Annotated in this window: 179 protein-coding genes and 1 riboswitch (1 of these 180 cut by a window edge); of the genes, 78 read left to right on the plus strand and 101 right to left on the minus strand. The window is 62.6% G+C overall.

Going from position 1 to position 230,686, the window contains the following annotated elements; genetic code table 11:
* The 3 genes from BV071_RS35010 to BV071_RS30415 all read right to left on the minus strand — a co-directional run.
* Positions 1-420 (minus strand): hypothetical protein (locus BV071_RS35010; RefSeq protein ID WP_035615682.1); only part of this gene is annotated, 420 nt, incomplete at its 3' end.
* A 78-nt stretch (positions 421-498) separates the two neighbouring features.
* Positions 499-2,136: an NAD+ synthase gene (locus BV071_RS30410; protein ID WP_035615684.1), complete on the minus strand. Its 1,638-nt coding sequence runs from the start codon at positions 2,134-2,136 to the stop codon at positions 499-501.
* Between the two features lie 330 nt (positions 2,137-2,466).
* The gene (locus BV071_RS30415; protein ID WP_035615687.1) at positions 2,467-3,372 is read right to left on the minus strand and encodes a hypothetical protein; all 906 of its coding nucleotides are present in this window, start codon (positions 3,370-3,372) and stop codon (positions 2,467-2,469) included.
* Between the two features lie 79 nt (positions 3,373-3,451).
* On the opposite strand from BV071_RS30415, the gene BV071_RS30420 reads away from it, so the two are divergent.
* Positions 3,452-4,168, plus strand: coding sequence for a hypothetical protein (locus BV071_RS30420; protein ID WP_035615690.1), 717 nt, complete (start codon positions 3,452-3,454; stop codon positions 4,166-4,168).
* 121 nt (positions 4,169-4,289) lie between these two features.
* Positions 4,290-4,940, plus strand: a complete 651-nt coding sequence (locus BV071_RS30425) for a DUF1559 domain-containing protein (protein WP_035615692.1) — start codon at positions 4,290-4,292, stop codon at positions 4,938-4,940.
* 29 nt (positions 4,941-4,969) lie between these two features.
* On the opposite strand, the gene BV071_RS30430 is transcribed toward BV071_RS30425, so the two are convergent.
* The 5 genes from BV071_RS30430 to BV071_RS30450 all read right to left on the minus strand — a co-directional run bounded on the left by BV071_RS30430 (position 4,970) and on the right by BV071_RS30450 (position 12,504).
* Positions 4,970-6,217, minus strand: coding sequence for a hypothetical protein (locus tag BV071_RS30430; protein WP_035615694.1), 1,248 nt, complete (start codon positions 6,215-6,217; stop codon positions 4,970-4,972).
* 6 nt (positions 6,218-6,223) lie between these two features.
* Positions 6,224-9,277, minus strand: a complete 3,054-nt coding sequence (locus BV071_RS33990; protein WP_052574077.1) for a serine/threonine-protein kinase — start codon at positions 9,275-9,277, stop codon at positions 6,224-6,226.
* A gap of 39 nt (positions 9,278-9,316) precedes the next feature.
* On the minus strand, positions 9,317-9,871 hold the full coding sequence (locus tag BV071_RS30440; RefSeq protein WP_035615697.1) for an ECF-type sigma factor: 555 nt from the start codon (positions 9,869-9,871) through the stop codon (positions 9,317-9,319).
* Positions 9,847-10,839, minus strand: a complete 993-nt coding sequence (locus tag BV071_RS30445; protein WP_081886344.1) for an adenylate/guanylate cyclase domain-containing protein — start codon at positions 10,837-10,839, stop codon at positions 9,847-9,849. Before BV071_RS30445 ends, BV071_RS30440 begins: the two co-directional genes overlap by 25 nt.
* Positions 10,840-10,944: 105 nt before the next feature.
* Positions 10,945-12,504: a tetratricopeptide repeat-containing sulfotransferase family protein gene (locus tag BV071_RS30450; protein ID WP_081886345.1), complete on the minus strand. Its 1,560-nt coding sequence runs from the start codon at positions 12,502-12,504 to the stop codon at positions 10,945-10,947.
* Positions 12,505-12,825: 321 nt separating this feature from the next.
* Here BV071_RS30450 and BV071_RS30455 point away from each other — a divergent pair, with 321 nt between their 5' ends.
* On the plus strand, positions 12,826-16,524 hold the full coding sequence (locus BV071_RS30455) for an autotransporter-associated beta strand repeat-containing protein (protein ID WP_035615702.1): 3,699 nt from the start codon (positions 12,826-12,828) through the stop codon (positions 16,522-16,524).
* 90 nt (positions 16,525-16,614) lie between these two features.
* On the opposite strand, the gene tal is transcribed toward BV071_RS30455, so the two are convergent.
* The 5 genes from tal to nadB form a co-directional block, all read right to left on the minus strand.
* Positions 16,615-17,574 carry a transaldolase gene (gene tal, locus BV071_RS30460; protein WP_035615704.1) on the minus strand — a complete coding sequence of 320 codons (960 nt, stop codon included), beginning with the start codon at positions 17,572-17,574 and terminating at the stop codon, positions 16,615-16,617.
* A 217-nt stretch (positions 17,575-17,791) separates the two neighbouring features.
* A complete protein-coding gene (locus tag BV071_RS30465) occupies positions 17,792-19,204 on the minus strand; it encodes a hypothetical protein (RefSeq protein WP_035615707.1) in 1,413 nt (470 codons plus the stop codon).
* Positions 19,102-20,127 (minus strand): hypothetical protein, encoded by a 1,026-nt coding sequence (locus BV071_RS30470; RefSeq protein ID WP_035615710.1) that lies wholly within the window; start codon positions 20,125-20,127, stop codon positions 19,102-19,104. The genes BV071_RS30465 and BV071_RS30470 overlap by 103 nt, the downstream gene beginning before the upstream one ends.
* Before the next feature lie 56 nt (positions 20,128-20,183).
* Complete coding sequence (locus tag BV071_RS30475; protein WP_265595099.1) at positions 20,184-21,104, minus strand: hypothetical protein; 921 nt, start codon at positions 21,102-21,104, stop codon at positions 20,184-20,186.
* Positions 21,105-21,118: 14 nt separating this feature from the next.
* Positions 21,119-22,738: an L-aspartate oxidase gene (gene nadB, locus BV071_RS30480; RefSeq protein ID WP_035616036.1), complete on the minus strand. Its 1,620-nt coding sequence runs from the start codon at positions 22,736-22,738 to the stop codon at positions 21,119-21,121.
* Between the two features lie 129 nt (positions 22,739-22,867).
* Between nadB and BV071_RS30485 the strand changes: the two genes are divergently transcribed.
* A complete protein-coding gene (locus BV071_RS30485; protein WP_035615712.1) occupies positions 22,868-23,167 on the plus strand; it encodes a hypothetical protein in 300 nt (99 codons plus the stop codon).
* 17 nt (positions 23,168-23,184) lie between these two features.
* On the opposite strand, the gene BV071_RS34580 is transcribed toward BV071_RS30485, so the two are convergent.
* From BV071_RS34580 to BV071_RS30495, 3 genes are read right to left on the minus strand one after another with little or no spacing between them, the layout of a single operon-like run.
* Positions 23,185-23,436, minus strand: coding sequence for a hypothetical protein (locus BV071_RS34580; RefSeq protein WP_075091053.1), 252 nt, complete (start codon positions 23,434-23,436; stop codon positions 23,185-23,187).
* A complete protein-coding gene (locus tag BV071_RS30490) occupies positions 23,405-23,632 on the minus strand; it encodes a hypothetical protein (RefSeq protein ID WP_265595100.1) in 228 nt (75 codons plus the stop codon). The genes BV071_RS34580 and BV071_RS30490 overlap by 32 nt, the downstream gene beginning before the upstream one ends.
* Positions 23,633-23,682: 50 nt before the next feature.
* A complete protein-coding gene (locus BV071_RS30495) occupies positions 23,683-24,480 on the minus strand; it encodes a hypothetical protein (protein ID WP_035615716.1) in 798 nt (265 codons plus the stop codon).
* A 104-nt stretch (positions 24,481-24,584) separates the two neighbouring features.
* On the opposite strand from BV071_RS30495, the gene BV071_RS30500 reads away from it, so the two are divergent.
* Complete coding sequence (locus tag BV071_RS30500) at positions 24,585-26,681, plus strand: SdrD B-like domain-containing protein (protein ID WP_035615717.1); 2,097 nt, start codon at positions 24,585-24,587, stop codon at positions 26,679-26,681.
* Positions 26,682-27,089: 408 nt separating this feature from the next.
* On the opposite strand, the gene panC is transcribed toward BV071_RS30500, so the two are convergent.
* On the minus strand, positions 27,090-27,935 hold the full coding sequence (gene panC / locus BV071_RS30510; RefSeq protein ID WP_035615722.1) for a pantoate--beta-alanine ligase: 846 nt from the start codon (positions 27,933-27,935) through the stop codon (positions 27,090-27,092).
* A gap of 126 nt (positions 27,936-28,061) precedes the next feature.
* On the opposite strand from panC, the gene BV071_RS30515 reads away from it, so the two are divergent.
* Complete coding sequence (locus tag BV071_RS30515; RefSeq protein WP_265595101.1) at positions 28,062-28,706, plus strand: OmpH family outer membrane protein; 645 nt, start codon at positions 28,062-28,064, stop codon at positions 28,704-28,706.
* Positions 28,707-28,731: 25 nt separating this feature from the next.
* Positions 28,732-29,772: a UDP-3-O-(3-hydroxymyristoyl)glucosamine N-acyltransferase gene (lpxD, locus tag BV071_RS30520; protein ID WP_081886348.1), complete on the plus strand. Its 1,041-nt coding sequence runs from the start codon at positions 28,732-28,734 to the stop codon at positions 29,770-29,772.
* A 17-nt stretch (positions 29,773-29,789) separates the two neighbouring features.
* Here lpxD and BV071_RS30525 read toward each other — a convergent pair whose 3' ends face one another.
* The 6 genes from BV071_RS30525 to BV071_RS30550 all read right to left on the minus strand — a co-directional run bounded on the left by BV071_RS30525 (position 29,790) and on the right by BV071_RS30550 (position 34,464).
* A complete protein-coding gene (locus BV071_RS30525; protein ID WP_035615732.1) occupies positions 29,790-30,092 on the minus strand; it encodes a type II toxin-antitoxin system RelE/ParE family toxin in 303 nt (100 codons plus the stop codon).
* Positions 30,089-30,319, minus strand: a complete 231-nt coding sequence (locus BV071_RS30530) for an addiction module protein (protein ID WP_035615734.1) — start codon at positions 30,317-30,319, stop codon at positions 30,089-30,091. The genes BV071_RS30525 and BV071_RS30530 overlap by 4 nt, the downstream gene beginning before the upstream one ends.
* A 74-nt stretch (positions 30,320-30,393) precedes the next feature.
* On the minus strand, positions 30,394-32,364 hold the full coding sequence (locus BV071_RS30535; RefSeq protein ID WP_035615735.1) for a fumarate reductase/succinate dehydrogenase flavoprotein subunit: 1,971 nt from the start codon (positions 32,362-32,364) through the stop codon (positions 30,394-30,396).
* An 18-nt stretch (positions 32,365-32,382) separates the two neighbouring features.
* Positions 32,383-33,099 (minus strand): succinate dehydrogenase cytochrome b subunit, encoded by a 717-nt coding sequence (locus tag BV071_RS30540; RefSeq protein WP_075091054.1) that lies wholly within the window; start codon positions 33,097-33,099, stop codon positions 32,383-32,385.
* Between the two features lie 112 nt (positions 33,100-33,211).
* Positions 33,212-33,550 carry a hypothetical protein gene (locus tag BV071_RS30545; protein WP_035615736.1) on the minus strand — a complete coding sequence of 113 codons (339 nt, stop codon included), beginning with the start codon at positions 33,548-33,550 and terminating at the stop codon, positions 33,212-33,214.
* A 113-nt stretch (positions 33,551-33,663) separates the two neighbouring features.
* Positions 33,664-34,464 carry an ATP-binding cassette domain-containing protein gene (locus tag BV071_RS30550; protein ID WP_052574079.1) on the minus strand — a complete coding sequence of 267 codons (801 nt, stop codon included), beginning with the start codon at positions 34,462-34,464 and terminating at the stop codon, positions 33,664-33,666.
* Between the two features lie 301 nt (positions 34,465-34,765).
* On the opposite strand from BV071_RS30550, the gene BV071_RS30555 reads away from it, so the two are divergent.
* From BV071_RS30555 to BV071_RS30565, 3 genes are all read left to right on the plus strand, one after another.
* Positions 34,766-36,196, plus strand: a complete 1,431-nt coding sequence (locus tag BV071_RS30555) for a circularly permuted type 2 ATP-grasp protein (RefSeq protein WP_265595102.1) — start codon at positions 34,766-34,768, stop codon at positions 36,194-36,196.
* A 13-nt stretch (positions 36,197-36,209) separates the two neighbouring features.
* On the plus strand, positions 36,210-37,244 hold the full coding sequence (locus BV071_RS30560; RefSeq protein ID WP_052574080.1) for an alpha-E domain-containing protein: 1,035 nt from the start codon (positions 36,210-36,212) through the stop codon (positions 37,242-37,244).
* Positions 37,245-37,331: 87 nt separating this feature from the next.
* On the plus strand, positions 37,332-38,201 hold the full coding sequence (locus BV071_RS30565; protein WP_035615740.1) for a transglutaminase family protein: 870 nt from the start codon (positions 37,332-37,334) through the stop codon (positions 38,199-38,201).
* Positions 38,202-38,220: 19 nt separating this feature from the next.
* On the opposite strand, the gene BV071_RS33995 is transcribed toward BV071_RS30565, so the two are convergent.
* The 5 genes from BV071_RS33995 to BV071_RS30590 form a co-directional block, all read right to left on the minus strand.
* Positions 38,221-40,080, minus strand: coding sequence for an alpha-L-fucosidase (locus BV071_RS33995; protein WP_081886349.1), 1,860 nt, complete (start codon positions 40,078-40,080; stop codon positions 38,221-38,223).
* Positions 40,081-40,175: 95 nt separating this feature from the next.
* Positions 40,176-43,106, minus strand: a complete 2,931-nt coding sequence (locus tag BV071_RS30575) for an autotransporter-associated beta strand repeat-containing protein (RefSeq protein ID WP_035615742.1) — start codon at positions 43,104-43,106, stop codon at positions 40,176-40,178.
* A 400-nt stretch (positions 43,107-43,506) separates the two neighbouring features.
* Entirely contained in the window at positions 43,507-44,142 is a 636-nt protein-coding gene (locus BV071_RS30580; RefSeq protein WP_035615744.1) for a response regulator transcription factor, read from the minus strand.
* Positions 44,139-46,253, minus strand: a complete 2,115-nt coding sequence (locus BV071_RS30585; protein WP_035615746.1) for an ATP-binding protein — start codon at positions 46,251-46,253, stop codon at positions 44,139-44,141. Before BV071_RS30585 ends, BV071_RS30580 begins: the two co-directional genes overlap by 4 nt.
* 89 nt (positions 46,254-46,342) lie before the next feature.
* Positions 46,343-47,170 carry a hypothetical protein gene (locus BV071_RS30590; protein ID WP_052574083.1) on the minus strand — a complete coding sequence of 276 codons (828 nt, stop codon included), beginning with the start codon at positions 47,168-47,170 and terminating at the stop codon, positions 46,343-46,345.
* Positions 47,171-47,328: 158 nt separating this feature from the next.
* Here BV071_RS30590 and BV071_RS30595 point away from each other — a divergent pair, with 158 nt between their 5' ends.
* The 4 genes from BV071_RS30595 to BV071_RS30610 all read left to right on the plus strand — a co-directional run bounded on the left by BV071_RS30595 (position 47,329) and on the right by BV071_RS30610 (position 51,918).
* Positions 47,329-48,369: a methyltransferase gene (locus BV071_RS30595; RefSeq protein ID WP_035616052.1), complete on the plus strand. Its 1,041-nt coding sequence runs from the start codon at positions 47,329-47,331 to the stop codon at positions 48,367-48,369.
* Positions 48,366-48,794, plus strand: a complete 429-nt coding sequence (locus BV071_RS30600) for a hypothetical protein (RefSeq protein WP_035615748.1) — start codon at positions 48,366-48,368, stop codon at positions 48,792-48,794. The genes BV071_RS30595 and BV071_RS30600 overlap by 4 nt, the downstream gene beginning before the upstream one ends.
* 82 nt (positions 48,795-48,876) lie before the next feature.
* Entirely contained in the window at positions 48,877-50,592 is a 1,716-nt protein-coding gene (locus BV071_RS30605) for a GspE/PulE family protein (protein ID WP_035615750.1), read from the plus strand.
* Between the two features lie 21 nt (positions 50,593-50,613).
* Positions 50,614-51,918, plus strand: coding sequence for a type II secretion system F family protein (locus BV071_RS30610; protein ID WP_035615751.1), 1,305 nt, complete (start codon positions 50,614-50,616; stop codon positions 51,916-51,918).
* 151 nt (positions 51,919-52,069) lie between these two features.
* Here BV071_RS30610 and BV071_RS30615 read toward each other — a convergent pair whose 3' ends face one another.
* Together BV071_RS30615 and BV071_RS30620 are read right to left on the minus strand one after the other, a co-directional pair.
* Positions 52,070-53,311, minus strand: a complete 1,242-nt coding sequence (locus BV071_RS30615) for a hypothetical protein (protein WP_035615753.1) — start codon at positions 53,309-53,311, stop codon at positions 52,070-52,072.
* 24 nt (positions 53,312-53,335) lie between these two features.
* Positions 53,336-55,231 (minus strand): sigma-70 family RNA polymerase sigma factor, encoded by a 1,896-nt coding sequence (locus tag BV071_RS30620; protein WP_035615755.1) that lies wholly within the window; start codon positions 55,229-55,231, stop codon positions 53,336-53,338.
* 87 nt (positions 55,232-55,318) lie between these two features.
* On the opposite strand from BV071_RS30620, the gene dacB reads away from it, so the two are divergent.
* On the plus strand, positions 55,319-56,776 hold the full coding sequence (gene dacB, locus BV071_RS30625; RefSeq protein ID WP_265595103.1) for a D-alanyl-D-alanine carboxypeptidase/D-alanyl-D-alanine-endopeptidase: 1,458 nt from the start codon (positions 55,319-55,321) through the stop codon (positions 56,774-56,776).
* Between the two features lie 12 nt (positions 56,777-56,788).
* On the opposite strand, the gene BV071_RS30630 is transcribed toward dacB, so the two are convergent.
* Entirely contained in the window at positions 56,789-57,559 is a 771-nt protein-coding gene (locus BV071_RS30630) for a PDZ domain-containing protein (protein ID WP_035615760.1), read from the minus strand.
* 124 nt (positions 57,560-57,683) lie between these two features.
* On the opposite strand from BV071_RS30630, the gene BV071_RS30635 reads away from it, so the two are divergent.
* The gene (locus BV071_RS30635) at positions 57,684-58,604 is read left to right on the plus strand and encodes a cytochrome P460 family protein (RefSeq protein ID WP_265595104.1); all 921 of its coding nucleotides are present in this window, start codon (positions 57,684-57,686) and stop codon (positions 58,602-58,604) included.
* A gap of 6 nt (positions 58,605-58,610) precedes the next feature.
* On the opposite strand, the gene BV071_RS30640 is transcribed toward BV071_RS30635, so the two are convergent.
* The 7 genes from BV071_RS30640 to BV071_RS30670 all read right to left on the minus strand — a co-directional run bounded on the left by BV071_RS30640 (position 58,611) and on the right by BV071_RS30670 (position 68,255).
* Positions 58,611-59,210 carry an alpha-ketoglutarate-dependent dioxygenase AlkB gene (locus tag BV071_RS30640; RefSeq protein ID WP_035615765.1) on the minus strand — a complete coding sequence of 200 codons (600 nt, stop codon included), beginning with the start codon at positions 59,208-59,210 and terminating at the stop codon, positions 58,611-58,613.
* A 20-nt stretch (positions 59,211-59,230) separates the two neighbouring features.
* On the minus strand, positions 59,231-59,908 hold the full coding sequence (locus BV071_RS30645) for a hypothetical protein (protein WP_035615767.1): 678 nt from the start codon (positions 59,906-59,908) through the stop codon (positions 59,231-59,233).
* 74 nt (positions 59,909-59,982) lie between these two features.
* Positions 59,983-61,284, minus strand: coding sequence for a hypothetical protein (locus tag BV071_RS30650; protein ID WP_035615770.1), 1,302 nt, complete (start codon positions 61,282-61,284; stop codon positions 59,983-59,985).
* A complete protein-coding gene (locus BV071_RS30655; protein ID WP_035615771.1) occupies positions 61,281-63,194 on the minus strand; it encodes an RNA polymerase sigma factor in 1,914 nt (637 codons plus the stop codon). Before BV071_RS30655 ends, BV071_RS30650 begins: the two co-directional genes overlap by 4 nt.
* Before the next feature lie 455 nt (positions 63,195-63,649).
* Complete coding sequence (locus tag BV071_RS30660) at positions 63,650-64,531, minus strand: hypothetical protein (protein ID WP_265595105.1); 882 nt, start codon at positions 64,529-64,531, stop codon at positions 63,650-63,652.
* A 44-nt stretch (positions 64,532-64,575) separates the two neighbouring features.
* The gene (locus tag BV071_RS30665; RefSeq protein WP_035615776.1) at positions 64,576-65,889 is read right to left on the minus strand and encodes a DUF1552 domain-containing protein; all 1,314 of its coding nucleotides are present in this window, start codon (positions 65,887-65,889) and stop codon (positions 64,576-64,578) included.
* A complete protein-coding gene (locus tag BV071_RS30670) occupies positions 65,886-68,255 on the minus strand; it encodes a DUF1592 domain-containing protein (RefSeq protein ID WP_052574084.1) in 2,370 nt (789 codons plus the stop codon). Before BV071_RS30670 ends, BV071_RS30665 begins: the two co-directional genes overlap by 4 nt.
* A gap of 120 nt (positions 68,256-68,375) precedes the next feature.
* Here BV071_RS30670 and BV071_RS30675 point away from each other — a divergent pair, with 120 nt between their 5' ends.
* The 10 genes from BV071_RS30675 (at position 68,376) to BV071_RS36025 (ending at position 80,384) form a co-directional block, all read left to right on the plus strand.
* The gene (locus tag BV071_RS30675; RefSeq protein WP_035615779.1) at positions 68,376-69,209 is read left to right on the plus strand and encodes an oxidoreductase; all 834 of its coding nucleotides are present in this window, start codon (positions 68,376-68,378) and stop codon (positions 69,207-69,209) included.
* Between the two features lie 85 nt (positions 69,210-69,294).
* On the plus strand, positions 69,295-69,921 hold the full coding sequence (locus tag BV071_RS30680; protein WP_035615782.1) for a hypothetical protein: 627 nt from the start codon (positions 69,295-69,297) through the stop codon (positions 69,919-69,921).
* A 6-nt stretch (positions 69,922-69,927) separates the two neighbouring features.
* Positions 69,928-71,412 carry a DNA polymerase Y family protein gene (locus BV071_RS30685; protein ID WP_035615785.1) on the plus strand — a complete coding sequence of 495 codons (1,485 nt, stop codon included), beginning with the start codon at positions 69,928-69,930 and terminating at the stop codon, positions 71,410-71,412.
* Between the two features lie 133 nt (positions 71,413-71,545).
* Positions 71,546-74,728, plus strand: a complete 3,183-nt coding sequence (locus tag BV071_RS30690; RefSeq protein ID WP_035615788.1) for an error-prone DNA polymerase — start codon at positions 71,546-71,548, stop codon at positions 74,726-74,728.
* 42 nt (positions 74,729-74,770) lie between these two features.
* Entirely contained in the window at positions 74,771-75,373 is a 603-nt protein-coding gene (locus BV071_RS30695) for a 2'-5' RNA ligase family protein (protein WP_035615790.1), read from the plus strand.
* Positions 75,374-75,918: 545 nt separating this feature from the next.
* Positions 75,919-76,341, plus strand: a complete 423-nt coding sequence (locus BV071_RS36020) for a hypothetical protein (RefSeq protein ID WP_265595106.1) — start codon at positions 75,919-75,921, stop codon at positions 76,339-76,341.
* A gap of 9 nt (positions 76,342-76,350) precedes the next feature.
* Positions 76,351-77,172, plus strand: coding sequence for a hypothetical protein (locus BV071_RS30705; protein ID WP_035615794.1), 822 nt, complete (start codon positions 76,351-76,353; stop codon positions 77,170-77,172).
* A gap of 172 nt (positions 77,173-77,344) precedes the next feature.
* The gene (locus BV071_RS30710) at positions 77,345-77,821 is read left to right on the plus strand and encodes a (2Fe-2S)-binding protein (RefSeq protein ID WP_035615795.1); all 477 of its coding nucleotides are present in this window, start codon (positions 77,345-77,347) and stop codon (positions 77,819-77,821) included.
* Between the two features lie 3 nt (positions 77,822-77,824).
* A complete protein-coding gene (locus BV071_RS30715; protein WP_035615797.1) occupies positions 77,825-79,885 on the plus strand; it encodes a molybdopterin cofactor-binding domain-containing protein in 2,061 nt (686 codons plus the stop codon).
* Between the two features lie 73 nt (positions 79,886-79,958).
* The gene (locus BV071_RS36025; RefSeq protein WP_265595107.1) at positions 79,959-80,384 is read left to right on the plus strand and encodes a hypothetical protein; all 426 of its coding nucleotides are present in this window, start codon (positions 79,959-79,961) and stop codon (positions 80,382-80,384) included.
* Between the two features lie 92 nt (positions 80,385-80,476).
* Here BV071_RS36025 and BV071_RS30725 read toward each other — a convergent pair whose 3' ends face one another.
* Positions 80,477-81,550 (minus strand): hypothetical protein, encoded by a 1,074-nt coding sequence (locus BV071_RS30725; protein ID WP_035615801.1) that lies wholly within the window; start codon positions 81,548-81,550, stop codon positions 80,477-80,479.
* Between the two features lie 148 nt (positions 81,551-81,698).
* Between BV071_RS30725 and BV071_RS30730 the strand changes: the two genes are divergently transcribed.
* Complete coding sequence (locus BV071_RS30730) at positions 81,699-82,409, plus strand: YebC/PmpR family DNA-binding transcriptional regulator (protein WP_035615802.1); 711 nt, start codon at positions 81,699-81,701, stop codon at positions 82,407-82,409.
* Between the two features lie 125 nt (positions 82,410-82,534).
* On the opposite strand, the gene lipB is transcribed toward BV071_RS30730, so the two are convergent.
* From lipB to BV071_RS30775, 9 genes are all read right to left on the minus strand, one after another.
* Positions 82,535-83,161 carry a lipoyl(octanoyl) transferase LipB gene (gene lipB / locus BV071_RS30735; protein ID WP_035615804.1) on the minus strand — a complete coding sequence of 209 codons (627 nt, stop codon included), beginning with the start codon at positions 83,159-83,161 and terminating at the stop codon, positions 82,535-82,537.
* Between the two features lie 30 nt (positions 83,162-83,191).
* Entirely contained in the window at positions 83,192-83,695 is a 504-nt protein-coding gene (ruvC, locus tag BV071_RS30740) for a crossover junction endodeoxyribonuclease RuvC (protein ID WP_035615805.1), read from the minus strand.
* A gap of 11 nt (positions 83,696-83,706) precedes the next feature.
* Positions 83,707-84,009 carry a hypothetical protein gene (locus BV071_RS30745; RefSeq protein WP_035615807.1) on the minus strand — a complete coding sequence of 101 codons (303 nt, stop codon included), beginning with the start codon at positions 84,007-84,009 and terminating at the stop codon, positions 83,707-83,709.
* Entirely contained in the window at positions 84,006-84,197 is a 192-nt protein-coding gene (locus BV071_RS30750) for an addiction module protein (RefSeq protein WP_265595108.1), read from the minus strand. The genes BV071_RS30745 and BV071_RS30750 overlap by 4 nt, the downstream gene beginning before the upstream one ends.
* An 84-nt stretch (positions 84,198-84,281) precedes the next feature.
* A complete protein-coding gene (locus BV071_RS30755) occupies positions 84,282-84,680 on the minus strand; it encodes a hypothetical protein (RefSeq protein WP_035615811.1) in 399 nt (132 codons plus the stop codon).
* A complete protein-coding gene (locus BV071_RS30760; protein WP_035615813.1) occupies positions 84,677-85,009 on the minus strand; it encodes a hypothetical protein in 333 nt (110 codons plus the stop codon). Before BV071_RS30760 ends, BV071_RS30755 begins: the two co-directional genes overlap by 4 nt.
* 9 nt (positions 85,010-85,018) lie before the next feature.
* Positions 85,019-86,215 carry a DEAD/DEAH box helicase gene (locus BV071_RS30765; protein ID WP_035615815.1) on the minus strand — a complete coding sequence of 399 codons (1,197 nt, stop codon included), beginning with the start codon at positions 86,213-86,215 and terminating at the stop codon, positions 85,019-85,021.
* A 64-nt stretch (positions 86,216-86,279) separates the two neighbouring features.
* A complete protein-coding gene (locus BV071_RS30770) occupies positions 86,280-87,221 on the minus strand; it encodes a hypothetical protein (protein WP_265595109.1) in 942 nt (313 codons plus the stop codon).
* Positions 87,218-87,823, minus strand: a complete 606-nt coding sequence (locus BV071_RS30775) for a hypothetical protein (RefSeq protein ID WP_265595110.1) — start codon at positions 87,821-87,823, stop codon at positions 87,218-87,220. Before BV071_RS30775 ends, BV071_RS30770 begins: the two co-directional genes overlap by 4 nt.
* 223 nt (positions 87,824-88,046) lie before the next feature.
* On the opposite strand from BV071_RS30775, the gene BV071_RS30780 reads away from it, so the two are divergent.
* From BV071_RS30780 to BV071_RS34000, 5 genes are all read left to right on the plus strand, one after another.
* Positions 88,047-88,709: a sigma-70 family RNA polymerase sigma factor gene (locus tag BV071_RS30780; RefSeq protein ID WP_035615822.1), complete on the plus strand. Its 663-nt coding sequence runs from the start codon at positions 88,047-88,049 to the stop codon at positions 88,707-88,709.
* Positions 88,702-91,374 (plus strand): SUMF1/EgtB/PvdO family nonheme iron enzyme, encoded by a 2,673-nt coding sequence (locus BV071_RS30785; protein WP_035615824.1) that lies wholly within the window; start codon positions 88,702-88,704, stop codon positions 91,372-91,374. The genes BV071_RS30780 and BV071_RS30785 overlap by 8 nt, the downstream gene beginning before the upstream one ends.
* Positions 91,367-91,774, plus strand: a complete 408-nt coding sequence (locus BV071_RS30790) for an OsmC family protein (protein WP_035615826.1) — start codon at positions 91,367-91,369, stop codon at positions 91,772-91,774. The genes BV071_RS30785 and BV071_RS30790 overlap by 8 nt, the downstream gene beginning before the upstream one ends.
* Before the next feature lie 198 nt (positions 91,775-91,972).
* Positions 91,973-92,154: riboswitch (cyclic di-AMP (ydaO/yuaA leader) on the plus strand.
* Between the two features lie 139 nt (positions 92,155-92,293).
* Entirely contained in the window at positions 92,294-92,584 is a 291-nt protein-coding gene (locus tag BV071_RS30795) for a hypothetical protein (RefSeq protein ID WP_265595111.1), read from the plus strand.
* Positions 92,585-92,611: 27 nt separating this feature from the next.
* Entirely contained in the window at positions 92,612-94,273 is a 1,662-nt protein-coding gene (locus BV071_RS34000; protein WP_265595112.1) for an endonuclease/exonuclease/phosphatase family protein, read from the plus strand.
* Between the two features lie 187 nt (positions 94,274-94,460).
* Here BV071_RS34000 and BV071_RS30805 read toward each other — a convergent pair whose 3' ends face one another.
* The 3 genes from BV071_RS30805 to BV071_RS36030 form a co-directional block, all read right to left on the minus strand.
* Positions 94,461-97,775 (minus strand): discoidin domain-containing protein, encoded by a 3,315-nt coding sequence (locus tag BV071_RS30805; protein WP_265595113.1) that lies wholly within the window; start codon positions 97,773-97,775, stop codon positions 94,461-94,463.
* A gap of 199 nt (positions 97,776-97,974) precedes the next feature.
* On the minus strand, positions 97,975-99,162 hold the full coding sequence (locus BV071_RS30810; protein WP_035615833.1) for a TIGR03862 family flavoprotein: 1,188 nt from the start codon (positions 99,160-99,162) through the stop codon (positions 97,975-97,977).
* The gene (locus BV071_RS36030; protein WP_035615835.1) at positions 99,159-99,527 is read right to left on the minus strand and encodes a hypothetical protein; all 369 of its coding nucleotides are present in this window, start codon (positions 99,525-99,527) and stop codon (positions 99,159-99,161) included. The genes BV071_RS30810 and BV071_RS36030 overlap by 4 nt, the downstream gene beginning before the upstream one ends.
* Between BV071_RS36030 and BV071_RS30820 the strand changes: the two genes are divergently transcribed.
* On the plus strand, positions 99,526-99,996 hold the full coding sequence (locus BV071_RS30820; RefSeq protein ID WP_035615837.1) for a hypothetical protein: 471 nt from the start codon (positions 99,526-99,528) through the stop codon (positions 99,994-99,996). The two genes, BV071_RS36030 and BV071_RS30820, sit on opposite strands and share 2 nt — an antisense overlap.
* Here BV071_RS30820 and BV071_RS30825 read toward each other — a convergent pair.
* From BV071_RS30825 to BV071_RS30840, 4 genes are all read right to left on the minus strand, one after another.
* Positions 99,990-101,606 carry a CTP synthase gene (locus tag BV071_RS30825; protein ID WP_035615840.1) on the minus strand — a complete coding sequence of 539 codons (1,617 nt, stop codon included), beginning with the start codon at positions 101,604-101,606 and terminating at the stop codon, positions 99,990-99,992. The two genes, BV071_RS30820 and BV071_RS30825, sit on opposite strands and share 7 nt — an antisense overlap.
* Positions 101,603-102,370 carry a 3-deoxy-manno-octulosonate cytidylyltransferase gene (kdsB, locus tag BV071_RS30830; RefSeq protein ID WP_265595114.1) on the minus strand — a complete coding sequence of 256 codons (768 nt, stop codon included), beginning with the start codon at positions 102,368-102,370 and terminating at the stop codon, positions 101,603-101,605. Before kdsB ends, BV071_RS30825 begins: the two co-directional genes overlap by 4 nt.
* Before the next feature lie 177 nt (positions 102,371-102,547).
* Complete coding sequence (locus tag BV071_RS30835; protein ID WP_035615843.1) at positions 102,548-102,790, minus strand: hypothetical protein; 243 nt, start codon at positions 102,788-102,790, stop codon at positions 102,548-102,550.
* 9 nt (positions 102,791-102,799) lie between these two features.
* Positions 102,800-104,458 carry a sodium/solute symporter gene (locus tag BV071_RS30840; RefSeq protein ID WP_035615845.1) on the minus strand — a complete coding sequence of 553 codons (1,659 nt, stop codon included), beginning with the start codon at positions 104,456-104,458 and terminating at the stop codon, positions 102,800-102,802.
* Between the two features lie 459 nt (positions 104,459-104,917).
* Here BV071_RS30840 and dnaA point away from each other — a divergent pair, with 459 nt between their 5' ends.
* On the plus strand, positions 104,918-106,348 hold the full coding sequence (gene dnaA / locus BV071_RS30845; protein ID WP_052574086.1) for a chromosomal replication initiator protein DnaA: 1,431 nt from the start codon (positions 104,918-104,920) through the stop codon (positions 106,346-106,348).
* A gap of 131 nt (positions 106,349-106,479) precedes the next feature.
* Positions 106,480-107,577 (plus strand): DNA polymerase III subunit beta, encoded by a 1,098-nt coding sequence (gene dnaN / locus BV071_RS30850; protein ID WP_035615847.1) that lies wholly within the window; start codon positions 106,480-106,482, stop codon positions 107,575-107,577.
* Positions 107,578-107,749: 172 nt separating this feature from the next.
* On the opposite strand, the gene BV071_RS30855 is transcribed toward dnaN, so the two are convergent.
* Together BV071_RS30855 and BV071_RS30860 are read right to left on the minus strand one after the other, a co-directional pair.
* Positions 107,750-108,631 carry a PIG-L family deacetylase gene (locus BV071_RS30855; protein WP_035615849.1) on the minus strand — a complete coding sequence of 294 codons (882 nt, stop codon included), beginning with the start codon at positions 108,629-108,631 and terminating at the stop codon, positions 107,750-107,752.
* 103 nt (positions 108,632-108,734) lie between these two features.
* A complete protein-coding gene (locus BV071_RS30860) occupies positions 108,735-109,712 on the minus strand; it encodes an ABC transporter ATP-binding protein (protein ID WP_035615851.1) in 978 nt (325 codons plus the stop codon).
* A 181-nt stretch (positions 109,713-109,893) separates the two neighbouring features.
* Here BV071_RS30860 and BV071_RS30865 point away from each other — a divergent pair, with 181 nt between their 5' ends.
* From BV071_RS30865 to BV071_RS34005, 3 genes are all read left to right on the plus strand, one after another.
* Complete coding sequence (locus BV071_RS30865) at positions 109,894-110,619, plus strand: hypothetical protein (protein ID WP_265595115.1); 726 nt, start codon at positions 109,894-109,896, stop codon at positions 110,617-110,619.
* Between the two features lie 179 nt (positions 110,620-110,798).
* The gene (locus BV071_RS30870; RefSeq protein WP_075091060.1) at positions 110,799-111,410 is read left to right on the plus strand and encodes an ECF-type sigma factor; all 612 of its coding nucleotides are present in this window, start codon (positions 110,799-110,801) and stop codon (positions 111,408-111,410) included.
* Positions 111,407-114,796 carry a serine/threonine-protein kinase gene (locus BV071_RS34005; RefSeq protein WP_052574087.1) on the plus strand — a complete coding sequence of 1,130 codons (3,390 nt, stop codon included), beginning with the start codon at positions 111,407-111,409 and terminating at the stop codon, positions 114,794-114,796. The genes BV071_RS30870 and BV071_RS34005 overlap by 4 nt, the downstream gene beginning before the upstream one ends.
* 116 nt (positions 114,797-114,912) lie before the next feature.
* Here the strand turns inward: BV071_RS34005 and BV071_RS30880 are convergent, their stop codons facing one another.
* The 4 genes from BV071_RS30880 to BV071_RS30895 form a co-directional block, all read right to left on the minus strand.
* Positions 114,913-115,797 carry a hypothetical protein gene (locus BV071_RS30880; protein ID WP_035615855.1) on the minus strand — a complete coding sequence of 295 codons (885 nt, stop codon included), beginning with the start codon at positions 115,795-115,797 and terminating at the stop codon, positions 114,913-114,915.
* Positions 115,794-117,572: a hypothetical protein gene (locus tag BV071_RS30885; protein ID WP_035615857.1), complete on the minus strand. Its 1,779-nt coding sequence runs from the start codon at positions 117,570-117,572 to the stop codon at positions 115,794-115,796. Before BV071_RS30885 ends, BV071_RS30880 begins: the two co-directional genes overlap by 4 nt.
* A complete protein-coding gene (locus tag BV071_RS30890) occupies positions 117,569-119,137 on the minus strand; it encodes a hypothetical protein (RefSeq protein WP_265595116.1) in 1,569 nt (522 codons plus the stop codon). The genes BV071_RS30885 and BV071_RS30890 overlap by 4 nt, the downstream gene beginning before the upstream one ends.
* A 366-nt stretch (positions 119,138-119,503) precedes the next feature.
* Positions 119,504-120,601 carry an Ldh family oxidoreductase gene (locus tag BV071_RS30895; protein WP_035615861.1) on the minus strand — a complete coding sequence of 366 codons (1,098 nt, stop codon included), beginning with the start codon at positions 120,599-120,601 and terminating at the stop codon, positions 119,504-119,506.
* A 300-nt stretch (positions 120,602-120,901) separates the two neighbouring features.
* On the opposite strand from BV071_RS30895, the gene smc reads away from it, so the two are divergent.
* Positions 120,902-124,687, plus strand: coding sequence for a chromosome segregation protein SMC (gene smc, locus BV071_RS30905; RefSeq protein WP_052574088.1), 3,786 nt, complete (start codon positions 120,902-120,904; stop codon positions 124,685-124,687).
* A gap of 165 nt (positions 124,688-124,852) precedes the next feature.
* Here the strand turns inward: smc and BV071_RS30910 are convergent, their stop codons facing one another.
* The gene (locus tag BV071_RS30910; protein ID WP_035615867.1) at positions 124,853-125,500 is read right to left on the minus strand and encodes a hypothetical protein; all 648 of its coding nucleotides are present in this window, start codon (positions 125,498-125,500) and stop codon (positions 124,853-124,855) included.
* Between the two features lie 159 nt (positions 125,501-125,659).
* Between BV071_RS30910 and BV071_RS30915 the strand changes: the two genes are divergently transcribed.
* From BV071_RS30915 to BV071_RS30925, 3 genes are all read left to right on the plus strand, one after another.
* Positions 125,660-126,145: a CYTH domain-containing protein gene (locus BV071_RS30915; RefSeq protein ID WP_035615869.1), complete on the plus strand. Its 486-nt coding sequence runs from the start codon at positions 125,660-125,662 to the stop codon at positions 126,143-126,145.
* Positions 126,146-126,197: 52 nt separating this feature from the next.
* On the plus strand, positions 126,198-126,827 hold the full coding sequence (locus BV071_RS30920; protein ID WP_035615871.1) for a DUF1080 domain-containing protein: 630 nt from the start codon (positions 126,198-126,200) through the stop codon (positions 126,825-126,827).
* A 101-nt stretch (positions 126,828-126,928) separates the two neighbouring features.
* Positions 126,929-127,591, plus strand: a complete 663-nt coding sequence (locus BV071_RS30925) for a hypothetical protein (protein WP_035615874.1) — start codon at positions 126,929-126,931, stop codon at positions 127,589-127,591.
* On the opposite strand, the gene BV071_RS30930 is transcribed toward BV071_RS30925, so the two are convergent.
* Complete coding sequence (locus tag BV071_RS30930; RefSeq protein ID WP_035615876.1) at positions 127,588-131,982, minus strand: lamin tail domain-containing protein; 4,395 nt, start codon at positions 131,980-131,982, stop codon at positions 127,588-127,590. The genes BV071_RS30925 and BV071_RS30930 overlap by 4 nt on opposite strands.
* A 215-nt stretch (positions 131,983-132,197) precedes the next feature.
* On the opposite strand from BV071_RS30930, the gene BV071_RS30935 reads away from it, so the two are divergent.
* Positions 132,198-132,482, plus strand: a complete 285-nt coding sequence (locus BV071_RS30935) for a hypothetical protein (RefSeq protein WP_265595117.1) — start codon at positions 132,198-132,200, stop codon at positions 132,480-132,482.
* A gap of 51 nt (positions 132,483-132,533) precedes the next feature.
* Here the strand turns inward: BV071_RS30935 and BV071_RS30940 are convergent, their stop codons facing one another.
* From BV071_RS30940 to BV071_RS30965, 5 genes are all read right to left on the minus strand, one after another.
* Complete coding sequence (locus BV071_RS30940; RefSeq protein ID WP_265595118.1) at positions 132,534-133,481, minus strand: carbohydrate kinase family protein; 948 nt, start codon at positions 133,479-133,481, stop codon at positions 132,534-132,536.
* Between the two features lie 8 nt (positions 133,482-133,489).
* Entirely contained in the window at positions 133,490-135,922 is a 2,433-nt protein-coding gene (locus BV071_RS34590; RefSeq protein WP_075091056.1) for a sialidase family protein, read from the minus strand.
* A gap of 141 nt (positions 135,923-136,063) precedes the next feature.
* A complete protein-coding gene (locus tag BV071_RS30955; RefSeq protein WP_265595119.1) occupies positions 136,064-136,750 on the minus strand; it encodes a GntR family transcriptional regulator in 687 nt (228 codons plus the stop codon).
* Between the two features lie 192 nt (positions 136,751-136,942).
* Positions 136,943-139,225 carry a glycoside hydrolase family 2 gene (locus BV071_RS30960; RefSeq protein ID WP_052574090.1) on the minus strand — a complete coding sequence of 761 codons (2,283 nt, stop codon included), beginning with the start codon at positions 139,223-139,225 and terminating at the stop codon, positions 136,943-136,945.
* 27 nt (positions 139,226-139,252) lie between these two features.
* Entirely contained in the window at positions 139,253-140,368 is a 1,116-nt protein-coding gene (locus BV071_RS30965) for a cellulase family glycosylhydrolase (protein WP_035615882.1), read from the minus strand.
* Between the two features lie 180 nt (positions 140,369-140,548).
* Between BV071_RS30965 and BV071_RS30970 the strand changes: the two genes are divergently transcribed.
* From BV071_RS30970 to BV071_RS30990, 5 genes are all read left to right on the plus strand, one after another.
* Positions 140,549-140,863, plus strand: coding sequence for a hypothetical protein (locus BV071_RS30970; RefSeq protein ID WP_035615884.1), 315 nt, complete (start codon positions 140,549-140,551; stop codon positions 140,861-140,863).
* The gene (locus BV071_RS30975; protein ID WP_035615885.1) at positions 140,821-143,511 is read left to right on the plus strand and encodes a hypothetical protein; all 2,691 of its coding nucleotides are present in this window, start codon (positions 140,821-140,823) and stop codon (positions 143,509-143,511) included. The genes BV071_RS30970 and BV071_RS30975 overlap by 43 nt, the downstream gene beginning before the upstream one ends.
* A gap of 61 nt (positions 143,512-143,572) precedes the next feature.
* Positions 143,573-145,783: a delta-60 repeat domain-containing protein gene (locus BV071_RS30980; RefSeq protein ID WP_265595120.1), complete on the plus strand. Its 2,211-nt coding sequence runs from the start codon at positions 143,573-143,575 to the stop codon at positions 145,781-145,783.
* Between the two features lie 49 nt (positions 145,784-145,832).
* A complete protein-coding gene (locus BV071_RS30985; protein ID WP_265595121.1) occupies positions 145,833-146,462 on the plus strand; it encodes a sigma-70 family RNA polymerase sigma factor in 630 nt (209 codons plus the stop codon).
* A complete protein-coding gene (locus BV071_RS30990) occupies positions 146,449-147,846 on the plus strand; it encodes a hypothetical protein (RefSeq protein ID WP_035615891.1) in 1,398 nt (465 codons plus the stop codon). The genes BV071_RS30985 and BV071_RS30990 overlap by 14 nt, the downstream gene beginning before the upstream one ends.
* Positions 147,847-147,861: 15 nt before the next feature.
* On the opposite strand, the gene BV071_RS30995 is transcribed toward BV071_RS30990, so the two are convergent.
* From BV071_RS30995 to BV071_RS31040, 10 genes are all read right to left on the minus strand, one after another.
* The gene (locus BV071_RS30995) at positions 147,862-148,371 is read right to left on the minus strand and encodes a GNAT family N-acetyltransferase (RefSeq protein WP_052574091.1); all 510 of its coding nucleotides are present in this window, start codon (positions 148,369-148,371) and stop codon (positions 147,862-147,864) included.
* Positions 148,372-148,533: 162 nt separating this feature from the next.
* Entirely contained in the window at positions 148,534-150,186 is a 1,653-nt protein-coding gene (locus BV071_RS34010; protein ID WP_052574092.1) for a DUF4375 domain-containing protein, read from the minus strand.
* 410 nt (positions 150,187-150,596) lie between these two features.
* Positions 150,597-151,751 (minus strand): class I SAM-dependent rRNA methyltransferase, encoded by a 1,155-nt coding sequence (locus BV071_RS31005; protein ID WP_265595122.1) that lies wholly within the window; start codon positions 151,749-151,751, stop codon positions 150,597-150,599.
* 132 nt (positions 151,752-151,883) lie between these two features.
* Positions 151,884-152,684 carry a hypothetical protein gene (locus BV071_RS31010; RefSeq protein ID WP_265595123.1) on the minus strand — a complete coding sequence of 267 codons (801 nt, stop codon included), beginning with the start codon at positions 152,682-152,684 and terminating at the stop codon, positions 151,884-151,886.
* 107 nt (positions 152,685-152,791) lie between these two features.
* Positions 152,792-153,631: an alpha/beta hydrolase gene (locus tag BV071_RS31015; protein ID WP_035615896.1), complete on the minus strand. Its 840-nt coding sequence runs from the start codon at positions 153,629-153,631 to the stop codon at positions 152,792-152,794.
* A 166-nt stretch (positions 153,632-153,797) separates the two neighbouring features.
* Entirely contained in the window at positions 153,798-155,165 is a 1,368-nt protein-coding gene (locus BV071_RS31020; protein ID WP_035615899.1) for a DUF1552 domain-containing protein, read from the minus strand.
* Positions 155,162-157,720: a DUF1592 domain-containing protein gene (locus BV071_RS31025; RefSeq protein ID WP_081886356.1), complete on the minus strand. Its 2,559-nt coding sequence runs from the start codon at positions 157,718-157,720 to the stop codon at positions 155,162-155,164. The genes BV071_RS31020 and BV071_RS31025 overlap by 4 nt, the downstream gene beginning before the upstream one ends.
* A 318-nt stretch (positions 157,721-158,038) precedes the next feature.
* Positions 158,039-158,557 carry a hypothetical protein gene (locus tag BV071_RS31030; RefSeq protein ID WP_035615901.1) on the minus strand — a complete coding sequence of 173 codons (519 nt, stop codon included), beginning with the start codon at positions 158,555-158,557 and terminating at the stop codon, positions 158,039-158,041.
* A gap of 191 nt (positions 158,558-158,748) precedes the next feature.
* The gene (locus tag BV071_RS31035) at positions 158,749-161,277 is read right to left on the minus strand and encodes an FtsX-like permease family protein (RefSeq protein WP_052574095.1); all 2,529 of its coding nucleotides are present in this window, start codon (positions 161,275-161,277) and stop codon (positions 158,749-158,751) included.
* On the minus strand, positions 161,267-162,010 hold the full coding sequence (locus tag BV071_RS31040) for an ABC transporter ATP-binding protein (protein ID WP_052574096.1): 744 nt from the start codon (positions 162,008-162,010) through the stop codon (positions 161,267-161,269). Before BV071_RS31040 ends, BV071_RS31035 begins: the two co-directional genes overlap by 11 nt.
* A 95-nt stretch (positions 162,011-162,105) precedes the next feature.
* On the opposite strand from BV071_RS31040, the gene BV071_RS31045 reads away from it, so the two are divergent.
* Entirely contained in the window at positions 162,106-162,684 is a 579-nt protein-coding gene (locus BV071_RS31045; protein ID WP_265595124.1) for an arylesterase, read from the plus strand.
* 2 nt (positions 162,685-162,686) lie between these two features.
* Here BV071_RS31045 and BV071_RS31050 read toward each other — a convergent pair whose 3' ends face one another.
* The 6 genes from BV071_RS31050 to BV071_RS31075 all read right to left on the minus strand — a co-directional run bounded on the left by BV071_RS31050 (position 162,687) and on the right by BV071_RS31075 (position 169,691).
* Positions 162,687-163,685, minus strand: coding sequence for an MBL fold metallo-hydrolase (locus BV071_RS31050; protein ID WP_035615905.1), 999 nt, complete (start codon positions 163,683-163,685; stop codon positions 162,687-162,689).
* Positions 163,686-163,733: 48 nt separating this feature from the next.
* Complete coding sequence (locus BV071_RS31055) at positions 163,734-164,195, minus strand: hypothetical protein (protein WP_035615908.1); 462 nt, start codon at positions 164,193-164,195, stop codon at positions 163,734-163,736.
* Positions 164,196-164,338: 143 nt separating this feature from the next.
* Entirely contained in the window at positions 164,339-164,791 is a 453-nt protein-coding gene (tnpA, locus tag BV071_RS31060) for an IS200/IS605 family transposase (protein WP_035615910.1), read from the minus strand.
* A 242-nt stretch (positions 164,792-165,033) separates the two neighbouring features.
* Positions 165,034-165,444: a Minf_1886 family protein gene (locus BV071_RS31065; RefSeq protein WP_035615911.1), complete on the minus strand. Its 411-nt coding sequence runs from the start codon at positions 165,442-165,444 to the stop codon at positions 165,034-165,036.
* A 100-nt stretch (positions 165,445-165,544) separates the two neighbouring features.
* Positions 165,545-167,269: a transglycosylase domain-containing protein gene (locus BV071_RS31070; RefSeq protein ID WP_035615913.1), complete on the minus strand. Its 1,725-nt coding sequence runs from the start codon at positions 167,267-167,269 to the stop codon at positions 165,545-165,547.
* 34 nt (positions 167,270-167,303) lie between these two features.
* Positions 167,304-169,691 (minus strand): transglycosylase domain-containing protein, encoded by a 2,388-nt coding sequence (locus BV071_RS31075; RefSeq protein ID WP_035615915.1) that lies wholly within the window; start codon positions 169,689-169,691, stop codon positions 167,304-167,306.
* Between the two features lie 22 nt (positions 169,692-169,713).
* Here BV071_RS31075 and BV071_RS31080 point away from each other — a divergent pair, with 22 nt between their 5' ends.
* Both BV071_RS31080 and BV071_RS31085 read left to right on the plus strand, forming a co-directional pair.
* Positions 169,714-170,778 (plus strand): S1C family serine protease, encoded by a 1,065-nt coding sequence (locus tag BV071_RS31080; RefSeq protein ID WP_265595125.1) that lies wholly within the window; start codon positions 169,714-169,716, stop codon positions 170,776-170,778.
* Between the two features lie 14 nt (positions 170,779-170,792).
* Entirely contained in the window at positions 170,793-172,070 is a 1,278-nt protein-coding gene (locus tag BV071_RS31085) for a PDZ domain-containing protein (RefSeq protein WP_035615920.1), read from the plus strand.
* Between the two features lie 117 nt (positions 172,071-172,187).
* Here the strand turns inward: BV071_RS31085 and hemQ are convergent, their stop codons facing one another.
* The gene (hemQ, locus tag BV071_RS31090) at positions 172,188-173,015 is read right to left on the minus strand and encodes a hydrogen peroxide-dependent heme synthase (RefSeq protein WP_035615922.1); all 828 of its coding nucleotides are present in this window, start codon (positions 173,013-173,015) and stop codon (positions 172,188-172,190) included.
* 15 nt (positions 173,016-173,030) lie between these two features.
* Positions 173,031-174,089, minus strand: coding sequence for a hypothetical protein (locus BV071_RS31095; protein WP_035615924.1), 1,059 nt, complete (start codon positions 174,087-174,089; stop codon positions 173,031-173,033).
* A 197-nt stretch (positions 174,090-174,286) separates the two neighbouring features.
* On the opposite strand from BV071_RS31095, the gene BV071_RS31100 reads away from it, so the two are divergent.
* From BV071_RS31100 to BV071_RS34595, 6 genes are all read left to right on the plus strand, one after another.
* A complete protein-coding gene (locus tag BV071_RS31100) occupies positions 174,287-174,523 on the plus strand; it encodes a ferredoxin (protein ID WP_035615926.1) in 237 nt (78 codons plus the stop codon).
* 13 nt (positions 174,524-174,536) lie between these two features.
* Positions 174,537-174,908: a DUF721 domain-containing protein gene (locus BV071_RS31105; RefSeq protein ID WP_035615928.1), complete on the plus strand. Its 372-nt coding sequence runs from the start codon at positions 174,537-174,539 to the stop codon at positions 174,906-174,908.
* 393 nt (positions 174,909-175,301) lie between these two features.
* Complete coding sequence (locus BV071_RS31110) at positions 175,302-176,066, plus strand: hypothetical protein (RefSeq protein WP_035615930.1); 765 nt, start codon at positions 175,302-175,304, stop codon at positions 176,064-176,066.
* Positions 176,063-176,626, plus strand: a complete 564-nt coding sequence (locus BV071_RS31115) for a hypothetical protein (protein WP_035615933.1) — start codon at positions 176,063-176,065, stop codon at positions 176,624-176,626. The genes BV071_RS31110 and BV071_RS31115 overlap by 4 nt, the downstream gene beginning before the upstream one ends.
* Positions 176,623-177,786, plus strand: coding sequence for a hypothetical protein (locus BV071_RS31120; RefSeq protein ID WP_265595126.1), 1,164 nt, complete (start codon positions 176,623-176,625; stop codon positions 177,784-177,786). Before BV071_RS31115 ends, BV071_RS31120 begins: the two co-directional genes overlap by 4 nt.
* A 245-nt stretch (positions 177,787-178,031) precedes the next feature.
* Positions 178,032-179,081 carry an NUDIX domain-containing protein gene (locus BV071_RS34595; protein ID WP_075091057.1) on the plus strand — a complete coding sequence of 350 codons (1,050 nt, stop codon included), beginning with the start codon at positions 178,032-178,034 and terminating at the stop codon, positions 179,079-179,081.
* Here BV071_RS34595 and BV071_RS31135 read toward each other — a convergent pair.
* On the minus strand, positions 179,037-179,714 hold the full coding sequence (locus BV071_RS31135) for a DUF4328 domain-containing protein (RefSeq protein ID WP_035615938.1): 678 nt from the start codon (positions 179,712-179,714) through the stop codon (positions 179,037-179,039). The two genes, BV071_RS34595 and BV071_RS31135, sit on opposite strands and share 45 nt — an antisense overlap.
* 85 nt (positions 179,715-179,799) lie before the next feature.
* Complete coding sequence (locus BV071_RS31140) at positions 179,800-180,450, minus strand: DUF4328 domain-containing protein (RefSeq protein WP_081886358.1); 651 nt, start codon at positions 180,448-180,450, stop codon at positions 179,800-179,802.
* Positions 180,451-180,575: 125 nt separating this feature from the next.
* Here BV071_RS31140 and BV071_RS31145 point away from each other — a divergent pair, with 125 nt between their 5' ends.
* Positions 180,576-180,995 (plus strand): hypothetical protein, encoded by a 420-nt coding sequence (locus BV071_RS31145; RefSeq protein ID WP_265595127.1) that lies wholly within the window; start codon positions 180,576-180,578, stop codon positions 180,993-180,995.
* A 4-nt stretch (positions 180,996-180,999) separates the two neighbouring features.
* On the opposite strand, the gene BV071_RS31150 is transcribed toward BV071_RS31145, so the two are convergent.
* From BV071_RS31150 to BV071_RS31175, 6 genes are all read right to left on the minus strand, one after another.
* Positions 181,000-182,868 (minus strand): acyl-CoA dehydrogenase family protein, encoded by a 1,869-nt coding sequence (locus BV071_RS31150; RefSeq protein WP_081886359.1) that lies wholly within the window; start codon positions 182,866-182,868, stop codon positions 181,000-181,002.
* On the minus strand, positions 182,831-184,867 hold the full coding sequence (locus tag BV071_RS31155) for a 3-hydroxyacyl-CoA dehydrogenase NAD-binding domain-containing protein (RefSeq protein WP_052574097.1): 2,037 nt from the start codon (positions 184,865-184,867) through the stop codon (positions 182,831-182,833). The genes BV071_RS31150 and BV071_RS31155 overlap by 38 nt, the downstream gene beginning before the upstream one ends.
* Before the next feature lie 8 nt (positions 184,868-184,875).
* On the minus strand, positions 184,876-186,135 hold the full coding sequence (locus BV071_RS31160) for a thiolase family protein (RefSeq protein ID WP_035615944.1): 1,260 nt from the start codon (positions 186,133-186,135) through the stop codon (positions 184,876-184,878).
* 12 nt (positions 186,136-186,147) lie between these two features.
* Positions 186,148-187,611 carry an AMP-binding protein gene (locus BV071_RS31165; protein WP_265595128.1) on the minus strand — a complete coding sequence of 488 codons (1,464 nt, stop codon included), beginning with the start codon at positions 187,609-187,611 and terminating at the stop codon, positions 186,148-186,150.
* Positions 187,565-188,575 (minus strand): patatin-like phospholipase family protein, encoded by a 1,011-nt coding sequence (locus BV071_RS34015; RefSeq protein ID WP_052574098.1) that lies wholly within the window; start codon positions 188,573-188,575, stop codon positions 187,565-187,567. The genes BV071_RS31165 and BV071_RS34015 overlap by 47 nt, the downstream gene beginning before the upstream one ends.
* A 290-nt stretch (positions 188,576-188,865) precedes the next feature.
* Entirely contained in the window at positions 188,866-190,767 is a 1,902-nt protein-coding gene (locus tag BV071_RS31175) for a potassium transporter Kup (RefSeq protein ID WP_035616099.1), read from the minus strand.
* 292 nt (positions 190,768-191,059) lie between these two features.
* Here BV071_RS31175 and gpmI point away from each other — a divergent pair, with 292 nt between their 5' ends.
* The 4 genes from gpmI to BV071_RS31195 all read left to right on the plus strand — a co-directional run bounded on the left by gpmI (position 191,060) and on the right by BV071_RS31195 (position 197,034).
* The gene (gpmI, locus tag BV071_RS31180; RefSeq protein WP_035615948.1) at positions 191,060-192,610 is read left to right on the plus strand and encodes a 2,3-bisphosphoglycerate-independent phosphoglycerate mutase; all 1,551 of its coding nucleotides are present in this window, start codon (positions 191,060-191,062) and stop codon (positions 192,608-192,610) included.
* A gap of 206 nt (positions 192,611-192,816) precedes the next feature.
* Positions 192,817-193,293 carry a hypothetical protein gene (locus BV071_RS31185; RefSeq protein ID WP_035615950.1) on the plus strand — a complete coding sequence of 159 codons (477 nt, stop codon included), beginning with the start codon at positions 192,817-192,819 and terminating at the stop codon, positions 193,291-193,293.
* Positions 193,294-193,399: 106 nt separating this feature from the next.
* The gene (locus BV071_RS34020; RefSeq protein WP_052574099.1) at positions 193,400-196,429 is read left to right on the plus strand and encodes a serine/threonine-protein kinase; all 3,030 of its coding nucleotides are present in this window, start codon (positions 193,400-193,402) and stop codon (positions 196,427-196,429) included.
* Positions 196,430-196,476: 47 nt separating this feature from the next.
* Entirely contained in the window at positions 196,477-197,034 is a 558-nt protein-coding gene (locus BV071_RS31195) for a sigma-70 family RNA polymerase sigma factor (RefSeq protein WP_035615952.1), read from the plus strand.
* Between the two features lie 6 nt (positions 197,035-197,040).
* On the opposite strand, the gene BV071_RS31200 is transcribed toward BV071_RS31195, so the two are convergent.
* The 6 genes from BV071_RS31200 to BV071_RS31225 form a co-directional block, all read right to left on the minus strand.
* Complete coding sequence (locus BV071_RS31200; protein ID WP_035616103.1) at positions 197,041-198,468, minus strand: FAD-dependent oxidoreductase; 1,428 nt, start codon at positions 198,466-198,468, stop codon at positions 197,041-197,043.
* A gap of 64 nt (positions 198,469-198,532) precedes the next feature.
* Positions 198,533-199,432, minus strand: coding sequence for an alpha/beta hydrolase (locus BV071_RS31205; RefSeq protein ID WP_343123413.1), 900 nt, complete (start codon positions 199,430-199,432; stop codon positions 198,533-198,535).
* A 78-nt stretch (positions 199,433-199,510) separates the two neighbouring features.
* Positions 199,511-200,185 (minus strand): type 1 glutamine amidotransferase domain-containing protein, encoded by a 675-nt coding sequence (locus tag BV071_RS31210; RefSeq protein WP_035615956.1) that lies wholly within the window; start codon positions 200,183-200,185, stop codon positions 199,511-199,513.
* Between the two features lie 34 nt (positions 200,186-200,219).
* Positions 200,220-200,510: a putative quinol monooxygenase gene (locus BV071_RS31215; RefSeq protein ID WP_035615957.1), complete on the minus strand. Its 291-nt coding sequence runs from the start codon at positions 200,508-200,510 to the stop codon at positions 200,220-200,222.
* A 23-nt stretch (positions 200,511-200,533) separates the two neighbouring features.
* Complete coding sequence (locus tag BV071_RS31220; RefSeq protein ID WP_265595129.1) at positions 200,534-201,295, minus strand: alpha/beta hydrolase; 762 nt, start codon at positions 201,293-201,295, stop codon at positions 200,534-200,536.
* A 30-nt stretch (positions 201,296-201,325) separates the two neighbouring features.
* On the minus strand, positions 201,326-202,129 hold the full coding sequence (locus BV071_RS31225) for a type 1 glutamine amidotransferase domain-containing protein (protein ID WP_052574100.1): 804 nt from the start codon (positions 202,127-202,129) through the stop codon (positions 201,326-201,328).
* 368 nt (positions 202,130-202,497) lie between these two features.
* Here BV071_RS31225 and BV071_RS31230 point away from each other — a divergent pair, with 368 nt between their 5' ends.
* The 6 genes from BV071_RS31230 (at position 202,498) to BV071_RS31255 (ending at position 209,016) form a co-directional block, all read left to right on the plus strand.
* Positions 202,498-205,992: a DEAD/DEAH box helicase gene (locus BV071_RS31230; RefSeq protein WP_035615960.1), complete on the plus strand. Its 3,495-nt coding sequence runs from the start codon at positions 202,498-202,500 to the stop codon at positions 205,990-205,992.
* A gap of 146 nt (positions 205,993-206,138) precedes the next feature.
* Positions 206,139-206,438: a hypothetical protein gene (locus BV071_RS34025; RefSeq protein ID WP_052574101.1), complete on the plus strand. Its 300-nt coding sequence runs from the start codon at positions 206,139-206,141 to the stop codon at positions 206,436-206,438.
* A gap of 199 nt (positions 206,439-206,637) precedes the next feature.
* Positions 206,638-207,177 (plus strand): hypothetical protein, encoded by a 540-nt coding sequence (locus tag BV071_RS31240; RefSeq protein WP_265595130.1) that lies wholly within the window; start codon positions 206,638-206,640, stop codon positions 207,175-207,177.
* A gap of 59 nt (positions 207,178-207,236) precedes the next feature.
* Positions 207,237-207,779 (plus strand): hypothetical protein, encoded by a 543-nt coding sequence (locus BV071_RS31245; protein ID WP_035615963.1) that lies wholly within the window; start codon positions 207,237-207,239, stop codon positions 207,777-207,779.
* 87 nt (positions 207,780-207,866) lie between these two features.
* On the plus strand, positions 207,867-208,586 hold the full coding sequence (locus tag BV071_RS31250) for a hypothetical protein (protein WP_265595131.1): 720 nt from the start codon (positions 207,867-207,869) through the stop codon (positions 208,584-208,586).
* A gap of 70 nt (positions 208,587-208,656) precedes the next feature.
* Positions 208,657-209,016, plus strand: coding sequence for a hypothetical protein (locus BV071_RS31255; protein ID WP_052574102.1), 360 nt, complete (start codon positions 208,657-208,659; stop codon positions 209,014-209,016).
* A 1,076-nt stretch (positions 209,017-210,092) separates the two neighbouring features.
* Here BV071_RS31255 and BV071_RS31260 read toward each other — a convergent pair.
* Positions 210,093-210,725: an NAD(P)H-binding protein gene (locus tag BV071_RS31260; RefSeq protein ID WP_035615965.1), complete on the minus strand. Its 633-nt coding sequence runs from the start codon at positions 210,723-210,725 to the stop codon at positions 210,093-210,095.
* A 119-nt stretch (positions 210,726-210,844) separates the two neighbouring features.
* Here BV071_RS31260 and BV071_RS31265 point away from each other — a divergent pair, with 119 nt between their 5' ends.
* The 10 genes from BV071_RS31265 to BV071_RS31310 all read left to right on the plus strand — a co-directional run.
* The gene (locus BV071_RS31265; RefSeq protein ID WP_035615967.1) at positions 210,845-211,576 is read left to right on the plus strand and encodes a hypothetical protein; all 732 of its coding nucleotides are present in this window, start codon (positions 210,845-210,847) and stop codon (positions 211,574-211,576) included.
* An 88-nt stretch (positions 211,577-211,664) separates the two neighbouring features.
* The gene (locus tag BV071_RS31270; RefSeq protein WP_035615968.1) at positions 211,665-211,904 is read left to right on the plus strand and encodes a hypothetical protein; all 240 of its coding nucleotides are present in this window, start codon (positions 211,665-211,667) and stop codon (positions 211,902-211,904) included.
* A 32-nt stretch (positions 211,905-211,936) separates the two neighbouring features.
* Complete coding sequence (locus BV071_RS31275; protein ID WP_035615969.1) at positions 211,937-212,395, plus strand: hypothetical protein; 459 nt, start codon at positions 211,937-211,939, stop codon at positions 212,393-212,395.
* A gap of 64 nt (positions 212,396-212,459) precedes the next feature.
* Positions 212,460-213,017, plus strand: coding sequence for a hypothetical protein (locus BV071_RS31280; protein ID WP_035615970.1), 558 nt, complete (start codon positions 212,460-212,462; stop codon positions 213,015-213,017).
* A gap of 257 nt (positions 213,018-213,274) precedes the next feature.
* A complete protein-coding gene (locus BV071_RS31285) occupies positions 213,275-216,919 on the plus strand; it encodes a tetratricopeptide repeat protein (RefSeq protein WP_035615971.1) in 3,645 nt (1,214 codons plus the stop codon).
* 29 nt (positions 216,920-216,948) lie between these two features.
* Positions 216,949-219,024, plus strand: coding sequence for an adenylate/guanylate cyclase domain-containing protein (locus BV071_RS31290; RefSeq protein WP_035615972.1), 2,076 nt, complete (start codon positions 216,949-216,951; stop codon positions 219,022-219,024).
* Positions 219,025-219,141: 117 nt separating this feature from the next.
* Positions 219,142-220,419, plus strand: coding sequence for a hypothetical protein (locus BV071_RS31295; protein ID WP_265595132.1), 1,278 nt, complete (start codon positions 219,142-219,144; stop codon positions 220,417-220,419).
* A 4-nt stretch (positions 220,420-220,423) separates the two neighbouring features.
* A complete protein-coding gene (locus tag BV071_RS31300; protein ID WP_081886363.1) occupies positions 220,424-228,502 on the plus strand; it encodes a cadherin-like beta sandwich domain-containing protein in 8,079 nt (2,692 codons plus the stop codon).
* Between the two features lie 85 nt (positions 228,503-228,587).
* Complete coding sequence (glsA, locus tag BV071_RS31305; protein ID WP_035615977.1) at positions 228,588-230,402, plus strand: glutaminase A; 1,815 nt, start codon at positions 228,588-228,590, stop codon at positions 230,400-230,402.
* A gap of 68 nt (positions 230,403-230,470) precedes the next feature.
* Positions 230,471-230,686, plus strand: the start of a protein-coding gene (locus BV071_RS31310; RefSeq protein ID WP_035615980.1) for a cyclic nucleotide-binding domain-containing protein. 276 nt of this gene lie beyond the right edge of the window; the window shows 216 of its 492 coding nt (coding positions 1-216); it begins with the start codon at positions 230,471-230,473; its stop codon lies beyond the right edge, outside the window.

Below are 230,686 nucleotides of genomic sequence, written 5' to 3' on the forward strand. Positions count from 1 at the left end.
GACCGGGGTCTCGGCGATGACCGGAGTCTCGGCGATGACCGGAGTCTCGGCGATGACCGGAGTCTCGGCGATGACCGGGGCCTCTGCGACGACCGGGGCCTCTGCGACGACCGGGGCCTCTGCGACGACCGGGGCCTCTGCGACGACCGGGGCCTCTGCGACGACCGGGGCCTCTGCGACGACCGGAGTCTCTGCGACGACCGGAGTCTGTGCCTTCTTCTCCAGTTCCTCGCGCATCACCTCCAAGGCGCGCTCGAAGTCGATCAGGCCGTCCTGATAGCGTAGAGCGATCGTTTCATTCGGGGCGGTGCGGACCAGCTCTGCGATGCGCCGGTTGGCGGCCTCGAGCTCTGCCATGTGCCCGCTTGGATCTTCCCCTTCGGCTAGTCCCAAGATGCGCCGTGCTTCCTCCAAAGTCATGCCGTGACGGCTTTAGCAGCAGCCGCCCGCGGGGGGAAGGGCCCATTACGGAAAAACCCTAACAATCCGGCCCCGGCGCTAGCGGAAACCCTGTGCAATTGGCACTCTTCGCCCCGTTCCAAAAGCCTTGCTGGTCACCCGGATTCCTGGCGCGGCCTGCTGGCGCTTCCACTCGTTGAGGTCCACCCGGCGCTGGACCCAGCGGACGGTGCTTTCCGGGTAGCCCTGTTCCACGATTTCCTCGGCGGAAAGCTGCTGTTCCACGTAGCGCTCCAAGATCGCGTCAAGCACCTCGTAGGGCGGCAGGGTGTCCTGATCTTTCTGCCCGGGGCGCAGCTCGGCGCTGGGAGCCTTCTCGATCGTGCTCCACGGAATGAATTCCTGATCGCGGTTCAGCCAGCGGGCGAGCTGGTAGACCTGGGTTTTTGGCAGGTCCGAGATCACCGCCAGGCCGCCGCACATGTCGCCATAGATGGTGCAATAGCCGACCGCCAACTCGCTCTTGTTGCCTGTGGTCAGCAGGAGGTGGCCGTGTTTGTTCGAAAGCGCCATCAGATAGAGTCCGCGGATCCTCGCCTGAAGATTCTCCTCGGTGGCATCTTCCGCCATGCCTTGAGAGAGCGGGGCCATGGCACTCTTTGCTGCGGCGAAGGTTTCCCCGATCGGCACGACGTCGCAGCGGATCCCAATGGTGCGCGCCAAGGCCAGTGCATCATTGATGCTGCCGGGGGATGAGTAGGGCCCGGGCATTGCCAAGGCATGCACGTTCCCGGGACCCAAGGCATTGGCGGCGATCAGCGCCGTGAGGGCGGAGTCGATCCCACCGCTCAATCCCAGACAGACGCTGCGGAATCCGCACTTCGCCGCGTAGTCCTGCAGGCCGGTGACTAGCGCGGCATACACTTGACCTTCATCACGCGGCTGCTCCAGGGGGGCTTCGCGTTCCGGCAGGGCTGCGAGATCCACCACTCGGCAAGACTCCTCAAAGCCCTCCATCTGCACCGCGATCCTGCCATCCGGTGCGGCCACCATCGAGTGGCCGTCAAAGAGCAATTCATCCTGCCCGCCGACGGCATTCGCATAGACCACCGGCACCCCGCTCTCCTTCGCAATCCGCCCGATCAGTTCCCGTCGCTGGGCCGGCTTGCCGAGATGGAAAGGGGAAGCGGAGAGATTCAACAGTACGTCGATCCCTTTGCCGCGGAGCTCCCGTACCGGATCACGGTCGTAGAGCGGGCGCTGCAGGAAGTCCTCCGTCCAGATGTCTTCACAGATCGTGATGCCCAGCCGCTGGCCTTTCCAGAGCACCGGCTCGCAGGCCTCGCCCGGCTCGAAGTAGCGCCCTTCATCGAATACGTCGTAGGCGGGCAGCAGCGTCTTCCAGAGCTTCGCCCGGATCTCCCCGCCGGCGAGCAGGGCCGCCGCGTTGCGGAAAGGCTTGCCGGGTTTCCCGCTTGTATTGTGATCGATGTAGCCCACCAGAAGCGGCACTTCCTTGATCTCGCTCGCCAGGTAGTCCAGCGCCTGTAGGCACTTCGGCACGAACTGAGACCTGAAGATCAGGTCGCGCGGCGGATATCCCACCAAGGACAGCTCCGGCGTGACCACCACATCTGCGCCGCCCTCCAGGCACTCCCGGTAGGCATGCAGCAGACGCTTCGCATTCCCCGGGAAATCCCCGATCGCCGCATTGAGTTGGGCGATGCCAATCTTCATTCGCGGCTAGCCAATCACGGAGCGGGGAAGGGGGCAAAGGTCAGCCCTTGAAAAGTTGAAAGGCGCGAATCGCAAGTCCCCCCGGAATCACAATTCGCGCCTTTTCTGAACTTTGAAAGCCCTTGCAGGAAGACTGGTCGAAATCCCCCCGGATCGAGAGCCAATCTTTGAGACCTGCCGGTCTTTCTCAGTTGTGGTGACGGCACCGAAGCGCCGCTGCACGTGAATGAAATTGCCAGATAATCAGGGATTGGAAAGAATTAAATTAGGTAAAAAGTCGCCACATGTTCCCAAAATCGGCCCCGGCTCCGCATTTATGGGGAAATTTCCTCACTCTTTCGCCGGAAACTCGAGGGTGAGGCCGCGGGACCTCCAATAGCGGCTCATTGCCTCCTGAATCTTCGGCCCATCGGCCGGGGTGATGAGGTCCGCAGGCTTCTCGTCCACTAGGGCCCTTCGGACGGCCTCCAGCCGGGCCTCTCCGCCATGCAGGTAGTAGTGCGCCAGTAGCAGCGCGGTGGCATAGGCTTGGTAGCGATCCTCTTGGGCGATGCCGGTGACGTGCTCCAGCCACTGGTGGCCATCCAGCGTCGCGAGATCCGCCACCGGCTGTAGCGGAATGCCGGGATCCTTCGGGCTCAGGCGGCTGCGCAAGTGATCGCGCAGGCTTTTGTCGATGTCGGTGAAGGAGTAACGCCCTCCACCGCTGTGTGCGCAGGAGAAGTATTCGGCGATGCCCTCCACCAGCCATTGCGGCAAGCGGCGGTTCACACGATGCATGCAGAGGTGCACCACCTCGTGGGCCATGATGTCCTCGTTGTAGTTCGGTGGCAGTCCCTTGCCGGCACCCTCCACAAAATACTCACCCTCCAGCAGTACCACCGCCCGTCGGGAGAAATAGAAGCCCGCCGTACCGGCGAAGCCACCGGCCGCGACGTAGTCCCGGCCCTCCTTGTAGATCGCGATCCGCGAGCGCAGACCCTCTGGCGGAGCGAAGAGGGGCAGGGGATAGTTCTTCACCACCATCGCCGTGCTATCCGCCACTTGTGAAAGCCGCGCGAGTTCGTTCGGCCGCAACTCCATGTCGGAGTCCAAACGGAAATAGCGCGTGTTCCAGACCTTGCGCCCACCATCGTCCGGCTGGGGCTCCAGCACCGCTGGCAGCGGCGTGAAGTCCTTCGGCAGCGGCTCGGCTGCCGCGGCGCTGATCAGGAGTAGGCAGCAGAGCAGCCGCATGACGCTCTCTTCTACACCTCATTCGTCATCCGGGAATTCTGAATTCGTCATTCGGCCCAGCGCTGTTACGCGTCTCCGCGTGGAAGCACCCGACTGGCTCGTCCCTCTTCATGCGCAGCTCCAAGAGCGTCGCGATCCCTGGATGCTGCTCGAAGGTCAGGCCATGATCGAAGCCGCGCTCGCCGGCTGGTGGGAAGTGCCTGGGGTCATCCAGGCGGAAGATCACCCGTGGGAGATTCCTCTGTGGAGTGGCTTGGAGGTGCAGCGTCTGCCGCAAGCGGAGCTGGCCGCGCTCGGAAATCCGGAGCGCCACGGCGGAGTGATCGCCTTGGCCAAGCAGCCCCAGGAAACCGCGGAGGTGGGAGCTTACGTGAAGAAGGTGCTGGCTGCCGATGCCCTGCTGGTCGTCTGCCCACGCGCTACTGATGCCGCGGGTGCCGGGGAACTGGTCCGCCTCGCTGCTGGTGCGGGAGCCGCGGCAGTGCTCTTCGGTGTGGAGGGAGCTTCACCCTTTGAGCCTGACGCCGTGGCAGCTTCCGCCGGGGATGTCTTCAAGCTGCCGGTGAAGGTCGCGGATGCCGGTCTGATCCTGCGCAGCCTGATGGCCGGGAAGGTGCATCTCGTCGGCTTGGGCGGAAGCGATGCCGCTCCGATTAAAGCCCCCGAAGGCCGCCGCGCCGTGGTCGTGCCCGGCCAAGAGGGACTGGACGCATTCTGGAAGCGGGTCTGCGACCAGTTGACTTCTGCTTCATTAGCTGTCGCCCTGGAGGCGTTGGTGGTGAAGGAAGACAAGTAAAGGAGTGCCGCTCTGCGAGCGCCCGTTCGTGGCCGAAGTAGCCGCCCGGGCCACTACATTTCCAAACGAAGCTTCCCCTTGCCCGTGCATTCGAAGCTGATATGCCATAGTCCACAGAGTCATGAAAACACTTCTTCTCCCCATCTGTCTGAGTGTAGGCCTGCTTGCATCCCTCTCGGCCCAAGAGACCCCGGCGAAACCGGCAGAGGGGCTGGACAAGGCGAAGCTGGCGGCAACGCGCACGGTGGCGATCAACAACCTGAAGCAGATCGGCGTGGCGCTGATCGAATTCGACAGTGAATACGGTGCCTATCCCAATGCGGAGACCGCCAAGGACGTGAAAGAAGCGACGGGGACGGAATTCAAGTTGGAAGGGAAAACCTCCAACGACTTCTTCCGCCAACTGCTTCTCGCAGGGCTGAAGAACGAGAAGCTCTTCCAATTCGGTGCTCCCGCCAAGCCTGCCGATAACAAGTTTACTACCGAGTCCGAAGCTTTCGCCCGAGGGGAATGCGAGTTCGCCTACTTCCCCGGTGCCTCCGCGTCCAACGACCCTAGCAGACCCTTGGTGGTGGCAGCACTGCTTCCCGGGAAGATGGAGTTCGATCCGGCGGTCTTCGACGGCAAGGCTGTGGTGCTGCGAAATGACCTCTCCGTGACAGTCCAGCCGATCAACGAGAAGGGCGAGGTGATCGTGAATGGCAAGAGCCTCCTCGATCCAAGCCAACCCTACTGGCAGGGCAAGAAGCCCGAGGTGGCCTGGCCGAAGTAGATGCCTTTTCTGTTAGGCCGGAATCCGTCTCAATGCGTCCGCACCTTGTAGAAGCGTTTCCGGTCTCCGCCCGCATCAAAATCTATGAAGAGGTAGCTTCCTGGTGCGGTTTGCCATGCAAAGCCCAGCTCATCCCATTCGGCGAGATCGGGAGAAGCAAGCACCGTGTAGTCGGAATCGGGCGTTCCTTGAAATTGGATATAGTTGCCCCAAATCGGGTCGATCGATGTCACTTGCACCGGATACGGCAGCATCGCTGCTTCTTCCACGCGGATGTAAACCCCGTGTTGTTTGTTCGCGGCGATCTGCTTCATGCCATCGGCGGATATGGCCACGGAATGCCACTCTGCAATCGGCGCAAGGGTGTTCCTCCAAGTGCCACCGGAAGTCCTCGAGATAAAGATTTCCCCGCTTACCCCTTCGATGAGTGCAGAAGCGAGGACGATGGTCGTCCCATCCGCTGACGATGCCGCCGCCATGTAGTTCCCGTACGGGGCGGGCATCTGCGTCCAGTTGGCACCGGAGTCCGCTGAACGGTAACACGGCCCATAGGGCGGCACATCGCTGGTGATGACGAGTTGGGTGCCGTCCGCAGAGCATGCCACCGCTGTCCAGGAATAAGGAAAGAGGGGCACCTGCTGCCAGGTCACACCCGCGTCCGTGGTCCGGAAGACCGGCCCGTCCGGAAATTCGGCACCATTGAGCAAGACCTTGTTGCCATCGGCGGACGCGGCAAGGCAGGTCCAGAGGTGTCCGCCGACGCCAGCAGGTGTCCAAGTTGCCCCGAAGTCGGTCGACATGAAAACGGGAGCCTTTGGATAGTCCTCGGAGGCAAGGATCAGCTTGCTGCCATCCGCGGAGGATGACGATTCCTGCCAGCCATGGGGCTCGATATTGGCTCGCTGCCAGCTAAGTCCCGAATCGTTGGAATGATAAACCGGGCCGTCGGGATAGTTGTTGCCAGCGACGACCAGCTTGGTTCCGTCCGCGGAGCAGGCAACGGTGGTCCATGCCCCCGGATCGATTTCAGCGGGGTTCCAAGTGCCCCCGGAGTCGGCTGAGAGATAGACGTATCCTGGATAATCATCGGAGACGGCCACCAGCTTGCTGCCGTCGGCGGAGATCGCCACATCGGTCCAGTTCAGATCCGGGAGGTCCGCAGGCACCCATGGCGTGGCCAAAGAAGAATGGAGCCCCGTGCCAACCACGATCAAGGCCGTCAGGAGGCGGATGCGTGGTGTGGCACGGGTGGAGAGGGAATGGTGGGAAGAGTTCATGGCGGTTCATCTTAAAGCGGGGGAAATCGAGCCCGAGGTTGTGAGCTTTTTTTGGAAGGCGGCCGCTTTGGTCGGAAGCTGGGGGTCGGGGAAGGCCTCGTTCCAAGCGATGTAGAGGCGCACCAAGCGTCTGATGGCAATCAGCCTGATTTCCGGTGGCGTGTCCGTGCTACGGTCCATCATCTCCACCGCGGAGAGCAGGAGCTTCTCCGCTTCGGCAAAGCGATCCTGCCGTTCTTTGTCGGGTGCTTGGGTTGCCGCGATATTGGCGGCTACGATCACTCCACCCAAGCCGCTGTGGATGCTGCCATGGATGCCAGGCGAGATGTCGGCCCGCGCATCGCAGATGACTTTGGCTTCGCGATAGTAGCGTTCGGCTTCCGCGAATTGCTGTCGTTCCCCGAAAGTCCTGCCGATGCTGCCGAGCAAGCCGACCGTGTCGCCATTGTCGGTGGGGTGGATCTCCCGCTGGTAGCGCAGGCCCTCGCGCAATACGGTCTCCGCCTCCGCGAAGCGTTTCTGCTCACCAATCACCCGGCCGAGGTGCTGGTAGATTTGGACCAGATCCGAGTTGCCCTTGCTTGCCACTTGGAGCGTGATCTCAAGCGCCTCCCTCGTGACGTGCTCGGATTCTTCAAGGTGGCCCAGCATGAAGTGGAGCTGCGCAAGGGACGAGAGCGAGCGGACGATTTCGGGATGATTGCGTGGCAGGACCTTGCGGCGCACGGCGAGCGCTTCCTCCTGGAGTTCCGCAGCTTCATCCATTTTTCCTTGGGCTGCCATGATGTTGCCAAGTTCGCTGATGGCGTAGGCGACGTAGCGGTCTTCGCTGCCGTAGCGTTTGCGGAGAATCGCCAGGGCGTCCCGGCACTTCGTCTCCGCCTCTTCGAGCTTGCCCTCCCAGGTCAGGGTAGTCGCCAGTTCGATCATGGACCTGGCGATTTCCGGATGAAGGGGATCCAGCACCTTTTGGAACATCGCCACCGCATCCCGCGCGGTCTTCTCCGCTTCCGGGAGCTTTCCTCCCTCTCTTAGCACCATCGCCAGGTTCCCGAGGGCAGTGGCCGTTTCGGGATCGTCCCTGCCATGGATTTTGCGGAACAAGTCAACCGCGGAACGGGCATAAGACTCCGCCCCCTCAAGCTTGCGATCACGCACCAGGATGATCGAGAGATTGATCTCACAGTAGCCGGTCTTCACATGATCATCGCCATGCAGCTTCCGGACGATCTCGAGGCTCTCGCGCTGCACGGCTTCCGCTTCCTCGAGCCTGCTGTTGTCACGATACACCACGCCGAGGTTATTGAGCGCACCCGCAAGGTCCTCGCTGGAATTCCTGCCTGCCTTCTTATAGGTGGCGATCGCTTCGAGGAACAGCTTCTCGGATTCCGGATAGTCGGCTTTTTCCGAGAGCACGAGGGCGAGGTTGTTTTTCGCGGTGGCCACCCTCTCGTCATCGTCACCATAGGCGCTGAGACTGAGTTCCAGCGCGCGGCGGTACATCAGCTCCGCGGTCCTCTGCTCCGCGATCGCCCGATAGACGTCGCCAAGCGTGGTCCGCAATTCCATTTCCACCTCGGGTTGCCCCTTCAAGTCCGTCGCGATCCTTTCCGCCGTCTTGTCCAGGATCTCTTTCAGCAAGGTGGTATCCTTGCCCAAGGCAACTGCGGGGCCTACGCCATTGAGCATGTCCTTCAGGAAGGTGGCCACCTCGCGGCTCTTCCGTTCCGAGGCCTCCGCGCGTTGATACGCGCGTGTCTTTTCGACCGCTTGCCAAAGCGAGACTCCCAGGCCGAGGACCAGTGCCGCGACGACAGCGGAGGCTGTCCCAAAGGCGAGCTTGTTGCGCTTCACGAATTTCTTGAAGCGGTAGGCGGCACTGGGCGGAGAGGCGCTGACCGGTTCACCGGTGAGGAAGCGCCGGATGTCCATCGCGAGGGCGTTCGCGGTTTCATAGCGCCGGGTGCGGTCCTTCTCGATCGACTTCATTACGATCCAGTCGAGATCAGGCTCCACGAGGCGGCTTAGCTTGGAGGGATCGATGTGGTGTGATCTCGCCAATGCCACGCGTTCTTCCCCGGCGACTGAGCTCAGCCGCAGGGATGGCTTCGGCGGTTCCACCTCGCGGATGATCCGCCGCATCTCCTCATAGCCGGCGGAGAGCAAGGACTTGGCATCGAAGGGAGGCTTTCCCGTCAGGAGTTCGTAGAGCAGGATTCCCAGGGCGTAGATGTCGCTGCGCGTGTCGATGTCCAAGCCGCTCAGGGCAGCCTGCTCCGGGCTCATGTAAGTCGGCGTGCCGATGATCTGCTCGAAGCGCGTGAAGAGGGTCTTGTCCGTCAGCTTGCCTTGGGTTGCCTTTGCGATCCCGAAGTCGATGACCTTGGCCACCGCCTTGTCGCCATGCAGCGTGACCATCACGTTGGATGGCTTGATGTCGCGATGGATCACGCCCTTCTGGTGGGCGTGGTTGATTGCCGAGCAAACGTCGCTGAAGAGGGTGAGCCGCTCGCGGGTGCCGAGATTGCAACCGTCGCAATAATCGGTAATCGGAATTCCCTTCACCAATTCCATCGCAAAGTAGGGACGACCTGAGGCCGTGGAACCCGTATCCAGTACCCGCGCGATATTGGGGTGGTCCATCATCGCGAGCGCCTGGCGCTCCGCTTCGAAGCGCGCCAGCACTTGGCGCGTGTCCATCCCGGCCTTGATCACCTTCAGCGCGACCATCCGGGAGATCGGAGCGAGTTGCTCGGCCATCCATACGACGCCGAAGCCACCCTGTCCGATCAGCTGGCGCAGTTTGTAAGGGCCGATCACGTCGCCTTCCTTCTCGGCGTATCGTTCTTTGAAGTTCTCTGCGTTGAAGTCTTCTGCACCTAGCGTGGCTCCGTCTGCTTCCGCGAAGTAGGCATCGGCCTTGCGGTATTCCACGAGCATGCGCTCCACTTGAAGCCTTAGCTCCGCATCGCCGCCACAAGCGGACTTGAGATAGTCGGCGCGTTCCGGATCTTCCAACTCCAAGGCCCGGGAGAAGATGGCGTCGGCGGGGAGATTCATTTCACCCCGACACGCGCAAAAGGCAGGAAAATGCGGACACTAAACTTCGCGGTTTTTTTCCATCGCGCGGTAGAGCCACAGCTTGGCCAGCGCCCAATGGCGGCGAATGGTCTTCTCGTTGACCCGCAGGAGAGCAGCGATCTCATCGTAGTTCATGCCGCTGAAGAATCGGAGTTTCACGATCTTTGCCTTGAGCTCATCATCTGCTTCGAGCTCATCCAGCACTTCGTGGATGCCGATCAAACGTTCGTCTGCCAACGGTGCGGGGAGTTGCACATCTTCCAAGGGCAGGCTGATCTCTCCACCACCGCGCTTCGCCGCCAGTCTGCGGCGGGCGGTTTCCACCAGGATCCGCCGCATCGCCTCTGCTGCGGCAGCGTAGAATTGGCCTCGGTCGCGCCACGATTCCGGCATCGATTTCTGCAAGCGCAGCCATGCTTCGTGAACCAACTCGGTCGCCTCAATCGCTTGGCCGCTCCGCTCGATCGCCATCCGCCCCAGTGCAATCTTCTTCAGCTCGGCATACAATTCGCCGAAGCGGGCGTCGTCGCAGGATCCGGTGCTGGCATTCAGCCATTGGGTGTGCTCACGCATGATGGGGGATGTGGATGGGGCGCTGAATTCCCTCGCGGTCTCGCGGTGCCGGCAGCGGATGGTGCTTGCTCGAGCGCGTAAACTTCGACCGTTTGGTCGCGTCCTTTCACATGGCGGGGGCCGAGGCAACGGCAGCAGTCGCGGCCCTCTTGCCAACCGGCCAGAAGCTCCGAACTGAGAAGCACGTTGTAACCCACTTCCCGGGTCAAGGCTTCTAGCCTGAAGGTCAGATTCACCGCGTCACCGATCAAGGTGAATTCGCCGGGGCCGATGGCTCCGTAGGCTGCGGTGCCCATGTGGACTCCCGTTCCGGAGTGGAAAGCCAATCCCGTGGATCTTAGCAGCGTGCGGTGCTGTTCCTGCACCGCGGCGCAGGCCTGTCCCATTTCATGCGCGGCCTTGAGGGCCGCTCCACGGGCTGCGAGGGAGGTCTCCTGCCAGTAGCCGAGAACGCAATCGCCGATGAATTTGTCCAGCGTCGCGCCGTAGTTTGCGAGGATTTGCTCCGTCAGATGATACCAGGATCCGATGACTGGTGCCAGTTGATCCGGAGATAGCTTTTCGGAGAGCCGGGTGAAGCCTTGGATGTCGCTGACCAACATCACGACATCTCCCGTGCGAATATCAATGATCGTCCGGTCGCTCATCGTGGTCTCTCCCGTGCCGTGGGGCATGTTCCGATTCCCATCGAAACGAAAATGCCGCTCGGCGATGCGGATCATGTCGCCTGGCAACAGGAGTTGCGAGGTGGTGACCCGCTTGCCGTTGATGTAGCTGCCATTGGTGCTACCGAGGTCGAGGAACCAGTAGCCGTCGTGCTGCTGGCGGATGATCGCGTGGCGGCGGGAGACTCTGGGGTCCTGGACCATGATGCCGGAGTCGCGGGTGCGGCCGATTACATTCAGGATATCGAGCGGGAATTCCTGCCCCAAGGCGTCATCGCACAGCTTTCCCGGTAATGAGGTCATGCCGAGTCGCGGGTTGGCGAATAGTCCTCATACTCCCATTCTGCCTCTCGGGATAGTCCGAAAAATGTACCCCCGCTCCCGGCAAAGAACCATTCGCCCCTCAACTCAGGGCGAATAGCCAAATGCCCGGCAATAGGTATCGAGCGCGGGGAGCAGCGGCTCCAGGTATTTGCGGTAGTTTTCCCAACGTCCGACGGCGCGCCGGTGCACCTTCTGTGTCACATCGTGATAGGTTGGTGCGTAGAGCAGTTTTTGGCTCGCGGTTTCGTGGAATTGCGATTGCCCCGCGTGCCAATCCAGATTGAGGAATTCGGTCACTCGTCTGCCTTCCTTGTCGAGATCCCCGACCAGATCTTCATAGCGCGACTCAATCCAATCGAAGCCCTCAAACTCGCGCAGACGCAGCCAGATATCCATGAGGTCGCGGTAGTGCTTCACCGTGCGCTCCAGGCTCAGGAAATTCACATTGGTGGAGTTGAGCATCACGTTCATGAAGAAGCAGCTCGTGATTACATCCCGCGGATCGCGCAGGGCGATGATCACCTTCATAGCTGGGAACACGCGCAGCCAGATGCCCAGGGATGCAGTGGGAGAGGGATTCTTGTCCAAGAGGACAGGGCTGCCCTCCAATTCTCCCGCCTCGCGGAGCAGGCTTTTCAAGTAGCGCTGCCGCATCTCCCCGAGCTTTGCCGGAGGGAGAAGATCGAGCTGACGGAACAGCGCATCCCCCTGCGTGGAGGCCAAGGGAATCCTGCTGGTGATCTCCTGGTTGAAGGCCACCGGCTCATCGAAGGCCAGCAAGTCGGGATTAGCATCCAGCACCTGCTCCAGCAGGGTAGTCCCGCTGCGCGGATGTCCTCCCAGGAATGCCAGCCGGGGCCCGTCTCCTTCCGGAGTTCCCTCACGCCAACGGCGGATGGCGTCCGGCTTGAAAGAATCCAAGAGCCGGTGCCGGAGCCGGACGCCCTCGTCGTAGCCGCGCTCAAGGACCTTGGTGTCGGTCAGGGTCCGGATCTCTTGTTTGGCTTCCAGCAGCCAGCGCATCGCCTCGTCGAAGTCGCCGAGCTGGTCGCAGACCACGCCGAGCAAATGGCGGCTGGCGTATTTGACGTAGGGATAGCGGGGGCCGCCCTTGATCAGGTTCCTCAGCTCCTCGGCAGCCTCTTCGTTCTGGTGCCGGCGGTGGAGCAGGAAGGCCTGGAAGTAGCGGGCCTGATCATCGCGGGGATCAATTTCGAGGGCGGCTTGGGTCTGGTCCCACGCCTCTTCCACGCGGCGTTCCTTTTCCAGCCACACGGCCAGATTGATCCGCGAGTCGATCGAGCGGGGAGCCACGCCGGCGGCCTGCTCGTAGCAGCGGCGGGCGTCATCGGCTTGCCGCAGGGTCTGGTATTGCTGGCCGAGCAGGGAGAGCAGCGCAGCGTTGTCCCCGGCCAGTTCGCGCGCCCGCGAATAAGCCTGATTCGCCGCCGGGAAATCCAATTCGCCCGCGGCCGAGTTGCCGAGCTCAAACCAAAGTTCGGCGACTCCCGGGTAGTCGCGGACGAGGCCGCGATACTGCTTCTGGGCCGCGGCGTGCCGGCCACGGAGCAAGTGCTCCTGTGCCTCCCGCCAGCGGGCGGCTTCACGGGGGGAAGACAGTAGTTTGGCTCGATCCGCACTCATGGCTGCTACCGCCGTGGCGCGACCGCGTGACCCCCGCGCTCAAAAATCCTCCGGTGGGTGGTGTGCCACCGGATAGAGCCTCTTGGAGGATCCGCTTCAAGTATTTCCTGAAAACTTCATTATAATGCACAAAATGGAACGGAATGTGATACCTGATGGCAACTTCTCCGTATTTGGAGGGTTGTATTGCAGTAATCCCGCAGAATTTCGGCTTATTCCCCTAATTGGGCTGAATCCGCGACGGGAAGTTCGACCTCGACCTCACTAACGCTCAAAGACCTCATGAAAAGAAAACGTCGCCCCATTCTCCACAAGACGCTCATGACTGTGCCCGTGGCGGCCATGATGCTGGGGGCCAGCCAGAGCCAAGCGCTCACCACCATCGGTATCAATTTTTGGGGAAGCTACGGCTCCGCGAATGACCCGAACAACGGCCGGGTGGTCTCGGGCCCCGCCTTTGGCGTGCCGGCCGCGAACTGGTCGACCTCCTACACCCCGGCCAGCAATGACGCGGCGACGTGGACCTACGATAGCTATGTGACGAGCGGGAGCTTCACCGCCGGCCCCCTGGCGGTAGCCTACACCGACGGGAACAATTTCTTCACCGGCACCAATCCGGGCAGAAGCCCCGACCTGCCGGCGGGCGAAACCGACGTACTGAATGGCGCGATCTATGGCGGTGCTACCGGCGGGGCGGGGGGCTCTCCCGGCTTCTCCGTTACCGTCAGCCACCTCGCCGCGACTTTCCCGAATGGCTACGTGATCCAGCCGGTGGTCGCTGGCAATGACAGTAGCAGCTTCGCGCCGCTGAGCGTGAGCGACGACGGCGGCAGCACGAGCCAGTCTCTGGACTATTTCACCATCAATACAACGGGGGGCTACTACTCCGCGCATTCCGCGAAATGGGCCTTGGGCTCCATGAGCACTCCCTTGGATGGTGATACCCTGACCTTGAGTGGCCCGAACAACACCGGCGGTGTGACCAGCGGGCTCGCTGGCGTGATCATCACGGACAAGCCCTTGATCACGCGGATCTCACCGAGCACCACCAGTGCGCCGGTGGGGGAGACTTTCACTCTCACTGCCAATGCGATCGGGATCGGTACGCTCAGCTACCAGTGGCGGCACAACGGGACGAATATCCCCGGTGCGAACTCCCTTGAGTATACCGTGTTCGGCGCGGCGACTTCTGACAGCGGCACCTACGATATGGTCGTCTCCAGCAGCGCCTTCCCCGGCAGCCCGGTGACCAGTCCCACGGTGTCCGTGAGCATTAGCGCCACGCAGTCCTGGACTGGGAGTGCCAGCAATCTCTGGAACGCCAGCGCGCTCAACTGGCTGCGCAACGGGAGCCCGAGCGCTTTCGGTAACGGCCTCATCACCCGTTTCACTGCCGACTCGACGGTGACCAATGTCTCACTCACCGCTGCGGTGACCCCGGCTTCCGTCGAGTTTCCCGATGACGACAGCGATTACACCATTTCGGGAGGCGGTTCCATCGGGGGCACCGGTGGCATCGTGAAGGGCGGCAACAGCTACGTCACGATCAGCACCGCGAATACCTTCACCGGGAATACGGTGGTGAGCGGCGGCATCCTTGAAATTTCCGGAGCGGGCACCTTGGGCGCTCCGACTTATCCCGGCGATATTGCGACCGGCGGGGACATCGTCTTCGGCAGCTCGGCCAGCCAGACCTTGGGCGGCGTGATCTCAGGGCCGGGATTCCTGACCAAGCTCGGCACCGGCACCATCACGACCACCGGCAACTCCACCTGGACCGGCACTGCCACCGTGGGCGAGGGGACCATGGAAGTGCAGAAGAAGGCGGCCGACAATGCATACGTCGTCCTGTCGGGGGCCACCCTGAAGATCGGCTATACGACCGGAGGCGGCTATGCGAATACCAAGATGGACGTCAGGGGCAACGCTGTTTCGGACACCAGCGGTCTCTATCTCAAGGGCGGCACCACCTACAATGTGAGCGGCGGCCTGAACCTGCTCGATGCTCCTTCCACCATCCGCCAATATGGCGACGGCTTGGCTGGCCTCGGCATCTTCGACATCAACAGCGTCGGTCTGACTTGCAGTTCACCCGCTTCCGGCTCGGTGATTGATTCCAATATCCAGCTCGTCCAGATGGGCTACGGCATGGCCATGCGGGTTGATGTTGGTGACAACAATGCGACCGGCGATCTCATCGTTAACGGGCCGCTCAATGTTCATAGCCAGGGGTACGGCCTGATCAAGCGTGGTGAGGGGTCGCTCCGCCTCAATGGCGCCGCGACTGCCGAGAATGAGGCTCTCCGGATTGAAGCCGGCAAGGTCATCACCGGCGTCAATCAGGCGATCGGAGCAGCAGCCGACCTGAGCCTGACCAGCGCCGGTGCTACTCTCGCGCTTGGCGGCACCAGCCAGAGCGTCAAGAAGCTCACCGGTTCGGGCCGGATCACCGGCGCGTCCGCGACGGCTTCGACGCTCACCGTCAGTCCGGCGATCGACGCCTTTGATACGGTGGCGGACGCCAGCTTCAGTGGCAGTCTCGGTGGCAGCGGCACGAATGAGAATAACCTCGCGCTGGTGAAGGCCGGGCCGAATACGCTCACGCTGAGCGGCACCGCCAGCTACAGCGGCGCGACCAGCGTCAACGGCGGCACCTTGGTCGCGGGATCGCTTCCTAACAGTGCGGTCTCCGTCGCGGCTTCGGCCTCCTTGGTCGCGAATGGCACGCTGGCTTCCCTCAATGTTGCGAGCGGTGGCACGGTTTCCCCGAGCGGCCCGCCCTCGGCGAATGACCAGTTGGTCCGCACTGCGGTATCCGGTGCCACCTCCACGGTGACCACGACCGGCGACTTCCAGGAATTACACAACACCAGCGGAGTGGTGATTCCGAATTCAACCACCTACATCTACTCAGGGGAGATCTACCTGCCGGGCACTGCTGGCACGGTCTATTACTTCGCTGAGAATTTCGATGACTCGATCGCGCTCAGCATTGGAGGTGCCACCGTGCTTTCGAATGGTGCTTGGGACGTGGCCACTTCGGGTTCCTTCACTTCGACGGGACCAGGCTGGTATCCTGTCAGTCTCTCGGCCGGCCAAGGGGCCGGTGGTGTTGGTCCCGTCTCCACCTCCAACTGGGGACCCGGGAAGGGCGTCGGATTCACCACCACCACACCGGCGGATCCGCTCGATGGCAATTCCTACACGGCCTTCACCTTGCCCAATCTGACCACTGCGGGGATTCAGATTCGTTCGGCCTCGGGTGCTCTGAATGCCACCGGCAATGTGAAGGTGGCAGGGGTTTACTCCTGTGACGTGACCAATACCGGATCGGACCGCATCGTCGCAGGCGGCAATCTGGACATCACCGGTGCCACGCTTGACGTGAATCCCGTGGGAGCAGGTGCCACGCTTGGAACCTATGTGATCGCCTCCTACACGGGGACGCTCACCGGGACCTTCGCTACCGTGTTGGATCTGCCTGCCGGTTACGCCGTGAATTACAACACGGCCGCGCACCAGATCGAGCTCGTGTCTTCTGGTACCCCGAGCGGCTACGCGGCATGGATTGCCACTTACTTCCCCGGTGAGACGAATCCTGCGATCGTCGGTGCGGGCGCGGACCCCGACCATGATGGCGATGCAAACTCCCTTGAGTTCGCCATGGGCGGCGCGCCTAACAGCGGCTCCAACAACGCGAAGTCCTATGTGCTGATCGCGGACAGCGGTGCCGATGCGGACACCGACAAGGAGCTGCTGCTCACCATCGCTGTGAGAGCAGGCACTCCCGTATTCACGGGAAGCCCGTCTCCGACTGCCACCAAGGACGGATACACCTACAAGATTGAAGGGAGTAACAACCTCGCTTCATTCCCCGCCACGGTCACGGTGGTCAGCCCGGTGATCACCGGCTTGCCCGCAGCGCCCGCGGGATATGAATACCGCAGCTTCAGCCTCAGCGGCTCGAATGGAACGCCTACCTCGATCAAGGGCTTCCTGAGGGCTGTGGTGACACCCTGAGGTCCCGCATGATGTTAGAATGAGAAGGCCCCGCGAGCGTCAGCTCGCGGGGCCTTCTTCGTTTTTTAATTTTGAAGAGGTCGGGCTCGTTCAGAGCAGTCCGGCCACCAGCTTCTCCAGCTTCACGATGTCCGCGGCGAAGGCGCGGATACCTTGGGCGGTCTTCTCGGTGGCCATCGCGTCTTCGTTCAGCGCGAAGCGGAAGGACTTCTCGTCGAATGTCGCCTTCTGGAGATCAGCCTTCGCGGATTCCTCCGGGGAGAGGCGGCGCTCGATCGGATCGCCGGAGGAAGCCAACTCGCCGAGCAGGCCAGGGCTGATGGTCAGCAGATCGCAACCGGCCAGCGCGAGGATCTCACCCTTGTTGCGGAAGGAGGCTCCCATCACCTGGGTCTTGTAGCCGAACTTCTTGTAGTAGGTGTAGATCTGCTTCACCGAGATCACGCCGGGATCTTCGTCGCCTTCGAAGGTCTTGCCGGTCGAGGCCTTGTACCAATCGAGGATACGGCCGACGAAGGGCGAGATGAGACGCACACCGGCTTCGGCGCAAGCGACGGCTTGGGCGAAGGAGAAGAGCAAGGTCAGGTTGCAGTGGATGCCTTCCTTCTCGAGGATCTCGGCGGCCTTGATACCTTCCCAAGTGGAGGCGATCTTGATCAGCACGCGCTCCTTGGCGATGCCTTCCTTCGCGTATTCGGCGATCAGGTGGCGGGCCTTGGCCACGGTGGCTTCGGTGTCGAAGGACAGGCGGGCATCGACTTCCGTCGAAACGCGGCCCGGGACGATCTTGAGGATCTCCAGACCGAAGAGGATCAGGATGCGGTCGAGCACGGCATCGATCTGCGCTTGGCCGGAGAGCGAGCCGCCCTTGAACTCGGCCACGGCTTTGTCGACGAGGTGCTTGTAAGCCGGTTTCTCCGATGCTTGGAGAATCAGCGACGGGTTGGTGGTCGCGTCCTGCGGCTGGTAGGCCTTCATCGACTCGAAGTCGCCGGTATCGGCAACGACGGTGGTGAACTGCTTCAGTTGATCGAGTTGCGTGGCGCTCATGGCGGGTGCGGGGTAGGCGGGAACGGCCTTAATGGCGAGGGCAAAAAGTGTCCGCCGAGGGGAATCATACCAAGGTGGCGCGTTCGTCAAAGGGGTTTCATGGACAGAACGAATTCCGCTCATCCCAGCGGCAGGCGCAGGGTCACGACGAACGTGGCCAAGCGGACTGTGAATTCCCGGAAGCAAAAAGATACCAAGGATCGGCTGCGTGCTTGGCTCATTCCACCCGCTTCCCGCTCGCTGGATCGATTGTAATCGGCCAGCCCTCGTAGGGCCTGTTGTCCGGAGCCGGCTTGCTTGGTGATGCCCATGAAGGCCAAGTCTCGACCCGCACTTTGCCGGACGGGTCCCATGTTGTCATGGTGTAGCCCGTTGCGCGCTTGCGGACGGTTTCCGGATCCCGGCTGCGGTCCTGCGGATTCGCCACCGCGTGAATGGTGAATGGATTGCCAAAGGCATCCGCAAAGGCACCGGTCCCCTTCGGGTCGCCATCACGGTGCTGCTTGCCTTCCTTGGCAGGCATCCAGCGGCGCGGCATGGAATTGTCGATCGCCGGGGAGCTGATCCACCACGGACCCTCCGCACCATTCTCCAGTCCATACTGGCCGGTCATGCCGAGCTGGCGATCGCCGCAGAGATGAACGGCGTGGGCCTCGCCGAGGAACTTCAGAGCCTTCAGGCGGGGTGCCTGCGGCCAGCCGTTGCTTTCGAAATCGGCCTTCGGTTCATCGTCGGGCGGGAATTGCCCGGTAGGATAGACCTGCAATTCGGCCAAGCGACGGTCATCGTTTTCCGCCTTGGGGAGGGTCTCTGCGGCGCAGAACGGGGCTTGGGAGAGGGCGATGCGGAATTTCGAGCCCTTCGCCGGAGCCTTGGCCCAGCGGCTCAGGAAGTTCTCCTGGCGGATGCCGAGCAAGTCGAGGTCAGCAGCCACTGAGGCCTTTGCTTGCGAGTCCGCAGCGGTAGCCCAGCCGGCCGCGATGCCCGCCGCCGGGAAGAGAGCCTTCGGTGCGGACTTGAACTGGCGGTCGGCCAGGATCGCGAAATCAAGCGGCCCCCAGGCGTGGCGGGTGAAATAAACGCTGATTCCGCTCCGGCAGGCCGAGGGATCGGCAGGGTCGGGTAGGTTGCCGGTCTGGCAGCGGTGCACCGCATTCACGAATTCCACGGACATCTTGTAGCCGCCGGAATCTTCACAGGCGGCTCCGTAGCCATCGCTGATATCGGCGGCCTTGCCGGCGGCTCCCCAAAGCGTGTGGTGGAAAACATCCTCATCATCCGGCAGGGTGATCGAAGGAGTATTGCGCAGCGTGTCCCGCCACGCCCAGCCGTGGACAGCATACTTGCGCAGGAAGCAGAGGATCGAGCGGTCGTTCGACCGGCGATCGAAGAGGCAGCCATAGCCGCCGCTGTCCGCACGGACCTGATCGCCCAAGAAGGCAATGAAATCGGGTGACTGGGCCTGGACGTTCGCCACCAGTTCACCGTGTAGTTCCGAGCCGCCGTCGCAGGAGAGCGAGGCGAGTTTCACCGGGCGGCCCGTCGGCGCTGCGCGTACCGTGCCCTTGTAGGAGTCGCCGGCGAGCAGCACTTCGTAAGCGTAGTCCTTCGCGGGATCGAGCTTGAGCATGCGGAAGCGGGCACTGCGCGAAACCGGATCCAAAGTGGCCGACACCGGTTCGCGGCCGGGCAGGCGCAGTTCCGCATCGAGCTTCTCGTTGCGGGCGAAGGGGGCTGCCTGCGCCAAGAGGCAGAGGTGCCGTCGTTGTCGAAGGTGTAGGTGGTCCAGAGGATCGGGCCGAAGGCTCGCTCCGGGTGACGCTCGAATTTGTCACCCACCAGTTCGAGCTTGGAGAAGGCGAAGCGGCCCTCACCCTCGCGCGCTTGTGCCGGGACCGGCAGGTTCGCTGGTCTGGCCGTAGCCAAAGCGGTTGTTGTTGGCGCTTGGGTGGACGCGGTCACGGCGATCAAGCCGCTGAGCCAGCTGGCATCGGCCTTGGTCCGTGCTGAGCCCAGGATCTTGCCGGTCTCATCCTGCACCAGCAGGCTAAGATCGTAGCTGCCTGCGCCCACCGGTTCGCCCTTGAGTTCGATTACCAGGCCGCGGAGGGGCAGGGGCAGCGGTGGCCCATCGCCTTTCACTTGGCCGATGAATGGTTGGCCTCTGAAATCGACGCCCGCAGCAAAGCCGCTGCCGGCGATCGCCGCTTCCCGGAAGTCACCGGAACGGGACTTCAACCCCACTTGGAAACCGACGTAGCCCTCGCCGAAGAGCTCGTAGGAGACCTGCTCAACATTCGTCCGGAGGGTGAAGCTGCTGGGCTTGGGGGCCAGTTCGGCAGTCAGCAGCACGATGCTGCGATTGCCCCCGGAGAAGGTGTTTTCGAAGCGGCCCTTCTCAAGCTGCCAGTCTTCCGCGGGATTGGCCCAGAAGTCTTTCCCGGGCCAAGGGCGGGTCGCATTCGCCGCCATGTCGGGGACGAAGATCTCAGCCCCGCGCGCCAGCGGCAGCATCAGGGCAAGCAGGAGCAGAGGGAGGTGGCGGGAGATCACGGCCGGTAAACTAGGGAGGAAAAGAACCGGGCGGCAATCGCGGAGTCAGAGGCGTCTCAGTGCCCGTTCTCCAATTGCGATTTTGTCTTCCGCTGATACTCTTCGTCGCGAACCCTGCGGAGATACTCCATGTAGGTCTGCTGGGCGTCCGCTTGGGCGCTGTTCGCCCGCGCGACATCCTGGCCATACTTCTTCCAAGGGCCGTAGGGGACTTGGCCCGCTTCGACAAAGCGCCAGTGGCACTTCTGGCCGGACTGGAGATCGAGGAAGTCGCGGATCGCAGGAGAAATATCGATGCCAGCGTCCTGATTGGAGTGGTTCTTGGGCGCTTTGCCTTGGAACACATACTCCCAGTCGTCCGTCATCCAGGGACCGCAGTCCTCCCACTGGGCGTAGCAACTGGTCTTGCCGTTGAAGATTTGAACCCAGCGGCCTTTCAGGACGGTCTTGCCCGGATCCGGATTCATCCGGGCGAACCACGGGATGACCTTGGAGGCTTCCGGCTTGTGGGCAGATGAACTGACCACATCGTTATAGGGCAGGGCGATGTAGAAAGGATTGAGGCGCGGGGTGAAGCCCTTTGGACGGTAGTCGCCACCACCCGCGATCCGGGCGGAGGGCTCGGGATTGTCGTAGCCACCAAAATTCTCCGACCATTGCTGGTCCCAGGAGGACTTGTTATTGGGCGTCGGGTTGTTCTGGGAGGGCGCTTCGCCGATCCAGAAAACGGTGGCGGTGATATTCAGCCGCCACGGATAAAGGATGCCCTGAGCCTGATTTCCCGGCCGGACCAGCGGTGCGGTCGGGCGGTTCGAGGTCGGGATCACGACCCGTGGCAGGGCGTTCGAAGTGGTGGCTGTCTGGCCGGTCGCGAACGGTGCCGCGGCCAAGGCCGAGAGGAAGAGAGGGAGGGCAAGTGCTCCGGTCCGCAGGCGGGCCGGGTAGGCGGTTCCAATCTTCGTCGCGGATCTTCCCATCTTTCGTTTGCTTTTTAAAACCGCCGGAGGACGGTATCTCTGAGAAATCTTTCGTCCGTGCCGGGGTAGTCCAAGGTGTGGTGCAGACCTCTGGACTCGCGGCGTCGTAGCGCGCAGTCGACGACTAGAGAAGCGACTGCGATGAGGTTGCGCAACTCAAGAATATCCGCGGTAACGCGGTGCCCCCAGTAAAACTCACGGACCTCCTTTTTCAAATTACGCAATCGCGTGGCCGCACGGCGCAGCCGATTGTCGGTCCGGACGATTGAAACGTAGTCCCACATCAGGCGCCGGAGTTCGTCCCAATTGTGGTAAATCACCACCAATTCGTCCGGCACGGCCACGTCCCCATGGTGCCATTCCGGGATTCCGGGTGCCTCGTCGGCGTGTTTGGCGACCCCGTAGTGGAGCAAAATGTCCTCCAAGGCCCGGCGGGCCATCACATTGCCTTCGAGTAAGGAATTGGAGGCCAAGCGGTTGGCTCCGTGCAGACCGGTGCAGGCGACCTCGCCGATGGCGTAGAGCCCCCGGATGGTGGTCTTCCCGTTTACGTCCGCCACCACGCCGCCGCACTGGTAGTGGGCCGCGGGGACGACCGGGATGGGTTGCTTTTCGCAATCCAGCCCGAAGCTCAGGAGCTTCTCGTAAATGAAGGGGAAACGCTCGCGCATGAAGCCCGGCGGCTTTTGGGTGACGTCCAGATACACGCAGGGCGCGCCGGTCCGCTTGATTTCGCGGTCGATCGCCCGGGCGACGATGTCGCGGGGGGCCAGTGAACCGCGGGGATCGGCCTTCTTGGTGAAATCCTCGCCGCGGGCGTTGATCAGGATCGCGCCTTCACCGCGCACCGCCTCGCTCACCAGGAAGGAGCGGGCTTCCGCGCCGACTGCCGCGGGATTGTAGAAGCAGGTCGGGTGGAACTGGATGAACTCCATGTTCGCCACGCTCGCGCCGGCCCGCCAGGCCATTGCCACGCCGTCACCGGTCGAGGAGTCGGGATTGGTGGTGTAAAGGTAAACCTTGCCGCAGCCGCCAGTGGCCAGCACTACCCGGTCCGAGCGGAAGATCCGCACTTCGCCGGTCTTTTTCTCCAGCACGTAGGCACCGATCACGCGGTCCTCGGTGACCATTCCGAGCTTGCCGGTGGTGATCAGGTCGATGGTGAAATGATCCTCCAGCAGGGTCAGGTTCGGGGTCTTGCGGGCGACCTCGACCAGCGATTCCGCGATCTCGCGGCCGGTTGTATCCCGGGCGTGAAGGATCCGGCGCTTCGAGTGGCCGCCTTCTTTGCCCAAGGCGAAGTGGCCGCCGCCGTTCTCCTTGTCGAAGTTTACCCCTTGGCTGGTCAGGTCGGAGATGGTTGCGGCGCCTTCGGTGATGATGGTGCGGACGGCATCCTCTTTACACAGGCCAGCGCCGGCATCGAGGGTATCGGCGATATGCAGCTCCACGGAGTCGCCCTCATCCCGGAAACCTTCGGGCAGCACGGAGGCGATCCCGCCTTGGGCCCATGCAGTATTGGAATCGAGTGCTTTCCCCTTGGTCAGCACAATCACCGAGCCATGGGCCGCAGCCCGGATCGCAAAGGTCAGACCGGCAATGCCTGCGCCGATCACCAGGAAGTCGCTCGTCATGGAGGAGGGGAGGATGGCGGCGTGCAAGGTGACGAAAAGTGCAAAAATCGTCAAAATCCCCACTGGCAGAGGAGGTGGCCGTCTGTGATCCTCCCGGCTCGATTTGATTGGGAAGAAAGCAATCCGGCCATGAGAAGCCTGCCCTACCTGACTCTGCGGCGTATTCAGGCCCTTGGGGCGATGGCTTTCATGCTGGCGTATTTCGGGTCCGATTTCATCGCGCCGGGAGTCTTGAGAACCATGTTCATCGTCCTGTTCGGGCTGATCGCCGGAGCTAGCGTGGTGTTTTTGGTGTGGGCCGGCGTCTTGGGGCGGCTCGGCCGCTTGGAGTTCAGTTATGCGGAGAAGGATTTCCGCAGCGCTTACTACAAGGCCGAGAAGCTCCACGAGCTGATGCAGGCTACCCGTCGTTCAAAGAAGGGCGGGTGAGGTGTGCTTCGACAAGCTCAGATTCGCTTCTCGTAGCCGTCGTGCTTGCCGATATAGAACCAGACGATTCGTCCGTCGTTCTCAACACCCAAGGCCCGATAATTTCGATCCACTCTCGCCGACCAATAGGAACCCACGCGCTTGAAGTGCAGGGAAGGGTGCCAGTGGTCCTCAAGCCATAGACGGAATTGCTTCCGGGCCAAACGACGCACTTCTGGAGGCAGCTCGCCGAACTGCTTACGGAAGCTCGCGCTGGTCGAGGACTTCATTCAGTGGGATCGTATTTTGCTGACGGTCTTCGAGCAGGGCTTGGGTGGCAAGTTCGTTGAAGGCTCCCGATTCGATCATGCTCTCGAAACGAAGATCGACGGCCCGGGCCGCTTCCTCGTCGATCTGTTCCGCCAAAGCGAGCAATTGGTCATCAGGAAGCTTCCGCACCTCCTGCATGATTTCAGCAATTCCCATAAGCAACCAATACCTTGAAACGACGCTGGTCGCAAGAGAACTGAATGGGGTCAGTGACCTAGAGATCGATGCCGTAGAGCGAGGCAATACTCGCCACGAACTCCCGGTGCTCCTCCGGCATCGTGCCAGCGTTTGAGGAAAGCTGCGAAGCTCGGCAGCTCTCCCGCTGGCCCGGCATTCAGCCACTTCACTGCTTCCCAGTGCTGCGGTTGTTTCTCGAAACAGGCGAGCATCACGATGGCCATGGCACCGTTCAGCTCGCGGTCGCAGGGCTCGGCTTCGAGTCGCTCGCGGTGTTGTTTGTAGAAAGCGGGCAGTCCGCTCTGGACAAGGGGCAGGTAGTGCTCGCGCTTGAGCATCACGTCCTTCGCATAGTCGCCCAACTTGGGCGCATAGCTCTGCCAGTTGGGGTAGGGGGCATTGCTGCGCCAGGTGCCTTCCATCTTCCGCAGGCAATAGAGCGAAGCGGTCTCGCACATCGTCTCCTCGAACCAGAGATGCTTGCGATCGCGTTTGTTGCCCGTCGCCATCACATGGCAGAGCTCATGGGCGAACTGATAGGAATACTGGCTCCAGTAGGTGCCTTGCGTGTCGAGTTTCACCACCGTCTCGCCTTGCTCGTTGCGTTGGTCGAGGGTGATCGGGCCCTCCTTGCCGCGCTCGACCACGACCTTTGTGCCGGGCAGATCCTTCCAAGTTCCGGTGAACTCAGCGGCCACCGACTCACAGATCTTCGTAATGTCCTTCTCCGCGCTGTCGAATCCGTCCGCATTGATCCGGGTGTCGAGTGGTTTTCCTTGGGCGATCCAAGGGAAGAACAGGAGAGAGCATAGAGTCCGGCGTAACACGATCAGGCGAAACGGTTGTGTGTGGAGCGGTTTATCATGGCAACACCACGGCGGCTAGAAGCTATCGTTGACCTTCCGGAAGAGACCTCTAGCTTGGAAGCCGCATGATCTCGCTGCGGCTCCCGGCGGTCCTGATTTGCCTCTTCGCTTTCCTGACTGGGCATGCGGCGGGCGTGATCAATGTCGGGAATTACGTCTGGAGCGACGCGGATTACGATGGTGTGCAGGATCCGGGTGAGGTCGGGGTGGCCGGAGTGACAGTGCAGTTGTGGAATTCCGCGAAGAACGACCTGATCGACTCCACGACGACGAACTCCAACGGCAACTACACCCTGGAGGCACCCGGCCCCGGAGACTACCGTGTGCGCTTCCTGCTTCCCGGCACCGCACTCGGCTTCTCCCCGATGGATGAAACGACCGATACCACGGACAGCGATGTCAATCCATCCGGCACCGATTTCGGATTCACGGATGTCTATACCTTTGGCCCGAACCTCATCAGCATCGTTTCGATCGATTGCGGCCTCCTCCCCGATCCCATGGGCTCCAACAATGTGGGTGACCGGGTCTTCAACGCGAATACCAGCGGCACCCAGACCGGTGCCTACGGCATCGGCGGGGTGACGGTGCAGTTGAGGAATTCCTCGGGGACCGTGCTGCAGACGACCATCACCGACACCTACGGTTACTATTCATTCCTGGCGAACCCCGGAAGCTACCGCCTGCACTTCGTGTTTCCGTCAGGCAGGCTGCCCACACCGCTCAAGGATGCCGGTGGCGACGATGCAAACGACAGCGACATTGACGACAACGGCGACACGGCCCTCTTCACCGTCACCAGCACTGCCGTGAAGATCCACAACCTGGATGCTGGATTCGTCTACTCCGCCACTGTGGGGAACCTCGTTTGGTCCGATGTGGATGAAGACGGCATCAAGGATACCAGCGAGCCGGGGATTCCCGGGACTACGGTGCAAATCTGGAACGACAGCCTGAACAAGCTGCTGGGAACAGACACCACCGATGCAAACGGCATCTATTCCCTGGAGGTGTTACCCGGGGCCTCCTACCGGGTGCGGGTCATCCCGCGCTACGCCGGGGACAGGCTCACGGTGAAGAATGCCGGGTCCGATGATCTCAAGGACAGTGACTTCAATCCCAGCGGAAGCTATGCGGGCTTCACCGACGTGCTGCCGATCGCCAGCAACGTGATTTCCATCACCAGCATCGACGCCGGGATCGTCGAGGATCCCATGAAGGATCATAACATCGGTGACCGGGCCTTCCGGGCCTCCGCGGGAGGGCTGCAGGAAACGGGCAATGTCTCCGGCGTGCAGGTCGAACTTTACAACACCAGCGGACTGGTGGCGACGACGACCACTGCCACGAACGGCTTCTATTCCTTCAAGGCGGCACCGGGCACCTATCGCCTGCACTTCACCGCGCCGGGGGGGATGATCCCGAGCCCGCATCCGAACCAAGGCTTCGACAACGATATCGACAGCGACATCAACGCGGACGGCTACACCTCGTGGTTCACTCTGGCAGCAGGCGCGGTGCGACGCGATCTCGATGCCGGCTTTGTCTACCTCATCGCCATGGGCAATCTCGTCTGGCACGACGTCGATGGGGACGGCATCAAGGATGCCAGCGAGGAGGGTGTTCCAAACGTGGAGCTCGAACTCTGGGACGAGGACAAGACCAGCATGCTCGCTTCCACCGTGAGCAACTCGAACGGCAACTACACCCTCCAAGCCCCCGGGCCGGGCAACTACCGCATCTGGGCCCTGCGACCGATGGGCACGGACGAGTTTTCGCCCAAGGATGCGGGCACCGACGACCTGGTGGATAGCGACGTGAACCCCAGCGGCGACGACTTCGGCTTCACTGCCCCGATCACGGTGGCGAGCAACGTGGTCTCCATCACCAGCATTGATGTGGGTATGACCTTCACCGGAAACGCCACAGCGCGGACGATCACGCCATTCCGGATCACAGGGCTGCGCCGCGATGCGGCCAATTGGCTGATCGACTACCAGGCACCGGTCTTCGGAACTTATGTGATCGAAGCCGCGACCGATCTGAAGAACTGGGAAGAGGTGGGGTCTTCCTTCCCGACCATCAGCTCCACCGGCACGCGGAGCGTCGCGCTCACGCCTTCGGTGCCGAAGAAGTGTTTCCGGATGCGGCGAACGAGGTGATCCGGTGGCCGGATGAACCGACTGCACCGGTCGCTTCCGGATGCGGCCCTTGTCAATGGAGCGGCTGGTAGCTATTTCTCGCTGCGATGTCCGAGAAGTTGGCGGCGAGCGACTGGCAAAGGAAAGCCCGGAGAGAGGATCTGGCGACAGGGCTTCCCTTTTCGGGCTTCATGCTCGCAGGGGCCATTTGGAATATTCCGTGGCTCTTTGTTCCCGGCTTGGGATTCTGGTTGGTGGGATTCGTCCTTCAGCGGTTCCGCATGCGCCGCTGCCGTTGCCAGAGATGTGGCAAAATGCTGCACCGCGAGATGAAAGACGATTCCCTCATCTCATTTGGTTGTGAGAGCTGCAGTGTCCTTTGGACCACGGGTGTCACTCAGGATGGGTAAGCTTGATTGAACAAGGCGCTCAGGGAAGCAGCGTCACGTGGTCGATCAGCCGGACCTCTCCATAAAACACCGCCGTGGCCAGCACCGCGGGTTTCCTGATCTGGCCGACGGGCTGGAGTGTCTCCGCGTCCACCAACTCCAGATAATCGATCTGGGCGAAAGGGGACTCCTCCAGGTGCTTCCGCGCAGCGGCGAGGAAGGGCGCGGCGGCGCGCTCGCCGAATTGGAGCAGGGAGCGGGCCCCTTCCAAGGCGCGGCGGATGCGCGGGGCATCGGCGCGGTGCTCGGGCGTCAGGCGGACATTGCGGGAGGACATCGCCAATCCGTCCGCCTCGCGGACGGTGGGGTAGCCGATGATTTCCACGGGCACGTCGAGGTCCCGGACCATGCGGCGGAGGATTGCGAGCTGCTGGACGTCCTTCTCCCCAAAAACCGCGGCGTCCGCTTGGAAGAGGTTGAAGAGCTTGAGGACCACGGTGCAGACCCCGTCGAAGTGGCCGGGGCGGGTCGCGCCGCAAAGGTGGGTGGAGAGCAACGATTCCGTCACTGTGATCGAGCGATCCGGGAAATACATCGCACCGGATTCCGGGGTGAAGGCCAGATCGACCCCAGCGTCACGGCACTTGGCGAGATCGTCCTCCAGCGGCTTCGGGTAGGCGGCGAGGTCGCCGGGGCGGTCGAATTGGATCGGATTGACAAAGATTGAGACGGCCACAGTGCCGGCGGGACCGGCTTTTTCCCGGGCCCGGCGGACCAGCGCGAGGTGCCCCTCGTGTAGGGCACCCATGGTCGGGACGAGGACGAGCGGGCGGGGTAGGGCGGCGATTTCGCGGCGGAGTTCCGGGGCAGTGGCGGCGATGCGCATGACGGGGCCAAAATGAGGCCGAAAAGTCCCGGCGCAAGGCCCGGATTCGGCCCGGATGGGGCGTTGACGCTCCGGAATTTTCGGTTCAAGGTCCGGCCCAATCCCAAGGGGAACCCCTTCCAATCAATGACCATCATCCGCCGTTTTATCGCCCTCGTGGCTGCAACCGCCTTCATCGGGACCGCCGCGGCCCAAGAGGGCAAGCTGAAGATCGCCACCGTCGATATGCAGCAGCTCTTCAAGGAATATCACCGCACCAACGAGGCGCAGAAGGAAATCAACGTCGAGCGGGCCAAGATCCAGAAGGACAACAACGAGCGTTTGGACCGTATCCGCCAGCTGGACACCGAGCTGCAGGGCATGCGCAAGCAGCTTGAGGATCCCTCGATTTCGGACGCGAAGAAGCAGTCGGTTTTCCAGGAGTGGAATATCAAGCAGCAGGAAGGCATCGCGCTTGACCGCGAGCGTCGCGAGTTCCTCCAGCGCCGCAACCAGGGCCTCAACGAGAAGATGGTCCAGCGGATGAAGGGCATCCTCGAAGAGATCCGCAAGCTGGTCGAAGAGAAGGCCAAGGCGGAAGACTTCGACTACGTCTTCGACAAGTCTGGCCTGAGCACCTCGCAGGTTCCCTTCTTCCTCTACACCAAGGACGCGACGGACATCACCGCGGTTCTGCTGAAGGAACTGAACAAGGATGCCCCGGCGGAGAGCAAGCCCACCCCGGATGACGGTAGCACCCCGCTGACGCCGACCCCGGCTCCCGGAGAGTAAGCGATTGGATTCAAGCTGCCAAACTGTGGTCCTGACTCTTTCCGAGCTCGCCCGTCTGGTCGATGGTGACGTCGTCCGGGGCGAGCTCGATCTTTTGATCGATGGCATCTCATCCTTGGATGAGGCCGCCTCCACGGAGCTGTCCTTCCTCGGCAACGAGAAGTATCGCAGCCAATATCTGGTGACGAAGGCTGGCGCGGTGATCGTGCCGCGTGGAACAGAGGATGGACCGGAGGGCTGTGCGCTGATCTCCGCAGACCATCCCTCACAAGCATTCAGCAAGGCGGTGGCGCATTTTGTGTCCGCCGTGGCGCGGCGCTTCACGCCGGGGATTCATCCGCGCGCGATTGTCGATGAGGCGGCCAAGCTGGATCCGGACAAGGTCCGGGTGCATGCCGGGGCGGTGATCATGGCGGGTGCTGTGATCGGCGATGGCAGCGAGATCGGGCCGAATTCGGTGATTTATGAGGGAGTGCGGATCGGCCACGATTGTTTTATCCAGGCAAACGTCACGGTCCGCGAACGCTGCATTTTGGGTGATCGGGTGACCCTCCAGCCCGGGGTGGTGATCGGCTCGGATGGTTACGGCTACGAGATGGTGGACGGCCGCCACAAGAAGGTCGACCAAGTCGGGATCGTGGTAATCGGGAACGACGTGGAGATCGGTGCCAATAGCACGGTGGACCGCGCGCGCTTCGGCCGCACGGTGATCGGGGAGGGGACCAAGATCGATAACCTCGTTCAGGTCGGCCACAACGTGCAGATCGGAAAGCACTGCCTGCTCATCGCCCTGACCGGGATTGCGGGTAGTTCCCATTTTGGCGATTACGTGGTGGCTGCGGCGCAGGTCGGCGTCGCAGGGCACGTGAAGATCGGCTCGAAGGCGATGCTCGGCGCGCGAACCGGGGTGACGGCGGATCTCGAGGGTGGGGTCACCTACGGTGGCAACCCGGCCCGGCCGATCATGGAGGAGCAGCGCTCACGGGCTCACTACAAGAATCTCCCGAAGCTGGCCGAGCGGGTGAAGGCACTGGAGAAGAAGTTGGGGGATCAGGACGGTGCCTGAGGAAAGGGTTGCGCTGGCTAACCGCGCTTCTTGAGCAGCTTGTCCCACCTTGCTGGATCGGACCGATTGTGGAAGAAGGCTGCAAAAACGACCTCATCGTTATGCAGCCGATAGAAGATTCCGTAGGGGAACTTCTTGAGGTTGCGACGTCGGTGGGAGGAGTCGAAAGGCGGATTTGCTGTCGGGTGATCCAAAATCCTGTGCAAGGCCTCGCCGAGTTCCCTCGTCATCTTGAAACCTAATCCACGAGATTGGTCTTCGTAGTAGTCGAAGGCCTTCGCGACGTCGGCCTCGGCAGACTCAAGGACGCGGAGCCTCATTGGCTCGGGGCCCTGGATTCGATGCGGTCCAAAAATTCAAAGCCCTGACTAGAGCCGAGTTCACCCTTCTGATAAGCTTCCCAGCGGGAATTGAGTTCTGTGGAGACCTTGGCTTCCCACTCTTGGTCCCGCTCCGCCTCCAGACTCGCGTAAAGAAGCTCGGCCAGCTGGATTCGCGCCAGTGGCGGCAGCTTCAAAGCCTCCTGTTCGAGAGTAAGCGCGTCCATGTTTACAGCGGGACGCTATCACGTTTACTGTGACTTGGAAAGTCGAAGTTCGGATCACGCGTAGGCTCTACCGATCAGGCGTAGCTGCGGATCGCGAGGTGGACGGCTTCGAAGGCGAGCGGTTCCTTGTGGAGTTCCGGAGCGGCACCGTCACCTTTGTATTCCCACGCGGAGACGTGGCAGAAGGTTTCGTCGTGGCGCTTGGCTTCGCCGGGCTGGGTCTTGCCAGCCTGGACTTCGGGATCGGCGTCGGTGAACTGGTGTTCAACGCGGAAGTGACCACCGCAGGATTCCTCGCGATCGCGGGCGTCGTAGCACATCATCTCCGCGAACTCGAGGAAGTCGGCGACGCGGCCGGCCTTTTCGAGTTCCATGTTGGTGATGTCGCCGGAGCCGGGGACACGGACGTTCTGCCAGAACTCTTCGCGGATCTTCGGGATCTCGGCGATGGCTTCAGTGAGACCTTCGCGAGAGCGGGCCATGCCGCACTTGTTCCACATCACCTCGCCGAGCTGCTTGTGGAAGCTGTCGACGCTGCGCTTGCCATTGATGGAAAGCAGCTTGTTGGTGCGGCCGGCGACTTCCTCCTCGACCTTCTTGAACTCCGGGTGATCGGTCTTGATTATCCCGGGCTTCTGGGTCGCGAGGAAGTTGGCGATGGTCGTTGGGATCACGAAGTAACCGTCGGCCAGACCCTGCATGAGGGCAGAGGCACCGAGGCGGTTGGCGCCGTGGTCGGAGAAGTTTGCTTCACCCAGGACGTGCAGGCCGGGGATGTTCGACATCAGGTTGTAGTCCACCCAGAGGCCGCCCATGGTGTAGTGCACCGCAGGGTAGATCATCATCGGCCGCTTGTAGGGATCCTCGCCGGCGATCTTCTCATACATCTGGAAGAGGTTGCCGTAGCGTGCGCGAATCGTTGGCTCGCCGAGGCGGGCGATGGCATCACGGAAATCGAGGTAAACGCCGAGGCCACTCTTCGCGACACCGCGACCGTCGTCGCAGGCTTCCTTCGCCGCGCGGGAAGAGATGTCGCGGGGGGCGAGGTTACCGAAGGAGGGATACTTGCGCTCGAGGTAATAGTCGCGCGCGTCTTCCGCGATATCGGCAGGGTTCAAGGTGCCGTTGCGGATCTTCTCCGCGATCTCTTGCGACTTTGGTGCCCAGACGCGGCCGTCGTTGCGGAGCGACTCCGACATCAGCGTGAGCTTCGACTGGTAGTCGCCGCTGACGGGGATGCAGGTCGGGTGGATCTGCGTGTAGCAGGGATTCGCGAAGAGGGCTCCACGCTTGGCGGCGCGCCACGTCGAGGTGACGTTGCAGCCCATCGCGTTGGTCGAAAGGAAGAAGACGTTGCCGTAGCCGCCGGTGGCGAGGATCACTGCATCGCCCGCGTGGGATTCGATTTTGCCGGTGGTCATGTCGCGCACGACGATGCCCTTGGCGTGGCCGTCCACGAGGACCACGTCGAGCATTTCGGTGCGCGGATACATCTTTACGCCACCCTTATGGATCTCCTTCTCCAGCGCTTGGTAGCAACCGATCAGGAGCTGCTGGCCGGTCTGGCCACGGGCATAGAAAGTGCGTGAAACCTGGGCGCCGCCGAAGGAGCGGTTGTCGAGCAGGCCGCCGTATTCACGGGCAAAGGGGACGCCTTGCGCCACGCATTGGTCGATGATGTTGACCGAGACTTCGGCGAGGCGATGGACGTTGGCCTCGCGGGCACGGAAGTCACCGCCTTTGACGGTGTCGTAGAAGAGACGCTGAACCGAGTCGCCGTCGTTCTGATAGTTCTTTGCGGCATTGATGCCACCTTGCGCGGCGATCGAGTGCGCGCGGCGCGGGCTATCCTGATAGCAGAAGCACTTCACCTGATAGCCAAGCTCCGCAAGCGTGGCCGCGGCGGCACCGCCTGCCAAACCCGAGCCGACCACGAGGATGGTGAACTTCCGCTTGTTCGCGGGGTTGATCAACTTCGAGTCCATCTTGTGCTTGGACCACTTTTGATCCATGGGACCCGAGGGGATCTTGCTATCGAGTGACATGACGAGCAGGGAAGGAGATTAGCGGCCGAAACGGAAGACGAGGATCGAGAGCGGGATCGAGATGAAGCCCGCCCAGATCAGGACTGCGTAACCCTTGGAGATGAGTTTCACCATGCAGGCTGACTTTTTGGAACGCAGACCGAGGGTCTGGAACATCGAGCCGACGCCGTGGCTGAGGTGTGAGCAAAGCAGGGTCATGGCGATGATGTAGAAGAGCACCACGAGCGGATTGCTGAAACCGTCGATAACCATCCGCCAGGCGTCGAAGCGCAGCTCGCCGAACTTGTCGTGGTCCACATAGCGATCCGCCGGGAAGCTCACCCGGACCGTGAAGTGGAGCAGGTGGAAGATCACGAAGGCGAGGATCGTGAGACCCGAATAGATCATGATCTTCGCGGACTTGGTGGTCTGGATGGTCGTCGGGTGCGCGTAGGCCTGGCGGGCAGCCCGGTTCTCACGGGTTAGCGAGATGGTGGCGGCGACGTGCAGGACTACTGCGGCAAGCAGGCCGGCCCGCGCGATCCAGACACCGGCTCCATGGAGCATATGGTGGAGGAACTGGGCGTAGTCATTGAAGGCCTCGCGGCCGACGTAAACCAGCAGGTTTCCGGCGAGGTGACCGGCAAGGAAACCGGTGAGGACCAAACCGGTGAGGGCGACAATCATTTTCCGTCCGATGGAGGACTTCCAAACACGGGAAACGATTGGGTATGAAGAAACTGCGGCAGCTTTCATGGGCGGCGATTCGGTATCAACGCGCGGAAGAAGTTAGATAGCTAGTATCTGCCATGCAAGGGGAGACTCCCCGAAGGGCAGGATCAGGCATGAAAAAAGCGTATCGGTTGCATCAAAACGGTTTGGCCATGGCCATGTAGGCCGCCACGGCGCCCAAGGCGACGCAGATGCCGAGTAGGGCAGCGGCGGGCAAGACCTTGCGCTTGGCGAGGGCCGGGGCAGCACCCAGGAAGAGCCAGAGCACCAGCTTCACCTGCCACCAGTGCTGGTCCATCGGCGGCTTCTTCAGCATCGCGAAGCCCAGAAGCAGCAGGAGCAGGAGAGAAATCCCGTGCAGCATGCCAGCCAGCTTGCGGTTCTTGTCATCCGCGGCGGCGGCGATCGCGCCGAGACCGGCGAAGACCCCGAGGGCTCCAGCGACGTGGAGCGTTTTGAGGAGGAAAGGATCCATGCGCCCCGAATCTCGCGCTGCCGGGTGGCCGCGGGCAAGCGAAACCTCCCGATACCTTGGTGCAATGGTCGCTTGCCCATCGCCGCAAGCCTGCTCCGTAAGGTGGAGCGGGATCAGGCGCTGGCCGAGAGCTTCGGAATCGCGGCCAGAAGCTTTTGGGTGTAAGCGTTCTGTGGGTTGTTGAAAAGGGCGTCGGCTTCGCCTTCCTCGACGATTTTGCCCTTGTACATCACCACGATGCGGTCGGCGAGGTAGCGGACGACGCCGAGGTCGTGGGTGATGAAGATCATGGTCAGGCCCAGCTCGGTGCGGAGCTTTTTGAGCAGATTGAGAATCTGGGACTGGATCGAGACGTCGAGCGCGGAGACCGGCTCGTCGGCGATGATCAGCTTAGGCTCTGGAGCCAAGGCGCGGGCGATGGCGATGCGCTGGCGCTGGCCGCCGGAGAATTCGTGGGGGTATTTCTTCTGGAAGCGGGGATCCAGGCCCACGGTTTCCATGAGATGGGCGACCCGGTCCTGCATCTGGCGCTTCGGGACCGAGCCGTGGCGTTGGCTGATGGCCTCGGCGAGAGTCGAGTAAACCGTCATCCGCGGATTGAGCGAGGCGTAAGGGTCTTGGAAGACCATCTGGAAATCCAGGCGGCGCTTGCGGACCTCCCACGGCGGCAGCAGGGCCAGATCCTCGTTGTTGAGGATGATTGATCCGGCGGTGGGCCGGATGAGCTGCATGACGGTGCGGGAGAGGGTGGACTTACCGCAGCCGGATTCGCCGACCAAGCCGAGGATCTCGCCACGCTCGATCGAGAGGCTGACCCCGTCCACCGCGCGGATGGTTTCGAGCGTCGGCGCGAAGATCGAGCCGGAGCGCTTCTTGAAATGGGTCTGGAGGTCGCGGATTTCGAGGTAAGCCACGCGGCTTTCAAAGCATGCAGAGTTCCGGGCGGCACGGAAAAAGTGGGTGAGGGGTGGGGCAGAGGGAAATTTTGGACCGGGATGGATAGGATGGATGGGATTTTGAGTTCAGGGCGGGAAGCTGACCGTGGGTTCGAATCCCACTCCTGAAGGGTCAAAATTCTTCATCCCATCCATCCCGGTCCTTGATCCGAAAACGTCTCTTTACCTAGGCCACGGACTTGGTTCAGGATGATCTGATAGGAAAGTGATCCGACTTGGCCCGAGCCCTGCTAATCCGATGCCGACCCCAAGAATACGCATGTTTGAGGCCTACGAGGCAGATGGATTTTTCGATGAGATGTTCGCCCCCGGCGGCGAGGTGCGGCCCCACTACCGCGCCCTTCTGAACCGCTTTTCGGCACTGCCGCCAGCGGATTTCGAAGCCCGCCGGGCCTCTTGCGACCAACACTTCCTGCGCCAGGGGGTGACCTTCAACGTCTATCATGACGACCGGGGGACCGAGCGCATCTTCCCCTTCGATCCGGTGCCGCGGGTAATTCCGGCGGACGAGTGGGAGCATCTGGAGGCGGGACTGACCCAGCGGATCATCGCGCTTAACCTGTTCCTCCACGACATCTATCACGAGCAGCACATCCTGCGTGACGGGATCATCCCGCGCTTCTACATCGAGGAGGCCAAGCACTACCGGCCTGAGTTCCGCGGCATGAATGTGCCGAAGGACATCTACATCCACATCTGCGGCAGTGACCTGATCCGCGGTGCGGATGGCACCTACTACGTGCTGGAGGACAACGGCCGCTGCCCCTCGGGTGCTTCCTACCTTTTGGAGAACCGGAATGCGTTGAAGCGCGCTTTCCCCTCGCTGTTCGAATCGCTGGGGGTGCGGCCGGTGGATGCCTATCCGCGGGAGTTGCTGGACATGCTGCACCACGTCTCGCCGCACCGGGAGGGTGAGCCGGTCTGCGTGCTTCTAACACCCGGGTGCTACAACAGCGCCTACTTCGAGCACTGCTACCTGGCCCGCGAGATGGGCATCGAGATCGTGGAAGGCCGCGACCTGGTGGTGATGGACGACTTCGTCTACATGCGCACCACCAAGGGGCTGGTGCGGGTGGATGTGATCTATCGCCGGATCGACGACGATTTCCTGGACCCGACCGTCTTCCGGAAGGACTCGGTGCTGGGCGTTCCCGGCATCATGCGCGCCTATCAGGCTGGCCATGTGGCGCTGGCGAATGCCGTGGGCACCGGCGTGGCGGACGACAAGGTCATCTACTATTTCGTTCCGAAGATCATCGAATACTACCTCGGCCAAGATCCGATCCTGCCGAACGTGCCGACCTTCCTTGCTTCCGAAGAGAGCGACCGGAAGTATATCCTGGAAAACCTGAAGGATCTTGTGGTGAAAGCCGCGAATGAATCTGGCGGCTACGGGATGCTGATGGGCCCCTCCGCGACGCAGGAGGAGATCGCCAAGTTCAAGGACAAGATCATCGAGGACCCCCGGAATTTCATCGCCCAGCCGGTGGTCAACCTGTCCCGCTCGCCCACATGGTGCGGCGACGACGGCATGGAGGGCCGCCATATCGACCTGCGGCCCTATATCATCTACGGCAACGACGTGAAGATCGTGCCGGGCGGCCTGACTCGCGTGGCCCTGCGCAAGGGCTCGCTGGTGGTCAATTCCTCCCAAGGCGGCGGCAGCAAGGACACCTGGGTCTTGAAATAACTTTCCATCTCCCATGCTCTCCCGCGTTGCCAGCAGCCTTTATTGGATGGTTCGTTACATTGAACGGGCCGATAACCTCGCCCGCCTGATCGATGTCAACGGCCAGCTCTTGCTCGATCATGAGCGGCTCGACAGCGAGCGCCTGCGGGCGTTCTGGAAGCCGATCATCCTGAGTACGGGCGATGAGACCCTCTTTGCTGATCTCTATAGCGAGGCCGGCAGTGCCGAGGTGATCCGTTTCCTAACAGACGATCGCAAGAATCCTAACAGCATCGTCTCGACCATTGCCCTGGCGCGTGAGAATGCGCGGATGGTGCGCGACCAGCTTTCCGAAGAGCTGTGGGAAGAGTTGAACGGGCTCTACCTCTTTATCAACTCACGTGATGGCGAGCTGCTGCTAAGTGCCGATCCCACGCGCTACTACGAGACGATCCGCCGGGCGACCTTCTCCTTTCACGGGATTGCTGCGGCCTCAATTGCGCGCAGTGAGGCGTGGGAATTCATGGATCTCGGGCGGCACCTGGAGCGGGCGGACAAGACCACTCGCTTCCTGGACATCACCAGCTTCCTGCCGGAAGGCGAGGTGCCGGGCAACGGCGCTGCGACCTTCCACTGGACGGCAATCCTGCGTTCCTGTGGTGCGCTCGGGGCATTCCGGGCGGCCCACCGCGGTGAGCCGAGCGCGGAGTCGGTGATCGGCTTCCTGATGTTCTCGCGCGACTTCCCGCGCTCGGTGCGCTTCTGCGTGGACCGGATCGACCGGAATCTCCACAGCATCTCCGGGGCGCCGCGGGGCACCTACACGAACGACGCCGAGCGGGTGTCGGGACGGCTGTTGTCCGAGCTGTCCTATGGCTCGACGGAAGAGGTGCTGGAGAATGGCCTCCACGCCTATCTGGATCTGACCCAGGCGAAGTTCAACGAGATCGGGGAGGAATTGTTCCGGACCTACGTGCTGCTGCCGGATGGGGCCGAGAAACGCCCGCCGATTCCTGCTGCCAATATGAGCGCAGTGGTCGCTTGGCAAATGGCCCAGCAACAGCAATAGCCAGCGCGGTCACCCCGAAATCCGCCCTGCGTGAATCTGGAATTTGCCGATCCCGGCCTACGAACTGCGTCCACACCCGGAACATTGATGGCCCAGCCCCTCGAGCCAGGACCTGTTTTCCGAGTCCTTCACCGCACCGTATTCGAATACGACGCGCCGGTGCGGGAGAGTAAGAATACGCTTCATTTGGAGCCTCGGACTTTTCCGTTCCAGAGGACCATCTCGGCACCGGTAAGAGTGCTGCCGGCCACGAGAGTCCGGCGCTTCCGGGATCTTTTCGACAATTTCACCCACTATTTCGAGTTGCCGGGAGATCACCGCCGGCTGGAGATCGAAAGCCGGATCAAGATTCAAAACCTGCCGCTGGTACTGCCGGAGCATGACCAGAAGGCAATGCTGCACGAGTACCGGGGTGGTGACATCTCGGAGCGAACCTGGGTGTATTTGCAGGATAGCCCTTTTGTGTCGCGGAATCCGCAGGTGTGGCGGCAAGCGATCGACATCACCAGTGGCATCGGACCGGTGTTCGAGCAGGCGGTGGCGATCATGCACTGGGTCCATGGGAATTTCCGCTACGAGACAGGCTCGACCAGCGTGAGCACGAAGATCGAGGAAGCCTTTGCGCTGCGGCGCGGGGTTTGCCAGGACTTCACGCACGTGATGCTGGGATTGTGTCGTTCTGTAGGGATTCCGGCGCGGTACGCCTCAGGCTACCTTTACAATGGTCCGCTCGATCATCTTGTGGGGGCTCAGGCCTCGCATGCTTGGGCGGAGGTCTTCTTTCCGGCAGTCGGTTGGATTGGCTTCGATCCGACCAACCAGACCTTGGCGGATGAGCGTTATATCAAGATCGCGGTGGGCCGGGACTACGACGACGTCGCTCCGATCAAAGGCACCTACCTCGGAAGCGGGCACTGCAAGATGAGTGTGCTGGTGGAGGTGGAGAAGGTGGAGTAATCCGTGATTGGGAAAGAACTCAATCCACCGGAATCAGCTTCACCGAGCGCAGGTTCATGAGGCCGATGCCCTTGATATTGAGGGGACGGACGTGCAGGGAAAGAAGACCGGGCTGGGAGATGGTGATGGTGCCGACTTTGGTCTCACGGAAGTCACGCCAGTGAGCCGTCGGGAGGACCCGGTAGTGCAAGGTCTGATCCAAGAGGCGGATCTCGACCTCGCCTCCCGACTCTTGGCCAACCGCCGCGTCGAGGATGACGTCGAAGCGGCCCGGGAGCTTTTCCTCGGCGCCATTCGTGCGGCGGATGGTGTAAGGGTAGCGCATCACGAAGGGGAACCAGACGCTCTCACCGGTATCCGACCAGAAGCCGATGTGGCTTTCCTCGTGACGCATGGGATTGGTGGCGGTGACGGAGGGAGCGAGCAGCGCTTGCGTGGCCAGGAGCGTGACCGAACGGTCAGGGGCTTGGCGCGGGTAAGGCGAGGAATCGAAGACCGCCGGTCCATTCAATCGCACGGCAACGACCGGCAGTGGATCCGATGGATCCGGGGGCGTGGCGGGCAGGCGGATGGCGGGCGGGCCGCCTTGCGACTGCTCCACATCGACAAAGCCGCTGCCTAACAGCGTCGCGGAACTACAATCCGTTTCCAAACCCTCAAGCGAAAGGAGGCCGCCCTCCGGCCATTCGCGGAGATGGCAAAACAAGGTGGGATCCCGCTCGTCCGCGGAGACGGTGATCCAGCCCTTGAAGGGCGGATAGGGCAGGGGCGAGCCGCTGGTGCCGTAGATGGATTCACCGTGGGTGCTCAGCCACTTGCCGACCTCGCGCAGGGTGCGGGCGGAGGGATCGGGAATGCGGCCATGGGCATCGGGCCCGACGTTCAGGAGAAGATTGCCGCCCTTGCTGGCGACCTCAGCGAGCAGTCGGATAATGTCGGCGGGACCCTTCCAAGCGTCGTCGTGATAGCTGAAGCCGAAGCTCTCATTGAGCGTGTGGCTGGCTTCGAAGAGGCGGCCATTGTAGCCGGCCGGCGGGACATACTTCTCCGGCGTGAGAAAGTCGCCATTGGGATTTTCCAAGCCGCTCCAGAAGCGGTTGTTGATGATGACGCCCGGCTGGTGGCTGCGCCAGATATCGAGGATCGAGCGCGTGCCCCAGCGGGGGCCCTCGTTCCCGGCGGATGAGTAATCCACCCAAAGGATGCCGAGCGGGCCATAGCTCGAGGCGAGCTCGGTGAGGTGCTGGTGAAGGTAGCGCTGGTAGCGCACCTTGTCTGGATACTGCCAGTCAACGAGCGAGTAGAAGGCGCCGGGGATCAAGCCCTCGCGGCGGAAGCTATCGGCGAACTCGCGGAAGAGATCGCGGCCCGCGGGAGAGATGTTGGTGGTGCCAGTGACCGGATTGTGGACCGAGTATTCCGCCTTGCTGTTGAATAGCGTGTAGCCTTCGTGGTGCTTGGCGGTGAAGACGGCGTATTTCATGCCGGCTTCCTTCGCCAGCTTGGCCCACTCGGTGGTGCAGCCGGGCTCGGGCTTGAAGAGTGGCTTGAGGGTATTGCCGTAGTCTGGTTCACCGACGGAAGCCCAAGTGCGGATGTGCTCCGCTTGCTGTTGCTCGTAGCGGGTTCCCTTGGCGGGATCGGGTGGCCAGTAGCCGCCTGCGGCGGAGTAGAGGCCGAGATGGATGAACATGCCGAAGCGGGCCTCGCGGAACCACTTCACGCGCTGGTCGTGGTCGGCTTTCCAGTCCTCGCTGCCGGCAAAGGCGGACATCTCCTGATCGGCGGGGCCGGGCGCAGATTCATCGGCCGCGGGTGCGGGCATATTTGCGGCCAGCAGTGCAAGGCAGATCCAGTATCGGCTCGAAGAGCGGCTCATCGCCGGAATGGTAGCGGAATTGCGGGGCGGAACGCAAAAAAAGTTCCGGCACCGCCGCCCACGCTGGCGGTGCCGGACTGTCTTTCAACGGGTGATCAGGGATTCACTCGCAAGCGGGCGAAGAACTTCTGGGTGCCGGCGGGCAGGGGAATGGTGACGGTCACGCGGTCGATGCCCGCGGCGATCGCATTGTCCTCCTGGAGGATGGTTACCCCGCCCACGCCGTTTTGAGCGGTGGTCCAGCCGGTGAGGGAGCTGCCATACTCGACGAAGGGATTGAGGCTTGCCGACTCGTCCGTGCGGCGGAAGACGAAGACGAGGTTCGTCGCGGTCTTGGTGATGGTGGGCAGCAGGGCGCTCGACTCGGAGCCGGGGCCGCTGGGATCACTGCCGATGACGAATTCGATGGCATTGCTGATGCCGTCGTTATCCGGGTCGGCATTGGCACCGGCTGCGGTGATGCCATTTGAGGTTTCCCAGAGCTGGTAGGGTGAGCCGACTGGGCCGGTGCTTACGGTCAGGCTGCCGGTGCCGGTGAAGCGTCCGCTGGCGTGGCCCGAGTTGTAGACTCCGGCTGGCTGCTGCACATCATTGATGAAGAGCGCGGAGACGGTATCCGTGCCGGCGAAGTTCAGGTTCAGGGTGCCAGCCGTGGCCACATTTACCGTGGAGCTGTCGGCCAAGCCGCTGGCCGTGAGAGACAGGGTGCCGCTGGAGACCGTGGTATTGCCGGTGTAGGCGGGAGCAAGGCCAAGGGTGACGGTGCCACTGTCGCCTTTCACCAGGGCTCCGGTTCCGGAGACCGCGCCATTCAGCGTGAGGGTCGAACCTCCTTGGGCGCTGATCGTGTTGCTGGCCGCGGTGAGCTGGACGGTGGAAGCGACGGTGGCGTTGCCGTCGCCGTCAGTCCAGGTGGTGTTGATCGCGCCGCCGTTGAGGACGATCGGCTTGGAACAGGTGATCGGATTGCTGAAGCTGCCGAAACCGAGGGTGCCCGCAAGCATCGTGATCGTGCCGGCGTTGGTGTTGTCCACATTCGCACCGTATTCAACCGAGAGCAGTCCGCCTTGGACCTCGATGTCTTTTACCGAGACGGCGGCTTGGACCAGGCTGATTTGGTTGTTGCCGATCTTGGTCAGCTTGAAGTTGCCGGCGACATAGGCACCGTCACCGCGGACGTCCCAGCGCCCGGTGCCGCCGATGGTGGAGTCGCTGCCGAGCGTGAGCTTCTTCACGCCGTTGAGTTGGCCCGCCACGCTGGTGTTGATGATGACGCCTTCGCCATTCACACCGGTGCCGTTGACGGTGATTGGCTCGCCGCCGAAGCCGCCGCTGTAGCAATCGAGCGAGGCACCCGCAGCGACTGTGGTTGCGCCGGTGTCGGAGCCGAGGCAAGAGGAATTGCCGGAAGCAATCATGCCGGCGGTCACGGTGGTGCTGCCATTGTAGCTGCTGCCGCCGGTCATAAGTGCGCGGCCATCGCCGAGCTTCTGGACGCTGCCTTCGCCGGAGATGTTGTTGGAGACCGTGACGTTGCCGCTGCGGTTGATGACCAAGTTGCCGTTCAAGCTCAGGCCGCCGCTGCCGAGCGAGCCGGTGCTGCCGCCATCGCCGATGCGGAGCGTGCCGCCATCGACGGTGATGAAGCCGCTCTGGGTGTTGTCGTTGGTCAAGGTCAGCATGCCAGCACCGATCTTTTCCAAAGTCCCGGATCCGCCGATGCCAGCGCCGCTGAAGGTGTAGTCTTCATCCGCGGTGATGGACACCGCCGATGGGGTGATCGTGCCAGCCAAGGTCACCGTGTTGGTGACCGCATTGTCGTCGAAGCGGACCGTGTCGCCTGAATAGAACTTGGTCGGCGTGCTGCCGCCGCTGAAGACCCAGTTTGCGTTAGCTTCCACGTTCCAAGTGCCGCTGCCATTGCCCTTCCAGGTGATGTCGCCGGCTTGTGAGCCGGTGATTTCCAGGTCGACCGAGGAGTTTGCGACGTTGTTGATCAGCGAACCGGCAATGCGACCGGGCAGAGGCGCGAGTTGGAGACCCGCGAAGCCGAGGCCGCCGATCGTGCCAGTGTAGTCGATCAGCGTGTAGGTGCCCGTGGGGATCTCGCCTTCCTGGGCGATGTTGATGATATGCTTGGGCGCAGTACCAGCCACCACGGTGAGGCCGCCGTCTTGATTCACGATCACCGAGTCTTGGATCGCACCACCGAGGCGGAAGGTAGAAGCTTGGTCCGTGGAGAGATTCGCGATGCGGAAATTGGCGCCGGTGCCGACATTGACGAAGGAGTTGGGGATAATTCCGCCCTGCAATGCGGCGAGGATGTTGGCAGTGGTTTCCCCCGGGGTGAAGGTCACGACGCGCGCTTCATCCAGTTGCCCGTCGAAGTAGGAGCCGCCGCCGGGCGAGACCGACATGTGCGGGGACGCGTGCGCTACCGAACCATTGTAGGTGCCGTGCGCCACGCCATCAATGTAGAAGGTGCTGACGCCACCGGTACGGATGATGGCGAGGTGCACCCAGACATTCGGCGTGAAGGAACCGGTGACACCTCCTGGCGGCGCGATCCAGTTGATGTTGTGGGCGCTGGCGCTCCAGCCGTTGTTCTCCAGCGAGATCTTGTGGGAGCCACCGACGTTGCCGAGTGTGAAGATGTCCGCTTGGTTGGCACTGGCATTTGCGGAGGCCCGAGCGAAGATACCGAAGGCGAAGTTCTCCGTGGGCAGCGTGCTGTACATGTTGCCCGAGTACCATCCATCGTTGATGCTGGTGTTCGAGGTATCCAAGTAGGCGGTGGAGCCAGTGGCATTCGGGTGGAAGTCGGTGGAGCCGACCGTGGCGGAGCCGCCGTTGATGTCGTCGGAGAAATTACGGTTATTGCCGGTGGCGTCCTGCGGTTTGTTGCTGGAGCCGAGGCTGCCGGCTTCGCCGAGATGATATTCGGCATAGGGGATGACTGCGGCGCGGGAGGCGGTAGCCAGCAGACAGGCGATGATGGAGGAGGAAAGAATGCGAGTGGGTTTCATGGGTTCGGTCTTGGGAAGGCGATCGGGTCCTTGGGCTTTTCTTTTCAGGAAATGCAGGTGGCGCCCCGGAATAGCCGGAGCGCCACCGCGACCTCCTGGAAATGGATCACACTTCCGCTTGAGGGGATGCAGAGGCCAGACCGCGAGGTGACGTGACGAAGCGATGCTTCGGTGAGAGGTCGGCGGTGCTGGCTGGGTTTGGCTGCATGACCTTGGGCGGATCAGTCAGTCCATGCGGGTTTTGGACTGATCGCATCCAAGACGATTGCAGCGGATTGCGGCAGTCGCATGCTTGGGTGACGCGTGGGGACAAGGCGCGTCCAGCCAGTGAAACGCGGTCTATAGGTGCCTCAAAAATAGGACCTATGGGACCTATAGGACTTATCGGTCCTATTGGGGTTCACCGCTTGTGACCCAAGTACTTCACCACGGCCTCGGTGCGAGTATGCACGTGCAGCTTCTCGTAGATCCGGCGCAAGTGGGTGCGCACGGTATCCAGGCTGATGCCGAGGTCGCCGGCGATCTCCTTGTAGAGGGCTCCATTGGCTAACAGACCGAGGATTTCCTGCTCGCGCGGCGAGAGGCGCGCACCTTCCGGATCGGGAAGGGTTGGAGCTTGGAAGGAGTCCACCACCTTGCGCGCGATGCTCGGCGACATCGGTGATCCACCGCGCTGGATTTGCCGCACGGCTTCGCAAATTTCCTCGCCCGCGGCGCGCTTGAGGAGGTAGCCGGAGGCTCCCGCCTTCAGTGCGTCGAAGATCAGGTCGCTCTCCTCGTACATCGTCAGCACCAGGATCGGTAGCTCGCGGAAGCGGGGCTTGAGGGTGGCGATAAGCTCCACACCGGACATGCCTGGCAGGCGGATGTCCACGACCAGCACGTCGGGCAGGCGCGCGGGCAGGGCATTGAGCGCTTCCTCCGCCGAAGGATAGGTGGCGAGGACAGTCATGTCCGGTTGGCTGTCGAAGAGCGCTTGCAGTTCTTCCGCCAAGGGACGGTTGTCTTCGACGATGCTGATGGAGCAGGGTTTCATGCGTGGGCGGTCCATGGGACCGAAAGGGTGACGCGGGTGCCGCCCGCGGGTGAACGGCCGATGACGCAGGTGCCACCGACCTCCGCGAGTCGGCCGCGCATGTTGTCGAGACCATCGCCATCGGTGGAGTTGCTGTCATTGGTGCGGGCGATGCCCTTCCCGTCATCGCTGACGTCGAGCTCAATGGCGTCGCCCTTCGACTGGAGCGAGATGGTGACGCGGCTGGCGCCCGCGTGCTTCACCACATTTTGCAGGGCTTCCTTCACTGCCATCAACAGGGGATGGCGGATGGCGAAGGGGAGCATCGCTTCGCGGCCGTCGGGTGGCGACTCAAAGTGGCAGGACAGCCCGGCATCGGCGAGATAGCCGGTGGCGTGATTGCAGAGGTAGTCGGAGAGGCTGCCCAAGGTGTCGTGCCGCGGATTGACCGCCCAGACGATCTGGTCGAGCGCATCGACCGTGCCGCGGGCCTGGCCGGCGAGTTTTGTTAGAAGCGATGGATCGTGGCCCGGCGAGCGCTTGAGGCGATCGGCGAGTAGGGCCATGTGGGTTAGACGCGCGCCGATGTCATCGTGCATGTCGCGGGCGATGCGCAGGCGGTCCTGCTCGATCGCGCGGGCGGCCTGGGCGAGTTGCAGCTTGTGCTGCAGGCGGCGCATCGAGAGCCACCAGGTCAGTCCGGCGGCGAGGACCAAGGCGCTGAGGGCGATGGCTCCGAGGCGAATCGGGCTGCGCCACCAGGCGGTGGGGACGATGAAGGTGTGGGCCTGGATCTGGCGGCTCCAGCGGCCGTCGGTGTGGCGGGCCTGGAATTCGATGGGGAAGGCTCCCGGCTTTTCGCAGGACACCTTCATCAACTCGCCCGCGTTGCACTCCGTCCACGAGCGGTTCTCGTCATTCGCGCGCCGCCAACGGAAGACCATGAGCTCCGGTGCGGGATCGTCCTTGCCCGCGGAAAGTGTGAAGCCGAGGGCGCGGGTTTCAGGGGGCAGATCTTCCGGTTGGCCGAGTTCGCGATCGTCTGCACTTACAGTCGCGATCCGTGGGTGTAGTTCGGGATAGACCTCCAGCTCGCCGACCTGTGGACGGCACATTGCGTCAGTGGGGTTGCAGATCCGCACGAAGCGGCCGGAGAAACTGGTGCCTGTGCCGTCTTCCGCCTGGACGACATCGCGTCCGCCTGGCGGGACATGAGAGCCGTCTTGGCGAAGGCGTGCGCGCCAGCGGATCTCGCCAGCTTGACCACTGCCGTCGTCGGCCAGCACCTGCACCTCGTAGTCGCCCAAGCGTTCCGGGGCAGTGCCATCGAGTCGGCTGCGCAGGACGATATAGTCAAGCGCGCGCGAGCTGCCGAGATCGACTTCGAAGTAGAAGTCGCGCGCCGGATGCCAGTCAGCGGGATGAGAGAAGGAGGCCGCGAAGCCATCGGTGAGGAAATGCGGGTAGAGTCCTTCATAGACCGGACCGGAGGCACGCACCGGGCGACCGAGCGCAACATTCGACGAGCGCAGGGGATCGGGCTGGACTTGGAACTCGTTGATCACGCAGTTGCCATTGCGGCTGCGGCCAATGACTTTCTGACCGCTGACATGGCTGGCATCCACCGGGATGAAACGCAGGCGGAAGCCGGTGACCCCGGTGAGCGGATTCGGAGCGCGAACGGTTAGCACGGTTTGATCCAGACCCTCCGAGAGGTAGATCGAGTCGCCCTCGGCCCGTACCAGCCCGGGATTGCGGGGGAAGGAGTCGGTCATCACCAAGTTCGGCTTCACCGGCTTCCAATTGGTGTTGCGATCGAGCTTTTCGTCGGAGGTGACGGCCAACTCCATTTGGGCGGGATAGGCCCCGCGTTCCTTGGAGATGTGCCAGGTGGTGAACTGGAAGACCTGCGCGGAAATCGGCTTCTCCGTGGCGAAGACGATCACCTGCTCTTGGAACTGGGCTCGGTCCATGTCCAGGCCGTTGCCCGGGTTCACATCGCCATCCAGAAGCTCGAAGAGCGGATGGCCGAAATTCATCTGCGTCGATTCCACGACCCGCAGCGGCAGCAGCGGCGCCGCGCCGAGGCTGCCAGCCAGAAGCAGGCTGAAAATCGCCAGTCGTGAAAACATCTCCTGTTCAAGCGGAGGGTTGCCGCCTGTCTCTCCAATCTGACAGGTGCGGGCGCTGGTTCAAGAGTCGCATGATGATGCGACGCGATTCAGGCGCCGGACTTCTGGAGATTCGCAGCTTTGCGCGCGGCGATCGCCTCGAACTGCTGGCGGAAGGCGGGGGATTGCTTGCGGGGCCCGGGAAGGGCATCGAGCAGGGCGAGGGCTGAATCGCAGGCATCCGCCGCGTCCTTGAAACGGCTGGCGTTTTCCAGAATGGCGGCGCGACGAAGGGATAGATCAACCGAGGGCCGGAAGCGGGCAGCGAGAGCATCCAAGCGGCGGAGCGCATCATCGTAGCGGCCAAGACTGAGCTCGATCTCGATCGCCTTGTGATGGAGTCCGCTCAGGCAGCCGATCTTGGCCAAGCCGAGGTCGAGCACGGCGACGGCGGCTTCCGCGTCGCCGGATTGGCCGCGAGCCTGGAGCCACGCGGCGCAGGTCAGCACCTCCGAAGGGCCGGGCTCCACGGCGTGTTCGAGGTAGGCGCGCATCGCGGCGATGGCGTGGTCCCGATGGCCTGCTGTGTCTTCCGCATGGGCGAGGAAGAGGAGTCCGTCCGTAAACTTTGGCTGGCGGGCGACGATCGCGCGGGCCTTGGCCACGGCGCTGTCGCGTTCATCCTTGGCCAAGGCAAGCCGGGCGTCCACCAGCTGGTTTTCCGGGCTGTCCGGGCCCAGTTGCAGGAGCTGGGTGCTGATGGTGGCGGCTTCCGCCAGCTGATTGATGGACAGGTATAGCGCCGCCTTCTGGCGCAGCAATTCCTGATCATTCGGGGCCTGCGCCAGGTGGGCGTTGAGTTCGTCGAGCGTGTGGCGAGGGTCCGGATGGGCGGAGAGCGCCAGTGGCAGCAGGGCGAGGAGCAGGCTGATTCTCATGGCGCGGCAGGCGAGGGGTCAGAGAATTGGGCGGGCGGTAGGAGGGTCGAGGAATCTTGGATGACGAAATTGCCCGTTTGGCCCCGGGCTGCGCTGGAGCCATGGAGGCATGGAATCGTCTTGCCACCCCATCGTCGGCGAAGCGCGTAATGGGCGCCATGAACGACGTCAACCTGACCCGCCTGCCCGCCGCCGATCCTTCCCGGGCCTATCGCTATCGAGACGGCCTCTATGCCGCGGATCTGGTGACCGCCGCGCTCGTGCACCTGGATTTCTTCACCTGGTTGGCGGCGCATCCTTCCGACCTTGCCGGGATCTGCCGTCACTTCTCCTTCGCGGAGCGTCCGGCGGATGTGATGATGACGCTTTTTACGGCGAATGGCTTCGTCGCCTGTGGGGAGGGAGTCTTCAGCGTCACCGAATCGGGGCGGGCCTACCTGGTGGCGGAGTCGGCCTGGTCGCTGGCACCCTACTACCGCTCGCTCAAGGATAGGCCGGTGACCAAGGACTACCTCAAGGTCCTCACTACGGGGAAGCCGGCGAACTGGGGTGGCTACGAGGAGGACGATGCCGCCGATTGGCACCGCTCGATGGAGGACGAGGGCTTTGCCCGCCAGTTCACCGCGGCGATGGATTGCCGGGGTGTGTTGTTAGGCCCCGCGATGGCGAAGGTGCTGGATCTCTCGCGCTGCTCGCGATTGCTGGATATTGGCGGCGGTTCGGGGATCTACGCTTGCTCGCTGGTGGCGAATCATCCGCATCTCAAGGCCACGGTCTTCGATCAGGCCTCAGTCGAGAAGATCGCCCGCGTCCGGGTCGCGGAACTTGGCTTCGCGGAGCAGGTGGACGTGAGGGTGGGGGACATGCTGAAGGGGGAGCTGCCCGGTGGCTATGACCTGCACCTGTATTCCAACGTCTTGCACGACTGGGACCTCCCGGAGGTCCGCCAGCTTCTGGCTACTTCCTTCCGGGCCCTCGAGCCGGGCGGCACCCTGATCATCCACGATGCCTTCATCAACGCGGACAAGAGCGGGCCGCTTCCGGTCGCGGAGTATTCGGCCCTGCTGATGCACTCGACCCAAGGGAAGTGCTACTCGACCAAGGAATACCAGGAATTGGCGATGGAAGCGGGCTTCCGCGGTTTTAGCTTCCAGACCACCGCGGCAGACCGCGGGGTGATGACCGCCGGGAAGCCATGAACGCCAAGGTCAAACGCTTACTTCTCATCGCGTTGGTTCCTGTATTTGCAGCGATCGGCGTGATGGTCTGGATCTCCCGAGAACGAGAAAGGCCCCGTGGTCCGGCGCTGCCGGCCTTCGATTCGGCGCAGCTCTCCCGCCATGACATTACCCCGAGAGAGATCGTGGAGCAGAAACTGCCTGCCGCTGACCTTGGGCGCTTGCGCTCGGAATTGGAGGCCGCCGTCTTCGACCGGGAGCCCATGAAATGGGTGTATCTGGGGCAACTCGAACTCCTCGTGGGTGGAGCAAAGGTCTTGGCGATCGACCTGTTCCGTGGAGCGGGCGATTTCCTGCCGGTCCGGATCGGCAAGCAGTACTACCGGCTTCGCTCGCCGGGGGTGCTTGGGGAGTTGTTGAAATCCAAAGATTTGCCACCGGATTGATTTCCCGGACAATTTTCTAGAGACAAGTTGCCTCGCGAGTGGTTTTACGGGACAAGACCGCCAGCCGAACGACCCAGCCCGAATGACCGACTTGTTGATCGACCCCGCCCGCCGTAGCGGCTGCCAAGACTTGGAAAAACTCGGTGAAGTGCTGGAGAGCGCGGCCCAACGGCAGCGTTCGCCCATCGATGATGTGCTGGACGCCGGCGTCGTGGACGAGGAACCCTACATGCGCGAACTTGCCGCCGAACTCGACATCGAGTGGCTGGAGAGCATCCCGCAGGCCGAGGCCCCGCTGCCGCTGCGTGAGGCCTGTGGCCCGCGCGTGGCCCTGCGCCACCGCCTCTTGCCGGTGGAGATCACCGGGAAGGGTGAGGGGGAGACCCCGCACCTGAAGCTGGCGACCTTCGATCCTTTCAATCTGGTCGCCCGCCAGGCCGTCGCCCAGGAAATCACGATGCCGGTGGAGTGGTGCATGGCCTCGCGCCGCCGCATTCACGAGTCCCTGCGCCGCCTCTACGGTGTGGGTGCCGATACCTTCGAGCAGATCCTCGAGGGCCGTGAGCTCGACTACGATCATCTCGAAGGCCACGACGAGGCGAACATCATCGACGCCGACGAGGACGAGGAGGCCAGCGTGGTGAAGTTCGTGAACCAGATCATCCGCGAGGCGCTGGACCAGCGTGCGACGGATATTCACGTCGAGCCCCTCGCGAGCAACCTGCGGATCCGCTACCGCATCGACGGCAAGCTGCTGGAGGTGACGGTGCCGGAAAATATCAAGGCGCTGCAAAGCGCGGTGATTGCCCGTCTCAAGATCATGTCGCGCCTCGACATCGCCGAGCGCCGCCTGCCGCAGGACGGACGTATCAATCTCCAGTTTGAAGGCCACACCATCGACGTCCGCGTTGCCACAGTGCCGACCGTGGAAGGCGAGAGCGTGGCGCTCCGCTTGCTGAACCAAGAGAAGTTCAACTTGGACAAGCTGGGCATGGAACACCACGTGCGCTCGAAGATCGAGAGCCTGCTGCACATTTCCAACGGCATCATCCTGATCACCGGTCCCACCGGTTCGGGTAAGTCGACGAGCCTTTATTCCTTCCTCAGCGAGATCAACCACCCGGACCGCCGCATCGTCACGATCGAGGATCCGGTGGAAAACAAGCTTTCCGGGGTGATGCAGATCGCGGTGAAGTCGGACATTGGCCTGACCTTCGCCGCCGGCCTGCGCTCGATCCTGCGTGCCGATCCGAACGTGGTGATGATCGGGGAAATCCGCGACCTTGAGACCGCGGAAATCGCCATCCGCGCCTCGCTCACCGGTCACTTGGTGTTCTCCACCCTTCACACCAACGATGCGCTCGGTGGTATCAGTCGTTTGATTGACATGGGTGTGGAGCCCTTCCTGGTTTCTGCCGCCGTTCGTGCCTTCTTGGCGCAACGCCTCGTCCGCCGTCTCTGCCCACACTGCAAGGTGCCGCGGGAGTTCACCATGGACGATCGCCGCGATCTGGGCATCCCGATGAATCTGGAAGGCCAGCCTTTCAAGGCGAAGGGTTGTGACCGCTGCCGCGGCACCGGCTTCCAAGGTCGTATCGCCATTTACGAAGTGGTCGTGCTTAGCCAAGCCATGCAGGACATGGTGGCCCACGGGGCGACCGTTCCAGAGATCCGCGCGCAGTCGGTCAAGGAAGGCTTCGTGCCGATGCGTGGCTACGGCTGGATGAAGGTGATGCAAGGTATGACCACGATCGAAGAGGTCATCTCCGTGACCTCGACCGATATCGCGACCGAGTGAGAATAGAATTTCCCGACTGACGTGCCCATCTTCGCATATAAAGCCTTGAGTGCCTCCGGCGGCGTCCAGACCGGCGAGGTGGATGCCGCGGACCGCCCGGAAGCACTGCGCGTGCTCGACCGCCGTGGCCTGCAACCGGTCAGCCTGAAGGAATCCGCTTCTGGAACCGTCTCTGCGGCGAAAAAGAAGTCGAAGAACGAGCCGGGGCCGAAGCCTGCGCCGAGATCCGCGGCGGCGAGGGACAACAAGGCCAAGGAGGCGGACAACACTCCCGAAGGTCCGCTCAAGATCAAGCGAGCCGAGGTGATCATGTTCACCGAGGAGCTCTCCGATATGCTCGGGGCTGGTCTCCAGCTTGAGCCGGCGCTCCAGTCGATGGAGAACCGCCAGGAACTCGGCGGCCTGAAGGAAGTCGCCAGCCGCATCCGCCAGTTGGTGCGCGACGGTATGAATTTCTCCACCGCGCTCAAGCGGGTGAGCCCGAGCTTCGGCCCGCTGTATTGCTCGCTGGCTGCTGCGGGTGAGGCATCCGGTGCCTTGGATACGATTCTCAAGCGCCAGGCCCACTACCTCAAGACACTCTCCGAACTGCAGGCGCGCCTGATCCTGGCGCTGATCTATCCGGCCTTCCTCGTGCTCGCCGGTATCGGTGTGGCGGTGGTCTTCGTGACGGTGCTGATCCCGCAGCTGACCAAGTTGATCGAGAGCACGCCGGGCGGCAAGCTGCCCGCACCGATCAAGTTCATGATGATGGCGGCGGATGGGGTGAAGGCGTATTGGTACGTCATCCTGATCCTGATCGTGGCCGCGGGTCTGTTCTTCAAGGCATGGAAGGACAATCCGGATAACCGGATGACCTGGGACAGCTTCAAGCTGCGTGCGCCCATGATCGGGCCGGTGGTGGCAAGCCGCTTCTACGTGCAGTTCCTCGAAACGATGGCGAACCTCGCGGGCAACGGTCTGCCGTTGCTGCGTGCGCTGGAGCTTTCGCGGGATGCCACCCAAAACCTGGCCTTGCGCGGCCAGCTCAACGTGGTGATCGACCAGGTCGGTGACGGTCGGGCCTTCTCGAAAGCACTGATCCGCACGGGTGCCTTCCCGCCGCTCTTGATCGACATGGTCTCGGTGGGTGAGCAGACCGGCAAGCTGGACATGTCCCTGCGCCGTGCCGCGGAGCGCTACGACAAGGAACTCGACAAGAGCTTGTCCCGCATCATGGCGCTGATCATGCCGACGATCCTCATCATCATGGCCAGCCTGATCGGCACCATGGCCTACCTGATGATCACGGCGATCTTCCAGACGATCAAGAACCTGCAGCACTGATCCGGCTACTAGCTCTCCGCCGCCCATGACCTCCAGGGGAGTCTTCAAGCAACTGGAGGCATGGGGCGACCCGAAGGCGAAGGCTATAATATGCCAGGCACGGGGCTTCAGTCCGGATCGATCTGCTGGTGAGGGGGAAGTGAGGGGCGTCTTACCGCACTTCCAATGCCTCCTTCACCGCCTGCGGAAGCTCATGCTTCTCCATCCACTCCTTTGCGGCGGTGGGATCCTGCCTCCGCCAGTTCCCCAGTAATTCCTGGTAGCGGGCATTCCGCTGCGACTCGTCGGTGAGGCGCGGCACAAGGTCGAGCGAAAGGAGCGGTGCGTCGTTGCGCGCTTCGCTGAGGAAGGAGTTCAGTTTCGCCTCGTCGAATTCCGGCATGGACCGTTCGAAATACTCCAGCGCTGCCTGCTCGTTTCCCCGGAGGAGATAGGCAGAATAGACTCCATGGTAGGCCCCGTTCCGCAGCGGTCCTTCCGCGACTTGGTCGATGGCAGTAGTGGCCGCTTTCTCGTCGGAAGTAAGCCATGCCCGGTAAATGTAGCTGTAATTGCTGGAATCCGCGAGCTGAGGATACTCTCGCATCCATTCCAGCTTCTCCGCGGTGCGAGAGCCCGGCAGGGCTGAGATTACGATTCCCGCGGCAGCTTGGCGGAGTTGCTCTGGCATGGCCTCGACCCATGCCCTGGCTTTGGCGGGCTCTTCGACGCCGAGGGTCTTCGGAACGATGTATTCCAATGCCCACTTTTGTTCTGAAGGCGTGAGTTTCTCCAGCATAGCCTGGGCGACTTTTGGATCTTTCTTCATCGCCATCTTGATCACCTGTCCCTCCATGGCGAGCTTCTCGGACAGATCGTGGCGTTGGATCCAATCCATGGCTGCGGCGGGGTCGCTCTCAGCCCAGACGCCGAGCAAGGGCGTCAATGCTGAGCTCGGTGCCTTGGCGAGTTGCTCCATGGCGATCGCCGGCTCCTTCTCCACCCACGCCGAGAGGACCATGCGGCACTCGGGTGAACCGGGCCCGAGGCCGAGGGTATTGAGAGCCTCGGCCGCCATGAGGTAGTCCTCCGAGCTGTAGTTCTCTAACAGTCTGGCAAGGCTGCGGCAGCGGTCAGCGACGTTGCCTGTGGCGCAGATTTGGAGAATCTGCTCGCGCGCCTGATTGATGTCTGCATGAACGCGGGTGGCTTTGGGCGAGCCGGCTGCTCCATCAGACACTCCCAACTTGCTGGAACTATTGTTCGAAGCGTGGGATTCCTTGAGTGGGGCCTTTGCGGAGAGGGCAGCTGGCTCCGCGGCGGCATGTTTGCGCACATGGGGTAGCGCCACCAGGCAGGCTGAGCCTGCCAGCAGGGAAACCGTGATCGCGATGGTAAGCGTCGTGGCTCTCATGGATTGAAGGATCCTTGTTGCATTCTACTCGGGCTTCGCAGGGATCTGGGCGAGTCTTTGGCGCACTTGGTCGGGGACGGGATTCCGTCTCATCCAGTCTTGAGCCGCTTCCTTGCTGGACTCTTGATAGCGCCTCAGTGCGGTGAAGAGAGCTTCGTCGCGCAAGGTGGTATCCCGGATCCCTTGGATCCGATCGAGCATGCCGGCCGGATCTAGGATGACCGCCATCGGAGCGAGTTTCGCCATGCTCTCCTCGGTCGCGGTCTCCGGATACTTCTCCAGCACCTCGAAGGCCTTCGCCGGGTCCTTGAGGAGCGTCTTTTCACAGACCGTCATCACCGATTGTTTGCGGATCTCTCCGGAAGGAAGATTCCCGAGTGCCGTGATGGCACTCCCCGGCGATTCACTCGCCCAGCTTTCGAAGACCTCGGCGATCTTCCTGGGACTGCCGACCGCTGGATGACGAAGCAGCAGCCTCACCACCTGGTCGGGGCGATCCTGCGAGCTAACCGTGGCAATCCGCTCAACCAATCGGTCTTCCAATGCGGGGTCGCTGACCTGGGGCAGCAAGCGGTTGATGGCATCCGCTTGCTCCCGCATGCTTGCCCAGATATTCAAAAGAGCTTGGGCTCGCTGCTCCTTGTCTGGCATGGCTTCGACCACCTCAAGGGCCTTCCCGGGATCCGTGGCGGCGATGCCACTCAGCACATAGCCGAGCGGCACATTGGACCTGTGCTTCTCTGCCCAAGCAATGGCCGCAGCAGGATCGAGGTCCGCCCAGCTCATGAGTACCCTGCCAAGATGATAGAAGTTGTTGCTGGCTTCCGCATATTCCAGCGCGGCGCGGGTGTCCACCTTGGTCCAGGCGGCGAGGAAGAGGTGATACTCTTCCACCGAGGTGTATTGCTCCTTGTTGCGGGCACCGAGGAATTCAGCGGCTTCCCGGAATTGGTCCGGCCGCAGCGCATCAATGAAGGCAAGCAGCTCGCGCTGGCGCTTGGCTTGGCTTTCAATCTCGAGGATCTGCTTCAGCCACTCCAGACGACCCGCGGTGCCCGCAGGCATCTTGCGCTCCGTGCGGCTGCGCTCGGGGCGGGTGGATGCGGTCGTGGCAAGAGAGGGTGAAGTGCTGTTAGATGGAGCGGTTCCGGTAGCCAATCCTCTGGTGGCGACCACGGAATAGCCTGCGGAGACCAGGAAGATCAGGGCGGCGGCGGCGATGGTGGATTTCTGCGTGGCATTCATGGCGAGAGCCGCCGCATGCAGCGGCGTGGGGGCGAGGGGCGCAATTCCTTGCGAGGCTTTGAGAACGGAGGCTGCCAGCGACGGCGGTACCGGTGCCGCTGCGTGGACAGGCAACAAGGTCGCGAGGGCGGTGGCGGTGGTGGCGATGCCGCGCTTGGCGAGCATCCCGCGCAGCCGCTCCAGCGCCCGGGAGGCGCGCTTCCTTGCGACTGCTTCCGTCACGCCGAGCTGGCTGGCGATCGCCGCATGAGGCTGATCGCAGTAGAAGCGCAGCACCAGCACGCTGCGCTCAGCAGCGGGGAGATCGTTCACCAATTGGTCCACGACCGGGGCGAGCGAGGACCATGTGGGTTCGGGGTCATTGCTCATGGGATGGGGGCTTGCGAGTTCGCGTTGCTTGCGGCGCTCCTCGGCGCGAACCAAGTCGATCGCCAGATGACGGCAGACACGGTGCAGCCACGCCGGCAGCGGCAGGTCGGTGGGAATCATGGCGGCGCGCGAGGCGAGCCGGATGAAGGTCTGCTGCGCTATGTCCTTCGCCAAATGCTCATTCCGCGTGACCCGCAGTGCCACCCCATGGACCAGTCCGAGGTGCCGCTCGACGAGAACACGGAAGGCCGTCTCGTCCCCACCGGCGGTGTAGCGGCTCAAGAGCTGGCGATCGCTTGCTTCCATGTTTCAGCCCGGATCCGGCACCGGTCCGGGAATGTGACCGGAAAAATCCGGAAAGGGAAAATTCGCAATTCATCTCTTTCACTTCCGGTGGCCCGCCGCTCCGCCCTAGACTGCGGCGTGCAAGCGTCCAGCGTTCTCAAAGGCCTGCTCTGTCTCTCCGGCTGGGGAGTGGCAGCTTGGCTCCTTTTCGCCCAGCCGCTGGAGCCGTTGCGGCTATCCGCGGCAGGTTCGTCTCAGGCGGCTGCCAAGACGATGTCGAGTCCGCTGGCAAAGACCTTTCAGGACTGGAGTGCTGATCCCGGGCTCTCCGGCGCCCTGCTCGGGCTGTGCGTGCTGAATGAGAAGGGCGAGCCGCTCTATGCCTCGCCACTGGCTGAGACCGCCCTCTGTCCTGCTTCTGCTTTCAAGACGGTTGCCACCGCGGCCGCGCTGGATTTGTTAGGCCCGGACTTCCGCTTCGAGACGACCTTGAATGCCACGGCGCCCTCCGGTGACGGCGGAGTGCTGCACGGCAATCTGGTCCTCGTCGGCAGCGGTGATCCCACCTTGTCTTCGGAAGATATCGAGAGCATGGCGAAGGAGGCCGCGCAGTCCGGCCTCAAGCAGGTGAATGGGATGGTACTGGTGGATGCCTCGGTCTTTCCACCGCGTCCCGCCAACGATCACTGGAATTGGGGCGATATCGGGAATGCCTACGGTGCGGGTGCCTTTGGCATCAATGTCGACCATAACCGAATGATCATCTCACTCCAGCCGGGAGCGGGGCAGGGAGATGCTGTTGCCGTCTCCGGGACTAGCCCATCAGTAGAGGGTTTGCAGTGGCTGAATTATCTCAGCACGGGTCCGGCGGGAAGCGGTGACCAGGTGGTGATCTACTCGGAACCCTATGGTAAGACGGTGACTCTCCATGGCACCGCGCCGGCTGGAGAAAAGGACTTCGAGGTTTCCGCGGCGATTCCTGACCCGCCGGCTCTCGCGCAATCGCTCCTCAAGGCGGCGCTCGCGAAGGCGGGGATCAAGGTGCTGGGTCAGAGCGTGAATCAGCGCGGTGATTTCATCCCGCTGGTGACGCATCGCTCCACTCCGCTGCCGGAAATCATCGATCACCTGCACTACGTGAGCGACAATCTGGAAGCGCAGTGCCTCTTTCTCACCATGGGCCGCGTGCGCCAAGGCGATCCGGCGGCGGTGCTCAAGGAATACTGGGAAAGCAAGGGTGTGAGCTTCTCCGGGTTGCGCTTGATCGATGGCAGCGGACTGGCCCGTGCGACGATGATCCGGCCGCTTGATCTGGCGAAGATCAATCACATCGCCCGTCACGGCTCGCAGGGTGAACGCTTCCGCGCCAGCCTCAAGAGCTACCTCGATGGCAAGGTGCGAGCCAAGCTCGGCGCGATGTCCGGCGTGAAGACCGAGGTGGGATTCCTCACCATGCCCGATGGCAGGGAGCTGACCTATGCGCTGATGGCGAATGGTCTCGATCCTTCTTTCGACTACGGGCCGCTGCGCGAACGGCTCCTCGAAGCCGTCCGCACGCAGCTCTAGTAGAGCTCGGGCTTACTCCTCCTTGTCGTCGTCGTCCTTCTGGTCCTCCACCTGCTTGCGCAGCTTGCGGAGTTCCTTGCGCAGGGCCTCGATCTCCTTGTCCTGGCGATCGAGGCGTCGCATCAGCTCGACGAAGGGACGCTGGGCTTGGTCGGGGCGGGCATCGCGCTTCTCTTCCTCCGGCTTGGGCCCGAGCGGGGAAACGACCAAGGTCCTGCGTTCCCCGCGATGGAGGAGTTCAAGTGCCACCGGTTTGCCCTGCTTGCCAGCCTTCTCAACGGAATCGCGCAGCGGCTCGAGGCCGGCAATCTTCTCGCCATCCGCGGCGATGATGATGTCGTCCACTTCGATTCCGGCCTGCGCGGCAGGTGAGCCCTCCTCCACGTGATTGACCCGGGCGCCGGCATTTTCGCCGAGGCCGAGGTGCATCCGCACGAAGGGATCGATCGGCTCGACCGCGACTCCGATCCGCCACTGCGGCAAAGCTTGGGCTTCCTGGAAATCCGGCTGGGTGAGCTCTCCGAGGCTCATCTGTCGGCGCAGGCGCTCCATCCGCCCGCGTTCGGGTGCGCGCTCACCAGGTCGGGCTTCCTCGGGAACCATCATGCCTCCGCGCTGGACGCGGTCATGGATCTCGTCGCGCCGCGCTTCGGGGTGGTTCTCCTCGGCTGGCCGATCAGCGTCGCGGAGCCGCTCCAGATCGCGGAACTCTTGGGCATGAGTGACAAGAGAGAGCGAAACAAGGGCCAGGACGGCAGCTGGAATCTTGGGAATTGTGTTCATGATGCTATCCTGAAAAGCGCCTCACCGGGGGCTTTCTTGTCTGCCCGAAATGTAAAAAGGGGGACAAGGCGGATTTTACGGGAGCTTGACGGACGCGGGCTGCTCCGCGAGCAAGGGTAAGTCCATGAAAGCCTGTCCACTGCTCCTCCTCGCATTCGCGCTAGCCTTGCCATTGCATGCCGCACCCTCGGATGAGGATTTGCTGAAGTTCGTGAAGGAGCGGGCGAAGCTGGAGCGCCTGACTCCGCAGCCGGTGGACATGGCGGCGAGGGTGGCGCTGCTTTGCGGAGAACCTGGGAAGAGATCTCTCAAGGAAGGCCCTCACGAAGGCGCAAAGTTCGTGATCTATTCCAATGACGCGGCGGCACTGCCGGTCTTCGATCCTTGGGGTAAGTTCCCGGAGGGCAGCCTGCTGTTGAAGGAGAAACAGGGCAGGGAGGACGACAAGACCAAGCTCTACACCGGCATGTTGAAGCGCGAGGCGGGATACTTTCCCGAGTGCGGGGATTGGGAGTTTTTCACTGTGGATGCCGAAGCCGCGAAGATCACCGAGCGCGGCAAGCTTGCGAACTGTGCCACCTGTCACGAAGAGTATCAGAAAGGCGACTTTGTGACGAAGGTCTACGCTGCACCGGTGCAGTTGAGTGGCGGTCGTATTGTCCTGCACTCCAGCAAGGCTCAGGTTCAGGGCGAGAAACTCCAATACGAGGAAAAGCAAGAGAAGAACACTTTGGGCTTCTGGGTGAATCCTGCGGACTGGGCCTCCTGGCATTTTCAGGTCGCGAAACCGGGAACCTACACGATCCACGTTTGGCAAGGTTGCGGCAAGGGAAGTGGCGGCAGTGAGGTGGAACTGAAGTGCGCCGGGCAGAGCGCGAAGTTCACCGTGGAGGACACGGGGGGCTTCCAGAACTTCAAGGAGCGGGAGGTGGGCCAGGTGACTTTCGACACGGCAGGGCCGCAGGCACTGGAGGTGCATGCTCTTTCGAAGCCCGGTGCCGCGGTGATGGATCTGCGGCAGGTGACTCTGGTGCCGGTGAAGTAGGCGTGATCACCTCACCATCTTGCGGAAGGTCAGATTGATCCGGGGCGTGGTGATCTTCGCGGCCTTCGGCAACTGGTGTTGCCAGTGTCGCTGGGTCTCGCCCTTCATCACCAGGAGGCTGCCATTCTCTAGCGTCAGCTCGACCTTCTCCTTCGTCTCCTTGTGCCGGAAGGCGAAGCGCCGCTTCGCCCCGAAACTCAGCGAGGCAATCGCGGAATCGCGAGCGATCTCCTTTTCATCATCGCTGTGCCAGCCCATGCTTTCGCTGCCGTCGTGGTAGAGGTTGAGCAGGCAGGAGTTGAAGCTCTCCCCGGATATTCGCTCCGCTGCTGACTTCAATTCTAACAGCTTAGTGTTCCACGGCAGCGCCTGCTTGGTGGTGCCGGAGTAAGTGTAGTCGCAGCCAGCATCCCCATACCATGCCACCTTGCGCGCGGTCACGATCCGCTTGCCGAAGATCACCACCTCATCATTCTTCCACGGCACGCCATCCATGAGGCTGCTGAAATAACGGGATGCTTCCTCTTCCGGAAAAATCCTGCCGTAATAAATCACCGTGCCATCACAGGGCAGAAGGTTGGTCCCGCTGGCGTGAAAGAGATCCATATTCGCTTCAGGTTGCGGACTCAACCTTCCAGCATCGCATCCAGCTTTTGCATCTCCGCGACTTGCCACTTCATCGCGCCGACTTGCTCCGTGGCGTCGTCGATCTCCAGCGGGGAAGCGTCCAGGGTGAGGTGGGCGAGCTGGTTCCGGGTGGTTTCCGTGTTCCGCGCGAGATCTTCCAGCTGGGTGATCACGCCGGACATCTTCGCCGCGACCGCTTCGGCTCCGACCTTCGAGCGCGCTACTAGCGCCAGCTTGTGGCACAGTGGCCAGAGCGAGTAGAGGGAGTCGCGCGTCCGGCGCGCGAGTTCCTCCCGTAGTTCCGCAGGAAGATAGGGGTTGGCCTCATCCTTCGCCGCGTTCTGCAGGGCTAGCAATTCTCGGACCGCCTTGAGGAATGCTTCCTTCACCGCGTTGTCGGGGAAGGGCACCTTGAAGCGCAAGGTGCTGATCAATTGATCCTGCTCGCCCGTGTCCTGAAGAAGCTTTAGAGCCGCCGCGTAGTCATGCTTCTCCACTGCAGCACCCGCCCTGCCTGATTTCGACAGCAGCCGGTAAGCCAGCCAGCCGAGGATGCCCAAGAGCAGCAATCCACCGCCGATAACGAGGGTGGCTTTCCAGAAGTAGATCGCTACGGCCAGCACGGCTAGACCGATCAGCCAACCGATAACGCCTGCGCCTGAGGAATCCTGGGCCATGGGCTGGAATGCTATCCCCGGCCTCAGCCTCCTGCCAGTAGAATGCACCGCGAAAATCGCAAGCGGCCAGCCGTCTAATCCCCAAATTCCTTCCGCAACTCTCCCGGCAATTCATTCCGCCCGAGCCATTCCCGCGCCGCGGCCTGGTCCTCCACCAGCCATCCCGAGATGAGGTGACGGTAGAGCCGCACCTGCAATTCCTCCGACTGGATGCGCGGGACCTCCGCCAGAGCGATCACAGCATTCCTGGTGGCGGGGCGTGGAGTCTCCGGCTTCTCAAGCTCATCGGGAATGAAGAGTGATCCGGAGCGATTGTTTTCATTGGGCACGGCACCCGCGATCAGGCCCGCCGCCCTCTTTTCGGGGATCTCGTCAGTGAAGCGGCGCAGGGTCGAAAACAGCATCGAGAGATCGTCCTCGCGCGCCAATCCAGCGAGCACGCCATCGAGAGCCGCCTCGCGCGGTTTTCCCGGCTCCATATGACTCACCGATTGGAGTGCTCCGGCTAGGTCGGACTTCACCCATTCCTTATAGACCGGGTGATAGGACCACGGCTGAACCAACTCGGGGAATTCGTGCAACAATGTCAGCCGGGCCTCGTAGCCAGGCAGGCCTCCTAACAGGAGGTGGAAGCCTTGGGTCTTGAGGGGCGGTTCGAGCGAGTCCACGAAGGACCTCATCTCGGCCATCGTCAGGTTCTTGAATTTCGGCTGGGCGTGCAGGGTTGCTATGTCCTGCCACTCTTCGGGGATTTCCCGGATGGCGCGGGCGATGCGGGGAAGGTCATCGCCCAAGGCCTCGATGGCCTTGCCAACCATATGCGTGACGTTGCCGTTGTTGTCGTTTTTGAAGGTCTTCTTGAAGTAGTCCAAGGTGGCATCCGGGTCTTTGCCGATCCAGGCAGCGGTCACCATGAAGCCGCGGAATCCCGCCGCGTGGGCCCATGCCATCGCGGCTTCCGGATCCACTTCGGTCCAAGCGGCGACGATCAGATCCTGGATGCCCCCGGCTTCGGGAGCGCCGGGCTTGCTCACAATCTGGAGCGCTTCCCTCGATAGAGCCCGTTTCCAGTCCTCCGGCTTGAAGCGCGATACCAACTCAAGGACAGCCAGGGTGCGGTCCGCTTCATTCCCGATGGCCGCCAGCGCCCGAAGCTGCTTGAACAAGCCATCGCCTTCGAGAGGCAGGGTGTTTGTTTTTTCAGGCAGTGGCGTGGGAAGTACGGCGGACTGTAGCTGCGGAGACTTTGCTTGGGCTGGCGGATTGGAATCCTTTCCTGCGGTCTTGGCATCCATGTAGCGACGGGTGCCGATGCTCAGCGCGGACATGCCCAGCAGGAGGGAGACGGTGGCAATCGTGGTGGTGCGGGCTTTCATCGATTCTCGGGTGGTTGGGTTTCGAGGGCTTCGCGGACGCTTTGCGGGATCTCGTGTTGCCCCATCCATTCGCGGCATTTGCGGGCGGAAGATTCCCTGCTCCCCAGCCACTCCTGGAGGTTGCGGGTCAGGGTTCTTTCCCGGAGCTCGCGGTCCTGCATGCGCAGGCTCAACTCTGCTCCGAGCTGCGGTCCGCAACGATCGCCCACCAGCAGCATCAGAGGATCGCTGGTCCACTCAGGGTGCCGGTCAAGGAACTCGACGGCATCGGCGGACTCATAGTTGCCGAGCCGTGTGAGGATACCTGCCTTGGCCTGCTCGCGCGCCTTGGCCTCCGGGAGCTTTTCGATCGCGGCGATGGCGCTTTTCAGATCCGGGTCACTATCCCAATCGGCGAAGAAGCTTTCGATGTCGGCGCGCTGTCTTGCATCCTTGTCGGAGAGCAGAAGCTCGAAGGCCTTTGCGTGTTGGTTGTAGTCACCGAAGGTCTTGAGGCTCGCCGCGATGATTGCACTGCGCTGCGGGCCTTCGCCCAGGACGGCGAGCACCCGCTCCAGATCATCCAGCCCGAACTTGGCCACGATCGACCTGAGCGCGACGATCCGGTCATTCTCTCCAGGGATCACATCCAGTGCCTTCACCGCGGCGGCGGGATCCTTGAGCGCAAGGCTGGCCAGCACTTGCACGAGGGGCTGGCGTGCCTGTGCGTCGTGGCCGGTAGCGCCCGGGAGATTCCGGGTCACCCAGTCGATCGCCGCGGCTGGATCATTCTCGCCCCAAGTCTTGAGGATCGTTTGGGGAATTTCTCCGCCCAAGGTCTTCTTCGCCCATCCCGCCGCGCCCAGAGGATGGCGCTTGGTCCAGGCCGAGAGGAAGAGTCGGAAGTTGTTCGAATCCGTTTTGACACCGAGCACCTGGAGTTGTCCCGCAGTTTCCTCGAACTGGTCGGGTGCGAGTTCCCCGATGAAGATCAGCATCTGGCGGGGCTGCTCGACGCGGCTGGTAATGGCGAGGATGCTGCGGAGGCGCTCGAGCCGCTCCGCGGAGCTGGCAGGGTTTCGCCTTTCGTTGCGGGTGCGGGCGGATGAGCGATCCTCATGGTTCTCCAAGGCGGCGACTGAATGACTTCCATCTGCTTCCGGATCCTCAGAACTACTGCGGAAGGCGTAGCCGAGCGAACTCATGAAAACCAAGGCGGCGACAGCGATGGCGGACTTCTGGGCGGTGCTCATGGCGAGATGGAGGTTCAGGATTTGGGGCGCGATCGGTATGGTGTTTTTGGCCGCTGCAGTCACAATCAGGACCAGAGAACCCGGGATCGGCGGTGCTGCTTGGGCGGGTAGCAAGGTGGCGAGGGCCACGGCAGAGGTCGCGATCCCTTGCTTGGCCAGAAGGGCGCGAAGTTTTTCCAATGCGCGCGCGGCCCGCTTCTTCGCCGCCTCTTCGTTCAGCCCGAGCTGTCGCGCCACCGCGGCATGCGGCTCATTCCGGTAATAGCGCAGCAGCAGCACTTCGCGGTCCGCGGCGGGCAAGCGGTTGACCAGGGCGTCGACCACCGGAGCCATGGCCGACCAATCGGGTTCAGGCGTGTTGTCCATGGCATGGGGATCATGGTTGGCGAGTTCGCGCTTCCTGCGACGTTCCTCGGAACGCACCAAGTCGATTGCCAGATGTTGGGTGACGCGGTGCAGCCAAGCACTCAGGGTGAGCTTCTCCGGGATCAACGCAGCGCGCTCTGCCAGACGCACAAAGGCATTCTGAGCCACATCGCGCGCCAAGTCTTCATTCGCGGTGACCCGCCGCGCGACGCCCAGCACCATCGCCAGATAACGCTCCACCAGCACGCGGAAGGCCGCTTCATCGCGGCCCGCGGCGAATCGTTCGAGCAGTTCCCGGTCGGAGGCTTGCATGCTTGGTTCAAGCCATATCCGGCACGGGGGCGGGGACGGGACAGGAAAACTGCTTCTTTGTTTCGTGAACCGATGGGGTCCGACTCCTCCCCTTATTTCTCAATCTCTTTGCCGGATGCCGGTTGGGGCCTTCCAGGAAAGAATCCGCATCGGCAGAGAAGGTGCCGTCTTCCCCTTTGGTAAGACCGAAAGCACGGCCGCCACCCTTGCCGTAGTCCAAGGACACGCTGGGATCGCCTCGCCCATGTCCCTGATCCAAGCCCCCCCGGCCAAGGCTTCCCGTTTACAGTCATGCGGAAGCGTGGATCTTTCAGTAGCTCGGGCGCGGGATGGGCGATGCCAGCCTCTGTTAGAATCTTCGAAGCTCGTGTCTTTGTGCCATTGGTCTTGGCGTTAAGCGCTCGTTGGGCGAGCGGCACCAGCCATTTTCCGGATCCCCTCGTCATGCGGGCAAGTCAGTATTCCGGTGGCTGGAGTTTGCAGCCTTGGTTCTCCAGAAAGCTCGCGATCTTGCGTTTGGTGTCGTCGCTTGCGCTGCTGTCATCTCCAAGAAATACCATGAAGCCTTCCAAGGGGTAAAAAGGCTCGTCCTCGTTTTTCCAACACGTTGTGGCCGAGGTCTCGCCTGCGGCCTGCCAGCGTAGTTCCACCCATTTCAATAGCATAGTCGCGGCCTTGTCGCCGGAGGAGGGCGGAAAATCATGCTGGGTGAGCTTGCGGTGCAACCACGCTCCGACAATGAATTCATCCGGATCCACCCCATGGGCACGTAGTAAGCTTTCGAGGGCCGGGCTCCATCGTCGCTCAGCGAGCATCTGCAGGGCAGGGAAATACTCGCCCTTCCGGAGTGTGGCCAAAGCTTTTCCGAAGTGCTGCGTCGCCCAGAATGCGATCGCCGGGGTGGCGCACCAACCATCGCTTTGATAGACGAATTCATCGTACTCGGCAGGGTCAGGAGGTACTAGGTTCCCAAAGGTCCTCGCCAGCAGATCTTGAAACTTTGCCCAGTCTTCCTTCGTGGCATTGACGGGTCTCTCTGGCCTTGCCTCTGCTGGGGGCTTCTGCGGCTGGGGCCGGTGAAGCGTGACGGCGCGATAGGTCCGCCACGCCTTCACATATTCGTCTCCGGCTTGTCGGATGATCTCCGGCGGTTTCTCCTTGGCCAGCTCCGGGGGAAGCGGAGGCAGCTCGAGCTCGGCCTTCGCGGCAAGCTCAGTGGCCAGGAGTTCGGCCGCCGTTGCCAGTTGCTTGTCAATTTCCTCATCCTGCCCGAAAGCGACCGGGAAGGTGAAGATAAGTGCAGCGGTAAGGATGGGGGAGAGCCAGCCAAGCGTCATGCCTAGCATGAGTAGCACCCTTTGGCGAAATCAGGAAGAAATTCTCAACTCAGCATCAGCGGACCGCCCTGTCCGAAGTCCTTGTGGCCGAAGCTCGGGATGAAGTGCCCGAAGGCATGGGCAAGGGAGACCCACAGCCGGTTGTGAGTCACATTTCCGAAGTCCATCGCCTGGCCGGTCTTAAAACCGAGGCCGCCACCGACCAAGACGAACGGGATATTGTCCAGCGAGTGGCTGTTGCCCTTGCCGAGCTCGTTGGTCCACACGATCGTCGTGTTGTCGAGCATGCTGCCTTGGCCGCCGGGCTCGGGGATGGAATCGAGCTTCTTCGCCAGATAGGCGAGCTGCTCGGCGAGCCAGATGTTGATTTTGATCAGCTTCTCCTGCGCATCGGCATTGCTGTCCGGTTCGTGGGAGAGGCCGTGGTGGTCCTCGTGAATGTTCAGCCAGCGCATCCGGGCCTGGCCCACGCTGTTGGTGTATTGCAGGGTGGCCACGCGGGCCATGCCGTTGGCGAAGGCATTCACCAGCAGATCCGCCTGCATGGTGCTGATCTTCGGGATGCCGTCGTTGTCCAGCGCGACGCCCTGCTCTAGGGCAGGTGGCGGGAACATCAGGTTCTGAGTATTCGCACTCTGGAGATCCTGCTCCATCTCGCGGACGAAGGTCGCATGCTTGTCTAACAGCTCGCGCTCCTCCGGATCGATGTTCGAGGAGATCTTCTTCAAGTCATCACGCACCTCGTCCAGCACGCTGCCGAGGTTCTCGCGGTCCTTGGACTGGCCATAGAACTTGTCGAAGGCCGCATAGGGATCGCTCAGCGGCGCGAGCGGTTGGTTTGGGCCGGCATAGGATTCGCGGGTCCATGGGTCCGCGCGATTCGGCACCGCCACGCCCAGCTCCAGCGAACCGAAGCGTGTGGCCGTCTCCGGCCGGGCCTGCAGGAAGTTTTTGATCTCCTGGTCGATCGAGATGTTCCGTGCCCAGCCGGCCGGCTTGTCGCTGCCGCCCTGGATATTCCCCGGCAGCAGCTCATCCGCGGTCAGCAGGCAAGAGATCCCGCGCATGTGCCCATCGCCATCGCCGCGGATCTTGTTGTGCACACCCTTCAGCGTTATCATCCGGCTCTTGAAGGACTCCAGTGGCGCGAGGATCCGCTTGAGCTGGAAGTCCGGCCCGGTCTGGTCCGGCCAGAATTCCGGTGGGATCGTCCCGTTCGGCGTGAAGAGGAAGATGATCCGCTGCATCTTCGCGGCACCATTGCCCTGTGCCAGCGAGGGCAGGGCAGGGAGGAAGGGCAAGGCTGCGGCGGAGAGACCGAGCTGGCGGAGGAAGTTGCGGCGGGTTGAGAGGTTCATCGGCTTGCTTGGTCGGGGTTCTTCACGCCGTGGCTGGCGGCGAGACTGTTCATTTCGATGAGGAGTTGCCGGATGTTTTCGCCGGACGCGTTGAAAGTTGCATCGAGCTTCACCAGGGTATCCAACCCGTAGGCCGGGGGATTCTGCTTCAACTCGTATTGGAAAAGCTGGCGGATGAAACCGCGACGCGCGGCCTCCGAAGCCACCGCATGCTCCGCCAGTTCGCGCGGCCCGTGAAGCTTCAGTTGCTCGCCATCCTGCGAGATGTAATCCACCACCGGATCGATCGGGCGATCCTTCTCCATGGTGCGGAAACGGCCAACCGCATCGAAATTCTCCAACGAGAAGCCGAGCGGATTGATCGTCTCGTGGCAGGTCATGCAGTTCGCGTTGCGGGTCATCTCCGCGATCTTCTCCCGCATCGTCATCTTCGGGTCGAACTTATGGTCCTCGAAGGCGATCGCTTCCGGCGGCGGCTTGAGCAAGCCGCCCAATACGTTCCGCGTCAGGAAGACCCCGCGATGGATCGGCGAGGTGGTATCATGATGCGCGAGGCGGGCCAGCAGGTAGGGATGCGTCACCACGCCGGAGCGCTGCGCAGGATCGCACTTCACCGCCTGGAAGCCGCCGCCCTCAGGCACCGGCAGCCCATAGAACTTTGCGATACGCTCGTTGCACAACAGATAGTCCGCTTCTAGCAGCTCGCGGTAGTCCGACTTTTCGCTCCACACCACCTGCTCCACGAAGAGCTCCAGCGAGCGCCGCAGATCCGCCACCAGTGCGGCATCGAAGCCCGGGTAATCTTCCGCATCCTTCTGCAGCAAGTCCGACTCCGCATCCAGCTTCAGCCATCGCTGGAAGAACTCATTGGTCTTCGCCCGTGTACGCGGATCGGCGGCCATCCGCTGCGCCTGCGCCTTCACCTGCTCCGGTGTGCGCAGCTGTCCAGCCTTCGCCGCGTCCACCAGTGCCTTGTCCGGCAGTGAATCCCACAAGCCCAGCGCCAGCCGGGAAGCCACTGTGAATTCATCCTTCTCCTTGCCGAGCTCCGGATAGAGGAAGCGCGGTGAAGTCAGCACCAGGATCACCGAGCGCTTTACGGCTTGGTCCGGCGAGACACCTTCCGCAAAGGCCTTCTCGACATACATCTGCCGCAGCTCATCGGTCAGCGGCCGGCGGAAGGCCCGTTCCGCGAAGCTCGCGCAAAAATCTTTCAGCTTTGGCAGCCGGTCCGCGTCCTCATCCTTCGCGCCGCTCAGGCGTCTCAAGCGCGCGACCACACCATTGGAAATTTCCACCGCCGAAGAGGTCACCGCCTCATGCCATGCCTTCGAGACCTCGGTGCCGCGCTCATAGCCCTCGCTCGCATCATCCGGCGGGAAGGCCTTGTCGGCGATGGTCACATAGGCGGCCTCGGCGGGGGAGAGATAGGGTGTGCTCAGCACGGTCCAATCCGCGCGCGGCTGCTTCCATTCCAGCTTCACACTGCCACGCGCTTCCTTGAACTTGAAGTAATCCAGGCGGAAGGGATAGCTGCGACCGCCGAGCAGGAAGATCCGCGCGGTCTCCACGCGCATCTCCGGGCCCGAGCTGACCCATGAGTCAATCAGCGCCGTTTGCCGCTTCGCCCCGCTGTCGTCGCGGAAGTTGCCGTCACCTTCCTGGCGCTCGCCATTCACATAGACCCGCGCACCGTTCGGCGTGCTCAGGCGGAACTCATACCAGCCCGAGGCCGGTGCGATCAGCGAGCCATCCCAGGCAATCGAAAATTGCTCCGGGGAGATACCCTCCGCCGGCGGCCCTTCCGCGAAGTCGAACTCCAGCCGCGTGTCCTCGCGATCGAGCGCCTTGCGCGCCTTCTTGTTCATTCCGTCGGACTGGAAGTACTGCGCCTTCAGACCCTTGCCTTCGCCGGGCACCGTGGTCTTGCCGAAGCTGCCGAGCAGATCGGCGATCGATTCGCGGTATTGGCGGTTTGTCAGCCGTGCCACTGCCATCTTCGGCGGGGCGCTGTTCTTCGCCCGCGCTTCCGGCGAATAGAAGGCTCCCATGATATACTCGGCCACCCGTTGCGACTCCTCCGCATTCAGGATCTCCGGTTCGTCCTCCGGCATCCGCTTGTCGATGTACTTTGCCAGCGAGACCAGCGAGCGCTCGCCCTGCAGCGGCTCATCGACCTCATCTTTCACGCCTTCGCCATTCTTGCCGTGGCAGGAGGCACAGTGCTTCGAGTAGATCGCCTCCCCGGACAGCGGCGCAGGCACGTCCTGCGCGAGCAGGCAGCCTGTCAGTCCCAGGAAGATGGAGATCCGCAACACTTCCCGGATACGCCAAAGACCTGCGGGATTTTTCGGTGGAAAGTTCATGGATTGCGAAGAATCGCGATCTCTGGTGTCGGCGGACTCCGCAATACTGCCACTGGCAGCGGGTTGACGGCCTTTCGCCAACATGGATGCTTCGCACCGTTTCAAAGCAGCACAAATACCATGAATCCCCAGAGCAAGGTTTGGTTGGTCACGGGCACTTCGTCCGGTTTCGGAAGGCGGATCGCCGAGGAGCTCATTGCGCGCGGCGAGCAGGTCGTCGCCACCGCCCGCGATCCGCGAGCGGTGGAAGATCTGGTGGCCTTGGCTCCGGAGCGCGTGCAGGCATTGCGCTTGGATGTCACGAAGCCGGACGAGGTCCGCGAGGCGGTCGCCGCGGCGATCGCACGCTTCGGCAAGATCGACGTGCTCGTGAACAACGCCGGCTACAGCGTGGTGGGGGCGGTGGAGGAGACCAGCGATGAGGAACTCCGCCGGATCTTTGAGGCGATGTTCTTCGGCGCGGTGGCCATGACCCAAGCAGTTCTCCCCGGCATGCGCGAGCGTGGCGCGGGGAGCATCGTGCAGATTAGCAGTGTTGGTGGATTCATCACCGCTCCCGGCTTCGGTCCCTATTGTGCGGCGAAGCATGCGCTTGAGGCGCTTTCCGAGGCCTTGGCGGCGGAGGTGCAGCCTTTCGGCATGCGGGTGCTGATCGTGGAGCCGGGGGCATTCCGCACCGATCTCTTCGGCTCCGCCTTCCGCAGCATGCCGGAGATGGAAGCCTATGCCGCGACCGTCGGCGGGACCCGGCAATATGCCGCGCAATCCGCAGGCACCCAGCCCGGTGATCCGGTGAAGGCGGCCAAGGCAATCATCGATGCCGTCGAAGTCGGCTGTCCTTCGCTGCGCTTGCCGCTGGGAGCGGATGCGGTCCAAGGCATGCGCGTGAAATTGGCCCAGGTGACGGCGGATGTGGATGGCAATGAGGCGCTTGCCGCCGCCACGGCCTATTGAAAGGACGGTTGGAGGCGGGAAAAGCGGGAGGGAAATTAAAGTGTTCAATTGAACATTTTAAAATTCCTGCCTACTTTTCCGCCGGATGGCCGCTCCGGTGATTGAGGACCTACGCAGGCAACTGCGGGAGAAATTCCCGCAGGCGCACGCGGCGTCCCTGATGACTCCTGCCGGGAAAACGGACGCGGGCCAGTCCTTTGATCCCGCATTTTTTCCTCCCGGGGCGATTTCCGAGGCGCTCGGCAGTGGGCTGAGTTTGCTCATTGCCGGGCTACTGGGCGAGCCGGAGGAAGTCGCGCCGCTACCGGACTTCATCCTCGTCGATGGCGGTGACCAATTCGATCCGGCCTCCTTTACGCCGGAGGCCTGCTCGCGACTCGTGTGGGTCCGCTGCGGTACGGCCATGGAGATGCTCAAGACCACCGACCTGCTGGTGCGGGATGCGAACATCCCCTTCGTCCTGTTGGATACCTGCGGCATCAGCCGGCGGGAACTGAGCGGCATTCCGGCCTCCGCCTGGTGGCGTCTGAAGCTGGCAGCGGGCGCTTCGAGCTGCCGGCTGGTGGTGATGTCGCCGGTGGCCCAAGTGCCTTGTGCGGCGGTGCGAGTTTCCCTGAATGGGAAGCTGGGCATGGAGGACTTCGCGGTGCCGCGGCGCGATCTTGTCGCACGCCTGCGGATGGTGTCGGAACGGATGAAACGCGCGAATTGAAGCATCATGTTCGCAGCACTCCATCTTCCGGATCTGACGATTTCAGCGGCGCTGCGGAACTCTCCCGCCTTGCGCCGGAAGCCCTGCGCCATCTTGGAGGCGGATGTCGATCCGGACGCGATCCTGGAGAAGGTTAAGCTGACGCTGCAGGCGGTGAATGATGCGGCACGTGATACCGGCATCGCTGCTGGCTGGCCGCTCAACCGCGCCCTCGTCCGTTGCCCGGACCTGCAGGTCCTGACCCCCGATCCGCAAGGGGAGGCGAAGTTGCTGCAGGAGCTGATCGCGCAGGCAGAGAGCATCACGCCGGATCTGGAGATCGCGGGGAAGGATACGCTTCTGTTAGATTTGTCGCGGACTTCCTCGAAGCACGCGGCGCGCTTGGGGGATCTGGAAGTGGCGGATGTTTGGCCGCTGCATGCGCGCGCCGCCACGCCGGATCTCGCGCGGCTCGCGGTGCGGCATGAGAACTGCCATGAACGCATGGTCACGCCGGAGGAGATCGGCAAGCTGCCTTTGTCGCTGCTACACTTCTTGCCGGGGGGAGCTGAGTTCTTGCCGCTGCTGAAGGATTGGGGGCTCGCGACGCTGGGGGCTTTTATGCAGCTGCCGCGGCAGGAATTGACCGCGCGGCTCGGTCCGCAGGCGGGTGCGTGGCACGATGTCCTGAATGGCAAGACCTGTCGCCTGCTGCGCTTGCACCGCCCGCCGGAGAGCTTGGCGCAGACGATGGACTTCGAGGAGCCGGTGGCAGGAACGGAGCCACTGGTCTTTGCCTTCAAGCGGCTCTTGCACGCGCTTTCCGCCCGCTTGGCCGCGCGGCACATGGCGGTGAAGAGCTTGAAGATTACCTTCCACTTGGAGCGCGGCGGGGTGATGTATCGCGAGATCCGCCTGCCCGAACCGCGGGTGGAGGAAGGGGAGTTGCTACGACCGGTATCGGTACTGTTGGATTCGATCCAGACCGGGAGTGGCATCGCCTGTCTCACCCTGGATGTCGAAACCACGTTGCCCACCGCCGCGCAGCGCGATTGGTTCATCCGCCAACTTCCCCAGCCGGAGCGCTGGACGGATACTCTGGCGCAACTCGAAGCGATGCTGGGCCCCGGCAAAGTTGGCATCCCCGTGCCACCGGCCAGTCATCGGCCGGATGACTTCAAGCTCCGCTCTGCGGATGGCCTGGCTCCTTCCGTGACGGGTACATCCCTGCCATCCTGTCCGCTGCCCTTGCGCCGCTTGCGTCCGGCCGCACCGGTGATGGTCGCGGCTGATGCCGATCCCCGCCAACCGCGGCCACTCGCGGTGCTCACCGGGCCCTATCGCGGACAAGTCATGGATGCCCGCGGGCCTTTCCGCCATTCCGGCCACTGGTGGGATCCGGACGCCGCTTGGCAAAGGATCGAATGGGACGTCCGCCTCGCCGGCGATCAGCTCCTGCGCCTCGCTTTCACACCACCAGACCGATGGTTGATCGATGGTTTCTACCAATGATCAAAATGCAAACCACGGAATACACGGACCACACGGAAATGAAGAAGGGACTGCTCATGACACCGCGGCTTTCCACGGACTTCCGTGTGGTCCGTGTATTCCGTGGTTTGCTTTCTTTTCTGTCTGCAATGGAATGAAAGCCCGCCTTCCATTCCACGAATTCCACGCCCGCTCGGCCTTCTCCTTCCTGCGTGGTGCGAGTGATCCGGAGACCCTGATGGAACGCGCAGCCAACATCGGCCTGACGACTGTGGCCATCACCGATCACGAAGGTTACTATGGTTCGGCGCGCGCTTATCATGAAGCGCAGAAGCGCGGCATTCGCGCCATCACCGGGGCCACTTTGGAGATCGATGACGCGCATGTGCCGGTGCTTTGCGCCACCCGTGATGGCTATCGCACACTCTCCCGCCACCTTACCAATCGCCACTTGAAGGAAGCCGTCGCCCATGACGAAATGAACCGCGGCGACCTGATCGCTCTGACTGGTGACCGCGAAGGGCCTGTGATCCGTCAGCTCCTCCGCGATAACCGGGAGGCGGCCCTGCTGGCGGCGCGCAGCCTCATCCACACCTTCGGTTACGGGAATGTTTATGTGGAAATCCTTCGCCATGGCCTGCGCGACGATGCCAAGCTGAACCGTTGTCTCATCGATCTTGCCCGCCAGCTGCGTCTGCCGCTTCTGGCGAGCAATGCCCCCCTGTATGCGGTCCGCGAAAACCGCCTGCTCGCGGATGCCTTCACCTGTTTGCGACATCACACTTCGCTTGATGCCGCCGGCCTCTTGTTAGAACCGAATGGCGAGCGTCATCTGAAATCGCCAGCCCAGATGGCCCAGCTCTTCGCCGATCTACCGGAAGCCTTGGAGAACACGCAGGCACTCTCGGATCGGATCGACTTCACCTTGGAGAAGCTGGGCTACGAGTTTCCTGCTTTCGCTGATGAGAGCGGACGTCTCATGACCCTTCCGGAGCAGACGGAATACTTGAAATGGAAATGTGAGGAAGGGCTTCACCGGCGCTATACGGATATTACTCCCGAGATCCGCGCCACACTGAAGAAGGAGATCTCCTTGATCGGGAAGCTGGAGCTCTCCGGCTACTTCCTCATCGTCCAGGATATCGTGAGATATGCCCGTGACGAAGGCATCCTCTGCCAGGGCCGGGGTTCCGCGGCGAATTCGGTGGTCTGCTACGTCTTGGGCATCACCAGCATTGATGCGGTTGCCCAAAAGTTGGTTTTTGAACGCTTTCTCTCCGAAGGGCCGACCAAGAAGGAATACAAGTCTTGGCCGGACATCGACATCGACTTCCCCTCCGGCGACCAACGCGAGAAGGTCATCCAATACGTCTTCAAGAAGTATGGCGCGCGCGGGGCTGCCATGACGGCCAATGTGATCACCTATCGCGGCAAATCGGCATTCCGAGAAATGTCCAAGGTTCTGGGTTTTCCTCCATCCATTGCCGATCGCTTTTCCTCCTTGGGTAGCACTCCTTACCATTGGAAACGCTCGGATGATGCGCCTCCTCCAACTGCTGAAGAAATTGAAGCCGAGCGGCAGGATGCCTTCGAGGGACAGATGGCCAACCTGCTACCTCCGTCTCATCCCCGGCTGATGGCTCTGAATAAACTCTATCATGCCGTTCTCGGGCTGCCGCGGCATCTTGGCCAGCACTCCGGCGGCATGGTAATCTGCAATCAAGGCTTGGATGAGGTTGTGCCCATTCAGCCTGCCAGTATGCTTGGCCGTACCATTGTGCAGTGGGACAAGGACGACTGCGAGGACTTGGGCTTGGTGAAGATCGATCTGCTAGGTCTTGGCATGCTCGCGGCAATGGAAAACATGATTGAGGTCCGCCGCCGAAAGGAGCCGGATTTCGAGTTGGCTGGAATCAACCTTGAAGACAAGAGCGTCTATGACCTCATGCAACGGTCCGACACTGTCGGCACCTTCCAAGTCGAGTCACGGGCCCAGATGGCCACGCTTTCGATTTTGCAGCCAGCCTCCTTCTATGAAGTGGCCATCCAAGTGGCGATCGTTCGTCCGGGTCCGATTGTCGGCGGACTGTTGCATCCTTATTTGAGGCGAAGAAAGGGTGTCGAGAAAGCGGACTGGATTCACCCCTCATTCGAGCCGGTTCTGAAGCGCACCTTGGGCGTGCCTTTATTCCAAGAGCAGGTTCTCAAGATGGCTGAGATCATTGCGGGTTTCACTGGCAATGAAGCCGCCCAATTGCGGAAGGCGATGTCCTTCAACCGCTCGGACAAGCGGATGCGCGAAGTCACTGACAAGCTCCGCGAGCGGATGAAAGAACGAGCTGTTTCCAAGGAAGTGCAGGACAAAGTCGTCGATGCCGTCGGCAACTTCGCCCTCTACGGCTTCCCTGAAAGCCACGCCCTTTCCTTCGCCTCCATCGCCTACTGGTCCTGTTGGTTCAAGGTCCACGAACCCGCGGCCTTCTACACTGGCTTGCTCAATAACCAGCCGATGGGTTTCTACTCTGCGCACTCCTTGATCCAGGATGCGAAGCGTCACGGAGTCCAAGTCCTTCCGGCCTCCTGTCTCCACAGTCTCGTCACGACCGAGGTCGTGGAGAAGATGAGCATCCGCCTCGGTCTGCATCGCCTGCGCGGGATCTCTAATGAGACCCAGGAAAAGATCGTCGTGGAGAGAAACAAGAGCCAATTCGATTCCCTGCAGGACTTTCTCTTCCGCGTCGCGCCGAACGCCAAGGAACGCCGTATTCTCGCCAAGTCCGGAGCCCTGAACGAACTCCCCAAGGTCGAGCATCGTCGCAAGGCAATGTGGCAAGTCGAACTGCCACTCTACGGTGATCTGTTAGAGAGCTCGGCGCGGATCGCGGAAGGAGACCGCGAAGTGCTCTCCGCCATGAGCATGCCAGAGCGCCTCGCCTCCGACCTCGCGATCCAAGGTGCCTCCACCGGCCCGCATCCCATGAAACTCTGGCGCCCCAGTCATCCTGAGCTGAAGCTGGTGAATGCCCGCGATCTTCAAAACCTGGCTCACGGCATGTCCGTGAGGGTAGGGGGCTTGGTCATCTGCCGCCAACGCCCCAGCACTGCCAAAGGCCATTGCTTCATCTCCCTCGAAGACGAGACCGGCATCTCCAATCTCTTCGTCAAAAAAGAGAACTTCCAGCGTCAGCGCCTTACCATCGTCAGCGAGCCCTTCCTGATGGCTGCCGGCCGCGTGCAAGTCTCCGAAGGCGGCCAACGCACCATCTTCGTCGACGAAGTTTTCCCCCTGCCCGGAGCTGAACCGGTCCATGCTACAGACTCCCACGACTTCCACTAAAGCACCCTCTTGCAATTTCTAAAGATCGATTTACATTCAATAATGACGAATGAACAGCTCCTCTTGCCGGGAATGGATTTTCGTGAGACCGCGTCATCCATCGACAATCTCTTCATCGGCTTTTTCCCCGATGGGCTTCACGCCAAGAGGACGGCGGACCTCGGCGTTGAATTGGGGAAACTGCAGGGCCTTCACGGCAAGTTCCGCCGTGCCGATCTTCTGCACATCACGCTCTGCAAAATCGGCACCTACCGCAACGGCCTGCGTGAAGACCACCTGAACGCGGCCAAGCAGGTTTGTGGAAACGTGGCCGCCGTTTCGTGTCCCATTGAGATCCACTTCGACCGCGTGATGACCTTCCAAGGAGGAGAGGGTCGGCATCCCTTTGTGCTCTGTGGTCACGACCACGATCCCGAGCTACACGCCATCCACGATTTGCTACTCCGTGGCTTGGTGAAGTTGGGCCTCCCCATCGGAGCGAACTCCAACTTCAACCCTCACCTCACCTTGGCCTATGCCAAGGAGCGGATGCATGAAGTGCCCGTCAAACCCATCCGCTGGACCGCGGGCGAACTTTGCCTCGTCCACAGTCTGGTGGGAAAAAGCCAATACCGCATCCTCGGCCGTTGGCCGCTTTTCGGCTGAGCCTGGCGGAGGCGGAGAGCTCGACTCATGGCGAAATCGCTGGAAGCGGTCGCCAAGTCTGATATGCATGCGGTTTGCTTGGGATAACTCCGCTTGGGGTGTCCCGCGCATTCAGGGTGACCCCCTCGAGTCTCATGCTTTCTGTTAGAAGCCTTCAGGTTCTGATCGTCGTGCAGTTCGGTGTGATCGCCTTTCTACTGCTCCGGCCTGCGCCCGCGGCATCGGCGGAGCCCCAGGGCTCGTGGGTTGGGACGCTTGCAAAATCCGCCAACTCAACCGCCGAAGCGCAAGCGAGCGGCAAAAAGACGCCTGCACCCGATCCGGACGAACGCGGCGCAAAGCAGACACGTCGTCTTTCTCACGCCGCGCAACTACAACAGGAAGAGCGCGACCTCTACCTCGGGAAAGCCGAGGCTCCCGATGCGGCCCCCTTTCGTCTCTTGGGCTCGGGGAAGGAAGTGCCCACTGCTGCCCTCGTTTTCGCCGGGCTGACGGAGAAGGACCGGCCCGCGCTTGAAAAAGCGGTCCGCAAGCTTTGGTCCACCATGGACCAAGGCCTCGCCGCCCAGGCCGTTCAGGACCAGAATGCCGCTGCAGAAGGCAAGGTGGTTTTCACCATCCCGGCCGACGATGTCGGTGGAAACGCGGCGATCGCCAGCTTCCGCGATGAGATGAGCGCGCAGTTCGGGGCGGAAGCTGCGGAGAAGCTTTTGAAGGGTCTGCACCATCGCGCGTACTTCGGATCATTCGGCCGGGCCAATATTCGCATTGAGCTCTCTGAGGCGCCGGGATCTGGCAATGGAATCCAGACCATGATCATTTACAAAACGACCGATCCTGAAACCGGTGACCTTGTAAACGGAGGCGGGGGGCCTTTGAAGGAACAAGAGTCTTTCAGCAAGGCAATGGGCAAGGCGACCTACGACAGGATTCTCGCTGCACAGGCCGCAATCTCAGTCTCGAAATAGCAGGCAGCCATGTCGAACGCTAACAAACTTCTGGTCGTGGCGATCCTTCAGTTTGGCGTGATCGTTTTCCTGTTGCTGCGTCCCGCGGTGACAGGGGCCACACAGCCCCAAGTCTCGCAGGCCCGCATGCCGCCCAAATCGATGCGTCCCGCCGAAGTCCTCGGCGAGCCGATCTCCGAGGCGGAAGCCGAGCGGCTTGCTGATGAAGTCAGGGAAAAAAACATGCTTGCCTACCGAGCCCAACAGGCACGGAGAGCCCAGCGGGACCGCTATCTCGGAAGGTCCAGAGATCCCGAAGCCGCTCGCTTCGATTTGCTCTGGGCCGAGGCCGGGCCGACTGAGGCCCTGAAGGCTGTTGGCCTAAGTGACAACGATCGTCCTGCCCTTGAGAAGAGCATCCGTAATCTCCGGGACAAGATGGATACCGCCTTCGCAGCCCGAGCCGTCCTCGACGAAGAGGCTGCGGCCAAGGGCAAGGTGGTTTACAGGGTTCCCGCAGACGACGCCGCAGGCACCGCCGCCATCTCTCAATTCCGCGATGAGCTTACCGCCCAATTCGGAAAGGAAGCTGCGGAGAAGCTGCTGAAGGGATTCCATCCGACTCGCTACTTCGGCGGATTCGGCCGGATGGACCTCCGAATGGAGCTTTCCGAAGGCCCGGCTGCCACTGGCGGTATCACTGCGAAGATCATCTATCAAAACTCGGATCCCGAAACCGGCGAGGAATTCCGCGGCGGCAGCGGCCCGGCTGAAAGCTTTGCTTTCGCCAACGGCAAGGCAATCGTCGACAAGATGCTGGCCAAGAAAGCAGAACTCTCGGGCTCAAGGTAGCGGATCGATCTCGCTGCTGGGTGGCAGCGCGGCATACCAAGACACTCTGCTGAAATTTCCGCTAGTCGCCAAAATTGAAGCATTGATGTGATCCGCCATCGCAACCGCAGGGTGACATTCCGGTTTCACCTTGAAGTCCCGGATTCCCGCGCAAGCCTTACCCTTTCTCCTCATGGCTACGATCACCCGACTCCACATCAATGGCCGTGACGCCGCGCTTCAGGCGGATGGCGAGCGGATCCTGCTCAGTGTCCTCCGCGATGACCTCGGGCTCACCGGCTGCAAGCCGGGTTGCGGCGAAGGCCAGTGCGGGGCTTGCACGGTTTTAATCGATGGTCTGCCGATCCGCTCCTGCCAGATGCCCGCAGGCGCGGTGGGTGAAGCCAAGATCCGCACGGTCGAAGGTTTGGAAAAGGATGGGCACCTGCATCCCGTCCAGCAGGCCTTCCTCGATGCCGATGCGCTGCAATGCGGCTACTGCACCTGCGGCATGCTGATGTCCGCGGTGGCCTTGTTGGAGGCCCACCCGCAACCAACTGAAGAACAATTCCTCTCCGCCATGGATGGCAATATCTGCCGCTGTGGTGTCTATAACCGCATTCGCGATGCTGTCCGGATCGCTTCCGAAACCCTCGCCAAGAAGGACTGAGCGATGAAGACCCTTGAGCCGCTCGCATTCGACCGCCGCTATTTCTTCAAGCTGTTGGGCGGCGGCATTTTCGTTGCCTTTTGCTCGCCCGCGCTCCGCGCCCAAGAGAGCGGGAGGGGTGGCGGTGGCCGTCGGGGAGGCCCGCAGAGGCCGATGGAAGTCAGCGCCTGGCTGCACATCGGTGAGGATGGTGCGGTGCAGGTCTTCACCGGCAAGACCGAGGTCGGGCAGAACATCCGCACTTCCCTGAGCCAAGCCGTGGCCGAGGAGTTGCAGGTGCCGATTTCCGCGATCCGCATGTTGATGGCAGATACCGATCTGGTGCCCTTTGACATGGGCACCTTCGGTAGTCGCACCACGCCGGATATGGCGTTGCACCTGCGTAAGGTCGCCGCCGCGGCGCGGGAGGCATTGATCGATCTCGCCGTGAAGGAGTGGGGCTTCACCGACAGGCACGTTCGCGCCGTGGATGGCCGCGTGATCTATGAGCGCATTCCTGGTCAAGTGGAGAAGAGCACCGGCTATGGCGAACTCCTCAAGGGCCAGAAGCTCGCGGCCACGGTCACAGAGCAGACCAAGCTCAAACCCGCCAGCGAATGGAAAGTCGCCGGCACCCCGGTGCCAAAGGTCGATGGCCGTGAATTCGTCACCGGCAGGCACCACTACACCACCGACATGTCCTTGCCCGGCATGCTGCATGGCAAGGTGCTCCGGGCCCCCGCCTACGGCGCGAAGCTTAAGTCGCTGGATGACTCGCAGGCCAAGGCCATGGAAGGGGTCAGCATCGTAAGCGATGGCGATTTCGTCGGCGTGACTGCACCCAATCCCGCCACCGCAACCAAGGCCATCGAGGCCCTGGTTGCGGAGTGGGAAGGCGGCGGCGGTCCGTCTAACAAGGAACTCTGGGACATCCTCAAGAACGACATCGACCGCGGCGAACAAGGCGCGAAAATCGATGAAGCCTTGGCTGCCGCCGGGCATAAGCTGGAGCAGACCTGCCACATCAACTACATCGCCCACTGTCCGCTGGAGACGCGAGCTGGCCTTGCGGAGTGGAAGGATGGCAAGCTCACCGTCTGGACCGGCACGCAGCGGCCCTTCGGCGTGAAGGATGAATTGGTGAGTGCCTTCTCACTTCCCCCGGACAAGGTCCGCGTGATCGTCCCCGACACCGGTTCCGGCTACGGCGGCAAGCACAGCGGTGAGGCGGCAGTGGAGGCCGCACGCTTGGCGAAAGCCGTCGGCAAGCCGGTGAAGCTGGCCTGGACTCGCGAGGAGGAGTTTCGCTGGGCTTACCTCCGGCCTGCCGCGTTGATTGAGGTGAAAGCCGCCATCGATGACCAGGGCAAGCTCAGCGCATGGGAATTCCACAGCCACAACCCCGGCGGCGCGGCGCTCGAAACACCCTACGCGGTGCCGGTGAAGCTCGTGCGTAGCCACGGCAGCAAGTCACCCCTTCGTCAGGGCTCGTACCGCGGACTCGCCGCTTCCGCGAATAACTTCGCCCGCGAGACCGCCATGGACGAACTCGCCGCGATAGCCGGACTTGATTCCCTCGAATTTCGCCTGCGGAACCTGGAAGATGAACGCCTGAGCGCCGTCTTGAAGGCCGTTGCGGAGCGCTTCGGCTGGAAGGATCGCAAGGGGCACTGCGGGATCGCCTGCGGCATCGATAAGGGTGGCTATGTCGCAAACTGCGTGGAACTCGAGGTAAAGGGCGGGGATGTGCAGTTGAAGCGTATCGTCGCGGCCTTCGAGTGCGGCGCGGTCGTGAATCCGTTGCACCTTAAGAACCAGATCGAGGGCAGTATCGTCATGGGCCTTGGCGGTGCGCTCTCCGAAGCGATCCAGTTTGCGGACGGCAAGATCCTGAACCCGAGGTTTTCCCAATACAGGGTCCCGCGCTTCTCCGATGTGCCGCCGATCGAGATCATCCTTCTCGACCGCAAGGACCTGCCCTCCGCCGGGGCTGGGGAGTGCCCGATCATGGCCATCGCCCCGGCCATTGCCGGCGCGATCCATGCCGCGACCGGCGAACGCCGCCGGGCGATGCCGATGCTATAGACCGGAGCCAAGGCTCGCTGAGGGAACGCTTTCCGTCTTTCCAAGGGGCAGCCGACTTGCTTGACCTTGTTGCGTGAATCTTTGCCTTCGCTGGGCTTTACTGTCCGTTCTAATCCTTTGTGGCGGGATTGCCTGCCGGTCGAAGGAGCTGAGCGAATCCATTTCCGGTTCGACGCGGGCGAGTGGCTACTATTCCTGCGAGGTCTACGCTTTTGGAGGGCGCCCTCCTTGTGTGGCCGTGATTTCCCGCACGAACCATGCGGATGGCATGTTGCAAACGGTGCTAACAGTGGGGGAGTTGCGGGTCGACGGGATGAAAGTGACCGACGACGGCAAGCTGACCGTTCACTGGAAGCAGGGTAAGATTCATCGGCAGACGGTGCTTGAAAGTGGGTCTTTGTATGATGCGCTGAGATCCTCCGGCAAATCGGCTGGAAAAGCGCTGGGACCGATCGATACAGGCCTGCTGGATGCCTTTTTTGCGGAGCACGCGAAGTAGCCGGGTCCCCGCTACGGGAAGGTTCCTGCCGCGGGTTGGCCGTTTCCGGGAATCACTTGAGCCGCGAGACCGCGATGGAGGAGCCGGCCGCTTCAAGGCGCGGCGATCGCGGCTTCCAGTTGCTTCCTGATCCCGGTCCCTTGCACGGAGGGAAGGATTTCGCGCAGAAGATCCTTTCTCCCTGCAAGCGCCTTGAGGCATTGCGTGCCAAGCCTGACACTGCGCTTGCCCGCCTCCGGAATCCTCTCCCAGGCGGAGATCATGGCATCCCTTAGCACCAGCACTTCTTCATCGCTGAGGGGAGGAGTGAGAGCGGCCACCGCGTCTAACAGACGCTGGAGATTGTTTGGTCCCAGGAAGCTCCCTACTCCCGGTCGTGGCCCGGTGGTAGCCCATTCGAAGCGACCGCTATGGTTCGGATAAAGGGCAAGCAGCTTCAGTTCGAAGGCCCGGCCAGTTCCCGGAGCAAGCAGCAGGGGCGCAGCCTGCTTTCCCCAGTCGTCGTCCTCCCAGCCTCCCGGCTCTGCCAGCCATTTGCGCAGGATGCCGATGAGCTTCCTGGCATCGGCATCGAAGGACTGCTCCGGGTAGTCCGCGATGCGGATCTCCGCGGCGGCCACCTCTTGTTGGAACTGGGCCGGAGTCATGTCCCCGAAGATCTCCGGGTCCGGCTGAAAGTTTGCGTGGATCTGCCGGAAGTTGTCCAAGGCGATCGTCCGGAAGCGCTCGATCAGGCGGCGGGTGGGATCGGCGAGCAGGGACTTGTCCACCTTCGAGCGTCCGATGGAGTTGACCACGGCGAGGGCCGGGTAGGGGAAGCGGATCGTGATCGTATCCTGGATGTGGCGGTCCGCCATCTGGTTCAACTGGTCCAGGACCGCATTCGCCGACTCGGGATCCCAACGGTCCTCCTTCCCACGCGCGGCGCCCTGAAGCACCGGAGTGAGACGGTGGTCCATGGCATGGGTCCCGCCACCTGTGGCTGCTGCGGCGACCGGCGCAGCCTCGATGGCGCGCAAGCATTCCAGGATCACCCGGGGAGCGGGCAGCTTTGAAAGTTCCACTCCGCTGGCTGCTTTCAGCCAAGCCGGCAGCGGGAGGAGGCCAAAGGCGGCCATTTCGGCGGCGAAGGCGGCGAGAAGCTCTTGGATTTGGGAATCGGTCACGGGTGTTGGAGGATGAATGAGCGATCGGCCGGACTCCTGCTCACTGGCAGTTTTCCGGAAACTTGTCGACCCTGTGACAGCCTCAGAAGGGAGGCTTGCCGGACGCCGTGAATCCGCTTCAATCGCGCCAACCAAGAATCTTTCATTTATGGGACGCGCCTTCGAATGCCGCCGCCGTGCCAAGGAAGCCCGCTGGGACACGATGTCCCGGGTCTTCCCGAAGCTTGCCAAAGCCATCACCATGGCCGCCAAGAACGGCGGACCGGAACCTGCGGCCAATGCCCCGCTACGTCTGGCGATCGCCAACGCCAAGGGCCAGAACCTGCCCAAGGACAAAATCGATGCCGCGATCAAGCGCGCCGCCGGCAAGGACGCCGCCGACATCGTCGAAGTGGCCTACGAGGCCAAGGGCCCGCACGGCTCGCTCTTCTACATCGAGTGCGCCACCGACAACACCAATCGCTCGGTGGTCAACATCAAGACCATCTTCAACAAGAACGGCGGCCAGGTCGTGAACAGCGGCCAGCTCGACTTCATGTTCACCCGCAAATCGGTGGTCGAATTCGAGGTCACCCCGGAGACCAATCTGGAAGAGCTCGAACTCGAACTCATTGATGCGGGCCTTGAAGAGTTGGAAGTCGAGGACGGCATCGCCCGTGCGATCGGCGAATACGCCAGCTTCTCCAGCCTGACCGCCGGTTTCGAAAGGCTCGGCATCCCGGTGAAGAAGGCCGGCCTGGAGCGCATCCCCACCCAGCCGATCGAGCTCACCGAAGAGCAGATGGCCGAAGTCGAAGTGATCCTCGAAAAGATCGAGGAAGACGACGACGTCCAGGTGGTCTTCACCAACCTGGCCTGAAAGGTAGTCCGCAGAGAGGTAGTCCGAACAGTCCCCTGTGCGGACGAAGCAGTTCTAGCGGCCGATCGAGACCAAGTGCCCCCCGGGGTCGCTTCGGATCGTCTTCTCGGTGCGGCCTCCCTCAATCAGGAGGCCCGCTCGAAGAGCCGTGAGAAATGCGGCACGAAGGCCTCGGCAAACTCCTCGACCGTCACGCTACGCTTCGCCTCCTGCGCCACGCAGCTCATCACCACGCCGTCGATCCCGCACGGAGTGATCGCGAAGAAGGGCAGCAGGGATTCCGGCGTGATATTGATCGCGAAGCCGTGCATCGAGATCCACTTCCTCACGCCCACGCCGATCGATGCCAGCTTGCGGTTCTCCACCCACACGCCAGTGAGTCCCTCACGGCGCGTGGCGGGGATTCCAAAGTCTTGGCAGGTCAGGATCAGCGCCTCCTCCAGATTCCGCAGGTGCGCATGCAAGTCGCGGTTCCTCTCTCTTAGATCGAGAATCGGATAGCCGACCAATTGCCCCGGCCCGTGGTAGGTGGCTTGGCCGCCGCGGTTGGTCTCATGGACCGGTGCCGGCAGCATCGCCGCATCCCGCAGCGAGGAGTGGTCCCGCAACCTCCCGATCGTATAAACCGCTGCATGCTCCAGAAGGAAAAGCGTCTCGCCACCGCTGCCATCTAACAGCGCATCCACCGCTGCGTCCTGCTGCCTCAGTCCCTCTTCATAGGGAATGCCGGAACCCAGTAGAATCGTATTCATTCATTTAGCGCTTTCGGAACACGTGAGGAATCATACCTGTCTCCTCTCCAGCATTTTCGCCTTCAGAGGATCCGATGCCTGCAGGTGCGCCAGTCCGATCGCCAGCGCATCCGCCGCATCATGTGGCGGCGTTTCAGCCAGACCTAATAGCGCACGCACCATGAAGGCCACCTGCTGCTTGTCCGCCTTGCCCTTGCCGACCACCGCCATCTTCACCTTCGTCGGCGCGTACTCGTACACGCACAAGCCTGCGTCCGCCGCAGCGATCAAGGCTGCGGCCCGCGCCGCGCCCATTGAGATCGCAGTGCGGTGCGACTGCACGTAGATGATTCCTTCCACTGCCACCTCGTCCGGCTGGTGCTTCTCGATGACGTTGCGCAAGTGCGCCCGCACTGCTGCCAAGGCCGCCGATTGTGGTAGCCGGTCGGGGATCGAAATCACATCGTAGGCCAGCACTCTCGCCTCACGGCCGATGCCTTCCACCACGGCATAGCCGGTGTTGCGGACAGCGGGGTCGATGGCGAGCACGCGCATGGTTTGCTGAGTTAAGCCAAGCCCCTCAACTTCCGGGCAATCCATTTCGGGTCGCGGCGGAGGTCCAACACGGCCCGGACCCTCACTTCGCCTTCAGCGACTTGGTAATAGGCGGCGTAAGGAAATCGCTTCGCCAAGAGCCGGTGAAAACGCCCGAAGCGGAGCGGGTGGATTCCAGCGTAAAGTTCGAGCGAATTGATGTCCAAGAACAGGGAATCCAAGAAATAGGAGCCGAGCCCGGCCTCTTGCCATTCGTAGAACAGAAAGCCCTCCCGCAAGTCGCGGAGAGCAGAGGGCTGAATGGAGATTCTCACGACAATTCCTCGCGAAGCTGCTTTTTCGCAACTTCCCAGTCGATGAACTTCTCCTCGCCGGAACTTGTCAGGCGCTCCCTCTCATTGAGCACTTCGCCGTGCCAAGCGGGCGAGGCGACTTCGGCCTCCTCTGTGGAGAGATCCTGCCAGAGGTCTTCCATGAGCTGCAGCTTCTCAGCAGTGCTCATTTTTCCAAGATCGACCGCTATCGCCATGCGGCTAGTTTCGCGCAACCGGCACCGGGAAGCAATGCCGCTTTTCTGCGGGTTTCATCAATTGCCTTGGTTTCCGCCCCGTCTCTCGTTCTGCCTTACGAAGAGCGGATTCCGCGCAAGCAGCACCCCGTTGGCAAGCAAGTCCACATAGAAGGTCCCAGGCATCGGAAGGGGAAGGCCGCGGATGTGCCACAGGTGATTGTGCAGCCGCGAGCCGCCCTCAAGGCGGTTGCTTACCGGCGGAATCACATCCTTCCCGTCGGGGTCAATGATGTGCATCTCGATATCCACCGGCTCATGGTCCTCCGGCGTGGTCCGCATCTTGCAGGCGACCACGCAATCGGTGTGCTGGGCAGGGAAGGACTCGGCCGAAAGCGTATCGAAGGAACCGAGGATGTTCATCTTCCCGGCGTGCACCGTAGCCGCGTCACAGAGCGTGAAGATCTCCAGGATCATGGCTGCTTCCTCGCGGCCAGCCCAAGCTCCTGCAACTTCTTGAAGGCCTTCAGCGTGCGGATGTCAGCTTGGGCCGCGAGCGCAGTTCCGGTTTGTTGAATTGCTCCAATGGCCATGGTAATGGCCACGGCGATAGTCGCCGAAGGTGGCATCTTGGGATCTCTCAGCGAGATCCAAAGGGTCACGAAGATATTGAGGAAACAAACAGCAGTCGTGAACAGAGCCAGCCTGAAGCTGTTACGCCGCAGGTTCTCCAGCTTCGCAAGGTGTTTCTCCAGTGCCTCGGGGCGGGCGAGGGCTTCCTCGAAATCCTTGTCGCTGGTAAACATCGCCGGTTCTTACCTCCGCTTCTTCTTCCCGCCCATCGGCTTCTTGCGGATCGGCTTCGAAGGGGAGTCGTCCAGCAGGGCGGTGTAGATATAGTCGAAGCCATCCAGCTTGCGGCGCGGGATCTTCTGGTCGACGAAGATCTCCACTGACTTGGCATACTCCAGTTCGTCCGCCGTCAGCAGCGTGAAAGCATCGCCCTCAGCTTCCGCGCGGCCGGTCCGGCCGATACGGTGAACGTAGTCCTCGGCATTCTCCGGGACCCGGTAGTTGATCACGTGCGACACGCCCGAGATATCGATTCCGCGCGCCGCCACATCCGTGGCCACCAGCACCTCATAGTCGCCGCTCTTGAATCCGGCCAAGGCCTTCATCCGGTCCACCTGATTGATGTCGGAGTGCATCGCCGCGACCTTCTCCTGGCCCTCGCGCTTGATCAGCGCGCAAACTTGATCCGCCTCCTTGCGGGTGCGGGTGAAGATCATCACCGAGTGATACTCGGTCTTGTCCAGCAGCGCCAGCAGCAGCTCATCGCGCTGATCCATCGAGACGGGATAGAATGCGTGGGTCACCGTGGAGGCCACCGCGCGGCGGGCAATCTCCACGCTAATCGGATCGGTGAGGCACCACTGCGCGAAAGTCTGGATCGCCGGCGGCATCGTCGCCGAGAAGAAGAGCGTCTGGCGGCCTTCCCAAGGGCAGAAGTTCACAATCTTTCGAACCTGCGGCAGGAAGCCCATGTCGAGCATCCGGTCCACCTCGTCGAGGATGAGGATCTTCACCTCGCCGAAGCGCATCGTCGCGCGGAAGAAGTGGTCCACCAGTCGACCGGGGGTTGCCACCACGATGTCAGCGCCGGCTTGGAGTGCCTTTTGCTGTTCACCATAGCCCACGCCACCGTAGAGGAGTGCCACCTTCAGGCCGGTATGCTTGCCGTATTTCTCAAACTGCTCGGCCACCTGGTGGGCCAGCTCGCGGGTCGGCTCCAGCACTAGGATCTGCGGCTTGCCCATGGGGGTGAGCTTGCTCAGCGTGGGCAGCGCGAAGGCCGCCGTTTTGCCGGTACCGGTCTGGGATGCTCCGATCACGTCCCGGCCTCCTAGGATCAGCGGGATCGCCTGAGCCTGGATCGGGGTGGGGTTTTCGTAGCCCGACTCCGTAACGGCTTCGAGGACGGCTTCCGAAAGACCTAGTGTGTCAAATCCCATGTGCGGGGGGAGGCGTAGGGATCGCAAGCCCCATGGTCAAGGGATCAGTGGTCTTTGAGACAACTCAAGTTCCAGCGGGCGGCGCGGGGGAGTGGATTAGCAGGCACTCCTCCAGCAGCGGCTGGAGTTCCTTGAGCAGCGGCAGCCCCTGCACGAAGGGCGTCCGGTAGCGGGTCTCGATCCGCTTCAGCGCGAAGTCCAGGTCTGACTTCATCAGGTCGTTGATCTCGCCCCGGATGACGGCCACCATGTAACAGAATCGCCCGGCGCGGACAAAGGTCCGGCGCCCCTCGCCGAGCTCGAAACCGAGCTGGAGGGCTCCGCTCTCGTCGCGCAGGCGCAGGGCGAGTTGGCGGGCAAAGGAGCCCACATTGCGGGCATTGGCATGGCGCACCGGGTCGGAGCTGGCGTAGGACACCAATGAGAGCCGGTCGCGGTCCAACAGGTAGACCTCCTCTACGTGGAAGCGGCGGATCTTGTCGGCCAGCACCTCCTCGTAGCTGCGGCTGCTGAAGAGGGCTTGCATGCGCCACAGGGTCTTGTGATGCCAGTCTGGCTGCTGGAAGGGGCCGTGCTGGTGTTCGGCCAGCGCCCGGCGGAAGGTTGACCGCAGGATCGCCTCGAAGGACGGGTCATCGTGCAACTGAAGCCCGCTTCCGGATACCGCTCCGGCCATCAAGGGCAGGAGGGCGGCGGTCAGATCGGCATCGGTGAAATCTGCCGCGGGGGTAGGCAGCGGCTCTGGCTTCCGAAGCGGCGTCGGCTCTGGATTCCCGGTTGACTTCGGCTCTGGCCCACCGGCTGGCGGCGGCGTTTCCGGGTCGAAGCCGGGACCACCGGTGGACGGCCAGATTTCGAGCGCGGGCAGGGAAAAAGGCACGCGGCTGCGCGGGACATCGCTTTCCGGAACCGGAAAGGACTCCACCGACAGACGGCCGCGTCCCCCCTCGGCCTGCATCGAGGAGGAGGGAAAGGGGAGGGGAAGAGGAGGAAATGTGGCGGTCATGGCTGCTTTTTCTCGCCGTCTGGTTTCAGAACCGGGACCCCGGCAGCCTCGGCAATCGCCCGGGCCGCCTCCGCCAACTGGGCGAACGAGGCCCGCATTCGGCCCACTCTCCCTGAATCTTCGTCCAAAAGCTGCGACTTCACCCACTCGCGGGTTTGCTCCAGTTCCGAACGCATTTCCGCAATCAGATGCTGGTCGCGCTTCTGCAAATACTGGCTGAACCCTTGGTTCCAGTGCTCCAGCCAGCGGGTAATCCGTTGTTCCAGCTCGACTTGCGCTTCCAAACCGGAGGCTTCGCGGCTGCGAGCTGCGGCTTGGATCTGGCCGGCCAAGCGGTGGGTCTCTTCGACCCGGCGCGCCTTTTCGGCATCGATCTCATCGCGTAACTCTTGCAGTTTCAACTCGTGATGCTGCTGGAAGCTTGCCAGCCGGATCTCGAACACGTCGGAGCTGCCGTCCGTGGGCATCGCGGGCATCGGGCGCAAATTCGCCTCGAGCCGCTCCAGGCGGCGTTCTACGCTTTCCATCTGTCGGCCCACGAGAATCTCGCGGATCCGTTCGACTTGGCGCGACGGATTAATGTCGGGGGGGGCGGGGGGCATGGGGGGACTCGCTCCGTGGGTGGTACCGGCGGGGGGACGCCGGAAGGAGAAAGTGGGTAAACAAACAGCAGGAGAGGCTATGCCGCTTCAAGGCCCCGTGTAAATCTGAAGATCAGTCCTTCGTATTTCCTAACTATCCGCTTTTCCGTATGATCCTCTGAACCGAAAGAACTGCCGGAATCGGTGAAAGACAGGCCGGGGGCGCTATGGTAAGGGGGAGCCGATGTCCGACCAAGAGTACGACAAAGAGCGCGACCAAGCGCTCGCCGCAGCCTACGAGAAGACCCGCAAGAGCCTGATCGCCCGGCTGGACAATTGGGAGGACCAAAAGACTTGGGACGAATTCTACCAGACCTACTGGCGGCTGATCTACGCTGTGGCGATCAAGGCCGGCCTCCGCCCGGACGAGGCCCACGACTGCGTGCAGGAGACCGTCCTTTCCATCGCCAAGCAGAGCAAAAAGAAGCTCTACGACCCCGAGCAGGGGTCCTTCAAGACCTGGCTGATGAACATGACCCGCTGGCGGATCAACGACCAGTTCCGCAAGCGCAAGAAGGACACCGCCATGGCTGGCGGGGAGTGGGAGGATGACCGCAAAACCGCGGTGATCGACCGTTTCGAGGACCCGAAAGGCGACCTGCTGGCCCGGCTTTGGGACGTGGAATGGAAAAAGAACGTCGCCGACGCCGCTTTAGCCCGTGTGAAGGCTCAGGTTTCCCCGAAGCAGTACCAGATCTTCGACTGTTACGTCGTGCGCCAGTGGGATGCAAAGAAGGTGCAGGATCACTTGAATGTGAGCATGGCTCAGGTTTATCTCGCCAAGCATCGCGTGGGAGCCGTCTTGAAGAAGGAACTCGCGCGCTTGGAAGAGGAAGTCGATGAATAGCCCGCGCCCTGATCCGATTATTCCCGACCACGAGGTCTTGCGGAAGATCGGGGGCGGTGCGTACGGGGAGGTCTGGCTGGCGCGGGGCGTCACCGGGGCCCTGCGGGCGGTGAAAGTCCTGTGGCGGGAGGACTTCGAGGATGAGCGCAGTTTCGAGCGCGAGTTCGAGGGAATCCTGAAGTTCGAGCCGATTTCGCGCGACCACCCGGGGATGGTGAACATCCTCCACGTCGGCCGCAGCCCGGATGGCAAGGCCTTCTACTATTATGTGATGGAACTCGGCGACGACGTGATCGCCGGCCGCGACATCAACCCGGTGGAATACGAGGCGCGGACCCTGCGCAGCGATACCAAGCGTTCGCCAAACCGGCCGCTTGATACCAGCTTCTGCATTGATGTCGGCGTGCGCCTCGCCGAGGCGCTGCGCCACTTGCACGACAACGGCTTGGCGCACCGCGACGTGAAGCCGGCCAACGTGATCTTTGTCGCCGGCCGGGCCAAGCTCGCGGACATCGGCTTGGTGGCGGCCCGTGGCCAACGGACCTTCGTGGGCACCGAGGGCTTCGTTCCGCCCGAAGGCCCTGGCTCCGCCCAGGCGGATGTCTACAGCCTCGGCAAGGTCCTTTATGAGATTGCCACCGGCAAGGACCGCATGGAGTTCCCCGAGCTCCCGGATGAACTTCCGGTGGGCTCGGAGCGCAAGCGCTGGCTGCAGCTCAACCAGATCATCTGCGACATTTGCGAGCCGCACCTTTCCAAGCGCCGCATCTCGAGTGCTGGCGATCTGGCGGATGCCCTGCGGCGTCTCCAGGAAGGCAAACGCCGCCGCCGTCGTCGGCCGGTGGGGGCCTTCATCGCAATGCTGATGGTGCTCGGTCTCGCCGTCTACGGCGGTTGGGACATGATCAAGGAGCATTTCGACAAGCCGCAGGTGCCCGTGGTGATGGTGCGCGAAGGCCGGATCCGCATCACCAGCGATCCGGCGGAAGCGAATGTTTTCTCAGAATCCGGCGAGCTGATCGGCACCACTCCCACTGAGCCGATCGTCGCCCGCGTGGGCGAAGAGCGGGTCTTTACCCTGAAGAAGGACGGCTTCCGGGACGTCGAGCTACCGGTCAAGGTGCCTGCGTCCGCTGCAGAAGAGACCCTGCTGATTTCCCAGAAGATGGAGGTCTATTCGCCTCCGGGCTTCGAGCTGGAATGGACTGACCAGCTTGGCCAGCGCTACCGCTGGCTGGTCGATGGCCATGAGGCCGTCGCGCCCGTGGGTGAGAAGGAGTGGCTCAAGTTCAAGGAAGAGAAGCCCGCGGCCAACGGCGAGATCATGGAGGTCCCGGACGGCAAAGGCAAACGCCGCATCGTTCTAACAACCCGTGGTGATGCGCGGGATTTCTGCTGGTGGCTGGCGCGTACCGGTCGTGAAGCCGGCTATCTGACCGACCGGCATCAGGTCACGGTGCACATGGACGAGAGCTTCGATGCTCCGGGCATCAGCGAGCGCGCGAAGAAAGAAGGGCTCAAGCCATTCAAACCCTTTGTCGGTGTAATTCCTTTCGGCCGCCTGGTGATCACCACCCAGCCCGACGGGGCCACCGTGACGATCCGCCCCAAGGACGACATCGAGCGCGAGCGGACCTTCTCCGGTGAAGATACCTTGGGACCGCTGCGAGTGGAGGAAATCAAGCCGGGCGAGGTGGACGTGATCGTCTGGATGGAGGGTTACAAGCGGATCGAGAAGAAGATCACGCTCAAGGAGAACGAGCTACAGGAGCTGCATTTCAATCTGGAACTCTTCAACCAGAGTGTGGTGATGGAGAAGGATTGGACCAATGGCTTGGGCATGAAATTCGTGCCCTTGTCCATCCCTCCGGCAGTGGGGAGTGTGAAGAAGATGGAACTCCTTGCCAGCATCTGGGAAACCCGGGTGAAGGACTTTGACGCCTACCTGCGTGCCAATCCGGCTGCGAATCAGAACGCCCGGCCGACCTTCTTCCAGGGACCGAATCCAGAGGATCATCCGGTGGTGAACATCAAGCGCGAGGAAGCCCAGGACTTCTGCCGCTGGTTGACCGAAGAGGAACGCAGGCAAGGGCGGTTGACCGACCTCCACCGCTATCGCCTGCCGACCGACTATGAATGGAGTATCATGGCGGGTCTCATTGGGGAGATCCCCGAGGTCTCTCCGGCCAAGCGCGATTTGGGGGTTCCTGTCTTTCCCTGGGGCACCCAGTTCCCGCCGGTCTTCAATGGCAAAAATGTCGGGAACTTTGCGGATCAGTCTGCCGTGGCTGCGCCGGGGGTGATCCCGGCGCGCACCATCACGGACTACAACGATGGCTTCGTTACTACGGCACCGGTAGGTTCCTTTGAGCCGAACGCGCAAAGGATCTATGATCTCTCTGGCAACGTCCAAGAGTGGGTCGACGACAACTACGCTTCCAACCAGAACTACGGCGTTTTGCGAGGCGGGAGTTGGAAGAGCTACCTGCCCAGCACCCTTTATACGGGCTACCGCTTCACCCAACAGATGCCGGAACCCTTGATCGATGGGCCGAAGCCGGATGAGCCATTCGACAATACTTTTGGATTCCGTATCGTGCTTGCCAAGGAGTCTCCGCCCAAGCAGGAAACGCCTCCTACTAACAGCATCGACGACAATGGTTGAAATCAAGCTCGATTACCAAGGCGACCTTCACACCCGCGCCATCCACGGACCCTCCGGCAAAGTACTCGAAACCGATGCCCCGGTGGACAACAACGGCCGCGGCGAATCCTTCTCTCCAACTGATCTCATCGCCACCGCCCTCGGCGCTTGCATGGCCACGGTCATGGGCATCGTCGCCAAGCGCAAGGAGATCCCCTTGGAAGGCATGAAGGTGGAAGTGAAGAAGCACATGTCCACCGATACCCCGCGCCGCATCGCGAAGCTGGAAGTGGACATCCACGTGCCGCTGCCTGCCGACCACCCCGAGCGCAAGCTGTTAGAAGCCACCGGCAATGGTTGCCCGGTGCACCAGAGCCTGCATCCGGATGTGGTGCAGGAGATCCGCTGGCATTGGCAGTGAAGAAAGTGCCGAGTGTTCGGTGAGCAGTGATCAGTGGAAAGGCAGCGATCCTTCGCTGCCTTTTTGCATTTGACCGATCATCCGGCACTCTTGCCGGATCGTTGAGCGACGAATGTATACTGCGCAGGGGATGTTATAAACCCCTGCGTTGCCTTGCGGGGTAGGGCGGCCCTAACATCCACCCAAGTTCTTTGAGAACGATACCGTCAGCCGAGTGCACTGGACGCGTTGTCCAGAGCAGCGGGGGAACCAATCCCGACCGTTTCGCGATGGCTTTGCGCCATGGCCGCGGTCTTTGGGGCATACGGTGCCTGCGGCACCGGGAGCACGTGGTGGCTCCAGCCCGACAGCTAACCCCGTAGGCATCACCGCGGGGCGCGGATCGTTCGGTTGTCTCTCCAGACAAAAGGGGCACGCCGAAGCCGCCGCCGCTTCGCCCAGCAGACCCCAGAAAATCGCTGGCCCCTGCCCCCCGCAGGCGGGCATGACCGGCATCGAAATAGAGAAATGGAGAACAACATGATTGCTGACCAAATGTTCAGCGTGGGTATCGCCGTGGTTGCCGTGTATGCAGTCGCGGTGGGCATCGCTCTGGTCCTTGGCATGGGCAAGACCCCGCGCCGGGAGCTGGGAATGATCCTTGTGAATGCGGCCAAACGCTCGGCTGAGCCAGCCAAGCCCGGTGGCTTCGTCAGCCGTAGGGGGAAGATGCAGTCCTTCGGGGATGTGGTCTATGCCCTCGCCGCAGCCAGGCGCCGCGCGAAGACGGCTCGGGGCTGTCGCTGCACTTCCACCGCGGATCGATCCTAAGGTGTTAGAATCATGGCGGGTGCCGGCATGACCGGCACCCCGCTGTCGATTCTGCCACCGCCCGCGGCGATTCTGCCTGTTGTCGCCATCGCCGTGATGCGGCGGAATGGCGACGCCATGATCAAAACCCTTGCTTATGGGATCTTGGGCGCCATGGCGCTCCTCGTCCCCCTCACCGCAGCGCCGAAGTCAATCACGCTTGATGCGTCTTCCTATCCGGCGGGCAGCCCCATCACCGCGACCTTCAAGGGCGGCCCGGGGAATAACAACGACTGGATCGGCATCTTCCCGGCCAGCATTACCACTCCGAGTACCGGCACTTACCTCGATTGGCTCTACACCAACGGCACGCAGACCCTCGGCGGAAATTTGAAGGACGGCAGCGTGACCTTTGCCAATCCCACTCTGCTCCCCGGCAACTACAAGGTCTGGTTCCTCGCGGCGAACGGCTACACCAAGATCGCCGGACCGGCCCAGTTCAGCGTGACGCCCACCGGCGGCCCCGCCCAGCCGAAGTGGGTGGTGCCAAGTTTCATCCAGCGCCACGCGGTCTCCGGCCAAGCCTATACGGGCAAGGTCCAGGCCTACGCCTATGACCCGGATCCGGGCGACAGCTTGAGCTTTTCGAAGGTCTCCGGTCCCGCCTGGTTGCAGGTCGCGGCCTCCGGCGCGATCTCCGGGACCCCGGCGAGCGGTGATGCGGGCAACAACAGCTTCGTGCTACGCGCCACTGATTTGTTAGGAAATTCCCAGACCGCGACGATGTCGCTGGAGGTCTTCCAGCCAGGGCAGGAGCAGGTGAGCGAATTACGGGTAATGTCGTACAATCTCTGGCACGGCTGGGGACAGGTTGACCAAGGCGCCACAAAGGGGATCCGTTCGATCATCGAGGCGGACGTCGATATCATCGGCACCCAGGAGACGGTGGACAATGCCTCCGGCTCGAATGCCTATCGCGTGCAGACCATTGCCGACGAGCTTGGCTGGTACTACAGTCCGACCGGTGCCGGTGATAGCGGTATCGCGAGCCGCTACCCGATCGTGGCGACCTACACCGCGGCGAATGGCGTGGCGAAAGGTGCCCGTGTGCGGCTCTGCAACAACCCGCTGCGCGAGGTGGTCATCTTCAATACCCATCTCGACTACCTCCACTACGGCCCCTACGAGGCGAAGCGCGCCGGCTCGACCAATGCTAGCGTGCTAACGGAGGAGCTTGCTTCGCAGCGTGACGAGCAGATCGCCTCGATCCTCAGCGACATGTCGAGCCATCTGGCGGCAGCGAATGCTGCGCCGGTCTTCCTCACCGGGGACTTCAATTGTCCCTCTCACCTCGACTGGACCGCCGCGAACTCTGCCGCCCACTATGGCAAGGTGGTTCAGTGGCCGGCGACGGTGGCCGTGGCGAATGCCGGGCTCACCGATTCCTTCCGCCAGTTGTTCCCGAATCCCGTTGCACAGCCGGCTACCACCTGGTCAGCGATCTACACCAGCCCGAACGAGCCGCAGGACCGCATCGACTTCGTCTTCCACAAGGGCAGTCCCGCCACTCCCGTGAGCGCGGAGATCTTCACCAATACGGTCGAGCACCGCGGCTATGTCTATGGCGACGACGTGAGCGCCACACGGGCCAATACCTGGCCCAGTGACCACGCCTCGGTGGTGGTCAGCTTCCAGCTCACGTGGCCTTGAGTAATGTCGAACGACGAATTCCCGAATGACGAATGAAGTATCGTCTGGAGGATGGGAAAGACTTCTTCACCACACTCCATTCGACATTCGAAAATCCTGCATTCGTCATTTTCTTTCCGAGGGTTCGAAACGAAAAAGCCGCCACCGGAAGGGTCCCGGTGGCGGCTTGCGATAGAAGCGGGATGGATCAGGGCGTCACCGGAACCGTCACGCGCAGGCGGGCGAAGAGCTTGGTGCCCGGAGCCGCCAGCGAGGCTGGCAGGGTCGCGGTCACCGTCGCCACGCCATCCACCACCGGACCGGCAACGCCGGGGCCGAAGGTCGTCCAGGCCGGATTCAGCGTGGTGCTGTATTCGACCACCGGGTTCAGGTAAACCGAACGCTCGGTGCGCGGGAAGGTGAAGACCAGATCACCATTCGCATTGCGGGTCATGGTCGGCAGCTTGCTGAGCGACTGCACCGACGGATCGGAGCCGGTCACGAACTCGATCGCATTCTGGATGCCATCCTTGTCGTTGTCGGCATCGGGTCCCGGTTCAGCGAGGCTGGCTGCCCACTGCTCGTAGGTCTCGGTGGCACCGGCTTGCTTGAGCTCGATCTGCTTGGCCGCCGTGTTCACGAAGAGCGTGTAGCCCGCCGGAAGGGTGGTGGAAGCGAAGCTGCCCGTGAGCGTGCCGGCGTAGCTGGCAATCACATAGGTGGCCTCGGTCGGTGCCGTGGCAGTCACCGCGAGGGTGCCACCGGTGAGGTTCAGGTCGCCGTTCACCACCAGCTTGTCGCTGGCTGCGCCGTCGATCTGGCAAGCGTAGGTGCCGGTGATGGCGGTGACAGGTGTCGGCGGGGTGACGGCGGGCGGAGTCGCGGGCGGCGGGGTGCTGCCCAGAGACAAGGTGCCAATGCTGCCCGCCGCTCCGGGAGCCACGGTGCCTGCAATGGTGAAGGCGCCCGTCGCGCTGCCCGTGCCCTGCAAGGTCGCGCCTGGGGAGATGATCACCGCCGAGGTGCCGGTCGCACTGCCCGCGGTATTCGCGAGGGTCAGGGTGCCCGCCTTGATCTTGGTGTCCATGTTGGAGCCAGCCACGTTATTGAGCAGGCCGGTGCCGGAGTAGGTGTTGGAGCCGCCGGAGATCATCAACTCGCCCGGGCCTTCCTTGGAGATGCCGTAGCCGCCGCTGACCGTGCGCGAGATATCCAGGACCGCGCCAGCATCGGTGATGATCCACAGGTTGCCGGGATTCAGGGCGAGGGTGCCCGTGCCGGAGATCTGCGAAGTCGTGCTGCTGGCCAGCGCGCTGATCGTGGACTGCTCGGTGTCGTTGCCCACCATCGGCTCGAAGGTGCCGGCGCCGTTCAAGATGCCGCCCTGCAGGGCAATGCGGCCTTGGCCACCAGTGCGACCAGTCGCCATGTAGGTGAGGTTGGCATTGACGCTGATTTGGCCGCCATCCACTGCCTTGAGCTGGTCGTAGGCCAGCGTGGTGTAGGTATGGAAGCCGCCGAAGGGCGAGCTCGCGCTCATCAACAAGGTGCCCTGCGAATTGACCGTCGCGCGGAAGGTGTTAGATGCGAAGGGGATGATGCCGGTCGCATAGTAGTTGTGACCGAAGTCCACCGTGCCGGCGTCGATCACGAGATCCTCCGCCGCCGGGGCGACCGAACCATTGTAACCTTCGAGACGGAGCGTGCCCGCGCCGGTCTTGTGAAGGGTGCCGTAGAAGTCGAAGGTGCCCACCTTGGTGAAGGTGGCTCCGCCCGCAACCTTGATGGTGGCGCCGCTATCCAGCACCAGCGCGCGGCGCTGCGTGGAAAGCGAAGACTGTGCATCAAGGGTGGAACCATTGGACAGCTCGAGGCGGTTGTTCGTATCGCGCGAGCCCAGCGCGGTGCTGCTGCCAAGCGCGAGCGAACCGCCGGTGTTGTAGATCGGCCCGCTGAAGCTGTTCGTGTTCAGGATCAGCAGTTCACCACTGCCGCGCTTCACCAGACCACCCAATCCGCTGATCTGTTCGCTGCCAAGGAAGGTGTAGTTGTTGCTGGAATCCACCTCGATGAAGGAGGGGGCCACGGGAGTATCGATGAAGATATCCTGGTTCCCGGCAAGAGTCCCGAAGATCACCGGTTCGTTGTTACGGTAGGTGGTCGGAGTCGCGGTGCCCGGAGGTGCCCAGTCGGCGGTGATGGTGTCCCAGTTGCCGTTCTGCGAGGCATTGGTCCATTGAACTGCCGTCCCCGAGAGTGGCAGCTTGCCGGTCAAGGTGCGGCGCTCATTCGGAGCGGGGTAGTTGTTGGCCGCATCGAGCAACTTCCAGTTCACGCCGTCGTCGCTGCTTTCCAGGATCCAGCGCACGGGATCGCGGTCGGTGGCGTCGTTGCCGGTGGTCCACTGGTAGGCATCGAAGGTGGCAGGCGTGCCGAAGTCGAAGATGACCGGACGGTTGTTGAAGTTGAGCCACTTGGTGACGTAGTTGCCGTCGTTGATGCTGGCGACGGTTTCGGCGGCGTTGCCACCGCTGTCACCACCCGGATTGGTCACCGCGGTGACGGGCACCTTGGTGCCGTTGTTGAAGAACTCGAATTCGGCGACCTGAGTGAGGACGCCGTTGCCGCGCAGGGTGGTGCCGGTGTAGCGGACGTAGCGGGCGGTCTTCGTCGTGCCCGGGACAGCGCGCAGCTTGTGCGAGGCGCTGGTGCTGCCGCTGGCGTTGACTGCTTCGAGCGTGAAGTAGGTGTCCGCGTTGGAAGGCGGCACGATCGGCGTCAGCGTGTCTGCGGCCAGCACGGTGTTGCCCGGAGGCGTCAGCGTGATATTCGTGGTGGTGCCGGTCACGTTCCACTTCAGGGCAGTGGACAGCGAGTTCTTCACGATCGAAGGCTGGGCTTCGAGGATCGGGCCGGTCGCATTGATCTGCGTGGTCGGCGTGCCGTAGCTGGCAATGGCGGGCAGGGGCGTGCCGCCGCCGACGAAGACGATACCACGGTAGGTGTAGAGGGTGTTGGGCACCGCGTTGTCACCGAGGTTGCGGTTGTCGACCGTCACCCAGGTCGCGCCGTCGTTGCTGCCTTCGAAGAGCCAGCGGTTCGGGGTGCGGTCGAGCGCGTCATTCGCCGTCGCGAAATTGTAGGAGTCGATCGTGGTCGGCGCTCCGAAATTGAAGATCACCGCTTCGCGCGTGCCGCTGAACCACTTGGTGGTCAGCTGTCCGTCGACGAGTTTGCCAGCACCTTCCCCGGACTCCGGGGTGTTGGCACCGCCACCGGTGACCACCACTGAGGAGCGGTCGATGGGGAGACCACGGCGATAGAAGAGGAACTCCGAGACCTGCGTCTGGGTCTGCGTCGTCGGATTGTTCTGTGTGGGGGTAAAGCGGTAGTACTGGTAGGTAACTTCCACTGCTTGGCATACGGCGCTGCCGGTCACGGCGAGGGCGAACACTGCAGGAAGAAGCCGCACGCGCGGGGTGGCGCTGCGGCTTGGGGTGAGGTCGGTCGTTTGTCTCGTCATCGGGGTCGTAGAGTGGGGGAACGTAGTGCCTGTTAGATGATGCGGCATTCGTGCATTTACGAAGTCTGCCGTACCTTGGTCCTAACAAGCAGGCGCTACCCTCCCGCCAAAGAAGCTCGTAACGCGCGAAACGGCCCCGCGGGTTTAGTGCCGCAAGGCGTTTAATAAAATTGTTAGAGAGCGCTTCCGTTTGAAGCGGCTAACAGTCACTCAGTATCAATGCTCCCTCGGCCGCGAGCTGGCCGGTGGCAAAGCATCCTTGCATGAGATAACCACCGGTCGGCGCCTCCCAATCGATCATCTCTCCGGCGACAAAAATGCCCGGCAATTTGCGGAGCATCAGCTTGTCATCGATCTCACTCCAACACACGCCGCCGGCAGATGAAATCGCTTCATCAATCGGCCTCGGACCACTCAAGCGGATCGGGCAAGCCTTGGCTCGGCTGCAAAGTATTTCGAGGGGCGTTTCAATCGACATTCCATTTGTTAGAATGGCATGCGCTGCCTTGGTGAGTTTCCAGCGCTCACGGCAGGCGGTGATGATATCGCCCCTCACGCTCTCCATCTTGCGTGCCAAATCTTCCGCCGTGGCCTCCGGTTTGAAATCGATCTCGATTGCGGGCTGATCCATCGCGCGCAAGACGCTGCCGAGCTGATAGATTGTCCCGCCTTCCAAGCCATAGGAGGTGACCATGAGTTCACCCTTTACCTTCACGCCACCAGCGCGCACGCGGAGGTTCTTGAGAGGGGAGCCCTCTGCCGCGTCCAGTACTTCCTGCGGCCACGTAGTCTCCCAGCCACAGTTGGCAGGTCGCAGGGGATTCACTTCGATGCCCAGTTCCTGCAGCATCGTGACCCAAGTGCCGTCGGATCCGGTGATTGACCACGAGCCGCCACCCAGGGCGAGGATCACGGCATCCGCGCTTACCTCATCGGCCTGAGCCTCGAAGCGCAGGCGCAAGGGTGAGCTCGGCAGGATCTGGATCAAGCGGTGCTTGCTGTGGAAGCTGACGCCCATGGCCTTCAAGCGCTCGACCCAGCGGCGGAGCAGGGGAGCAGCCTTCATCTCGCGCGGGTAGACGCGCCCGGTGCGTTGTTGGAAAGTTTCGATGCCGAGTCCTGCGGCCCACTCGCGCAACTGCTCCGGGCTGAGTTTCTCCAGGGCTCGGTTCCAGAATCCCTCCGGCTGTCCCGGTCCCGAGTAGCGCGCGATGAATCCTTCGATCGCCTCGCCATGGGTGAGGTTCAAACCGCCGCGGCCGGCGACCAGCAGCTTGCGGCCCACCGAGGGCTTGGCCTCGTAGAGGTCCACGGTGGCACCCTGCGCCGCTGCCACCTCCGCCGCCCGCAATCCCGCGGGTCCACCACCGACCACCGCGATCTTCATGCGGGGTCTTGAACGGTGAGGCTGGTCAGCGGCGGATTCATGGCGCAGTTTCCGGCATGAGGCTGCAGCAGAACCAAGTGTGGAAAAAGGGCAAGGAATACCTGCGCATTGTCCGGCTCGAGCGTTTTGAAGTCGCCTATAAGCAGATGAGCGATCTGGAGACCAAAGAAGGGGCTCACCATGTGCTCACCAAAAAGGAATTCTGCCGCTTGCTCCACGGTGCGAAGTTGGTGGAACCGCCCGCCCCGGATCCCGAGGCCGCGGAGACGGAATAGGCCGGCTTCCTCGGAGTAGCGCAAAATCCCGTCTTGTTTTGCCGGCGGGGAGATGATATCCGCGAATTTGATATCTCTCCCCTTGATCATGAAAGAGAACCACGAGAAGACCGGCTACTCCGCTTTCATCCTTTCGCTGCTGGGCTTCCTGACGCTCGGTCTCACGGTCGCTCCCGCCTTGGCCTGCGCGCTGATTTCGAAGCGCCAGTCGCTCGCTGCGGGGAAGCCGACCGATGGCTTCGCGACCTCCGCGGTGGTGATCAGCCTCTTCTTGATGGGATTGATCATGACGGCCCTGATTGGCGGGGCCGCGATCTGGGCGGGGGCTGACTTCGGTTTCGAGGTCCTCACCATGGAGGTGCTCCAAGCGCTGATGCTGGCCACCATCACGATGGCCGTGGTCTGTGCTGTCCTGATGCTGGCCCGCACCAAGAACCAACATGAGGACGAACGGATCCGCCTGCGCAAGCTGGCCGGCCGGGGTGGCGGTAGTTCAGCGGGGCCTTCGCGCCGCTGGCACCGCCGCCGGGTCACCGCCACGGCCCCGGGCCGTTACTGAATCTGGGCGCGGTCGAGCGATGCCTTCACGAAGCCGGCGAACAGCGGATGCGGCTTGTTCGGCTTCGACTGGAATTCCGGGTGGAATTGCGCCCCCACGAAGAAGGGGTGCTGCGGCAGTTCGATGATCTCGACCAAGCCTTCTTTCGCGGAGACCGATGAGATCACCAGACCGGACTCCTGGAGCTTGTCCTGGAAATCGGAGTTGAACTCGTAGCGGTGACGGTGGCGTTCGTGGATGCGATCCGCGCCGTTATAGAGGTCGGAGGCTTTGGTTCCGGCCAAGAGAATGCTCTCGCAAGAGCCTAGACGCATCGTCGCGCCCATGTCCTCCACGCCCTTCTGCTCTTCCTGCAGGCAGATCACCGGGAAGGGTGTGCTCTTGTCGAACTCGGTGGAGTTCGCGTTCTTCAGTTTGCAGACATTGCGCGCGAATTCGATGGTCGCGATCTGCATGCCGAGACAGATGCCGAAGTAAGGGATGTTGTTTTCGCGGGCGTACTGCGCGGCTTGGATCTTGCCCTCGATGCCGCGGTCGCCGAAGCCACCCGGAACGAGGATGCCGTCGACTTCGCCGATCACTGCCTTCGCGCCGTGGTCTTCAATAGCCTCGGCTTCCACGCGCACGATGTTCACCTTGGTGTCGTGATGCGCGCCGGCGTGGATCAGGGACTCGTAGATCGACTTGTAGGCGTCCTGCAGCTCGATGTACTTGCCCGCCACCGCGATCGTCACCTTGTGCTTCGGATGGATCACCCGGCGCACGAAAGTTTCCCAATCTTCCAGCGCGGGAGCCGGCGTATGGCCGAGGCCGAGACGGTCGACCACCAGGCGGTCGATCTTGTCGCGGCGCAGGTCGAGCGGGCACTCGTAGATGGTGTGCGCGACGTCGCGGAAGGCCACCACGTTCTTCTTCTCGACGTTGCAGAACATCGCGATCTTGCGGCGGTTGTCCTCGTCGAGGTCGGCCTCCGTGCGGCAGATGATGATGTCCGGCTGGATGCCGAGCTCGCGCAGCTTCGCCACCGATTGCTGGGTCGGCTTGGTCTTCACTTCGCCCGCCGCCTTGATGTAGGGCAGCAGGGTCACGTGGATGAAGCAGACATTGTCCTTGCCGACTTCCAGCGCGAACTGGCGCAGCGCCTCGATGAAGAGCAGGCCCTCCATGTCGCCGACCGTGCCGCCGATCTCGGTGATCAGCACGTCCACGGACGGGTTGTCCTCGGAGACCTTGTGGATGCGCGATTTGATCTCATCCGTGACGTGCGGGATGAACTGCACCGTCTTGCCGAGGTAGTCGCCGCGGCGCTCCTTCTTGATCACCGCGTCGAAGACCTGGCCGGAGGTCATGTTGTTCATGCGCGACATCACCCCGGAGGTGAAGCGCTCGTAGTGGCCTAGGTCCAGGTCGGTCTCCGCGCCGTCGTCCAGCACATACACCTCACCGTGCTGGTAGGGGGACATGGTGCCGGGGTCGACGTTCAGATAGGGGTCGAACTTCTGCATCAGCGTCTTGAGGCCGCGATGCTCGAGCAGAGCGCCGATTGAGGCTGCGGCAAGACCCTTGCCGAGAGAGGAGACGACGCCGCCGGTGACGAAAATGTATTTCATGGGACTAGAGAATGGCTGGTGAGGAGTGCTTCGACGTAGGCGGCTTGTTCGGGAGTGTCGACACCGGGGGAGGTGTCGCTGGTAGGTAAAACCTTGATCGACGCGCCGTTTTCCAGCGCGCGGAGTTGTTCGAGCGATTCGGCCCGCTCCAGCGGAGATGGCGGCCAGGTCACGAAGCGCTCAAGGAAAGTGCGGCGATATGCGTAGATCCCCTTGTGCCGGTAGACCGGCAGCCCGTCCACTGCATTGCGGAAATAGGGCAGGGGAGAGCGGGAGAAATACAGCGCCCGGCCGTCCAGCGCGGTGACCACCTTGACCACATTCGGGTCTTGGACCGCCGGATCGTTAGGATCGAGCGGATTTGCCGCGGTTGCCATGTCTAGCGTCGGATCGGCAGCCATCGTGGCCGCCAGCTCATCCACCAGCGTCGGATCGATCAGCGGCTCGTCGCCCTGAATGTTCACGATATGCGTCGCCGCCGGGATCGCCCTCATCGCCTCCGCGATCCGGTCGGTGCCGGTCGGATGGTCCGGCGAGGTCATCACCGCCTTCGCCCCGAAGGCCTCCGCCGCGGCGAAAATCCGCTCGTCATCGGTCGCGATGAAGAGGTCATCGAGTCGCGTGCACTTCCGGCATTGCTCCCAGACGTGCTGCACTAGCGGCTTCCCGGCGATGAGATGAAGCGGCTTTCCGGGGAAGCGGGAGGAACCCCAGCGCGCTGGGAGTATACCGATAATGTGGATGGCGCTCGCTTCGGAACTCACGGAAAATGCTCTGCCCGCGACAGTAAGGCCCCGCTCTCCCGAACCGCAAGAGCTGTGTCAAAATTCCCTGCAGAGCCTTGCGGGAGCGAGGCTGTTCATCCGCTTCAACGTTCGTTTGAGCCCGCGGCTCGTCCTCCAGACCCAGAATTTCAAATCTCAAATTCGAGGTTGAAGACCTCAATGCCCCTTCCAAGTCCCCTCGGATTCCAAATACACCAAAGCCTTGTCGAAGGACGCATTCGTCAGGAAGTGCCCCAACCGCGCATCGATCTCCGCTGCATGCGCCACCTGCCAAGCTGCGATGGCCTCGGACACCTCCTTGAGCGCCTCCAAGTGCCCCAGCGTGTCCCGGTCGCGGAATTCGTGGTCTGAAATGATGTCGCGGCGGCGGCAGAGAAGATCGGCGAGGTCGTCGTGCATGGATTGGGTTTAGAGGGTTTGGGGAACGTAGGCGGCACCCTTGCGCGGGAAGCAGAGGCCGACCAGCACGGTTGTCAGCGTGCCGAACATGATCCGCCACGGGAATTCAATCACCGGCATCCAGTCAGGAAGCTTGTAGGCGGGCAGGGCCGCCATCTTTTGGGTTCCGTCGGGAAGCGTGATCAAGCCCTGGTGGTTGACCACCATTTTCCACACATCGTTCGGCAGGTCCGTCAGCACCGCCACCACTAGGAAACCGGCCAACATTGCGATCATGTTGCCGGTGCAATTGCCCCGCGTCTTGGTGAGCATCCCGATCAGGAAGACCCCCAGCAGCGAGCCATAGGTGTAGCCAAAGCTGCCCAACACGATCGGGATGATCCGCAGATCCGGGTTCTTCAGCTTGATCCACGCGGTGGCGATCCCGATCAGGGCCAGGAAAATCGCGAAACCGATGGTGGATAGGCGCGCCACCCGAAATTGCTCGTTGGAGGTCGCCGCCGGCCGGAAGTAGCCCACGTACCAGTCCTTGGTGAAGGTCGTGGCCAAGGCATTCAGCGCCGTGCTCAGCGAGCCCATCGCGGTGGCAAAGAGGCCCGCGGCCAGCAAGCCGCGCAAGCCCGGTGCCAGATCGTGCACCATGAACCACGCGAAGATCCCCGGGTCGTGTTCGGGCCGCCGGTCGACGTGAATATCGTAGTAACGGAACAGCAGGATCCCGATCGCGAGGAAGCCGAGCACCACCGGGAGGTCGATCAGTCCGGAAAGGATCACCGCCTTCTGCCCGCGCTTGTGGTCCTTCGAGGTCAGCATCCGCTGCACCATGTCCTGGTCGGTGCCGTGGGTCGCCAGGGTGGTGAAGACTGATCCCAGCAATGCTGCCCAGAGCGTGTATTCCTGTTCCAGCACGCTTTTGACGTTCTGTCCCACCGACTTGGCCGCGTCGGTGCCGGAACTGATGAAGGCCGGTTGGGTGACCGAGGAGACGAAGCCATCCCAGCCGCCGGTCTTCCCCAGCAACCAGAAGAAAACGTAGGCCGCGGAGCCGAACATCAGCGTCACCTGGATCAGATCCGTCCACACCACCGCCTTGATGCCGCCGAAGGTGGTGTAGAGGGCGGTCATGAAGGTGAGGACGATCACCGCGCCGATGTAGATCGTCAGTTCTTGCTGGAAGCGCGCCGCGGGCTCCAAGGTCAGGAATTCGGGGTGCATCACCTCCCAAGCCAGAACCAGAAGGATTGCAGCCACATAGATCCGCGAGCCGCTGGCCAATGATCGGGTCAGGAGGAAGACGAAGGATGCCAGGCGCCGGGTGATCTTGCCGAAGCGGATTTCCAGGAACTCGTAGATGCTCACCACCTTCAGGTCGTAGAAGGGCTTGATGAAGATCCCGGCCACGAGCAGGCGTGCTATGATCGTGCCGATCACCAGCTGCGCGTAGAGGAAGTTCCGGCTCGAATAGCCTTCGCTCGGAGTTCCCAAAAAGGTCCCGGCGGAAATCTCCGAGGCCAGTATCGAGGCCAGCACCGCCCACCACGGCATCGAGCGGTTGCCCAGCGCGTAGGTCTCCATCGTCTTCTGGCCCCGCGACGCGTAGAGGCCGATCCCGATGATCACCACGAAGTAAATGACGATAATGGCGAGGTCGAGGCCGGCTCCGGACATGTGGGCGAGTGTTTCCCGCTGAGTTCCCGCCGACAAGAGAAAGGCTTGCCCCGGAGGGAAGCAAAATGAGCGCGGTGTCCTGCAATTTTTTACAATTGAAAGACCCACCATGGAGGGGGCGTTCAGTTGCAAGGATTTGCAAAAACTTCACGCGCTCTTCACGGAAGTTCAAGTGTTAGCCTAAAACTGAAATCCATTGATTTTGAGTGCTTTAAAGGTATTTTCGTAACCTTGATGACCCCGGTTACTTCAGGGAATTTAACTTCCTAGGTGGTCAAGCGTGAAGTTTTTAAAATCGTGGAACGCCTGTGGAAAAGGGCCGTCCGCCGATGAGCTGTTAGAGCCTTTAAAAAAACAGTCCCCAGACTCACCGGATCACGTTACCTCTTGCCTCCGTCCGCGCCCACTCCCTGGGGCAGACGCGGGACGGAAAACCTTTACGCGAGAAACGTGAGAATCATGGAATTGGAGGAGGAGATCGAGGTGGCTGCTGAGGAAGGATCGATCACCGTGGTGGCGCAGTGGGAAGAAGTGTGTGAAGCGCTGGGGCGCTTGGTGAGCAAGGATGCCCTGCAACGTTGGTTCGGCTCGTCTCGTTTGGTTGCGGTGGAGGATTCCCGCGCGGTGGTGGCGGTCCCGAACGAGATCCATCTGGTGTGGATCGAGACCAACTACATGCCGGAACTGGCCTCCGCCGTGACGGAGTCCATCGAGGGCGTGCTGGGGGTGAAGCTGGTGGTGGAAGACGACCTGCCGGCAGTGAAGGAAGCGAGCCCGGCTGGCGACGATGCCGACTTGGCGATCGAGGCCGCGCCCGCGGCATCCTCACCGGTGGGTGGCGATGTCAGCTTCGAGAAGCGCCTCAAGGCCGCTGGCCTCAACCACAACTACACCTTTGAATCCTTCGTCGTCGGGGCCAACAGCCAGTTCGCGCAGGCGGCCTGCGAGGCCGTCGCCAAGCGCAAGGGCCCGGGCTACAACCCGCTTTTCATTCATGGCGGCTCGGGCCTCGGCAAGACCCACTTGATGCAGGCCATTGGCCACCATTGGCTCAAGGGTGTGCCTGCTTCCCGCGTGGTCTACCTGACCTGCGAGAAGTTCACCAACGAGTTCATTGATGCCGTCCGCAAGGGCGACCTGGAGCGCTTCCGCAAGCGCTACCGCAACGCCGAGTTGATGCTGCTGGACGACGTCCAGTTCCTCGGCGGCAAGGAGCGTTCGCAAGAAGAGTTCTTCCACACCTTCAACACGTTGCTCGACGGGCGCTGCCAAGTCGTGCTGACAAGCGACAAGCCCGCAAGCGAGATCAAGAACCTCGAACCGCGCCTGATCTCGCGCTTCGAGTGTGGCCTCACGGTGGAGCTCCAGCCGCCGGTCTTCGAGACCCGCCTCGCCATTCTCGGCAAGAAGCGCGACGAGTGGAAGGTCAAGGTCGACGAAGGCATCATCCGTTTCCTCGCGGAGCGGATCAAGAGCAACGTCCGCCGCCTCGAAGGCGCGCTCATGCGCGTCGCCACCTACGCCTCGCTGGCCGGCGAGCGGGTCACTGAGGAGCGCGTTGAGCACCTTCTCCGCGACCTCCTCCGGGAGGAGGCTGGCAAGCAGATCACGATCGACACGATCCAGCGGGCCGTGGCCGACCATTTCGACATCCGCCTGGCCGACATGACCAGCAAGCGGCGCCCTGCCAGCATCGCCTACCCGCGCCAGATTGCCATGTATCTGAGCCGGACCATGACCAAGAACTCGCTGATGGAAATTGGCGAGGCCTTCGGCGGCCGGGACCACGGCACGGTCATCCACGCCTGCAAGAAGATCCAGGGCCACCTGGAGACCGACAGCTCGGCGCGGGACGCCATCGGAGTCATCGAAAGCGGCCTCAAACGCTAAGGGGAAACCGCCGGGAAATTTTAAAAATTTCCCGGCCGGGGCAGATCCTTGGCATTCCCGCTAGAATGGCTTGCCAAGGGTCGGACAAAGCGGAGAGCATCCACGCCAGCCAACGCGTTCTCCGTTTCCCCATGAAGTTCAGTATCTCCAAAGAAGCCCTGCTGGAAGGTCTCCAGAAGGTCCAGCACGTGGTCAGCACCCGGACCACCCTGCCCATCCTTTCGAACGTGTTGCTGGTGGCAAAAGACGGTCGCTTGACCTTCACCACCACCGACCTTGACGTGGGCATCACCGGTTCGGTGGAAGCCACGGTGCAGAAGGAAGGGGCGACCACCCTCCCGGCCAAGCGTCTGGTCAATATCGTCCGGGAGCTTCCCGCCAGCGAGGTCCAGATCACGGTGGATGCGAAGAACATCGCCTCGATCGAAAGCGGCCCGTCCTTCTTCAAGATCATCGGCCTCGGCCAAGATGACTTCCCGCCGCTCCCGGACTTCGAAGGTGCCAAGGAATTCCGCATGCCGCAGCAGCTCCTGCGCGACGGCCTGAAGAAGACCTCCTACGCGATCTCGACCGACGAGACTCGCTACGTCCTCAACGGCATCTACACCTCTTTCCGCGAAGGCAAGCTGACGCTCGTCGCCACCGACGGCCGCCGCCTCGCAATGGTCGAGAACGACCTCGACTTCCCGGCCAGCCACGAGACCGACGTCATCGTGCCGACCAAGGCCGTGCAGGAGCTCCAGCGCCTGCTGGGTGACACCGGCGAAGTCCTGATCCGCCTCAGCGACAGCCAGATCTCCTTCTCGATCGGCGACCACCTGCTGATCAGCAAGCTGATTGAAGGCAACTACCCGAACTACCGCCAGGTGATCCCGGGTGACTCGACCGAGCGCGTCGAGCTGCCGCGCGAGTCGGTCTTCGATACCGTGCGCCGCGTCTCCCTTCTGTCCTCGGACAAGTCGAACTCGGTGAAGCTGGTCTTCGGCGCGAACAGCGTGGAAGTCACCGCCAACTCACCGGACGTCGGTGAAGCCCGCGAAACCATGGAGGTCCAGTATTCCGGCAAGGCGATGCAGATTGCCTTCAACCCGGAGTTCCTCATGGCCCCGCTCCGCAACCTTGAAAGCGAGACCGTCTACCTCGACCTCATCGACGAGATGAGCCCGGGTGTCATCCGCATCGACGGCAGCTTCCTCTACGTCATCATGCCGATGCGTGTGACGGGCTGAGCCTGACTCCACAAATCTTTCCAACAAGGGAGGCGCTGCTTTGCGGTGCTTCCCTTGTTCGTTTTTGGAGGAGAGTGGCGCAGCTGTTCCGACTTGGAGCGACCACGCCAGAGGAAGCGTCATTGCTTTTTTGTTCGGGGACTTCCCCGGCCGGAATGGCGCAGCCATTCCGCTACGGCTCGCCGCGCCAGCGAGCTAAACGCTGGGCCAGTTGATCCAAGCCCGGCCCGTTTTCAAGCAGGGGAGGGAAGTCCCTCAATATGTCCTCGAGCGTTGGCACCGCACCCCAAGCCGTGATCCGGAAGACCTCTGTCGCTCTTCCGCCCGGTAGCCCCAGCTCCCGGTTCTTCCTCTCAAACCGCTCTCTCAGTGCAGCACTCCATTCCTCCAAATCCGCCGGCGGACTCAAGTGATGTCTTCCTACCCAGGGCAGCCACTCGCGGATCTGCGATTGATGGCACCACGCCAGCCGCGCGACCGTGTCGAAGACCTCCTCGACATCTACCGCCAGATCACACGCGTTGGCCCCGGACATGTAGGAGTCGTGCACATTCACGATCACCGGCACCTTGCAGGGGACTGACGCCGTCTCATCCTCCGGATATTCCGGCGTGAAGGCGTGCGGCACATTGATCATGTAGGCCACGCGTCGCACCGCCTCGGCCACGGTCTGGTGGTCGTTGTGAATCCCCACCAGCGGATCTGTCGCCAAGGGTGGACAGAACAGATAGTCCGGCTCGAAATCCCGGACCGCCCTCCACAAGGCGGCATAGAGCTCCAGGGTCCCCTGCAAGCAGGCCTCGCGCGGGATCATGCCATTCGGGAGCCGCAGCGGCTTGAACTCGTAGCCACCGAGCCGTGCCGATTCCACCTGCTCCGCCAGCCGGATCCGCCCGGTCTCCTCTCGCGTGTGGAAGTGGTGCCCCGCGCAGCCATCCGTGCAAACCACCACCCGCCCACGGAAGTCCGCGTCCCGCTGCCGCCAGAGTTCAAAGGTGCCAGCGGCCGTGAACTCGTAGTCGTCGTAGTGCGCGTGGACGAACATCGCCTTCATGGCGACAGCGTAAACGCGTTCGAGAGAACGCGGAAGCTAGCAGTGAGGCCCACCACCAAGGACGGTTCCCTGCTGTCACCAGCACGCCTCAATCGAGCCTAGCTCACCGGGCCAGACATCCGGGGCAATCCTGCACGAAGTGTTCATGCCCCTGATCCGCCAACTGCGGCCGGCGATCGGTCAGGCACAGCTCGGACTTGCCCAGAGTATTCCGCGGCCGGAAGGCACAGCCCGCCGGTGGGTTTGCCAGATCCGGAGGTAGCCCGGGAATCGTGTAAAGCTCTTCGCCCTTCTTGTGGATCGCCGGGATGCTCTTCAGTAGCGAGCGGGTGTAGGCATGCAGCGGCCGCGAGAACAGCTCGCCCTTCGGTGCGCTCTCCACGATCCGGCCCGCGTACATCACATTCACGTGATCGCAGACTTCCGACACCACCGCGAGGTCGTGGGTGATGAAGATCACCGCGGTGCCGAGTGTGCGCTGACGCTCGCGGATCAGGTCCAGGACCTGCTTCTGCACCGTCACGTCCAGGGCGGTCGTCGGCTCATCGCAGATCAGAAGCTCAGGGCGGGTGATCAGCGACATCGCGATCATCACGCGCTGGCGCATGCCGCCGGAGAACTCGTGCGGGTAAGACTCGATCCGCCGCTCCGGCTCCGGAATGCCGACCTCCGCCAGCGATTGGATCGCGCGATCGAGAGCCTTGTTGCCTTTCAGCCCCTCGTGCAGCTCCAGCGGCTCGATGAGCTGGTCGCGGATCTTCATGTAGGGATTCAGCGAGGTCATCGGATCCTGGAAGATCATCGCGATCCGCTTGCCGCGGATCTTCCGCAGCTCGCGCTCGCTGGCCTTCAAAAGATCCACCCCGCCGAACATCGCCGAACCGCCCTCGATCCGCCCCGGCGGCTGCGGGATCAGGCCCAGCAGCGAATAGCAGGTCACCGACTTGCCGGAGCCCGACTCGCCCACGATCCCTAGGGTCTGTCCGGCTTCCACCGAGAAGGAAACGTCTTCCACCGCGTGGACGACTCCGTTGCGGGTGTGGAAGCGGGTGGTCAGATGGCGGACGTCAAGGAGCGGCATGTGAACTGCCAAACTCAAAACACGCCAAGTTCCTCCCCGCGATACATTTTTCGCCACCCGAATTGAGTTCCCGTGCGGCTTGGCCAGACCTCCTGCCGCCGCCAACAGGATCGGTCAAGCGATGAGCCAATCGGCTGCGCGATCTCGCATGGATGAGTGAGCTCCAATCGGAGACACCAACATGAAAACCAAACATTCCCCTTCAGCAGTGGGCGGACGGGGAGGCCATCCATCTCCTATCCGGGACCTCTCACCCAAGCGGGATGTCCTGAGTCACGCGCTGCTGACGGCTGCCATTGCAGTCGCCTTGTCCGCTTGCAGTTCCTCCACCGGCAGCCGCGCTCCGGCCGGGCTTGCGGTGCTCGATGCCACCCCGGATCGCGGTAAGCGCGACCGCATCAAGGGCATCCATGTGGTCTCAGTGAACCGGATTCCGGTTCGCAAGGATGAGGTGGTATTGAGGCCCGGGCGCAATTCCGTGAGGATTGGTTACAATTGGCCCCAAGGAGGCGGGCAGGAGGTGGACCTGGTTTTTCATGCCCGGCCGGATAGCTCCTACGTCGTCCAGTATGAGCCTACCCCCGCCTACGCGAATCGACTGCAGGAACCGAACCAGTGGGATGAGGCGTCCCTCGAGATGGTGAGCACGGCGGCTGGGATGGGGGAGGGGGTGGTATTCCTCCTGCCGCCGGCTGTGGCGCTGCTTGGGCTTGGCTTCACCCAGCGCGTGGGGAGCGAGATCGCCGAAAGCCGGAAACCTGCAACCTACATGGATGTGATGGTCGTCTCCAAGAACAACGGGGAGGGGATTGTCCGGCGGGTCAGGGCCTTCCCGGATGGCCGGGTGGATTCTGCGACTTGGTCGGCCTATGCCCAAATGTCCTTCCAATCCCGCCTGTGGCGCTAGCTTTACAAATCCTTACAAGTTGCTCGCGCTCTTGCTCTTGGTCGGTTGAGCGGAAGCGGACATTTCTCGACACTGCGCGAAATTCGGGCATAATGCCCGGTTGTGAAATTCGGAATTCAGCCGCGGAGTCGGAAAGCGCCCAAGCCTCCCAGCTCGCCACCGTCCCGACGGCTCCGCGTATGAGCGAGCCGTCATCAGCCGCGAGGGAGGGCAAACCGGCTGAGACCGGGACGGACCTGCATGGCGCGGAGCAACTGGTCCCGCTGGTCTATGATGAATTGCGCCGTCTGGCCGGCTGGCGCTTGGGCAATGAAGCCTCGCCTGGCACGCTCCAAGCGACCGCCCTGGTGCATGAGGCCTACCTGAGGCTATCACCGGGTGAGAGTCGCTGGGATGGCAAGGCCCACTTCTTCTCGGCGGCGGCCGAGACCATGCGCCGCATCCTGGTGGACCGGGCGCGGCGCCGGCAATGCGTCAAACACGGTGGAGAACTGGCACGTACCGATTGGGTGGAAGACGCCATCGTCTCGCCAGTGGAAGATTCCGATGAAGTGCTCGCGGTGCATGAAATCCTGGATCGCTTCTCCGTGCTGGAACCGCGCAAGGCCGAACTGGTGAAGCTGCGCTACTTCGTGGGCATGACCATTGAGGATGCCGGCGACGTTCTCGGCATCTCGCCTGCAACCGCAAAACGCGATTGGGTCTATGCGCGGGCCTGGCTCTATCGCGAGCTCAAGGACGCCACCACCTTGGAGGCAATCCAGCCACCCGATCACCCGTCATCGTCATGACTTCTTCGACATCGCTGGAACAGGTGCTCTGTCAGGCCCTCGAGATCGGCGACCCGGGAGAACGTTCGGCCTTCCTTGATCAAGCCTGTGCCGGGAATTCCGGACTGCGGCAGGAGATCGAGTCGCTGATCTCTGCCCATCTGGCGGCAGAGTCCTTTCTCGAGCCGCGGATCATCCCGGAGAATGAATCTCCCGCTGAGCAACCCGGGGATCGTATCGACCGCTACCGCCTCTGCGAGATGATCGGTGAGGGCGGCTTCGGCCGGGTCTGGCTGGCGGAGCAACTGGAGCCCGTGAAGCGCAAGGTGGCGCTCAAGATCGTGAAGCTCGGAATGGATACCCGCGAGGTGCTGGCCCGCTTCAAGGTCGAGCGCCAGGCGCTGGCCCTGATGGACCACCCGCACATCGCGCGGGTCTATGATGGTGGGGCCACTGACAGCGGGCGTCCCTACTTCGTGATGGAACTGGTGGATGGCATGCCGATCACCCGATACTGCGCCGAGCACGAGCTCGACCGGAGACGGCGCCTGGAGCTCTTCATCGATGTGGCTGCCGCGGTCCAGCACGCCCATCAGAAGGGCGTGATCCACCGTGATCTGAAACCATCTAACATCTTGGTTGGCACCCGTGATGGCAGGCCGGCGGTCAAGGTGATCGACTTCGGGATTGCGGAGGCGATGTCGATGGAGTTGACCGGCGCCACGGTGATGACGGTATGCGGTCGCATGATCGGGACGCCGGAGTACATGAGTCCGGAACAGGCAGAGCTGAACGTGTTGGATGTGGATACGCGCAGCGATATCTATTCGCTGGGGGTCCTGCTCTATGAGTTGCTCACCGGTTCCACGCCGCTGGATCCGGCGACCTTACGCAGGACCGGCTTCGCCGACATGCAGCGGATGATCCGCGAGGAGAAGCCGCTCAAGCCGAGTTCGCGGGTGGCACAGCGCCGCCAGCAGGAGGCAGCCGCTCCGTGGTGCCGTGAGGAAGCGGTGAGCCGAGAGATCGATTGGGTGGTGATGCAAGCGCTCGAAAAGGATCGCACCCGCCGCTATCAGACTGCGAATGGCCTCGCGCTGGATGTGCGCCGCTTTCTCGACGATGAGCCGGTATCGGCCTCGCCTCCCTCCGCGACTTACCGGATTGCGAAGTTCGCCAAGCGCCATCGCTTTGCCGCGGCGTGGACGATTGTCTTCGTCGCGGTGTTCTTCGTGGCGGCGATCGGTATGACCTTGCTGTATCTTGACGCTGCGAACAAGGAGAAGGCAGCCCGTGAGCGCCGGATCGAAGCGGAAAGGCGCACCTGGCAATCGCTCATGGAAGAGGCCAACGCGCTGCGCTGGAGCCCTAAATTCGGTCGCCGCTTTGCTGCCCTGGATGCCCTGCAGAAGGCCTTTGCGATCACGACGGAAAGCAATTCGCCGGCAAATATGAAGCGCTTGAGGGACTCCACCATAGCGTGCCTCGCGATTGCGGACATGCGTGCGGTGAACGAGTGGAAAGCGGATCCGGAGTCCACTGAGATGGTGGCGGTGGCTCCGGCTTTCTCCTGCTATGCGACCACTTTTCCGGATGGGCGGATCTCCATTCACGGCTATCCCGATCACCAGTTGCAGCGTGAGCTTCCCGGACAGGGCCTGCCGGTCAGCCGCATCCTGCTCTTCAGTGGGGATGGCACCCGCCTGGCTGCCGCGTATGGCTCCGGGCCGGAGTGGCAAGCGAGGCTGTGGGACTGCTCCGGTAATCTGCCGCCATGTGACTTGGGGCCGGGTGTGAACCGCGCCTTGGCCTTTTTTCCCGGCGGCCGCCGTTGCGCCATCGCTCGCCCGGATGGCACTCTCGTCGTGGCGGATCAGGCTACGGGAAAGCAACTCCAACAGATTCCCCTCGGGAGCCTTCCCCAAGCTTTGGCCGTGAGCAGGGACGGCAGATGGATCGCAGCTTGCTTCGCCACCACGCCGAAGGCAGCGGGAGCTGTCCGGATCCTGGATGTCGCCAGTGGGGCGCAGGTTGTCTCCCTGGCTTATTCCGCCTTGTCGGTCGCATGGAGTTCCAAGGAAGATTCACTGGTGGTGGGATGCACGGATCGTGCGCTGCGAGTTTGGCATGATCTTGATTGGTCCTCGCCGCCGCTGGAGCTGGCGGGGGTTTTGGGTCACACGGCTGCGGTGGATTCCGTGGCGTGGAGTCCGGATGGGCGATTGCTCTTGTCCCAGGCTGGCGACGGCACCATGCGCTTGTGGGACCCCTTCCAAGGAACCCACTTGGGCATGTATCTCGGCAGGGGCTGCAATCTAGAGTTAGTTGAGAAGGACTCGCGTGTGTTCGTGCTGACCCGGGGTGGCGGCGTATTCAAGGTCATGGAAGCGGTCGGTGGCGATGTGTGCTATCGCGGGCGCAGACATTCCGGGGACCGTGGCGTCGCGGATGGAGCCTGGAATCCCAAGGGCGACCTCTTGGCGACCTCCGGTGATGATGGTGTCCGCTTCTGGAACCGCGAGGGACGCCAGCTTGCTCACCTGAAGGTGGATCATGCCCGCGGTCTCGCCTTCTCGGATGATTCGCTGTTCGTGGGCTCCGCCAGCGGGGTGCATCGTTACCGGATGATTGAGGAGGAGGCTTACGGCGAATCCGTGATCCGCTTTCTGGCTCCGGATGCGATCGGGGCGCTGGAGTCTTGTGAGCAGCTTGCCCTACGGAAGGACGGCGCGCAGCTCGCTGTCGCTGCAAGCGGCCGCGGGCGCAGCGAGCCTGCGGGAATCTGGATCCTGGATTTGAAGGGCGGCGGAGAAGCCAAGCGTCTTCCGTCACCGGCGGAGGTGGCCCACTGCGCTTTCAGTCCGGATGGTCGGTGGGTGGCAGCAGGAACCGCCCAGGGTGATGGCGTGCGTGTTTGGCCGATGGACCATACCGCTGCTCCCATTGACCTGCGGGTCCGTGGCGCGGCGCGAGTCGCCTTCTCTCCCCACAGCCCGCATCTGGTGACCTGTGATAGCGACGCCTATCGCTTCTGGAAAACCGGCACCTGGGAGCAGGAGCGCGAAATCCCGAGCCAGATGGGAGGCACCAGCGGGATCGTTTGCTTCAGCCCGCGTCCCACCGTGTTGATCATCGCTTATCACCGGGCCGAGCTCAAGGTGATCGATGTCGCTTCCCTCCAAGAGGTTTGCAGTCCCGACTTCGACCGTGAGACGCCGCTCTGCTTCGATCCCGATGGACGGCTGATGATTACGGTGAGCCCATCCGGAGGGGTCTTCTTCTGGAAGCTTGATGCCGTGCGGGCCAACTTGCTCAAGATGGGATTGGATTGGTCTACGATGCGGTCCTTCCCGCCCTTCAATCTCCCGCTCCTTCAGCGGGTGGCCTTGCCGGCATCCGAGTCGTGAAAAGTTGCGCCCGTCGTCGTCACGGACAGCGCACCATTTTCCCCACTTTCGACCGCCTGATCCTGCGGCTCCACGGTGATCACCGGTGCTGCAGTGGCTAGGACAGCGTTAGCCTTTCAGCGGCTCGGCAGGAATTCTCCCGTCTTCTTCCCCTGCAGCCAAGCCAGCTCTGCCTTGATCGCAGCGAGCTCCTCCTCGCTGAACTTGTGCGACGACAGAACCAGTGCCTTGCCGTCTGCACCCGGGATCTCCACTCCGGGCTTCACGCTCATGCCGGTGCGAATTTGCTCTTCCATCACTGCGATCCGCTGAAGCGTGATCTCCTTCTCATACTCCACTGCCGCCGCGCCATCGGCCTCGCGCCCCTTGGCAAATTCCTCCGGTGTCACCGTCAGCCCGCCGACGATCTTTCCGCCGTTCGCCTTCGCTTGCACGTACACCACCTGTCGGGGTCCAAGCAGCATCGTCGCATTCCGCGAACTCACCTCATCGGCCGGCGCACCGGCGGGAATGTCACCATAAACGGCATCCGGCTTCACGACCAACTCGCCGTGCCCCGTGAAGTCCGCTTGGCACTCGATGCCCCAGTCGGTCCGGAAGCCCACCTTCGGTCCCTTCGCCGGGCGATTCTTCTCGCCCGGCACCGCCTCGCCGAAAGTCGCCTCTACCAGGAAGCTCTTCCCGCTGAGCGCTTGCGGCTCCAGCATCAGCACCGCCCACGCGGTCGCTTCATTCATCGCCTTGCGCTCCACTTGTGCCTTTGCCCAGGCGCCGAGCTTTGCTTGCAAGTAAGCGGCCTCTGCCAGACAGGCATCGGTCAGCTTGGCCATCGGGATGGCCACGATCTTCTTGTCCTTGCCGCGCACATAGACCTTGCCCGGACGGATCGCCAGGAAGTCACCGGTAAAGGTCTGCCCATCGCGGCTCTCCCACACCTGCGGCTCATCGCCAAAAGCGGTGGTAACCAGCGTCAGCAACAGCAGTGGCAGCAGTCGTCTCATTGCGGTTCCTTCATGAATTTCTCCACTTCGCTGCGCGATGCCGCGGGGAAGGATGAAAGCCAGCGTTGCACCCCATCAGGATCATACTGCGCCCAGTTCGCCGCCAAGTTTTTCTGCGCCCAAAGCTTGGCATTGCCCTCCGGCAAGCCTTGCACCCACTGGCTCGCAGCCTCGGGATCCTTGATGCCCCACTGAACTGCGAGACTGGAGGCATAGTGAGTTGCATTCTGCGGTCTGGAGGCGAAGGGATCATTCGCCTGCGCTTCCTCCGGCTTGGCCGGCGCTTCGTTCAAGATCAGGTATCGGATCGCCTCGCCCCGCAGCGAGGGATCCCCGCGCGAGTTGTTGTCGTCTCCGGCCAGGATCGTCGCGACTCCCATCTTCTTGTCCGCTGGCAGTGTGCGGAATCCAGAGGCGACCTCGGCCAGCTTGTCCTTGTCCCATTGAGCAAGGATGCTCATGTAGCGATAGCTGTTTCCCTTGGCCGGATCGTAGTTCTGAATCTGTTCCAGCCACTCCGAGGGAGTCTCCGCTTTGACCTCCTCCGAGCGACCGGAGGATCGATCGAGCCACTTTTGGGCAGTCTCCCGCTCCGCATCGCTGCTGAGCAAGGCCAGCATCTTCTCGTTCTTCTCCGCATCGTGCCCGTAGGAGAAAAGATTCCTCAGCATGTTCTCGCGGACCTTCGGGTCGAGTTCCATCTCTCCCATCAGCTTCAGCGCCTGCTCGGGATTCTGATAGCTGAGATTGCGGATGGCCGTCTGCTTCAAGTTCTTGACCTGGTCCTCCGTGAAGCCCGCCGCGGCGAAGTCGCTGCGGAACCACTTCTCGGCGTTGTCGGGATTGATCAGGTTGTCCGCGATCCGGCCGAGCTGCCCGCGCCACTGCTCCGGCAGTGCGGTGAGATCGGACAGGATCACGTCGCTGATCTTCCCCGGATCACCACTGGTGTTGAAGGCCCGCTCCAGCGCCGTCAAGCCATCGGGCCGCTGCATGAGGGCGCGGAGTTCTCCCGTGGGATCGGACTCCAGCCGCTTGCCAAGGAGCATCCCCTCGGCCTGCAGGCGCAGGTTCTTGGGTAGGCCATTCAGTGCGGCTGCGAGTGCTTCCGGGGCCTTGGCCGCGATCTCGCGCAGCGCCTCGTTTCCGTAGTAGCCGGAGTTGTCGGGACTGCCGCTGGCGATCAGCTCGCGCAGTCGGGTGAGTGCCAATGTCGGGTTCGCCTTCGCGATCGCTTGCAGTGATTGATACTCCAGATTGGGATTCGGGTTCTCCTTGAAGTAGGCGAGCAAGGCCGCCGGATCCTGCTTGGCCCAAGACTCGACGGCTCCCATCGAGTAGCCTTCACCCGCCTCCATCGCCAGCTTGAGCTTGCCCTGCGGATCTTCCGTCTGCCAGCGCTGGTTCACGATCTTGTTGAACAGCGTGAGGTCGAAACCCGGCTCGGATTGAAACCAGCGCCGGTCGATCCAGTCGCCCAGCTCTGAAGCGGGCAGGCTATAGGCGAGCGCGATCGTCGCCTGCATTCGTTCCTTGGATGAACTGATGCCGCGGATCGCCGCGATCTGGCGGCGCGCCTGGGGTGGGGGACCAGACTCCCTCACGCTGCGCTCCGTGCGGGAGGCCGCCTTGGAACTCCTGGCCTCGGTGCCGCTGTTAGACGTCGTTGCACTGGCGGCCGATGATCCTCCGGCCAGTTGCCAGCCGGCACAGGCAGCGCCGATGAAGCCGGCACAGGCCAGCAAGCGGAATGGTGTGCGCGGGTTCGCTTTCATCGGTTGGGGCGGTTCAGATAGCCTTCGAGAGCTTGGCGGACTTGATCCGACAATTGCGCGCTGCCCATCCAGGCCCGCGCGGCTTCGGGATCGCGCTGGGCCCAGTTCGCGACCACATTGATGATCTGGTTGTCCCCGTGATGACTCATGCTGCCAGCCCATTCCGCAGCCTCGGCGTAGCTCTCTTCATTCATCAGCTGATAGACCAGGATTGCAGTCCCTTGGTCTTTCTTCGCTGGAGAGCTTTGCCCTTCGACCCAGTTGGCATAGGCTTCTGGATCCCGCTGTGCCCAGAGTGATGCTGTCCGTCCGAATAGCGTTTGGGTTTCAGGGCCGGCGCCAAGTTCCATCGCCCGCTGCGGATCTGCCGTGACCAGAGCCCCGAGCAGAGCGTCTGCCTGCTGGCTCTCGCCGGAACCCCAACGGGTGTAGCCCCCGCCGGGGCTGACTAGCCGTGCTCCCAGCTCCCATGGATTCGGGCAGACCTCGAACAGGCGCTTGGCGAGTCCGAAGGCCCGCTCGGGATCCGTCCTTGCCACGGCGGCACCGACATCCGCCAAGCGCTGCGCTGCCACTGCCGGTCCCTTGGTTTCTTCGGCCTGCGTGATCGCGGCTTCCAGATCCACCTTGAGCAAGCTGCTGAAGGCCTTGTCCTCCATCTTCCGCCGCATCTCCCCGGGTGGTGTGGTCTCGGCGATCCGGGCCAGTACGTCGGGGTGATACAGCGCCAGTGAGCTCACGAAGGAAGTCATCAAGGAGTCGCTACTCCCACGATAGCCTTCGTCGTCGCCGCCCTGGTTTTTCTGAAGCCAATCGTAGGCCGCCCATGGATCGCGCACGCTCAGCACCTTGAAGAGACGGCTGTGGAAGCCGTAGCCCTTCTCCTTCAGGAAATTCATGATCTCCTCCGGATGCTCGCGGTCATCCCACTTTGCCATGCCTTGCAGTGCATTGTCGCGGCCGCCCTCCGGTAGCTCGTCGAAGTGCTTCAGCACCCAGTCCGGATGAAATTCGCCGATGCCCCAGGTCACGTTGTTGATCCGGTCGGGATTGGTCGCGATCGCGGCATCCAGCGCGGCCTTGGGGTCATGGCAGGACCATGCCCACCACGCGTAGTGTTCGTCGGGAGTGCCTTTCGCCGCCGCCGTCGCTGCCAATGGATCGATCCGCGCCCAGTTGATGAAGATCACATCATTGATGTCATTGCTGCGGTCCTTTTGGTTGCGATAGAATTGCCAGTAGGCGGCGATGTCTTCCTGGCTTGCATCCACCATCCATAGCGCCAGCCGGGCATAGAGATCCGTGTTGTCCGCCTTGAGCGACTCCAGGGTTTCCGTGGAGCGCAAACTGGTGGCGTTAGGGATTTCCTTGGCGAGATCCACCTGGCTTGGCGCGGCGGGTTTGTCGGAGCCTCGCTCCTTGCTGCCGCTTTTACTCGCAGAGGAATCCGCTGCACTTGGCGGCGAAGCGTCACCGCTCCCACCGCTGAACTTCTTCGCACCATAACCCAGTGCGAGACCGGTGATGCAACATCTTGCAAACAGGGCAATGGGTTTGCTTTTCACGGCAAGGAGGAAAGGGGACGAGACAGGGCGAGTCAGGTTCTCGCATAACAGGCCCGAGGCCTGCTCGGGCTGTCAATTTCATTCACAATGAACGATTGTCCCTCACGGATTATTCACCGGGACTTCTTGTCCATCATGCAGACAAGCGGGAGTTCTGCCTCCTTCTCACTCCAAACTGTTCCAATGGCTCGCCTCGTCCCAAGCTCTGCAGAAACGGCAATATCCTCCGATAAGGGCGGCGCAGGTCCCTAATATGAAAAGACCCAAGGTTGACGCAGGAGCGTCTACCTTGGGTTCGGCCACAGGCGGAAAGGAACCCCCAAGAGGGTTCCCGTGATGAGTCACCGGTCTATCCGCCCACTTGGCTCACGCGATCGGCTCCAATGCCGCAATCGGCTCCAACGCCGCGACTCCGAGCTCTGCCGCCAGCTCATTGAACTCCGCGAGTTCAGCCGCCGTGAAGTGCAAGCCACCGGCCTCATCCGAACGCTTCCGCGCCTCGGCTTCAAACTGTCCCGGAAGGATACAGTCCTCATTGCCGTGCCCGAAGACATCCTTCAGCACCTCGGCCAGGTTCTCCATCTGGTCGCGGCCCTCGGCGAAGGCATTGCCGGAGATCGCATCCGGGTGGATCACCTGGAAATAGAAAGCGGTGGTCGTCTTCTCGCCCTTCGGCGCGATCGTCGGGCGACCGCGCAGGGTCGGTAGCGAGCCCCCGATCATGCCGGCATAGAGCTCATTGATCAGGCACATCGCATAACCCTTGTGAGCGCCGAAGGGTAGCAGCGCCGCCACCTCATTCGGATCGAGCGTCGGCTTGCCGTCCTTGTCCACGGCCGCGCCGGGAGGCAGCATCTTGCCCTCGCGCTTGAGCGCCTGCACGCGGCCCATCGCCACGGTAGAGGTCGCCCAGTCGCTCACGATCGGGAAGCCTAGGGCGGCGGTGGTCGGGAAACCCCAAGAGTGAGGATTGGTGCCAAGCGTCGGATACTTGCCACCGAAGGGAACCACCTCCGCGAGCGAGGAAGTGCAGTTCGTGTAGGCGATGTAGCCGCGCTCCGCAGCCTCCATCACGTAGCCGCCGCCCCACAGGTAGTGGAAGGCATTGTCCACGCTTACCTGGCCGATGCCATATTTGTCGGCCAGCTCGATGCAGCGCTCGATCGCACGGTAGGCCACGCTCTGGCCCAGCTTGCGGTTGGCATTCCAGATCTCGGAGCCCGCGAAGCGGCTCTTCACCACCTCGATCTCCGCGCCGGGCGTGCAGCCGCCGACCGCGCTGCCGAGCAGGTGGTCCAGATGCAGGGCCTTGAGGGCGTGGTGGGTGCGGATCCCATGTCGTGCCGCTTCCGCCGCCAGCTTGGCTCCCTCTCCGGCTTCATCCGCAGTGTAGCCGCGGGAGCGGTAGGCAGCTTCGACGAGACGATCGTGGGCAGAACGGGAAACCGTGAGGAAATCGGACATAGTGCAGGTGTGAAGGGTATGAAACCCCTTGCTGTCCGACAACTCAAGCGTGGATTCCGTTTCCAGCTAACCCTTTCGAGTAGGTGTCGGGGCTTTTCTGGAGGCGGCCAGCTTGCGCAGTCTGCAAAATGGTTTACTTTCCTTAAAGTTCACAAAACTCCACAGGTGGTATTGTTTTTTAACTGGTCATACCACATGTAGTGCAGGCTGCTGCAACGGCTTTGTCACCGGACTTTCCGGGGTAAGCTGTGCTTTGTCCGGATTCCCTCTCGGACTGAACCTCTAACCCGCTTCTGTCGCATGTATCTAAAATCGCTCGATATCCACGGCTTCAAGTCCTTCGCGGACAAGACCCGCATCGAATTCCACAAGGGCGTGACCGGCATCGTCGGCCCGAATGGTTGCGGCAAGTCGAACGTGGTGGACGCGATCCGCTGGGTGCTGGGCGAGACCTCGGCCAAGGCCCTGCGCGGCGGTGAAATGGCGGACGTCATCTTCAACGGCACCGAGAAGCGCAAGCCGCTCGGCATGGCCGAAGTGACCATGACCATGGCCGATTGCGAGGCGGCGCTGAAGGTCGACTACAATGAGGTCTCCCTGACCCGCCGGGTCTTCCGCGATGGCAAGTCGGAGTACCGCATCAACGGCACGCTCTGCCGCCTGAAGGACATCCATGACCTGCTCATGGACACTGGGATCGGCCGCACCGCCTATTCGATCATGGCACAGGGCCAGATCGACCAGATCCTTTCGTCCAAGCCGGAAGAGCGCCGCGCGGTCTTCGAGGAAGCCGCGGGCATCACCAAGTACAAGCGCGAGAAGAAGGAAGCCCTGCGCAAGCTGGAGTTCACCGAGGCCAATCTGCTGCGCGTCTCCGACGTGCTGGCGGAGCAGGAGCGCCGCATGAACTCGCTCAAGCGCCAAGTCGCCAAGGCCCGCCGCTACCAGGCGCTGGCCGGTGATGTGCGGGTGCTCGACACCCACCTCGCGCACAAGAAGTTCGTCGAGTTCACCGCCGAGCGCGATGAGCTCAAGACCTCGATCCGCTCGCTTGAAGCAACCGAGTCCGAGCTTGAGCGCCTGATGGCCCCGAAGGAAGAAGCCGTGGCCGATGCCCGCTTCAATGCCCGCAATTTCGAAGGCGAGCTGGCCGACCTGCGGCAGCAACTGAACTCGCACCGCAACCAATTGTCCGCCGCGCAAGGCCGCGTCGCCTTCAACGAAGAGCGGAAGGCCGAGCTTGAAGGCCGCATCTCCCAGAACCGCGAGGAGATCGCGAGCACCCACGAGAAGCTGGCCCAGCAGGAGTTCGACGTCGTCGCCGCCAACGAAGCGCTGGAGCAGCTCGCCCGCCGCATCGCCGAGCAGGAAATCCAATTGGGTGACCACGAAGAGCGCACCCGCATGGCCCGCGGTGAACGCGAGCAGATCGAAGCCCAGCTTCGTGAAGCCCGCGCCGAGGCCAACCGCGCGCAGACGATCATCGCCGCCATGCAGGCGAAGATCGAAAGCTCGCTGGCCCAGCTTGAGACCAGCCGCGAGCGTGCCCGCATGCTCGCCGATGAAGAGCAGCGCTTGAACCTCGAGAGCGAGGAAACGAGCGAGATGCGCAACCAGATCGCCACGGAGCTCGACGAGCATTCGGCCCGCACCACCGAGCTGGAGGAAGCTTTCCAACGGGCCGAGCGCGGCTACCAGCACACCCGCGGCGATCTCGATGCCGCCCGCACCGCTGCCGCCGAAGCTCACAAGACTCTCTCCCAGCGTGCCTCGCGCCTGCAGGTGGTAAAGCAACTTGTCGCCAGCGGTGAAGGCTTTGAGAAGGGAACCCGCAAGGTGCTCGATGGCCTCGACGATGCGGAGCGCTTCAAGCCTGGCATCCACGGCGTGCTTGCTGGCTTCATCGAAGCGGACCGCGCCTGCGCCCGCGCGATCGAAACTGCTCTTGGCAAGAACCTGCAAGCGGTGCTCGTGGCCGATGAGAAACTTGCCGATGCGATCATTTCGCGTCTCACCGAGAAGCGTCTGGGTGTGGCGGCGATCCTGCCGGAAACCTTCGTCGGCTACTCCACTGGCACCCAGATGGAAGCGGTGCCGGAAGGCGCGATTGGCTGGGCCTTGGATAAGGTGAAGTCGGATCCGCGCGTGGCCCGGGTGATGGAGCGCCTGTTAGAGAAGGTGCTGATCGTCCCGAACTATGCTACCGCCATGCGCCTGCGCGGCTCGTTGGCGGATGTGACCATGGTCACCCAAGCCGGGGAGTTGGTCGGTGCGGAAGGTGTGATCAACGGCGGCGATGCCGGTGAGGGCAACGTCTCCGTCCTCGAGCTTGGCAACGAAGTCCGCGACCTGGAGAAGGAAGTCGATGGCCTGACTGAAGCCGAGGCCGCCGCCCGCCAGCGCGTCACGGATCTCGAGGCTGGCCTGGCCCAGCTTCAGGAAGAGATGGAAGTCTGCCGCGAGCGCATCCAGCGCCACAAGGTCGAGCTCTCCACCCTGCAAGGCCAGCTCACCCTCGCCGCCCGCGAAGTGGAGAGCGTCCAGACCAAGCTCGACAACGTCCGCTGGGAGCGCGGCGAACTCGACGCTCGCGAGCAAGCGGCACACGACAGCCGCAGCGGCCTCGAAAGCGAGCTACAGATGGCCCGCGAGCGTCTGGAAGGCCACGAGGAAGACCAGCGCCGCCTGCAATCGCAGGTCGAAGGTTCACAGCGCGACGAAGCCGAGTTTGCCCAAGCCCTCAACGAGCTGCGCACCTCGCTCGCGGTCGAGCGCCAGGCCAAGCATGCTGCGGAAGCGCAGCAGCAGCCGATGGAGGCCCGCCTCAGCGAACTCCGTGAACTTTCCATCCGCCGCGAGACCGAGATCGAGGCCTTTGTGCAGCGCATCGACTCCGCCGCGGCGGAGAACGCCCGCCTCGCCGAAGAGGTGGAGACCCACCAGTTGGAAGCGGAGGACCTCGCAGTGGAGATCGAGTCGCGCTCGGCCCGCCGCAATGAGCTGATCGAGGCGATCGACAAGGCTGAGTCCGAACTTTCCGAAGGCCGCCGCAAGCACGCCAAGGCTGCCGAGCAGCGCGGCCGTGAAGAGGTCGCTATCACCAAGATCGAGCTCCGTCTCGAAAGTCTCGTCACCACCATCCTCGAGCGTCACCAGGTCGAGCTGGCCGCCTTCGAGCCGGACGCCCACGCGCTGCTCGTCTGCATCGCTTCCCAGAAGTCGCAGCAAGCCCGCGGCGGTCGCCAGACCTTCGTGGAGAGCGAGGACTCGGAGGACGAAGAGCCAGCGATCATCGTGGTCGATGCTTCGAAGTCCAGCAGTGAAGACGAACTGGAACTGCCGCCGATGATGACCGGCGAGCCGGACTGGCACTTCGTCGAAGCGGTCGTCAGCGATCTCAAGCGCCGCCTCGACTCGATGGGCCCGGTCAACGTCGACGCCATCGAGGAATACGAAGAGCTTGAAGAGCGCTACAATGAAGTTCGCTCGAACTACGATGATCTCGTCAGCTCGAAGGCCAACCTCATCGAGGTGATCGAGAAGATCAACGAGGAGACCCAGCGCCGCTTCTCCGAGACCTTCGCCCAGGTGAAGATCAACTTCCGCGACATGTTCAAGGAGCTCTTCGGCGAGAAGGGCCAAGCCGACCTGATGCTCGTCGACGAGAGCGATCCGCTCGAGTCCGGCATCGAGGTCATCGCCAAGCCGCCCGGCAAGAAGCTGCAGAGCATCACCTTGCTCTCCGGTGGTGAGCGCTCGATGACCGCGGTCGCGCTGCTCTTCTCGATCTACATGATCAAGCCGAGCCCCTTCTGCGTGTTGGACGAACTCGACGCCCCGCTCGACGAGTCGAACATCAACCGCTTCGTCAAGGTCCTCGACCGTTTCATCGATAACAGCCAGTTCATCATCGTCACCCACTCCAAACGCACCATGGCCCGCGCCGACGTGATGTATGGTGTGACCATGGAAGAGTTCGGCGTCTCCAAGCCGGTGGGCATGCGCCTCACCAACTCCGACGACGTCGCCAGCAAGGGCGAAGCCAAGACCGCCGCCCAGAAAGCCGCCCTGCGTCTCGACGCCTGAGCCAGCGGCAAAACTACAACGATTCTTCCGACAGAAGAGGGATGAGGGACGGAGGGCAACCCGGGTGGGTCTGCTTTCCGTCCCTCAAGTTTTTTAATTGGACTGCTGCGGCTTGCCGACAGCACAGCACCTCGGCGTCAGGCCATTGCCTCCTTCATTCGCGCCTCATTTCTTCGCCGCGAACTCCTTCTCGGTTGCCTCAGCGATCTCTCCCATCGGGCGTCCCTTGTGGTCGGTCGCGTCCTTGTATTTCGTCTTGAGCTCCCCGAGCACCTTCTGCGCCTTCTCCTTCTCGCCGGACTCCCAGAGCGTGAGCGCGAGCACGAATCGCCCGTAGCCACCCACCTGGCAGCCATCGTAGTAGTAGCAATCGCTGAACTTCTCGACCGCCTTCGTCAGATACTCGATCCGCTCCTTGCCCTCGCTCATCTGCCCCATGTAGAGCGTCGCACAGCCGGTGCGGTTCGCCTTGTCGTATTTGTCGATCAGCTTCTTGAGGCTCGTCTTGGCCTCATCGCTGCGCCAGTTCTTGTTGGCGACTTGGTAGAGTGACTCGATCTCCTGAAGCTCCTCCGGCTTGTAAGCGCTCTTGTCCTCTGAACCGCGTTTCTTCGCCTTGGCGACGTTCTCCTCGCGGAGTTTTTCGAGCTTCTTCTCGTTGGCGGCTTTGCCCTCGAGTTCGGACAGGCGCTTCTCCAATTCGGCGACCCGCGCCTTCAGCGCGGCGGGATCCTCGTCCGCGGCAAGCAGGGAGGAGAAGGGGGCAAAGGCGATCAGGGAACCGCAAATTGCTACGGCAAGTTTGGATTTCATGGGCTCAATGGAATGGTTTTGAATGCAACAAAACGGTGGACTGGGAGAGCTCCGCAAAAATTCAAATGATTTACCCCAGTCCATCCCGCCCGATAGCAGATCACCCGCGGCGCGGAAAGATGGATTTGAGTTCGGCCGCCGCCGCCCTAGGGATGGGGCATGGCCACTGAAATCGAGCGCAAGTTCCTGGTGAAATCCGACGCCTGGCGGGAGGGCGGCCCGCCGGGGGAGAAGATCTGCCAGGGATACCTGGCGAGCGACCGCCAGCGCGCAGTCCGGGTGCGGCTGAAGGGCACGAAGGCCTTCCTGACAGTGAAGGGCGCGGGCGAGGGGATTGCCCGCGCCGAGTTCGAATATCCCATTCCGGTGGCGGACGCCCAGGAGATGCTGGCGCTCTGCCTGCCCTCTCCGGTCGAGAAAATCCGCCACGAACGCCATTGCGGCAGCAGCCTCTGGGAGGTGGATGAATTCCGCGGCGAGAACGCCGGCCTGGTGGTCGCCGAGATCGAGCTGGAGGCCGAGGACAGCGACTTCGAGAGACCGGACTGGCTCGGCGAGGAGGTCACCCACGACCCCCGCTACCTGAACACCAGCCTGGCAAAGCACCCGTGGCGGAAATGGGACGAAAATGAGGATCTTGGATGACTCTCGCCGCGATAGACGGCCCAAAATTCCGGTGTAGTAGTGCTTCCGCACCATGAAAAAGATTCTGACAGCATTCGCCGCCTGTGCCGCGCTTACCTTCTCCGCCTCCGCCGCGGACGAGAAAAAGGACGACGAAAAGGGCTTCGTCTCCCTCTTCGACGGCAAAACCCTCGAAGGCTGGAAGGTCGGCGACAAGCCGGAGGCCTTCAAGGTCGAGGACGGCGCCATCGTCGCCAACGCTTCTTGTGCCCACCTTTTCTACCAGGGCAAGGAGCACGGCGCGAAGTGGGAGAACTACGAAGTGCGCTTGGACGTGATGACCAAGCCGAACTCCAACGGCGGCTTCTTCATCAGCTCGGTTTACCAGGACAAGGGCTGGCCGTCCCACGGCTATGAAGTGCAGGTGAACAACACCCAGAGCGATGTCCAGAAGTCCGGCGGCCTCTACAACACCGTGCCGAACAAGGAGCCCTTCAAGGACAACGAGTGGATGAAGTATGTGATCAACGTCAACAAGGGCGTGATCAACATCAGCGTGAACGGCAAGGAACTGGTGAAGGACTTCAAGGCGGAAGCAGGCAAGGACAAGCTTGAGCCGGGCGGTGGCACCTTCGCCATCCAGGCCCACGACCCGGGCAGCACGACCCTCTACAAGAACATCCGCGTGAAGGCTCTCGATTGAGTCTCCTGTTGTAGATTCGTTTTTTCCAAGAAGCCGTGCCGGGATTTCCGGCGCGGCTTTTTGTTGGCTGGCTGGCTTGCGCTTGCGGCTGCGCTTCGTGAATGCTCGTCGGCGTGGAGGAAAATCCCTACGCCCCTTCTAAAGCTGATCCGATCATGGAGGCGCCTGCAGCCCATGGTTGGGAGCTGCACGAGGGCCAACTCCGGGTGGAATCCGGGGCCATCTTGCCGATGGTGGATCTCTACTCAGGCGAGATCGCGGAGACGATGACCCTCATGCGGATCGCGGTGCGGCGGCGGAGCCGTTGGCCCCTCTACCTGCTCATCGTTGGCTTCGCGATGCTGGCCATCCCGGGTGGCTCGGAAAACGCAACGGTGTTCTTTTCTCTCGGGGTCGTCGGGCTTGTTGCCCGCTCCGTCGGGATGGTCTTCTCGCCGGCGGCCTACATCCAAATCTTCCTGACGAAGGGGACGCGGCGCCGCCAATTGAGACATCGCTTGCGTGTTCTGATACTGGCAGGGGGCGCGTTTGGTGTTGCGATTGCAGCTGGCTTTCTCGACAGAACGGCACCCGCGGCGCGCGGGGTAGCTCCCGTGATGCTGGGAGTATTCAGCCTGCTGCTACTGGCTGCGCTGGTCATGTGGCTGCGGCGAGAGGTGCTCTACTACGGCGAGCGTAGTAGAGGGTTCTTTAGGGTCCGCGGTATTCATCCGGAGGCGCTGCGGGCCTTGGAGGAAATCATGGGGCGCTCTTCCAAAGCCTAGTTCAGCTTCGCGCGGAAGTAGGCGCTGCCAGGCTCCGGGATGATGCGGTAGGTGACAATCACGTAGCCCGGCATCTCCGGATGCGGCACTTGGCCGAGCAGTGTGAGCGAAGCGTTTTGCCAAGCCACGAGGTCCGTGGAGCTCTGGATGGTGAAGACAAGCGCGGGGTCATCGCCGCGGTGGACAAAGCTCCATTCGAATTCCTCGCTGCTCGGAGCGATCACCGGCGGTGGCGGCACATCAGCGATGCCGGGATTCCCGCCGAAGGCATACTCGCTGCGGTTGTCGCGGCCATCGCCATCGGGATCGGCGGTCGGCAGGGCGGCGCTCGTCCAGAGATCATTGGCGGCAGCCCAGATGTCATAGGGCTGGGTAAAGGTGGACGGATCCTGCGCGGCGAAGCCGGGAGAGGCGAGATCGCTCGGGCTGGCGAGTGAGTTCAGTGTGGCATACTTGCCGGGAGCTGCATAGCCACCGGGGACCGCGACTCCATTGCGGAACCACATGCGCGAGCGGCCAGCAAGCTGGGCAGGATAGTCCGCACGGGCTGCTTCGGTGCCATCGGGACGGTAGACGATCACGGAGTCGCCGTTGCCCAGGCCGCGCAGGCTGTCCAAGCCGAAGTCATCGCGGGTGAGGATCTTCTGGGTTGAGGGCAAGTTCCAAGCGCTACGGAAAAGCGCGGCCTCGTCGTCGTCATCCTCATCGAGGATGATGGCGGTCTCACCGGCGGCTAAGGTCAGGTTGCCGAAGACGGCTTGACCGGACTGGCCGCGGTTGTCGTCCCAGGAGAAACCGGCGAGTTCGACGGCGTCGCTGCCGGTGTTGGTGAGCTCCCACCAGTCGCCGTTGATGGTGTTGTCCGTGTGGACGCTGCTGGACATGATTTCAGTCACGGCGAGCGAGACCGGAGGAGCGGTGGGATCTGGAGCAACGGTTGTTTGGGCGATCTGCACTTCGTTGGCGTCGAAGAGCCGCAAGATCTCACCGTAGCGCGAGAGGTGGCCGGGGTAGGGCCCTACGACGAAACGGTTCTCGTTGGCCTTGGGTGTGGTGGTCCGGGCGCGGAAGGCCACGACATTCGGCGAAACATAGATCGAGCTGACAGCCGGGATGACCGTGCCACCGGCGAACTTGAAGGAGCCACTGGCACCGCGGAGCACCCAGTCGCTGACATCGACGGCGTCCGTGCTGGAGTTGCGCAGCTCGATGTATTCCTGGTCTTGGTTGCCGCTCGTGGGATGGGCGAGGACCGAGTTGAAGATGACCGGTGGTGTGGCGGATTGAGCGTTCGGGATGCCGGCGCTGGAGGAGTTGGTGATGCCGATTAGCTTGCCGGTATTGTTCACCGAGTGGGTCACATACAGGTGATTGCGCCGCGGCGTAAGGAAGCTCGACTTGAGGGTGGCGAGGCCTTGGGCGGGATAGATGTTCGGGCCGAGGCCGTAGGCACCGGAGTTTGTCGGCCAGCCCCAGCGGGCACGGTCGACATCGCCAAAGGGTTTGATCAAGGCACCAAGTTCATCAAAGCGCGCTTCCAGCGGAGAGTCGATGGCGAGGGTTCCGGGTTCCTTGAGGTAGCGGTCGATAAGCGAGCGCTCACGGCGCAGCAGCATCGAGCGGGTGATCGAATTCTGGATCACCACGTCGTAGAGGCGGTTCCACTGGCCGATGTTGCCGGTGTTCGAGAGGCAGGAAGATGAGCCGTAGAGCGGGTGGCTCTTGTTGGAGTCGTTGGTCGCCTGAATCACCGTATTGGCCGACTCGCCATTGTAGAAGAGCTGGCCGAAGGAGAGGTTGAGGTCGAAGGGGATGGGGCGCCATTCCTTGGTGCCGTCGCTGTCGCGGTAAACCACCATGTTCGCCCAGACGTCGTCGGCCTCCTGCGCGATGCGGGTGACCGCGAGGTAATTGATCACCGCAGGCAGATTGAAGTTGTCGAACATATAGGCCGTCTTGGACGAGGCGCTGGCACCGGAGGCGATGCCATTGCGCAGGGCCACAAAGTCGTCGTTGTTCTCCCAGCGCCGGGTCTTCTTCTCGGGGGTGCTGGAAGTATTGAGCGTGCCGACCTGTTTGTAGAGCGCGCCGCGCGGATTGAGGCCAAGCACCTCGGTCAACTCGCTATCCGCGGAATAGGTGTGGAAGGCGAGCTGCCAGGTCATGCCATTCATGACCAGGCTCACCGGGAAGTGGGGAGCGCCTGCATTGCCTGAGTCATGGTGCATCCAGTGCTGAAGATTCTGCCGCAGATAGCTCGGGTCGTTGTATTCGGAATTGAGGTTCAGCTCGCGCTGGGGCGGGTATTCGTCGGACCACTCGAAGTCGCGCCCGGGATTGAAATCCACGCGGTGCGAGCGCTTGAAGAGATTGCGCGAGGTGGTGCCCTTGATGCGGATCAGCACGTTGTCGTAGAGCTTGCCCTTGCCGAAGAATGCGCCGCGGCCGCCGCCATCCGAATCAATGCCGCTCTGGGTGGTCGTGGTCGGGAAGACGTAGCTCTGGACGAAGAACTGATAGACCGGTAGTGCCGAGCCGGCAGGCTCGCCGCCGATCACGGTGCCTTCGTAAACCGGCAGGGAGTTCGCGGTGCTAGTATTCACCGGCCACTGGGAAACGGTGCCATTGCTGGTCAGATTGATCCGCCAGCGCAGCAAGGTCCCGGCCGGCTGGCCGGTGGTCGGGATGGTTGCACCGTAGAGCCGGTCGCCCGCCGCGCCGTCGCCATGCAGGCCGTCATCGGCAAAGTTGAGTAGGGTCTCGCCGCCGAATGCCCAGCGGTAGCGGAGCTGCGGCTGGGTGCTCATGACGGCATCCGGAGAGACGCGGACGGTCACGTTGACGGGTGCACCAACTGCCGGCACCGCGGGGCTGAAGGCCGTCTCCATGATCGCCGCGCCCGAGAAGATGGAGCCCAAGGGCGAGGCCGCCGGGGTCGGTGTGAGATAGCGCCATCCAGCGCGGCCATCGGCAGGCTTGCCGCCAGCCAGCAGGCCAAAGGAGACATTCGCTTCCTGCCGCGGGTATTTGTCGAAGATGTGGACCGGATTGCCGGCAGGATCGAAGAGTCCCAGATAGCCTCCACCCGCGGACAACTTGAAATCGGTGTGCAATTGCCCGGTCGTAAGGGCGCGGTTCTTGCCAGAGGCATAGACGATCTTGCGCTCGGAGGGGCGCAGGGTGACGGCGGGGAATACCCAGCGGCGAGGGCGTGCCGGGTCGTCGGTCAGGGAGTAGCCGGCGAGGTTCAAATCGGCGCTTCCCGGATTGGTCAGCTCGATCCAGTCGGGCGTGTCAAAATCGGAGTCGTAGAGGCCGCCGGAATTCTGGGTGAGGAATTCCGCGATGGCGACCTGCGGGGCGGGCAGCACTGGTGAGAAACGCGAGGACCAGCCCTGAAGCTGGGCAGTGATGCCATTGGTGCCGGTGATGCCGTGATCGGCTGCCCAGGTGAAATGGACATCGCCCTGAGGTGGAGTTGGGAAGATGAAGCGGTAGGTCTTGGCGTCGGTCACTTGGAGGCCCGTGGCCGGGCTGCCATTGATGATGAAGTCCCCGGCATCCACTCCGTTGACCGGGAAGGAGAAGATGACATCGGCGGAGGTCATGGCGGTGACACTCTGGCCGGGCAGGGGGACCGAGTCCGCGACGTAGGGGAAGCTGATCGACTCGACGCCCGCGGAGAAGATGGAAGCGATCTCACCAGCGGCGAGGGCGTTGTTGAAGATCGCGACTTCGTCGATCGCACCGGTGAAGGTGTGGTAGGCACCGTTCATGCGGGTGCCGATATTGAGCGGGGCAAGCAAGCCATTGGCGATATTTCCGCCGAGGTTGTCGATGCCCGCGGTGGCATTCGCATCGACGCCATCGATGTAGATCTTCAGGCCGGCAGCGGTACTGGATCCATCGTAGGTGAAGGCGACGTGGTGCCACAGGTCGTCGAGGACCGGGACCGAGGCATTCACTTGGAGGGCGTCGGAGGGGTAGTCGTGGATCAGCCAGACGGTGACGCTCTGGGTATTGGCGCCGTTCACGTCGGTGCCGACGTGGAGTTCCCAGCCTTGGAAGTCGTCGGACTGAACCATGTCGCCGACGATGGCACTATCCTGCGGTCCGCCCTTGATCCATGCCGAGGCGGAGAAAGCTTGGTAACGCTCGAAGTTGAAGTTCGTGCCAGCCCCGAGCCATGCGCCATTCGCGAAATTCCCGGCCGCCGTGCTCAGCGGCGCGGCGGTGCTGGTGGTGTAGTCCGCGGCAGCGGACCAGCCGGCCGGATTGGAGGCGACTTCATCCGCAGTGGATGAGTCGAGCTTCCAATGGGCGAGCAGGTCGGCAGGCGACGGTGAGATCAGGGCGCACATCAGCGCGCCGAGGAGCAGACGGGGGTTCATCCGTTGTGGAACAGGCAGGAGCTTGGGTTAGCTTGGGCGCAGGAACTTATAGGCGAAGTTCCACAGGTGAAACACTAATTAGGATCCGGGAATATGCGTAGGATGATTGCGACCACTTGGTCGAAAGATACACGCGAAGGTCGGTGATTCGGGCTTTCCGTGCCGATACCGGTGTGTAAGCCAGCGGTGTGGAAGTGAATCCCTATGCTCCACCCTTGGACGCCGATCCAGTGGACGAGGAGCCGGAGGCCTGCAGCTGGGAGATGCGGGAGGGGACGCTGTGGGTGAAGTCCAAGGCGACTCTGCCGATGGTCGATCTCTACTCAGGGGAGAGTGCCGAGAGGATGATCTTGATGCGGATCCAACTGCTGCGCGCGGCTGTGCTGTGGATGCGGCGCCTGCAGCTCTACTATCGCGATCGCAGCGGGGATGCCTTCGGGGTCTGCGGGGTTCATCCGGAGGCGCTCAAGGAATTGGAGCAGCTCAAGGGACGACGATAGACACTGTGATTCCTTCGGGATCGGGAGATGGTAACGTCGGCACCCAGCCCGTTAGGCCCACCGGGAGACGGCGGCCTGCAGCGCCGGGGAGAAGAGCGGGCGCTCCTGCAGGGCGGTGGCGCGATCGGGGATGCCGGCGCGACCGCCGAGTTTCATGGCGACGCGGGAGGCTGCCCAAGCGCCGAACTCCATGCGCAGGGCGAGGGGCCAGCCTTCTAACAGGCCGACGCCGTAGCCGCCGTGGTAGGCGTCGCCGCAGCCATTCGTATCGAGAGCGGGGACGAGGAAGGCGGGTTGATGGTGGATGCCATCGGGGGTGGTTGCCCAACTGCCGTTGGCACCATCGGTGACGATCATTTGACCGCTGCCGAGACTTGTTAGGCCGGCGAGGATCTCTTCTGGGCTGTCCTTGCCGGTGGCGGCACGGGCGGTGTGGAGGGGCAGGATGACCTCGGTGGCGAGGGAGATGCACTTCAGGAGGAAGTCCTGATCGCCGTGCTCCAGATCCACGATGCTGCGGCAAGGAGTGCCATGGGCGGCTTCGAGGATCATCAGGGTCGCGGCGGAGTCGTAGCCATCGACGATGACCAGCTTGGCCTTGACGATGGCGTCGCGGGGGATGTCTTGCGGCTGCAACCAGCCGTAATTCTTCAGGCTGTAGCAGACGGTCCGCTCCCCGCTGGCACGGTCAATCTGCACCACGGAGACCCCGGCGCGTTGCTCGGGTGAATCGATCAGGAACTCATCCGAGACCCCGGCTTCCTTGAACTGGGCGCGGGACAGGGTGCTGATCGCGTCATGGCCCAAGCGCGCGATGAAAGCCGTGCGGTGCCCGAAGGCAGCAGTCATGCAGCAAGCCGAGGAAGCGGGGCCGCCGCCTTGGATCTCCAGTTCATCGGTGGCGTATTTGCCACCGGGTACCACGCCCTCCGGAAGGCGGGTGAGGATGTCCACCACGTTGATTCCCGCGGCGATGACTTCGGCTTGGGTTTCCTGCATCTCAGGCATCAATGAGCTGGCTCGCGGATCCACGCAAGATTGAAGCGATAGTGGAGCCTGCTGGAGAGCAGGTGGATGGTGCCATCCTCGGATTGGGTAGAGGCGAGGTAGCCGGCGTGCTCAGCATTATCGGGGGCCGCGGTGAAGTTCTTGGTCCAGGCACCGCCATCGAAATCGCCGCTGCCCGGAGTGACCAGCTTCCTAACAGGCCAAGTCTTGCCCTCGTCTTCCGAGATCGCGACGTAGAGGCCATAGCCGGTGAAGCTGCCGCCATTGGCCTTGGGGAAGTCCATGCCGCGCGAGCGCGGGAAGCGGCGATCTGTATTGGTGAAGGAGGCGAGCAGTAGCGGTCCTTCCTTCAGTCGCATCAGCACCAGCCGTTGCCCTCCAGCGATCGGGGTGAAGGGGCTGGCTGAGTAGGCCCAGGTCTTGCCTCCATCCTCGGAGGTGCTCATTGGCATGTGCCCGTCGATGTTGTTGCCGCGGCCCATGGCGAGCAGGCGGCCGTCATTCAACTCGACCACGCCGGCATGGATTCCAGCGATAATGCCGTGCCCGGGTTCATCGGGACGGAAGCCGGGCGGAGTTTGGTTGGCACCGGGGTCGCGCCAATTGGCACCGCGGTCGCGACTGAGATGGAGCGCGGTGCCGCCCTCGGATCCCGGAACGGCGTCGCAGGCCTGGATAAGGGTTCCGTCGTGCGTGAGGCGGGTGCCGGAGATGACCTGGTTGCGGCCTTGGTAGGCGGGATCGATGGCGCGCGGCGCGGTCCAAGTCACGCCATTGTCGAAGCTGGTCCGCAGCAGCAGGGCGAGATTGTCCCAGCCCTTTGCCCCCGCGGGGGCCATGCCATTGAAGTGATAGAGAGTGCCGTGGCCATCGTGGAAGATGGAGGAGCCATGCATGTTCCGGCCCTCGGCCTTGAAGAACTCGCTGGATGGATCCCACTCCGCGGCTCCAGCACGGAGGCGGCTGGCGAGCACGGTGAGCTCTGGGCCCTTCTCATCGCGGGTGCTGTACCAGATCGCGAAGAGATCACCATTCGGAAGCGAGGTGACCGAGGGCTGGTGATTGTGGGGATAGAAGGGCTCACCCGCGTCTTCCGGCGGGCGCACGAAAGGGATCGGGCCTTCGAAGTAGGGCACGCGATGATCCTTCTTCCACTCGGGAGCAGGCCCTTGGGAAACCTCGCGGGCCCAACGCGGCGGCTGAGCCTCTGGAATCGGAACAAGTGCGCTCACCTTGGTATCCGCATCCGCCACGCTGAACCTGCGGTAGCTGGTGGCGGAGAGGTCAGCCATGGCGATGTCGTCCTTGCGGGTGAGTTGGCGGAAGTTCTGCCAGCGGTGGAAGGTGAGGAAGTTCGCGTCGTGGTTATTGTGGGCACCGCCCTCGTCGTCCTCCCATGCGGTGCGGCAAAGGGCGATGAGATCTTCGCCGTCAAATTGCCAGTCCACATACTGGAAGCCGTGCTTCGCCACATCCGGGTGGCGGAGTAGAATGCAGCGGGTGTCCCAGCTGCGCAGATCGCGGCTGTGAACGAGGGCGAGGGTATTGCGGATGCTGGCGGGGCGGCCGGGCAATGCGGTCTCCACGATGCTGGCAAGAGACCAGTAGCCCCCTGCGGCATCGCGGCGGATGGTGAATTTTTTAGCTCCGCCGGGGAAGTCGATGAAGTCCTTCGCCGGATCGAAGCTGGCTTCCGTGCCATTCTGGTTGATGCGGACGATAGCGGCTTTTTCGGGGAGCTGAGAGTTATCCACCCGCAGGATGTCCACGACCTTGCCCTCCGGATCGATCACGGCATTGCCCTCCAGCCATGCCGCGAAGTCGCCGCCGAGCCATGCCGGATCGCGGGGCAGGGGATTGGTGAAGCTCCAGCTCTTCGGGTCTAAGAGGTCGGCATCCGCCGGCGCGCTCATCATGCGGGCACGATAACGCTCGCCCCACTTGGTGCCGCCCATGGCGTCCTCCACGGCTCGCCAGATGCGGCCTTGATACTCGACCACGGGCATGGGCGCGGTGTGCCATTCGCCTTCGGCGAGGACGACCGGGGCGCTCCAGTTCAAGCCATCGGGGGAACGGCGGATGACCACGCGGCCGTGGTGCTTGTCCATGCCCAGGGCATAGGCGGCACCGCGGTGGACGAAGAGACTCTGCCAGAAGAAGCCCTCGAAGTCGGTGATGTGCTGCCAGGTGGCCCCCTTGTCGGTCGAGCGGTAGAGGCGGCCTCTGGCGAGTTGATGTTCTCCGCTCGCGGGGCCGAAGAGATCGTGGCTGGCGAGGTAGCTGCCATCGGGCAGGACGCAGAGGGAAGGCGAGCCGATGTAGAGGCCGTCCTTGGCCGCGGAGTGGTGGACGATGGTTCCGGGCGGGGGCGGAGCAGCGCTTGCGAGCGCTGCGGAGAGAAGGAGGATGATGGCTTGGAGAAAGCGGAGCATGGGGCGTCCAGTGGTTGGGTTTGGACGCTGGGTGGTATAGGTGGCGTCCATCTGGCACCTAACTGTTCGGGCCGGCTCAAGCCAGTGCACCCAGTAGGCATCCGGTGGAATATAGGCGCGGGGTTTCGCGTTTCTTTCTTACTATACTGTCACGGAGTTCTCCAGGTGGTCCAAGGTGAGCTGGAGCGAGGTGCGGATGTGCAGGCGCATGGCCTCGGAGGCGGCGATGCCATCGTGCGCCTCCAAGGCGGCCAGGATGGTGGCGTGCTGCTCACAGGCCTTCGAGAGGCGCTTCTCCTCGTGGATGCCGCGGTCGGCGAAGAAGATGCGGGTCTGCACCTGGCTTTCCTCGACGGTGCGGGCCAGAGCGCCATTGCGCGCGGCGAGGAGGACGGTGCGGTGAAAGGCGAGGTCGGCATCGAGAAATTGGTCCAACTCTGCCGCTTCAAGACGATCGCGGCCGGATGTTTTGAACTCCTCGAAGACCCGGAGCATGGTGGCGTGCTGCTGCTGGAGCAATTCAAGGTGGCGGGCCGAGAGTCGCTCGGCGGCTTTCAAGGCGGCGAAGGTCTCGATGGCCTCGCGGACCTCGTAGAGTTCGGCCGCCGTGTTCTGGTTCATCGAGCGCACCACGGCACCGAGGCGCGGGACCAGTTCGACGAAGCCCTCGCTGGCGAGCTGGGTGACGGCCTCGCGGACCGGTGTGGTCGAGACCCCGAGTTCCGTGGCGAGCTGCTTGTAGTCGAGACGGGTGCCGGGCGGCAGGGTGCCATCGAGCAATCTCGAGCGGAGCGTGGCGTGAACTTGACGGGGAAGCGGCTGTTTCACTTTCCGCAGACTAGGAAGACGAGCCGTGGGGACAAGAAGCATCTGAAGAGCTCAATGACGATTCTCATGCGAAATTCCCGATGCAGGAAACGCAATGAAGGAACTACGCATGGTCAGGATTGAAGAACGCAAAAGACCCGCCCGGAATGCCGGGCGGGCCTTTGAGATGGATTGGGCGCTGTGGAGCTTGTGCTACTTCGCGATGGTCTCGTCCATGATCCCGGCGTCGATGTATTGGCCGCCTTCGGTCTGCTTGACTTGGATCGCCAGGACATTCTTGCCGGGCTTCAGGGCGGAGGCATCGAAGTCGACGAGGACGTAGCCCGGGGTGTGGCCGCCCAGCTTGGCGATCTCCGTGCCATTGAGGAAGACGGTGGCGTCTTCGTCGTGGAAGATCCGGAGCACCGGCTTGCCCTTGGGCGCAGCGGTGTCGAATTCCCGGCGGATCCAGATCGAGTTGGTATTCCACTCGGTGCCGATCTTGGTATTCGGGGTGTTGCGCGTGCCGAAGCCGCCCTTGCCTTCCTTCCAGGCCTTGTCGTCGAAGCTAACAGCTTCCCAACCTGCACCCGGGGTCTCGGTGCTGTACTTCCACTCCTGCGCCTGCTGCTCCGAAGTGGCGGCGAGCGGGGCGTAGGTGGCGGCATCCGGGGTAGCGAGCAGCTTGTCGGACAGGGTCTTGAGCCAAGAGGCCGGAACCTTGTCGATGCGGTCGTAGGTGCGCAGGCCGTTGATCTCGCCTTCCACGTCGGTGGTCTGGGTGTAGACCCCGGCGGAGATGCCCTGGCGGCGCAGGCCGCAAAGAACGTCGATGGACTTGGAGTAACGCGCCTTCCACTCGTCGAGCGACTGCGGCAAGCCACCGTAGCCCCAGTTGTCCTTGGAGTTGTCCCAGAGGTGATCCTTCACCGGCCAACCGTGACCGCCGAACTCGCCGACGACCTTGACGTAGTCGTCGAAGCGCTTGTCCGAAAGCGGGAAGGCCGGGTCAGGGTAGGCGTGCTCGTCGGCGACATCGCCGACCGGCCAGAAGTTGCCGCCGGAAGCGATGTTGATCGGCCGGGTCTTGTCGTAGTCCACGGCCATCTTGCCGACTTCCATCGTGCGGTGCTGGCCCCAGGCTTCGTTGAAGGGCTGCCAGGAAACGATGCAGGGTTCGTCGCGCAGGTGGTCGACCATGCGCTTGTATTCGGTGACGAACTGCTCGTGGGCTTCCTTGGTCCACTCGCCTTCCTTCGGATTCGGAGCCATGCGGGTCCATGGCGGGTTCGAGCCCTTCGGCTCGGTCTGCGGTCCGTAGCCCATGCTGACTTGGTCCTGCCACATCATCATGCCGACCTTGTCGCAGTGGTAGTAGTAGCGGCGCGGCTCGACCTTGATGTGCTTGCGGATCATGTTGAAGCCCGCAGCCTTCAAGAAATCGATGTCTGAGATCATCGCTTCTTCTGAGGGCGGGGTGAGCAGGCCATCCGGCCACCAGCCCTGGTCGAGCGGGCCCCAGTGGAAGATCGACTTGCCGTTCAGGGTGAAGCGCCAGTTGCCGTTCTTGTCCTTGGCTTTGCCCAATTCGCGCAGCGCGGTGTAGGAAGTGGCGCTGTCGATGACCTTGCCGCTGCCGTCCAACAATTCGACCTTGAGGTCGTAGAGGTTCGGAGCATCGGGCGACCAGAGCTGCGGGTCGCTGACCTTGATCGCGAGATTGCCCGTGCCTTCGGCGCTGCCGGCGGCCTGGCCCTTGAGGGTGGCGGTGACCTTCAGCTTCTCGCCTTGGACCGCGGGGCCGCTGAGCTTCGCACGGACGAAGATGGTGCCGCTCTTGATGTCGCTTGCGAAGTCGAGGTCATCGATCGCGCGGGCGTTCACTTCCTCCATCCACACGCTCTGCCAGATGCCGGAGACGCGGGTGTACCAGATGCCTTCGGGATTGAGCTTCTGCTTGCCGAGGAGCTGGAAGCCGCTGGTGGCATCGAGCACCTTCACGCGTAGGGTGTTCTTGCCACCTTCGAGCGCCGCGGTGGCATCGAAGGAGAAGGGCGTGTGGGCGCCGGTGTGCTTGCCGAGTTCCTTGCCATTCAGCCAGACCGTGCAGTCGTAGTCGACGGCCTCGAAGTGGATGATGGTGCGCTTGCCTTCGTCCTTCTTGGTGGTGAAGCTGCGCTCATACCACAGCGCCTGACTCGGCTCGAGCTGCTTGCCGACGCCGGAGAGTGCGGACTCCGGGGAGAAGGGGACGAGGATCTCGCCCGCGAAGGCGCCCGGCTCGGAGGCCTCTTTCGGAGTGATGGCGTAATTCCAGAGGCCGTTCAGGCGGGTCCAGTTTTCACGCTGGAGCTGCGGGCGCGGGTATTCGTCCCAGGCATTGTCCGGGGTCACGTCCTTGGCCCACTGGGTCATGATCTTGTTGCCGGCGGGCTTCCATTCAGCATGGACCGTCGGCAGCGCGAGCAAGAGGGCGAGCAGAGGTGTCGTTTTCATAAAGCTGTCGTATTTGTTAGAAGCGGCTCAGGGCTTGCCGGTGAGCTTCTTGTAGAGGGCGGTCTCTTCGGGATCGTAGGCCTTGCCGTCCTTGTGGAAGAGTTCGTGGAACCAGACCGGAGGCTCGGCCGTGTAGTCCACCTTCCAGGAATCCCATGGATACTGGGTCTGGGTCTTGCCGGCGACGAGGCCCCACTGGTAGGCCCAGACGCCCTTCTCCTTGAAGTAAGGGAGGATCTCCTGGAGCTTGCTGCCGGCGGGCCGGGCCATGTACTCGGTGCAGATGACCGGGCGCTTGTATTCGAAGAGCGGCTCGGTGGCGGCCTTGGTCTTTGCGAGGTCGCTGTAGGCGTGGAAGGTGATCACATCGGAGTGATCGAGCTGGTAGGCGTTGAGCGCGTCGCGCTTGTCCTTGGTGGACCAATCGTTGGTCCACACGCCGACGGTGAGCGGCTGGGAAGGCCGGACTTCCTGGCCCCACTTGAAGACCTTCTTCACGAGGTCGAGGGAAAGTTCGGCCTTGTTCTCGGCCTCGACGGAGCCGTAGGCGCTCTTGTTCGGATTGCCGGGCTCGTTGTAGAGGTCCCAGACGATCACGCGCTTGTCGTCCTTGAAGCGGGTGAGCACGCCCTTGACGTAGGGTTCGAGAGCGGCGCGCTTCTTCTCATCTAGCAGGACTGCCTTGCCGGGGCTCTGGACCCAGCCGGAGTTGTGGACGTGTGGCTTTGGATCGCGTTGCTTGCCGAGCTGGGGATTCGGATCCCAGACGTCATCGAGGAGGACGAACATGATCCCGATCTTGTGCTTGTCGGCGATGGCCAGGAACTGGTCCATGCGCTTGAGCAGGCCCTCCGAATCTTGCTCCCAGAGAAGATTGTGGAGGAACACGCGCATGGTGCTCATGCCCACGTCGGCGGCCCAGCCGAGTTCGCGGTCGATGGTGGCGGGGTCGAAGCTGTCTGCCTGCCACATCTCAAGTTGGTTGATCGCGGTGCTAGGCGCGAAGTTCGCACCGGCGCGCCAAGGCTGGGTCTTGCCCCAGGCTTGGGCCTGTTCCGGGGTCCACTGCTGCGCGCTGAGGAGACCGGGAAGGGCGAGGACTAGGAGGGGGAGGAGCCGTGCGGCCCGAAGAGTGGGTTTCATTTGGCAAACAGGTTTGAAATACCGTCGGTGTGAGCAAGGAGCTTAAGGCGCGGTGCGGCGGGGCGTCAAACTTGGGGTGCCGGGCTGACACAGGGGTCGCTGCCGCAGGGATTGGTTGTGCGTTAAAAGTCAAATATCGTGATTAAAAGTGGCATATTGTTGTGTAGGAGAGCCACGCGCATGTTCCGCTTCCTCTCGATCTTTATCTTCTCCTCGGCCACCGCTCTCGCTGCCACGGAGTCTCTTTCTTCCGGCGATTTGACCCGTGAGTTCGCCTTCGACGGGAAGGTGTGGCGGACCAGCGCTCTGATGGCCAAGGACGGCACGAAACTGCCGGTGACGAGCGATGAGTTTCACATCCGCAGCATGGATGACCGCGAGTGGACGGTGAGCGATTTCCAGTCGTTGGGTGAGCCGGAGCACGGGCAGGGCACGCTGGCCTTCCGATACGGATGGGCGGGGGCAAGCCGCCGGAGGGCGCGCCCTCCACGGTGACGGTGAGCTTCAAGGCCACGGGGATGAGCTGGATCCGCAAGGAGTTGCTGCTGGAGTTTCCGGCTGCGGCTACGGTGGATCGGCTGGAGGTGGAGCGGTTTACGACAGAGGGGAAGGCGAGCCGAGGTGGGCGGGGTGAGCCGGTGTTTGTGGGGGATCGTTGGTTCTTCGGTCTGGAGTATCCGGCGGGGCAGTCGCGGCACACGGATGGCAACCAGCCGCTGCCGGATGCGCATCGGTTTGAGAAGGTAGGCAACTATTCCTTCGTGGACTTGGAGGGGCGGGATCGTGAGGCGAAGCCACGGGCGGGATTGCTCCGCCTATTCCATTTCCCGGGATTCGCGAAGGAGGAGGGCGGGCACTACGTGATCCGTAGTAAGAGCGCGGTGGCAGGGCTGATTGCGGCAGGGGATACAGTCGAGAACTGCTTTGGGCGCTATCTGGCCAGCATCGCGAAACCGGATCGTTCCTTCACTCACTACAACAACTGGTTCGACCCTGCGGGGAAATCGCTGAAGGGCGACAACTTCGTGCAGATCCACCGCGATTTCAAAAAGGCGCTGGAGCCATACGACATCAAGATTGATGCGATGGTGCCGGACGACGGCTGGCAGAATCGTTCGTCGGTGTGGGAGCCGGCGGCAGGACATTTCCCCAATGGCTTCAAGGACCTGGCGGCGCTGAGCGAGGAGTTGCGCAAGGATGGCACGAGCCTGGGCCTGTGGCTGGCCTTGGACGGAACGAATACGAACGTCGGCTGGGGCGAGGGCCAAGGCTACAAGAAGGCGAAGGCGAACAAGTATTTCAGCCAATACTTCGCGCACTACTCGCTGAGTGCTGACGGCTACCGGCAGCAGTTGGAGGCACAGCTCCGCAAGCTCGCGGGCGAGGCGAAGGTGGCCTATTTCAAGCACGACTTCAATCACCTCTCTGACACGGGCGAGGGCTGCAATCACCCACCGACCGACCGCCATGGCCATGAGGCGAATGTGGATGCGATGATCGAATTGCTGGCGGCGACGCGTGAGGCAAATCCCGCGGTGTATCAGAACCTGACCAACTGGGTATGGTTCTCCCCTTGGTGGCTGATGCACGGCGATGCGCTGTGGATGCTGGCGGGTGATGATGGCTTCAACGGCAACTGGCCCGAACTCTCGACGCGGGCAATGGCGACGACGGATCGCGATGCCTACATCTGGCGGATGTGGGGTGAGGCAGCCGATCGTCCGCTGGTGCCGATCTCGCGCCTGATGACCCACGGCATCATCCGCAATCCGCGCGGGCAGATGGAGAGCAAGGAGGACACCCTGCGCGACTGGGCCGACCACGCGATGATGTACTATGGACGTGGTATCCAAATGAAGGAGTGGTACCTGACGCCCGCTGCGATGAGCCCGGAGCAGTGGAAGTCGCTCGCAACGATCCACCGCTGGAGCCAGCGCAACTTCAAGGCGCTCGCGAACAACCGCTGGGTCGGCGGTCGCCCGGACGAGGGGCATGCCTACGGCTATGCGGGCTGGGATGGCGAGCGCGGGGTGCTGGTGGCGCGGAATCCCGGAGCGGCGCCGCAGGTGCTGAAGGTGCCCTTTGATTCGGTGGCTGGCTTCGCGGGTACGAGCGGCAAGCCTTACCTGGGCCGGGTGGTATATCCCTATCACGCGACTTGGCCGCAGGGCTTCGTTTCGGGACAGACGATGGAGATTGAGATTCCGGGCTATGAGACCCTGGCCTTTGAGTTTGAGCCTGGCACGCCGAAGGCTGCGGTGGCTCCGGCATTGATGGTCGAGAGCACGGTGAAGACCACGGCTTCGCGTGCATTGGCTACGGTTGAGGTGCCGGCGGCCCTGAAGGGCAGGGGAGAGATTCTGGTGATCGGCTATCCTGAACTGCCGACGGTGCTGATCGATGGCAAGGCGGCGACTCCGCTGCGGAGTTCGAAGGCAGCGATCAATCATTTCGCAGGCTATGCCCGGGCGGGAATGCCGAGCGAAAATGTAAGGCCATGGCAGATGGCCTCTTATGAGGTGAAGGGCTCAGCGGGCAAGAAGGTGACCCTTCAACTCGATGGCGGCGAGAACGTGGTCCGCGCTGAAGCGTGGTGCCTGGCGGAGACTGGAGCGAGCGATGAGGCTTTCAATCCGAAGGACCTGCCTTGGGCGATAGCTGCGGATACCCGCCGCGTGACAAAGCAGATCGTGCCGGAGTGCGGGCTGGAGGGCAATCCCGTGACGGCGCGGCAGTTGAGTGCCACGGAGCTGCGGGATGTCCGGAAGGCTTGGCTGGTAATGGACCAGTTCGGCGTGAGCGAAGGCCACGGGACCAAGTCGCTGTTTCTCAACGGCACCAAGGTGGCGGATCTGCCGGGAGGCGGGGACGAATGGAAGACCAGCCGTTTTGCCCTGTCGGAGGATCAGGTCAGGCAGCTGAAGCCGAGCAATTCCGTGGAGCTGCGCAGCGACAAGAATGACGACAAATACAAGGTCCGCGGTTTCAGCCTGCTGGTGGAGTTGGCGGATGGAAGCCGGGTGCGTTCGACCACCTCGGTGAAGGTTCAGACGAACCTGCGGGATTGGGCCTTCTTTGAGGGCGAGGCGTTTCCGAGTGCGGAAGCGGCGGTTCCAGTGCTGCTGGAGTTTAAAAAGGAGTAGTTTAGGGGAAATTCGGAAAAGTTCTGAAACCGTCCTCCCGCCCTTGCCGGATAAGGCGGTGATGAAGGGAGTTTGGGCTGGAATCACCTTGGGAACCGCATTGGCGCGCGCTGCCAATCCGGGGGCTGTGGATTCCGGCTTCGTCCCGGAATTGCGGGCTCCGGCGGTGCCAGCTTGGACGATTTTGGGACCGGACGGCCGCTCTTGGGTCGGTGGTGGCTTTGACCGTGCCGATGGCGGCAGCACCGGCGATCTGCTGGTGCTGGGTGAGAACGGCGGCGTGGCCCGCGAGCCGGCTCCGGGTTACTTGGCTCCCGATGGCTTGGAAGCCCGGGCGCCGTTTCCTTTGGCCGATGGATCTTTCCTGCTTCCGGCGGCTTCGGGCGAATGGCTGCGCCTGAATGCCAACGGCACCCCGGCCGGACCGGCATTTCCCGGTCTGGCCGCGGGGGAGTCGCTGACCCCGCAATTCGAGCGCGAGGGGAAGCTCTGGTGCATCCGTGCGTCAGCCAGCGGACGGGCTCGGCTTGAGCGGCGCGAGAGCGCGGACGGAAGCATCGATCCCACATTTTCACCCGGAACAGATTGGCCGGACGACGTGCTTGAAGCAGTGCCCGAAGCGTTGGGAGGCGCCTGGGTACTGACAGGAGATCAACGTGCGTCGTCCGGCTTACTGCTTCCTGGGACCGAGCCGAAGGATCAGCACATTTTCTTGGTACATGGGTCAGGGGCGGTAACCGGGGAGATGAGGGTCCTATCCGGTTACCGTCCCGCTATGTTAGCGCCGCGTGCGGATAGCGGGGTTACCGTTGTTCTGGGCGACGATCGTTCCCGCTGGAATTTCTGGCCTGCGCCGACGGCCATGGCATGGACAATCGAATGGCGTTCGGCGGAAGGCCTGGTTCAACGAAGCAGGAACTTTGGCACTCCATTCAACCAGAGCTTCGCGTGGGCGGAGGGCCAGGATGGCTCACTCTTGGTGACCGGCCCGGGTGGCGCTTTGATCCGTTACGACGCCGCTGGCTTGGCCGATGCGAGTTTCCAAAGTCCCGGCAAAGTCCGGCATGTTGCGGCCTTGCCCGGTGGCAAGTGGCTGGTTGATGGCGTGCGGCGCTTGAATGCGGACGGGAGCGCCGATGCCTCGTGGGCCATTCCGGATCTCGACCGCCCGGGCACGGTGAATCTGTTAGAGAAGCTGCCGGATGACCGCGTGCTGGTGGCGGGGGATTTTGATGAGGTGGCGGGAGCTTCGCGCAAGGGGCTCGCGCTCTTCGAGGCCGATGGGAGCTTGGACACGAGCTTCAGCGCCGATGGCCGGGTGGGTGCCTTGATTTCAGCTGCTGCCACGGCGGATGGGATTTATGTGGCTACCGCCGAAACAGTATCGCTGGGAAATCAGCTCGCATCGAACCTGCTGAAACTGAATTTCGACGGCAGTATCGACGAGGACTACGGTCCGGCAACTTACGGTGGACCTTGGATCGTCAATCCCGCCGATACTGTTTCGCTGGGGATTGGTGATGTCAGGCAGCTTGATGCATTGAAGAGCGGCGATCTGATGGTGAGCAGCTATGGCGGCTCCGAGGTCGCAAGCGCCCGGATCGCGCGGCTCCTGCCGGATGGCTCAGGCAAGGCCGATTTCAGGCGCAGCAGTCAATTTGCCAGCCCGGAGGAGTTGGTTCCAGTCAGCAAGGGCGGCTATGCGAGCGGTGGTGTCTTCTTCAAGGAGGACGGCAGCGTGAGCCGCGACATCCGCCGGGAAGGCTTCAAGCTCGATCCTCTCGCGGAGTGGCAGGGTGGCATGCTGTTCCTGGACCGCGATGAGAACTCCGTTTCCGGCCGCCTGCGCTTGTGGAAGGGCAAGGGCTGGGTGGGCACCTTCACTTCGCAGAGGGTGATGGCGCTGCCCGTGGCCGAGGTGGGCGAAAAGAGCCTGCTCTATGTGGCCGGGACCTTCGGCGGAGCCTCGGATATGTCGCTGCGGCGGCTGACGCCGAACGGCAAGCTGGACCCGCAATTCCGCTCGGCAGTCTTCGGCAAGCGATACCGCCGCGAGGCCGGGGAGTGGTGGACGGCGGGCCCCGGTGGTAAAGTGCCTTTCAATCCCGCGAGCTACGAAGAGCGGGCCGCCGTGAGTGCCATGCTGTGGAATAGCGGTAGCGGCAAGCTCTGGGTGGCGGGAGATTTCAACGTCGTCGATGGCCAGAACCGGGACGGTATTGCCTGGATCACGGGTGGGACGAAGGTTCCTCCGACCCGTGCCCGCCCATGAAAAACTGCGGGAATCCCCTGAAACCACGCCTTCCCCCCGGCCGAATCCCATGAGAGAAAGCGACACGCCGATGGCAGAAGCTTCCAAAGCCATTCACCCAGCCGGACAGGCCGATGCCTGGGACGGCTCGTGGCTGCTTGGGCGGATCGCCCGGCGCGATAGCGACGCCCTCGCCGAGCTCTACCGGATGTGGGGCGACCGCCTCTACAGCATGGCCCTGCACTGGGTCAGGGATGAAGGGGCGGCCAAGGAAGCTCTGCAAGATTGCTTCCTGCGGATCTGGAAGCGGGCGGGCGATTTCGAGGCGGAGAAGAGCAAAGGCTTCACCTGGTGCGCGATGATCCTGCGCGGCCTGTGCCTCGATCACCTGCGCAAGAAGCGCCGCCGCGCCGCGGTGTGGCAGGACTGGGAGCGCATGCCCGCGCTGGAAGTGCCATCCCGCAGCGGGGTGGAAGATTTGTTTTTCCGCGATACCGTTTCGCGCGTCCACGCGGCCTTGTCGAAGCTCGACGAGACCGAGGCGGAAAGCGTGCGGGTCGCCTTGTTTGACCCCGGCACCTTGCAGGACCACGCCTCGCGTTGGGGCGTCCCCCTGGGCACCGCGAAGATCCGGGTGCACCGCGCGATGCTGAAACTGCGCGAACTTTTGAAGAAAGGAGGAGTCGATGAACCGACCTGACCGGGAGGACGCGACCGCGCGTGCCTTGGACATCCTGCCGTCCGGCGATCCCGCGGCGAGCGATCCGCGGCTGGTGCGCGATGCGGCGCTGGCCGAGGAGGCCCGCGCCACGCGCGAGGCGGTGGCGGATGTGTGGCTGGCGGTATCCCCGCTACGGGCAGCACCGCCGGAGGTGCTGAACTCCGTGATGGATAAGATCGGCCTCCCGCCAGCGGCGGAGAAGCCAACGAAGAAGAGTGGCCGTCTCGCGCCGCTCCTTGCGGCCAGCGGTTGGGCGGCTGCGGCGGCGGTGACGATTTGCCTGTGGCCGCATCGTGGCGGCGAGGGTACGCAGTCTCAAGTCGCGGAAGGTGGGGCCAAATCCGTGTCGGCCAAGGTTGGTGAACGCGGCATACTCGGCAACGATCTTCCCGTGGACGCCAGCCATCCCGCCTACGACGCAAGCGTCGAGCGTTTGCGCCGGGAATACTCGAATCTGCTGAAGACGGTGGAGATGCTGCGCCGCAACGAGCTGGCCTCTCTGCCACGGGTGATGAGCCTGACGACTCCCGATGCGCCGCGGCGCAGTCCGGAGGAATCGCGGCAGCAGATGTTCCAGAAGATGTTCCAGCTCGTGACGAGTTCGCTGCGCGATCAACTGGAGGTCCATAGCAGCTCGCCGGATGACTCTGTCGCCGCCTTCGTGATTGAGCACGGCTACATTCAGCCGGGCATGGATCTGGCCGATAACAGTATCGTCCTGAGGCACCGCAATTTCCCCGAGGACTCATGGAAGGAACTGGGCTTGTACTACTCCGAGGCGACGGGGAACTACTTTGACCGTGAGCGGCAGTTGCTATGGACTCCGGATCCCCAAGGCGGAGGCTTCGTCGGTCGCAAGACTCCGGAGGCGATGGATCTCAGCGACTACAAGGCGCCCGTCGCCGCTCCTTCCGTCGCGAAGAACGACACTTCGAAGAACCAACCCGAAGGCTTCGTGCTTGAGGATCCGGTGACCAAGAAGGCGGAGGTGGTGATCGATCAAGTGCCGCCACTGCGGGATGGCTACGAGCAAAGGATCCTGTGGACGGACGCCTCTGGCGCGAGCGGGATGATCCCGGTGCTGGTAGCCTCCAATGCGGTGAGCTCTGGCGGCGTGGGCAATAGCGCGGTCTCCTTCACCAATGGTAGCCGCTATCCCTTCCTGCCAGGCCCCTTTGTCTTTGTTGACGGGAATGCAGGGGGCAACGGCTTGGTCGTCGCGGGAGGCGCATCCACGGTGATGGCCAGTTTCTCGACGACTTCCAGTGTGACTTCCTTCAGGCTGGTGCAAGTGCCCGTGGCTGTGGCGGGACAAGTGACGGCTGGCGTCCAAGAGCAGGTGATCGTCGCGGGCGGGCATTAGGCGGATGCAAGGGCATCAGCCGATGTCGTCCAGCTCGCGGAACATCACGTGAGCATCCACGTAGCCGAGTGAGGCATGGCGGAAGGCTTCGGGGAGTGTGCCGACGATGCGGAAGCCGTGCTTTTGCCAGAGGGCTACGGCCACTTCATTGGTCGCGACGACGATGTTGAACTGCATGGCGCGGAAGCCGAGTGACTTCGCGAGCTGGAGCGAGTGCTGGCACATCTTGCCCGCGATGCCTTGGCCACGTGCGGCACTGGCGGTCATGTAGCTGGCATTCGCGATGTGCGAGCCGCGGCCGGGTTGATTCGGCTTCACGATGTAGCTGCCCAGCACTTCATTATCTAACAGCGCGATGTGAGGGTGACAGCTTGGTGCGAACCAGTAGGCGATGAATTCATCCCGTGTGGTGCCGGCCTCGAAGACGTAGGCATCTCCGGCGTCGGTGACTTTCTGGAAGATCCGCCAGATGGCTTCGAGGTGGTCTGGCGTGGCGGGGATGATCTCAAGAGAGGGTATAGCCATAAGAGCGGAAGCGCCACTGGGTGCGGCGACTTTAGTCGGCTTGAATGGTAGGTGATCAAGTGGGGAAGGCTGCTCCCATGGCTAGTCCCGAGTGGCATATCGGGCCGACTGAAGTCGGCGCACCCAGTGGCATCAAGTGTCGCAGGCGGCCAGGGTGGTAGATCACTTGAAGGACTCGGCGTGCTCGATGGCGTAGCGGTCGAGCGCGAGATCGCAGCTGCTTTCGAGTTTATGCCGCTGCTCGTCGAATTCCATGAGGGCCGCGATATTCCTCGGGCTCATGTAGCGTTTTTGCCGTGCCTCCGGATCGGGGGAATTGGCTTCTTCACCGAAGGCCCCGGCGGCTCCTTCCAAGGCAGAAGCCATCTCATCTTGCTTCATGGCCCTTAGTCCAGCCAGTGTGGTCTGCCAATGCTCGCCCTCACTGCTGGCAAAATAATGGGCGATGTTCATCGTGGAGGATGCGAATTCATCCACGGCGAAGTGGAAGCGCTGGGCTTCGTCCAATGCTGCAAATCCCTTCTTATCTTCCAAGATTTCCAAGCGCCTGCGATAACCTTCCAGCCCGTGCCAAGCGAGCAGACCGGACATCGCGGAGCGGGCGAGATCGTTATCTGTTTTGGTCATTTGCTGGAGCAACCCTAGGTCATCCGGATGGTGTCGGCGTCCGAGCAAGAGGAAGGCGGCCGTAGGAGCGGGGTTGGCATCTGCCGCTTGTCCACCCATGATCAGATTCAGCAAGTGCTGCCGGGGGATCTCCACGTTTAGATCGCAGAAGGTATTCAGGATGGTCTCAGAATCCCGGGTGTTTTGACGGAGGACCTCGTCACTCAGGAAGAAGGCCATCGCCTTTTCGCGGTCAAGGCCAAGGAGCACCTTGACCCAGCGCGGAGTGTCCTCGCTATCGGGTTCGAGCTTCCGCACATCGTCGAAGAGCTGTGCCTTGACCTCGGGGTGGAGCGGGCCGCGATTGCTTGCTGCCAGCAGCCCTTCCAGCGCGCTGATGCCGGTATATTCAGAAGGATCGGCCAAGGCCTTGCGGACCAGCGGGATGATTTCCGCTGCACCGGTTTTGGCGATAGTCTCCGCAGCATCGCAGCGCACGGAGTCCTCCTGCTCGTCAAGAAATCCGGCCAACAATGGGACTACGGCGGCGGGCGGAGCATCGCCGAAGAGGTCGCAGAGCCAGTGGAAGGGCCGCTTCGAAAACGGATCGGAGGGGTCGGCTTTTGTTAGCCACTCGGCACGTCGGCCCTTGTCGGCGAGATAGGCGAGCAGAAAGGGGTGGGTGCGTTCGCCCACCCCCTGAAGCAGCTCCGTGCGATCATGCACTTCCCGAGGGGATGTGTCGGGCTTGCGGAAGATGCACTCGTCGAGGGCGGCCTTGAGCTTGGCATCGGGCCATTTGCGGGCGAGTGCGGTGAAGTGAGCGTTTGCCTCATCAAGATCCTTGAAGACCGGCAGGCCGAGTTCGGGCATGAGCTTGGCGAGCGCTTCCCGGTCCCAATGGAGGGTGTTGGCGCCGGCCGGTTCTTCGACGACGACTTCACATAGAAAACAGATCGAAATGTCCGCTACCGGCTTGCCGTTTTGGTCGTAGAAGACGATGCCGTGATGAGGAAGAAAGCAGCCGGATCCGGATCGATCAGGTTTGCTATGGTAGATCGCCTTGAGCAGCTGGGCGACTTGCCCGGCGGTAAGCTTGATTCCCTCCGGATTCACAACCTCGGGATGGAGCTTGCCTTTTTGCAGGATCAGGTTTTTCCGGTTGTCTCCGGGGTTGTAGAGGTAGGCGCGGACTTCCGAGTATTCCACGCTTGGCCAAGCGACGGGAGCGGATGCGGGTGGTTCAGGCTCATGATTCAGGGACCCTGGAGCCAGAACGCTTGGTGCTGCCGGCATTGGCGCGAGAGGAGGAACAGGGGCGGGAGGTGGAATCAGCGGGGGCGGGTCTTGCGCCGCGACTGATCTGATCAAGATCACGCCGAACGCGAGGATGAGCCACCGTTTCATTCCTCACCCTTAGACAGAGTGGCCGGAAATGTCACTGAGAGTTCAATGGCGCAGTCCTTACTCGCGGGCCGCGAGAAGCATGAGGCGTCCCTGTAGGACGCGGTGATGACGGCGGGGCTTTCCCGGCACTTCGTTCCTCGTGCCGGGCTGGTATAAGCCGTCCCTTTGGGACGAAGAGGGCGACGGGCGCTGGATCCCGCGTGGGATGGCAACTACCCGATCACCCGGCACCACAGCAGCTTGAGGTAGCGCGATTCCGGATAGTTCGAGAGTGTGGGATGATCCGGGCCCGCGCCGGTGCGGTCGAAGATCTGCAGGCGCTTGTTCTGGCGGTGCGCGGCGGAGACGACGATCTTCTCAAACTCATCCGCGGAGAGCATGCCCGAGCAGGAGCAGGTGACGAAGAGCCCGCCGGGCTTCACCATCTGCAGCGCGAGCTTGTTCAGGTCATGATACTTGTTGTGGCCGAGCTGGTCTTCGCGGCCGTGGATGAACTTCGGCGGGTCGGCGATGACAAGGTCCCACTGGCGGTTGTTCTCGATCATCGTGCGCGACCAGGTGAAGGCGTCGGCATGGGTGATCTTGATGCGTTGCTGGTTGAGGTTGGCATTGCGCTTGGCCATCTCGATCGCGTTTTCGTCGAGGTCCACCGCCGTCACCTCGGTGGCACCGGCGAGCGCGGCACTGACGGAGAAGCCGCCGGTGTAGCAGCAGAGATCGAGCACGCTGCGGCCCGCGGCCATGGCGGCGAACTGCTTGCGGTTGTCGCGTTGGTCGCAGAAGAAGCCGGTCTTGTGGCCGCCCGCGGGATCGATCTCAAAGGTCACGCCATGCTCGCGGATCTTGAGCGGACGGATCTTTTCGGAAAGCGGATGCGTGAGCGAAGGAATCCCTTCGATGCGCGCGAGGTCGGGGTCGACGCGGATGTGCGCCTTCTCCGTGCCGAAGGCTTCGTGGATCGCGGGCACCCATGCGTCGAGTCGTTGCCAGGCGGCGAGGTTGGTGACCTCCAAGGACATCACCTTGCCGAACTTGTCCGCGACCAAGCCGGGGAGTTGGTCGGCATCGGCGTGGATCGCGCGGTAGGCTTCCGTCTCGGCATCCAGCTTGAAGACTTCGCGGCGCAGGGCGGCGGCGCGCTGGATCGCGCTGATGAAGAAATCCTCGCCCACCACCTCGTCACCGTGGTCGAAGACCCGCAGCGGCATGCCGGCCTTGGGATTCCAAAAGGCACTGCCGAAGGGTTTGCCCTCCTTGTCAATGACTTGGACCAAGGATCCCGCCTTGGCGTCGCGGGAGACCTCGCCGATCATGCGGGGCCAGATCGCGGGGTGGTAGCTGAAGTATTTGAGGCGGACCGTCGGCACAGGGGGAGGGTGAGACTCCCGGGACGGAATGTTCAATCAAAAGGTGGCGTTCCTTCTGGGGGCGCCGGTCTTTAGCTAGGCTCACAGGTAGGGAAGCTAAAGGGTAGATCCGCCAAACTCTGGCAGCTCGGGCTAGCGCCGGCGGCGCAGAAGGAGCAAGCCGGCCAGACCGCTGACGCCCACGAGCGCCGCGGAGGGCTCGGGGACCGTGGCGATGCTGAGATTGTCGTAGCCGACGATCCGGTCGGCCGCGAAGCCGATGTAGCCTTGCCCGGCGGTGAGCTGGGTGATGTTAAGTGTGCCGAGGAGAACGCCATTGGCGTAGTAGTCCATCCGGCTGCCGCCGCTCCCGAAGGCGGAGCCGGTGCCCGCGGTATCCGAGAGGATGATCTTGTAGTCCGTCCACACGTCGAAGCCGGGGGCTGTATAGGTTCCACCGGGAGCATTGGCACCGTGGTTCCAGACTTCGGTGCCGCCGTTCGCACGGAACAAGACGGAGGAGACGTTGCCGCCGTTCACAAAGGGCACGCCTGTCGCATCGCCGACCGTGACGGAGACCCAACTGGTCGGGCCGGTATTTGCAATGCTGGAGATCAGCCCCAGAAAGCTGATTTCGAGGGGCAGGGTTTGGGTCGAGAAGTCGTAGTTGACGTAGGCTGTTCCTCCAAAGGCGGCCAGAAACTCATCGCCGAGGCCACTGCCTGGGCTCGGGGGCAGGGTGGCGGTATTGCCGATCTGGACGTTGTTGGCCTGGAGGTAGCCCAGAGTGGCCAAGGAGCCGCCCTGGCGTCCCGGATTGTTGATCTGGTCGTTCGGCGTTTGGTTCGAGGTCGCGTCGAAGTTGTCCGTGAAAAGGACGACAGCGTTTGAGGAGGACGCAGCGCCAGCCAGCAATGCGAGGGCGAGCAGGAAGGGTTTGGTGGAAGCGGTCATGAGGGAGGTGCCGGGCATGGGCTTGCCCGGACCACATCATGGGTGTCGCTCAATGGAGAGCGATGGAATCCGATCCCAAGTTCCTGCCAAAATCCGGCGGGAAAACCCTACTTGAGGAGCTTTTGCGCCTTCAGCCAGTCGTCGAAACGGACGATCCACTGGCTCTCCGGAGTATTGGCCTTGCTCGGCCGGTAGCCGAAGCCATGGCCGCCGCTGGAGTAGAGATGCAGCTCGACCGGGACCTTGGCGGCCTTGAAGTCGAGGTAGACCTTGGTCAGGCCTTCGGAGATGTCCGGGCGGTCATTCGCCGAGGCTGCGAGGAAGGCCGGCGGCGATTCCGCGAAAGGAACGATGCGATTGGAGCGCCCGGGATAGATCAGGGCCTGGAAGTCGGGGCGATCGCTGAGGCGGTCCAGCGGCTCCGCGGCATCCGCGCTGGCGGGGTGGAATTTCATGCTGGAGATCGCGCAGACCTCGCCGCCGGCGGAGAAGCCCATCACGCCGACCGCATCGGGCCGGATGTGCCATTCGGAGGCGCGGCTGCGGACGAGGCGGAGGGCACGCTGCATGTCGGGCACCGCGTGGTCGTCCACGGTGTAGGTCGAGCCTTCTTCCTTCGCGAGGCGGTACTTCAAGACGAAGGCAGCGATGCCATGCTCCGCGAGCCATTCGGCGACGTTGCTGCCTTCATGCGTCACGCAGAGGATCGAGTGCCCGCCACCCGGCGCCACGATCACCGCCACGCCGGTCGCCTTGTCCGCGGCAGGCAGATAGGGAGTGATGGTGGGCTTGTGGACGTTCGACACGGTGAGCTCGCCGTTGTCAGACTTCTTCACGATCTCCTCACCGGTCTTGCCTTCGCTACCGGGAGCGCCGTTGGGCCAGAGGAGGACTTCCTCCGCGTGGAGGGGGAGGAGCAGGGCGAGGGAGAGGAGGAGGGTTTTCATGAGAAGGGCTGCAGTGAAGGACGAATTCCGAATATGGTGGTACGTAGTCCCGCCTTTAGGCGGATGAAGCTAGGGTGGATCATGCTGCCGGGATGGCTTCGTCCGCCTAAAGGCGGGACTACGTACCACGTATGGCGCGCTTTGAAGGGAGGCTTCCGACAATCACTCACACACTGGCCAGCCTTCCAGTGCTATCCCCGAAGCGCTCCATCTGCGGCACGCCCATGGCATCGAGCATGTTCAGGTAGAGGTTGCACATCGGAGTCGGGGAATTGCTGCGGTAAGCCCCGGGATTCAAGGCACCGCCGCCATTGCCGGCTAGGACCACGGGCAGGTTCGCGTGGGTGTGGCGGTTGCCGTCGGAGTTGCCGCAGCCATAGACGATCATCGAATTGTGCAAGACCGATTGGCCGTCGGCGTCGTGCTTGGCTTCGAGCAAGGTCAGGAACTCGGCGAGGCGCTCGGCGTAGAAACGGTCGATCATCTTGACCTTCTCGATCATGTCCTTGTCCTCGCGGTGGTGGGACAGCGAGTGATGACCTTCGGGGACATTGATTTCCGGAAAGGAGCGGTTGCTGCCATCGCGGGCCAGTAGCACAGAGGCCACGCGGGTGGCATCGGTCTCGAAGGCCAAGGCCGTCATCTGGAACATCAGCTTGATGTACTCGTCGTAGGCAGTGGGAATGCCATCGGGCGTGATGATGTCGGGATCGGGGATGTTCTTGAAGCTCTCCGCGGTTTCGATCTGCTGCTCGATCTCGCGGATGCCGGTGAGATACTCATCCATCTTCGCCTTGTCGCGATTGGTCAGCTGGCTCTCGAACTCCTTAGCGTCCTCCATCACGAAGTCGAGGATCGAGCGCTGCTGGGCGCGGCGGCGGGCGAGACTACTGCCGCGCTCACCGGGACTGCCCGAGCCGAAGAGACGCTCGAAGACCAGGCGCGGGTTCGATTCCGGAGCGAGCGGTGAGGTCGGCGTGCGCCAAGCGAGGTTCGACTCGTAGGCGCAAGAGTAGCCGGAGTCGCAGCCGCCAGACTTGCGGTGCGGGTCACAGGAGAGCTCCAGCGAGGAGAAGCGGGTATTCGTGCCGATATGCTGGGCGGCAATCTGATCGACCGAGATGCCGGCGTGGATGTCACTGCCGGCGGTCTTCTTAACGCGGACGCCGGTGAGGAAGGTGCCATTGGCGCGTGCGTGGTCGCCCGCTCCATCATTGCCCGGATCGGCATTGAGATGCTCCAGGCCCTGGAGCACCTGGACGCGGTGCTTCAGCGGTGAGAGCGGGGCCAAGGTGTTATCCAAGCGGAAGTCCGCACCGCTGCCAGCGGCGGTCCAAGTGCTCTGAATCGCACCATTCGGGAAGTACAGGAAGGCCATGCGCAGGGGGGCACCGCTGGCGGTGGTACCAAAGCGGACAGGGCCGCCTGACACAGCGGCGGCCATGGCGCGCGGCATGAAGGCTTCGAGCGAAGGCAGGGCCAGGCAGGTTCCCAAGCCACGGAGGAAGCGGCGGCGGTTGGTGACGGCGTTCATGTCGAGGGTCGGTGACGTTTTTGGAAAGGGGCGGATTCGATGATGCCCATGATCACGGTGGAAAACTTGCCCTTGTCGGCTTCCAGCTTGTCCACGATCGCATCGATCGTGGTGATGTCGCCGGGCTCCGGTCCGCGGCCGATGGCGTAGGTGAGGAGCTTCTCCGTCAGGCAGCGATAGTAGTCGGCACGGCGGGTGGTGACGAGCAGGTGCTTCAGCTCCCGGACATCGGCGAATTTCTCGCCGGTGATGAGCTGCCCCTCTGGAGAGGCGAGCGGTTGGCCGCGCTCCTTGTCGCGCCACAGGCCCATTGCATTGAAGTTCTCCAGCGCGAGGCCGAGTGGGTCCATGCGGTTGTGGCAGGAGGAGCAGAGCGGTTTTTCACGGTGGATCGCCAGCGCTTCGCGGAGGGTCAGCTCGTGGCCGTCGGAGGCCTTTTCAGAAGCTTCCAGCGCCGGGATGTTCGGCGGTGGTGGCGGGGGCGGGGTGCCCAGGATATTATCGAGGATGAAGAGCCCGCGCTTCACCGGTGAGGTGCGGGTCGGGTTCGAGGTCACCGCAAGTACGGTGCCCATCGTAATAATCCCGCCGCGCGGGCTGTCCGGTGGCAGCTTGACCAGGCGCATGTCGCCGCCTTCCACGCCGAGGATGCCGTAATGATTGGCCAACTCGCCATTCAGGAATGTGGAGTCGCTCTCGATCAGCTCCAGCACGCTGCGGTCTTCCCGGAGCAGGTAGCGGAAATACATCTCGGCCTCGCGGCGCATGGCAGTGCGCAGGGATCCGCTGAACTCGACGCGCTTGCCGTTGCCGCGGAATTTCGCGCGGATTTCCTTCAGTTCTTCGCGCAGCGCGGTGACCTTGGCGTCGTCGCCGGCCTTCTGGGCCTCGTCGATTTCCTGGTTCAGTCGGCGGAAGGTCTCGAAGCGCTCCTTGTTCGCCTGCTCGGTGCCGGCATCGCGGGCGAGAACCACGCGGGCATCGATGCTGACACCTTCCACGTCGCGGGTTTGCAGCCATTGGCCGGCGAAGTTTTCGACAAACTGGTCGGAGCGCTTATCTTTGAGCATCCGCTGGACCTGCTCGTTCAGGTTCTTGCGTAGTTCACCACGCGAGGCGAGGTCCAGCAGTGTCTCATCCGGCATGGTGGACCAGAGGAAGTAGGAGAGCCGCGAGGCCAGGGAGTATTCGTCCAGCAGTGGATGGGCCTGCGGGTTTTCCTCCGGCAGTGTGCGCTCCATGCGGAAGAGGAAGCGCGGCGAAGCCAGCACGGCTGAGATCGCGCGGCCGATGCCCTTCTCGAAGGTCCCGCCGGGTGCTTCCGCGGACTGCTTGGCAATCGCGACCAGCTTCGTGACCGTGCCATCGTCCACCGGACGGCGGAAGGCGCGGCTGGCAAAGCGCTGGAGGATCTCCGTGGCGTATTCCTCACGCTCGCCCGGGTCGGAGGGGACGCTATCGCGGGTGAAGAAGCGCTCGTAGTTCGGCGGATGAACGAAGTGCTCCGGCTCCATCGGGCCGATCAGCGTGACGCCATTGAGGGAGAGATTCACGCTCGGCGGACCGTCACCGAGGTCCGGCGGTTGCTGCGACTTGTCGACCAGAGGTTCGAGCGTCAGGTGCAGCGGATAGGTGCCAGCCTCCCACTTCACTTCCACGCTCGACTCCATCTTCTTGCCGGAACTCCACTTGAGCTCTTCTTCCAGCAACTGCTTGCCATCCACGCTCCAAGTCGCCTTTGCCCGGCCGGGGTCGTAGGAGAAGGAGCCGCGGGTGGTCGCGTTGAGAATCACGCGGTAGGTGCCGGGCCTCTCGATCGTGACCTGGGCGGTGAGATCGGCAGGATCGTAGAGAGAGAGGCGATACTCGCCATCGTCCCTTCCTCGCTCGCCTCGACCGCGGAAAATTCCGGCCGGGAAAGGCCACTGCCGCGTCACCCGGTTCTCCAGCGGCACCGCCTTTTCGACGATCGTCTCGGCGGCCTGCATGTATTTCTCCAGCAGCATGGGCGAGGTGCTGAGCACGTCTCCGATGTTGTCGAAGCCATAGCCGGTGTCGTCGGCGGGAAATTCCTCGTCGGTGCGGAAATCGAAGCCGGTCAGATCGCGGACCGTGTTGCGGTATTCGACGCGGTTGAGACGGCGCAGGGTCACGCGGCCGGGATCCGGGTTCGCGGGGTCTAGTTTCAGGGGCCCGCGCTTGATCCAGTCCTGAAGGGCTGCCACCTCTTCCGCGGCGGGCCGCTTCTTCTTGGCCGGAGGCATCATCCCGGAGCGCACGTTGTTCAGCACGTGGACCCACAGGTCGGTTTGCTTCATCAGCTCCTCCGTGTTGGCAAAGGTATCGAAGCTCACTTTTCCTTTGTCTTCGCCGTCACCATGGCAATCGAAGCAGTGGTCTTCGAGAAACGGGTGTATCTTTGCGTCGTAGATGGCGGAAAAATCATCACCCTTGGCCACTGTGCCGAAACACAGAGCCCATAAGGCCGGTCGTAGGAGGAGTATGCGGGATCGCACTGGGATGGAACTCTGGAAAGCGGGATTGGTCGCCCGCATCAAGAACGTGAGCCAAGGGGCAGATCACGCAGGATGACACGGTCAGGTTGGGAGGTTTACGACGGAATCAGATTCCGGATTTCGTCAAATCCACACCCGATTGAGTAACCCCCAAACGGGGGAGACGCCGCAAGCACGCAAAAAAGCCGGGCACCAGTCGTGAACTGGTGCCCGGCGGGTCTTCTGAAAATGGTTTTCAAGGCCGCGGCCAATCGCCGGAAACCAGCCATGGAGGGCGTCGCGGACGTGGCCTTGAAAACAGGACCGCAGCATCCAATCTGCGGAACAGCTAGGAAAACGAATCGAGCGAAGCCGGTCTCAATGGACGGCTTCGCTTACTGAGGCATCGATGCCAGGGCTGAAGTCAGCGATGCGGTTGGCGCGGGCCTTCAAGGCGCCGCCGATTTCCTCTACGATGATCGAGTGAGGAAAGAAACCGTAGGCGCTCTGGTGCCATTCCGACCAAGCGATCATCGGGGCATCCCAGATGCGGTGGGCTTCGCATTGCAGGTGGGCGAAGTAGCGGCGGGAGATTCCGGCTTGGCGGTCGGTGTCGCTGAGCGGAGCCTTGACGATCTCGCGGACGGAGAGGCCCTTGAATTCAATGCGGGTGTGGAAGTCGCCGATCCGGTGGGTGGTGCGGGCGCAGCCATCGGGACGGAACGCGACCGAGGCCTTGATGAACTCCGAGCTGACGGCCAGCACTTCCTCCGCTTCGGTAGCCCTCATCGGCGTGGTCGCCGTGATGGCTTCCGCGACCTCGGGGCCTGCGGGGACTTGCGTCTGTGCCGTCAGGGGGAGGATGGCGGTGAAGAGGAGAAACAGGGCGGGCTTCATGTGTGTGGCGTGAGCATGCCGTCCAAGTGTGGTCCTCGCCATTCCGGGATCGCGCTTACGCGATCACGCAGCAACGAAAACGGGGGCAAGAAAATGCCCGCCAACGCAGGCCGGTGGCGGGCTTTTCTGGTGCCGTCGGAATCCGGGAAAATGCGGATCATTCCGACACGGCGATGTCAGCTCATCGGCCTTCAGACGCCACTGCGGAGGATCTCCAAGGGCGGGTGGTTGCAGACCCCGCGGCTGAGAAGCAGGCCGCCGACGACGGAAAGGCCGGTCGCGGTGGCGAAGGCGGCAGCCAGAAGCCCGGCCGGTGGCCATGGGTCCGCCTTGAAGACGAAGGTGGCCAAGGCGGCATTGGCACCGGCGGCGAGGATGATGCCGGTCAGGGCCGAAAGCAGGCCGAGGGTGGCGTACTCGATGACGAGGATCGCGCGGACTTGGCGGGCGGAGGCTCCGAGGGTCCGCAGCAGCACGCTCTCGCGCAGGCGCAGGTCGCGGCCGTTGAGCAGGGTGCCAATCAAGATCGGCAAGCCTGCCAGCACGGTAAAGCCAGCCAGCACCGAGATCACGCCGGAGATCTTGCCGAGGATGTCGCGGACCGTTTTCAAGATCAGGGTGAGATCCACCGTCGAGACATTCGGGAACTTGTCCACCACCACGCGCTGGAGTTCGCCGGTGGCCGCGGGTGTGGCGGTCTTGGTGGTGATCACGTGGAAGCCGGGAGCGTCCTCTAACACCCCGGGCGGGAAGACCATGAAGAAGTTCAGGTTGAAGCGGCTCCAGTCCACCTTGCGGAGGCTGGTGAGCTTGGCCTTCACGGGAACGCCTTGGACGTCGAGTGTCAGTTCATCGCCGAGCTTGAGGCCGATCTCACCGGCGATCTGCTCTTCCATGGAGAGGGGAACAGGTCCGCCGGGTGGCACGCTCTTGTGCCATTCGCCGGCGACGAGGGTCTCGGTCGGATTCAGGGAGTCGCGGTAAGTGGAGCGGAATTCGCGGCGGCCCATGCGCCCCTGGGGTGCTTCGTCGCCACGGATCGACTGGATCCGCATGGTGACCATGGGGGTGTCCTCGAGGATGGGCAGCTTCTGATCTGTTAGGATCTGGCGAACGCCGTCGACTTGGTCCGGCTGCACGTCGATCAAGTAGATGCTCGGGCTGTTCGCTGTCTGGGTGACATCCAGGCGCTGCTGGATCAGGCGGCCGGCGAGCAGGATGGTGACCAGCAGGAAGGTGCCCAAGCCGAGCGAGAGCAGGAAGAGCAGGGTCTGGTTGTGCGGGCGGTGGAGATTCGAAATGCCTTGGCGTAGCAGATAGGGCCAGCGCGGGCGGACGATGCGGCGGGTGATGAAGATCAGGCTGCGCGCCACCAGTGCCAGCACCGCGAAGGCAGCAGCGAGGCCGCCGACCATCGCGAGCGAGCGTTTCCAATCGCGGTCCTGATTCAGCGCGAGCAGCACTAGCAGACCGCCTAGCAGAAGGTAGATTGGCAGGGCACGCAGCGGCTGGCCTTCGAGGCTGGCTCCGCCGCGCAAGGTGACAGCGGGGGAGATGCGGCGGATCTTGAGCAGTGGCAGCAGGGCGAAGCCGCAGCAGACGGCGAAGCCTGAGGCGGCAGTTTGCGCCACGACCTTCCATTCCGGAGTGGGCGCGATCTCCAGTGGCAGTTCGCCGCGGAAGAGCCAGAGTACGCCGGTCTGCAAGCCGATGCCGAGTGCCGCCCCGATGAGAGCACCCAATAGGCCCAACGCGCCGGCTTGGGCAAAGTAGATCGCACAGGCGAGATGACGCGGGCAGCCGAGGCAGCGCAGGATTGCGATGACCGGCACACGGCGGCTGACATGAGCATGGACTGCACCAGCCACACCGATGGCCCCGAGCACCAGCGAGGCGAGCGCGATGATGCCGAGGAACTGCTGCAGGTTGTCGACCGCGTCGCCGATCGTTTCGCGGCGGTCGTCCGGGCTTTCGGTGCGGAAGGAGCGGTTCACCTCGTCTTTGATCCGGTCCTTCTCCGCCTTTGCTGAAACGCCCGGCTTGAACTTCAGGTGGACCACGGAGGAGCTCATGCTGTTGCTGCCGAGCAGTCCTGAGTCGGCTACATCCGCCAGGCGGACGTAGGCCTCGGGGGCGAAGCCGCTGAAGCGCCCGGAGCGTGGAGCGGGCTTGGTGATCGCGCCGAGGATCGGCAGCTTGAGTTTTCCGAGCTCCACCAGATCTCCCGGCTTGGCTTGGAATTGATCAAGGAGGGCCTGTTCTAACAGAATTCCGGGCTCTTGTTGCAGGCGCTTCCATGCATCCGGTGGCTGCGTATCAACCGTGCCGTAGAAGGGGTAGGGGCCCCCGATGCCGCGGATCTGGAAGAGCCGCACCGCACCGGCGGGGAACTTCAACATCGAGGGAAAGGTGACCTCGCGGCTGGTGTCTTCGGACATCGCGGCCAGCTTCGCGAATTCCTCATCCGTGATCGCGCGGCGCGAGGTGATCTGGAGGTCGGAGCCTAACAGCGCCTTGGCTTGGGTGGCCACGCCCTTCTCGATGCTGGCCTTGAGCGAATGGATGGCGACCAGCGCGGCGATGCCGGAGACGATCGCCAATGAGAAGATCACGAGCCGCAGGCGCTGCGAACGGCTGTCGCGCCAGGCCATTTTCCAGGTCCAGGGATGGAAGAGGGCGACGAGCAGATTGCCTGGCAGTGGCTTGGGATCACTCGCCATGGCTCTGGACTTCCTCCGCGATGATGGTTCCGCCGCTCATCTTCACCACCCGGCGGGCCTTCGCCGCCAGAGCGGGGTCGTGCGTCACCAGCACCAGCGAGGTGCCCGCCTCGCGGTTGAGGCGGAAGAGCATCTCGACGATCGGGCCGGCGGTATCGGCATCCAAATTACCGGTCGGCTCATCGGCAAAGAGGATCTTGGGCCGGTGGATGAAGGCGCGGGCGAGTGCGACGCGCTGCTGCTCGCCGCCGGAGAGCTGAAGCGGGTAGTGGTCGATCCGGTCGCCGAGGCCGACCTGTTTGAGAAGCTCCGCCGCCTCCTTGTCGCGGCCGGACTCGCCGCGCAGCTCGAGCGGGACCAGCACGTTCTCGATTGCGGTGAGGGTGGGGATCAGTTGGAAACTCTGGAACACGAAGCCGACCAAGCGGTTGCGCAGGGCGGCCCGCTGATCCTGGCTGAGGTCCTCCAGCGGCTGCCCATCCAGCAGGACACTGCCGCTGGTCGCATTGTCGAGACCCGCGCAGAGACCCAACAGGGTGGTCTTGCCACTGCCGGAAGGCCCGATGATCGCGCAGCTATCGCCCTCCTGGAGGGCGAAATTCACGTCGCGCAGGACCGTGACCTCGTGGGTGTGGGTGCGGTGAACCTTCCTGAGATCCCGCACTTCCAGGATGGGTCGTTTGACAGGTTTCGGCTCGTGGTTCAGGCTCGTCGTGGGAGAAACAGATGACATCGGGAAAAAGCTTCGCGTTCTGTGCCGGGATCTTATGGATGCTTGGAGTCTGCGCACTATTCCCCGCGCGTGCCGAGAATGCAAACGGCGGGGCGGTGAAGACACGGATCATGGTCTTGGGCGACAGCATTACAGCGGGTTACGGACTGGACGATCCGCAGGAAGCCTACCCGGCGCTGCTGCAAAAGAAAATCGATGCTGTCGGGCTGCCTTACACAGTGGCGAATGCCGGGGTGAGCGGGGATACGACCGCCGGCGGTCTGCGACGGATCGCTTGGGCGCTGGGCCAGCAAGGCGCGGACGTGCTGGTGGTGGCGCTGGGTGGCAACGATGGCCTGCGCGGGATCTCACCGGAGCAGACCGAGCAGAACCTCGCGGGAATCATCGACAAGGCGCGCGAGAAAAAACCGGAGCTCAAGGTGATCGTGGCCGGCATGCAGATGCCTGAGAACATGGGCGCGGACTACATCACGAAGTTCAAGGAAGCCTTCCCGAAGGTGGCAAAGGACAAGAAGGCGGAACTGGTGCCCTTCTTGTTAGAGGGGGTCGGCGGCGTGGAGAATCTGAACCAGGACGACCGGATTCACCCGAACGTGGAAGGCCAGAAGAAGGTGGCGGACAACGTGTGGAAGGTGCTCGAGCCGCTTCTGAAGAAAGCGGAGAAGGTGCCCTGAGCCTACTCGTTCCAGCCTTCAGGAAACCGCGCCGCTGGGAAGATCCCGCGCGCCTCGGCGAGGAGTTCCGCCCGCTCTTCACGGAGATAGCGGCTGGAGACATGAAAAAGAACAAGATCTTCCACTCCGGCCTCGCTGGCCAAGGTGGCGACTTGGGCGGCGGTCATGTGGTAGTTCTTCTGCGCTAGCTCCAGATCGGCGGCGCGATATTGCGACTCACACACCACGTGGCGGCAACCGCTGATCCATGGGCGCAACTTCGCCAAGGCGGTTTCGTCTAACAGGAAGTCGGTCAGGTAAGCCACAGAGTCACCCGGAGTCGGGACCAGCAGCTCCGCACGCAAGTCGCCCGCGCGGCGGCCTTCTACCATGGCATCATCGGGCATCGCGTTGTGGTCCTTGAATGACTTCAGCCAAGGCCCCGGTCTGAGGCCCAGCGCAGCGAGCCGCTGGGAATCGATGTTCCAACGCGTCTTCTCCGTGACCTTATAGGCCATGCTGGCAGTCAGGTGATCGAGTTCCATCGCCTCCACGGTGAAGTCCTCTTCGTCCAGGATCAGCAGTCCATCACGAAAGATGGCCGGTTCCTCATGGGCGGTCTCGAAGGCCTCCGGCAACTCGTAGCGCCAAGTCTTGATCTCAGTCTCGCCGATGTCCGAGACCCGCCAGGTCGAGCCGAGGTTTTCGTGGAGGTTCCACAAGTAGCTGCGGAAGCGATGGTGGAGGATCTTCCCGGTTCCCGGTGGTCCCCAGATCCGGTTGTTGTCGCCATCGCGGGCGAAGTTCATCCGGAAGAAGCCATCGAAGCCCGCGATGTGATCCATGTGGAAGTGAGAGAAGAATACATGGTCGATCGCCATGACATCCGCTGGCGAGAGATCGGCCAAGCAGCCCTCGCCACAATCGAAGAGCAGGCGGCGCACGGCGTGGCCGCTATCGATCTCCACGTGGAGCGCGTTGTCCCGCCCGGCTGCGCCGAGCACCCGGAAGCGGATAGCCATACGGGAGGCAAGGAAGGCGAAGGTGAGATGTCAATCAAGGAGGGTGGGCTACTTCTTCCCGGCCTTGGCTGGCATTCCGCTGGGCTCAAGACCGGCGAGGCTGAAGATCTGGGCAAGCAGCTTTTGCACGGATTCCAAGCCGCGCTTGCCGGTATCGTAGTCCGGAGACCAGAGGGAGACGGTTTTGGTAGCGTAGGTCAGCGTGACCTTGGTGCCATCCTTTCCGCTGACTTGATCGGCCTTGGCCTTCGCCCAATCGACGCCGGGGAGCTCTTTCTTCAGGGCCGCGAGTTGAGCGGGCGTGATCTGGAGTTTGGAGGCCCGGGGCGATTTTTGATCTGCCGCTTTGGTTTCGAGCGCGAGCGCGCCGGAATCGTCGATCTGGATTTTCACCACTTGGTTCGGGATGCGCCGGGAGTGCTCGTAATCGAGTGAAACCAGCGGCTCAGCGGCGGTGGCGGTGGCGATGGCGGTTGCGGCGAGAAGGATGAGGCCGAGGAGTTTGTTCATGGAATGGGAGAGGTACGGAGTGCGGATGTGGTCACTTGCTGCCCCAACGGGGCAAACGTCAATAGCCCCGGGCAAGCATAGCGCAGCCCGGGGTATGGTGCGCGGGACAGATATGTGCCCTGAAGGGGCACCCGTAGTTCGGCTCAATCCCACACATATCGCTCGTCCCATTCCACTCCACAGCGTTTGAGGAGTCGGCGATATTCGTCCTGGAATGTCGTGACGCGATGATGCTCGGCTTGGTTGTTGATGTAATGTTCGACTTTCTCGCGATGGGTGGCGCTGATGGAGAATATGCCGTAGCCGTTTTGCCAGTGGAAGGAGAGCAGGCGTTTGTCGCGTTCCTTGAGCCACTTGGAGGAGCCGGCCTTGATCTCCTTTACCAACTCCGCGGGCGCAATCGTGCGGGGAAGGGAGATCAGGAGATGAATGTGGTCCGGCATGGAGCCAGCGGCTAACAGTACTCCATTGCGCTGGGAGATAATGCCGCCGATGTAGGAGTACAGGTCCTCGCGGAGATGATCCGGGATGATTGGCGCGCGGTCCTTGGTGGAGAAGACGAGATGAACGAGAAGGGAGGAGAGGGATTGCGGCATTGTCCCGAGAATGGTAGATCGGGGACGTGGGATCAAGAGAGGGCTACGGGTGCCCTTTCAGGGCACCTTTCCTCTACCGGTGAAAACCCCGGGCTGCGCGGTGCTTGCCCGGGGCTATTGGCGTTTGCCCCCTTGGGGCATAGAGGCAGGAGGTGACCCGGTGCCGTCTCCCGTTGGACGCCTGTGTTAGGCCCCAAGAAAACGACCGGAGCCGCTGATCAGGGCCACCTGTCGCGTACCGCTCACCTCACCAACTCCCGCTCCCTCTTCTGCTTCGGCTGGAAGGGGACCACGAAGGCGTCGTCGAAGTCGTAGACGTGGGCGAAGTCTTCGCGGGTGTCGCTGTCCTGCTTGCCGAACATCTGCTCCTCGATGAGGTGGAAGACCATCTCGCCGACGTCGGAGGTCCCGCGCAGGCCCCACTCGATCATGAGAGTGCCGGACATAGGGCCAAACTGCTGGAGGGCGAGGTCGCGGAAACCCTGGCAAAGTTCCACGCCGGTGACGTGGCGGCCTTCGCCGTCGTTGCTATCGGCCGCCCGCTTGAGGGTAAAGTCGAGCGACTCTTTCAAGAAGAGGTAGGCAAGGGGATCATAGCGCTTGTCGCGCTTGAAGATCGATTCGACGGCTTGTTCGAATTGCAGGGCCTTCATCCGGCGCGGAGAATGCCTGTAAGGCCGCCGCGAGTCAAAGCTGTTAGCGTGGATGACAGCCGCTGTTAGTAGCTTGGCGGCTACGTAATTTCCCCCCGCCTCAGTTGCCGAGGCGCTTGGCGATGTCCCCGAGCACCTCGTCCAACTGGGCGGGCGAGCTGATCTTCTGCGGCTGATCGAAGCCGACCCAGATGGCGGTGGAGCCCTTCGGGCCGAGCCGCGCGAGCCAGGCATCCCGTCCCGAGCCGGTCGCCCCACCGTAAACCCGGGTGCCAGCGGTGCTTTCCAACAGGGCCGCGGCCTCCTTCGCCGCCGGGGCGCCGATGGCCGGGCTGAGGTTGGGCTTGGCTTGGTAGAGGACCTTGCCGTCGGTGGTGGTGATCGATTGGATCAGGAAGGGCTTGGGGCGGTTGCCGCTGTTACCCAGCGTGGCGAGACCGGTGGCCAACTCCATCGGCGTGGCGGCGGCGATGCCGCGGAAAACGTCTTCCGATTCCTGGAAGGGGCCGGTGATGCCGCAGCGCTTGGCGATGCGGACAGTCTCCCGCGGGCCAATCTGGCGGCCGGTTTGCACCGGCTTGCCCGGCAGCACCAGCTTGCCGCGCTCGGAGGCGGCGGCGGCGATCCATGGCTCGAAGGCGGCCCCTAGGTCGCGGCGGGCACCGGTGCTGCGGTCGAAGCGGGAGTGCGCGTAGTCGCGGCCACCGACCAAGCCGAGGATACCGCCCGATTTGGTTTCCAGGGTGACGGCCGCACACTGGAGGTAGGTGGGCTCCTCGCCCGCCTGATAGCTCGCAAACACCGGATATTTCCAGTCCTTCGATTGCTCGATCTTGAGCAGGGAAGCTGCGAGATCGGCCTCCAGTCGTGCCTGCCAGCCGCTGTCCAGGGTGCTGTGGACGATCAGGCCGCCATCGCGGATGTCCTCGTCGTCGATGATCTCCTGGAGTTCCTTCTGCACCGCCTCCTGCACATAGGAGAGTTCGGTGGTGCGCTTCTCCTGCGGGACCAGCTTGATCGGGATCTTGCTGATGCGCTCGATGTCGGCATCGGTGACGAATTTCATCGTCTTCATCCGCGCCAGCACCTGCGACTCCTGTTCCTTGGCGGCGTCCAGATTGCGGAAGGGCGAGAAGATGTGCGGGCCGCGGATGATGCCGACGATCATCGCGCACTCGGCCTCGTTCAGAGCGGAGACCGGCTTGCCGAAGTAGGTCCGCGCCGCTTGGTCCACGCCATGGCAACCGGCCCCGAAGTAGATGCGGTTCAGGTAATTCGCGAGGATCTCGTCCTTCGAATACCTCGATTCGATCCGCAGGGTCAGGGCGATCTCCAGCAGCTTGCGGTGGATCGACTTTTCCTTCAGCTGCTTGTGCTCCTCGCCGTAGGTGTTGCGGGCCAGCTGCATGGAGAGGGTGGAAGCCCCCTGCGTGAACTTCCCGTCTCCAACGTTGCGGAAGGTGGCTCGCGCCAGACCGATGGGATCGACCCCCCAGTGGGTGTAGAAGTCCTTGTCCTCGCGGGCGCAGAGGGCATGCACCAGGAAATCCGGAAGATCCTTGCGGGTGATCAGGCTGCGGTTATTGCCGCCGGCACTGCCGATATGGGTGCCATTGCGGTCGAGGATCAGGGTCCGGGCCGGCATCTTGCCGACTTCCGCGAGATCGAAGCGCGAAGCCTCGGAAAAGAAGTAGAGAGCGACGATCAGACCGACGAGCGCCAGGAAGAAGCCTCCCCACAAGCTCCAGCGGATCAGCGTGCGCAGCCACTCCGGCATCCAGACCTGCCAGGCCGGAATTTTGCGGGTGCTACGCCAGGAAGACATATGGGGTTAGATCGGTGTTTTGTGGGTTTCCCTCTTACTCCTCTTCAACCGGGATGGCTTTCAGGGGCAGGGGAGCCTCTTCCTCGTCCTTGATCGGGCCGAGATCTATCGGCTCGGCCTTGAGGGCGGCCTCGTCCACGGTTTCGGCCTTGGGCGCGCCATCGACGGCCAAGTCGGCTTCGCTCACGGCGAGAGCCTTGGCCGGATGGATCGGGCAGAGTGCGTTTTCGGGCGGCAGCTCTTCCTTGGAAACGCTGTCGGTGTAGGCCTCGCCGGCGGCCTCGCAGCCGGGCGTGGCGCGCTTGCCGGAGGCGCGGCAGAGGCGGCACTCAACAAAGGAGAGCTGGGATTTGATGCCCTCCGCCTTGTAGTCGAGCTTATCGGCGGTCTTCATGATCTCCACCCATACCGGCAAGGCGAGGGTCGAACCGTAGCCCTTCTCGATGGTCTTCTTCGGGGTATCGAGGCCGACCCACACGGCGCAGGTGATGCTGGAGGTGTAGCCCGCGAACCACGCATCGCGATACTCGTTGGTGGTGCCGGTCTTGCCGCCGCAGGGCTTGAGGAAGCCCAGGGACTTCACGGCTGCCGCAGTGCCGCGCTCGGTGACTTCGCGGAGGATGTTGTTCACCGCCCAGGCCGAGCCGGGGCGGGTCGCCTCGTAGGATTTCGGCAGGTTCTGGAAGAGGATGTTCCCGTCGCGGTCGCGGATCTCGGAAATCAGCCGCGGCTGATAGCGCACTCCGACATTCGGGAAGATGGTGTAGGCGGAGGCGACCTCGTAGGTGCTCGCTTCCCAAGAGCCGAGGAAGGAGATCGGGCTCTTCGGCATCTTCGTCTTGAAGCCGACCGACTCCGCGACTTCGCCCACGGCGTCGATTCCCGCGCGGTTGCCGACACGCACGGACATGGTGTTGCGCGAGCGGATCAGGCCGACCGAGGCGGGCATGTAGCCGCCATATTTGCCGTCGGAGTTGTCGGGTGACCAGCCGCGGGCACCCTTGATCTCGCCACGGATCAGACGGCCGTCGTTGATCAGCGTGTCCGGGCGCAGGCCGGCATCGAAGCCAGCGACATAGACGAAGGGCTTGAAGACCGAGCCGATCTGGCGCTTGCCCTGCATCGCGCGGTTGAAACGCGATTCATCCGCATTCCGTCCGCCGACGACGGCGAGCACGGCACCGGTGAGGTTCTCGATCGCGACCACGCTGCCCTGGAGATACTGGGGCGGGGGCTTGTTCTCACCCGGCAGTTCCTTCCACGCCGCGCGCGTCTGGTGCTGGTAGCCGGGCGAGCGCTCGACTTGGCGGAGCTTGGCGTCGAGGGCGTCCTCGGCCTTCTTCTGCAGCAGGCTGTCGATGGTGGTGGTGATCTTCAGGCCACCCATCTCGATATTCTCACTCTCCAGGATCCGCTCGAGTTCCTGGCCGACGGCGTCCATCGCGTAGCTGTCGTGGAAAGACCGACGCCATTCCGGGCGGATATTGATCGGCTCCTTCTTGGCCGCCTCTGCCTGTTCCAGGGTGATGAATTGCTCCCGCACCATGCTGTCTAGAGTGGTGTCCCGCTCGTGGCGTGCGCCATCGATGGTCTTGAAGGGGGAGAAGGCATTCGGACCGCGGATGATCCCCGCGAGCAGAGCGGATTCGGAGAGGGTGAGCTCCTTGGCGCTCTTCTCGAAATAGGTCCGGGAGGCTTCTTCCAGACCGCGGATATTGTGCCCCAGGAAGACGCGGTTCAGGTAGTGCTGCATGATCTGCTGCTTGTCCGGATAAGCAGCTTCGAGGCGGTAGGAGACGGCGACTTCCAGGAGCTTGCGGTCCAGTTCCTGGATTTTCGGCGAGAAATTGAGCAGCTGGCTCTTGAGCGGGAAGGTATTGCGGGCGAGCTGCATGGTCAGGGTGGAGGCCCCTTGGGCCATGCCGCGGCGTTTGAAATTCTCGACCACCGAGCGTCCCACGCCGACCCAGTCCACGCCGCCGTGCTTGTAGAAGCGCTTATCCTCGCGGGCCAGGATCGCGAAAATGAAGTCCTGCGAGACATTGGCGATGTCGATGACGTCGCGTTTTTCGCCGTGGATCCGGCCGAGTTCCACGCCCTTGCGGTCGTAGACGATCGTGCGCTGGGGCATCTCCGCGACCTTGTTCATGTCGTAGGGCCGGGCGCGGACGTAGTAGATGACGCCCAGGGAGAAAGCCACGTAGAGCCCGGCGATGCAGAGGTCTCCGCCCAGGCGCAGCGGGATCCGGAGGAACTTCGGCAGCGGCCTGAGGAGCGCGTGGAAAATCAGGAAGGGCCAGAAAAGGATGATCGAGCCGAGTGCGGGCGGCCTGAATTCCGGCGTTTTCTTGCGGTTGGAAGCGCGTGGGTCGGCGGATTTACCGGAATTTTTGCCCGGGTCCTTCGAGGATGGATTCGGCATGGACTTGGTGAAATTACAGCGGATGATCCGCCGAGGCGATGGCGATGTGCCGGATCAGACGAAGACGGCGCGCGGTATCGCTTCGGTGTGTGACGAAGCGATGAAGCACAAAAGATTTTTCCATGGATTGGCCGGTGCCGCCCTCGGGGCGGCGTTGCTATGTCCGGCGTGGGCGCGAGATCCCGTGACCACGCTTGAGGACGTGCGCAAGCTCGAACAGAAAATCTCGGCCGTGGCAACCAAAGCCATGCCCGCGACCGTGGCGCTGATCTCCGAGGCCTCCGGCGCGTCCGGATCCGGCGTGATCACCTCCGCGGACGGGCTGATCCTGACCGCTGCCCACGTGATCGAGGGCGCGGAGACGGTCCAGGTGGTTTTCCCGGACGGCAGGCAGGCCACCGGCGAGGTTCTGGGCGCCAATTTGTCCAAGGACATCGGAATGGTCAAAATCAAGGAACCGGGTCCTTGGCCCTTCATTGAACGCGGCGAATCCAAGCCGCTTGAAGCGGGGGACTGGGTGATCGCAATGGGCCATTCCGCGGGATTTGACGCCGCGCGGACGCCGCCGGTGCGCTTCGGCCGGGTGGTTTCGGATGGCCCGGGGAATTTCCTGACCACGGATTGCACGCTGATCGGCGGGGATTCCGGCGGCCCGCTGTTCAATCTGGAAGGCAAGGTCGTGGGGATCAATTCCTCGATCGGCAAGGACCTGAAGAACAACAACCACGCGGGCGTGGACGGCTTCAAGGAAGACTGGGACCGCCTGATGGCCAAGGAAGTCTGGGGTGAACTCCAGATGAACCCGATGGCCAATCCCGAGCGTGCGAGCCTCGGCATTGCGATCGGCAATCCGGTCCGCGGTGGCGGTGTGATCGTCGAAGGTGTGTCCGCTCACGCCTCGAAGGCCGGACTGCGGCCGGGAGACGTGATCGTGACGATCGACGAAACGAAGGTCTCCGACGGAGGATTCTTGCAAAGGTTCCTCGCGAAGAAGCAGGCCGGAGACAAGGTCAAGCTCGTGATCAAGCGCGGCGGTGACTCGAAGGAATTGGAAGTGGAACTGATCAAGAAGGGAGAAATCAAGTGAGCTCTTTTCCGAAAATGAAAACGACTTTGATGGCGGTCCTGCTGACTGCGGCCATGCTCGGAACGAGCCACGCGCAGCGCCAGCGGCAAGCACGCGAGAGCGAGCCGGAGGTGCCGATGATGCGGCCGGAGGAGGCCCGCGCGATCCAGGCCCAGCGCTCGGAATTCTTTGACGCGATCCGCCCGGTGACCCAGACGGCCCGCCTGTCCACGGTGTGGATTTGGGCGGATACCGGCCGCGGCCGCAAGCCGGTCGGCTTCGGCACGGTGGTGGGGGATGGCAGCAAGGTGCTGACCAAGTGGAGCGAGATCGCGATGGCGGAAGGCACGATCCTGGTGGTCGGCCACGACAGCGCCTCCGCGAAGGCGACGGTGGCCGGCGTCTATCAAGAGGATGATCTGGCGATGCTGACCTTGGATGGCGCGAAGTTCCAACCGGTCACGCTGGCGAAGGGTGATGCCCCGAAGCTCGGCAAGATGCTGGTGGCGGCTTCCCCGGAAGACTCGCCGGCCGGATTCGGCGTGGTGGCGGTGGAGTCCCGTTCGCTGCGGGATTCGGACCAAGCCTTTCTCGGTGTCGGTCTTGAACCGAAATACAAGGGCAGCGGCGTGAAAATCGGTGAGATCCAGAAGGGCAGTGCTGCCTTGGATGCCGGACTTTCTGAGGGCGATGTGATCTTGGCTCTGGGCGGACGTTCCGTGAACAGCTCCTTCGAGCTGCGCAATGCGCTGACCGGCCATCGCCCCGGAGAGCGGGTCGAGGTCCGCTATCAGCGCGGCGGCAAGGATGCCGTGGCCAATGTCTTGCTCAAGGAGAAGAAGGAATACGAAGGCGTACCGAACGGCCGCCTGCGGATGATGGAGCGGATGGGAACCAATCCCAGCTTGGTGCGCAGCGGCTTCCCCGCGGCGCTCCAGACCGACATGCCGCTGGAGCGTGATCGCTGCGGTGGCCCGGTCGTGGATCTGGACGGCAAGGTGATCGGTATCGCCATCGCCCGCGCCGACCGCACCCGGAGCTTCATCATTCCATCAGCGCACCTGACGCAGATTTTGGCCACCGATCCGAGCAGCGTGGACGCCGCCCGCCTCGCGATGGAGAAGGAAGAACAAGACCGCCAGGCCGTGGCGCAGAATCAACAGGACGACGAGGACGGCGGCGGCCGTCCGGCTCCCCGGATGGTGCCGATGAAGCGCCAGTCCGCCGAAGCCCTGCGCCGTCACCTCACCGACATGGAGCGCCTGATGGAGCGCATGCGCGAGGAGATGGAAGGAATGGATGAAGGGGAGTGAAGAAGGAAATCACCAATCACTGAACCTCCGATCATCCATCGGAATGTTTTGAAGAGAAAAGGGCGCAAGCATCAGCTTGCGCCCTTTTGATTGGAAGGCTGGTGATTTGTCTGCCCCTCAGAGGCAGACGCGGCGGAACAGCTCGTCGAGCGGCAATTGCATGCCGATGTAGAAGTCGCCGAACTCGGCGAAGCGGGCGGAGACTTCGTCGAAGCGCATCTCGTAGACGATCGACTTGATGTCGATGGTGTCCTTGGCGAGCAGGGTGACGCCCCACTCGTGTTCATCGAGGCCGGTGGAACCGGTGATGAGCTGGAGGATGCGGCCGGAGTAGGTGCGGCCGACGCGGGCGTGGCCGGCCATGAATTCGCGGCGAGCCTCGTAGTCGAGGGAATACCAGTTGTCGCTGCCGCTGCGGCGCTTGGACATGGGGTAGAAGCAGACCACCGGCCAATCCGGCAGCACCGGATAAAGGCGGTGCTGGAGGTAGTGGGCCATGCGGTCGTCGAACTCCTTCAGCGCCTGCTCGAACTCCGGCGTGCCTTCGCTGAGCCCCTTTTCACCGATCAGGGTCTCCTTGGCGTATTGCTCGGAGCTGGTGGTGTATTCGGAGCGCTCGGTCTGCGAGAGGTAGGAGTAGGCCGGGCTGAGGATCTCCGGCCCGAGGGAAAGCGTGAGCTGCTTCTCGAAGGCATTCGCGACCTGCAGGTCAGGCGTGAGCAGCATGAAGCCGAGGTCCGCCTTTGGGGTGGCAATGGCGAAGGTCAGCAGGTGGGTGTCCTTGGTGGCGCGGATTTCCTGCACCAGTTCGGCGAGGCGGGTCTTGGCAACACGCTTCTCGTCGTCGCCCAGGATCGACCACTGTGCGTGGTCCACATGATAGAAGAGATGCATCACGTGCCAGCCTTCGCGCGGCACCAGGGGCGAGATGGAGGTTTCTGACATGGCTGAAAATGAAAACTAACGGCGCGAGCGCTTGATGGGGAGGACGGCGAGGGGCTTGAAGCTGGAAGATCCGCCGTCGATGGAGCTGCCTTCGCGGACCTCGATCGTCCACGGCGCGGTTTCGCTGGTCAGGTAAGCGTTGAAGTCACCGTCGCTGGGGAAGCCGTCGGTGGCGGTGACGGTGATCTTGGTGTTGCCGTTGGCCGAGAACTTGCCGCCCTGGAAGCCACGGGTGATCACGTCACCAATCTTCTCGCCGGTCTGGTTGCGGAACTCGAAGCGCAGTGCGCCTTGGGAAGAGGCGGGATCGAGGGCGACCTCGACCACCGGGATCATCGCCGCCTCGCGCTTGACCTTCTCGGCATCCGGGCCGTCACGGATGGGTGCACGCCAGAAGGTATCCGCGGAGACGACCGCCGAGTGCTCGCCTTTGAGCGGGAAATCCGGAGTCTTGGCGTGCGGGCTCTGGAAGGAGAGCTGGGTGAAGAAGCGGGAAAGCACCCAAATGGCGCCGAGCAGGAGCAGGAAGGCGACGGCGGCGAGGCCGATCAGTTCCTTCGGCTTGGGCTTGGGGAGAGTCAGGGTTCCGGCGGGAGCGGAGGGCTCGGAACGCGGGCGATTTTCGCGGCGCGGGGCTTCCTCTGCCGGGGCTGCTTGAGTTTCCGCAGGGATTTTAGCAACCGCCGGAGCGGTGGGTGCAGGCTCTTCCTCCTCGTCGGGCAAGACCAGCAGCACGGCGTCGCTCTCCTCCTCTTCCTCGTCCTGCTCCTCCAGTTCGCCGATCTCGTCATAGGGCGAGGCCGAAGACTGGGGATTGAGGATGGCCTTGCGCTCGACCGGGGCCGGGGCGGGGGACTTGCCGCGCTGGACCGCCTTTTTCGACGGATCGTCGGGGTTGATCTCGGTGGGTGGCTTCGGTGCCGATGGCGGCGCACTGGGGCGCTTGATCGTCATTTCGACCGGATCCTCATCCAAGTTCCAGAGATCGCTCTCGGTGGTCTCCTTATTGAGTTCGGAGGCCGCGGGTCGACTACGGTCCGGCGAACCGGTATTGCTGGGTGGATCCGCGGGCATGGGTGAAAGCGCGCCCGGTTTAGGAATCTCCCGCGTTCTTGGCCAGTGGAATTCTCGCCTGCGGGAAAGCGGCCGGGCACCATCTGTGCTACCCTAGGCAGGAAGCCACCATGCTCCACCGCAAAAAGGGTTGCATGCGCGCCCCGCTGGCGCGATGCAATCGCCAGCAAGTAGCATTTCTTTCCTCCTTTTCCCCGATGGCCGACCGCGAAGACAAGAATCCGGAGAACGTGACAGGCAAGTTCTATGTCGATAGCCAGTGCATCGACTGCGACCTGTGCCGCGAGACCGCTCCGAACAATTTCACCCGCTCCGACGACGAGGGCTACTCATACGTGTATAAGCAGCCGGTTAACGACGAGGAGAAGGCTCAGTGCCGGGAAGCCATGGAGGGCTGCCCGGTGGAAGCGATCGGCGAAGACGGCGAAGAATAAGCCTTTTCCATTCATGGCCAAGGAATCCCGGCTGGAGGCGATGCGACGCGCGATCCTCCGGGAATGGCGGGGAGGCGACGAGCCGGCCCGTTTTGACGCCTCGGTGCATCTCCCCAAGGAGTTCCTTGCGGGAATCCTGCGCCAGGCCGGGGCTACGGAGGGAATCGACGAAGAGCGCCTGCGGGCGATGTGGAAGGAAGTGGCGGGGGACTTCGTGTCACGCCACGCCACTCCTGTGTCGCTCAAGGGTGGCTGCCTGACACTGCATGTGCTGCAGCCGGCTATCCGCTTCCAGTTAGAGCAGACGCGCGGGGTCCTGTTGAAGAATATTCAGGAAGCGGCGGGGGCGGGCTTGGTGAAGAGCATCCGCTTTATGGTGGGTTGAGGGAACGGTTGCATGGATGTGCGCAGGTTCCCCTTGTTCAATGGCTTAGGGGGTTTTTTCGGCACTTTTGGCACGCCAGCGAGTTATGAGGCCAATAAGTAGAAGGTCCCGGCGGCTTCTTGTTTAAGTCCCACGAATATAGGAGGCTCATAGCGATCAAGTTCCCTGAAGTCCCTTCGGGCGCTTGAGCCATCCAACCCGCTTTCAGGTCGAGTCCCACCTCTTCCGGAAGCGCAGCACCCCCGCAGAATCTCTGCGGAAAAATCCCCCGAACCCCCTTACAGTTAACCAGCCATGGATCCGCGGACTCTCCTCCGTGCGAGTGCTCTGTGCCTCGCGCTCTGTAGCCTAGTGCCTTGCGCCCAAGCGCAGGTGGAATGCTGGGCTCCCGGCATGAACGGCTCGGTCACCCTCACTGAGGGCAATCGTTCGCGCCTCGTCTCGCTCGGCAAACCCTATCGCTATGATGTCTTTGGCGTGGCGGGAAAACTTACCCTCGGTAATAGCGCGGCCAGTACCGTGCTGCTCAGCAATCAGTTTCGTGAGAAATTGCTGGGGTTGATTCCCACCGGCGCGGTGGTGAACTCGACGGCCTACGTGACCCTGCAGACGGGGCTGCTGAACCTCTATCCCGAGAGGCTCTCCGTGAGCGGCAGCACGCCCGGGACCTCGGTGGGGCCGCGTTACCAGTATGGTCCGCTGTGGACCCTGAGCGACCCCCAACACAAGGCGGACGTGAACCTGAATTTCCACTTGGTGGGGTCCGGGCTCTTGGGTGCCCTGCTGTCTGTGCCGTCATACTACAACCTGAATCCCAGCGGCTACTTCTACGTGCTGGGTGAGTATCACGCCGCGCCACCGGTGATGACGGGGACCATGACGATCTCCTCGAACTCGGTGCTGAATGGCAGTGCGGTTCCGATCTCCTTCCAAATCAACCGCAAGGAGCTTCCACCGGTCTATCGCCCGCCCTTCCTCGGCCTGGACCTGGGGGATCTGAATCTGACGGTGCTCGGCACGCCGCCCTCATCCTCCCAATCCGGCAACGGGGGCCTGCTCAATCTACCCGCTATCCAGGCACCGGACCTCCTCAGTCTGACCATCGACCTCAGCGGCCTCCAAGGCCAAGGCTGGAAAAAAGTTTCCCGGACACCATGAAACTGCTGCTGAAGATCATCGCGGCATTGATCGTGTTCCAAGCCATCGTGGCGCATGCGGAAGAAGAGCCGGAAGCACGGCGCTCCGGGACCGGACCGGAATATCTGCCCGAGCATCCCACGGGGCCTTCCCAAGACTTGACTGGAGACGAGGAGTTGGCCGCGAAGCGCGCGGAAGCAGGCCAGCCGAAGGTGCTGCCGAAGACTCCGAAACCCTTCTCGCTGGCGGAGCTCTCGCAATTCCTTGGGGAAGGTGAAAGCAGCGTGATCCTGCCGAAGGGCTCGGTTCTCTACTGTCCGGAGACGCTGGCTGCGCGAATTCTGAAAGCGCCCCACGGTACGCTGGTCACTTGGACCGACTTCCTGATTGCCCACCGCAGCTGGGTCTGCACGCGCGAAGTGAGCATGGAGCAGATCCGCGGCGATGCTGGCTTCACCGATGCGGACCGCGCCGTCTTCACCGGTGGCGGGAAAGTCGTGATCGCCACCTTCCGCGGCAATCCCGTGACCGTTCTGTCTCCGCCTGTTCCTGCCTCGACCGCCTCCTCCCACAAGCCATGAAACCCCTCCTCCTTTGCAGTGCCTTGATTGTGGCCGCCGGCCTGCCTGCCCGGGCAGTCGACTTCGTGCGGCAGATCCAGCTCATCCGCGGCCAATCCGTGGTCTATGACATCCCATTGACGGGAACGACCGGCGAGGTTCTCTCCAAACCCCTGGAGGGTGATGGGGCGATCCTGCAGCTCTACGCCTTTGAGGACGAGCAGTACAATCCCTGGAGCCTGCTGGACCTGAATGCGGGAACCTTGGCGCATGCGAATGTCTCGCTCGACTCGCACCTGCTCGATCTGGATTTGCTGGGCATCCATCTGGACATCATCCTTGGAGGATCCGGTGACCCAGACCCAGTGGCCAAGCTGCTCGATGAAAAGGCGGTGGGCACCTACCTGCCGGAAGCGACGGTGACGCTGCGCTCGGAGGATCCCTACCAGCCGCCGCGGACGCGGGCCGACCGGCCCTATGGCTTCGGCATTTCCGTGCGCAAGCTGGCCGATCCCAGCGACCCGCGTGGCGGCATCACCAAGACCCGCGTGGACCGGGATTTCAAAATCTACCATCCACAGCTCTATGTGCCCTACCCGAACGGAGCGGGACAGGGGAGCTACGACGAGTCCTTCGAATTCAGTCGCAACGGTGACTTCACCGACAGCACCGTCTATCAGATGCTGCCCTTCGGGAGGCCGACCAAGGCGGTGGGCGAGGAAACTTTCACGGCGAAGGTGCCCTTGGGCAGCTCGGGCAGCCAAGTGGCGATCGGCTCGGCGACGATTCAGATCTGGCCGGTGTCCGAAGCGGTGGTGGAGAATATTGAGGCTGGCAAGCGCTACACCGCGGTGCCATCGGCGGCCCGCGTGGTCTGCACCGATCTGTATCCGGACAGCGTGACCTATGCGCAGATTTATCCCGGGGCCCCGGTGCTGGGGAAGGTTGGCAGGGTGATCGCTTCCTCGGTCGTGTCCTTCAATACCTACGCGCCGCAGAATGCGGTGGTGCCACTGAGCGTGACTGATGCGGACGTAGGGCCGGACGGGACCTATACCATCGAGGTGCTGACGACGACGCCCTTCAACAACCGCCAGCCGGAACGAGTGAGCTACGTGAGCTTCGATCTCGACCGGACGATCGAGGTCCACGGGAACCTGGTAAATTCGGAGGGGAACTAGGCGGCGAGTCCCTGGAGCGAGGTGATCCCCTCGGTCCTGTGGGCGGCTGTGTGGTTCCCGGTGATGGTCCGGTCTGCGGGAGCGGGCCTTGATTGGTGGAAGTTTCCCCCCTTTCCATCGGTCGCACCGGGAGCCATTCCTCCGCTCAGAGGATCGGGGAGATCATCCCGCTTGATTTCGTTTCGTTGGGTTTCGTGATTGGAAGATTGGCGGGAGCTGGTTTCCTGTGTGGAAACCTTCCCATAATGTTCCGCAATTTCATTTTCGATTGGTCCGGCACCTTGGTCGATGACCTGCCGCCAGTGCTGGAGGCCACCAATGCCGTGCTGGCGATCTACGGAAAGCCGGCGCTGGACCGGGAGGAGTTCCGGCGGGTCTTCCGGTTGCCGTACCGGGAGTTTTACGAGGAGATGCTGCCCGGGGTCCCGCTGGAGGAGCTGGAGGTGCACTTCCGTAAGGCCTTCAATGAGAGCAAGGCGGCGGTGACCGTCCTGCCGCACGCGCGGGAAAAGCTGGAGTGGTGCCGGCAGCACGGGGTCCGTGCCTTCGTGCTGACCAGCATGGACAGCGAGGCCTTCAAGCGGCAGCTGGCGGATCTGGGGCTGGCGGGATATTTTGAGGCGACCTACTCGGGGGTCCTGGACAAGCGCGAGCTGATCCACGAGATCCTGACCAAGCACCGGCTGGTGGCGGAGGAGACTGCCTTTATTGGGGATATGACCCATGACGTGGACACGGCACGGCACGGCAAGCTGACCTCCATCGCGGTGCTCACGGGGTATACCTTGGCGGGGCCTCTGTCCGAGGCTCGGCCGGATCTAACAGTGCCCGACCTTGATGCGCTGCGGCGCTTTGTGGGCCGTCCCGGATTCCGGCCACGGCCGGTGGCAACGGTAGGGGCGCTGCTGCACAACGGGCAGGGCAAGCTGCTGATGCTGCGTACGCACAAGTGGGGCCACCGCTGGGGCATCCCGGGTGGGAAGATTCGACGCGGCGAGAGCACGGAGGATGCGCTGCGCCGCGAGGTGAAGGAGGAGACGGGCCTCGATATCGATCGCATCCGCTTCGTGATCGTGCAGGATTGCATCGACTCGCATGAGTTCCTACGGCCGGAGCACTTCCTGCTGCTGAACTACGTGGCACGGGTGAAGGCCGGGGAAGTGACCCTGAACGAGGAAGCGCAGGACTATCGCTGGGTCACTCCAGCGGAGGCGATGGGGCTGGATCTGAACCGGCCGACGCGGACGCTGTTAGTCGAGGCGCTGAATCAAGGGATTATTGAGCATCCGGTGTGAGGGGGCAGTGGTTGGCGTTTGAGCCCGCGTGATCCGGAGGACGAGTGAGATGCCGGTGGCCAAGAGGATCCAGCTTAGGGTGGAGGCGATCTTTCCGAATAGTATGAATAGGGGGGGATCGCCCGGGATAGGGAAAACCCGGTCAACGAACAGACTCGCGTAACCCGGGATGATGTAACGGATCACGACCAAGGCCCACCACGCGATGACCAAGCCGTCGGCACTCTTGCCGAGCGAGACTCGCGCGATGCCTCGCATGGCGCGATAAGGGATCACGAAATTGGCCAGGGGAATGAAGTACCCGCCAGCGGCTTTGCCGGGAGTGACGGGCATCTGGGAGGGATCGATTTTCCGGGCATTCCATGCGGCGCGATATTTCCAACAGAGGAAGAGGATGCCAGTGGTCAAACAGAGGGTGATATAGGTCAGGTAGTGCGTTCTTGGTGTGGCTATATGGGGAAAGAATTTGCCCACGGCCCAAGTGCCGAAGACCGTCATGAAGTAAAAGAAACAGGAAAGATAGGCGAGATGCCGGGGATTCTTGATGCCCTCCAAGTCCAAGGCAGGCGAGGTGTCGATGTCCGCTGGTCCTTCTCGAGGGGCGGCATAAGGATTTGTGTCCGGTGAGGGCATTTGTCGGGGTTGCTAGGGAAGGAGGCTGCAAACGTCCAACTGTCACGCCGCGCGTGTCACTTCAGCTGCTGATATCGACTCGGTCCTAATGATGCGCGGCTTCGTTTGGGGAGTATTTCTCCAAGCCGCGGGTAATCCGGATCACCAGAGCGATGCCCAGGATCGCATCCAGAGTGCGCAGCACGAGGTAAGCTGTGCTCTGCACATAGTTTGCGGTGAAGCTGGCGTCTTGACTGTGGATCAACGCGTCGATCACGGCGACGTAGATGGGGGCGATGTAAGTGAGGACAGCAATGACCCACCAGCCGACGACATGGGCGTGGCCCGAGGGCGCGAGGGCGATCCGGGCGATGCGGTTCATGGCCTGGTAGGGTAGCACCAGATTCAAAATGGGCAGGAAGTAGCTGCCGACCGCACGGCGGGGAGGAAAGGCTGTGGCGGGGGCGATGGCCTGGGCGCAGGCGGCGGCCTGATAGACCCAGAGCAGGAAGAGCACCCAAGAGCCCATGTGCAGGATGGAGAAGACCGTGCGGTAGGGAAGGGCGATATGCTGGGGGATGCGGAAGCCAAGCGCGGCTGCCAAGACGAAAAGCAGGGACATCAGGATGGCCACGCCATGGGGCACGCAGGCGAGCCATGCGAGGAGGCGAGGGGATTCCCTAGGGACGGAGGGGCCGGGCTGGTCGGCATCGGCTCGTGGGGTCTCATAGGGATTTTCCGAGGGGGGGACGGACATTCGCGGGGAGACTAGCGGAGCCGGCGGCGCTGTCGATACGAGCGTGCGAATGGGGGAATCGTTCCGCCACGCGAGCTTGATTTGCCGGGCGCAGAGGCGATGATGCAGCTGTTGTGCCTGAAGTGATGTCCATGCCGATTGCGATGGCGCCCTGCCTGCTCGCGGCCACCGCCATCAATTCCGGGCATGCCCTGATCGTGGCGATGATCGCCACGGTGGTGGGCATCCTGAGTACGCTGGGTTGGCGGGCTGGGCGTGCGATGATGAAGGATCCAGGGGGCTACCGCCGCGCACTGCTGGCGAAGGGCAGCGGGCATCCGCTGGCCATGCTCTGGACCCGCCGGGATGGCGAGCGGGATCTGCGCCGCTGGGGAGTGTGGTTTTCCCGGCTGGCTCTTTACTATGCGGTCTTTTCTTTCGGCCTCGCGGGAACGCTGCTCACGCTCGCGGTGATGGAGCGTGCGGGGATGACGCACGCGGTTAAGCCCATCGCCGAGTTCCTCTCGAAGCTCGAAGCGGGCTTGTCGAAGGGGGCGAGGGGCTGAGCGGTCAGCTCTCCAGCAGGCTCTTGGCGAGGCGGTAGGCCTCGGCGTCGGGTGATTTTGCGGCGTCGCTGAAGAGAGTTGCGATCCGGCGCTTGCCGCGGTGGCAGATGAAGCGGGCGGTTTTGATCGAGGCTTCGTCCTTCAGCGAGTGGGCGTAGGCGATGGCGGCGCTCATCGCGAAGAGCTCGGTGCCGATATCGACAAGGCGGCCTAACAGAAGCTGGCGGCGTTCGAGCTTGGGGCCGTTCTTCGCCATCGAGTGGAAGAGGGTGCGGGCCAGTTTGCGGCTGAGCTTGGCGACATCGTGGAGGCCATGCTTAAGGGGCCGGTCGAGGGCGTGGGGGATGTGGCCGGAGCCCGGGAGCCAGCGGGCGGGATACCACTTGGCGTAGAACACGCCGGCCTTGGCAGCGGCGGAGAGGCGTTCGCCGGCGGCCTTGCGGGTATCGAGCGCGGCGGCACCACGGCGCAGGTGCGGGTCGAGCGCCTCACGGGCGATGAAGAGATGCATGATCTCGGTGGAGCCTTCGAAGATGGTGTTGATGCGGCTGTCGCGCAGCAGGCGCTCGATCGGATCTGGCTTGTCGCCGCGATTGCGCAGGGAGTCGGCGGTCTCGTAGCCACGGCCACCCTTGATCTGCATGGTGCTATCGGCACCGTGCCAGCCGGCCTCGGTGCCCCAGAGCTTGGCCATTGCGGCTTCCAAGCGAATGTCGGCGTGCTTGTCGACATCGACTAAGGCAGAGGTGTAGCGGACCATCGCCTCGGTGGCGAAGGCATCCGCGGCAAGGTCGGCGAGCTTGCCGGCGATGGCCTCGTGCTTGCCGATGGCCTGGCCCCATTGCTCGCGGTCGCGCGACCAGGAGACCGCGATATCGAGGCAGCGGCGGAGCAGGCCAACGCATGCGGCGGGGAGGGTGAGCCGCCCGGTGTTCAGCGTTGTCAGAGCTACCTTGAGACCCTTGCCCTCGCCCGCGACCACGTTCTCGCGGGGGATCTTCACATTGGTGAAGCGGATCACGCCATTGTAGAGCGCGCGCAGGCCCATGAAGCGGCAGCGGGTCACGATCTCCACGCCCGGCCATGCGGTCTCGACGATGAAGGCGGTAATGGCGTTCGGCTTGCCCGGCATGGGGGTGCGGGCCATCACGATGAGATGCTTGGCCTTGAGGCCATTCGTGCACCAGAGCTTCTCGCCATCGAGGATCCAGTGACTGCCATCCTCGGAGAGCTTGGCGCTGGTCTTCATGCGCGCGGGATCGGAGCCGACTTCGGTTTCCGTTAGAGCAAAGGCGGAGATGCCACCGGCGGCGCATTGCGGGAGATACTTCTTCTTCTGCTCATCCGTGCCGAAGGCGAGCAGGGGCTGCGGGATGCCGATCGACTGGTGGGCGGAGAGCAGGGCGGTTAGATTACCGCAGTGGCCACCCAGGAGCATTGCGGCGCGCGAGTAGTTGGTCTGCGAGAGTCCGAGGCCGCCGAGATCCTTCGGGATCTTGATGCCGAAGGCACCGAGGGTGGCGAGGCCCTGGATGACGTCATCGGGGATCTCGCCGTCGCGGTCAATGGCATCGGGATCGGTGCGCTCGCGGAGGAAGGTCCCGAGCTTCTGGAGGAATGCGTCGCCCTCGGCGCGATCGTCTTGCGTCTGTTCCGGGAAGGGGAAGAGCACGCTGAAGTCCGGGGTTCCATCGAAGATCGAGGCCGCGAATCCGCTGAGTTCGCGGCTATCGCGAGAAGATTCGGCGAGCTCGAGAGCGGCACGCTGGCCCGCCGACATTTTCGTGGTGTCGATGATCGAGGCTTCGGCCGGCTTCGCGGGCTTCTTCTCCGGATCAGGAGTGGCGGTGGGTGGCGTGAGTGAAGCTTTCATGGGATCTCGGGGTGCTAGGTTGAGCCGTGGCCTTGGGCCGCATGGCTTGGTCGATCTGGTATTGGAGGGGGCCGCCGCGGAAGGGCGCGTAGCCGGTGCCGAGAACCATCGCGAGGTCGATGTCATCGGCGGTGTCCGCGACGTGTTCGTTGAGGCAGAGACGGGCTTCGTCGCTCATGCTGCGGGCGAGGAGCGCCGCGGTATCGGCGGGTGCCGCTTGATTGCCGGTGCGGAGATTGAGAGCGGCGGGATTTGGTGTGGTACGATGACCCTCGTAGCTGTAGAAGCCGGATCCGGACTTGCGGCCGAGATGACCGCCGGCGATGAGCTTGTCGAGCAAGGCGGGCACGCTCATGCGCTCGGGGAAGGCCTCGGCGAGGGTGCGGGCGACATGGGCGGCGACATCGAGGCCGACTTCATCGAGCAGGCGCAGCGGGCCCATCGGCATGCCGAAGTCGAGCATCGCGTCGTCGATAGCCTTGGGATCGCCGCCGCGTTCGAAGAGCTTCGCGGCCTCCACGAGGTAGGGCATCAGGATGCGGTTGACGAGGAAGCCCGGGGCGTCCTGGACCACCACCGGCAGCTTGCCGATCGAGCGGACGAAGGCGACGGCGGTGGCGAGGGTGGCGTCCGAGGTCTGCGGGGTGCGGACCACCTCCACCAGTTGCATGCGGTGCACTGGATTGAAGAAGTGCAGCCCGACAAGGCGTTCGGGATTGCCAACCACCTCGGCGAGTTCGTGCACCGGCAGGGCCGAGGTATTGGTGGCGAGGATGGTGTCCGGACGGGTGCGGGCGGCGAGATCGGCGAAGACCTTCTTCTTGATGTCCAGTCGCTCGACCGCTGCTTCGATGACCAAATCGCAGCGGTCGAGCGGGACTGGGACAGCAGAGGGAAGAATCCGATCGAGCCCGCGCTGGGTCTCGGTAGGGGTGAAGACCCGGCGATTACGGGCTTCATCGTAGTTCTTTGCGATGGCCCTGATACCCTTGGCGATGGCCTCGTCATTGATGTCGCGCAGGACCACCTCATGGCCGCGGGCACTGAGCCAATAAGCGATGCCCGCCCCCATGACCCCGGCACCAATGACGGCGCAGCGGCCGACCTTATGCGGTTCGGCCTGCACGATGCGGTGCTTCTTGGCGCGTTCCTGCAGGAGGAAGAGGCGCATGAGCTGGTGGGTCTCGGGGCGCGGGGCGAGTTGCAAGATGGCATCGCGCTCGCGCTTGAAGCCTTCCTCGAGCGGGCCGTGGCAGGATTGGATGGCCACCTCGAGAGCGGCTTCGGGCCCCGGGTAGAGGCCGCGGGTCTTTTCTAGCAGAGCCTTGCGGGCCTTCTTGCCGATCAGCGGTGCGACGATGCCATTGTGAAGGAGCGGGCGATGGGGCAGGCGGCGTTTGCCGCGTTTGAAGAAGGTCAGCGCGTAGGCTTCAAGGTTCTCCTGCGGGACCACGGCATCGACGATGCCCTTCGACTTTGCGGCCTTCGCGACCATGATCTTGCCGCCGAGGATGAGGGGCAGCGCCGTGGGCAGGCCGATGAGGCGGGGCAATCGCGTGGTGCCGCCCCAGGCGGGCAGGATGCCGAGGTTGGTCTCCGGCAGGCCGATCTTGGTGGCGGACGCATCGCTGGCCACGCGCCAATCGCAGGCGAGGGCGAGCTCAAGTCCGCCGCCGACGCAGGCACCGTGGATCGCGGCAACGGTCGGGAAGGGGAGCTTGGCGAGCTTCTGGAAGGTGGCTTGGCCGAGTTCGATCAGGTCGCGGAGATCTGAACCTTGGGCAGAACTGAGTGCCTTGAGGTCGGCGCCAGCGATGAAGATGGTCGGCTTGGCCGAGCGGATCAGCAGGCCTTGCAACTCGGGATGGGCGGAGAGCGCATCGAGCTTCGCGGAGAGTTCCACGAGCGCGTCGCGGTCGAAGATGTTCGCCGAGGAGCCTTCGCGGTCGAAGGTCAGGACGCCGTGGCGGTCTTGGATCTGGAAGTGGAGATGGTTCATGGCAATGGTCAGTTGTGTTCGAGCCAGAGGGCGGCTCCTTGGCCGCCACCGACGCAGGCGCTGATCAAGGCGCGCTTGCCGCCGGTTTCGCGGAGTTGATGAAGAGCGGTTAGCGCAAGGCGGGCACCGGTGGCGCCGACCGGGTGGCCGAGGGCGATCGAGCCGCCGCGGCGGTTGAGCTTTTCGGGCGGGATCTCGACCGGGTGGAGGTTGTGGCCGGACTTCGCGGGCTCCTTGAGTGCGGCGAGCACGGCGAGAACCTGCGCGGCGAAAGCTTCGTTGATCTCCACGAGATCGGCATCCTCGGGAGAAAGACCGGTGAGCTGGCGGGCAAGGGCGATGGCGTGCACGGGGCCGAGGCCCATACGCTTGGGATCGCAGCCGCTGTAGGCGTAGCCGGTGAGGCGGCCCAGCGGTTCAATGCCGAGGCGTTTGACTGCAGACTCGCTGCCGACCAAGAGGGCAACCGCGCCATCGGTGATCTGCGAGCTATTGCCCGCGGTGACGCTACCGGTCTGGCGGTCGAAGATCGGCTTGAGCTTGGCCAGCTTTTCGGGAGTCGAGTCCTCGCGGATGCCGTTGTCCTGCATCACGGCGTGGCCGGGCAGATGCACGGGGGCAATTTCTTCCGCGAGCTTGTCGCGGGCGGCGATGGCCTTGCGGTGAGACTCTGCGGCGAAGGCATCCTGCATCTCACGGGTCAGGTGATATTCGCGGGCAAGGATCTCAGCGGTGTCGCCCATGATCATGCCACTGTAGGGATCGGTGAGGCCAAGTTGCAGGCCGACGCGGGGCTTAAAGTCACTGGGGCGGAAGCCGGCGATGGCGGTGATCTTCTGGCCGGTCTGCTTGGCCTTCGCGAGTTCTCCGAACTTCAGCGCGCTGGCGTGCGAGAACATCATTGGCACGCTCGACATGCTCTCGGTGCCGCCGACGAGGAAGAGATCGCCCATGCCGGCCGCCATGCGCTGGTGGGCGGCGGTGATCGCTTCCATGCCGGAGGCGCAGTTGCGGTGCACGGTGGCGGCTGGGATGTGCTGCGGGATGCCGGAGCGCAGGGCGATGATGCGCGCGACGTTGGCAGCATCTGCAGGCTGGGCGACGCAGCCGAAGATGACTTCATCAATCAAGGCGGGGTCGATGCCGGTGCGTAGCAGCAGCGAGGTACAGGCGTGGCGGCCGAGGTCGTCCGCGCTCAGTCCATCGAAGTCCGAGCCCAAGCGGCAGAAGGGCGTCCGGAGTCCGGCAATGATATGGAGATCACTCATGGCAGGGTTCAGTTAGTTTTCGAGGGTCGGCCGGTGATCGACCAGTTTCTGCTCCTTGAGTTCCTTGCCCACGCCCTGCAGTTGGCGGATCTCGTCCCAGGAGTGGAAGACGATGTCATTCGGCGTGAACTCGACCGCTTGGCCGAAGCGGTTGCTGATGCGCTGCTTGAGGACATTGCGATCGCAGCCGTTGGAAGGCGCGGCGTGGACCAGCACGAGGTCGCTTTCGAGCGGGTCGTCGTTGCGCTTCTTGAGCTCGATCTGCCAGGCGCCGAGGCCTTCGGTATCGTCGAGCAAGTTCTCCAGCGCGTTGAAGTCGACCATGGTGCCCTTGAGCTTGCCGATGTTCAGGCGACGGATGTCGGAGACGCGGGAGATCTTGCCTAACAAGCGCGGACAGGTTCGGCCGCAGCAGGGGCACTTCTCCCAAGTGAGGCCACCCTCCACGAGATCGCCGGTGCGGTAGCGGATGACCACGGTGCCGCGTGCATCCAGCGGCGTGCAGACGATCTCACCGGGATGGCCGTCGGGCACACGCTCGCCGGTCTCAGGATCGATGATCTCGATGAAGGTCATGTCCGGATAGATGTGGTAGCCGGTGGGCTTGCCACCCTTCTCCGGCATGCATTCGATCCAGGCCATCTTTGCTTCGGTGAAGCCGTAGGTGGCCATGATCGCGACATCGGGTGCGCCGAGTTCCGCACAGAGCGCGGCGAGCTTCTTGCGCATGCCATTCGGGACCTTCTCGCCGCCGAGCACCACGCGCTTGAGATTCGGCCACTGGATCTTCTCCGCTGCCGATTGTTGGAGCAGGTGATAGAAGAAGGTCGGCATCGCGATGATCGCGTCCGGCTGGACCTTGCCGATCAGGCGCAGGTTGCCATCGGTACCCATGGTCTTGCCCCCGCCGGTGGAGAGCATGAAGGTATTGAATCCGGTGCCCGCATGGTGGGCCAACCAGAAGGCGAGGTGCGGCGCGAAGGGGAAGGCATTGATGTGCCGCCAGGAAGGATCGGAATTGGCGAGCTCCATCATGCGGCGGCCGCCTTCCTCCAGGTTCGCGATGTCGTGCTTCGTGTAGAGGAAAGGCACCGGTGCGGCGCTGCGGCCGGTGGTGCTGGTCATCAGGATCGGCCTGAGTTCTTCCTCCAGCATTTGCTTGGTGGCGGCGGGGCCGTGCGTGAGAGCATGGCGGATGCTCGACCACTGGTGCCTGAGGGCGGACTCGTCCGGGATGATGACGAAGTCCTTGGGGTTCTCTAACAGCCGCTTCGAGGTGAAGGGCAACTTTGCCAGGTCGTCGGTGCCGCGAATGTCACCGGCTTCGATGCCGTGCTCGCGGAAGAGCTTCGAGTAATAGGCCGTGAATGGCACCACACGGTCGTGCAGGAGGCGCCTCAAGAGCACGTCCTGGCGGAAGTGGGTTTCGTCACGCGACGTCGTGGCCCACCATGGATATGTAGGGCGAGGTTTCATGGGTCTGACGGAAATCGGGGCGCAGCAGGGCGCGGATCTCATCGAGGTTCTCGGTCGCGACCTTGCGGCCGGCATCGATGAAGCGCCGGAACCCGGCATAGTCATGCCAGGGCGCGAAGAAATGCTCAGGGCGCAGGCAGAGGTCGGCGCGCTTGCAAGACTCGTGGGCCAGGCGGATCTGTGCGGCGCGGATGCCCTGGCGGAAGGTGTCGATCATGTTGCCCTTGGCGAGGAGGTTGACGTTGCCGTTGAGGGTGCGGCCGAAGCGCTTGAGCCAGCTTGGTGGTGGCTCGTCATCGTTGCGGCAGAGGCCTTCATCCACGTCTTGGAAGGTCGGCACCACGGAGACGGCGAGGACTCGGTCGACGTCGGCGAACTTGTGCAACGCTCCTACCGGAACGGGATCGATCACTCCGCCATCGACGCAGCGATGGCCGTTGATCAGCACGGGGGCGATGATGCCGGGCATGGCGCAGGAGGCGTGCACAGCATCGGCAATGCGGCCCCTGCGGAAGACGATGCGCTCCTTGGTATCGATGTCCACGGAGACGGCGAGAACCTTGCGTTCGAGGTCCTCGAAGCAGAGGTCGCCCAGAGAGCGTTCGAGATGGGCGCGGGCCTTGAGGCCATGGAAGAGCCCCTTCATCGGTGGGAAGATCGGATCGGCCAGTCGCCAAAGCTGACGGCGGTCGTGCATCTCCTCTGCGAGTTCTTCTAACGCCTTGCCCGAGAAACCGGCGGCCCAAAGGGCACCGATGTAGGCTCCCATGCTGGAGCCCGCGATGGCATGGACCTCGATCTGGTTCTCCTCCAGCACTTGGAGGACTCCCACATGAGCGAGGCCGCGGGCACCACCCGAGGAAAGGGCCAGTCCCAGCTTCGGCAGAGGAGCGTCATCCAGCGGTCTTTCCCTTCGCTGATGGCGAGGGTCGCCGCGGAAGAAACGCAGGATATTGCCAAGCATAGGACGGGGTCCTTTCCTGTTGGATGGACCGGTTCATCCCGATCCACCTTCTACCTAACAGTAGCTGGCGTTCGACGGAAAGCAAACCTTCCGTGGAAGATTTCGGGCGAGGCAATTTCAAACGGAGCGGAGTCGAACCGCGAAAGGACGCGAAACTCCGCGGAATTCAAACAGCGGGGAGAATCAAACCACGGAATACGCAGAACACACGGAAGTGAATGTGTTCGTTCCCTTGGGAGGGCAGCCGCTAGAGCTGCTTCGTCCGCTCAGGGGACTGAGCGGACTACCTTTCACAAGGTGATCTGCGCGCCGAGCTCGACCACGCGGCCCGGGGGCAGGCGGAAGTAGGCGGTGGCGGGCGATGCATTTCGCGCCATGACGGCAAAGAGGGCGAGGCGGATGCGGTCGAGGGCGCTGGCGTTCTTGCCGACGCCGTAGCTCTCGCGGCCGAGGAAGTAGGTGGCCTTGCCGGGATTGAACTTCACTTCGTCCGGCAGGCGGTTCTTCAGCGCGTCCGGCACATCAGGCGTGTCCGCGAAGCCGAAGTTGAGATTCACGCGATGCATACCTTCCCCGAGGTCGAAGTGTTCGGCGGCCTCGCGGGGATTCACGTAGGGCTGGTCGAGGGTGTGGACGTGGAGCAGCACGACCTTCTCGTGGAGCACCTGGTTGTGCTTCAGGTTGTGGAGTAGGGCGGTGGGTACGGTGTCGCCGCGACCGCTCATATAGACGGCGGTGCCGTGCACGCGGTGGATCGAGCCGCGCTTGAGATCCGTGAGCAGGGCGGCGACCGGCAGGGCCTCGCGGGAGAGGCGGGCGTAGAGGCGGGCACGGCCCCAGAGCCAGGTCATCATAATGGCGAAGATCGCGCCACCGGCCACCAGCGGAAGCCAGCCGCCGTCGACGATCTTGTGGGTATTCGCCGCGAGGAAGGCACCATCCACGGCCATGAAAGCCGAGGTCATGGCCAAGGCCTTCACCTTGCTCCAGCCCCAGACCGCGATGGCGGCGGAGTAAAAGAGCAGCGAGGTGATGGCCATGGTCAGGGCAATGGCGATGCCGTAGGCGGCTTCCAGCTTGGTGGACTCCTTCTTCCAGAGCACCAGCAGGATGCAGGCGATGGCGAGCAGCTTGTTCACAGAGGGCACGTAGACCTGTCCGGCGGAGTGCTCGGAGGTGTAGCGGATGCGCACGCGCGGCAGCACGCCGAGCTGCACGGCCTGGGTGGTCAGGGAGAATGCGCCGGAAATAAGCGCTTGGCTGGCAATCACCGCGGCACAGGTGGCGAGGATGGTCAGCGGGAGCCGCAGGGCCTCCGGAGCGAGCTTGAAAAAGGGATTCTCAATCGCGGCCGGGTCCTCGGTGAGCAGGGCGGCTTGGCCGAGGTAATTCAGCGCGAGTCCGGGGAAGACCACGGTGAACCAAGCGGCGCGGATCGGCTTCACGCCGAAGTGACCGAGGTCCGCATACAAGGCTTCACCCCCAGTGACGGCCAGGAAGACTGATGCCAGCAGGGGGAAGGCATGATGCCACTCGTGGATCATGAACATCAGGGCCGCATGCGGACTGATCGCGCCAAAGATCGCAGGGTGCTTGAGCGCCATCCGCAGGCCTAGGGCACCAATGACGAAGAACCACAGCAGGAGCACCGGGCCGAAGATCACGCCGACACGGCCAGTTCCAAAGCGCTGGATTGCGAAAAGCCCGATCAGGACGCCCACACAGATGGGCAGGATCCAATCCGATACCACCGGGGCGCTGACGGACAGGCCCTCCACGGCGCTGAGCACGGAGATGGCGGGGGTGAGCATGCCATCCGCATAAATCAGGGCGGCACCGGCGAGGCCGAGGAAGAGCACGGTCTTCGGGTCGCTGCCGCCTAGGCGGCGGGCACCGGAGCGGATCAGGGCGGAGAGAGCCAGGATCCCACCTTCCCCGCGGTTGTCCAAGCGCAGGATGATAAAGAGGTACTTGAGCGAGACGACCAGGATCAGGGACCAGATGACCAGGGAGGCTGCCCCCACGAGGTTTTCCGCGCTGATCGGGGCGCCATGCTGCTCGGCATTGAAGCAGGCACGGAAGGCGTAGATCGGGCTGGTGCCGATGTCCCCGAAAACAATGCCGAGGGCCGCCAAAGAGGCGGCGGCGAGGGCGGGCTGGCGGCCGCAATGGCCGTCGGAATGATTCTTCATCGTGGCGACCAGCTCGGCCGCCCCGCTTTCCAATCACCCCGGATGCCCGGTGGCTAGCGAAAAGCCCCGCCCTGGCTGTCTAAAAAGTCGGCGATTTTGTGCTTGGCGGGGGAGGAAGAAGCCTGAGGAGCACGTGGGGCAGGGCATTACGGGCGGGCGGCGGGTCATCCTTCCGGTGGGGAAACAGGTCTTGTGGGACCCATGGGACCGATGGGCTCATGTCGGGGACTTCCCGCTGTGGCGGAATCCCCGCTGGACGCTGGCCGCGCAGGCCGTTAAACGCGGCCCCGAAATGGCCAAGAAACCGGTGGTGCTTATCATTCGCGACGGCTGGGGTGTGAACCCCGGAGGACAGAAGACTGCCAAGAAGGATGGCAATGCCACCTTGCTGGCCAAGACGCCGTTCCACGATGCGATGTTCGAGAAGTACCCGAAGGGCTTCCTGAGCGCCTCCGGCCTGGACGTGGGCCTGCCGGCGGGGCAGATGGGGAATTCCGAGGTGGGCCACCTGAATCTGGGCGCCGGGCGGATCGTCTACCAGGACCTGACCCGCATCAACAAGGCGATCGAGGACGGCACCCTGGCCAAGAACAAGGTTTTCAAGAAAGCACTGGCGACCGCCGCGGAGAAGGGCAAGCGCCTGCACTTCATCGGGCTGCTGTCCGATGGCGGGGTGCACTCGCATCAGGACCACCTCTGCGCGATGGTGGCACTGGCGAAGGCGGCAGGCGTGAGCGACATGTATGTCCACGCCATCACCGATGGCCGCGATACCTCGCCGACCGGCGGGGCGGGCTATGTCTCGAAGGTGGAGGATGAAATCGCCAAATACGGTGCCCGCATCGCCACGGTGACCGGCCGCTACTATGCGATGGACCGCGACAAGCGCTGGGACCGCACCAAGCTGGCCTGGGACGCGATCGTCCACGGCATCGGCGAGGCGAAGGACGTGCTGCCATCCGAGGCGATCCAGGAGAAGTATGAGGAAGGCAAGACCGATGAGTTCCTGCTGCCGATGGTCTTCGTAACGCCGGGCAAGAAGCTGGTGCGCGATGGCGACGTGGTGCTGTTCTTCAACTTCCGCGCGGACCGGGTGCGCCAGATCTCCGAGACCTTCCTTACGGAGGGCGAGTTCAAGCACTTCAAGGCCGGTCGCCGCCCGAAGGTCACCTATGTGACGCTCACGGAGTACGACAAGAACTACAAGTGCGAGGTGATCTTCCGCCCGCAGACCCTGAAGATGGGCCTGGGCGAGGCCGCCGCGAAGGCGAAGAAGACCCAGCTCCGGATCGCGGAGACGGAGAAGTATCCGCACGTGACCTACTTCTTCAACGGCGGCATCGAAAAGCCGAACAAGGGCGAGGACCGCGGCATCATCCCATCGCCCAAGGACGTGGCGACCTATGACCTGAAGCCGGAGATGAGCGCCGATGAGGTGACGGCCTTCGTGCTCTCCAAGATCAAGGACTACGACCTGGTCATCATCAACTTCGCCAATCCCGACATGGTCGGCCACACCGGCGTGGTGGAAGCCGCGATCAAGGCCTGCCAGAAGATCGACGCCTGCTGCGAGAAGGTGGTGGATGCCACCCTCAAGCTCGGCGGCAAGCTCCTGCTCACCGCGGACCACGGGAACTGCGAGTATATGATCAATCCGGACGGCTCCCCTCACACCGCGCATACGACGAATCTCGTACATCTGATCTACGTGGCTGCGGATGCGGACAAGTATCAGGTGAAGGACGGCATCCTCGCGGACGTCGCGCCGACCCTGCTGGAGATGATGGGTCTGGAGAAGCCGAAGGAAATGACGGGGGCTTCCTTGCTGGCGAAGAAAAAGTGAAGTGCGGCGAGGGGAGGGCTGCGCAGCTGTTAGCAGCGGCGCAGCCACCTTGGAGTAAGCCAGCCATCAATGGTGGTGGGCTATCTCAGTGGTGCCCTTCGAGGCTCTGGATTCCTGGCGTCGGGAAGCGGGGATGGGGGCCTGTTAGGCGAGGTAGTGAGGACTTTGGTCTCGCTCTGCTTTACATCCTAGATATCTCCAAAGCCATGACTGAAGTCGCGGCCTTGGGCGAACATGAGGAAAGAGCGATCGGAGCTGCGTGTTTCGCCGCCCTCGATCTGCTGGGGCTTCCCGAGGATGCGGCTCCCGGAATCATCCATCAGGAGATCCACGAGTTCCTTTGCCGTCAGAATACGAGGGCCGGGCTGTTCCGGAGGAAGCCGCCGATGCCATTGGGAGAGGATTGCCCGATGGCCTTGGGCTCTCTGTGGGGCAGGGCGGTTTGCCGCGAATTTGGTTGGGAGTGGATCGTCGCCAAGCGTGGTGACTGGACAGGCTTGGGAATCGTGGACCCGCGGAGGAAGCACCTCGCACTAGCCCTGAGTTACTTTGATGGCCTGATCAAGGTGCATCCGGAGAGTGCAAATCTTCCCGCCCTGCAACTCTCCAACTGCATCAAGGCCGGCAATCTCCCCGTGGCGGAGGATGGCGCTCTGGTGCTGATTGCCCACTCCGGCAGTTGAGCCTCGGGGCTCTAGAGGCCCGACGGGACGAAGCGGGGAAAGCCGACGCGGGCCAGCCCTTTCCATTTGTCCTTCCTCCCGAATTCGGGAAGAAATGCGGGCAGCGATGAACTTTTCCCCCGAGCAGGTCATCGAGATCTTCAACCAGGCCTTGGAGCGTCCCGTCACGGAGCGCTCGGATTGCCTGGATCGCGCCTGTGCGGGCGATACCGGCTTGCGCGATCAGGTGGAGGGCTTGCTACGGGCTCACGATAGCGCCGGGGAATTCCTGGAAGAAGGGATGAATCTGATTCCCAGCGGAAAGGGCCAGACGATCGGTGAGCGCCCGGGCCAGCGGGTTGGCAGATACACGCTGCTGGAGCAGATCGGAGAGGGCGGCTGCGGCGTGGTCTATCGCGCCGAGCAGCACGCGCCGGTGCGGCGGGAGGTCGCGCTGAAGGTGGTGAAGCCCGGCATGGACAGCAACAGCGTGATCGCGCGCTTCGAGTCGGAGCGGCAGGCGCTGGCGATGATGGAGCACCCGCACATCGCGCAGGTCTACGACGCCGGGGCGACGGCAAGCGGCCGGCCTTACTTCGTGATGGAGTTGGTCCGCGGCGAGAAGATCACCAGCTATTGCGATGGGCACTCGCTGACGGTCCGCGCGCGGCTGGAGCTCTTCGTGCAGGTCTGTCACGCGATCCAGCACGCGCACCAGAAGGGGATCATCCACCGCGATATCAAGCCTTCGAACCTGCTGGTGAGCACCACGGGTGAAGGCTCTCCGCTGCCGAAGGTGATCGACTTCGGCATCGCCAAGGCCATGAGCGGCGAGCAGCTGACGGACAAGACCCTCTTCACCGCGCAGGAGATGCTGATGGGCACGCCGAACTACATGAGCCCGGAACAGGCGGCGATGAAGAGCTCGGACCTGGATACCCGCACGGACATCTACAGCCTGGGCGTGCTGCTCTACGAGCTTCTAACAGGTGTGCCACCCTTCGGCTTGAGGGATCCCTTCAAGAGCGGGCTGGATGAGGTGCGACGGGACATTCTGGACAAGGTGCCGCTGCGTCCGTCCGCGCGCTTGAAGGCGATGCCTGCCGCCGATCTCGGCAAGGTCGCGGAGCTTCGGCAGTCGGAGCCGCTGAAGCTGGTGCGGATGCTGCGCCACGATCTCGACTGGATCGTGATGAAGGCCATGGAGAAGGACCGGACGCGGCGCTACCCGACGGCCAATGCCCTGGCGATGGAAGTGCAGCGCTACCTGGCGGATGAACCGGTTGCGGCCCGGCCGCCGAGCCTGCTCTATCAGCTCGGCAAGCTGGCGGCGCGCAACCGCCTGCTGGTGGGCGGCATTGCGGTGATCGCGCTCTTGCTGGTGGGCAGCCTGGCCGTGGTTTCCGTGTTGCTGGCCAGGGAAAAAGCGGCGCACCAGCAAGCCGAGATCGAGAAAGACAAGGCCCGCAAGGAAACCGCGAAGAACATCCAGGTGAGCGGCTTCCTGGGCAAGATGCTCACTGGGGATGCGCTGGCAGTGGCGCCGGGGCGTGACCTCGCGATCGTGCGGGACCTGCTCGCCCGGACCGACCAGGCGATCGGCAAGGAGCTGGCGGATCAGCCCGAGGTGGAAGCCAAGCTACGCTCGGTGATGGGGGAATCCTACAGCCAGATGGGTGACCACGCCTCGGCCGAGCGAATGTTCCGCAGGACCTTGGAGCTCTGCAAGGCAAGCTTTCCTCCCGATGGTGCCGGAGTCGCCGTCGCCCGGACCCAACTCGGCCAGATCGTGCTGATGGAAGGCCGCTACGATGAGGCTGAAGACTCCTTGGAGTCGGCACGCGCCCTGTGGATTGAGCTTGGTGAAGAGGAAGGGGCGCAAGGGATGCTGACGATCGAAAGGCTCGCCATCTTGCGCTCTCGCCAGAAGCGGCACGAGGAGGCCGAGGCGCTGATGCGCCGGGTGCTTGCCTGGCGCGAAAAGAACCTCGGACCGGATCATCCGGATGTGGTCAACGGGATGAGCAACCTGGCCGTGGTCATCCATGATTCGAAGAGATACAAGGAATCCGAGCCCATGTTCCGTGAGGTGCTAGCGGCGCGCCAGCACTTGGGGGAGGAGGACTCTCCGGAAGAGGCGCGGACATTGAGCAATCTATCCGCCGCACTGCTGGGGCAGGGACGCAGCGACGAGGGACGGGAGTGCCTTGCTCGTGCCGTGGCGGCGTTCCGGAAAGGCTTCCACGTGGAGCATCCCGAACGCTTGGATGCGACCTTCCGACTGGCTGAACTGTATCGCAACGCGGGTGTATTCGCCGAGGCGGAGCCCCTGTATCGCGAATACGTGGCGCACAGCCTCGTCCAGGGTGGCGACTATAGCAACATGGCCGACGTCGCGATCGGCTGCCTGGTGGTCACCTTGCAAGAGCAGAAGAAGTTCGCGGAAGCGGATGCCGTGTTCGATCAATTGCTGGCGCCGGAGTTCGCGGGATCGCCGCAGTTCGTGCCCGTGCTGGAGATGCGCACGGAGTTCCGCTCACGGACCGGCCGATGGCGGGAAGCGGCGGAGGATGCCGCTCGCTTGGTCGCGATCAAGCCGGACAAGCAGGATTACTATCACCGGCTGGCACCGGCGCTGGCGGCCAGTGGCGATGAGGAGGCCTACCGGAAGCTGTGTGCGGAGATCCTCACGCGATTTGCGGCAACGACCGACCGCGTGACTGCCCACCGCATGGCGAAGTGTTGTCTCATGCGCCCGGCTTCGGCAGGTGATCTGGAAGCGGTGGCCCGCATGCTGGACCTGCCGCGGGAGGAGGGAGCGGATGATGTCTCCGCGCCGTCCCTGCAAGTTTGCAAGGCGCTGGCCGAGCTTCGTCGGGGGGATTTCACTGCGGCGGCGGAACTTGCCGCCGGGGTGGGGGATTCCATGCCGCAGCCGGAGGCCGCGGCGCTGGCGGTGCGGGCGATCGCCTTGCAGGCGATGAAGCGGCCGGAGGATGCGGCGGCGGCGCTTGGGCGAGCAAGTGCGGTCTTTGAAGGCAAGCTGCCAAAGATCGAGACAATGAACCTGGGCAGGGATTGGCGGGACTGGATCATCGCCCGGGACTTGCTGGCGGAGGCACGGGCGATGGTGGTGGATGGCAAAACGAGCAGGTGATTGCTTCCCGCCGCTGGTATGACTTATGCAGTGGCCACTCCTCCGCCATGAACGATTTCACCGTGATCCTGACCGCCGTCCAGGAAGGGCGACCACAAGCCGCGGAGGAATTGCTCCAGATGGTCTATGACGAGCTGCGCAAGCTCGCTGCCTACCGGATGTCCCAACAGCCCGCAGGCCAGACCCTGCAGCCGACCGCCTTGGTGCACGAGGCCTGGCTGAAGCTGGCGGGCTCGGACAAGACGAGCTTCGCAGACCGCGGGCACTTCTTTGCGGCGGCGGCCGAGGCGATGCGCCACATCCTGATCGACCGCGCACGGCGCAAGCTTACTCCCAAGCACGGCGGTGATCTGGAGCGGCTTCAGATCGAGGAATTCGAATTGGTTGCCCCGATCACCGATCAGCAGATGCTGGATCTCCACGAGGCTCTCGACCGCTTCTCCCAAGAGCATCCGCTCCAGGCGAAGGTGGTGAAGCTCCGCTTCTTCGTGGGCATGACCCATGAGGAGATCGCGGAGCTTCTAGCCATCTCGGTATCCACGGTGAAGAACTACTGGAACTTCTCCCGCGCCTGGCTCTTCCGCGAGATGGAGGAGGGGATGTAGGCGCGGCTACTTGCTGGTCCCCAAGGGAGGGATAGCAGTGAAGAGCGGGATCAATCCTTCGGGCAATGTCGGGTGGACGAAGACCGCATCCCGCAGCACCGTATAGGGCAGACCTGCCAGAATGGCGACTTGGACCACGGCCATGATCTCACCGGCTCCGACTCCGAAAACGGTAATGCCGAGGATGCGGTCGCTGTCCGCCGCGACCAGCACTTTCATGAAGCCGCGGGTCTCGGACAGGGTGCGGGTGCGCAGCGCGGCGGCCATCGGGACTGTGGCCTTGCGATAGGCGACGCCTTCCTTCTTCGCCTCGGTTTCGCTCAAGCCGACCCGGGCGAACTCGGGATCGGTGAATAGACAGAAGGGCAACTGCCGGTGGGTGGTGACCCGATTCCCTCCGAGGATGTTATCCCGGACGATCCGGAAGTCGTCGAAGGCGATGTGCGTGAAATGCGGGCTGCCGGCACAGTCTCCCACTGCAAACACATCCGGAGCCGTGGTCTCCAGGCGTTCGTTCACCTGGATGTGGCCGCGCTCGGTGACCTCCACCCCGGCAAGATCCAGGCCAATTCCGGAGGTATTCGGGAGGCGTCCGCTGGCAACCAGAAGATGTGTTCCTTGCTGGAGGTCTTCCGTGCTCCCGTTTGTCACGGTCAGCTTCACGGCATCGCCCGATCTTCCCTCGACCCGTGTCACGACCGACTTCAAGACCAGCGGGATACCTTCGTCCGCGCATAGTTGCTGGAGTGCTGCGGAGACATCCTCGTCTTCGCTTGGGGCAAGTCGTGGATTTCGGTCGATGATGGTAACCCGGCTGCCGAAGCGCCGCATCGCCTGGGCAAGCTCCAGACCGACAAAGCCACCACCCAGAACGACCAGATGTTCCGGGACGGTGTCGAGCTCCAGCAGCTCGATGTGGGTGAGCGGCGCGGCCTCCACCATGCCTGGCAGGGGCTCCACGCGGGCGCGGCTGCCGGTGCTGATGATGATCTTCTTGCCGCGCAGGAGCCGGATGCTCCCGTCGGCAGATGTCACTTGGATGACCTTAGGCTCCACGAATTGTCCCGACCCGAAGATCAGCTCGGTGCCGCTCGTCTCGAAGTTCTTCAGATGCATTTCAACCAAGCCGGTCACCATCTTGCGCTTCCTCTCGCGGACCGCTGACATATCGATGACCGGATCGCTGGTCATGACCCCGAACTCCTCTCCGCGCCCTAGAAGCGACGCCACCTTGGCGCTGTGAATGACATTCTTGCTCGGGAGGCAGGCAATGTTCGGGCAGGAGCCGCCGATGTATTTGCGCTCGATCACCGCGACCCGCTGGCCAGCTCGTGCCAAGGACCACGCGGCAAACTTCCCGCCCTCTCCACAGCCGAGCACTAGCACGTCGTAGTCTTCGTGGATTCCGGGAACTTGTGCGGCTGGGGTATTCATGGGGTGGGAATGTTGCTCGTGATCCTTGGCGGCCATTCATCAATGTCACGCCACTTCGTGGGAGTTACTTGCCGGTCTGCTTGTCGAGGAAGCTCCGGATCAGCGTGGTAATCTCGGTTCCATCCTCCTCCAGCGCGAAGTGGCCGGTATCGAACAAGTGGAAGTCCAGGTTCTTCAGGTCACGCTTGTAGGGATAGGCGCCAGCCGCGGGGAAGATCGCATCGTTCTTGCCCCACACGATCAGTGTTGGTGGTTGGTATTTGCGGAAGTATTCCTGCCACTGCGGGTAGAGCGGAGGATTGCTGCCGTAACTGTAGAAGAGCGAGAGCTGGATCTCCTGGTTGCCCGGGCGATCCAGATGCGGTTGCACGTGCTCCCAAGTATCGGGGCTGATCGTCTCGGGATTTCGCACGCCGTTGAGGTACTGCCATTTGGTGGCGTCGATCGTCAGTACCGAGCGCAGCTTGTCGCCGTTCTCCTTGCTGCGGTCTTTCCAGTAGACTTTGACCGGCTTCCAGAAATCGTTGTCGAGGCCCTCTTCATAGGCATTGCCGTTCTGGATGATCAGGGTCTGCACCCGCTCCGGATGCTTGGCCGCGATGCGGAATCCGATCGGGGCGCCGAAGTCCATCAGGTAGATGGAATACTTGTTCAGGCTGATCTGCTCGGTGAGCTTCTCGACGACCTTCGCAAGGTTATCGAAGCTGTAGTCAAACTCGCCGACGGACGGAGAGGAGCTACTGCCGTAGCCGGGATAGTCCGGGGCGATGAGGTGGTATTTGTCGGCCAGTTTCGGGATCAGATCACGGAACATGTGCGAGGAGGTAGGGAAGCCGTGCAGCAGCAAAACTACGGGTGCATCCTTGGGGCCGGCTTCACGGTAGAAGATGTCCAGTCCATCGATCTTTGCCGTCCGATAGAAGACTTGGCTGGTCTTCGAATCTGCCTTGGCTGCTGGTCCCATCACTGCGAGAAGCGTGACGGCCAGTGCGATTGAAATGTTCTTTATCATGGCGATTATTTGTTAGGGTGGTGGTGATTCTCACTTGGCTTCCAGCAGGCCGATCATCTTCTCCGCGACCCCTTTGGCGGAGGCGGGGTTCTGGCCGGTGACGAGCTTGCCGTCGGCGATGCTGTAGGCCTCCCAGGGGCCGGTCTTGTGGAAGATTGCGCCCTGTTTCGTCAGCGCGCTTTCCAGCTCGAAGGGCACGTCGGCGAGCGCATAGTTCTCCTCCTCTTCGTTGGTAAATGAGGAGACATTCTTCCCGTTGAGCAGGTAGCTGCCATTGCTCAGCTTCACGTTCAGCAGGGACACCGGACCGTGACAGACGGCACCGACCACGGCATCGCGCTCCCAGGTCTCCTTGATGACCTTCTTGAGCAGCGGGTCTTCCGGCATGTCGACCATCGGGGCGAGGCCACCAGGCATGAAGATGGCATCGTACCCGCTGACATCGACCTCTGAGAGCTTCTTGGCTTTTTGCATGTCGGCCCAGCCTTTGCCGACCAGGAACGCGAGGTTGTCCGGGTCGCCAGCCAGGTTGAGCGCGTCGAGATATGGCGTGTCACCGCTCAGGCTCGCGAAATCGATCTGGTAGTGGGCTCGGTCGAACTCGGCATATGGATGGGCCACCTCAGGGAGGAAGTTGCCGGTCCTTCGCTTGTGAGGGCCGATCGCGTTGGCGTTCGACACGATGATGAGGATTTTCTTGGACATGGTAGGAGTGGTGATTGGGGTTGATGAATGGGGTTCAAAGCAGCTTTCGAACTGCCATCACTTCGCGTTGCTCCAGATGGGGGGCGATCTGGGCCGCGACGATCTGCTGATAGTGGTCCGATTGCCGGTGGGCCTCCGCGGCCTCGGCATCGACGTATTGCTCGTGGAGCACGAGCTCTCCGGGATCGGTTTCCGATTGGTAGATCCGGTAGAAGATATTACCGTCCTCGTTCTTGGTCTTGTCCGCCAGTTCCGGCAGCAAGGCGAGGATCCGCGGGATCTCCGCTTCCTTGATCTTCCACTTCACGATGAGTTCCTTGCTCATGGAGGCTAGGGGCAAAGGTGGGTCTAGTTCCCGGCGTTTTTCGCAGCCTCAAGGATCACCTCCAGCACCTCCTTCGGCTTGGAGACCATCGCCACGTGGCTGGCGTCGAGGACCGTGGTCTTGGCCTTGGCCCGCTTGGCCATCCATTCCTCAAGCTGCGGGTTGATGGTCTTGTCTTTCGCGGCGACCACGTACCAGGACGGCTTGGTCTTCCACGCGGCATGCTTGCCGACTCCCGCGAAGACCTTCGGGGAGGCTGGCTGCTGCACGGCGTAGATTACTTCCTGCTCCTGCTTCGGGAGATCGCCCGCGAAGGCTTCCGCCACGCCTTCCTTGGAAACGGTGAGAAGCCCCTTGGTCTCCTTCAGGAAATCCGAGAGCTTGGTAGGCGGGGCGTTCTCACTCAGCTTCGGCACCGTCTCGCCGGTGTCCGGAGCGAATGCCGCGACATAGACCAAGCCCTTGACCCGCGGGTGGGCGCCAGCCTCGGTAATGACGAAGCCACCCCAGGAATGCCCGACCAGGATCACCTCGCCTTCCGTCCGCTCGATCGCCGCGTTGGTAGCCGCGACATCGTCTTCCAAGGAGGTGGTCGGATTCTGAACCGCGATGACTTTGAAACCTTGGTCGACCAGGGGAGTGATAACTTTGCTCCAAGAGGAACCGTCCGCCCACAAGCCGTGGACGAGCACAATCGTGGGCTTTGCATTCATGGCGGATGGGGTTTGGCCGAGGGCGGTCGATGCCAAGGCGAAGAGGCTGCTAGAGAGAAGTAGTGGTAACATTTTCATGGCGATGGAGGGGTGGGGGAAGGCTTAGAGGCGGATCAGCCAGTCCTTCACGGCGACCGAGAAGTCCGCGACATCGATGGGGTGCCGGCTGGTGATCAGGTTGCCGTCCACCACGACGGCCTTCTCGAGCACCGTGCCGCCCGCGTTCGCGAGGTCGCTCTGGATGTTCCAGTAGCCGGTCAGCTTCTTGCCCTTCAGGATCTCCGCGGAGGCGAGCACCACCGGGCCGTGGCAGATGGCGGCGATCAGTTTGCCGGATTGGTTGAAGTCCTTGACGAAGCGGATCGTGTCCTTGTCGTAGCGCAGGTTGTCAGGATTCCACGCGCCGCCGGGGATGAAGACCGCGTCGTATTCGGCCACTTTGACCTCATCCGCGCGGCGATCGACCTTCACCCAGCCGACCGGATTGAGATACTGGATCGCCATGATGTGATCCTTCGCCATCTCCGGAGTACTCAGGCCGTAGCGCGCCGGTGCCGGATTGAATTTCGGCGCCACCACGTCCACCTGGGCGCCGCGGGATTTGAAATACCAAACGGGCCCCGTCAGTTCGATCTCCTCGAATCCATCCGCGGCCAGCACCGCGATGCGCCTGCCCTTCAGCAGGGCTTTTTCTTCCTCTTTCACCGGCGTGAAGAAGAAAGCCTTCAGTGCCTCGTTCCCCGGCGCGTTCAGCAGCTGGGAGACCGGCATGGAGGAGACGGCGGCCTTGGAGGAGAGCTGGTTGATTACCTCCAGCTCGTGCGTGCTATTCCCTTGGGCCGCTGCCGGCAGGATCGTGAGGATGCTAGACGTGCCAGCGAGGATAAGTTGGCTGAGGAGTTTCATGGTTGGGGTTGGTTCGTGGCTTCGGGGAAACAGCAGCTCCGACCAGCCCAACGAGATCCGGGGGAGAAAAGGACAAGCGGCAGCGGATTTTTTTCGCGGCCGGTCACGGGGAACGCAGCCGGAGTCCATCTGCTACGAGGGGCCAGAAACGCGGCGACAGCACTCCAATCTCCAGCTAGCAGCTTAGGATTCGGCACTTGCGACCCGGCCTATCCGTAAATCCCCCTACAAAACCGCCTCCAAGGTTTTTGTTGCCCCTTTTGGAAAGCGGGGTCTATCGTCGCGGCCCGCCGTCGCGTGCGTTCTGTTGCAAGGTGCCAGAAGGATGCGAAGGCGGGTAGCCACGATTCCATTCATTCCCGCCAGCGATGAATCCCGACAGAGCGACCCTGAATTTCCTGAACAGTTTCCCCGAAGATGCCCGCAAACGCGGTGAGAAGCTGCAGAAGGAAGGCACGGTAACGCAGATTTTCGGCAATCACCTCTTCATTCAGGGCCGGGTGGAGGATGAAACCGGCACTTTCCGCACCAGCCTGCGCCTCCAGGGCAACCGCTGGTTCGGCTCCTGCACGGCGGAGGACGAGCTGGTCTCCGGCGCCTGCCAGTATGCGACCATGATGGAGCGCATGCACCGCGGCGAGGACCTGCCGGAGTCGCCGAATGAATTCGACGATACCCCGGTGCTCGACATCATCGAGGACAAGCTGGGCCGCGAGCTGGACGACAAGGAGGCCGACTTCGTCTCCAAGATCGAGAAGCGCTACCGCCGCTACGTGATCGAGGGTGAGCTGCACGACCACGACATGGTCCGCATCACGCCGCGCTGGGAAATCACCACCTACGAGCCGCTGGAACTGTGGCCGATGCCGCCGGGCGACATCCTCGAGTTCTGGAACTACCTGGCCTACGCCTTCTACAAGAAGAAGCTCCCTTACCCGGAGTTCATGAACGTGATCACCGATCTGGCGCACGTTCAGAAGAAGATGGCGGATTGGGAGCAGGAGCGTGAGGTCGCTTCCTGGTATGACCGCATTGAGCAGGTCAACGAGCGTCCGCCGCAGGATCCGCCGGTGGATGTCGCCTTCCGTCTGGTGGCCACGATCAATGAGGCCCGCCTGGAGGTGAAGGAAGGAGCCAATGGCCTGTGGTCGCAGATCCGCGAAAAGAACGAGATCGAGCGCCTGGTCACCATGCACCACCAGGCCGCGCTGCGGATGGATGCCCCCAGCCAGGTGCTGTGGGAGCACTTCCTGTCCTACTTCCGCGAGCACAACGAGACGACCTTCGACTTCGACCAAGAGGAAGCTTGCCGCTTCATGAACCGCGTCTTCCGCCAGCCGGCGCTGAAGGGCTACCTCGTCAACCTCGACGAGCGCGAGTTCAAGGTGGTGACCGAGGCCCTGAAGTGGGTCTGCGAGGACGATCCGTACGATCCGAATAGCTTCGCGCTGCAACTTGTCACCGAGTCCGGCGAGAATGTCTCGCACTCGGTCCGCATGCTGCCAGGCCGCAAGGAGCTCTATCAATCCGACGAAACCGTCTTCCCCGGCCCGCCACGCTGGCTGGAGGAAACGGAAGTGATGCCGCGCTACCTGATCCCGAAGCGGGTGATCGACTCACTGGAAGGTGTGGAGTTCCTGCGCAAGATCGGCGCGAGCCTTCCAGAGTCGCTGAAGAAGCGGGTCGTCGATCTCGAGCTGAAGCCGAAGTTCGAGCTCAAGCTCGTGGCCGGCCTGACCGCTGCCGAGACCGAGCACTTGGTCATCGACGTCACCGCGATCGAGTCGAAGGAGCGCCGCACCGAGCGCCTGACCAAGGAAGGCTGGGAGCTCGTGGAGCAGCAGGCTCTCAAGGGCAAGCAGCTCCTGCGCTTCGCGCGTGAAGACCTCTACCCCGTCCCCGGCTTGCTGGATGAGATGGGCCTGACCTACGATGAGAAGCTGCTGGCTTTCAAATCGCGGATCACCAAGCAATTCCCGGAAAAGTTCGCGGAGTGGATCAAGGCGATGCCGGAAGCGGTCACGCTGGACATCGACCTGCGCCTGAAGTCGATCCTCAACGACCCGGTCACTGCCGCGGTCCGCTTCGAGGTGATCAACCAGGAGATCGACTGGTTCGACCTGCGCATCGTCATCGATGTGGAAGGCGTCAATCTTTCCAAGGCACAGATCCGCCAGCTCGTGGCCGCCCGTGGTGGCTATGTGCGGATGGACGATGGCTCGTGGATGCGGCTTGAGATCAAGCTCGACGCCGACCAGCGAGAGGCCGTCACGCGCCTCGGTCTGGATCCCTTCGACCTCTCCGGCGAGACGCACCGCATGCACGCGCTGCAGCTGGCCGATCCGAAGGCCGCCGATGTCTTCGACCCGAAGGCATGGAAGCGGATCAAGGACCGGGCAGGGGACATCCAAGTGGAAGTGCTGCCGCCCGTGCCGGACAAGCTCAATGCGACGCTGCGGCCCTATCAGGTCGATGGCTTCCGTTTCCTCGCTTACCTCTCGACCAACGGCTTCGGCGGCATTCTGGCGGACGACATGGGTCTCGGTAAGACGATCCAGTCTCTCACCTACATTCTCTGGCTGATGGAAGAGGCGGAGAAGGCCAAGGAGGACCACCGCCCCGTGCTCGTGGTCTGTCCGAAGTCGGTCTTGGACGTCTGGGCCAGTGAGGCCCAGAAGTTCGCCCCGAACGTCCGCGTGAAGGTTCTTCGCAACCGCGAGGACCTCAACGTGAAGGAGACCCAGGAAGACATCGACATGCTGGTGCTGAACTACGCCCAGCTGCGTGTCTGCGGTGACCTGCTCAATGAGATCAAGTGGCTGACCACGATCCTCGACGAAGGCCAGCAGATTAAGAACCCGGACTCGAAGGCCGCCAAGTGCGCCCGCGAGCTGGACTCTGCGAACCGCCTGGTCCTCACCGGTACGCCGATCGAAAACCGCCTGCTCGACATGTGGTCGCTCATGGCCTTCGCCATGCCGGGCGTGCTCGGTAGCCGGGCCTACTTCAAGAAGCGCTTCGACAAGCGCAAGGATCCGCTTTCGCAGAACCGTTTGGCCGCCCGCTTGAGGCCCTTCCTGCTCCGCCGCACCAAGCTGCAGGTGGCACAGGATCTGCCGCCGCGGACGGAAGAGGAGGTCTACTCCAAGATGGAGAACATCCAGCAGGAGCTCTACAAGGCCGAGCTCAAGCGCATCCAGAAGGCGCTGCTGGGTCTCGACTCCGACGAGGCGGTGAAGAAGAACTCCTTCGCGATTCTGCAAGGCCTCATGCGCCTGCGCCAGATCTGCTGTCACCCGGGCCTGATCGATCCGAAGTACCTGAAGGAAGAGTCCGCCAAGATGGAGTCGCTCTTCTACCTCTTGGACCAGCTCCACGAGGAAGGCCACAAGGTGCTCGTCTTCTCGCAGTTCGTCTCGATGCTGGACCTCATCAAGGCCCGCCTCGAACTCGAAGCGCGTCCCTTCCACTACCTCACCGGTCAGACGAAGGACCGTAAGGGTGAGATCGAGCGCTTCCAGACCACCAAGGACCCGTCCGTCTTCATGCTCTCGCTGAAGGCCGGTGGCGCCGGTCTGAACCTGACCTCTGCGTCTTACGTCATTCTCTACGATCCGTGGTGGAACCCGGCCGTGGAAAACCAGGCCATCGACCGAACCCACCGTATCGGTCAGAAGAACAAGGTTATCGCCTACCGCCTGCTCACCCGCGACACCGTGGAAGAGAAGATCCGCATTCTCCAGCACCAGAAGACCCAGCTCGTGACGAACGTGCTCGGCGACGAAGGCTTTGCCTCGAACCTGGGACTGGAAGACCTGCAGTTCATCCTCAATCACGGCGGCGAGGACGAAGAGATGAGCTGACCTGGGTCAATTGAGCTTTCCAGCAAGATAACGCACCTAATAAGGCGGCTGCTTCCCAAGGGCAGCCGCCTTTGTTTTGCAGTGGCGTATCCAGAGAGTCCGATCTGTTAGCCCCCGTAACATAATCCACGGTCCTCAATTTCGGAATGATCTATCGCCTCGAATGCTCTAGCGGGAACATCCACGGACTGGACGAATACGTCTCTTACTCCGAGATCGGCGCTGATGGCTATTGGTTACGCTATTTGGAGTTCCGGGCCGATGGCTCCGCACTCCGTTACACCACTCAGCATCCGGCCGACCATCTCGGTATCCTGCCTGAGGGAGTATGGGATGAAGTGGAAGCCTCCAAGGCAGAGTATGGCACGGTCACCCCGATCTCCCGTGCTCTCTTTGAGTCGGTCTGGTCCGCATCGCATTGCATGAACGACAAGCCGCCGCACTGAGAGGATGAGAGATGGCCTTTGTTAGCTGGCTTGCTCTCTCCGCCCGCTCCGTGACATTGCCGTCACCTGGGGTCTCCGGAAGCAAAACCGCTTTGACTTTCGCCGTGCCCTGATAGGCGTGGCGCCGTCCCTCGATCGCGCCCCCACAACTTCTCCTTCTCCTATGATCAATCCGAATTTAATCACGCCGAAGGGTCTCATGGCTATGGCCATCCTGGGTTTCGGTGGCATGTCCGCTGTCACCTGCCATTGGCTGACCGAGCCCATCCTGACCCCGGCGGATGTCACGCTGATCACCGGAACGGTCAAGGACGCCCACGAGACCACGGGCAAGAACCGCCATTTGGAAATCACCCTAGCGGAGCAAGCTCATCCCTTCCGCTGCTTCTCCTCCACCTATCCGAATGAGTTCAAGTTCGATCTGGATGGACGCTTGGGCCGTGGTGACACGATCACCCTTGGCGTGCCCAATACCGAGGTGGCCTCGCCGCGGCACAACCTCTTCAAGACCGAAACCTTCTACGAGATCGTCAGCATCTCGGTTGGTGGCGAGGTGGCACTGGCGCTCGGCTCCCACAACAAGCAGACCGAGATGAACCGGAAGATCGGTCCGTGGTTTCTGGGCGGGGTTGGATTGATTTGCCTTCCGCTCTTCTGGCTGGGCTTCCGTCACCGCAAGTCGCCGGGGTCACTCAGCGAAGTTCTCAAGGCGAAGAAAGAGACCCGGCAGGCCGCCTGAGGGGATAGACGCAGGCTGATCTTGCGTGCCACGATCCTCGGTGGAGAATTCATGTCGCAATGGATATACCATCTATCGAAGACATTGTCGTTGCGGATAAGGATGCGGATTTCGACAAGTTGCTGCGTAGGTCGGCCTTGATCACCGTGTTTTTGACTGCACGGGATAGCGACCGCCTCTGGGCAAAATCCGACCGGCTCAGGCAACAAATTGAGGATGCTTGCCGGGGCGTTTTCGGGGTCCAAGACATGGAGCCCCATGTATACATTAGCGACAACTGGTGGCCCGACCACACGCGGCACATCGAAGTATCTGCCGAATCGTTTCAGCAGCCCCTCTTTGAAGCTTTGCGTGCCTTGCTGGTCGCTGAGTTCGGCGAGTGGAGGATCCAGGTCGTGGTTTATCGCGATCCAATGGCTGGCACTACCATGATTGGTTCTGTGCTGATCTGGAGCGACAAGCTGATTATTGACCGCGCGCTCTACGACTGGATGTACGATGGTCGGTTCGAGCTTCCACCGGGGGTTGAACCACGGTTTTTCAGTCTTGAACGCGACGATCTCGAATCCCCCCGCTACAATCTCATGAACGATCCGGTGTGATTCCCGGGTGTCCCCTGCGATCGGAACGCTCTCCGAATTCACAGTCGCAATCTTGCGTCCCTTGTCCGGAGTATCATGTTTCCCGCTATGAAACACCTCAGGTTTGTAGCGGCGCTGCTTCTGCTGTGGGCCATTTCCTTTAGTCCTTGCCAAGCGCGGCCGGTGCAGTCGAAGGACATGAAGCAGCTGATGCAGCAATCGGCATTGGTCCTCGTCGGCAAGATCCTGACCGTCGCTCCGTCAGGGCTGACCACCGATCTCAGCTACCCGACCTGGAATGGCGTGGTCTTCGAGTGGTTGAAGGTGGAGGTCGAGGTGGTCGAACCGATCAAGGCCACCACCAAGGGCGAGAAGGTGCGGACCCTGATGCTCTCGACCCGCGGCGATGGTCCCATGATCAATCCGCCCGGCATGGTCGATCCCAAGGTCGGCCAGCATCATCTGCTGTGCTTGCTGCCCACCACCACCGACGGCGTGTATGCCTCGCTCACCGCGCCCTTCGACGATGACCAGTCGATCATCCTCCTCGACCGCAAGGATTGGGCGCGCGCCACTTACTATGATGACAAGGGCAAGGAGGTCGCCTTCCAGGATCAGAACGACAAAAACCGGGCCCTCTGGAGCCTCGTCGATGCGAAGGGATCGATCCTCCCCGACGGAGCCGCGGCGATCCGCAAGCAATACAAGGCCGAGATCGCGACTCCGGTGGCCAAGGACCAGGTGATCCATCTCAAGTGGAAAACGCAGACCGGCAAGGGCGGCTGGCAATGGAACGTGCCGGACGAGGAAGCGCGGAAGAAGAAATGAAGCTGCCGCGGAAAAATGGATTGGTCACCTCAGGAGGTGGCAATTCGCCAAGCCCGCCCTAGCTTGGGGGATGATGCCTCCGGAAAAGAATATTGATCTCACCGCCGCCTCCGATCGCGCCCTGCAAATCCGCGAACTCTACACGAAGCTGGAGCAGCGGATGCATGGTGGCGCTTGGTCGCCGCAGGAACTCATGATCGGCTACCTCTACGACCTCGGGGAGCTTGGCCGTTTGATCATGGCGAAGGAGGACCGCTGGGTGCACCAGGGCGATCTCCCGAGGGAGTTGGAAGACAAGCTGTCTGAATGCCTGTGGTGGGTTCTGGTCCTTGCTGAACGAACCGGTGTCGATATCAGCAAGGCCTTTACCGCGAAGATGAACGAACTGTCGGCGGATTTGACCAAGAGTGTGGAGAAAGGAGCCTCCTAGGGTTTTCTTGGGGCTGCTTCCCATTCGCGGTATCTCAGTATTGGGTTCCTATAGCGCGTCGCAGGTGCTAGGGGATGATCGAGCAAGGGCTCATCAAGAGCGCTTGAAAACCATGTGCCCCTCCGAGAAACCACTGCCCAATCTCGCCTGTCCTGCATGCGGCTTTCCCAATCAATGTGCCGTCGCGGCATCCGGGGATTTCAATGCGCCGTGCTGGTGTCGGGATGTGGCCTTTCCCGACGGGCTGCTAGCGTCGCTATCGAAACACAGCGAAACGAGCGCTTGCATTTGTCGAGCATGCGTCGATGCGGCAAAGGAAGCTCTACCGATCTCGCGTTGAAGACTCGAGACTCACGACTGCCGGAGATTGTAGCGCTGCTCGCGCTGTGCGTCTTCGCTTTTGCGAGTCCTGCTCGCGCCGGTCTCTCGGCTCCCATTCCGTCCGCCAGATTCAGCGAGGACAAGACGCGCATCCTCGTGATCCGCGACGGAGGCCCTAAGTTCACCGATTCGCAAGTCGACAAGCCGCGCCTGCCGGACGGCTCCAGGCTAGACTTCCTGAAGGAATTCCCCCGCTCGGGGGTCTACGGATTTCCAAGGAAGGAGCTGATCTACGAGCTCGATTGGTTCTGCCTCGAAGGCGATCTACTGGCGAGCCCGGATCTGGAGCATCTCGTGCGGGTGAATCGCTTTGGTGAGCCATGGGCATTGAAGTTCTACGCCCATGGTCGCGAGACGGCCTCCTACAACCTGAGCCAGATGCTCCGCGGCTTTGCCGATAGGCGCTACCGGCCCTTCAGCACTTGGGATTATTACGATGAGTGGCTTGGGGACATCGATCTAAAGGGAAACGAGGTCACCGTGAAAACGATTCCGCGCCAGTGGGGAGGCCAGGCCTTTGGATATCACGAAACCCACCGCTTCGATCTTGCCAGCGGAGCCCTGCGAAGCACTCGCATCTTCAATGCTCCCTTGTACGGGTTCGTCCTCTTGTTGGTAGGCTTGGGCTTCCTTCTGTTTCGGACCTGCAGGAAACGGAAGGCCCCGCCCGACGCGGCTTGGGACCGCGCCCGCTCCTACAGTTCCTCCGACTCAATCACCTTCCTCCCCGGCACGCCCGCCAGCGCCCGGTCTAACAGCGCCTTCGCGATCCTCGCCGCCGGCACCACCCGATACCTCCGCGGCACCACCGGCTTCAGCGCCGTGAGCGCGAAGATCGCGACGCTCTCCCCGAGCCGGACTTCCTGCCGCTCGCCCCAGATCACGGAGGGCCGCACGATGGTGTAGGAGCAATAGCCCAGCTCATCCAGATCGCGCTCCACCTCGCCCTTGGTCCGCAGGTAGAAGCTCTTCGATCCCGCATCCGCACCCACGGAGGAATTCAGCGCATAGCTCCGCGCCCCATTCAGCAGGGCATGCCGGGCGACGAGGAGCGGATACTCATGATCGACCTTGCGGAAGGCCGCCTGCGAACCCACCTTCTTGATGGTGGTCCCCAGCGCGCAGATCACCGCATCCACGTGCCACCACGGCTCGCTGCCGGCAATGGATTCGTATTCGACCAGCGGATTCTCCAGGCGCGGGTGAGGGGGAAGCGCGCGGCGCGTCGGTGCCACCACATGCCCCACTCTCTTCTCATCGGCAAGCGCGAGCCGCAGAACCTCGCGGCCCACCGCCCCCGTTGCCCCTGCGATCAAGATGCTCGCCATGTCTCCGGATGAACAAAGCGAGCCCAAGGCTCCCGGCAACTGGGAACTTGATCGGAATGCTCAATCCCGGATTATCCTCAGGCAATGACATCCTGAAATTAGCTTTTAGCCCAGATCCCATGCCCCTCCCCGAAGAAACTCTCAAGCGCCATTGGCTCACGGCTGGCAGCAGCGAGCTGTGGGGTACCCGCCGAAGCTACTCCGCCATCGAATATGAGCGGCTGCCGCCCTTGGACTCCTCCTTGCGCGCCGCCTTCGAGTGGTTGTCCGATCTCCCGGATCGCGACTATTTTTGGACGCTGGAGAATGAGGAAAACCGCATCGACGGGCTGAAGGAGGTCGAAGAGCAAATCGATGACCTCGGCCTCCTGCTACCCTTGGATTTCCTGCTCTTCTTCACTCAAGCGGAGCTGCGGAACCGGGTGCCCTCCTGCACGGGTTGCTTCCTGGGATTGTCGGAGGAGATCGTTCCTTTTCCCGATGCCCCCGGCTGCCATGCGCTGCGCTTCATGAATGACTCGCAGCACTGCGTGATGTGGTATCTGCTCTTCCAGCCCGACCTGCCACCGCGGGTGATCAGCAGCGAATACTTCATCGAGCCGGACCTCTTCGAGGAGATGGACTACGAATGGGAGGGCGAATTCGATGAGGACGACGACGAAATCGAACCGCTTCCCTACGAGGAAATCCTTTCGGACATCTACATTTGTGCCGAGTCCTTCGGTGAGTTCATCCACCGCTTCTGCATCGAGAATACGATTTGGTATGCGCTGCACGACGAGCTTCCCTTGGCCCAAGCCGAGCTGGACTACATCAACGCAGCCAAGGCCAGCAAGGACGGAACACCATGAATCCATGGCTCTTCGATCAGTCCCGCAACTGTGCCACCATCACCATTCGCCAAGTGATGGAGGGCAGGGAGCCCATCCTGTTGATGCCATGAAGATCGAAGACATCCCCACCGCGACCTTCAACCTCATCTCGGACGAGCTGGTCGCCGCGGGCTGGAAAGTCATCGAGGAATACGACGGCTTCGATGCCTGGATCGACTACGGCCTGCTGGTGCTCAGCAAGGACGGCGTCAACATCCGCATGGAGTGGGACAATTGGATGGAAGGCATCATCGAAGGGCCTGATCATCTGGTGGGACCGATCCGGCTCTGGCACGGCCTGAAATAGGCGGTCGTCTGCCTTTCCTCCCTGTACCAGGCATGCTACCCCACCTGCACCCGATGCACAAAAGCCTGCGGCCCTCCACCTATTTCCTGCTGCTCCCCGTCGCTGCCGCAATTGTCGTCGCGGCCCTCGTGCTCGCGGTAGCTCCCATGCAACTGCTTCGCGGCATCGGGACGGGTGCAGTGCTAGGAGTCGTCTTGGGCGCTCTGCAGCTGCGCGCCATCTCTGATGCGGCCGAACAGTTGCTGGCGAGCGGGTCCGCGCTCGAGGTCCGCCGCGCCCTGATGAGTTGCAAAGCCGGTCGTTTCTCGATCTACGGATTATGGGGCGTCGCCGGGATATTGGCGGTGGTCTCCAGCGTCGGCGGGCGGATCTCGCCGCTCGGCTTTGTTGCCAGCTATGCCGCGCTGGTTTTCGCCAGGGATCTGGTTGCGCTCAAAGGCTGCTTCATGCTCCAGCGCAGGAGTGAGCAGGGAAAGGCACCTAGGAAGTGACCTGAGGTCTGAGCTCGGAACAATCGCCTCGCCATCCGGCCCCGCTCCTGCGAAGGATGGCGACATGAGGGCCATCCTAGTATCGGGTGGATACGATCGGCCGCTGCTCGATCGCATCAATCTGTCCCCGCGCGTGAAGATCGCGCTGGTGGCAGGCGGCTACCTCCTTGCCATTGGCAGCGCCTTCGCCGTCGTGGTCTGCCGTCTGCTTGCGATGAGTGCCTTGGGCATTGCCCGGGTGGATAGCGGGATGGCAGCCTTCAGCGACTTCCTGCTTTTCCTCGCGGTCTTCGGGATTGCTGCGGTGCTACCGACGGCGGCGGCCCTTTGGTTCCTGAGGCCCTATCCGGCATTCTGGCGCGGCTATTCCATTGTGGGTCTGGCCTTTGCCTCCGTGGCCTTGATTGCCTTCGTCACTTGGTTCTTCGGGGATTCCACCACCGCGATTGCAGCCATCGCCTTCTTCCGGATTCTCTTCGCGCCCTTGTTCACCTTGGCCTTCCTGCTCTCCGGGGTTTTCGCCCCGCAGCGTCGCGCCCGCCTGTGCTTCCTGGCTGCCACTGTCATGGAACTCACGGCCATCGGCGGCTGGATAATCACTTGTCTGATCCGGAATGTTTAAGGCTGCGGCTCCGTGCTGCACCTCAACTGTTTGCGTAACCCGATGGACTTTCAGCTTGTCCACATTTGTGCACAGGTCTAGGTGACAGCTGCGTTTTGCAATTTCCCGGGAATCCCCGATTCCTGCTGTTCCCGGGACTTTGCGCTGCCCCCTCCGGTTATGACCGCCCCTTCCTCGGTCGTTCAACTTATCAACGGAACCATATCCGGTTCCGGGGTCGCCCCGTGTGTGGATTCCTCCGCCAGCCCGTCACGGACATGAAATGTCGCTCCGCTTTTCTCTCAGCATGTGTCGCCGCGGCCTCCAGTGCCGCTGCTCAGGACGCGAAGGTCCTTGAGATCGAGAACATCGTCCAGGCTTCTAAAGGTGGCCAAGGAGACTGGGCCGCCGCCGCCAAAGAGCAGTCGCTGGCGATCGGCGACCGCATCCGCACCCGCCAGCGCAGCCGTGCCACGCTGCGCTTGACGGATCTTTACACCATGCGACTCGAGCAATTCACCACGGTGGAAATCGCGCCCGGGCTCTTCAGTGAAAACAAGCCGCGCCTCGATGTCGGCAGCGGTGCGGCCTTCATCTTCAGCCGTGAAAAGGAAGGGGAGATTGATATCAAGACTCCCGCGGCCAACGGTGCCATGCGCGGCACCCAGCTCTATGTCAAAGTGGCCGCTGACGGTACCTCGCGATTCCAAGTGCTCGAAGGTCAGGTTGAACTCTCCAATGGTCAGGGCAAGCTGACCCTCGGGGCGGGGGAGGCCGGTGAAGCCGCACCGGGTCGTGCGCCGAAGCGCACCGCCGTGATCATGGCGAACAATCTCCTGCAGTGGGCGCTCTACTATCCCGCTGTGCTCGATCCCGGCGAACTCGGTATGGGCGGCGGCGAAGAGAAGGCGGTGTCCAAGTCGCTGGCGGCCTATCGCTCCGGTGACCTATTGGAAGCATTGGAGAGCTATCCCAACCGCGGCCCGCAGGGCAATGGCGGCCGGCTCTATCGTGCCTCCGTGCTGCTCGCGGTCGGTCGCTTGGATGAAGCAGACAAGGACATCCGTGGCGTGCCAGCGGATAACCCCGGTCGCCGCGCGATCCAGCGTATGCTCGCTGCGGTGAAGAATGAGGAGAAGGAACCGTGGCCGGATGGAAGCCTCACCACTGCCAGCGAGGCCATCGCCGAGAGCTACTACCGTCAATCGCGCGCGGATTTGAATGGTGCCCGCGAGGCCGCGACCATCGCCACCCGCATCTCGCCGAACAATGGCTATGCTTGGACCCGTCTGGCCGAGCTGGAGTTCTCCTTCGGCCGGACCAAGCAAGCGCGTGAAGCCTTGGCCAAGGGGCTGGAATTGACGCCCCGCAATGCCCGTGCCCATGCCTTGCAGGGCTTCGTGCTCGCCGCGGACAACAATATCCCGGAGGCCCGCAAGTCCTTCGAGAATGCCGTCGCCCTCGATGGTTCCCTCGGCAATGCCTGGCTCGGTCTAGGTCTCACCAAGACCAAGGGCGGCGACCTCGCCGGCGGCCGTGCCGACATGCAGACGGCCACCACGGTCGAGCCCACCGTCTCCATTTATCACAGCTATCTCGGCAAAGCCCTGAGCCAGGAGCGCAAGCCGGTCGAAGCCCGCAAGGATCTCGATCTCGCGAAGCAGTTGGATGCGAACGATCCCACGCCCTGGCTTTACTCCGCGCTGGAGATGCAGATGCACAATCGCCCGAACGAGGCGATCGACGAGCTCAACCAATCGATCCTGCTCAACGACAACCGCCGGATCTACCGCTCGCAACTCTTGCTCGACCAGGACCGCGCGGTGCGGAATGCGAACATGGCCTGCATCTACCAGAATGCCGGCATGCAGGATGTCGCGGTGCGCGAAGCCACCCGCGGTGTGGAGGCAGATTACACCAACCCCTCCGCCCACCTTTTTCTGGCAAACTCCTTTGACGCCCTGCGCGATCCGGACCGCGTGTTGCTGCGCTACGAGACGCCCTGGTTCAATGAACTGCTCCTCGCCAACATGCTGGCTCCGGTCGGCGGCGGCCACCTCTCGCAATACGTGTCGCAGCAAGAGTTCTCCAAGCTGCTGGAGTCGGATGGCATCGGTGGCAGCCTGCTCAGCGAAGTGCGCAGCGACGGCGAGACCCGCAGCGTGGCCTCGATCTTCGGCACGGCGGGTGATTTCAGCTTCGGCCTCGATGCTGTTTACCGCGACAACAACGGCGGCGACCGCTTCAACGATGGCAACATCCGCAGCGAGTTCTACGGCCAGCTCAAGTGGCAGCCCACGCCGGATGACATTTTCTACTTCCTCGGCAAGTGGCAGGACCAGAACGGCGGGGACAACTTCGATACTTACGACAACCGTCCGCTCGAGCCCTACCTGAGCTTCCAGGAGAAGCAGGAGCCGGGCATGCTCCTGGCGGGCTGGAATCACCGCTGGGCCCCGGGCTCAAATACTCTCTTCCTGGGCGGGCACCTGAGCGCCGAGCAGCTCGCGATCAATCCTCGCTCCACCCAGCTCCTGGTGCAACGCGATGCGGACGGCCTGCGCCCAAGCTTCATCCAGAATGTGAATGGCGTCGACCAATTCACGAATCCCAATCTCCAGAATGCCAATCCGCCTGCCGTGGGCTTGGGGCCGGATGGCGAGTCCCTGATCTACTCCGGTGATCTGCTCCGTGCAATCCGTCCCTACCTCGGTCGTGGTGCCGTGCTCGGTGTGACCGGAGCTCCCTTCGATTTCCGCTCGGAGGTCAATTTCGACATCGATACCGCCGAGCTGCAGCACATCTGGCAGACCGAGTGCAATCTCCTGATCGCCGGCGCACGCTATCAATCTGGCGAGTTCGAGACCAACACCTACCTCGCTGCGGAGCGACCGAACTTCGTCGGTGGCTTCGAGACTCCGGCCGTGCGGCAGCACTCGGTGGTCGATTTCGAGCGCAGCAGCATCTACGCCTACGACTACTGGAAGGTGCTGCCTTGCCTGACCCTGATTGGTGGCGCTTCCTGGGATCGCGTCGAACACCCTGACAACTTCCGCAATCCACCGGTGAACAACCTGCAGCGCGAGGACGAGGAGTTCTCCGGCAAGTTCGGCTTCACCTATGCGCCCTCCCACTGGATCACCCTGCGCGGCATGTATGCCGGTGGCCTCGGTGGCGTGAGCTTCGATGAGAACGTGCGCTTGGAACCATCGCAGATCGCGGGCTTCAACCAAGCCTACCGCACCGTGCTCTCCGAATCGATCGCCGGTTCGGTCGAGGCACCGGTCTACGACATCTGGGGCCTGAGCGCGGAAGGAAGTCTGCCCACGCGGACCTGGTGGGGTATTTCAGCGAATGTGATCGAGCAGGATGTCGATCGCACTCGCGGTATCTTCACCGGCTACGAGTCGGGCGTCTTCCCCTCGAACCCGGCCTACTTCGCCGATGGTACCTCGGAGTACCTCGAATACAAGGAGCAGTCAATCTCGCTCACCCTGAACCAATTGGTCGGCGAACAGTTCTCCTTTGGCGCTGGTCTGCGCGTCACGAAGTCCGAGCTGAACTCCGCACTGCCGGAGATTCCGGTATCGATCGCACCCTTTGCCCGCACGGACGATGAGGCCACGCTTACCGAGGTCATGCTCAGTGCTAACTGGAACTCGCCCACCGGGCTTTTCGCGAGGCTGGAAGCGAACTACTTTAGCCAAGATCTCGATGATGACCTCTCGCGGCCTTACCGCTCCGGCGACAGCTTCTGGCAGTTCAACGCGCTGGCCGGCTACCGCTTCTATCAGAACCAGTGCGAGATCAGCGCCGGCGTCCTGAATATCGGCGATACCGACTATAGCCTCAGCGCCCTCAACCCGCGCCAGGAAATCGTCCGCGACCGCACCGCCGTGGTCCGCTGCCGCTTCACGTTCTAACAAGCGCGCCGCAGATGCCGCCAGTGGGGATGTCCAATAGCGAGCGCATCGTGCGCCTGTTCGTGACTATTGTCGGTATGGTGCTGGCGGTGGCCGCAGGTTACCTCGGCTTGATCCGACCGGGAGGGCCGGTTCGCACCTTGAGCTACGACCTGCCCTTCTTGTTTTATCAGCCATCGCGGAAGGTTCCGCCGGAGCTGCGCACGGATGTGCGCATCGTCTATATCGACGAGATGGACAACCTCCTCATCAACCGCGGCTCGCAGGCGAAGCTGCTGGATATCCTGAATCAGGCCGGGGTGAAGGCGGTGCTCTATGACTTGATCATGGACTCGCCCTCGAAGGATCCCGCGGTGGACCGCGAGTTTGCCGCTGCTATGCTGCGCTTTCGTGGTGTGAATGAAGCTGGCGAGCCGGTGCCCGGGCAGTCACGGCGCCAGATCTTCCTCGCCTGCGGTCGCGAGAGCACGACGCAGACCGGCGCTACCATCGAGCGCCTGACGCCACCCACGGATGAACTGCTCGCAGCGGCCGATGACTTCGGCCTCGTGCCCTTGGTCCACGATAACAAATTTACGGTCCGGGAGCTGACCACCGGAACGCGCGATGAGCCGTCGATGACCTGGAAGGCGGCGGTTGCCTTGGGCACTCCGCTTGAAGAAAAATCCCGCTTGGCGGAGCGCTGGTTGAATTATGTCGGGCCGCCGCCCGATCCCGATTTACCCATCAACGATCCGCGGGCGCATCCCGCGATTCCCTACTTCAATGCTTCCGATCTACTCAACGGCAACATCTCGAAGGACTTTGCCGGCAAGACCGTGGTGATTGGTGCCAAGCCCGGAATGGTGGGTGCCGCTCTTGGTGTCGATCTCTTCAGCACGGCCTACCATCGTTTTAGCCGCGACCGCTTTCCATGGACCAGCGGGGTGGAGCTACAGGCGACCATCCTCGCCAACCTGAAGCAGCAAAGCTGGCTGACGCGCTCGGACAAGAAGTACGACCTCTGGATGGTCATTGCCGTCGGTATCGCCGCCGGATTTGGGTTTGCCCGTTTGCGACCCTTTCCGGCTTTGATTGCCGCAGTCCTGTGCGCTCTTCTGCTGGGTGCGCTGGGAACCTTTGTGGTGCACTATCAGAAGACTTGGCTCCTCTGGAGTGTGCCCGCCTTCCTGCAGATTCCGGTTGCGGCACTTTGGGGCGGGCTGGCGAATTTCTACATCGAGCGCCACTTCCGAGTGAAGCTCAGCGAGGAGCAGCGCCAGCTCCGCGAGGCCTTTGCGAAGTACGTATCGCCGCAAATGCTCGACCGTCTGACCGCGGAAGGCTTCCGCATGAAGGTTGGCGGCGAGAAGATCCACGGTGCGATGATGTTCACCGACCTCGAGAACTTCACCAACATGTGCGAGCGGGTAGGGGACCCGGAGCGCATCGTGGCCACGCTCAACGACTACTTCGAGCGTACCACCTGCCATATTTTCGATGACGATGGCGTGGTGATCAAATTCATCGGTGATGCGATCTTCGCCGCGTGGGGCGCACCGCTGCCGGAACCGAACTCCGCGCTCAAGGCTGTCCGTGCGGCATGGAAACTCGGACACAGCGCCAAGCTGGTGATCGACGGTGTGGAGCTCCAGACCCGCATCGGCGTCCACTATGGCGAAGTGGTCGCAGGCAACATCGGCAGCGCCCGCCGCGTCGATTACACCATGATCGGCGACGCTGTGAACCTCGCCTCGCGTCTGGAGTCCCTGAACAAGACCTGGGGTACGAACATTTTGATCAGCGAGGAGGTGAAGGTTCAGGTGAGTGAAGAATTCCGCACCCGCCTCGTCGGTAAACTCAAGGTCAAGGGCCGGAAGGAGATCACCGTAGTCCACGAGCTTCTCGGGCCCGTCAGCGATTCTCATGAGTCGTCGTCATGGTTGGAGCCCTACGATCAAGCCCTCGCGGCGCTCCAGTCCAACCAGCCGGATGAGGCGCGCAAATACTTCTTGGCGACGAACGAGGCGAAGGGGCTGCCCGATGGGCCATCCTCCTATTATCTCAAACGTTTGGAAGAGGGAGATTCGCTTAAGGATGGCGTGGTCCTGATGACTGAAAAGTAACAACTTGTCACAGTCAGAAAGAGCTCGCGAATAGAGTGCGTTATGCAATAAAATGGAACCGCCCTGCGGTTTTGATCTTGTAAGATCCGCCTATTGCGAAAGAGTCACGTGGTTTGCATGGACGGCCCCCTCCGTCATGCATCACACGGCTGCCGCCTGCTGAACTGCACCCCCAGGCCTGCGAACTCCCTCGCCGCCTTGCCCTACCGTTGCCTGCCCGGTCATTCGCCGGGCCTGCTTCGGGACACCCTCGCCCCCTCCATGCGCTTCTCCAAAACCGCTTTGGTTGCATTGGCCCTGCTTGCCACGGGTCTGTCTGGGATTTGGCTCTGGAGGTCCAATCGTGGCCAAACGAGCGGCGAGACTGGTTCGACGCGCAGTCCTGTCTCCAAGTCGGCTAGCCAGTTACCTGCGGCTGCCGATCCCTTCTCGCCGGCACTTGATTCGCTGCGCGGCAAGCCCGCAGAGGAACAGACCCGACGCACCTTGTCCGAGACGCGCCTCGCCTTGGCGGCCATGCCGAAAGATGAGGCGGTCGCGTATATTCGCGATTTCCTCGCCAAGGGTCAGGACCACGGCACTGGCTTGGATTTCGCGATCGGTCGCGATGGCAAGCTCAGTGGCTGGCCCAGCTTCCGGACCTTCTTGCTTGATGCTCTGCTCGGCATCGACCCCGCCGCTGCCGCCGCGCTGAGCCGCGAGATTCTCTCCAAGCCGACCACCGCGGACGAATGGGCGCTGGCCCTCCGCAATGTGGCCAAGGGTGAAGAGCGGCAGGACCGTGGCTTCCTGCTGGCCAAGACCACCGAGCTGATTTCGAACTCCGGCTGGCAGGCGGATCCCTCGATCGGCTACCTCAACGCCTTCGACGTGTTGGTTCATGTCGAGGCAGTCGAGGCCACGCCACTGCTCTCGGACTTGATCCAGCGCAAGGATCGCAAGGACCTGGCCCACGCTGGTTTCCTGACTCTCGATCGCCTCGTGCAGCGGCAGCCGGCGGACGAACTGGGGCACCTCGCCGCGGACCGAGCGCTGCAGCAGAGCCGCCCGGAGATGGTCGCCCAGGAATTCGCCCGCGCGGATCTCCGTGATCCAGCTCAACAGGCCATCGTGCGCAGTTGGCTGCTCGATTCCGCGCGCACTGCCACCGAGCTGCATTCCTTCGCCAGTGTCTTCCCGAACAACAACCGCTTCATCTCAAACAATCTGCTCACCACCGAGAGCGCTCCCTCCAGTGCGGAACTCGCCGTCCATGATCGCGAGGTCTTGGGCGTGGTCTCGGCTTGGGCGGCAGACCCGGCATTTACGGCGGTCAAGGACCACTTGAATGCGATGATCTCCCGTCTCGACGGTTTCGTCGGGTCTAACAAAGGCAGCGTTCCAGCCCCCGAATAGTGCCATGTTCCCCTCCTGCCTCGCCCGAATCCGCCACGCGCTGCGAAGTAGTGCGCTGCTGCTCATGGTGTCGTCCGCCGCTGCGGTCGATCCCGTGCACTTCACTTGGACTGATGCCGTCGCTGGCAATTGGAGCGACGCCACCAAGTGGACCGACAACCTGGCGAGCGGTGCCGCCCTTACCGCCGCAGGGCAGCCCGCCTACACCCTGCAATTCAGCGTAGCGGGCAGCTATACCGTCACTCAGGACCTCAATGCTGGCTTCCAGCTCAATCGCCTGGTCCTCGGCGGGTCCGAACTGACCTTGGAGGGGCACGGTATTCAGTTCGTCGCGAACGCAGCCACCGCGCCGGAGATCCAGCGGAAAGGCGCGGCCCCGGTTCTGATCCATGCGCCCGTTATCCTTGGCGCGGAGTTGAACTTCGGCGGTACTGGTTCGGGCACGGTTACGCTGGCAGGCGGAGTCTCGGGAACTGGTAGCTTGGTGAAGTCCGGCGCGGGCGTCCTCGCCTTGACCGGCAGCACCGCCTATTCTGGAAACACCACCGTCAACGCTGGCACCCTGCAGCTCGCGCAGGCAAATGCGGCCAACGATTCCACTACCGTGACCATCGCGGCAGGGGCCAAGCTGCAACTCGACTTCACCGGCAACGACACCGTACTCTCGCTGGTGCTCGGCGGCGTGGTGCAGCCGGACGGCATCTATGACGCTTCTAACAGCGGTGGGGCCATCACCGGCACGGGTGCGATCAAGGTCTTCACCCCGCCGCCGGTCCTATCCTCGAACGCTAATCTCTCCGGACTGTTGGTCTCCGGTGCGACGCTTTCGCCCGCCTTCAATTCTTCCACGAGTGTCTATTCCACCACGGTCGGCACCAATATCACTAGCGTCATCGTGACGCCGACAGCCGCCTTCGCAGGCGCGACCATCCGGGTTAATGGAAACCCCGTCCTTTCCGGCGTGGCCAGCCTGCCCATCAATCTCAATGTCGGCAATAACCTGATCAGCACCGTGGTAACCGCGGAGAATGGCCTGACTACCAAGACTTACACGTTGGCGGTGAATCGAGCCGCCCCGGCCACCGTGGCCACTGTCCCGGCGGTGGTGATCGATGCCTCCCGCGCAACGCTGAACGGCACGGTGAACCCGAATGGCGTGGCGACCGTTTACTTCGAGTATGGCCTGAGCGAGGCCTACGGCAATCGCACGCCAGAGCGCGATGTCTCCGGCACCGGTTCGCGTCCCTTTGCCGCTAGCCTCACCGGCCTGCAGGGCGCTACGACTTATTACTTCCGTGCCGTGGTGGTGAGCCCGGCGGGCACGGTTTACGGGAATGGCTTGAGCTTCCTGACTCCACCGCAGCCACCGGTGGCCGCTACCGGGACGCCGTCTACCATCACTTCCAACAGCGCCACGCTGGTCGGCGCGGTGAATCCCGGCGGGGTGAAGGCCTCCGCCTATTTCGAATACGGCCTGACCACCGCCTACGGGCGCGGCACACCGGTGCAAGATATCCCCGCGGGCACCGTCGCGGTGGGGGTGCAGGCTGCGAACGTGGCCCTGATTCCAGGGGCCACCTATCACTACCGCCTCGTGGCCAGCAATTCCGCGGGCACTGCCTTCGGGGATGACGTGATCTTCACCGTGACCGCCGGTGGTGGTGGCGGGAATCCCACCGCCGCGCCGACCGTGACGACGGCCAGCGAACTTGGCGTGACCGCAGAGTCAGCCATCCTGCGTGGCACGGTCAATCCGAACAAGGGCACTACCCTGGTCCGCTTCGAGTACGGCCCTACTACCAATTACGGGCAGTTCAGCCCCTGGCAGGGTATCGGCAATGGCGATGGCGAAGTGGATGTCGCCCGCAACCTGCAAGGGCTCCTGCCGGGCTCGACCTATCACTACCGCTTGATCGGGTCTAACAACCTGGGCACCGGCACCGGTGCGGATGAAGAATTCACCACCGCCTTCCCGGCACCAACCGCGGTCACCGGTGCGTCTACCATTCTCACTACTACCAGCGTGAAGCTGGACGGCACCATCCGCGCCCGCGGTGCCACCGTGGAGGCTTGGATTGAATACGGCACCGATGGCGTCAGCTTCCCGAACAGCTTTCGCGCGGTCCCCGGCGATGTCTCCGGGGATGTGAACACGGATGTCAGCTACGAAGTGCTCAACCTCCAGGCAGGGGTCACCTACTACTACCGCGTGCGGGCCAGCGGTCCGAATGGCGAGGGCTTGGGTGAGACCAAGAGCTTCGACGTGGCATCGCTCTCCGGCCTGATCCAGCAGTTCCCTCCCGGTGTAGCGGAGGCGGATCGCCAGGGGTCCGTGAACATCACCTTGAGCCCACCGGACATCGGCGGCGGCTGGCGCTTCGCGGGCGAACAGTTCTGGCGCGAGTCCGGCGTGCCCGCCACCGGCCTGACCGCGGGCGACCGCATCGTGGAATACCGCCCGGCACCGGGCTACGTGAAGCCGGGGAATGAAACGGTCGCGGTGGCCAGCGGTGCATCGCCCGTCACGCTGTCGCGGGCCTACACGGCGACTGCGGACCCCGCGAATGGCAGTCTCACGGTTGTCCTCAAGCCGCAGGATCTGACCGAAGGCACCGCACCTGCACGCTGGGAATTCTTCGGCGAGGGTGATGCGGACTGGAAGGAGAGCGGCTTCACCGCCACCGGTCTGGTCCCCGGGAACTACGTGATCCTCTGCAAGGAGGTGGAGGGCCGAAGCACCCCGCAGCCGGTGACCGCCAGCGTGGCGGATGGCCAGGCCACGAACCTCACCATCACCTATTTCATCAAGGAAGAGCCGGTCGGCACGCCGCCGGATGTATTGAGCTTCGAGGCCGTCTCGAATGACGAGACCCTGCCGAATGCCTACGTCGGCCAGTTGCGTGGTGATGCGGGTTCCGGCAGTGGCTTCGTGGTTTCGCCGCGGGTGGTCGTCACCGCCGGCCATGTGATCTTCGATGATGGCACGCTGGCCGCAACCACCGGCTTGCAGTGGCTCTTCCAGCATGACCGCAATGTGCACGACCCGGTGCCGCAGACGCCGCGCGGCTTCTTTCTCATGAGCGGCTACGCGGCGCAACGCGCGGTGGACAACTCACCGGGTGTTTCTTCTCCCGCTTCCCAGAACCTCGATGCGGGCACCTTGTTCTTCTTCGAGAATGCGGGCCGCGGCGGTTTCAGCGGCTACCTCGCCAGCGACACGCTATCAAACAATTTCCTGCTCTCGGACTCGCTCAAGACCTTCACGGGCTATCCCATTGATGGCATCCCGGAGGCGAATCTCGACCGCATGCACGCCACGGCAGCGGCGAACGTCCCATTCACCAAGTCCTTCGGGCGCACCTACATCACCAGTGCCATCCGGGGGAGCGGGGGGGCTTCCGGCGGACCGCTCTGCGTGCTGAATGAAAACGGGGCCTATTATCCCGCTGCTATCTATCTCGGCGGCACCAACCAAACTGTGGTGCGTGCCTTGGACAGCGACGTGGTCAGCATGATCAAGTTCGCTGAGACCAGCTCCGGTGCCGCTGCGGGTGCCACCGGCGGCAGTATCGGCGAGCCGGTGCAGGAGACTTACGACGAGACCACCCTAGGCGCTCTCAAGGTGATCATCGAGCCCGTCGCAGCCCGCGCCGCCGGTGCCGGCTGGAAGCTCAACGGCCAGCCGTCCTACCTGCTTTCCGGCGCGCAATTGGATGATCTCAACCCGGACATCCTCAATATCAGCTTCGCCACGGTGGATGGCTTCGTGCCGCCGGCCCCACAGGTCGCCACTGTCACCGCGGGTTTGCTCACGACGATCACCTTCACCTACGAAGGCATCTTCGACCGCCCGTCGATCACCTCGGCGGGCGCCGTGGTCGGCACCAAGGGCCAGGAACTTTCCTATCAGATCGTCGCGGACCACTCGGCGCTGCTCTACACGCTGCTCGGGCTCTTGCCCTCAGGGTTGGAATTCAATCCGGTCACGGGCGTAATTTCCGGCACGCTGCATGAAGCCGGGGTATTCCCAGTCACTATCGGCGCCAGCAACTCCGGGGGCGCGGGCAACCGCCAGTTGGTGATCACCTCACTGCCGGTGATGGCGGACCAGACCTTCATCGCGCCCTACCACGCCCTGATGAGCTTCCAGCCGCTCTCCAGCGAGATGGGAGTCGGCGGCCTGGCTTGGACTGCCAGTGGGCTGCCGCAGGGTGTCCAGATCAATCCCGCCGCCGGCTTGCTCAGCGGCGTGCCCGCGGAGCCCGGCGTCTATCAGGTGAATCTCTCTGTGAGCAACCGCGGGGCCACCGCGGCAGCCAAGCTGGAGCTGACCATCACCGGCACTCCGCCGCAGATCACCACGAACCCCGCTGCCACCCGCAGCCTCCAGTATGGCACAAGTACGACACTCTCCGTAGCTGCCAGCGGCTCGCCAGAGCCCACCTACCAGTGGTATGAGGGACCGAGCGGCGATACCAGCACCCCGGTGGCCGGCGCGACCGCCACGCTCTTCACCACACCGCCGCTCACCGGGAATACCAGCTACTGGGCCAGGGCCTCCAGCATCAGCGGCTCTGCCGATAGCACGGCCACCCAGATCAGTATCCTACCTTCCGCAAATGCCAATCTCACCGGCCTGTCCACCAGCGAGGGACCGGTCTTGCCCTTCAACCCCGCCACCACCAGCTACACGCTGAATGTCCCGAACGAAGTGCCATCCATCCTCATCACCCCGGTGGTGGAGGTCAGCCAGTCGGTGGTGAAAGTGAAGAACATAGTGGTGCCGACCGATGCCGCCAGCGATCCCATCGCTCTCGTCCTCGGTTCGAATGCCATCTTCATCGACGTGAAGTCCGGGGACGACAGCACCACCAAGCGCTACACGCTGACAGTGGTCCGCGCCCAGCCGTCCTCGGTGACCACCGGCACAGCCACCCCGGTGGCGGACACCACTGCCACCCTGCGCGGCACTTCCACCCCGAATGGTGCAGGCACGGTCTTCTTCCAATACGGCGCGACCACCGCCTACGGCAATGCCACGCCGGGCGTGGATATTTCCGGTAGCACCTCGCAGGCCGTCGTCGCCGCGGTCACCGGCCTTAGCTCCAAGACCACCTATCATTTCCGCATCGGCATCACCACCGGCGCAGGCACCATCTTCGGTGCGGACAAGACCTTCGTAACCGCCTCGGCACCTCCCTACGTAGCCACCGGCCAAGCCAGTGATGTGGAGGCGACCAAGGTCAAGCTAATCGGTGCCGTGGATACCAATGGCACTACCACAAGCGTCCACTTCGAGTGGGGCGAGACCACCTCCTACGGGCAATCCACGCCCGTGCAAGTGGTGCCCGGCGGAACCACCGTGGTGGACATCAGTTACCTGTTGGAAGGCCTGACGCCGGACACGATCTATCACTACCGCCTGACCGGAACCAGCAGCGCGGGGAATACCTTCGGCGAGGACCTCGTCTTCATCCCGAACCAAGCGGGAAGTGGCACCGGCACGCCCCAGCTCATCCCTGCTGTCACTACGGTGGGCTCGCTGGATGTGACCACTTCAGGTGCCACCCTGCAGGGCGCCGCGAATCCCATGGGTGGCACTACCTTTGCGCGCTTCGAGTATGGCCTGACCACCGCCTACGGGAATTCGAGCCCGGTGCGCGGCATCGGTAGCGGCAGCGATCCCGCGACCGTGGTAGCGCCCATCACCGGCCTTGCCCCGGGCAAGACCTACCACTACCGCCTGAATGCCACCAATAGCTTGGGCACCGGCTACGGCCAGGATCTCACCTTTCAGACCGGCTTCTCGGCACCCCAGGCCAAGACCACCGGCGCTACCCCAATCAGTTCCACCAGCGTGCGCCTCCTCGGGACGGTGAATCCACGTGGCACCGCTGCCCAAGCCTTCTTCGAATACGGCACCGATGGCATCAGCTTCCCGAACCGCATCGCGGCAGCGCCAGCCACTCTCAATGGCGACACGGATCTCCCGGTACACCTTGACTTGGCCGATCTGCAGCCCGGCGTGAACTATCGCTTCCGCACCGTCGCCGCGCGTGCCGGGGATCCCCTCGCCACCACCACCGGCGAGACCAAGAGCTTCAAGAGCGACGGCTTGGTGGGCCTCTTGCAGATCTTCCCGCGCGAATTGGATGCCTCCGAGCATCAGGGTCAGTTGAAGGTGAATCTACTCCCGGCTGGTACCGGTTCTTGGCGCTTTGTCGGGGAGATCGCCTGGCGTGCTTCCGGGACCACTGCCACCGGCTTGGCCACAGGCGATCGCGAGATCGAGTTCTTGCCGGTCACCGGCTACAACCAGCCCGGCCGTGAATTGGTCGGCGTGATCAGCGGTGCTCCAATCGTGGTCCTGAATCGCGAATACTTCGTCTCCGCCACGCCACCGAATGCCGGCCTGAAGGTCAACCTGCTGCCCGCCGACCGCACTGGCCCCGCCGTATCCCTGACCAATCGCGTCCAGTGGCGGCTCTTCGGCTACACCGGCCTGCCGTGGCGCGAGTCCGGCGAGGTGCTCACCGGCCTCACGCCCGGCACCTACCTGATTGAATTCAAGGCTGCACTCGACCTCCACTCGCCGCCGCCTTGCAAGTTGGTCATCGCCGCTGGCCAGACTCGCACTGCCACCTTTGCCTACAACGCGGACCAGGATGCGGATGCCAGCTCGATCCGCGTGCTCGATTACACGGAAGTCTCCACGCGCCACAACCAGCCCTATGGTTTCGTTGGCCAGATCCGCAACGACACCGGCTCGCACAGTGGCTTCGCGGTGAAGACCCGGGTCGTGGCCACTACCGCCCAGGCCCTGTTCGATGAAGTCACGCTCTCGCAGATTCCCGGTGTGGAGTGGCTCTTCCAGCAGGATAAGGCTGTCAATGAGCCCAAGCCCCAGACTCCGCGCGGCTTCTATGCCTTTGATGGCTACGCCGCCCAGCGCGGGTTGGAGAATACGCCCGGCAAGCTCTCCACCGCAGCTGAGGATCTCAATGTCGCGGCGCTCTACTTCCTGGAGGATGCAGGCCGCGGCGGATACTCCGGCTTCATCGCCAGCGACGATAACACCAAGCCCTTGCTGAACTCGACCGATCTCAAGACCCTGGTCGGCTATCCGGTGCGCGGTGGCGGGTCCACGTCCAACCATGGGCGCATGCAGGCCAGCCGGGTGAATGCCAGCGCCTACACCGCGCTGTCCTCGGTCACCTACGATTCGACGAAGATCAAGGGCCTCAGCGGCATGGATGGCGGCCCGCTTTGTATTCAGGTGAGTGGCGGCAGCTACTTCCCGGCGGGCATCTTCACCGGCGGTGGCAATCCGCGGAGCTTGGTCCGAGCGATCGATGCCGGCGTGATCGATCTCTTCAACCGTGCCGAGCTGACCGCAAACACCGGCAACAACAACAGCAGTGGCGGAGTCTTCCACACCAGCTACACGGCGGTCTCCACCAGTGCTGGTAAGGGCTCTCTGCAGGTGGTGCTCGAGCCGCTTGAGGCCCGGCTCGCCGGTGCCCTCTGGAAGCTGGGCAGTGACTCCGCGTTCCTGAGCTCTGGCATCCGTAAGAACAATCTCTCCGCAGGCGACTACATCCTCCAGCTCAAGGCGGTTCCCGGCTTCCAGACTCCACCGCAGGGGACCACCACGGTGCAGGCCAATAACCTGACCGTCGTGACCTTCACCTACCAACCGGAGATCTCGGGCGTCTCCGCATGGCGGATCACGAACTTCGGCTCGGCGACGAATTCCGGCAGCGCCGCGGACGGCCAAGACCCCGACGGCGACGGCAGCTTAAACATCGACGAATACACCGCAGGCACCGATCCGAACGATCCGCACGATGTCTTCCAAGTCACTAACGGTGGCCGTCAGGGCGATACCTTCGCGCTGACAGTACCGGTCAAGACCGGGCGGATCTACACCCTCCAGCGCCGTACCAGCCTGGAGTCGGAGGATTGGTCGGACGTGATCGTCCAAGGCCCGGTGACGGTGGATGGCACCATGATCCTCAGTGACCCCGCAGCCACTGCGGCCGCCGGTTTCTACCGCGTGAAGGTCGAGTCGCTGGTGCCATGACGGGAATATTCGCCGGAATGCCACGTTTTTTCAGGGGTAAAAAGCGATTGGGTATTAGTGCTGCTATTAGCGGCCGCCTTCTCGCATGAAATCCCCTGTATCTCACGTCCTCAAGGTCCTTCACGAACGCTATGCCACCCTCCGCGAAGGCAAGGTGGCGGACTACATCCCGGAGCTTTCCAAGGCCAATCCCGATTGGTTCGGCATCTGCATCGCGACCCGTGACGGGCATCTCTACGAGGTAGGGGACACGCGCCAGAAGTTCACCATCCAGTCGATCTCCAAGGCGCTTTCCTATGGCCTGGCGCTAGAGGACCGGGGCGAGGACCACGTGCTCAAGCGGATCGGGGTGGAGCCATCGGGGGATGCCTTCAATGCGATCAGCCTGAAGCCCGGGTCGGGAGCACCCTTCAACCCGATGATCAATGCCGGGGCGATTGCCACCTGCGGACAGATCCTCAAGATCGACGGGGAATCACGGATCGAGCGCATCGCCAAATACCTCTCGCGCTGCGCTGGCGGGCAACTGGAGATCGATGAGGAGATCTACCGCTCCGAAAGCATGACCGGTCACCGCAACCGTGCGATCGGCTGGATGCTGCGAAACTTCGACATCATCGAGGAAGAGCCCCGCGAAATTCTGGAGACTTACTTCCAGCAGTGCTCGCTCAAGGTGACCTGTGCCGATCTCGCGGTGATGGGCGCGACCTTGGCCAATCAAGGCTTCAACCCGATCACCGGCGAGCGCGCAATCGCCCATGAGTATGTGGACAACGTCTTGGGAGTGATGGCCAGTTGCGGGATGTATGATTGGTCGGGCGAGTGGATCTATCGCGTCGGCCTGCCAGCGAAGAGTGGGGTAGGGGGCGGCATCCTCGCCGTATTGCCAGGCCAGCTCGGCATCGGCGTTTTCTCGCCACCGCTGGATGAGCAGGGGAATAGCGTCCGCGGCATCCGCGTCTGCATGGATCTCGCCCGCGAACTCTCGCTGCACATGTTCAACCCCAGCGCCGTGCCCCAGCCCGCGCTGCGCCGCAGCTACAATGCCTCGCAGGTGAATTCCCGACGTCGCCTGCCCGCCATCACCTTTCGCGAGCTGCGCCGCTACGGCGACCGCATTCGGGTGCTGGAGCTGCAGGGGCCGCTGCTCTTCTCGACCTTCGAGCCGGTGATCCGCGAGCTGGTCAAGCAAGCGGCCTACTGCCAGCACATCATCCTGAACTTCACCTACGTCTTCTCGGTCGATGCCGTCTCGCTGCGGATGCTCCATCAGGTCTGGCAGCAGCTTGCGGAGGCCGGGGTGCGCTTGATCTGCTGCCACGCCGGGCGTCACGGTCACCCAATCGCCGCCGCCGGCTTAGGTGAAGAAAGCCTTTTCACCACTGAGGATGCGGCGCTGGAGTCCTGTGAAAACGAGGTGCTGGCAGGGATCCTGCCGCACCACGAGATGGTCCCACCGCCGGTCGGACTCTTGGATTGCACGCTTTTCTCCCGCTGCGATGCCGCGGAACTCGAGCTCCTCGGCAGCCGCATGGAAAGCGCCAGCTATGCCGCGGGCGACACCATCATCCAAAGCGGCAGCCGGGCGGACGAGCTCTTTGTCCTCACTTCCGGCAGCGTCGAGGTCCGGCTCAACCTCGGTAACAAGCGCTACCAGCGGCTCGACGTCTTCTCTTCGGGGATGAGTTTCGGCGAGCTGGCCTTCCTCGACGCCTCGCCCCGCTCGGCTGATGTCGTGGCCACCGCCGGAGTGGAATGCCGGATTATCACGCGTGCCCTCTTCGAGGAAATCGGCCACGCGCACCCGGCTCTGAAGGCCAAGATCCTGAACGAAATCGCACTCCAGCTCTGCGACCGGCTGCGGCAGGCCAATATCGAGATCTCGGCGCTCAGGAACTGATCTCTGTCCGCGGATGATTTCCGGCTAGCAGTCGGCGGCTTGGCCAGTCATGTTAGGGCTATCCCACCATGAGTTCGTCATCCCCTCTCGCTGAGCTCCCCGCCATCGGTTTCCTCGCCGACGTGGACGCCTCCCACCGTGAATTCCTCGCCTCCTTTGGTTCCTTCGTCCGCCCCCATAGTGGCGAGGCCCTGATCGAGGAAGGCAAGGAGCAGGAAAACCTCTACCTGATCATCTCCGGGGTCCTGCATGTGGTCCACGAGGGAGAACGGAATCTCCTCATC

Origin of the sequence: Haloferula sp. BvORR071, from assembly GCF_000739615.1 — a bacterium.
Taxonomy (GTDB): domain Bacteria; phylum Verrucomicrobiota; class Verrucomicrobiia; order Verrucomicrobiales; family Akkermansiaceae; genus Haloferula.

Bases quoted from the DNA above. Each gene is read 5' to 3' on its own strand.
- BV071_RS30920 (WP_035615871.1), top strand. From the start codon at position 126,198: ATGAAAAAGATTCTGACAGCATTCGCCGCCTGTGCCGCGCTTACCTTC.
- BV071_RS30940 (WP_265595118.1), bottom strand. From the start codon at position 133,481: ATGCAGGAAACCCAAGCCGAAGTCATCGCCGCGGGAATCAACGTGGTG.
- BV071_RS30650 (WP_035615770.1), bottom strand. From the start codon at position 61,284: ATGAAAGCCCGCACCACCACGATTGCCACCGTCTCCCTCCTGCTGGGC.
- BV071_RS30705 (WP_035615794.1), top strand. From the start codon at position 76,351: ATGTCGAACGCTAACAAACTTCTGGTCGTGGCGATCCTTCAGTTTGGC.
- BV071_RS30810 (WP_035615833.1), bottom strand. From the start codon at position 99,162: ATGAAGATCGCGGTGGTCGGTGGTGGACCCGCGGGATTGCGGGCGGCG.
- BV071_RS30695 (WP_035615790.1), top strand. From the start codon at position 74,771: ATGACGAATGAACAGCTCCTCTTGCCGGGAATGGATTTTCGTGAGACC.
- BV071_RS30535 (WP_035615735.1), bottom strand. From the start codon at position 32,364: ATGTCACTCGATAGCAAGATCCCCTCGGGTCCCATGGATCAAAAGTGG.
- BV071_RS30985 (WP_265595121.1), top strand. From the start codon at position 145,833: ATGAGAGAAAGCGACACGCCGATGGCAGAAGCTTCCAAAGCCATTCAC.
- BV071_RS31295 (WP_265595132.1), top strand. From the start codon at position 219,142: ATGGACGGCCCCCTCCGTCATGCATCACACGGCTGCCGCCTGCTGAAC.
- BV071_RS31160 (WP_035615944.1), bottom strand. From the start codon at position 186,135: ATGAGTGATCTCCATATCATTGCCGGACTCCGGACGCCCTTCTGCCGC.
- BV071_RS30655 (WP_035615771.1), bottom strand. From the start codon at position 63,194: ATGCAAGCCTCCGACCGGGAACTGCTCGAACGATTCGCCGCGGGCCGC.
- BV071_RS31070 (WP_035615913.1), bottom strand. From the start codon at position 167,269: ATGTCTTCCTGGCGTAGCACCCGCAAAATTCCGGCCTGGCAGGTCTGG.
- BV071_RS30995 (WP_052574091.1), bottom strand. From the start codon at position 148,371: ATGGCTATACCCTCTCTTGAGATCATCCCCGCCACGCCAGACCACCTC.
- BV071_RS31145 (WP_265595127.1), top strand. From the start codon at position 180,576: ATGTCCATGCCGATTGCGATGGCGCCCTGCCTGCTCGCGGCCACCGCC.
- BV071_RS31165 (WP_265595128.1), bottom strand. From the start codon at position 187,611: ATGAAACCTCGCCCTACATATCCATGGTGGGCCACGACGTCGCGTGAC.
- ruvC (WP_035615805.1), bottom strand. From the start codon at position 83,695: ATGCGCGTGCTCGCCATCGACCCCGCTGTCCGCAACACCGGCTATGCC.
- BV071_RS31025 (WP_081886356.1), bottom strand. From the start codon at position 157,720: ATGCGGGCGACCAATCCCGCTTTCCAGAGTTCCATCCCAGTGCGATCC.
- BV071_RS30835 (WP_035615843.1), bottom strand. From the start codon at position 102,790: ATGCACGACGACCTCGCCGATCTTCTCTGCCGCCGCCGCGACATCATT.
- BV071_RS31135 (WP_035615938.1), bottom strand. From the start codon at position 179,714: ATGCCCTCACCGGACACAAATCCTTATGCCGCCCCTCGAGAAGGACCA.
- BV071_RS30820 (WP_035615837.1), top strand. From the start codon at position 99,526: ATGAAAGAGAACCACGAGAAGACCGGCTACTCCGCTTTCATCCTTTCG.
- BV071_RS30885 (WP_035615857.1), bottom strand. From the start codon at position 117,572: ATGAAAGCGAACCCGCGCACACCATTCCGCTTGCTGGCCTGTGCCGGC.
- BV071_RS30630 (WP_035615760.1), bottom strand. From the start codon at position 57,559: ATGAACACAATTCCCAAGATTCCAGCTGCCGTCCTGGCCCTTGTTTCG.
- nadB (WP_035616036.1), bottom strand. From the start codon at position 22,738: ATGACGAGCGACTTCCTGGTGATCGGCGCAGGCATTGCCGGTCTGACC.
- BV071_RS34025 (WP_052574101.1), top strand. From the start codon at position 206,139: ATGATCTATCGCCTCGAATGCTCTAGCGGGAACATCCACGGACTGGAC.
- BV071_RS31275 (WP_035615969.1), top strand. From the start codon at position 211,937: ATGCTACCCCACCTGCACCCGATGCACAAAAGCCTGCGGCCCTCCACC.
- gpmI (WP_035615948.1), top strand. From the start codon at position 191,060: ATGGCCAAGAAACCGGTGGTGCTTATCATTCGCGACGGCTGGGGTGTG.
- BV071_RS30915 (WP_035615869.1), top strand. From the start codon at position 125,660: ATGGCCACTGAAATCGAGCGCAAGTTCCTGGTGAAATCCGACGCCTGG.
- BV071_RS30795 (WP_265595111.1), top strand. From the start codon at position 92,294: ATGATTGCTGACCAAATGTTCAGCGTGGGTATCGCCGTGGTTGCCGTG.
- smc (WP_052574088.1), top strand. From the start codon at position 120,902: ATGTATCTAAAATCGCTCGATATCCACGGCTTCAAGTCCTTCGCGGAC.
- BV071_RS31100 (WP_035615926.1), top strand. From the start codon at position 174,287: ATGGCCGACCGCGAAGACAAGAATCCGGAGAACGTGACAGGCAAGTTC.
- BV071_RS31230 (WP_035615960.1), top strand. From the start codon at position 202,498: ATGAATCCCGACAGAGCGACCCTGAATTTCCTGAACAGTTTCCCCGAA.
- BV071_RS30690 (WP_035615788.1), top strand. From the start codon at position 71,546: ATGAAAGCCCGCCTTCCATTCCACGAATTCCACGCCCGCTCGGCCTTC.
- BV071_RS30475 (WP_265595099.1), bottom strand. From the start codon at position 21,104: ATGGGAAGATCCGCGACGAAGATTGGAACCGCCTACCCGGCCCGCCTG.
- BV071_RS30670 (WP_052574084.1), bottom strand. From the start codon at position 68,255: ATGAACTTTCCACCGAAAAATCCCGCAGGTCTTTGGCGTATCCGGGAA.
- BV071_RS30595 (WP_035616052.1), top strand. From the start codon at position 47,329: ATGAACGACGTCAACCTGACCCGCCTGCCCGCCGCCGATCCTTCCCGG.
- BV071_RS31300 (WP_081886363.1), top strand. From the start codon at position 220,424: ATGTTCCCCTCCTGCCTCGCCCGAATCCGCCACGCGCTGCGAAGTAGT.
- BV071_RS31285 (WP_035615971.1), top strand. From the start codon at position 213,275: ATGAAATGTCGCTCCGCTTTTCTCTCAGCATGTGTCGCCGCGGCCTCC.
- BV071_RS30615 (WP_035615753.1), bottom strand. From the start codon at position 53,311: ATGAGAGCCACGACGCTTACCATCGCGATCACGGTTTCCCTGCTGGCA.
- BV071_RS30620 (WP_035615755.1), bottom strand. From the start codon at position 55,231: ATGGAAGCAAGCGATCGCCAGCTCTTGAGCCGCTACACCGCCGGTGGG.
- BV071_RS30855 (WP_035615849.1), bottom strand. From the start codon at position 108,631: ATGAAGGCGATGTTCGTCCACGCGCACTACGACGACTACGAGTTCACG.
- BV071_RS31110 (WP_035615930.1), top strand. From the start codon at position 175,302: ATGAACGGCTCGGTCACCCTCACTGAGGGCAATCGTTCGCGCCTCGTC.
- BV071_RS30685 (WP_035615785.1), top strand. From the start codon at position 69,928: ATGTTCGCAGCACTCCATCTTCCGGATCTGACGATTTCAGCGGCGCTG.
- BV071_RS31030 (WP_035615901.1), bottom strand. From the start codon at position 158,557: ATGAAGCCCGCCCTGTTTCTCCTCTTCACCGCCATCCTCCCCCTGACG.
- BV071_RS30455 (WP_035615702.1), top strand. From the start codon at position 12,826: ATGACTGTGCCCGTGGCGGCCATGATGCTGGGGGCCAGCCAGAGCCAA.
- BV071_RS31205 (WP_343123413.1), bottom strand. From the start codon at position 199,432: ATGGGACCAGCAGCCAAGGCAGATTCGAAGACCAGCCAAGTCTTCTAT.
- BV071_RS30880 (WP_035615855.1), bottom strand. From the start codon at position 115,797: ATGAGACGACTGCTGCCACTGCTGTTGCTGACGCTGGTTACCACCGCT.
- BV071_RS30990 (WP_035615891.1), top strand. From the start codon at position 146,449: ATGAACCGACCTGACCGGGAGGACGCGACCGCGCGTGCCTTGGACATC.
- BV071_RS30775 (WP_265595110.1), bottom strand. From the start codon at position 87,823: ATGCCCCCCGCCCCCCCCGACATTAATCCGTCGCGCCAAGTCGAACGG.
- BV071_RS30790 (WP_035615826.1), top strand. From the start codon at position 91,367: ATGGTTGAAATCAAGCTCGATTACCAAGGCGACCTTCACACCCGCGCC.
- BV071_RS30930 (WP_035615876.1), bottom strand. From the start codon at position 131,982: ATGAACCCCCGTCTGCTCCTCGGCGCGCTGATGTGCGCCCTGATCTCA.
- BV071_RS30780 (WP_035615822.1), top strand. From the start codon at position 88,047: ATGTCCGACCAAGAGTACGACAAAGAGCGCGACCAAGCGCTCGCCGCA.
- BV071_RS31015 (WP_035615896.1), bottom strand. From the start codon at position 153,631: ATGAAAACCCTCCTCCTCTCCCTCGCCCTGCTCCTCCCCCTCCACGCG.
- BV071_RS30770 (WP_265595109.1), bottom strand. From the start codon at position 87,221: ATGACCGCCACATTTCCTCCTCTTCCCCTCCCCTTTCCCTCCTCCTCG.
- BV071_RS34020 (WP_052574099.1), top strand. From the start codon at position 193,400: ATGAACTTTTCCCCCGAGCAGGTCATCGAGATCTTCAACCAGGCCTTG.
- BV071_RS30600 (WP_035615748.1), top strand. From the start codon at position 48,366: ATGAACGCCAAGGTCAAACGCTTACTTCTCATCGCGTTGGTTCCTGTA.
- BV071_RS31245 (WP_035615963.1), top strand. From the start codon at position 207,237: ATGGATATACCATCTATCGAAGACATTGTCGTTGCGGATAAGGATGCG.
- BV071_RS31095 (WP_035615924.1), bottom strand. From the start codon at position 174,089: ATGCCCGCGGATCCACCCAGCAATACCGGTTCGCCGGACCGTAGTCGA.
- BV071_RS30425 (WP_035615692.1), top strand. From the start codon at position 4,290: ATGAAAACACTTCTTCTCCCCATCTGTCTGAGTGTAGGCCTGCTTGCA.
- BV071_RS33995 (WP_081886349.1), bottom strand. From the start codon at position 40,080: ATGAGCCGCTCTTCGAGCCGATACTGGATCTGCCTTGCACTGCTGGCC.
- BV071_RS34005 (WP_052574087.1), top strand. From the start codon at position 111,407: ATGACTTCTTCGACATCGCTGGAACAGGTGCTCTGTCAGGCCCTCGAG.
- BV071_RS30975 (WP_035615885.1), top strand. From the start codon at position 140,821: ATGGGCGGGGGCAAGCCGCCGGAGGGCGCGCCCTCCACGGTGACGGTG.
- BV071_RS30450 (WP_081886345.1), bottom strand. From the start codon at position 12,504: ATGAGTGCGGATCGAGCCAAACTACTGTCTTCCCCCCGTGAAGCCGCC.
- BV071_RS31220 (WP_265595129.1), bottom strand. From the start codon at position 201,295: ATGTTACCACTACTTCTCTCTAGCAGCCTCTTCGCCTTGGCATCGACC.
- BV071_RS30755 (WP_035615811.1), bottom strand. From the start codon at position 84,680: ATGATCCTGGAGATCTTCACGCTCTGTGACGCGGCTACGGTGCACGCC.
- BV071_RS31155 (WP_052574097.1), bottom strand. From the start codon at position 184,867: ATGAACCATCTCCACTTCCAGATCCAAGACCGCCACGGCGTCCTGACC.
- lipB (WP_035615804.1), bottom strand. From the start codon at position 83,161: ATGAATACGATTCTACTGGGTTCCGGCATTCCCTATGAAGAGGGACTG.
- BV071_RS30665 (WP_035615776.1), bottom strand. From the start codon at position 65,889: ATGAACCTCTCAACCCGCCGCAACTTCCTCCGCCAGCTCGGTCTCTCC.
- BV071_RS31260 (WP_035615965.1), bottom strand. From the start codon at position 210,725: ATGGCGAGCATCTTGATCGCAGGGGCAACGGGGGCGGTGGGCCGCGAG.
- BV071_RS31250 (WP_265595131.1), top strand. From the start codon at position 207,867: ATGAAACACCTCAGGTTTGTAGCGGCGCTGCTTCTGCTGTGGGCCATT.
- BV071_RS34595 (WP_075091057.1), top strand. From the start codon at position 178,032: ATGTTCCGCAATTTCATTTTCGATTGGTCCGGCACCTTGGTCGATGAC.
- BV071_RS34015 (WP_052574098.1), bottom strand. From the start codon at position 188,575: ATGCTTGGCAATATCCTGCGTTTCTTCCGCGGCGACCCTCGCCATCAG.
- BV071_RS30785 (WP_035615824.1), top strand. From the start codon at position 88,702: ATGAATAGCCCGCGCCCTGATCCGATTATTCCCGACCACGAGGTCTTG.
- BV071_RS34000 (WP_265595112.1), top strand. From the start codon at position 92,612: ATGACCGGCACCCCGCTGTCGATTCTGCCACCGCCCGCGGCGATTCTG.
- dnaA (WP_052574086.1), top strand. From the start codon at position 104,918: ATGGAATTGGAGGAGGAGATCGAGGTGGCTGCTGAGGAAGGATCGATC.
- BV071_RS31240 (WP_265595130.1), top strand. From the start codon at position 206,638: ATGGCTATGGCCATCCTGGGTTTCGGTGGCATGTCCGCTGTCACCTGC.
- BV071_RS30635 (WP_265595104.1), top strand. From the start codon at position 57,684: ATGAAAGCCTGTCCACTGCTCCTCCTCGCATTCGCGCTAGCCTTGCCA.
- BV071_RS30565 (WP_035615740.1), top strand. From the start codon at position 37,332: ATGGCCCAGCCCCTCGAGCCAGGACCTGTTTTCCGAGTCCTTCACCGC.
- BV071_RS30715 (WP_035615797.1), top strand. From the start codon at position 77,825: ATGAAGACCCTTGAGCCGCTCGCATTCGACCGCCGCTATTTCTTCAAG.
- BV071_RS30645 (WP_035615767.1), bottom strand. From the start codon at position 59,908: ATGGCCCAGGATTCCTCAGGCGCAGGCGTTATCGGTTGGCTGATCGGT.
- BV071_RS30525 (WP_035615732.1), bottom strand. From the start codon at position 30,092: ATGAGGCTCCGCGTCCTTGAGTCTGCCGAGGCCGACGTCGCGAAGGCC.
- BV071_RS36030 (WP_035615835.1), bottom strand. From the start codon at position 99,527: ATGATCAAGGGGAGAGATATCAAATTCGCGGATATCATCTCCCCGCCG.
- BV071_RS30805 (WP_265595113.1), bottom strand. From the start codon at position 97,775: ATGACGAGACAAACGACCGACCTCACCCCAAGCCGCAGCGCCACCCCG.
- BV071_RS31280 (WP_035615970.1), top strand. From the start codon at position 212,460: ATGAGGGCCATCCTAGTATCGGGTGGATACGATCGGCCGCTGCTCGAT.
- BV071_RS30910 (WP_035615867.1), bottom strand. From the start codon at position 125,500: ATGAAATCCAAACTTGCCGTAGCAATTTGCGGTTCCCTGATCGCCTTT.
- BV071_RS31020 (WP_035615899.1), bottom strand. From the start codon at position 155,165: ATGAACGCCGTCACCAACCGCCGCCGCTTCCTCCGTGGCTTGGGAACC.
- glsA (WP_035615977.1), top strand. From the start codon at position 228,588: ATGAAATCCCCTGTATCTCACGTCCTCAAGGTCCTTCACGAACGCTAT.
- BV071_RS30560 (WP_052574080.1), top strand. From the start codon at position 36,210: ATGCTCTCCCGCGTTGCCAGCAGCCTTTATTGGATGGTTCGTTACATT.
- BV071_RS30960 (WP_052574090.1), bottom strand. From the start codon at position 139,225: ATGAAAACGACACCTCTGCTCGCCCTCTTGCTCGCGCTGCCGACGGTC.
- BV071_RS36020 (WP_265595106.1), top strand. From the start codon at position 75,919: ATGGACCAAGGCCTCGCCGCCCAGGCCGTTCAGGACCAGAATGCCGCT.
- BV071_RS30515 (WP_265595101.1), top strand. From the start codon at position 28,062: ATGACCATCATCCGCCGTTTTATCGCCCTCGTGGCTGCAACCGCCTTC.
- BV071_RS30750 (WP_265595108.1), bottom strand. From the start codon at position 84,197: ATGAGCACTGCTGAGAAGCTGCAGCTCATGGAAGACCTCTGGCAGGAT.
- BV071_RS30675 (WP_035615779.1), top strand. From the start codon at position 68,376: ATGAATCCCCAGAGCAAGGTTTGGTTGGTCACGGGCACTTCGTCCGGT.
- BV071_RS31200 (WP_035616103.1), bottom strand. From the start codon at position 198,468: ATGAATACCCCAGCCGCACAAGTTCCCGGAATCCACGAAGACTACGAC.
- BV071_RS31290 (WP_035615972.1), top strand. From the start codon at position 216,949: ATGTCCAATAGCGAGCGCATCGTGCGCCTGTTCGTGACTATTGTCGGT.
- BV071_RS30465 (WP_035615707.1), bottom strand. From the start codon at position 19,204: ATGCTCAAGCTCGATCCCGCGAAGGACTACGCTTACGAAGTGCTGCTC.
- BV071_RS31065 (WP_035615911.1), bottom strand. From the start codon at position 165,444: ATGAAGGCCCTGCAATTCGAACAAGCCGTCGAATCGATCTTCAAGCGC.
- BV071_RS30865 (WP_265595115.1), top strand. From the start codon at position 109,894: ATGAAAACCAAACATTCCCCTTCAGCAGTGGGCGGACGGGGAGGCCAT.
- BV071_RS30840 (WP_035615845.1), bottom strand. From the start codon at position 104,458: ATGTCCGGAGCCGGCCTCGACCTCGCCATTATCGTCATTTACTTCGTG.
- BV071_RS30895 (WP_035615861.1), bottom strand. From the start codon at position 120,601: ATGTCCGATTTCCTCACGGTTTCCCGTTCTGCCCACGATCGTCTCGTC.
- tnpA (WP_035615910.1), bottom strand. From the start codon at position 164,791: ATGCCGCAATCCCTCTCCTCCCTTCTCGTTCATCTCGTCTTCTCCACC.
- BV071_RS34590 (WP_075091056.1), bottom strand. From the start codon at position 135,922: ATGCTCCGCTTTCTCCAAGCCATCATCCTCCTTCTCTCCGCAGCGCTC.
- BV071_RS31215 (WP_035615957.1), bottom strand. From the start codon at position 200,510: ATGAGCAAGGAACTCATCGTGAAGTGGAAGATCAAGGAAGCGGAGATC.
- BV071_RS30545 (WP_035615736.1), bottom strand. From the start codon at position 33,550: ATGGATCCTTTCCTCCTCAAAACGCTCCACGTCGCTGGAGCCCTCGGG.
- panC (WP_035615722.1), bottom strand. From the start codon at position 27,935: ATGCGCATCGCCGCCACTGCCCCGGAACTCCGCCGCGAAATCGCCGCC.
- BV071_RS31105 (WP_035615928.1), top strand. From the start codon at position 174,537: ATGGCCAAGGAATCCCGGCTGGAGGCGATGCGACGCGCGATCCTCCGG.
- BV071_RS30860 (WP_035615851.1), bottom strand. From the start codon at position 109,712: ATGCCGCTCCTTGACGTCCGCCATCTGACCACCCGCTTCCACACCCGC.
- hemQ (WP_035615922.1), bottom strand. From the start codon at position 173,015: ATGTCAGAAACCTCCATCTCGCCCCTGGTGCCGCGCGAAGGCTGGCAC.
- BV071_RS30585 (WP_035615746.1), bottom strand. From the start codon at position 46,253: ATGTTTTCACGACTGGCGATTTTCAGCCTGCTTCTGGCTGGCAGCCTC.
- BV071_RS30965 (WP_035615882.1), bottom strand. From the start codon at position 140,368: ATGAAACCCACTCTTCGGGCCGCACGGCTCCTCCCCCTCCTAGTCCTC.
- BV071_RS33990 (WP_052574077.1), bottom strand. From the start codon at position 9,277: ATGAATCTCCCCGCCGACGCCATCTTCTCCCGGGCCTTGGAGTTGGAA.
- BV071_RS31265 (WP_035615967.1), top strand. From the start codon at position 210,845: ATGCCCCTCCCCGAAGAAACTCTCAAGCGCCATTGGCTCACGGCTGGC.
- BV071_RS30925 (WP_035615874.1), top strand. From the start codon at position 126,929: ATGCTCGTCGGCGTGGAGGAAAATCCCTACGCCCCTTCTAAAGCTGAT.
- BV071_RS30500 (WP_035615717.1), top strand. From the start codon at position 24,585: ATGATCTCGCTGCGGCTCCCGGCGGTCCTGATTTGCCTCTTCGCTTTC.
- BV071_RS30555 (WP_265595102.1), top strand. From the start codon at position 34,766: ATGTTTGAGGCCTACGAGGCAGATGGATTTTTCGATGAGATGTTCGCC.
- BV071_RS30710 (WP_035615795.1), top strand. From the start codon at position 77,345: ATGGCTACGATCACCCGACTCCACATCAATGGCCGTGACGCCGCGCTT.
- BV071_RS31175 (WP_035616099.1), bottom strand. From the start codon at position 190,767: ATGAAGAATCATTCCGACGGCCATTGCGGCCGCCAGCCCGCCCTCGCC.
- dnaN (WP_035615847.1), top strand. From the start codon at position 106,480: ATGAAGTTCAGTATCTCCAAAGAAGCCCTGCTGGAAGGTCTCCAGAAG.
- BV071_RS30765 (WP_035615815.1), bottom strand. From the start codon at position 86,215: ATGGGATTTGACACACTAGGTCTTTCGGAAGCCGTCCTCGAAGCCGTT.
- BV071_RS30660 (WP_265595105.1), bottom strand. From the start codon at position 64,531: ATGACGCTTGGCTGGCTCTCCCCCATCCTTACCGCTGCACTTATCTTC.
- BV071_RS30415 (WP_035615687.1), bottom strand. From the start codon at position 3,372: ATGCGGCTGCTCTGCTGCCTACTCCTGATCAGCGCCGCGGCAGCCGAG.
- BV071_RS31150 (WP_081886359.1), bottom strand. From the start codon at position 182,868: ATGAAAGCTTCACTCACGCCACCCACCGCCACTCCTGATCCGGAGAAG.
- BV071_RS30760 (WP_035615813.1), bottom strand. From the start codon at position 85,009: ATGTTTACCAGCGACAAGGATTTCGAGGAAGCCCTCGCCCGCCCCGAG.
- BV071_RS31055 (WP_035615908.1), bottom strand. From the start codon at position 164,195: ATGAACAAACTCCTCGGCCTCATCCTTCTCGCCGCAACCGCCATCGCC.
- BV071_RS30575 (WP_035615742.1), bottom strand. From the start codon at position 43,106: ATGAAACCCACTCGCATTCTTTCCTCCTCCATCATCGCCTGTCTGCTG.
- BV071_RS30980 (WP_265595120.1), top strand. From the start codon at position 143,573: ATGAAGGGAGTTTGGGCTGGAATCACCTTGGGAACCGCATTGGCGCGC.
- BV071_RS30970 (WP_035615884.1), top strand. From the start codon at position 140,549: ATGTTCCGCTTCCTCTCGATCTTTATCTTCTCCTCGGCCACCGCTCTC.
- BV071_RS30590 (WP_052574083.1), bottom strand. From the start codon at position 47,170: ATGAGAATCAGCCTGCTCCTCGCCCTGCTGCCACTGGCGCTCTCCGCC.
- BV071_RS31010 (WP_265595123.1), bottom strand. From the start codon at position 152,684: ATGACCGCTTCCACCAAACCCTTCCTGCTCGCCCTCGCATTGCTGGCT.
- BV071_RS30870 (WP_075091060.1), top strand. From the start codon at position 110,799: ATGAGCGAGCCGTCATCAGCCGCGAGGGAGGGCAAACCGGCTGAGACC.
- BV071_RS30445 (WP_081886344.1), bottom strand. From the start codon at position 10,839: ATGACCTCATTACCGGGAAAGCTGTGCGATGACGCCTTGGGGCAGGAA.
- BV071_RS30430 (WP_035615694.1), bottom strand. From the start codon at position 6,217: ATGAACTCTTCCCACCATTCCCTCTCCACCCGTGCCACACCACGCATC.
- BV071_RS30530 (WP_035615734.1), bottom strand. From the start codon at position 30,319: ATGGACGCGCTTACTCTCGAACAGGAGGCTTTGAAGCTGCCGCCACTG.
- BV071_RS31115 (WP_035615933.1), top strand. From the start codon at position 176,063: ATGAAACTGCTGCTGAAGATCATCGCGGCATTGATCGTGTTCCAAGCC.
- BV071_RS31195 (WP_035615952.1), top strand. From the start codon at position 196,477: ATGAACGATTTCACCGTGATCCTGACCGCCGTCCAGGAAGGGCGACCA.
- BV071_RS30490 (WP_265595100.1), bottom strand. From the start codon at position 23,632: ATGGGAATTGCTGAAATCATGCAGGAGGTGCGGAAGCTTCCTGATGAC.
- tal (WP_035615704.1), bottom strand. From the start codon at position 17,574: ATGAGCGCCACGCAACTCGATCAACTGAAGCAGTTCACCACCGTCGTT.
- BV071_RS31185 (WP_035615950.1), top strand. From the start codon at position 192,817: ATGACTGAAGTCGCGGCCTTGGGCGAACATGAGGAAAGAGCGATCGGA.
- BV071_RS30580 (WP_035615744.1), bottom strand. From the start codon at position 44,142: ATGAAACCCTGCTCCATCAGCATCGTCGAAGACAACCGTCCCTTGGCG.
- BV071_RS30825 (WP_035615840.1), bottom strand. From the start codon at position 101,606: ATGAAATACATTTTCGTCACCGGCGGCGTCGTCTCCTCTCTCGGCAAG.
- BV071_RS30440 (WP_035615697.1), bottom strand. From the start codon at position 9,871: ATGCGTGAGCACACCCAATGGCTGAATGCCAGCACCGGATCCTGCGAC.
- BV071_RS31040 (WP_052574096.1), bottom strand. From the start codon at position 162,010: ATGTCATCTGTTTCTCCCACGACGAGCCTGAACCACGAGCCGAAACCT.
- BV071_RS31255 (WP_052574102.1), top strand. From the start codon at position 208,657: ATGATGCCTCCGGAAAAGAATATTGATCTCACCGCCGCCTCCGATCGC.
- BV071_RS31120 (WP_265595126.1), top strand. From the start codon at position 176,623: ATGAAACCCCTCCTCCTTTGCAGTGCCTTGATTGTGGCCGCCGGCCTG.
- BV071_RS31210 (WP_035615956.1), bottom strand. From the start codon at position 200,185: ATGTCCAAGAAAATCCTCATCATCGTGTCGAACGCCAACGCGATCGGC.
- BV071_RS30410 (WP_035615684.1), bottom strand. From the start codon at position 2,136: ATGAAGATTGGCATCGCCCAACTCAATGCGGCGATCGGGGATTTCCCG.
- BV071_RS31080 (WP_265595125.1), top strand. From the start codon at position 169,714: ATGATCCGCCGAGGCGATGGCGATGTGCCGGATCAGACGAAGACGGCG.
- BV071_RS31035 (WP_052574095.1), bottom strand. From the start codon at position 161,277: ATGGCGAGTGATCCCAAGCCACTGCCAGGCAATCTGCTCGTCGCCCTC.
- BV071_RS31050 (WP_035615905.1), bottom strand. From the start codon at position 163,685: ATGGCTATCCGCTTCCGGGTGCTCGGCGCAGCCGGGCGGGACAACGCG.
- BV071_RS30680 (WP_035615782.1), top strand. From the start codon at position 69,295: ATGGCCGCTCCGGTGATTGAGGACCTACGCAGGCAACTGCGGGAGAAA.
- BV071_RS31075 (WP_035615915.1), bottom strand. From the start codon at position 169,691: ATGCCGAATCCATCCTCGAAGGACCCGGGCAAAAATTCCGGTAAATCC.
- BV071_RS31270 (WP_035615968.1), top strand. From the start codon at position 211,665: ATGAAGATCGAAGACATCCCCACCGCGACCTTCAACCTCATCTCGGAC.
- BV071_RS31085 (WP_035615920.1), top strand. From the start codon at position 170,793: ATGAAAACGACTTTGATGGCGGTCCTGCTGACTGCGGCCATGCTCGGA.
- BV071_RS30730 (WP_035615802.1), top strand. From the start codon at position 81,699: ATGGGACGCGCCTTCGAATGCCGCCGCCGTGCCAAGGAAGCCCGCTGG.
- BV071_RS30540 (WP_075091054.1), bottom strand. From the start codon at position 33,099: ATGAAAGCTGCCGCAGTTTCTTCATACCCAATCGTTTCCCGTGTTTGG.
- BV071_RS30485 (WP_035615712.1), top strand. From the start codon at position 22,868: ATGAGAAGCCTGCCCTACCTGACTCTGCGGCGTATTCAGGCCCTTGGG.
- BV071_RS30640 (WP_035615765.1), bottom strand. From the start codon at position 59,210: ATGGATCTCTTTCACGCCAGCGGGACCAACCTTCTGCCCTGTGATGGC.
- BV071_RS31140 (WP_081886358.1), bottom strand. From the start codon at position 180,450: ATGTCCGTCCCCCCCTCGGAAAATCCCTATGAGACCCCACGAGCCGAT.
- BV071_RS31225 (WP_052574100.1), bottom strand. From the start codon at position 202,129: ATGAAACTCCTCAGCCAACTTATCCTCGCTGGCACGTCTAGCATCCTC.
- BV071_RS34580 (WP_075091053.1), bottom strand. From the start codon at position 23,436: ATGAAGTCCTCGACCAGCGCGAGCTTCCGTAAGCAGTTCGGCGAGCTG.
- BV071_RS30605 (WP_035615750.1), top strand. From the start codon at position 48,877: ATGACCGACTTGTTGATCGACCCCGCCCGCCGTAGCGGCTGCCAAGAC.